This is a genomic window from Lignipirellula cremea (genome assembly GCF_056501455.1).
On the sequence record NZ_CM151415.1, the window covers coordinates 5286912 to 5517597 of the forward strand.

Consider the following 230686-nt stretch of genomic DNA (forward strand, 5'->3'; position numbering starts at 1 on the left):
CACGGGCAGGATGATCGTCTCCTTCGCCGTGCCCCAGACGTGGCCCGTGTTCATCGTCGTGCTGAGGTAGACGATCTGGTCGAGCTTCGACAGCGCACGCCCCGCGTACGCCTGGTCGGGGTTCGACCCGTACAGGTTGCCGCCCAGACAGACGGCCAGATTCAGCGATCCGTCCTCGGCGCCCTCCATGCAGGCGAGCGTATCGCGACCGGGCGTCAGGGGCAGCTTGACGCCGAAGCGCTGCTCCAAGTTGTCGAAGATCGCCTGCTTCAGTTGGGGCGTAACCCCCATCGACCCGATGCCCTGGATATTGGAATGCCCGCGGATCGGCAGCAGACCGGAGTGCGGCTTCCCGACCATGCCGCGCAGCAGCGCCAGGTTCGCGATCGCCTGCACGTTCTCCACGCCGTTGGCGTGATGGGTGATCCCCATCGTCCAGCAGAAGATGGCCGACTTCGCCGCGGCATAACGCTTCGCGATCTCGTCGATCTCGGTCTTCGTCGTACCGGAGAGTCGGACGATTTCGTCCCAGGAGGCCGCCTGGAGCGACGCGAGGTACGCATCCGCTCCCTCGCAATGCGCCCGGAGATACGCCTCGTCATGAGCCCCCATCTCGACGATCCGCTTCGCGACGCCGGTGAGCAGGGCGAGATCGCCGCCGATGTCGGGCTGGACGTAGTACGACGCGATCTTCGTTCCGAAGAACAGGCTCCAGGGGGAACTCGGCACGCGAAACTCGACCAGACCCGTCTCGACGACCGGGTTGACGACGATGACCTCGCCCTTGCGGTTCCGCAGGTGCATCAGGCTGGTCATCATCCGCGGATGATTGCTCGCCGGGTTGCCGCCGATGAGCATCACGAGATCGGTCTTTTCCAGATCTTCCAGCGTGACCGTCGCGGTGCCGGTGCCCAGCGAACTGTTCAGTCCGACGCCGCTCGCCTGGTGGCAATAGAACGAGCAGTTGTTGACGTTGTTGGTGCCGTACAGCCGGGCGAAGACCTGCAGCAGGAAGCCCGCCTCGTTGGAACTCCGACCGCTGAAGTACCAGAACGTCCGGTCCGCCGGCAGTTCCTTCAGGCGGTTCGCGACCGACTGCAGCGCCTCCTCCCAGGAGATCGGCTCGAACCAGTTCTCTCCCGCGCGCAGGCGCACCGGCTGCGAGATGCGGCCCAGCGATTCGAGTTCTTTCGGCGACAGCGTGCGGAGTTGTGCGATGGAATACGTCTTCCAGAACTCCGGCTTGATGGCGCCCTGGAGGTCGGCGACCATCGCCTGGAAGGACTTCTTGCAGACTTCGGGAAAGCCGCCGCGCTCGTTCACCATGCCGCCGCGCTGGCCCCCCATGCCGAGGGCGCAGGTCTTGCAGGCGTTCTTCGAGCGCATCGCCTTCCAGAGCTTCCAGAGGCCGCCCGCCTCCCTCGCCTTGGTGAAGGTATAGCGGATCGCCGGCCAGCCGCCGCCGCTGGTGATGCGTCGTTTCATGAGGAGAAGACAGCGTGAAGGCGGGGGGAAGGGGGTCGTCGACCGAGTCGAGCGACTTGCAGTCGTTCTAACGAAAGAGGGCGACGCTTGCGGCATCGCCCTCGATACGCATCGTTGATTGTCGGCCAACGGGCCTCACGAAGCAACTTCGACGTAGACCTTCAACGGCGGCTTGGGCTGGGTGAGGAGGTCCATCATCTCGCGGAAGTTCGCGAGACCCTGCACCGGGTGGGTGAGGATTCGCTGCGTCACGCCGGGATACATCATCTCGGCCATGGCCAGATCGCGCATCCCCATCTCGAAGTGCCAGCGGTTGCCGTTGACGGACCCGAGCAGGAGCTTGTTGCCGAGCACCCACTCCAGATTGATGCGGTCGGTCGGCGCGTCGGTGCGGCGGTCGCCCCCCGTGACGCTGGTCCAGACCAGGGCGCCGTTCTTGCCGAGCGCCGTCATCGCGTCGAACGCGACCTTGCTGGAGCCGGTCGCGTCGATGATCAGGTCGGCCTTGCCGACGTTCGCGACCAGTTCGTCCATCGACGTCTTGGCCGTGCTGACGTAGGTCGCTTCGTAGGCTTCGACGATCTCGGAGTTGAGCGTCGGCGCTTCGGACCGCGCGAGGGTGTAGACCTCGATCCCGCGAAGCCGCAACGAAGCCGTCGCGAGCAGGCCGATCTGTCCCGCCCCCAGCACGAACGCTCGCTTGGGGCGCCAGACGCGAAGACGGCGCTGCGCCTCGTAGGCCTGGTCGATCGCCTTGGCGATGACGCTCGCCGGCTCCATCAGCACGCCCAGATGCGCGAGCCCCTGCGGAACGCGGACGATGTAATGCTCGTCGTCCAGGAACCACTCGGTCAGGTAGCCGTGCAGCAGGCTGATGCCGCGCTCGTAATACGTTTCGTCGCTGGTCATGTCGTTGTGACCCATCAGGTCGAACAACGACTTGCCGGGCCGGCGGACGGTGGCGGTGACGAAATCGCCCGGCTTCACGGACTTCACTGCGGGGCCGACCTCTTCGACGACGCCGAAGCATTCATGGCCGAGCACGAGATACTCGTCGCCCGGAGGGGCCTGACCGTAGAGTGCCTCGTCGATTTCGCGATCGGTCGCATCGACCCCGACCTTAAGCGTTCTCACGAGCACGCCCGTGTCGCCGCCGAAGTCAGCCAGGCGCGGCTTGGGAACGTCCCGCAGGTGAACGCTGTGAGGAGTACCGGGACGAACAGCGATGGCCTTCATCGGCGAGCGACCTGTGACTGTGCGATACGAAGAGGACGATTGCAGCCCGGCGAAATGCGGCAGTCGAGCCTCGCACGCAGACGAGGCGACGCCCCAGGGGCTCGCGCAGCAGCCCGGCAGATCAAGTCGAAGCGACCCGGTCCCCAAGGCCCTGCTGGAAGAGGCCCATGGTACCCGGCGACCCCGAAAACGACGAGCGCCTGCCTCGCTCCGCCGCGACTCAGGAATCCGCGCCATCGAACACGACGGGGGGCGCTTACGCCGCACCCGCCCAGCTTGTGCCCCCATCCAATAGGGGGATACGCCGGATTTGAACGGGTCGGGCGTTCACCTAAGCTAGCTACCTGATTCCGAAGGGCCCACCGCCTGCATCACCGCTTCGACGGACGTGCCCAACAAGACGTAAAGCTCGACTCAGCCGTATGCGACAATTGTTGTCGCTCCAACGCTTGCACTCGTTATGTTCTGAACATATAAATCCTGAACCGAAGTCCACGCGAAGCGCGCTTCGGTATCACGCCTTTCATCGCTGTCGCAGGCCGCTCGTCAGACGACCGGCTCTTTTCAGGAAAGCGAAAACCATGACGGTGGAAACGGACCGGCTGACCAAGCGGCAGCGAGAGATCTACGAGTTCATCCGTCACAAGATCCAGAATCGCGGCTTCGGACCGACGGTTCGGGAAATCGGCAAGCAGTTCAAGATCAGCTCGCCCAACGGCGTGATCTGCCACCTGAAGGCGCTGGAGAAGAAGGGGCTCATCAAGCGAACGGCGAAGGAAGCCCGTTCGATCGAGCTGATGCAGGAGTCGGTGCAGAAGCGTATGTCGCTACCGCTGGCCGGCTCCGTCGCTGCGGGCGTCATGCATGAGGCGGTCGAACAGGCCGATACGCTGGATCTCCGCGACCTGCTGGTGCGCGACGATTGCTTCGCGCTCGAAGTCCACGGCGACTCGATGATCGAGGCGCATATCGCCGATGGAGACTTCGTCATCGTTCACAAGCAGCCGACCGCAGACCGGGGCCAGATGGTGGTCGCCAAGGCGGACGGCGAAGCGACGCTGAAGTACTGGTTCCCCGAGAAGGGGGCCATCCGGCTGCAGCCGGCGAACGCGTCGATGAAGCCGATCATCGTCGACCGGGCGGAAGTCGTCGGCGTCGTCGTGGGCGTCGTTCGAAATCTGCGGTAGAGGCTATCTCGAAGAGCCCGGTCGCAAATCGCTTGCAAATCTTCACAGTTCGAAGCTTGGCGTTGCGAGTCGCTGTGCGTAGGATGAGCGGATCGTCGTGATTTCGTAGCCGCTTTCGGACAGCAATCGAGTGAATCGGTTCCGCCGATTTTTGAAACTCGCCTGGGTCGCACAGCTCGCGTTCGTCGTGCTGGCGTCGCCCGCGGCTCACGTGCATCGACACGGAGCTGGCGGCTGCGTTTCCGGAACCTGCGAGTCGGACGGTGCGACCGCCTGTTCGACCGACGCCGCGCATGTGCATGGCGACGGTTGTTCGCACGACCATGACGGCGCTCACTCTGCCAACGCCGCAGTCGCGCTCAGGGCCGGCGAAATCACGGTCCAGGCGCCGACGGATGGTTCGGGCGTCGACCATCAGTGTGCAGCCTGCGCGCTGCAACGCCTGATCGGTCAGGGCTTCTCGCCCGCCTATACGCTTCTTCTTCAAGAGTCGCCCTCGCTTTCGGCGCCTCGTCTCGTCTCGACCTGCTGCGGTCGCGACGTCGAAGTCCGCGGTTGCCGCGGCCCGCCTCTCGGTTGTTGATCGGTCGCCGGTTTCGTCGGAGTTGAGCCTCGCGTTCGCCTCTGACGACCTTTGCGCCTCGACGTTCAGTCCGCCTGTCGCTTCGTGCGGCGCTGCGGCAGTCGACGCGCGACTCGACGCTTCCTTAACCACCGATCTTTCACCGTTCGCTGCGCGACAGTCGATCGAGCGTGCCTTCGCGACGGGCCGGGATTCTCCCGAGCTTCGTGCGAAGCCGATCGATGCTGAACGCGCGGCGGCGCACAGGCGATATCTCCATGCGTACGCGTTCCGCATTCACTCTGGTCGAGCTGCTGGTGGTGATCGCCATCATCGGCGTGCTCGTGGCGCTTCTGCTTCCCGCCGTGCAGTACGCACGCGAAGCCGCGAACCGCATGTCCTGCGGCAACAACCTGAAGCAGATCGGTCTGGCGCTGCACAACTACCACGACGTCCATCGCCGGCTTCCGCCCGGCTGGATCGCTCCGGCCGCCGACCCCGAAGGCCCGACGGGCTGGGCCTGGGCGTCGATGATTCTGCCGCAGATCGAGCAGGGTCCGCTTGGCGACCGGATCAACTTCAACGTCCCCGTGGCCGATCCTCTGAACGATGCGGTCAGGTCCGCGCTTATTCCCTCCTACCAGTGTCCCTCGGATGCCGGCGAGGAGAGTTTCAACGTCGACGGCTTCGATTTCGCTCGCGCGAACTACGTCGGCGTCTTCGGCTCGTTGGAAATCGAAGACGTTCCCTCTGCGGGCGACGGCGTCTTTTTTCATCTGTCGAAAATGAAGTTCGCCTCGATTACCGACGGTCTGTCGAACACGCTGCTCGTCGGCGAACGGAGCAGCAAAATCGAGTACAGCCTCTGGCCAGGGGTCGCTCCTATCGACGAGGCGATGGCCCGCGTCGTCGGCTCGGCGGATCATCCGCCCAACGACGAGCATGCGCACTTCGACGACTTCAGCAGCTTTCACGCGACCGGCGCCAACTTCGCGATGGGCGACGGGTCGGTCCGCCTGATCAACGATCAGATCGACGAAGCGGTGTATCGGGGACTCGCTACGCGAGCAGGCGGCGAAGTCGCTCAGGCGCCGTAAGGCGAAGAAACTCTCACGAGCCGTGGCGCGACGGCTCGTGGAGAGTTCCGGCTCTGCGGCATGCAGCGGGAAGAGCTACGCCCCCGGCGCGATCTCGTGAGATCGCTCGTGCTCTTCGCGGGTTCGTTCTCCGACGGGAGTGCGAGCGGTCAGGCGCTCCACGATCGCGGCGACCGCTCCCTGACGCTTGCCGACCGACGCCATGCGGATCTTGCACTCGCCGAATGACGGGGGCAGGGCGCCCGCTTTCGTCTTCTCGATCAGGTAGTCGAGAATCGTCGGGTCGAGTTCGAACAGACGCCCGTGAATGAAGAGGGTGGCCGGGTTCACCAGGTCGATGAGCGTCGCGAGTCCGCGAGCGAGCCGGTCGCAGACGGCCTCCAGATCTGGCCGAAGGTTCTCGCCAGACTCGACCATCGCGGCAAGATCGTCCGCAGAGAGCTTTCGCCCCACTCGCTTTCCCACCAGCCGGGCGAGCGCCGCGTCGCACGCGACGGTTTCCAGGCACCCGCGATTGCCGCAGCCGCAGAGTTCGCCGTCGGGGACGATCGGGATGTGCCCCAACTCGCCCGCCAGGCCGCTGTGACCGAGCAGCAGCTTCCCGCCGAGATAGACCGCGGCGCCGACGCCGGCCGAAACGTCGACCACGGCGAAGTCGTCGACCGTACGCGCGGCGCCGAAGACCTTCTCCGCCAGGCAAAGCGCGTGGCACTCCTGCAGCATCACGGCGGGCACGCCGAGACGGCGCGTCAGGTCGGCGGCGACCGCCTGGCCGTCGGTGATATGCAGATTGGGCGAGAAGAGGCCTTTCATCCGGCGGTAATCGACCAGACCGGGGATCGAAATCCCGACCCCCAGCAGACGCAGCGACTCGTCATTCAGCCAGGGCCTGGCGCTCGCTTCGAGTGCGTCGAGAAGCCCCTCGTAAGTGGACGGCGTGTCGAAACTGACTTCGCTGTCGGGGCGGATCTCTCCGTCGAGCGCGGCGATCGACGCCGAGCAGCGCTGCACGTCGAGCACGAGTCCCAGCACGCACGAGCTTTCGCTTGCCAGGCGCAGCTTCTTGGCGGGGCGGCCGCGGCCCGCTTCGTCCGCGTCGTATTCTTCCAGCAGTCCCGATCGCAGCAGCGTCGCCACTGCCTTCGACACGGTGGGCGCCGTGATCCGCATACGGCGGGTCAGTTCGGCCCGCGTCGCCGGCCCCTCCTTCTGGATCGAGCGAAGGACCGACTGTTCGTTCAGACGGCTGAGCAGCTTCGGCTGGGCCAAGGCGAAGCGCAGCGGATCGCCGTGAGCGGAGTCGTTCAAGAGTACGCTTCCGAAGGCATGCGTTCCGCGACGAAGCGCCGCGCAGCAGGAGGATCGCTTGCCCGGGACTCTCGAGCTACGAAAGGACGAGCGACGAGCGAAATGACCGCTTTCGCGGCCCTCTGAAGATACCTATTCAGCGGAACGACCGTCAATCGCACGGCTTAACCGTCCGAGAGTACGATTGTCGGCAGAGGGCGACGGCGTAGCGATCGCGCCGCTCGTCCTGCAGGAGCGGCGTCATGAGCGATGCGACAGGCGAACAGGAAACGTCGGACGACGCCCAGCGCTCGGCAGCGTCCCGCGCGTCGATGAAACTCGCCTTCGTGATGACGGCGTTGACGCTGGGTCCGGTGGCGGCTCTCACGGGGCTGGCCATCTGGGAGATGCACAGCGACATGCCGTTCCTATTCGGGTGGATCTTCCTCTTCGGGTGGACGTTCGCGCTCGTCAACCTCGCATCGGCTCGCTGCCAGAACGTCGTCGCCCGATGGCTGCTACTCGGCCCGGGCGACTTCAAAACGCGAGCGACGTTCGGCGGCGTCATCCTCGCGGGCGACTGGCTGCTGACCGCCTTGTTGATTCGCGCTCTCGCGCCGGACGGTCCCATGCGACTTTACGTGACGGTCGCCTGGATGACCGGCATGTCTTCGACGCTGCCGTTCCTGTGGTGGCTGATCGTGCGAGGGCGCGGCGGGCGCGACGTCCTTCCCGGCGTCCGGTTCTTCGCGCGAACGTTCGGAACGCGAGACCTGATGCTGGGACTATTCCTCGCAGGGCTCGCGCTCGCAGGGGCACGGGTCGCGTTCGCCTTCGTCGGGCAGGAAGGGGGGAGCTTCAGTCTCTCCACGGACACGGGGCCCGAGTTCCTGCAGCTGCTGCTCGCGAGCCTCGGATGCTGGACCATCGACGCCGGCCTGCGGATGTTCATTCTCGGCAAGAACGCTTCGGCCCGCGGGTTCGCCATTCTCGCCGGGTTCGTGCTGATACTCGGGGCCATCGCCGCGGCGCTGGCGGCGGAGAGCGCCCTGCACCCGCAAGCGTTCGTGCTCCCGTTCATGATCTTCGTCTACGCTGTCATGGGGACCGCCCATGAAGCGACGCTGCGTTTTTTCGGCGTTCGAGCGATCAATCTGCGATCAGTAACGAACTGACGGGCGAACCGGCTGGCGGAATCTCGCCGACTTCCAACCACGCGGGAACCGTCAGGCGAACAGGGGAGCGACCAAGATCGACAGAAAGACCTTCCCCCGCTGGCGCATCGTCGGAACCTTCGGCGTCGCGACGGTTCTTCCTGCGTGGACGCTGCTCGTCGCGATGGAGGCGGGCAGTTCGCTGCTGGTTTCGCGAAGAGCTCTGGCCGCGGCGTTGACCGGGGCGTTCGTCGCCCTGGCCCTTCGAGGGATCGGAGCGCTCGCCCGCTGGCTCGTACTCGGTCCGGGCCTCTCGTTCGATCGTCTGCTCTGGGGCATCAGCTTCGCGACGTATATCGCCCTCGCCGCTGTCTGGCGGTTTAGTTACGGCGGAGCGCTGGCCGCGTATCTCGCCTACTTCAGCGTGCTCGTCGTCATCTGGTGCGTCGCCGCCGCGGCCCTCTCCCTCCGGCCACAAGTTCCGAAGGCGACTCCGTTCAAGGTGAGCCTCGGCGATCTGATGACGGCGTTCGCTTCGTTCGGCGTACTGGCCGCAGCGATCCGGTTCCTTCTCGCGAGTAGCCGGTCGTGGGAACTGTACGATCTGCCGGGCGTGTTCATTGTTTCGGCGATCGGAAGCGTCGTCGTCGCGGCGGTCGCTCTATACGTCGATGCGGGGGTTCGTTTTCTGGCGATCGGATCCGACGAGACGGACGCTCGCGTGCCGATCACGATCGGCTGCTTCTTCGTACTCGTCGGCGTGGCGATGGGCCTCGCGACGGCGCTCGTCGTCGGCGATCCTGTACTCGCGGGGTTGTCCGGCTTCGCGGCGGCGTACTTCACCTTCGCGGCGGCGCAAGAAGAATTCCTTGCTCGCACGATCGAGACGTAGCCGCTCTTTAGAGCCGCGGCTCGCACCTACGCGACCGTCGGCTTCGGCATTCGCGACGCGCGCCAGAGCAGTCCGGCGCCGGCGAGGAAGAGCACGAACGCCAGGACGTACGGCGCGTAGACGTGCAGCATCAGCAGTGGAATGCCTAGCCCCGATCCGAAGATTCGCGCGAGGGCGCTGATCGACTGACCGAAACCGAGAGCGGTCCCCTGTCGGTCGCTCGGCGCCGAGCGGGAGATCCAGCCGTTCAGCGACGGCTGCAGGAAGGCGAACCCGGCGACGGTAAACGAGAGCCCCACGTACAGCAGCGGAAGCGACACGATCGCGACGGCGGTCCCCAGGATCGTCAGTCCGATCAGGTTGAGCGCGATGCCGATGCGGCACATGCTCCAGTCAGTCAGCCGCGTCGCCAGGCGGCGCACGAGGCCCCCCTGCACGAACGCGAGCGTCACGCCGATGTAGGCGAACGTCAAACAGATCCACGTCCAGGAGAGCGCGAACGGCGAATGCTCCTGCAGCCCGACGCCGGCGGAAACCGCTTCTCCGCCCGACTCATTCCCTTGCAGGAGCAAGGCCAGCGTCGTCTCGAAGTTGGCGAAGGAGAAGACGCAGATGAACGACGCGAGATAGAGGGCCGTCAGAATCGGCAGCCGCAGCAGCTTCAGTCCGTCGCGGATCCGTTTGTCGTGCGTCGCCGACTCGCGATTTCCGGCGGAGAGCGACTCCGGCAGCAGGAAGATGGCGAGCACGAACGCGCACGCGGACAGTCCTGCCGCGATCCAGCCCGGCCAGGGCCCCGGATCGCCGTCGCCGAGCCCTACGGCCAGCAGGCCGATCAGCGGTCCCAGCGTGAACCCGATGCCGAACCCGAAGCCGATCAGGGCCATGCCCTTCGACCGCTCTTTCTCGCCGGTAGTGTCGGCGATGTAGGCCTGGGCCGTGCTGATCGTCGCCCCGGCGAGTCCCGCGCCGATTCTCGACACGAAGATGAGCAGCAGGCTCATCTGCGGCGACATCAGATCCGGCGTCGTCGCGATGGCGAAGACGGAGTAGAACGCCGCCGAGCCGAACAGTCCGACCAGCAGGACCGGACGCCTGCCGATGCGATCGGATAAACGCCCCCACAGCGGCGAGCCGAGGAACTGCATCGCCGAGAAGCTGGCCATCAGCAGGCCGATCGTCAGGCCATGCTCGTCGGTCGAGTATTGCCTGGCGTAGAGCGGCAATAGCGGCAGCACCAGCCCGAAGCCGAGCAGGTCGATCATCACCGTCAGGAAAATGACGAGCAGCGACCCGGTCGTAGCGGCCTGCGGGGAAGGGGGATCGGTTGCCCCGTCAGTCGCGTCGGAAACGGCCATCATCAGGGTCGGGCGGAGGGTCGGGCGGAATCGACCATCTTGTTCGCTCGCCCCCTTCGCCGCAAGTCGGCGACGCCTCCGCCGGACCAGCCGACGCCTGCTCACGACTAAAATGGATAGCCACGCCTTCGCTTCGGGTCTCGACCCTTTCGACAGTTCCGCATGCTTTCTTCCCGGATTCCATTCATCATCGCGGCTCTGCTCGGCGCGGCGCTCTCGACGCCGATTCCGGCAGCCGAGCCCGATCGCCGGCCGAACTTCGTAATCGTCTTCATCGACGACATGGGCTGGGGCGATTTTTCCTGTTTCGGCAACCAAGAGGTCGAAACGGAACACGTCGACCGCCTGGCGAAGGAGGGCCTGCGGTTCGAGCAGTTCTACGTCGCGTCGCCGATCTGCTCTCCCTCGCGAACGGCCCTGCTGACCGGTCAGTATCCGCAACGCTGGCGAATCGGATCGTATCTGGCCGATCGCAAGCTCAACCAGAACCGCGGCATGGCGCAGTGGCTCGATCCCGCGGCGCCGACCCTCGCGCGGACGCTCCGCGAGCGGGGCTACGCGACCGGTCATTTCGGCAAGTGGCATCTCGGCGGACAGCGCGACGTGGGCGACGCGCCGCTGATCAGCGAGTACGGCTTTGACGACTCGCTCACCAATTTCGAAGGGCTCGGACCGCGCGTCCTGCCGCTGCTGGACGACCGCGACGGCGAACCGGCGAGGAAACACGCGCTCGGCTCCGACAAGCTCGGTCACGGTCCCATCCGCTGGGCCGACCGGGCGGACGTTTCGGGCGAGTTCGTCGACGCGACGCTCCGCTTCATCGATCAGGCGGAGCGAGACGGCAAGCCGTTCTTCGTGAACGTCTGGCCCGACGACGTTCACTCGCCGTTTCATCCGGTCGCCGAACGCCGGGGCGACGGGTCGAAGCGGGCGCGGTATCTCGGCGTGCTCGACTCGCTCGACGAAACCCTGGGTCGTTTATTCGATCGGGTGCGGGATAGCGAGACGCTGCGCGAGAACACGCTGATCCTCGTCTGCTCCGATAACGGGCCCGAACCGGGCGCCGGCGTCGCCGGACCCATCCGCGGGCAACCCTTGCGAGGCAGCAAAGGCCAGCTTTACGAAGGGGGCGTTCGTTCGCCGCTGATCGTGTGGGGCCCCGGACTCGTCGCGGCGGAGAGCGCGGGATCGACGAACGGCACCTCGGTCTTCTCGACGCTGGATGTCGCGCCGACTCTCGCAACGCTGGCAGGCGCTGACGACGCTCAGCACGATCTCGACGGCGAAGCGCTCGTCGACGTCTTCCTCGGCAAATCGAACGCGTCTCGATCGAAGCCGCTCTTCTTCCGACGCCCGCCCGACCGGGACGGCGGTCCCAAGGGAGATCTGCCCGATCTGGCCATGCGGGAGGAAGACTGGAAGCTGCTTTGCGAATACGACGGCTCGGACGGTCAACTCTACGACCTGGCATCGGATCCGGGCGAAACGAAGAACGTCCTCGCGGAGCATCCCGAAATCGCGGCACGCCTGACTGCAGAGCTCGTCGCCTGGCACGCCTCGATGCCTGCCGACCGCGGGGAGACCTTTCGCGAACCCGGTCCCGCCAGGTAACGCGGGGCAGCAACGGCGCTCCGCCGAAGTGAGACCGCGCGTCCCTACAATGGGGCCTGTATTCGCTGCCCCCATCGCAGCGCCGCCTGACCAGAGTTCGTCCGCGCATCTTCGCCCGCCGTCGCGCATGCCCCTCACGACCGAAGCCGATCGCCAGCGTCTAAGAGGTCTCTCGCGCGAGGACCTTCAGGCCCATCAGTGGCGCCTGGCGTCGACGCTTTACGGGCGCCTTCGGGAATCGAACGCGTTCTATCAGGCGAAGTTCGCCGCGGCGCCGGCCCCCACGTCGCTCGCCGACTGGAGCCTGCTTCCGACCACGACGAAGGGCGAGCTGTCGCCTCGGACGGAAAACGCGGCCGAAGGAAACGCCGACGGCGAATTCGCGACCGCGCGCAATCGCACGTTCGACGTCGCACGTTACTCCCGACTGCACCGGACATCGGGTTCGACAGGCCGCCCTCTGGTCGTGCTCGACACGGCTGCTGACTGGGAATGGTGGATCGAGCAGTGGCAGTTCGTGCTCGACGCGGCGGAGGTGACCGTCGCCGATCGAGTGTTCCTCGCCTTCTCGTTCGGACCGTTCGTCGGATTCTGGAGCGCTCACGACGCCGCGTTCGCGCGCGGTTGCCTCACCATCCCGGGCGGAGGCCTGTCGACGCCCGCGAGGCTGGAACTTCTGCGCGAGAGCCGCGCGACCGTCCTCTGCTGCACGCCGAGCTACGCGCTGCATCTGGCGCAGACGGCCCAGGATCTGAAACTGCCTCGCGATTCGTTCGCGCTCCGGCGGATCATCGTCGCGGGCGAACCGGGCGGCTCGATCGCGTCGATTCGCGGACGCATGGAATCGGCGTGGAACGCGACGGTGGTGGATCATTCCGGCGCGACCGAGGTCGGGCCCTGGGGCTTCGGCGATCTGGAAGGACGCGGAGTCTTCGTGAACGAATCCGCCTTTTATCCAGAGTTCGTTCGCGTCGGAACCGACGAACCGGCGGACGAGGGCGAGCTTTGCGAATTGATCCTGACGACGCTGGGACGCCTGGGCGCTCCGCTGGTGCGATACCGCACCGGCGATCTCGGCCGCTGGTCGCGCTCGCACGACTTCGAATGCCGCTTCGCGTTTCTCGAAGGGGGCGTGCTCGGCCGCGCGGACGACATGATGATCATCCGCGGCGTCAACGTCTTTCCGACCGCGATCGAAGCCATCCTGCGCGAGGCGCCGGAGATCGTCGAGTATCGCCTGATCGCTGAAAAGGCGGGCGAGATGGACGAACTTCGCGTCGAAGTCGAAGCCTCGTGCTCCGATCCCGAGCCGATCAGCCGCCTGCTGCAGGTCCGGCTGGGCCTCCGCGTCGCCGTCGCGCTCGTCGAGCCAGGATCGCTTCCGCGGTTCGAAGCCAAGGGCAAGCGCTTCGTCGACAACCGCGCGAAACCGGTGAATCCTGCCACTGCTTAAACTCTCGCCCCGTTCCCTCTCCGTCGGCATCGCCATGGATCGTGACACGTTCTTCGCCGCGTTTCGCGGACAATTCCCGGCGCTGTCGAAGACCGTCGACGGAAAGCCAGCCGTCTATCTCGACGGGCCGGCGGGAACGCAGGTTCCGCGGTCCGTGATCGACGCGATCGCCCGGTATTACGAAGAGTGCAACGCCAATCACGCGGGCCATTTCGCCACGAGCCGCGAAAGCGACGCCCGCGTCGATGCGGCCCGAGAAGCGTTCGCGGACTTCCTGAACGTGCCCGAGCCGGAGACGGTCGTCTTCGGCGCCAACATGACGACGCTGACGTTCGCCTTTTCGCGTGCGATCTCGCGGACCTGGAAGCGGGGCGACCGAATCCTGGTCACGCGGCTCGATCACGACGCCAACGTCCGCCCCTGGGTTCTCGCGGCGGAGGATGCGGGGGTCGAGGTTCTGTGGGCCGATCTGCGAATCGAGGACGCGACGCTCGACGAAGAGGACTTCCGGAAGAAGCTCGCCAGCGGACCGCGGCTGGTCGCGTTCACCGGCGCCTCGAACGCCAGCGGAGCAAAGAACGACGTCGCCCCGCTTTGCCGGGCTGCGCATGATGCGGGCGCGCTTGTCTACGTCGATGCCGTTCACCTGGCGCCGCACGAACGCCTGCACGCCTTCAAGTGGAACTGCGACTTCCTCGTCTGCTCGGCCTACAAGTTCTTCGGCCCCCACGTCGGCGTCCTTTACGGACGCCGGGAACTGCTCGAATCGCTCAAGCCGTACAAACTCGATCCGGCGCCGAACGGCCTTCCCGATCGGTGGATGACGGGGACGCAGAACTTCGCCGCGATCGTCGGAGCAGGCGCTGCGGTCGAGTATCTCGCGTCGATCGGACGGGCAGCCGCCGGAGATTCGGCGCTGTCCCGAATCGACGCGCTCGACCGGGCGTTCCTGGAGACTCGTTCCCACGAGCAGGCTCTGGCGAAGCGTTTCCTGGCGGGACTGAGCGAACTGCCGGCCTATCGCCTATGGGGCGTCGCCGAAGATGAAGCCTGGACGAACCGCGTGGCGACCTTCGCGCTAACGCATGCGACGAAGCCGTCGCGAGAGTTGGCCCAGGAACTCGATCGCCGGGGCATCTTCGCCTGGCACGGTAACTACTACGCGCTCGAACTGTCGAAGCGGCTGGGCCGCGAGCCGGAGGGGATGCTCCGCGTCGGCTTCCTGCACTACACCACGTACGAGGAGGTCGACCGCCTCCTCGCCGCGTTGTACGAGATCGGACGGTGACGCCGCTTGGCTCCCGACCGTCTTGTAGGGCAGGCGCCCCGCCTGCCATGAACCTGGTATACGCTGCCGTGGCAGGCGGGGCGCCTGCCCTACAAGTCGCGACAAGCGCTCAGTTCCCCGGACCGCCGAAGCCGGGCGGGAAGGGAGAGGCGCCGGCGTCGTCCGCAGGGTCGGAGCCTTCTTCGTCGCGTTGCAGGCCTCGCTCTTCGAGCGCGCGGAACGCGTCGATATTGTCGCCCTCGGTCGCGGTCCCTGCCTTCAGCTCGATCACGCCTGCCGGGCTGAAGCGAAGCTTCTTGTAGACCTCGTCCGAGACGACGTAGTACCAGTCGGCGAAGCGACTGTTCAGATCCTGCGCCTTCAGTTCGGCTGCGCGTCGGTTCTTGCGCCACGCTTCGAGCTTCTGCTCGTTCTCCCGCTGAATCCGGTCGCGTTCCGGGTTGGGAGCGTCGGGATCCTCGACCTCGGGCAGCGGTTCGAGCGCCGGCTCGGCGATCTTCGACTCGTCGAATTCGGCCGACACGAACAGATAACGTCCCAGTTCGCTGCCGACGCGAGTTTCCGCCCCGAAGCGGAGCAGGTACCGCACCCCGTCCTTCAGTTCCACGGCCAGATCGCCGTTGACGCTCTTGATTTCGATGCCGTCCGACTCCGTCAGCGGAATGAAGCCTTTCTCGACCAGAGCCTTGACGTTCTCCACGTTCTCGGTGAAGGCGGCCTGAGCCCTGAGATCGGAGCCGAGTCCCTCCGGCTTGCGATAGACGGCGACGATCTTCAAGTCGTCGAGGGACGACTTCATCTCGTTGAGCGCCTTGCTGTCGAGTTCTTCCTGGCCCGACAAATCGGTTTCCTGCGGCTGACCTTCCTCGTCGTAGGTCACGAAGGAGACGGCTTCCCACTTCGCGGCTTCTTCGTTCCAGCGGACGGTGAGGTCCGAATTGGGATCGTAGGCGACGTTGATCTGACCCCCGTTCGCGAGTTGCATGCTCAGCGAGTAGTCATGCAGGGCGATCGTATCGACATCGAACGTGTTGAGCTGGAGCACGTCCGGCTCGATCCATTTGTCGAACTCGGTCGTGAAGACGGCAGGATCCAGGGCGACGACGTAGACGACGTTTTCTCCGACCTTGCGGACGAAACGACCGTTCTCCATCCCTTGAACTTCCTTGCCGATGATCAGCGACGCCACGTCGCCCGACGCCTTGTCGCGCATCGAGACCAGGGAGCCGACGCCTTCGCCCGTCCCCGTATCGGCGGAGGTCGGCTCGACGACGCCGTATTCCGCGTGGTCCTTCGCGTCGTCCGACTGCACGCCGACGACCTTCAGATCGACGAGGCTCGTGGCGGCGTCGCGAACCTGCGTCTTCGCGTCGGCGGGATAGTTCTGCTCCGACGGCATCCGCCACTGGCCGCTCTTGGCGTCCTGAACGACCTCGAATTCCTCGACCTTGCCCGCCGCTTCGTCGTACTTCGCGATGCGAAGCTGCGTGACGGTCGTCGGATCCTTGAAGGCGGGGAACAGCGGCTTGCCCAACAGGTCGTCGGTGGTCGACTCCGTCGACGGGGGCTGGTTGACGAACAGACCCAGCCCCAGCAGGAGCGCCGCGACCGCCAGCAGGCCGAGCGTCTTAAGCGTTTCGAGCGAGTTTTTCATAGGGTTGGTTCGCCTCTCCTACGAGAGACTTCGATCGCGATGCTGAGATGAATCGTGCGGCGCCGGACTGACGCTTACTTCAGTCGGGCGCTGGAGATGCCTTCGCGTTCGCGATACCGGCGGATCAGGAAGACGGCGAGTCCCGTCAGGATTGGCGGAATCAGGGGGAGTCCGATCGCGTAGGCCTTGAACGCGTTCTGTCGCCGTTCGATCGAAAGCGCGGTGTTCCGGCGGATCTGGTCGATGTCGTCCTGAAATTCGCGAGCCATATCCTCCGCCTTGCGCTGGAAGCGCTGCTCGGCGAGTTGCTCGTTCATCTGCAGTTGGAGCATCGCTTCGCGGAGTTCGGACTGACTGACCTGTTCGCCCGCGGCGCGACGGTTCTGCAGATCCTGGACGGTGGCCTGGAACTTCTCGACCGTGTCGTCGCGCGAGGCTTCGGCCTTGGTCGTCTCTTCGTCGATCGACTGCTGAAGTTCCTTGCGGCGTTCGAGCTCGCGCGAGCGATACTCTTTGCGAAGGTTCTCGACGACCGAAAGGTTCTTGTGACGAACCTTCTTCTTGCGAATGTCGAGGTACTCGGTCTGGCCTGAAAGTTCGTCGAGCATGTTGAGCACGAACGTGATGTTCTCCATCCGCCAGCCGATTTCCTGATCGGGACGGGCACGCAGCGCGACGAAGTCTCCCGCGAGCAGGTCGACGTCCGCGACGTAGATCGCGCGCGGCTTGTTCTGATTCCCGGCGGCTGGATCTGCGTCGGCTGCGTCGTCCGCCTCTTCGCCCTCGGCGGCCGGCGGCGCGGCGGCAGGATCGGTCGGCTTCCAATCCTCCGCCTGCACGAGCGCGGCTAGAACGTATTTCTCGGCGGTGGCGCCGGCGAGGCGAGTTTGCTGAAGCTTGATCGGGTCGCGCTGCTGCTGCAGAAACTCCTGGAAGCCGATCGTGCCTGTTCGATCGCCGGTCGTCACCAGCGGAATGAATTCCATCCCCTCCGGCATGTTCGCCGACTTCTCGATGGCGCCGGGCAGCGGGAAGAGCACCTCTTCGATGCCGGACGTCACCGCCTGACCCGGATTGAACGGATCCTCCGAGCCGGGCGCGTCGGGTCGAATGAAGACGAACTCTTCTAGGAAACCCTGCAACTGCACTTCCTGGTACGGATTGAAATCCTGCCAGACGATGTCGACGTCGAACCCGGAAAGCTTTCTCTCGCCGAGCGGCTGCACGCCGAGCAGGTCCCACAGCGGCTGCATATCGCCTTTTTCCGGAGGCGGGCCGCCCATCATTCCCATCATGCCTTGCTGCTGCTTCGGCATGGTCGTCCCGGCGACTTCGATGAAGGCAGGCGCCGGATCCTCGAAGATGGCGGTCGGCTGTCCCTGTCGGACGGCATTCGTCAGGTTCGTCAGCGCGGCGGGCGTGAGCGACGAGGGCTGCACCGCGAGCAGGACGTCGAACCGACCGAGGGGGATCTCCTCGTTCGGGTCGACCTGCTCGACGTCGTACTGCTTCGCAAGTTCGGCGATGACCGGCGCCTGCGGAATCTGGCGCGGTTGCCCGCCCGCGAAATCGAAGCCCCCCATCAGGTTGGCGTCCGTCTTGACGACGCCCAGGCGCTTGCGATCCTTCTGAGCGACCGTGTTGATCGAACGAATCAGTTCGTACTCGACCGGCAGGCCGTAATCGAAGAAGGGGACTACGACCGCCTGCCGCGGGCCGCACTGGAACGCGGCGCCGAGGATCACCTCCTGATCGCTGATGGCGCCTCGCTCGCGGGTGCTGATCCGCTGCGGTTCGATGCCGAACCGGCTCGACGCGATGGCGGCCTCTTCGCTGAAGGGCTCGACGTTGTCGTGGATCCGCACGATGACGGCGCCGTCCGCCGCGGCCTCGAACGAACGAAGCTTCGAAATCAGGTCGTACTTCGTCTGGGCGTAAAGCTCCGGAACGTCGGGCGACATGTAGGCGTCGATCTCGACCGGCTGATTCGGTTCCTTCTCAGGATCGCGAAGGTTGCGGGAGACGTTCCGCAGGATCTGCCGGGTATCGGGCGAGAGCGTGTTGAGCTGACTCTCCGACGCGTCCGCCCGCCAGTCGTAGCGCTGCACGATCAGCGTCAACCCGACCGCCAGAACGGCGATCCCGACCGCTCGGCCGAAGTAGTGGAAAATCATCGTGTTGCCGTCGCGACCGCCGAGCCAGTGCCGGCGCCCGATCAGCACCATGCAGAGGTAGAGCCAGACGAAGACGATCGCCGCGAAGTAGATGATCGACGCCGCGCTGACGACGCCCCGTCCGAAGACGTCCAGGTGACGCCCCACGCTCAGGTCGGCGAGAACGTCCGATCCGACCCGTCCGGTCCAGACCGTCTCCGACCAGACCAGGAACACCAGCGGCGCGTTGAACAGCATTCCCAGGATGAAGCCGACGGTCAGGTTATTCGTCAGGAACGACGCCGCCATGCCGATCGCGAGCATGGCGAGACCGACCGCCCAGTACCCGGCGAAGTTCGCGTACAGCAGGCCGAAGTCGACGTCCCCTTCGGTCAGCAGGATCAGCACCGTGAAGATGCAGAACTTCGAGAAGAGCAGCGACACCGAGAAGATCGACGCGGCTGCGAGGTACTTCCCGATCACGATGTCGAAGTCGGTCGCCGGCAGCGTCAGCAGCAGTTCGTCCGTCCCCTGGCGACGCTCTTCGCTCCAGACGCTCATGGTGATCGTCGGAACGAAGACCAGCATGATGTACGGCAGATAGACGTTGAGCTGATCGAGATTCGCCAGATTGTTGAGGAAGAAGTCGTTCGGCAGAAACGCCGCGCAGCTCGTCAGCAGCACGAACAGCACGAGGAAGATGTAGCCGCTGGGGTTGATGAAGTACCCCATGAAGTTGCGACGCAGCACGGCGTAGGCCGGCTTGCTCGCCACCGCACAGAGCAGCAGCAGCAGAAAGAACCCGCCCAGTACGGCCAGGTCGATCAACGCCATCATCAGAAATGAAACGAGCGTCGTCATAGAGCGTCTTCGCGACTGTGTGAAAGAGCGTCTTCGCGACGAAGGGCGATCGATGCGATAAGCACGGCGGTCGCGCGTCGAAACGGTTCGGCGAGCGACCGGGAATGTACGAACGAGGACCTAGCGTGCGACGGCCGCGGGAGCGGTCAGGCGATGGAACGCCTGTTCCAGCCCTTCGTCCGCCTTCGGCAGATCCGCGACAGGACCGTCGTAAACCAGTCGACCTTCGTTGACCATGATGACCCGGCTCGCCATGGCCTCGACCTCCTGCAGGATGTGGGTCGACAGGAGAATGGTCTTCTCCTCGCCCAGCTTCCGCATGGTCGCACGCATCTCGCGAATCTGATTCGGATCGAGACCGGAGGTCGGCTCGTCCAGGATCAGCACGTCCGGTTCGTGCAGCAGCGCCTGGGCCATGCCGACGCGCTGCTTGAAGCCTCGCGAGAGCTTGCCGATCGGCTTGTTGAACACGGTCTGAAGCTGGCAGAGCTCGACGACCGCGGCGATACGGTCCCGCTTGTAGCCGGTCTTCATGCCGCGCGCGTCGCCGAAGAAATCGAGCAGCGCCCGCGGAGTCATTTCGTAGTAGAGCGGCCCGTTCTCAGGCAGGTAGCCGAGACGGCGGGCGCCTTCCAGACGCTCAGCCTGCATGTCGTGACCGGCGATCCGGGCGGATCCTTCCGACGGCGACAGGAAGCCGGTGAGCATCTTCATCGTCGTGCTCTTGCCGGCGCCGTTCGGCCCCAGGAAGGCGACGACTTCGCCTCGCCGGACGGTGAACGTGACGTCCCGCGTGGCGGCGAACACGCCATAGAACTTGCTGAGCCCGATCGCCTCGATCATCGGCTCGGCGGACGACACGGACGACTTCTCCGGTTTATCCATAAGTTCGGCGAACGATAGCGAGGAGGGACGAGACCAGCGGCGACGTAGCACCTTACGGGCCGGACGCGGACCGACGTCGCGAAAGACAGGCAGCCGCTCTTTCGTAAAGACCGGCTCATTCGCGAGATAGGCTTAGATCGCGGCTAAGTATAAGCGTGTACCAGCGCCCTACAAGTCAGGGTCCCGCCGCAAGATCCCGGCAGGAACGAGCCGCGCTCCGACGACCGACCGGCACCGGATTCGGGGCAGAATTCCACAGCGCGAGGCGAGATGCCTCTGTCGCCCTGGTTCGATTCCGAACTGAGCGGACGATCAAAATTCCCCGAGTGCGGATCCTGCGTCGTGCCTGAAGTCCGGGAGGCGCTCACTCCCCGCTCGGTCGCGAGCGGCGATCCTGCGCCCTTGACAGCCCTCGCCGATCGCATGAAAATCCGCGTTTTCCCTCGATTCAACCATCGCCCGAAAGCGCGCGCAGAATCCGCCGCGTGGGTATTCAATAACTCCGGGCGCCGGACGACAGGTCGCGATCATGGGTGCGCAGTGCTTTTTCACCGGCAAAAAGACGCAGTTCGGTATCAAGAAGACCACCCGCGGTAAGGCCAAGTACCTCGGCGGCGTCGGTACGAAGATCACCGGCCTTACCCGCCGCAAGGTGAAGCCCAACCTGCAAAAGGTTCGCGCGCTCGTCGACGGCAAGATCGTTCGCATTCTCGTCAGCACGAGCGCCATTCGCTCGGGCCTCGTCGAGAAGCCGATCGTCCATCAGCCCTTCACCCTCGACCGGGACAAGGCGAAGAACGTCCCCAAGGGAGCGAAGCCAGGCGAAAAGGCCAAGGCCGCCGACGCGAAGACCTCGCCGAAGGCAGCGCCCGTGAAGAAGGCGGACGCCAAAGCGTCGACCGCCGCCGGAACCAAGGAAACCAAGCCCAAGTCTGCCAAGAGCTGAGCGAGCCGACTCGCCGGTTTTAACCCATTCATTCAGTCGCAATCGACGTCGCGGCAGGCTCGCCGGTCGACGTCACTCAAGGCCCGCAGCAGGGTCGCAGGAAACGAGACGATGCCGAAGTCGACCGCGGAAAAGATGAAGAAGATCGACAAGCTCGTGAAGAAGTACGCTGAAAAGCGCGAGCTGCTCAAGAAGGAAGGTCGATTCCTCGAGCTCAGCCTGCTGCCGCGGAATTCGAGCCCGACCCGTTACCGCAACCTGTGCAAGCTCACCGGTCGCAGCCGAAGCTACCACCGCAAGTTCGGCCTGTCGCGGCACATGCTCCGCAAGCTGGCGAACCAGGGACTGATCCCCGGCCTCAAGGCCGCGAGCTGGTGAGTCGCTCCCCGACCAGACGAACGTGACCGATCGAAGAACCCAGCCCTCCAAGGCTGGGTTCTTCGCGTTCGGTAGGGCAGATCGACTTGTAAGGGCATGCGAACAGCCGCTGTCGGCGATTTAGCCAATTAGCGGGTTACTTCCGCGGTTCGGTCGCGTTATCGTTAATCGCAGCACATCTTCTCGTCATCGCCCGTCGGAGTCTTTGGTTCATGCTGGTTTCCTCGTCGCGACGCAGCGGATTTACCCTCGTCGAGCTGCTGGTCGTGATCGCCATCATCGGCGTGCTCGTCGCCCTTCTGCTGCCTGCCGTGCAGGCGGCGCGCGAAGCGGCCAACCGCATGTCGTGCAGCAACAACCTGAAGCAACTCGGGCTCGCGCTCCACAACCACCACGACACCTACAAGCGGCTTCCCCCCGGCGCGGCGGATAATACTCCGCCCTTCGGCAAGACCGCGACCGCGGGGACGCAGTGGGGCGCGTCGTGGCTGGTCTATATCATGCCCTTCATCGAACAGGGCGCCGCGTACGATCGCCTGACTTTCGACCAGACCTACAATCATGCGACCATCCGCGCCGCGGTCGGCGATACGGCGACCGGAACGGGCACCGCCCCGATCTTCGTCGGGTATCGCTGCCCCTCGTCGCCGCTTGAATTGGAGACGAGTATTCAGGAACCGTTCGCGACCGTGCCGGATTACGTCGCGATCGCGGGCGCGCTCACGAACGCCGCGCTGACGCCGGTCCCGTTCACGGCGGTGGGCGAAGTCGCGTCCTCGCACGGCAACTCTTCCACCAACGGCGCGATGTATTTCAAGTCGAAGGTGAAGTTCGCGGGCTTCACCGACGGTCTGTCGAACACGATGCTCGCCAGCGAGGTCGGCGACTTCATCACGCTCACCGACAACACGAAGGTCGACTATCGTCCCGGCGTGCAGCACAGCTTCTATATGGGCGCCAACACCGCTGCCGACCGCATCTTCAACACTACCAGCGTTCGCTACGCCATCAACGCCAAGAAGGGCTACGCACCGGCGACGGGCGCTCACGCCCAGGGAGTCAGCCAGAACGCGGGCAACAACTCCCCGCTCCGGTCGGCGCATCCGGGCGGCGTGAACGCGGCCTTCGGCGACGGCTCGGTCCGCAATCTGACGACCAACACCGACCTGCTGACGCTGATCTACCTGTCGGTCCGAAACGACGGACAGGTCGTCAACCTCCAGCAATAATCGCCTCTCGCTCGCGCAGATCCCTCCCCGTCCGACTTCTTCGATTCGTCTCTCCGAAACCCGCATGAAGCGATCTCAACTGGCGTCGGTCGCGGCGCTGACCGGCGTATTCGTCCTCTTCGCGGGCTGCAATCCGGAACACGAACTTTCGCCCCGACATGCCGCCAGCGGTTCGGTCACCCACGACGGCCAGCCGCTCGCGTCAGGCACGATCGTCTTCGAATCGACGGCGGACCTTTCCAAGGGCCTGCCGCCCACGTCGGCGCCGATCGTCAACGGACGGTACGAGATCCAGGCGTCGGCCGGCATGAACGTCGTGCGGATCAACGCTCCGAAGGAAACGACCGACGAGAGCGGCATGACGGTCGCCGAAGAGACGATTCCGGCGAAGTACAACTCGGAATCGGAACTGACCGCGGAAGTCGCCGCCGGCGGAGCGACCACGAAAGACTTCGCCCTGACCGGGAAGGTCGAAAAACCGAAGAACCCGAAGAAGCCCTGATCGGGTCCGGCAACGCGTCGCATCGAGCCCAGCCGAATCGGCTGGGCTTTTTCGTGCGCTCGCGCATTAGAATCTCGCTCTGTATCGCTTTCTCCTCCTCATCTCGCCTTCGGCGAACGACGCCCAACCGCCCATGACATCGCCCGGCTGGATCCTGCTGCACTCGTCAGACGACGTCGTCACGGCCATTCGTCCCTTCGGGGCAGGGGAGCCGCTCGCCGTTTCGGGCCGCGATCCGCTCACGACCGCTCAGCCGATCATGCCGGGTCACAAGATCGCCCTGCGCGCGATCGAGGCGGGGGAACTCGTCCGCAAGTACGGTCAGCCGATCGGGCTCGCGATGCAGCCGATTCCTGCGGGCGGATGGGTTCACTCGCATAACCTCCGCCACGTCGATACGTCGGGCGACTACGAATTCGCGACCGACGTTCAGAATCCGCCGCCGCCCGCACAGCCGCGATTCTTTCGCGGCTATCGCCGACCGACCGGCAAGGCCGGGACTCGGAATTACATCGCGGTCGTCTCGACGGTCAACTGCTCGGCCAGCGTCAGCAAGCGGGTCGCGAAGGCCTTCGATCGCGAGGCGCTGGCCGCGTATCCCAACGTCGACGGCGTCATCGCGATCACGCATGGCGAAGGTTGCGGCCTGCCGTATGCTGGTCTGCGCCACGCGATGCTGAACCGGGTCCTCGCCGGCTACGCCCGGCACCCCAACGTCGGCGGCGTGGTGCTGATCGGCCTGGGATGCGAACAGAACGCGATGGGCTTTCTCACAGGGTCGCAAAACCTGGTCCGACTGGAAAACCTCGCGATCGGTGAGGACGACGCCATTCCGCTGCTCGTCATGCAGGATCAGGGAGGAACGCGCCTCACCATCGAAGAGGGCATTCGCCAGGTCGAGCGATTGCTGCCCCGAGTCAACGATGTGCAGCGCGTCGATATTCCGGTCAGCGAACTGATCGTCGGCCTGGAATGCGGCGGATCGGACGCTCATTCAGGTCTGGCGTCGAACCCGGCTCTGGGAGCAGCCGCCGATCTGCTGGTCGCGCACGGCGGAACGGCAGTTCTCTCCGAGACGCCGGAGATCTACGGCGCGGAGCAACTCCTCACGCGAAGGGCCGTGACGCGGGAGGTGGGCGAGAAGCTGCTCGAACGGATCGCCTGGTGGAAGAAATACGTCGGCCTGTTCGACGCGAAGCTGGACGACAACCCTTCGCCCGGCAACAAGGCAGGCGGGCTGACCACGATCGCGGAGAAGTCCCTCGGCGCCGTGAGCAAGGGGGGCACGACCGCGCTTCGGGCGGTGTTCGAATATGCCGAGCCGATCACGGAGCGCGGCTTCGTCGTGATGGACACGCCCGGCTACGACCCCGCCAGCGTTACGGGGATGACCGCCGGCGGCTGCCAAATCAACGTCTTCACGACCGGTCGCGGAAGCTGCTTCGGCAGCAAGCCGGCGCCGACGATCAAGGTCGCCAGCAACACGCCCCTTTTCGAGCGGATGCCGGAAGACATGGACTTCGACGCCGGCGTCGTCCTCTCCGGCGCCTCGCTCGAAGCCGTCGGCGCCAACCTCTTCGACCGCATCCTCGCCGTCGCCTCCGGCGAACCTACCAAGAGCGAAGCCCTCGAACTCGGCGACGAGGAGTTCGTGCCCTGGACGGTGGGCCCGACGCTTTAGCGGAAACTCGCGACAGCGCGTTCCTGGTCGTTAGAATGACGAGGCACGAAACGGGAAAGGCTATTTATGAACGTCGAACTGCCGCAGGACGTCGAAGAGTTTATCGAGGAACTCCTGGCTGCAGGCGAGGAGCGAACCGCTACGGAAGCGATCATCGAGAGCTTGCGCCGTCGAAAACGGGAGCGAGATCTTCGGTCGGCGATCAATGTGGGGCTGCGCGACGTCGAGGCCGGCAGGGTCGTCGACGGCTCCGCCGCGATGGCCGAACTTCGGAAGCGGATGACCGAACGCAACCGACGAGAGTCCGTCTGAATGGGTCGGTACTCGCTGACATCGACGGCGCTCGACGACCTGTATGAGATCGTCGAGTACGTTCGCCGAGACAAGCCGCAAGCCGCCGAGCGTCTTGCCGATCGCTTCGAAGAAAAGTTCGGACTCCTGGCCTCCTCTCCGTTAGTCGGAGATCCGCGACCTGAGTTCGGCGACGGAGTCCGCTCGGCCACCGTCGGTCGCTTCGTCATCTACTACCGAGGCGACGAAGCGGAAATCCTCATTCTCCGCGTGCTCGCTGGCGAACGGGATGTACGCGAGCTTTGATCGCAGCCGAGACGACTGTCAATCTTCTTGAATCAACGCCCCCTTCAGCGGTTCCCGCCATTCCTGCTTCTCGCCGTCATACGCGCCGAATCCGGAGCGGAGTTCCCAGTAGGCGAAGCTGAAGCCGAGGCGTTCGCACTCGTCGACGACGAAACGGGTCCACTTCGCCCGCTCCTTCATGTCGGCCGCGCCGAAGACGCCGAACTCGCCCAGGAAGATCGGCTTGTCGTGCGACTTGCCCCAGGCAGCGGCCTTCTCTAACGATTTGCGCAGCTCGGCCTTGTCCTCGTCCGTGCCCCAGGTCTTCCCCTTCCACGCCTCGGCGCCGTCGACGAAGTGGGCGCCCTGGTGCGTGAACTGGAACGGGTCGTAGCTGTGGATCGTCACGATCAGGTGGTCGTCGGCAGGAAGCTCCAGCTTGTCGATCGCGCGGACGCTGTTCCACTGCGACGGACCGACGATGACGGGACGCGTCGGGTTCGTTTTACGTGCCTCAGCCAGAACGGTCGGCAGGATCTGGTTCCACGTCGCCTCGTCCAGCTTGTCGTGCGGCTCGTTCAGCAGTTCGAAGTAGACCGTCTCGGGCCGGTCCTTGTACCGTTCGGCGATCTGCTTCCAGAGGGCGACCAGCCGCGGGGCGTGTTCCTCCGGCGTCTTGTTCATCTCGTCGTAGTGATGGACGTTGACGATGATGTTGAGCCCCTGCTTCGTCGCCTGGTCGATGGCCCAGTCGACTCGCTTCGCGAAGGTCTCGTCGATCGCATAGGGCGCCTCCTTCGCGGCGTGGTTCGACCACTTGACCGGCAAGCGGACCGTATCGAAGCCGGCTTCCTTGACGTTCTTGAAATCGTCTTCGGTCAGCGTGATGCCCCATTCGCCCTCGTTCGGCGCTTCCAGAGCGTTGCCGAGGTTGATGCCGCGGCCCAGCTTCTGATTCGCGGCGTGAATGCCCGACGACTTCGCGGAATCCGCGCCCGACGCCGGTTCGTTCGCCGAAAGAATCGCCGTGCTGCACGCCAGCGCGCCCAAGAGCAACAGTCGCTTCATCGATTTCGCCTTCGAGGGGGGAGAGGCCGGCCCCGCGACACGGCGCTCAGCGCCGCGGAATGGGTCGTTCCGTACAGAATAGCGCCGGCCCTCCCGTCGTTGACGATGCGACGCCCCTGTGCTAGCTTTCCGGTTCCGCAAATCCACCGGCAGGCGAGACTTGGGTCGGAAATTCGATCCCCTCCCGAAGCGCCTGCCGACTCTGCACTTCATCCGCTGAGGAACTGACGTGGCGCATCAGGTGACGCTCCTTACCGGCGACGGTACCGGTCCGGAACTGGCGGAGGCGGCTCGCCGCTGCGTCGATGCGACAGGCGTCGCCATCGAATGGGACGTGCAGGAAGCGGGCGTCGACGTGATGGCCCGCACCGGCACGCCGCTGCCGGAAGAGACGCTCGCCAGCATCCGCCGGACGAAGTGCTGCCTGAAGGCGCCGATCACCACCCCGGTCGGCACCGGTTTCCGCAGCATCAACGTCTTTCTGCGTCAGGAGTTGGGCCTCTTCGCCTGCATCCGCCCCTGCAAGCAGTACCCCGGAATCCGCACGTTCTTCTCGGACGTGGAGGTCGATATCGTCATCGTCCGCGAGAACACCGAGGACCTGTACGCCGGCGTCGAATTCGAGGCGGGCAAGCCTGAAACCGCCAAGCTGATCGAGGCGATCAACGGCTTCTCCGAGCGGAAGATCAAGACCGACGCGTCGGAGACCGGCGTCTCGATCAAGCCGATCAGCGTCTCCGGCAGCGACCGGATCGTCCGCTGCGCCTTCGAGTACGCTCGGGCGAACGGGCGAAAGAAGGTGACCGCGGTTCATAAGGCGAACATCATGAAGTACAGCGACGGGCTGTACCTCGCCACCGCGAAGAAGGTCGCCGAAGAGTTCCCGGACATCGAGTTCGAGGACCGCATCGTCGACAACATGTGCATGCAGCTCGTGCAGAAGCCCGAACTGTACGACGTGCTGGTGCTGCCCAATCTGTACGGCGATATCGTCAGCGACCTCGGCGCCGGCATCGTCGGCGGTCTGGGCATGGCGCCGGGCGCCAACCTCGGCCCCAACGGCGCCGTCTTCGAAGCGACGCACGGCAGCGCTCCGAAGTACAAGGGTCAGAACAAGGTCAACCCGAGCGCTCTCATCCTCTCCGCCGTGCTGATGCTGCGGCATCTGAAGGAGACCGCCGCCGCCGACAAGCTCGAAAAGGCGGTCGCGGACGTCATCGCCGAAGGGAAGAACGTCACGTACGACCTGAAGCCCCATCGCGACGACCCGACCGCCGTCGGCACGAGCCAGATGGCCGACGCGATCATCGCCAAGATGAAGTGATCGACGGCGAACGTCGCAGAGAGTCGCTCGACGGGAAGCGGAAACGTTTCCCGTTTTTCGTTGGCAGGAAGAGCAGGGCGCAGGATGGCTGACGAGCCGAATCCGTTCTGGAAGAAGGCGCTCGACCGCCGGGTGACCGGGCCGGGATGGTTCGCGCTGCGAACGGGACTGCGGGCGGCGTCGCTGCCGTACGCCGCTGCGATGCGCGCGAGAAACGCGGCGTTCGACTCGGGCTGGAAAGAGTCGATCGACGTAGGCGTCCCGGTCATCTCGGTCGGGAATCTGACCGCCGGAGGGACGGGCAAGACGCCCGCGGTTTGTCGCCTCGCTCGCGAACTGCGAAATCGCGACGTGCGGGTCGCGCTCGTCAGCCGCGGTTATAAGGCGGGAGAGCAGGGGACCAACGACGAGGCGCTCGAACTGGAAGAGCGGCTGCCCGACGTTCCGCATGTCCAGGATCCGGACCGCGTCGCCGCCGCGAGGATCGCGATCGAAGAACTGACGTCGCAGGTCATCCTGCTCGACGACGCGTTCCAGCATCGCCGCATTCGCCGGGACTGGGATATCGTTCTGATCGATGCGACGAACCCCTACGGCTTCGGAGCGCTGTTGCCGGCAGGGCTGCTGCGCGAGCCCTTTTCGTCGCTCGCCCGGGCGCAGACGATCGTCCTCTCGCGCGCGAATATGGTCGACGAGGCGGAGCGCTTCGCGATTCGCGAACAGGTGACGCGTTACTCCCCTGCCGCTGACTGGGTCGAAGCCATTCATCGCCCCGCGGAGTGGCGAAATGCCGAAGGCCTGACGCAGCCGATCGAGAGTTCCTCGCTTCGCCGCGTCGCGGTCGTCTCCGCGATCGGGAATCCGGAAGCCTTTCGCCGAACGCTGACGGGCCTCGGCCTCGAGATCGCGGAGGAGCGGATCTTCCTGGATCATCATCGCTTCACGCGCGAGGATGTGACCTCGCTTCAGGCGTGGGGGAAGAAGCTTGCGGCCGACCGCGTCGAGTCGATCGTCTGCACCGGCAAGGATCTGGTGAAGCTGAACCTGCCGACGCTCGGTCCCCTCCCGCTGTGGAGCCTGGTCATCGAATTTTCGTTCACCCAGAACGAGGCAGCCATGCAGCGGCGCCTGGACGAGATCGCGGCCAGAGTTCCGCAGGAAGGCTGACCAGGCCTACGCCGGAGACGTCGACCGCAGATCCTCGACCGTCGCTCGGCACGCCTCGAGGAATCGCTCGACCGCTTCGTCGTCGACGTCGAGATGCGTCACGGCCCGAATCACCTGCTTGCCGAAGGCATAGGTCAGAACGCCGCGGGCTTCGAGAAGCTGCTGAAACTTCGCGGCGGTTCCGAGCCCTCCGTCGATGCGAACGAGCACGATGTTGGTAGGAACCTGGGCGTGAACGGGCGAAAGGCCGTCGATTCTCGCGATGCCGTCGGCCAGTCGCTGGGCGCGGACGTGATCGTCGACCAGGCGTTCGCGATGATGCCGCAGTGCGTAGAGTGCGCCGGCGGCGATGATTCCCGCCTGCCGCATGCCGCCGCCGAACAGCTTACGAACGCGGCGGGCCTTGCGGATCGCTTCCGCCGAACCGACGAGAGCGGACCCGACCGGCGCCCCGAGTCCTTTGCTGAAGCAGACGCTGATCGTATCGAACGGCTTCGCCCACTCGACGAGAGGAACGCCTGTCGCCGCGGTCGCGTTGAACAGCCGCGCGCCGTCCAGGTGCGTCGCGAGTCCCCGTTCCCGCGCCCACTCGCAAAGCTCGCGAAGTCGCTCAGGCGGATAAATCGTTCCGCCGCCGCGATTGTGCGTATTCTCCAGACAGAGCAGGGTCGTCCCGGCGAGATGCTCGTCCTCTGCGTCGCTGAACTGGTCTTCGACGTCCGCGAGCGACAGGATGCCGTGACGCCCCGGTACGGGCTTAACCGCCAGCCCGCTGAGTTGGGCGTATCCGCCTTGTTCATAGCGGTAGATATGGCACTCGGCCTCGCAGAGGATCTCGTCGCCCGGCGAGCAATGAATGCGCACCGCGATCTGGTTGCTCATCGTTCCCGAGGGAACATAGAGCGCAGCCTCCTTGTCTAGTTTCTCCGCGATCGTTCGTTGCAACTCGTCGACCGTCGGATCGCCGTCGCAGACGTCGTCCCCCACCGGCGCCTCGGCCATCGCCCGCCGCATTTCCGGGGTCGGACGGGTGACGGTGTCGCTACGAAAGTCGGCGGAAGGGAGGTTCATTCTGGCTCCGCTCATTCTATCGACGCAGGGGTCAGCGGCGGGGCATAAGGGTTGTCATCGTCAGGCGGCAACTGCGCAGGAGCGATATTCGAGGACTGGTCCTCCGCCACTTCAGGCGGCAGGAACTCGCTCTCGATCACCCGCATCTTCCGCCACTTTCCGCCCAGAAACCGGACGAGGTGGATGACGAACTGGGCGAAGATCCAGACGGTGAGATAACCCCACCACCAGTAGACCGACGTTCCGAACAACGCGCCGCCGATGAGGGCCCCGGCCATCCCCCCCACGGTCGTCACGATCGCGGCGATCAGGATGAACCTGGTATCGCCGGCCCCTTTCAACGCGCCGACCAGGATGATGTTGAGCGCATCGAACAGGCAATAGAGCGCGACGAAACGCAGGAGCACGACGGTCAGGTCGCGGATCTCCGCGAATTCGGTCGGGTCGCCGCCGAACTCGAAACCCAGCATGAACAGATCGGGAAACGCGAGATAGCCGATCGCGAACAGGAGCGTGATCCCGACGCCCCAGATGACGGCGTTCCACGTCGCTCGCTGCGCCACGTCGGGTCGGTTCTCGCCGAGGTTTTGCCCGACGAGGGTGCTGACCGCGATTCCGATGCCGATCATCGGCACGAAGGCGATCGCGTTCACGTTGAACGCCATCGTCGTCGAAGCAAGCGCCGTGGCGCCGGCCTGTCCGATGAGCAGCACGATCATCGACAGCGCGACGCCTTCGACGAAAAACTGCAACCCGCTCGGAGCGCCGAATCGCAAAAGGCGCATGAACAGCGACCAGTCAGGTTTCCAGTTCGACAGCCAGGGATAGACGATGCCGTCCATCGGACGGAATAGCAGGGCGATCAGGACGAACGCCTTGAACCAGTTCCCGATCGACGTCGCGACTCCCGCTCCGAACGCACCCCATTCGAACCAGCCGCCGATGCCGAAGATCAAAATCGCGTCCAGCACGACGACGACGATGACGTCCAGGACGTTCACCCACATGACGATCGCCGTCTTGCCGAGCCCCGTATAAAACGACGAGACGGCGGTCGAAAGGATCATCCCGCCGCCCCCCCAGGTGAGCGCCTGGAAGAAGCCGACCTCTGCGTCGAATACCGCCTTCGCCTTGATCGGATCGATGGGGTTCGCCTCCATCGACAAGGCGAAGATATACGGCGCGAGCGGGATCATCGCCAGAAAGAACGGAATCGAAAGCAGCGAGAACCAGGCTCCCTGCGCGACGATCGCGGCGACGCGGTCCGGTCGTCGGGCGCCGTGGTACTGCGCGACGAACGAATTGACGTACCCCGCCGTTCCGAAGAAAAACCCGAGCGAGGTCCAGAAGACCATGCCGGCGGGCAACGCCGCCGCCATCGCGCTGCTGTCGTACCAGAAGAGAAACGTCCGATCGATGAGCAGCAGAATCGAATGCAGGCTCGTCGAAATGATCAGCGGATAAGCGACGAGCCAGACCTGCCGCAGGCCCCCCGGTTCCGACCAGCGGCGGCTCAGTCGGTTAGCGAACGTCGGAGGGGACATGGGCGAATTCGCAGGAATCCTGGTCCGCCCAGGCTCGTAAGTCAGCTTGCGCAAGCGGGCGGCAAGTCCCGATTCGCGTTCGCTCGACGCGCGAACGGTCTCTTAACGTCGACCGCGCTTCAGAGGAAGCGCCGCCTCCGCGTGGAAGGGCGAGGCCAAGGCCGAATCGAAGATTCTACCCGCTGAACGTCGAACGGCCGGGCCGGCTCCCGGCGCGTAGCTTCGCCGCCGGAGAGCGCTTCAGCGAGGTTCTTTTTCCAGAGAGGCGGCGGGCGCGTCAGGTTCGCCGGACGCGGAGCCGTTTTCTTCGGATTGCGGTTCCGCATCGAGAGAGACTTCGCCATCCTCCGCCGTAAGTTGCAGGAAGATTTCCTCCAGGTTCCCGCCAGGCTGCGACTGGGCGGTTCGCAGTTCCTCCATCGTTCCGAGGAAGACGATCTTTCCCTTGCGGATCATGCCGATCCGATCGGAGATTTCCTCGGCGATCGACAGGGTATGGGTCGACATGAACACGGTGACCCCTTCGTCGGCCTGCTGCCGGAGGAGATCCTTGACCTTGCGGATCGAGCGAGGATCGAGACCGACCATCGGCTCGTCGACGACGAGCACCTTGGGTCCGTGAAGCAGCGCGGCCGCGAAGACGAGACGCTGCTTCATGCCGTGCGAATAACTCTCCGTCATCTGGTCGACGAAGCTGGAGAGTTCGAACCGTCGAATCTGCAGGTCGATCCGCTCCCGAATGTCCGCCCGTTCCAGACCGTACATTTCGCCGAGGAACGTCAGGAACTCGCGGCCCGTCAGTTTTTCGTAGACGTACGGCTCGTCGGGGACGTACCCGATTCGCAGGGCCGTCTCGCGAGGATGCTTCTCGACCTCCAGGCCGTCGACGCGGACCGTTCCCCGGTCGGGACGCAACAGGCCGATCAGCATTTTGATCGTCGTCGTCTTGCCGGCGCCGTTCGGTCCCAGGAACGAGAAGAGCTCGCCCTTCGGAATCGAGAGGTCGAGTCCGTTGACCGCGATCTTGTTGCCGTAACTGCGAACGACGTCGACGAACTCGATCATAGAAGCGACGAACCGGAGCGCGGAAGGAAGGGGAATCGCAGCAGGGGAAGCGAACTCGCGTCAGTCATCTTCCGGCGCCGGCATCTCTTCGTCGAACCGCCGATCGAAGCCTTCGCCGAATTCGAGTTCCGCCTCGCGCACCGCAGACGACGGTCCGCCTTCGCCGGTCGGTTCGGGTTCCGGCATTCGCACCATGCGAAACACGGTGGAACCGAGTCGCAGGTCCTGCTGCAACGTCTCGCCCGACTCGTCGACCCAGACGGTCGCATCGGGCTTCCTCGCCGCGTCGCCGACGCCCGTGTTTCGACGGTACTCGACGACGTTCGTCCGCATCGGGACGCCGTGCCAGGAGAGCAGTTCCTGTTTAGCGACATAGACGTGCAGGACTTCCGATTCGCCCGACGTGAACGGTTTGGCGACGGACTCCGTCCAGGTCTGTCCGACGCGGAGGTCGAGCATCCTGGGTCCGGCGGAGAAAGGGCCCCGTGCGTCGGCGCTTTCGCCCAGCGAGAGCGGTCGGCGCAGAATCTCGGTGGGCCTGCCTCCGGTCATCGCTCGCGTCGTGGCGACCAGTTCGTACTCGACGCCCTCGACTCGCGTCATCTCGAATCGGGCCAGTTCCTGATCGCGGTCGTGGATCACCAGCAGCGTCAGCCTCTCCAGGCGATCCTCGACGTAGAAGCCGCGAGAGAGAATCTCGAAATTGATCCTCTGGTCGAACAGGCTCGGCGGCAGCATCGACCCGAAGGGCCCCGCGAACGATTCGAGCACCGTCCTCAGAGGAAAATCGCGAAATGTCGTTCGCGTGCGGGCGGCGACCGTTCCGTCCGGCTCCTGCGACCAGTAGGAATGGGACTCCCCGATCCGCTCCGTTCCCTGCTCCACGAACCAGTCCTCGAGAACTGGTTCGCCCCGCTCTGCCTGCTGAAGATCGCTCACCACCTCAGGCCGAGCGCCCGGAAGCAGAGGGGGCAGAATCTTGCGAGTCACTAGCCACCCGGCGGAGACCGTCCAGGCGACCAGCAGAACCGTCACGTAGAATCGTCGGAGCATGCAGACTTCCCAGGCGCTTCGTCGATGCGGGAGCGATCGCGCGTACGCGTCATCAGCGGTCGCCGCATTCATTCTAGAGGGAGCGACATCGCCGTGAGCGTTCTTCGAGGCCGAAACGAGCGATGACCCGTCCCGGCAAGAATTCCCTCCGGCCGATCCCGTCCGGGGTACGTGAGCGAGCGCTCACGCGGTCGCCGTACAACAAGCTCCTGACGAACTTCGGCGTGTGGTCGCACGACGGCCAGTGGATCGTCTACGACATTCGATCCGAAGCGGCGGGATCGCTGTTCGACGGCGACCGGATCGAACGGGTCCACGTCGAGACGGGCGAGGTCGACGTTCTGTACGAATCGAGGAACGGCGCCAGATGCGGGGTCGTCACCTGCTCGCCCGTCGATGATCGCGTGGTCTTCATTTTGGGACCGGAGCAGCCGACGCCGGAGTGGTCGTACGGACCCTCCCGACGTCAGGGAGTCGTCGTCTCCGCCTCGCGACCAGTCGAGGCGAGTTTCCTCGACGCCCGGGATCTTGTCGCGCCGTACACCCCCGGCGCTCTTCGCGGCGGCAGTCACGTTCACGTCTTCTCTCCCGACGCGTCGCTGGTTTCTTTCACGTACGACGACGAAGTCCTGACGCGGCTCGACGAAGCCGGAAGGGCGACCTCGGGGCGGGACGTCAACCAAAGAAACGTCGGGGTCTCGCTCCTCGATCGCCTGGTGAGCGTTCCGCGTACTCACGAGCGGAACCACGACGGCAGCGCCTTCTCCGTCGTCGTCACGAGCACCGTCAACGAACCTCGACCGGGCAGCGACGAGATCTGCCGGGCGTGCGAAGAGGGCTGGATCGGCGAGGCGGGATATATCTTGCCGAACGGAGAGCGCCGCCGCCGCGCGCTTGCGTTTCAGGGAACCGTCGTCGCCAGGAACGGCTCCCGCCATGCGGAAGTCTTCGTCGTCGACCTGCCGGAAGATCTGACCGTTCCATGCGCCGCGGGTCCGCTCGAAGGAACGCCTCTGCGCCGGCCCGCTCCGCCGGCAGGCGTGACGCAACGCCGCCTGACGTTCACCGATGACGAGCCATTTCCCGGCATCAGCGGGCCGCGGCACTGGCTTCGCAGTTCGCCCGACGGGTCGAAGATCGCTTTCCTGCGTCGCGACGCCAGCGGCAACGTCCGCTTGTGGACCGTCCCTCCCTGGGGAGGCGAACTGACGCCGGTGACCGATCCGTCGTTCTCCGTCGAGTCCGCATTCACGTGGAGTCCCGACGGTCGCTCGATCGCCCACGTCGCCGACGGAAGCGTCTGCGTCACGGACGTCGAGACCCACGAGACCGTGCGCCTCACCGCTCCAGCGCCCTCGTCCGAAGGGGTCCCGCGCCCTGAAGCCTGCGTTTTTTCGCCAGACGGCAGTAGGATCGGATTTTTACGGTCAGCGTCGACGGACGGACGCCGGAACGAGGTTCACTGCGTTGACGTCCCATCGATTTCGGGAGCGATCACATGATCGACACGGTTGACGTCTTCGCCGGGCGCTTCGTCGATCGGTCCGAGGCGACGAACTATACCGAGCCGACTTGGGAAGATGAGCCTGACGAAGCAGCGTCAGATGAAGAATTCGAAGCCTGGGAGGAACGCAATCCGATCTGGCCTCTGCGAAAAGATCTCCGCAGTCGACTCGATCCCGACTTCATCGAGACAATCGACGAGCCGGGCCGATACGAGTACCTCGCGAGCCTTCTGGTCGACCCGACTGCAATCGATGCGATCCGCGAAAGGGCCGGCGATGCGAACATTCTGGTCCTGGTCTTCGAAGAATCGACCGATCCCAGGATCTCGAAGCCGTACGGCTCGACTTCGCGGCTGACGTACTGCGGACGTTTCGTCTGTCGACTGTAGAAGGGCCGACGGCCGTATCCGTCACTGCGACTTCGGCGCTTTCGGCGTTGGGAACTTCCATTCCTCCGACGGCTCGTACTCTTCCTGCATGACCCGCGTCAGGCGCTGAACCAGTTCCGGACGCTCGGCGGCCAGGTCATGCTGCTCGGCGGTGTCGGCGACGACGTCATAGACGCGGACGGGCGTTCCGATCGGCTGCTCGATCGCCTTGAAGCTTCCGGCCCGGACGGCTTGTCCGCCCCCCTGTTCGTAGAACGCCCAGTAAAGCGGCTCACGCGGCGGTCGTTCGCCGGTCGGATCGGTCAACGTCGCGAGGAAGGAGACGCCGTCGATATCGCTGGGGACGACGTCGCTTCCGCCCATCGCCTCGGCGCAGGTCGGCACGATGTCCTGGAAGCAGTAGTAGGCGTCGGTCTTCGCTCCTGCCGGAACATGGCCGGGCCAGCGAACGATCATCGGCACCCGGATACCGCCGTCGGTCAGAGCCCGCTTCGTGCCCGTCAGCGGTCCGTTGGAATCGTTGAAGTCCGGATCGTTCCCGCCCTCCTTATGCGGTCCGTTGTCGGACGTGAAGAAGATCAGCGTATTCTCCGCGATCCCCAGCTCGTCCAGCAGCGCGGTAAGGCGACCGAAGTCCCGGTCCATCCGGCTGATCATCGCTGCGTGAGCCTTCTGCGGCTCGGGCCAGTCCTTGTCGGCGTACTGACCGAGCTCGGGGACTTCCATCCCTTCCTTGCCCGCTTCGTTGTTCGCGTGCGGCAGCGTCCAGGCGACATACAGGAAGAAGGGCTTGTCAGCCTTCTCCTTCACGAACGACAGCGCCCGTTCGGTGATCAAGTCGTGGCTGTACTCCACCTTTTCGCTGGCCTTGCCCGAGCCGACCGGTCGTTCGTCCGGCACGACATTCTTCAGCGAAACGCGATTCTCGCCGTCCATCAGAAACGTCGGGTAGTAATTGTGTGCGTGCGTCTGATCGAGGTAGCCGAAGAACTCGTCGAAGCCCTGCTTCGTCGGAACGCCTGCGGAACCTTCGTGTCCGAGCCCCCATTTCCCGAACAGGCCGGTCGCATAGCCGCGCGACTTGAAAACTTCGGCCAGCGTCACGTCCTCGGGCCGCAGATCCTGTTTCGCATTGCCGCGAATGACGCACCGTCCCGTGTGGTAGCCCGTCATCAGCACGCACCGCGACGGCGCACAGACCGTCGAGCCGGCGTAGAAACTGGTGAAGCGAAGTCCCTGCCTGGCGAACGCGTCGAGATGCGGCGTCTCGATCCGCTTCTGGCCGTAGCATCCGAGGTCGCCGTACCCCAGGTCGTCCGCCATGACGAAAATCACGTTGGGAGGCGTCGCATTCTCGGCGCTCGCGACAGGAAGAGCGGAGACCGCGAACGCAGCCGCAGCGGCGAAAGCGAAAAAGCGTCGAAAGTCCATGGAGAGCATCTCCAGCGAGGAGCCGTCGCGGACGAAGAGACCTGGATAAGCGGCGGGGCGGTGCAGACAGAACTCAGTTTAATAAGAATAAGAACCGATCGCGGCGATACCCGTCGCAAGAACGGAAGCACGAGGCCGGTCCGGCATGTTTCGCACGCTTGAGGTCGGGCCGCAGGGGCCGGTCGCAGAGTTCCGCGGCAGGGAGCACGTCCGAAGGCCGGCGCCCGGTCATGTCCTCTGGATCGATCTGGAAGCGCAGGAGCACGAAGATCTCGCGCTGCTGGGAGAACGCTTCGCGTTCCATCCGCTCGAACTGGAGGACTGCGCCCATTTCGATCAGCGTCCGAAGGTCGAAACGTACGACGATCATCTGTTCGTCGTGACGCACGGCTATCGGTTCAGCGCGGACGACCACGACGCGATCGAGAGCCTCGAACTTCACTCCTTCTTCGGCGCCGACTACCTGGTGACCGTTCATACCGAACCGATGCCGGCGCTCGATGCCGTCTGGAGCCGCGTCGCCCAAGAACCCGGGGCGCTTCGCCGGGGCGTCGCGTTCGTGGAGTACCTGGTCGCTGACGCGACCGTCGACACGTTCTTTCCCCTGATCGACGACATCGCGGATCGCGTAGAGGCGATCGAAGCTCGCGTGGTCGAGCAGGGCGATCGAGGAGACCGACGCGACCTCGAAGAAATCTTCAAGCTGAAGCGGTCGCTGGTCGAACTTCGCCGCATTCTCGCGCCGCAGCGAGACGTCTTCGGCATGCTCGCCAAGCGAGGCGACGGGCGGATCGACGACCGGACCGCGATCTACTTTCGGGACGTGCACGATCACGTGCTGCGCATCCATGAATCGCTCGAAGCGACGCGCGACTTACTTACCAACGCGCTCGAAGCCTATCTCTGGGCCGCATCGCAGCGCACCAACGAGATCATGAAGCGCCTGACGCTCCTCTCGGCCATCTTCCTGCCGCTGACGTTCATCACAGGGTTCTTCGGCCAGAACTTCGACTACTTCGAATCGGTCAACCACTACCTCTTCTACGCGATGATCGCCGCCTGCCTCCTGGTCCCGCCTGCGATGGCGATCTTCTTCATGCGACGGGGCTGGATGTAGATGTGCCATTGTACGCAACAACACATTCGCTCGTCGTTCGCTGGGTCGGGGGACGTCGGTTGGCGCAAGTCGAACCTGCTTCAGGGGCTGCGGAACGTGCCGCCAATGCCGCCGATAATGAAGGCGAAGCGCTTGCGGCGCTGGCAAGATGGGAAATCTTGAAAAAAGAATGGGGTCCGCCTTAACGACCGCTTTCGGGCGCGAAACAATGACTTCCCGGCTGCAATCGGAAGGTCACGCCTCGCGAAGGATGGAAAGCGATGCTCGTACTCACACGGAAGACGACGGAGTCGATTCAGATCGGCGACGAAATCTCGATCACGGTGCTCGAAGTTCGCGGTAATCAAGTTCGACTCGGTATCGACGCGCCGCGTCAGGTGCCCGTCCACCGTCGCGAAATTTACGAAGCCCTGCAAACGCACGGCAGCGAAGCCTTCGACCCGCGAACCGTTCGCACGCGCGACGCCGACGCGCCGGTCTAGATCGCTTCTAGGTTCTCAGCGGCCGAAAGAAGACTGCGAGCGACGATCCGCCTCGCGGTCTGACGGAAACGAGCGACCCTGCTTGCCGCACGCTGCGACTCTCGCTCCTCGATGCCTAGGCCCGGCGATACCTGCGTTAAGCGCTGCCTGCGTCCGGTCCGAATTCTCTTTCGCGCCTGTCAAGAACCTTCGCCGGTCTCTTCGCGTAGAAGTCGTCAGAAAGACGCGAGCGACCGGGCTTTACGGAACGACGGGAGCTTGGGGAGCGACCCTTGCGACGCCGCTTCGAAGAGACTTCCGCATAACGAGCGCGGGGGGCGAAAAGGTGCAAGGCTTCGTGTCGGCGGACGATAAACCCAGTGACCTTCGCTGCTGCGATTCGCAGAACCGCGGAGAGTCGCACTTCGGCGCCGCTGCCCCTTCCGTATTCGTCGTCGGCATCCAGCTCGTCTCGCATCCACTTGAGCCTGCTTCGCATCATGAAGGACGAGAACTTCAGATTCCCGCCCGCATCGCTGACGACGTGGGGACTCGACCGGGCGGTCGCCCGGCTGCGTCTGCCCAGTCGGTACGAAGCGGCTGGAAACGGGCCGGCGAACCCTGCTTCGCCTGAAATCGATCTGGAGCCTGTTTCCCACGGCGGGTATCCTTTCGGAAGCTTGGCCGCATTCCGGCGCCGAATCTTCGAGGAGCGTAGTTCCATGCAAGTCTCTGGATCGAACTATCTGCATGCCGCGCAGCCGCTGCGGCAGCCGCATTACGCGCCGCAGACTTCGTCCGAGTCGGGCGCCGCGTCGAACGGTCCGATCGATCGCCTGGACATTTCGCTGGAGGCGCTCAACCGCAGCCGCGAAGCCGAACAGCCGTTCCGAGCCGACAAGGTCGCCGAACTCCGCGCCCAGATCGACGCCGGCGGCTACGATTCGGACGAGAAACTGGACGCCGCCGTCAGCAAAATGCTGGACGATCTGTTCGGCTGATCGAGCCAGACCGCCTCGATCGGGCGGAACGCCGACCCGAATACCTGCATCTAACGAAACGGCGGGCGAAATCGCTCGCCGTTTTTTCGTCGACCTGCCGAGCTTCGAGAGCGCGCTTGTCCCGGCTGCAAGGCGGACTTAAAATCCCTTGCAAGTCGCTTTCCCGCCGAGAAGGAACGGGGTCGACCGCCTTCTTCCGCTGCGCGGATTCATGCACGACGCCAATTCGCTCGATTCCGTCGAAGTCTCGCTGACCCCTCTCGAGCGGTTCGAGGAGTTCCTGCAGAGCCGCGGCAAGCGCATCACCAGCCAGCGCAAGGCCTTGATCGAGCACGTTTTCAAGAAGCACGAGCATTTCGACGCGGACGGCCTGATCGAGGAGCTCTCCCGTAGCGAGTTCCGCGGACAGGTCAGCCGGCCCACGATCTATCGGGCGTTGAACGAACTAGTGGAGTCAGGCCTGCTGCGTCGGTTCGAACTCGACGGGCGCTCCGTCTACGAGCATGACTACGGCTACCCCGCCCACGATCATCTCTACTGTTCCGAGTGCGAGAAGCTGATCGAGTTTCAGTCCGACGAGCTGACCGACCTGATCAAGAAGATCTCCGACGGCCACCAGTTCCGGGCCGGCGGTCACAAGCTGATCGTCACCGGCCTGTGCGACGAATGCCAGAAGGCCCGTCGGCGAGTTCGACGCAAGGTCGACATGATTTGAGGCGCCGCAGCAGGCGTCCGGTCGAATCAGCGCCTTATCCGAAGCTAGCAGCGAGTCGAAGGCATGCGGAAATTCGACGTGATCGTGGAGCGAGATCCGGACACCGGAATTCTTGTAGGATCGGTGCCCGGTTGGCCGGGAGCGCATAGCCAAGGGGCCACGATCGACGAACTCGAGAAGAATCTTGGCGAAGTCATCGCGATGCTTCTCGAAGAGGGCGATCCGACGCTGGAATCGGAATTCGTCGGAATCCGAACGATCCAGGTCGCGTAGTCGATGGGCTCCGTACCGGTCTTGAAACCGCGTGAGGTCGCCACGCTGCTGCTTCGGCTCGGTTTCGAAGAGGTGCGGCAGCGCGGCTCGCACCGACAATATCGGCATTTGGACGGACGAGGGACGACGGTCCCGTTTCACGCCGGCCACGATATCTCGCCGACGTTGCTACGTAAGATCGCCCGCGACATCGGGCTGACCGTCGAAGAGCTATTGCAACGCGATTAGTCGCTTCCGAAAGCTCGGCTCGCGATCAGACGTCCACCCGCGCTTCGCCCGCCGTGTCCGGATACCGCTGCCGGATCGGCGCGACGATCTCCGCCAGAAACTCGTCGACCTGCTCGGGGGCTCGACCGACGTACTTCCGCGGGTCGAGCGTATCTTCCAGCGGCAGCTTCGCGAAGGAAGGATCGGCGCGGAGCTGATCCAGCAGGTCGTTCGGCTCGCCCCGCTTGATCGATCCGACGGCGCGGACCGACGCCTGGCGAATGACTTCGTGCAGATCCTGACGGTTGCCGCCCGCCTCGACCGCCGCCATCAGCAGGTTCTCCGTCGCCATGAACGGAAGCTCCTCCGCGAGGCGCTTCGCCACGATCGCTGGGTTCACCGTCATCCCGGCAGCGACGTTCTGGAGCAGAACCAGGATCGCGTCCGCCGCCAGAAACGCCTGCGGCAGGACCAGTCGTCGGTTGGCGCTGTCGTCGAGCGTGCGCTCCATCCACTGCGTCGCCAGCGTGTTCGCGGGGCTCGACTGGAGCGAGATGACGAACCGTGCAAGGCCGCAGACGCGCTCCGATCGCATGGGGTTGCGCTTGTAGGCCATCGCGGAGGAGCCGATCTGCTTCTCCTCGAACGGCTCGTCGACTTCCCGCCAACTGGAGAGCAGCCGCATGTCGGTCGACATCTTGTGGGCGCTCTGGGCCAGACCCGAAAGTGCATCGACGACCTGAGCGTCGACCTTGCGCGAGTAGGTCTGTCCGGTCACCGCGTACGACTCGGCGAAGCCCATCTTGGTCGCGATGCGGCGTTCGAGTTCCCGCACCTTGGCGTGGTCGCCGTGAAACAGTTCCAGGAAGCTCGCCTGCGTTCCGGTCGTTCCCTTCGTGCTGCGGGCTTTGAGCGTCGCCAGACGCCGCTCGATTTCTTCGAGGTCGAGAACGAGGTCGTACGCCCACAACGTCGCCCGCTTGCCCACCGTCGTCGGCTGAGCCGGTTGCAGATGCGTGAAGGCGAGGCAGGGGAGGTCGCGATGCCGTTTCGCGAAGTCGCCCAGCAGGCCGATCACCGTCGCCAGCCGCTTCGCGATCAGGGTCAGGCCCTCCCGAATCAGCAGCAGATCGGCGTTGTCGGTGACGTAACAGCTCGTCGCGCCCAGGTGGATGATGCCCGCCGCGCCGGGGCAACGCTCCCCGTAGGCGTGAACGTGGGCCATCACGTCGTGGCGAAGCTCCTTCTCCAGGACCTTCACCCGCTCGAAATCGATGTCATCGGCTGCGGAGCGCAACTCGGCGATCTGCGACTCCGTGATCGGCAGTCCGAGTTCCCTCTCCGTCTCGGCCAGCAGGATCCAGAGCCGCCGCCACGTCTGAAACCGATGATCGTCTCCCCAGACGCGGGACATCTCGCGCGAAGCGTAGCGAGCGATCAGCGGATTCTGGTAGTACTCGTGCGACATGGCGGGCAGGGCGGCGATGCAAACGGACCGTAAGAGCGAAACGAAGAGCGCTCGACCCTACTACATGTTGGTCGGATCATCCAGCCGGGAGCCGGCTACGCGTTCGAGCGCTGCGGCTACGACCTCTCCGTGCGAACGGTCCTGGACGTAGACCCGGCAGATGCGATGGACGACCGGAAGTTCGCGGAAGAGCTGATGCGCATCGAGCGGTCGCACCCGGTCCCGCGACGAATCGTAGTAGAAGTTCTGCCCTGACGACGCCTGCGAAGCGTGCGGTCGGTACGAATGTCGGGGGACGTCGACTCGGAGCGGAATGTCGCGTTTCTCCCGGGGCAGGGCGGCACGAAGCTTTCGGTCGACGAAGTCGGGGTCGCTGAAGATGCTGCTCGACTCGGGAACCTCGGCCTGGAACACGAGATTCGTCTGCGCCGCCAGCTTCCACTCGACCTCCCGTTCCAGCAGCCTCCGCCAGCGCCGGCCCAGTTCGCCGCGTTCGCCCGGTTCGTCCTCCCAGCGCTCGACTTCGGCCAGCAGCGCGAAGTCGGTGAATCGCCGGTACTCGATACGATGTTCCAGCGGATCGCCGGGAAAGAGCAGCCGCTTCGACGCGAGAAACAAATCCGCCAGCGTCAGGTCGATCGCTCGAACCGTGCGGTGGAAATAGACGGCGCGAAACAGTTCGCCGCGAACGCCCATGAAGCGGAGCAGGGCGTCCATTCCCCGGTCGTGGATCGTGAGCCCGGCGTCGGTGAAGAAGGTGTATTCGAGCAGCCGCTCCAGATCGTAGGCCTTCGTGCTGTAGCCTGTCATGTACGCGTCGCGCATCACGAAATCGAGGTTGTCGATCGTGTAGATGCCGCACAGCAGACTGCGCAGAAACCGCAGCCACTTCGGCACGCCGGTCTCTTCCGACTGCGACCTGGGACGCTGAATCAGCCAGGCGACCTGCTGCGGGTCGAGCGTCTCGCCCGCCTCCAACTCTCGCGACGGGGTTCGGCGAATTCCGACGATGCGATCGCCGAGTTCCTCGACGACGATGCGTGCCCCGAGCGTTTCGTGCGTCAGGCCGTAATCGGCGAGATAGTACGTATCGAAGAAGTGCCCGAACGGTCCGTGCCCGACGTCATGCAGCAGTCCCGCGACGCGTAGCAGCGATTCCAGGTAGCCGGAACTGGGCGCGTCGGGGCAGGTCGCTCGGAGGCTCGGCTCGACCGACGCGAACATCCGGCTCGCCAGATGCATCGCTCCGACGACGTGCTGAAACCGCGTATGCTCCGCCGAGGGAAAGACCCAGTGGGCGGTCTGCAACTGCCGGATCGAACGCAGTCGCTGGACCCAGAGCGAGTCGATCAGGCTGCCTTCGCACGACGGATCGTTCGTGCTGCGGCGCGAGGCGAACGGGATGTAGCCGTGAACGGGATCGAAGAACAGATTGCGGTGGGGAGCGAATTGCATGAATGCGCCGTCGATCGCGGGAGCCCGCCGAATTCGCCATCCTATCGCATCAGGTAGCGGCGAGGTATCGGTCGAATCGAGCGGCGATCGGGACGTCAAACGGCTCCCCGGACGCTGTAGGGGCAGGAGAATGTTCGGCTTACCGCGTCTCCCGGGGTTCGCTATAATCCCGCCCGATCGCTCGATCGATGCGACCGGCATGCGCTTGCCGCTCTCCGAACGCTTCGCCTCGCAAGGACGTAAGCCGGGGAGCGACATGGTTTTCCGAATCAGCCTCGCACGAACGAGCGTCCGTGGGTCCGTCCGCAATGAACCCGATCGAAGCGCCGGGTCGAACCGGTCGCTTTCCCGGCGACGGGACGACGACGCGATAACGGGTTTTCGACAAAGGAGTCCTCTCTCGTGGAACGCTTCAGGCTCGCGGTCCTTTTCGCCTCGGCGACGCTGGCGATCTTTCCGCTCGTGGGATGGGCGACGCCGCCCAGCGACTATCTCTTTCCGATGACGTCGAAGGCGTACGTCGGCGTTCCTGACCCCACCGCATTGGATCAGGGGTTTCAAGCCACGCAGTTCGGCAAGATGCTGGAAGATCCGGCGGTCAAGGACTTCGCGGACGACCTGCGGGCGCAGGTGACCCAGAAGCTCGACGAGTCGAGCATCCGCCTGGGCATCTCCTGGAACGATCTGGTGCAGGTCGCGCGGGGAGAAATTGCGCTCGCGATCGTTCAACCCGGCAACGTTCCGACCGAACATGCCACGCTCGGCATCGTCGACGTCACCGGCAACGAAGCCGCCGCCGAGGCTCTGGTCGCGAAGATCGGACGGGAACTCGCGGCGCAGCACGGCGCCAAGTCGTCCGAGGCGACGATCGCGGGCATGCCGGCGACGCGGCACGCGATTCCTGCAAAGGAAGGCGTTCATCCGCAACGCGACCTCTACTACCTGATCCATAAGGGAACGCTCGTCGCGGGCGACAACGCCAACGAACTGGTGGCGATGCTCGGTCGCTGGGAGAAGGGCGCCGGCTCGCTGGCCGCGCACGTTCCCTACGTCCAGGCGATGAAGAAGGTCGCCGTGCAGGGTCGCAAGCCGCACGTGAAGTGGTTCGTCGATCCGCTGGGTTACGCCGAAGTCGCTCGGGAACTCGACCCGAACCGTCGTCCCCGGAAGAATGACCTGGTCGTGATTCTTCGCCGGCAGGGTTTCGACGCGATCCAGGGCGTCGGCGGCGTCGTGGAGCTGAACGCGCCTCAGTTCGACGTTCTTCACCGGACTTACGTCTACGCCCCCGGTCCCTTCACGAAGGCGGCCCAGATGCTGGACTTCCCCGCTTCGCCGAAGCTGGACCCGCTCCCGTTCGTGCCGGACAACGTCTCGTTGAACGCGGACTTCCGCTGGAACGTAAAGGACGCGTTCGAGCATTCCAAGCTGCTCGTCGACGATATCGCGGAAGACAAGATCTTCGACGCCGTGGTCGAACAACTCCGCGACGATCCCTCGGGCCCCAAGATCGACCTCCGCGGAGAGATCGTGGCGAACCTCGGCGATCGAGTCGCGCTCTTCAGCGACGTCGTGCAGCCGATCACGCCGAACAGCGAGCGCCTCGCCGCCGCGATCCAACTGACGGATGCCGCGGCGGTGAAGACGGCCATCGATCGTTCCATGGGTCGCGACCCGACCGCCGTGAAGGAACTGATCGGGGAACAGATCGTCTGGCGCATGGTCAACGAGGAAGAGGGCAGCGTCCAGGAGCCGGAGATCCCTGCGTTCGGCGGTTTCGGCGACGCTCCCGAAGAAGAAGAGGATCAGCGCGAAAAGCTCTTCACGACTTGGTCGATCACCGTCTGGAACGGCTACCTGATCGTCTCGTCCGACTTCACGCTGCTTCGCGACATCGTCTCCGGCAACAAGCAGCCGCTGACCGCGACCCCGGACTTTCAGGCTGTCGGCAAGGCGCTGGACGGTCTCCAGGGGGGCAAGGAAGTCGGGCGCCTGTTCAACCGCAACTCCGAATCGTTTCGCTCGACGTGGGAACTGGTTCGCACGGGCAAGATGCCCGAGTCGCAGACGCTGCTCGGCAAGTTCCTGAACCGCACGCTCGGCCCCAAGGAAAAGGGCGTCGTTCGCAAGCAGGAAATCGACGGCGAGAAGATGCCGACGTTCGACGTGGTGCAGAAGTACTTCGCCCCCTCGGGAACGCGGATCTTCTCGGACGAGACCGGCTGGTTCGCGACCGGCGGCGTGCTGAACGCCCAGGCGGCGGGCGGACAGCCTGACGCCGTCGCAGGCGAACTTCCCGAGGCCGCGGAACGCTGACCGCGAATCACGCGAAGTCTCGCACCCCTGAAACGCGAAGGCCGTCGGATCGTATCCGGCGGCCTTTTTTCGTGCGCGGACGGCGAAGGCATCCGTATCGATCGCGACGGTCGTACCGATTGCGAGGTAGCGCATCGTTCCGAAGACGTACCGCCCGGCGCTGCCGCTCCACTACGAAGAGGTGCGTACGACCCGCTGCCACGATTCCGCCGCCCGCGGTCATTCCCTGTCCTAAGTTTTTCCGACGACCCCATCGATGATCGCATCGGGCGGTCGAGCCTGCCGCCTTACTCGAATTATTACGACCTATGGTCAACGCCGAAGCGACCGCGAGCGCCGCCAGCGGACTGCTAGCCGATATTCTGCGCGACGACGCCTTCTTTCCTCGCGAGCCGAAGCGACTGGAAGAAACGGGGCTCTCCGCCACGTTCGTCGAAACGCTCGTCCTTAAGTACCTGCTGGGCGTCGGATCGCAGGCAGGTCGCACGATCGCCGACCGGCTCGGCCTGAACCTGACGATCCTGGAAGAGACGTTCCGCGCGCTTCGAACGCGGCAACTCGCCTCGCACGCCGGTTCGGCCGCGCTGAACGACTACATCTACACCCTGACCGATACGGGTCGCGAAACCGCCCGCGCGGCGATGCGGGCCTGTGCCTACGTCGGTCCCGCGCCGGTGCCTCTGGACGAGTACATCACCTCGGTCCACGCGCAGTCCGTTCGCGGAGAGCCGATCCGCAAGAAGAAGCTCGTCGAGGCGTTCAAGGGTCTCGTCGTCGACGAGGCGATGTTCGACAACCTCGGCCCGGCCGTGAACTCCGGCGCCGGACTCTTCCTGTACGGATTCCCCGGCAACGGCAAGACGACGCTGGCCAAGCGGATCACGCGCTGCTTCGGCACCGACATTTGGGTCCCGCATACCCTCGTCGAAGATGGTCAAATCATCAAGCTGTTCGACTCCTCGTTCCACGAGGTGCGCAGGTCCGACGCCGACAACAGCCTGATCAAATCGGCCGGCCACGATCGCCGCTGGGTGAAGATCATTCGCCCGACGGTCGTCGTCGGCGGCGAGCTGACGCTCGACGCGCTCGACATTCGTCACGACCCGACGAACAACATCAGCGAAGCGCCGATCCAGATGAAGAGCAACGGCGGTTGCCTGCTGATCGACGACTTCGGTCGTCAACGGGTCGAACCCCAGGCGCTGCTCAATCGCTGGATCGTGCCGCTGGAAAATCGCGTCGACTATCAGACGCTCGCGAACGGCAAGAAGATCCAGGTTCCGTTCGAGCAACTGATCATCTTTTCGACCAATCTCGACCCTGCGGACCTGGCGGACGACGCGTTCCTCCGCCGCATTCCGTACAAGATCGAGGTCGAGGATCCGTCGCTCGAAGAGTTCCGCTACCTGTTCCAGGTCTTCGCCAAGGAACTCAGCATCCCCTTCAACGAGAAGGCGGTCGACGACCTGGTCGAGCGGCACTACAAGCCGCACGGGCGTCCCCTGCGTCGATGCCAGCCCCGCGATCTGCTGCTGCAGATCCGGAACTACTGCACCTTCCACGGCTTGAAGCCCGAGATGAAGTCCGAGTGGTTCGATCGCGCGGCGAAGAGCTACTTCACTGTCGTGAAGGGGTAACCGCCGGAGCCTTCATCGTCCGCGTTTTCGCCTGCGGGAGTTCGCTAGCAGATAGACGCCGCCGGCGAAAAAGAGGAGGGCGAGCAGCGCCGGCACGAAGAGCGTGGCGGAGACTCCCCCCTCCACGCCGCGCGCTGCGTCCAGCAGCGCCGTGAGCGCCATCAGAAGTCCCATCACGAGGAACACCCCGCCCATAACGGGGCGACTGTTTCGACGGGCCATGGTCGATCCTGTCGGAAAAAGAAGGGCGAAAAGAGGGGTCGCTGAATCCGTGCGGCGGCCCGCACGCTGAACTGACTCCGATTGATCGTCGCACCTTCCACCGTGCGGACTTCTCGCTAAGGCGAGACGCTCTCCGACCCCTCGGCCTGCCACGGCACGGCGCCGCCGCGCTGAATCTGCTGCGATAGCCCCGCTGCGAGCTCGCGGACTTTTCCGGGCATGTCGGCGGCCACGTTCTTCGTCTCCTGCGGGTCCCGCGAGAGATCGAATAGCTGATAGGGCTCGAAGGGGCGGTTCTGCACCAGCTTGTACGGCCAGCGTCGTACCGCCCGGGATTCCAATCCCAGGAACTCGCCGCCTCCCTCGCGGCGCACGAAAAACAGATCGCGATCCGGCAGTTCCGCGACCTGCCCGGTCAGCAGGGGGAGCAGCGAGCGGCCGTCGATCTCTTGCTCGACTCGCACGCCGGCGGCATCGCACAGCGTGGGAAGCAGATCCATCGTGACGCACGCAGCCGCGGATTCGCTGCCGGAATCGATGCGGCCAGGCCAGCGAATCATCGCCGGCACGAGCAGCCCCCCTTCGTACATCGTTCCCTTTCCCGCCCGCCACGGCGCGTTGTTCGCGCCCGGGCCGACGTCGCCGCCGTTGTCGGAGGTGAAGACCACGAGCGTGTCGTCGGTCAGGCCGAGACGATCGAGGCGGTCGAGCACGCGTCCGACGTTATGGTCCATGTGTTCGATGAGCGCGACCAGCTTCGCACGTCGCTCGCTGAGATCCGGCTCGCTCGCCTGGACTTTCGCCAGCCAATCTTCAGGGGGCTGGATCGGAGTGTGCGGCGCGTTGAACGCCAGATAGAGGAAGAAGGGCTGTTCCTCCTTCGCCCAATCGTCGAGCAGATCGCACGCCCAGTCTCCGAACAGGTCGGTCGCGTGGCCTTCGGGATCGATCGTCGCTTCGCCGTCGCGCATGTAATTGACGTCATGCCGACGATGGTCATAGTAGTCGTCCATCATGTCGCCGAGAAAGCCGCGGAACTCGTCGAAGCCACGATCCGTGGGACGGTCGGGCGCCTCGAGTCCGAGATGCCATTTCCCGACGATGCCCGTGCGGTAGCCTGCCTGCTTGAGCATCGCGGGGAGGAGCAGGGCATCGGGATGAAGCCGACCCCAATTGTTCTCCGCATGGGTGCGGACGACGCCCGGCACGCCGACGAGTTCGGGATAGCGCCCGGACAGGAGGCTCGCCCGGGTCGGCGAGCAGACGCAGCAGTTCGCGTAGAACCGCGTCAGCTTCATCCCTTCCGCCGCGAGCCGGCCGACGTGCGGAGTTTTCAGGTCCGTGCCGCCGAACGAAGAAACGTCGGCGTAGCCGAGGTCGTCGGCCAGGATCACGATCAGGTTCGGTCGATCGCCTGAAACCGAAGCCGCTTCGTCGGAACGAACGAAGGAAACTGCGAGCGAAAAGATCGCGCCCATCCAGCAGGCAAGCGCGATGCCTCGGGTCCGTCGACTCATGACCGGCAGGACTCCTCGGGGAGAGCGGGAGGAGCGGAACGAAAAGAGGTCGCGAATCGCTTCGCGACCTCTTCCGTTGTAGTCGGTTCGGCGCCGGAACGCGAACGGTCGGCCCCCGATCAGGGATGGGCGACGAAGTAGTAGTTCTTGCGACTGTAGAACTGATCGTTCAGCTCTTCCCGCGTGAGCGCTGGAAGGTCGAGCAGGAAATTCTCGAGCAGCGAGATCTTCATGCCGCAACGATCGACGAGCAGGTCGTAGACGTCGTCTGGCTTGACGCCGTAGCAATCGGTTCCGCCCAGGCCGTGCTCGAACACGACTATCGGCTTGTCGCGTTTCAGCGTCGCTTCGGCGCCCTTCAGGACTAGGAACTCGGCGCCTTCGACGTCGATCTTGATCAGGTCGACCTTCCGCACGCCCGCCGCTGCAAGCACGTCGTCCAGTCGCGCGGTCGGCACGGTGATCGTTTCGTCGTCTTCGAGCGGCCGGTCGTACTTTCGCTTGACGATGCCGGAATACGCAGGATTAGTGATGACGTGATTGAACGTCGTCGAACCCTGTTTATCGCTGAGGGCGGCGTTCGACAGATGAACGTTCGGCTGCGTGTAGCGCTCCTGCAATCCCGCATACAGGTCGGGCAGCGGCTCGAACGCGAAGAACGTTCCCTGGGGAGCCAGCCGCATCATCTCGTCGAGGATCTTGCCGATGTGGCAGCCGACGTCGACGCAGACGGAATCGGGCGCCAGCTTCTGGCGCATCACGATCAGCGTCAGCGTGTCGTACCACTTCACCGTCGTGACCGACGAGAAGACGACCTGGGGCTGGCGCGCGGCGCGGGACTGCCGGCCGAAAAGTGCGTTCAGCAGGTTTTTCACGGCGGCCATATCGGTAAGCGGACCAACCCTATCGGTGCGCGACGAATTGAAAGTTCTTGCCCGCGTCGAACTGGTCAACCAGCTTGTCGCGAGTGAGCGGATCGCGTCCGAGCAGGCAGTCCTCGAGCAACGAGATCTTGAGGTCGCAACCTTCGACGAGCAGTTCGTAGACCTGCTCCGGCCGGACGCCGTAGCAGTCGGTCCCGCCGAGGCCATGTTCGAACACCACCAGCGGACGGTCGCGTTTGATCGTCTGCTCGGCGCCCTGCATGACGAGGAACTCGGCGCCTTCGACGTCGATCTTGATCACGTCGACCTTCGGCGAACCGGCGTCGGCGAGGATCCGGTCGAGCCGCGCGGTCTGAACGGTGATCGTCATGTCCTGCTCGAAGGGACGGTCGTACCGTCGCTTCACCAGGCCGGAGTAGGCCGGATTCGTCATGACGTAGTTGAACGTCGCCGTTCCCTCTTCGTTCGAGAGGGCAACGTTCGAGAGCCGTACGTTCGGCTGCGTGTAGCGCTTCTGCAAATCGGCGAACAGATCGGGCAGCGGCTCGAATGCGAAGAACGTCCCCTGGGGGGCGTACAGCAGCATGTCGTCGAGCACGGATCCCATATGGCACCCGACGTCGACGCAGACCGATGTCGGCGTCAGATGCTGCCGCATGATCGCCGACGTCAGCGTGTCGTACCACACCGACTTCGAGACGCTGAAGTGATCGACCGCGGGGGCGGCGGGCTCCGGCGGCGCCTCCGGCCCGAACAACGAACTCATCAGGGTTTTGATCACGCTCATCTCATTCCCGCGCGTTGTCGACCGCTGCCGCTCGGTGAAGGAGAAGCGGAGACGGGGTACGACGGAAGTATAGTCGCGGCCTTAGAACCTTCTCGATCTTAAGAGTCGGACAGTACCCGAACTCGTCCGTCCCGAAACCGACGTTCATCGCGACCCGCTTCATCCGCACGACTGGCACAATCCGACGCCCGACGCTTCGTGCTCGATCCAGGACATTTCCTGATCCTGCCCGAAAACAGCGCCCTCGCAGGTACGTCCTATGTTTGCACGACTTCCTCCCGGACTGCCGTGCCATGCCGACCACTTCGCTGCAACAGGACGACGAAATCATCCCCGGCTACCGCCTGATCGAGCGGCTCGGCTCGGGCGGTTACGGCGAAGTGTGGAAGGCGACCGCTCCCGGCGGCCTGCTCAAGGCCGTGAAGATCGTCTTCGGCCGCGTCGAAGAGATGCGCGGCGAACGCGAGATGAAGGCGCTCGAGCGGATCAAGGAGCTCCGTCATCCGTTCGTGATTTCGCTCGAACGGGTCGAGATCATCGACAACCAGTTGCTGTTCGTCACCGAACTGGCGGAACGCAGCCTGAAGGATCTGTTCGATCAGTATCGCAAGGACGGCAAGCCCGGCATCCCCAGGAAGGAACTGCTCGGCTACCTGCACGACACCGCCGACGCGCTGGACTACATGCGCGAAAAGCTGCAGTTGCAGCACCTCGACGTCAAACCCGAAAACCTGCTGCTCGCCGGCAATCATGCGAAGGTCGCCGACTTCGGTCTGGTGAAGCGTCTGGAGGACGTCTCGGTCTCGATGATGGGGGGCCTGACGCCGCTCTACGCGTCGCCTGAGTCGTTCGACGGAACGCCGTCGCTCTTCAGCGACCAGTACAGCCTGGCGATCGTCTACCAGGAGATGCTGACCGGCATTCTGCCGTTCTCGGGCGCCACGATCTCCAAGCTTGCGGCGCAGCACCTCTCGGGCACGCCGAACCTGAGTCCGCTGCTGGAGCAGGATCGCGCGGTCCTTCGCAAAGCGCTCGCGAAAGAGCCGACGAAGCGATTCGCCTCCTGTCGCGATATGGTGGAGGCGCTCACCGAAACGCGGAACGACGCCGCCAAGGTCCGGCGCGAACGGCTGGAATCGATCCTCGAACGTCCGCAGAACCCGGACGCTGCGCAGCCCGATGCCGCCGAAAGCGATACGCAGCGGGGCAGCAGCGAAACCTCCGTGTTCGCCTGCCACGCGCTGCAACAAGCGGGAGACCCGCCGCACCCGACGCTCTGGATCGGCCTGGGCGGATTGGCGGTGCAGACTCTTCGGCGACTGAAGCGCCAGGCCGAGAACGGCGTCGCCGGCTGCGACTTTTTCCTGGCCATCGATTCCGACGGTTCGTCGGCGCTCTCCGGCAGCATCGCCGACGGCGAAGCGGCTCTCGACAAAGGCGAGTTTCTCGCGTTGCCGTTGCGTCGTTCGCAGGACTACCAGGAACTGCCGGCGGAAACGCTGCGCAACGTCAATCGCCGCTGGATCTACAACCTGCCTCGGTCGCAGCGGGTCGAAGGCCTGCGTCCGCTGGGGCAGCTCATCTTCCTGGGCGAACGAAAGAGCGTTCGCCAGGCGCTCTCCGATAAGACGGAGGCCCTGCGAAGCGCGGTCGAGAAGTTCCGCGACGCCGGCGCACGCGGCAAGATCGTCGTGATCGCCGGCATCAACGGCGGCACGGGCTCCGGGATGGTGGTCGAAACGCTGAAGGAGTTGGCGGGTCTGCGATTCGCGCTCAAGGAAATCGACATCTCCGCCGCGCTGCTCTCGACCGGCGGAAGAACGGCGACGCAGCGGGAACTCGGCGCGGCGAACGCCATTGCGACGCTCGACGAACTGGAAGCCTTCGTCGCCTCCCAGGCCGTCGGCAGTCGACTGGCGGCGAGCATTTTCGTCCTGGCCTGCAAGCCGGACGCAAGCGAGCACGAGCTTCGCGAGTGGCTCAGCGACGTCACCGAAGGCCTTCAGATCCAGCGGCGCTTCTCGTCTTCCGAGCGGCTCGAAGAACTGCGAAGCCGCACGGACGGCGACGGATCCGAGGGTCTGCTTCGATCCTTCGCGTCGGTCTCGCTCGATCGCGTCTCGAACGCTCGCGCCCGGGAATGGACGAGCATGCTCTGCCGCCTGGCCGCCGAAGACTGGCTCGGAAGTTCTCTCCGGCGCGGCGCCACGAAGTCCTGCTCGAACGCTTCGTCGCTGTTTCCCCCGTCCGTTCGTCCGTCGGAAGGGATCGACGAGAAGCGGTTCGACGAAGTCGTCGTCGAAGTGGCTCGCAAGCTCGGCCTGACGCTCGAAGGAGCCTCCGCCCGGATGGACGGCGTCTTCCGCAATGCAGCCGGCAGAACTCCCAGCGCGGGCGCCGAAGAGTTGGCCGCCGCGTATCTGGCTCCGCTCCTCGCCGGCGAGGACGTCGCCGTCCTCGCGAACCAGGCGTGGACCCAGAAGGAACTGGGGTGGGCAGAAGGCGGAATGGACGCTGCGATCGAAAAGGCCTGCGAGAACTGGATCGGAGGCGCGCGGTCCAAGTTCGTTGAGTGGCTTCGCACCGTCGCGGATAAGCCGGGCGTCGGCGTCGTCGGAAGTCTGCGTCTGCTGACCCGTTTCGCGGAACGTCTCGACGCGCTGCGTCAGGAAGTTCAGAACCGCATGGCGTCGCGCGAAGCGGTCGCGACCGGCGCCGCGGCAGAGCTCGACGTCGTGCGGCGACAGGCCTGTCGCGCTCCCGGCAGCGCACCGTGGAAGTCGACCACCAAGCCGGACGACGCTGTCAAGACGCTCGCCGCCGCGGCGATCGCCGCTGCCTGGGATCGCGACACGGCGAAGGCGATCGATGACGCGATCAACCGCGCTTCGCTCGACCTGCGGAAGCGACGGGAGCACCTGCAACATCTGCAGCGCGAACTCCATATCGTCGCGGAGAGCTTTTCGAGCGAGTACGAATCGCTGCGTACGGACGACGGCGCCGCGCCGTCGGGGGGCGATTCGGTCGACGACTTCGTGCATCGCCGGATCCTCGCCCGCATCCCGGACTTCCTCCGCGACGTGAATCGTCTCGTGCTGCCCGTGAGCGGCGACCGCGCGAGCCTCGGACCGTGGCTCGAACCGGGAAAGTCGCTCTCCGCCGATCTGTGCGACTCGCTCCGCACGTCCGCCGCGCGCGTGATCGAAGCGGGCGTCGCCGAATTCCGCAGCAATCCGGGCGAGTGTCTCGACGACTGGAAGCCGACGCTCGAAGCGAAACTTCCGGACGTGATTCGTGCCGCGACGCCTCCCTGGTATCGCGTCGGATCGTCCGCGCTCTATCTGCTCCGCAGCGGCAGTCCGGCGCTGCACCATATCTTCGAACCGGCGCTCAACTCTGTTCTGGCGGCGAGACCGGCATCGGTCTCCGACGCGGAACGCGAAAGCGTGCTCTACGGCGAGATCGACGGCCTGGAATTCGCGCACATCCGCGACAGCCTGGCCAAGGATCGACCTGACCTGCTCGAGATCGCTGAACGCCTGCAACTCTGGCGGAACGGGACGTAGCTTCGCCCGCTCCGAAAGATCGCTTCCGCCCAGTAAAATCACCGGCTTCCGTTCGGCAGCTAGCAGCCCGTCGATTCTCTCGACGGAGCTGCTAATCGCGGCAGGATGCCGCGACGAAATCGCGGATTCTCCGCGGTTTCGCGAGCCGCAAAGAACTTGTTCTGAGCTTGGCGAGGTTGATTTTCGCCAGGAGGGCGGAAATCAACTGACAGTTTGGGAGCCGTGATGTCCGAAGCGAAACCGAAAGCCGTCGTGCTCCTCAGCGGAGGGCTCGATTCGGCGACCGTTCTCGCCATTGCCCGGGATCAGGGTTTCGAGCCCTACGCGATCACCTTTCGCTACGGGCAGCGCCACGCGATCGAGATCGAAGCCGCGCATCGCATCGCCGCCGCTCAGGGCGTCGAACGCACGATCACGGTCGACATCGACCTTCGAGCCTTCGGCGGATCGGCGCTCACTTCGAGCCTCGCGGTTCCCAAGAAGAACACCGCGGAAGAAGTGGCTGCCGAGACCGGCATTCCGATCACCTACGTCCCGGCTCGCAACACGATTTTCCTCGCCTACTCGCTCGGGTGGGCGGAGACGCTCGGATCGTGCGACCTGTTCGTCGGCGTGAACGCTCTCGACTACTCCGGGTATCCCGATTGTCGTCCTGAATATGTCGCCTGCTTCGAGCGGCTGGCGAACCTGGCGACGAAGGCCGGCGTCGAGGGGGCGGGCTTTCGCGTGCATGCCCCCCTCATCGACCTGACGAAGGGGCAGATCATCCAGAAGGGACTCGCGCTCGGCGTCGACTACTCGCTCACGCGGTCCTGCTACGATCCCACGCCCGAGGGAGTCGCCTGCGGACATTGCGATTCTTGCCTGCTTCGCGCGAAAGGCTTCGCCGAGAACGGCATTGCCGACCCGGCTCCGACCTTGTAGGAGCGATTCGCATCGTCCAGGCTGCCTGCCGTGAAACCTGACTCCGGCCAGCTATACTCATGCGAACTTCGATGGGCGCGGTCTAGACCTTCCGTTCTCGCTTCCCTGCCATGAGTTTCGACGTCCAGACCGGCGAGTTCGATCGAGCGGGCCGCGAGAGCAAGGAGGCGCCCGCGCGTCCGGTGAAGGACTGGACGATCTTCGCGATCCTCGCAGGCTTCATCTGCGGCTGCATGCCGATCGGTCTTCTGGGCATGAGCTTCGCGATACAGGCGAAGAAGAAGGTCGAGGCGGGCGACTGGCGCGGCGCCGAAGTGCTGGCCGAGCGCGCGAAGATCTGCACCTACTTCTGCATCTCCTGGGGCTTGCTGAGCATCTTCGTGAGCGTCGGTTTCGTGCTGTTCAGCTTCGTCGTCGCCATCCTGGAAAAGATGGCGGAAACGCCGCCGCCTGAGATCTGATCCGGCCGCGGGAGGCTTCTCGACTCAGCGCCCGATGCGAAACGGCTGCAGTTCGACTGCGGGCGTCTGCCCGCAGAGCTCGTCCGCCAGAACGACCGCCGTACCCGGTGCGAGCGTCAGGCCCGCCCGGAAGTGACCCGCGGCGACGAAGAGATTCTCCAGCCCCGGCACGCGCCCCAGGTAGGGCAGGCCGTCGAACGTCGCGGGTCGCAGACCGGCCCAGACTTTCAGAGGCTCGCGGCCCGTGAGAGAGGGCAGCGTCCGCTCCGCGAAGCGCCGCAGCTCAGCGATTCCTTCCGTCGTGTTGGCTTTCTGGAAACCGACTTCCTCCTCCGTCGCTCCTACCAGCACCAGCCCGTCGGCGCGCGGCACGAAGTACCGCGATCCGACGTTCAGAACGCTCCGCAACCGGGGCTCGGGCGATTCGTAAAGCAGCATCTGACCGCGAATGGGAAAGATCTCCGGCGCCGCGCCGAGCGACGCTAGCAGTTGCTGAGTCCACGCTCCCGCGGCGGCCACGAACGCCTCCGCCGCGATCCGTTCGCCCTGAGCGCTCGTTACGGCGACGAGTCGGCGACTCTCCGTTTCCCACCGAGCCACGCGCACGTTCGGTCGAACGTTCACCCCGGCATGCTCGCACGCCAGCCGCAAAGCCCTTACGAAGCGTGGATTGCGGATCTGACATTCGCCCGGGAAGAACTTCGCCGTTTGCGGCTTCTCGCGCGCGAGCAGTTCCTGAAGCGCCGGTTCGCGACGGACGATCTCTTCGTTCGACCAGGTTTCGACCGGAACGCCGGCTGCTTCGGCTTCGAATGCCATGCCTGCCAGGGCAGCCGCTTCTCCCCGGTCGTAAGCGAGGTAGACGCCGCCGCATCGCTGGAATCCGACGTCGACCCCCGTCTCGGCTTGAAGCCGCTCCGCCCAGCCGGGATGCAGATCCATGCTCAGGCGGTGAAGGGCCGTCAGCGGGTCATGCGATTCAGGAGCCAGGCAGGGGGGAAGAATGCCCGCCCCGGCCCACGAACTTTCGAGGCCCGGCTCGCCCGCATCGAGCAGCGTCACCCGCTTTCCGCGACGCGCCAGCTCCCAGGCAAGCGACAGACCGATCGCGCCCGCTCCCACGATCGCGACATCCGGAACTGAACCATGCAAGGAGATAGACGTCATGCCGGGTCGGCGCCTGCGGACGACCTCGCCCGGTTCGCGACGACTCGCCGAAGCAGCACGCGATTCGGCTCGCCTTTGAACAGGACGCGACCGTCGATTTCGATCGCGGGCGCGCAGGTCACGCCGACAGGTCGACGCAACGGTTCTCGCGCGACGTCGATCTTCTCGAAGGGGACCCCCTCGGCGAGGAGCGCCTCCTCGGCGCGTCGGCAGACGTCGCAGCCGGGAGTGACGAACAGGCGAACGGAGGTCATCAGGATCCTGCCGAAGAACCGCGCACGAGAAACAGCGACCCGCGAAAGCGTGCGCCGAGCGTCGAAGCTGACGACGCTCCCGCGAGGAATTACCCCGCACAACGAGCGCCGCCTGGGCGGCTCAGGTACCCTACAATCATACGGGCTCGATCGCCTTTCCTGAATCGCCTGTCGCGACGCAGGGCGGCGTCCGAGCCTGGAAATCAGGGCCGTTCGCGGGGAACCAGCGCCGAACCGCTTCCGTTCGCGTTCGCCGACATCCTTCCGGGCACGCCGTTCGCAGCTCTTCCTTCGCATTATTCTGCGGCCATCGATCCGCGCCGTATCGTTTCGGGTGTCGTCGACGCGACGCTCATTGAATCTCGTATCGATCGGTCGACCCTTTTCGCCGCGCTGCTTCCGTCATGGCGGTACCGTCCTTACCCCGATTCCTCGAAATCCTGCGCCTGAGCGGCCTCATCGACGAGGATGATCTGGTGCGGTTTTTGACGAACGAGTACGGAACGGCCGATCTGCCAGAGTCGACCCCGCCGCAGGATCTCGCCGAGCGGTTGCTCAAGGCCGGGATCATCACGACCTGGCACGCGGAAAAGCTGCTCGACGGGAAGTACAAAGGGTTCCGCCTGGGCAACTATCGCCTGCGGGATTTCCTCGGCTCGGGCGGCATGAGCAGCGTCTATCTGGCTGAGCATGTTCACATGCACCAGTTCAGAGCGGTCAAGGTTCTGCCGCGCAAGAAGAACGACGAATCGTCTCGGCTGAAGCGCTTTTATCTGGAAGCGCGGGCGTCGGCCCAACTGCGACACCCCAACATCGTCCAGGTCTACGACATCGACTCCGCGGGAGACGACATCCATTACATCGTGATGGAGTACGTCCGGGGCCGCGATCTGGCGAAGGCGGTGCGCGAGGACGGGCCGCTGCCGTTCGACGTCTGCCTGAGCTACATGATTCAGGCCGCCGAGGCCCTGCAGCATGCGCACGAGAACGGACTCGTCCATCGCGACGTGAAGCCCGGCAACTTCCTCGTCGATGACAAGGGCACGCTGAAGTGCATGGACCTGGGGCTCGCGTTGTTCGCGGCCCAGGACGACCATTCGCTGACGCAGGAATTCAACGAAAAGGTCCTCGGTACGGCAGACTACCTGTCGCCGGAGCAGGCCCTCAACAGCCACAACGTCGATTACCGGGCCGATATCTACTCGCTCGGCTGCACGATTTATTACTGCCTGACCGGATCGCCGCCGTTTCCCGAGGGAACGCTCGCCCAGCGAATTCTGAATCACCAGACGCGGATGCCCCAGGATCCGCGGGTGTTCCGACCGGAAATCCCGCAGGCGTTCGTCGATCTGATCTGGCGGATGATCCAGAAGCGACCGGACGATCGTCTGCAGACTGCGGCCGCGGTGGCTGCCGATCTGCGACGCCTGCAGTCGCAGGCATGGGATCCCGCTGTCGTCGCTGCGGGGACGGGAACGGCTTCGACGGAATCCGGCATACGACCGGCGTCGCACGGGGGCAGCGGCGTCGCTGGCGGATCGTCGCCGGGATCGTCTTCCGATTTACGAAACAAGCCGCCTTCGAAGATCGAACGCGAGGCGATCGCCGCCCGCGAGTCCGCGACAGGCCGAAGCGGACCGCAGTCGCCTCCGACGCCCGCCGCCGCGGCTCCTGTCGTCGGGACGCAGCGACCTTCGAACGGAACTCCGACGCCGGCAGGCGCTTCTCCTGCTCCCACAGGCGCCGCGAACGCCCCTCTCGATGCACAGCGCGCGGCGTTCGCGGCCATCGCCGCCGATCGTCACGCCAACCGCGGAAGCGCTAGCGGGCGCAAAACGCCGTCCGAAAGCGGAAAGCAAGCTGCGTCGGCGCCGTCCGATTCGCAGCGCGGCCGCTCATCCGGAAGCGGAAGCGTTCCCACGGTCGCGTCTCCTACGGCCAAAGCTCCGGCGTCCCAGGCGCCCGTGTCGAAGGCTCCCGCGGCCCCATCGCGGGCGGCACAGGCTCCGGCGCCTGCTGCGACCAAACCGGCCAGTCAGCCGGGCGTGCGGATCGAGGTTCCACGACCGCAAACCGGGTCCGGCTCGGGCAGTTCGCCCGGTACGAAAAGCGGTCCAGGCCCGATCATCGCCGTCGCGAAGACCCCCGTCGCGGCGAAGCCGGCGGCAGCCCCTGCTGCGAAGTCGTCCGCGATCCCGGTCGTTCGACCGACGCCGACCGTCGCACAGCCGGTCGCTGAAGAGGTCGCCGCCCCTCGACCTGCTGCGGGACGAAAGTCGGGCAGAAAAGGAATCAACCCGCTGATCATCGTCGCCGGCGTCGTCGGGGCGATCGCTCTCGCCGCCGTCTTGACGCTCGCGGTCGTGTTCTCGGGCGGCGGATCCTCGCCGCCGAGCGATGGCGGATCGGGGAGCGGCTCAGGCGGAGGAAGCGGATCCTCCGGGCGGCGCGATACCAGTTCGATCGAGGCGCCAGTCCTCCGAATTCTGGCCTGATCCCTCGACTGGCCGACAAAGCGGGCGGCGCACGTGGCGCACCGCCTACGTGTGCGGCGCTACGAAAAGCGGTCGACCCCGCGAGGAGGCCGACCGTCGAATGCTTGAGGGCTTCGCCGCGTGCGACTAGAAGTCGCTGTCGTCGCCGCGGGCCGAATAGAGGTCGATCGCCTGACCGATCGCGGCGAGGACGCCGTCCTCAGCCAGAATGCGCACCCGGGCTCCGTTCGCGATCGGGTCGCGAGTGAGCAGGACGTTGTCGCGGCCGTTCGAACCTTCGAGCGACTGGGCGATCGCGGCGAGATCGTCGTTTTCCTGCTGATCCGCAGCGAACCGCATGATTCGCGCGAGCGAGATCGTCATCTCGAGCGAGGGGAACTCGACTTCGCCGGCCGCCTCGGAGGCGGCGATCGCGGCGTCGAGCTTCTCCTGAGCCGACGTGCCGAACGCAACGTAGGCGGCCTCTTCGGCGAAGCCCAGGATGACCGTCACCTCTTCGCCGAACATCTCGCGGGCGTCTTCGTTATCTTCCGGCACGGGCGCCGTGATGACGTGGTAGGTGACGCCGTCCTGTTCCGTCTTCTCGACGGTGACGTCGTTCTTCTCCAGTTCGCCCCGTTTGCGGGAGAGTTCGATCAGTTTTTCGAGCGACGCGCTCAGGTTCTTGCCGTCCGCGATCTGGGCGGCGCCGATCACGTTCAGCTCCGATTCCTTCAGCGTCATCGAAGCGGCGAGGGAGGTCACGCCCTGATCGATGGTCTTCTCCACCGAGGCCATGATCTCCTTCATGATCGCCTTGACTTCGTCGCGGGACGCTTCGTCTTCGAAGTCTTCGTCGTTGTCGATTTCCTTGTCGAACTGACGCGCGAATTCGCCCAGCATCAGCTTCGTCTGCGCCTTGTCGTCCTCGGTCATCTTGCCGACGCCGACGAGCTTGATCGCGGCGCCCTCTTCGGCGAATCCGGAGAAGCGCGACTTCACGCTCTCGTCGAACGAGGCGGCGATCTGCTTCTGGAACTCGGAGCCTTCGACCGCGGTGAAGGTCATGTCCAGAAACGTGTTGCCCAACTGCTCGTCCACGCCCCAGCCGAAGATGACGCTATCGCCTTCTTCGAAGAACTGCTCGATGTTCTGAACGATCGATTCGCCGTACTGACGGCTCGCCTCGCGGGCGGAGGGATCTTCCTGGCTTTCGAGACCCGCCTCGACGCCTTCCTTAACCTGACCGAGCAGCATCTGCTTGGTCTCTTCGGGAAGGGCCTGCATGCGGAACTCGGCCGCGACGAGGTAATCCTTCGACAGGTCCGCGATCAGCGTTTCGGGCTGCGGGATCAGGTTCTCGAACGCGGGCAGGCTGTTCGAAACGTAGGTCCAGCCCTCCGACGACTTGGCGTAGACCGTCTGGCCCTGCATTTCGACGGAGTAGACGCCGTCCTCGCCTTTGACGGGCTTCGGAATCTGGCCTTCGAGCGTGTTGAAAACTTTCTCCACATCAGCGATGGGAAGGAACGCGACCGCGGCCGGTTCTTCCATGTTCGGCAGGACGTAGATGCCCCACGGCTTGGTCTGATCGAGCTGCTTCAGGTAGCCCGCGCTCAGAAACTTCGCCATCATCCCCCAGTCGGGATGACCCATCTGCTTGGTGAGATAGCCGATCGCGCCGGCCGACTCGTCATCCGCGCCGAGGAGGCGCTCCGTCGGAGCGATGGCGATCACGGCGAGGGGGACGCCCGCCTGTTCGTTTTGGGCCGACGCCAGCAGCGGCGCCGCCAGAAGGGCCAGACCCGCCGCAGCGCGTCCGACGGTCCGATTCCAATTCCCGAAGATGCTCATCGCTTCTCCTAATCCTGAAGACTGTTCGCGAGGGGGTTACCGGTTCTACGGGAGAGAGCGTGCGAAGGCATTCGCTTCTCCCATCGACGTTCGCGACGAACTGCGTATTTCGCAGCGCACGACCCGCACGGGTTCGCTAGCGATACTCTCGTTCGCCCACGATCGATTCGAAAACCTGGTCGGCGCGACCGAAAAAATGCGGCGAAAATCGCGATTTCGAATCGGCGGCGATTCGCCACGCGCATAGAAACGGCGCGGCTGGATACGAAAGAGCGCTCAGCGAATCTGACAAGGGCCGACGGATCGAGCACGGGTCGAACCGCAGGCGCTTTCGGATCAGCGTTCGCGGTAGATGATACGACCCTTGGTCAGATCGTAAGGCGAGAGCTCGACCTTCACGCGATCGCCGGGGACGATGCGGATGAAGTGCTTCCGGATCTTTCCTGCGACGTGGGCGAGCACTTCGTTTCCGGTGTCGAGTTCCACGCGGAATCGCGTATTCGCGAGCGCCTGGACGACCGTCCCCTCGACCTCGAAAGAATCGTTTTCCTTCGCCATACGTACGATGTTCCTGGACCGTTCGCGGTTCGAGCGGTCTCCCGACGCACAGGGAGTAGATAGTGACGCCGTCAGCGTCGACGCGACCGCAAGTAACTCTTTATATAGCGCCTGCCGGGGGAGGGGAATCGCCGCGCCCTTCCGGGAAATGGCTGGTTCGCCCTGCGGAGGCGATTTGGCGACCGTCAGACGACGGGGGCGTGCCGTCCCGGCCGAAGGTTTCCCAGCGACTCGGGGCGTAGAATGCGTCATCGCCCGACGGGTTCCCATTCCTCCTCGACCTGCTGCTGACGATGAACGCCTTCGATCGATCGGTCGAATCGAAAATCGCGCAAGCCCAGCGGGAAGGACAATTCGACGACCTTCCCGGACTGGGCCGGCCGATTCCGAATCTGGACGAAGGCTGGGACGAGAATCGCTGGGTGCGGGAGAAACTGAAGGCGGAAGACCTGCGGGCCCTGCCGCCCGCCTGGGCGATTCGCGAATGGGCGCGTCAGGAAGCGGCGACCCTGTCGGCGATCGACGACGAGAGCGTCGTCCGCGAGAGAATCGAACGTTTTAACGCCGAGTTGTTCGAACGGATGCGCGGCGTACTGTGGGGTCCGCCGGTCGACGTGGCGCCGATCGACGCGGAGGCGTACCTCGCCGGGCGCCGGCGAAGCGTTCCTGCGTCCGACCCTTCCGCCGACACGCCGTGAAGTCCGCTCACGCCCCTGAACTGATCATGTCTCCGTTGAAGCTTCCCCACTTGAAGATCGGCTCGGTCGACGTCGGTTTTCCGATCGTCCAGGCGGCGCTGTCGGGTTACAGCGACTCCCCGATGCGGGTCATCGCCCGACGGATGGGGGCCAGCTATACGCTCTGCGAGGTGATGCTCGACCAGTTTCTGGTCTCGCTGAAGAACCGCGCGAAGACCTCGCACTTTCTGGAGATCCACCAGGAGGAGCCGCCGGTCGCGGGGCAACTGATGGGCGCCGAGCCCGATCAGTTCGCGGCAGGGGCGAAGAAGCTCGTGGAAGCCGGCTTCGACGTGATCGACATCAACTTCGGCTGCCCGGTGAAGAAGGTCCTCGGTCGCTGCCGCGGCGGCTATCATCTGAGTCAGCCCGACGTCGCGCTGGAAATCGTGCGACGGACTCGGGACATCGTTCCCGCAGCGGTTCCCGTTTCGCTGAAGATGCGCCGCGGAATCGACGATTCAGCCGAGAGCCGGGACAACTTCTATCGCATCCTGGAAGGCGCGTTCGACGCCGGCGTCGCCGCGGTGACCGTCCACGGTCGCACGGTGGAGCAACGCTACGTCGGACAAAGTTCCTGGGACTTCCTCCGCGAGGTGAAGCAGTTCCTCGGCAGCCGTACGATGCTGGGGAGCGGCGATCTGTTCACGCCGCAGGACTGCCTGCGGATGATCGAGTACACAGGCGTCGACGGCGTCACCGTCGCCCGGGGCGCGATCGGCAACCCCTGGATCTTCGCCCAGTGCCGGGCTCTCGCGGCCGGGGAGCCTCTTCCCGATCCGCCGACCGCGGTCGAGCAGGCGGACGTCCTGCGGGAGCACTATCGCCTGGCGGAGGAGACGTACGGCGAAGATCGCTGCGGCGCGCTGATGCGAAAGTTCGGCATCAAATACGCGATCCTGCATCCCCAACGCGACGAGATTCGCGAAGCCTTCGGAAAGGTGAAATGCCGCGCCGACTGGAACGCCGTCCTCGATCGCTGGTACCGGGATCCGATTCCCGGCAAGCATCCGACCGCCGAGGATCATCGGGCGGAAGCGAATGAAACGACCTGCGGCATTTCCTGACGGTGAATCCGCGGGCGACGCTGCGGTTTTCACGGAGCGTGGAGAAGTCGACCCCGCTTCGGACGATCGCATCGACCCGCTGCGATTCAAGACGATTCGCGGGTCGACGGCGGTTTCGCCGAAAGTTAGTCTGGAACGGTCGTCGCGGAGCGGTTCAGGATCGCGCGACGGTCCCGCTTCCCATCTCCTCCCGATGCGTTAGCGCGCATTCTCGCCCATGATCCAGTCGAACGTCATCGCACCCGAATACGACGTCGTCGTTCTGGGCGGCGGCCCCTCGGGCTCCGCCACGGCGACATTCCTCGCCCAGAAGGGATACAAGGTCGCGTTGTTCGAACGCGATCATTTCCCGCGGTTTCATATCGGCGAGTCGCTTATCCCGCACACTTACTGGGCGATCAAGCGCCTGAACCTGCTCGACAAGATGAAGTCGAGCCAGTTCATCAAGAAGTACAGCGTGCAGTTCGTGAACCAGGCGGGCCGCCTGTCGGAGCCGTTCTATTTCGTCGATCATCGACCGCACGAATCTTCGCAGACCTGGCAGGTCCGGCGGAGCGAGTTCGATCAGATGCTGATCGACAACGCTCGCGAGCATGGCGTGAAGGTCTTCGAGGGGACGCGCGCGATCGAGGTCCTGTTCGAGGGCGAACGGGCCGTCGGCGTCAAACTTCGCCCCGAGGAGGGCGCCGACGTCACGGTCAAGTCGAAGATCGTCGTCGACGCCTGCGGACAGAGCAGCCTGATTCTCGACCGGCTGAACCTGCGGCAGTGGGACGCCGATCTGAAGAAAGCCGCCGTCTGGACCTACTGGAAGGGCGCCCATCGCGACGAAGGGAAGGACGACGGCGCCACGGTCGTCCTCCAGACGAAGGACAAGAAGGGCTGGTTCTGGTACATCCCGCTGCATGACGACATCGTCAGCGTCGGCGTCGTCGCCGGATTCGACTACCTGTTCAAGGACCGCGATTCGAAGGACCTGGAAAAGATCTACTTCGAAGAGGTCGAACGCTGCCCCGGTCTGCAGCCCCGCATCGCGAACGCAGAGCGCTGCGACATCTTCCGCGCCCAGAAGGAATACTCCTACCGTGCGACGCAGGCAGCCGGCGACGGGTGGTGCCTGGTCGGCGACGCCTTCGGCTTCCTTGACCCGCTCTATTCGTCGGGCGTGCTTCTCGCGCTGACCAGCGCGTCGATGGCGTCCGACGCGATCGCGGAAGGCCTCGATTCAGGCGACACTTCGGAAGCCCAACTTCGCAAGTGGGAAGGCGAGTTCATCGCGGGCATGGACCGGATGAAAAAGCTGGTCAACGTCTACTACGACGGGTTCAGCTTCGGACGCTTCGTCAAACGTCACCCGCACCTCAAGGGCTACGTCACCGACGTGCTGATCGGCGATCTGTTCAAGCCCGAGCTCGACGTCCTCTGGCCGCTGATCGAAGAGATGCAGGCCGAGTACGCCGCGGAGAAGGTCAAGATGATGGCCGCGGCGGATTGAGGCATCGAGAACCGTTCCGATGAAATTCAGAGAGGCATGGCTTACGTAGCCATGCCTCTTCCTTTTGCGTGCATCGGAAAAACAGGAGCTTTAAGCGTTGAGCGTACCGGAGCATCTGAAGAGCGTCGTGGAAGCCATTCGAAATGCACCGGCAGCGAATCTCCCGCGCACATGGCGCGGTCCATTTGGAATGGGAATCGGAGGCCTAACCGAGGTAGGCTTCGGCAAGGGCTCCGATCTTCTGCTCGTCGCCTCACATCAGGGCCGAGGAGTTTTCGACTGTCGCGACGGAAGCCGCGTTGCGAGGCACGCGGAACTCGGGGACTGGTTCGACGAAATTGAGCTCATGGCGGAGGGCATCGGACCGCTGAGCGGCCTGAGCATCCGAATGTCCGGACTTCACGGAGGCGGATTGCCGAAGTCAACGCGAGACGGATGGTGGATCGACGATCTCGTCGTCGACTGGCCCATCCATACGTTGATCGTCACGAACGACTGGCGGGATGTCTACGAGATCAGCCTGGGACGACAGGTTTCGTTCGTCAAGATTGCCGTCGAGACGGAGCTGCGAGCGTATGGATTCTCTCCGACCGGGCGCTCGCTCGTCATCGCGACAAGCAGCGACCTGATCATTTACTCGCGAGACTGACGAGCGGGCTTACTCCTTCACCTGCTCGAAGTAAAACACTCCGCGCTTGTTGGACGTGACGATGTCGAGTTTGCCGTCGGCGTTGACGTCGGCGATCTCGAACTGGGTGCCGACGCCGGAGTTGTCGTCGATCTTGTGCAGCGTCCACACGGGCTTGCCGTCGACGGCCTTCACGTCGATCCAGTAGAGGACCGGCGCTTCGTCGACGCCGGGGTCGCCGGCCGCATGGGCCCACCAGCGCTTGCCGGTGACGTATTCCAGGTCGCCGTCGCCGTCCAGGTCGGCCGCTTCCATCGCGTGCGTCTGAGAGAAGGTGTCGTCGACGAGGTGGCGTTCCCACTGCTCGGGACCCTTCTGCTCGACCCACCAGATGCCGTAGGCGTGGGCGCTGCTGCAGAGAACGTCCGCGTCGCCGTCGCCGTCGAAGTCGCCGACGTGCATATCGGCGCAGGGCGGAGCGAAGGCGGTCGCATGCCACTTCCATTCGGCGTCCGCGCTGGAGCCGTTCGCCGGCGCTTCCCACCAGCCGTCGTTGCAGAGGATGTCCGAGAGTCCGTCGCCGTTGAGGTCGCCCGTGCCGAGCCCGTGGCTGTAACGCTGCGTGCCGGGAGCCTCCTTGGCCGAAACCGGACGAAGCGTCCAGGGCGCCGTGGGATCGTCCGCCGGCGTGGCGTACGCCATCCGACGTTCGGCGCCCTCGGGCTGCTTCTCGTCGGGCGAGTAGCCGAAGACGAAGACCTGCTGCTCCTTCTTGCCCGGCAGCGTCATCGTGGTCCACTGCGGCGATTCGTTGTTCGTCACCGGGGTGAGCGTGTGCTTCTTCCAGGGCCCCTCGGCGTTCTTCGGATTCTCGAACCACCACGTCGGCGTTCCGGGGAAGTCGACGATGATCACGTCGACCCAGCCGTCTGCGTTCAGATCCTTCGCGAAAGTGGCGAAGCTATGGCTGTAGCCCTTGGGATCGTACTCGGGGATCTCCGCTTCGATCGGGTGCGGCTTCCAGTCGGGCGCCTGGTACCAGACGTTGCCGGCGATCAGGTCGTTCTTGCCGTCCTTGTCGATGTCGCCGACGGCGATCCCCTCGCTGCGAAAGCCGGAGTCGAGCACGTGCTTGACGAACTTCGGCTCGGCGCCGAAGGTCGGCGCGACCAGGGCAGGGGAGAAGGCCATCGAAAGACCGACGGCGCCCAGAAGAGCATGCAGTTTCATCGGAAGGATCTCGGAAGCGGAGAGATTTCAGGAGGAGGGCAGAGCGTCAGGCGCTGCCGGAAGTTATTCGGACTTTGGCAGCCACTTGTCCGCGAAGTCGAGATAGGCGGCCCAGTCAGCGTCCGTGACGTCATGCCCGCCGGCCCGCAGATGGTAGCCGACGCGAGTCAGGATCGGTTCGCCGACGGGCGGAAGCTCCTGCGCGTCGGACCCGAAGCCGTCGCCGGTCAGCAACTGGAAAACAGGTCCCGCATGATATGCGGAGAGGTACTCGCCCTTCGGATCGGCCCACTGATCCTCGGTCGCGCTCGCCACGATGATCGGTCGCGGGGCGGCCAAGGCGATCAACTGATGCTGGTCGACGGGCAGGGCGGCCTCGTTATCGTCGTATTCTACGAATCGATCGCAGAACCAGTGCGGGAAAGACGTGTTGATTCGCTTCACCGTTTCGCCGAAGGCTCGCCGACTGAGCGCGGCGCCGCCGCAGCCCGAATCGTTCGAGATGACCAGGGCGAAACGCGGATCCGCCGCGCCGGCCCAGAGCGCCGTCTTGCCGAGGCGCGAGTGTCCCATCACGGCGACCCGCTTCGCGTCGACGTCGGATCGCGTCTCGAGGTAGTCGAGAACGCGGCTCATGCCCCAGGCCCAGCCGGCGATCGATCCCCAGGACGACTTCGGATCGTCGCTGACGTACTCGGGAAAGAGCGAGTGGACGCCGTTCTTGAACCCGTCGTCGTAGTCGGGATCGAGATCGCCGTAGAAAGCCGTCGCGACGCCGTACCCCCGATCGACGATCGTTTCGTAGGCCCATCGATCCTCGGAAGATCCCCGTTCGTTCTTCGCCGCCTGGACATGCATCTTCGACGGGGCGCCGTCGGCATCCTGCGGATGAATCGTCGGATCGGGAACGAGAACGGCTGGATCGGTCGTCGTCGTGTGGTTGCCCTTGAAGTTCAAGCTCCAGAACAGCGGAACCGGCCCCTTCGCATCCTTGGGCAGGTAGAGCAGCAGATCGACCGGAATCGAACGGCCTTCCCGCGACAGGGTCACCCGCACCTGCAAGCGCTTCGCCTTGCCTCCCAGGGCATCGTTCGATTCTTCCAGCGTTTCGGCGGTAACTTCGACGGGATCGCTCGGCGCTCGCCCGTAGACGTGCTCCTCGAACAGCTTGAGCAGCTCGGGTCGCCTGATTTCGTTCCAGGCCTTCGCCGAATCGATCTTCTCGCCGTTTTCCGACAGCAGCGGATCGGGAAGCGCGTACTTCGGAACCTTGCTCTCGTCGTAGTTGTAGCCGGCGGGTTGTGCTGCGAGTCGGCTCATCGGAAGGCAGCTTAGCGACGCCGCGAGTGCGAGCGTCAGCGGATAGGAAAAGGGAAAGCGCGACATGGCGAAGAGACTCCGTAGCGGCGAGCGAGGCGAGACGGTCGTGCGGAAAAGAAGGCGTCGCAGGCCCGACGGACCCCGCTGCTGAACGGTCGCCTTTTCGGGATCGAAGGGGGCGCTCCGCTGCCGAACGTTGCACGGGCGAGACAGGACCACGATAATCCGCAGGCGCACCCCGGTGCAATTACCGGCTGCTGCGGCGCCGGTTTCCGCAGGTCGAACGAAAGTTTCGAAGTCGATGCAAGTCGCCGTCTTTAGCGCGAAGTCCTATGACCGCACGTTTCTGGAACGAGCGGCGGAGGGGACTCCGATCCGCTGGACCTTCGTCGAAGCCCGCCTGAACGCGGAGACGGCGATCGTCGCCGACGGCTGCGACGCGGTGTGTGCGTTCGTGAACGATCGGCTGGACGCCCCCGCCCTGGAGCGACTGGCCAGCCACGGCGTGCGGATGATCGCTTTGCGGTGCGCGGGCTTCAATCAGGTCGACCTCGAAGCGGCGGAGCGACTGGGCATGGCCGTCGCTCGCGTTCCGGCTTACTCGCCCTACGCTGTCGCCGAACATACGATCGGGTTGATACTGTCCGCGATTCGCCGCATTCACAGGGCATACGCCCGCGTTCGCGAAGGCAACTTCAGCCTCGACGGGCTGCTGGGATTCGACCTCCACGGCAAGACCGCCGCGGTCATCGGCACGGGGAAGATCGGCCTGCTCGTCGCGAAGCTGCTGCATGCCTTCGGCTGCCGCGTGCTGCTGTTCGATCCCTATCCGAGCGAAGAGGCCGCTGCCTGGGGAGAATATGTCTCCCTGGACGAAGCTATCTCGCAGGCAGACGTCGTCACGCTGCATTGTCCGCTGACGCCCGAGACGCGGCATCTGATCGACGCGGCGCGACTCGCGCGGTGCAAGCAGGGCGTGACGCTGATCAACACCAGCCGCGGCGCTCTGGTCGACACCCGTGCGGCGATCGACGCGTTGAAGTCGGGAAAGATCGGAGCGCTCGCGCTGGACGTGTACGAGGAAGAATCGGAACTCTTCTTCGAGGATCTCTCCGATCAGGTCATTCAGGACGACCTGTTCATGCGACTGCTCACGTTTCCGAACGTCGTCATCACGTCGCATCAGGCCTTCTTCACGCGCGAGGCCATGGAGGCGATCGCCGCGACCACGGTGAAGAACCTGCTCGACTATCGTGACGGCAAACCGCTCGCGAACGCCGTCAGCCTGCAGCGCATCGCCCGCGTTTAAGCGGCTGGCGGCGACGCTCGACATGATCCACCTCTCTTCGACAATCACGAACTTACGCATGCAAGCCAGCGAACTTCCCGGTCCGGTCGATCCGCCCCGCCGCCTGCTGATGGGCCCCGGGCCGAGCGCCATCCATCCGCGCGTGCTGGAGGCTCTCGGGCGTCCGACGGTCGGCCACCTCGATCCGTACTTCCTACGGATCATGGACGAGACGCAGCGCATGCTCAGGGCGGCGTTCCAGACGTCGAACCGCATGACCTTCGCGGTCAGCGGAACGGGCTCCGCCGGGATGGAGGCGGCGGTAGTCAACGTCATCGAACCGGGCGACGCGATGGTCGTCTGCGTCAACGGCGTCTTCGGCGGCCGGATGGTCGACGTCGCCCAGCGCGCGGGCGCGAAGGTCACGAAAGTCGAGCGCCCCTGGGGCGAAGTCTTCGACGAAAGCGATCTTCGCGAAACGCTGGAGCGGGTCCGACCGAAGGCGCTCGGCATCGTCATGGCGGAAACCTCGACCGGCGCCTGGCAGCCGATTCAGCCTGTCGCGAAACTGGCGAACGAATTCGGAACGCTGTTGATCGTCGACGCCGTCACGTCGCTGGGGGGCGTCGAGGTGGCGGTCGACGACTGGGGCATCGATGTCTGCTACTCGGGCACGCAGAAGTGTCTCTCCTGCCCGCCCGGCCTTGCGCCGATCACCTTCTCCGACCGTGCGCTCGACGTCATACGTTCGCGGACGACCAAGGTGCAGAGTTGGTACCTCGACGTCGGAATGCTCGCGAACTACTGGGGGTCCGACCGCGTCTACCATCACACGGCGCCGATCAACATGAACTACGCCCTGCACGAGGCGCTGCGGATCGTGCTGGAGGAGGGTCTGGCGAACGCCTTCGCTCGCCACCGCCTGAACCACGAGGCTCTCGTCGCCGGCATCGACGCGATGGGGCTGGAATTCGCGGTCCCTGCCGAGCGACGCCTGCCGATGCTGAATCCGATCCGGATTCCCGAGGGGATCGACGACGCGGCGCTGCGAAAGGCGCTCCTGGAGACGTTCGGCATCGAAATCGGCGCCGGACTCGGCGCGTTCAAGGGGAAGGTCTGGCGCGTCGGGCTGATGGGCCATGCAGCACGACCCGAGAACGTCACGGCGTTCCTCTCGGCCCTCGAAAAGCTTCTCGCCGGTCAAGGTTTCGCTTCGGACGCGGGCGCGGGAGTCTCCGCGGCGAAGGACGTTTACCGCTCGTCCGGCGCCGTGACGTCGCCGGCGTAGCCGATACATCCGTCGTTTTCGACGGGTCGCTCGGCACGGCGGAGAAGTAAAGGGCGGCCAGAAACGGCCGGATCGCCTACAATTCCTGCGAATGGCCGATCGACCCGATCCGGGTGCGGCATTCGAGTTCGCGATTGTTCGCTGGCTCCTCAACCCGATATCTGAATGTACGAAGCGACGATTTCGCTCGTTCCGCCTTCCCTCGCCATTCCGCTTTTCGGGACGCGCGATCGCAACGTCGCTCTGATCCGCGACGCTCTCGGGATCCAGGTGACCCATCGCGAAGGGCGGCTGCAACTGGCCGCTGAAACGCGAGAGGCGCTGGCCCACGGAACCTCCGTCTTCGAGCAACTGAAGGCGCTCGTCGAGCGAAAGGGCGAGGTCTCTGCCGACGACGTAGCGCAGGCGCTCCAACTCGTCACCGGGAAGGTTCCCCCCGCGCCTGTCGATACGGCGCCCGTGACGGCGGGCGTGCGGATGATCAAGCCGCGAACGCCCGGCCAGGCTGCGTATCTCGACGCGATCCGGAAGCACGATCTGGTGTTCGCTGTCGGACCCGCAGGCACGGGCAAGACCTTCCTGGCCGTCGCCGCCGCGGTCGAAGCCCTCAAGAAGAAGCAAATTCGCAAGATCGTGCTGGTCCGCCCGGCGGTCGAGGCGGGCGAGAACCTCGGCTTTCTTCCGGGCGATCTGCAGGCGAAGATAAATCCCTACCTGCGTCCGCTGCTCGATTCGCTCAACGCGATTCTCGAATTCGACGAGATGAAGCGCTTGATGGAGCAGGACGTGATCGAGGTCGCCCCGCTCGCCTACATGCGAGGAAGAACGCTCAGCGAGTCGTTCATCATTCTGGACGAAGGGCAGAACACGACCGTCCCGCAGATGAAGATGTTTCTGACGCGAATGGGCGAGAATTCCAAGATCGTCGTATCGGGCGACCCGACGCAGATCGACCTGCCGGCTCACGCGAAGAGCGGGCTGGTCGACGCGATGGATCGCCTGCACTCGATCGAAGGCGTGACGATCGCGCGGCTGACCGTCTCCGACATCGTGCGGCACCGGCTGGTCCAGGCGATCGTGAACGCCTACGAATCGGGCGAAGGAGCGCGTCGCTAGACGCGAATCGGCGTGGTCCACCGCTATCTGCGCGTCCGGCGAAATTCCGCCGACGCCAATACTCCTGAACAGCCCGGGCGAACGAGGCGATGAATCCTTCGCATCCCTCCCGCGCGCGGTTGAAGCGAGAGCTCGGCTCATCCAAGACCGCTTCGTGGCTGGCCGGACTCCGGCGTCGCGAGACATGGCGCTCGCTCGGTCTTTGGGCGTTCTGCTGTGCCCTGGTCTTCGTGCTGACCGAGGGTTGGGAACCGACGTTCGCCTACCGTGTGAACTACGTCCCCGAGCGCGAGATCTCGGCCCGCGTGCCGTTCACGATCATCGCCGGCGCCGCGACGGATCAGACCCGGCAGCAGGCCCGTTCCCGCATCGTGCCGTATTACGCACACGATGCACGCCCGTTGCGGGAGATGCGCCAGGCGCTCCTCGACCGCGCGTTCCTCATCACGCGGACGCCGACCTTCTACGAGATGGATAAGGAGGTGTGGGATTCCTTTCTGATCCCGCGCCCGGACGAATCGTTCGCCGACGAAGATCGTTCGCCGACGAAGCCGGTTCGCGAAGTCGATTCGCCGATCGAGTCGAACGGCGCCGCTGCTCAGCGAAGCTGGACCGATCCCGAGAAGCGGGCAGCGTTCGAGCAGTTCCGCGAGACGCTCGCGGAAGATCGGGACCTCACCCGCTTTCAGGCGGCGGTGAAGGCCGCGCTCCAGACCTACGAGGAGAACGGCCTGCTCGAAGCGCTGGAGCACCCCCTCAGCGAAGGGAGTCAGACGCAGATCCAGATTCATCCGCCCGGCAAGGAAGAAGAGGCTCGTCGAATCGCGGTCTCCGACGTTCGGATCGCGGAGGTGACCGACCGCCTGCGGGCGGAGCTCGCTTCGGAGTTCGTGCAGCGCCTCAAGCTCGACGAGGAGCGGAGCGACCAGCTCGCCGAGAGGGTCATGACGTGGATGACCGAGCGGTTGCCGACGACGCTGAAGTTCAACCGTCCGGCGACGAACCGGCTCTCCGACGAGACCGCGTCGAAGATCCAGCCCATTCTGCTCGAGTACCGGGCCGGCGATCCGATGAACGGGATCGAGGCAGGCGAACCGCTCGACGAAATCGACCTCGCGCTCCTCCGACGGGAGCACGAGGCTTATATCGAACAGCTCTCCTGGACGCAGGTCGTCGCCCATTCGATCGGGCATTTCGGCATGTACGTCGCGCTCTCGGTGCTGTGCGGCGTCTATTTCGCCTACCACGAGCCGCGGCTGCTCGGCTGGACCCGCTCCTACTTCGCCACGCTCGGAACGATCGCGGTGGCGATCGTGCTCGCTTATTTCTTCGCCGATCGATGGCGGCTCGAACTCGCCCCGATGATGATCCTAGCGATGACGCTGTCGATCGCGTTCCGGTTCGAGCTGGCGCTGCTCGTCTCCGCGGCGGTCGCGCTCGTCACCGCGCTCACGTTGCGGCAGGGACTGTTCGAGTTCGTGGTGCTGATGGCGACGATGTCGACCGCGGCGCTCTTCTGCGGTCGCGTGCGATCTCGCACCAAGCTCGTCTACGTCAGCCTCTTCGCGGCGGCGACGGCCTTCCTGACGACCCTCGGCGTCGGCACGCTCTCCGGCCAGCCCGTCATCTGGACGCTGCTCATCGAAGCGTCAGCGTTCGCGCTGGTGGCCATCCTCTCGGGCCTCCTGATGACGGCGCTGCTGCCGTTCGCGGAGAAACTGTTCGATATTCAGACCGACATCTCGCTGCTCGAGATGTCCGACATGACCCATCCGCTCCTGCAGCAACTGGTTCGCCGAGCGCCCGGTACGTACAACCACTCGATCAACGTCGCTTCGCTGGCGGAAGCCGCGGCGGAGTCGATCGGAGCGAACGGCCTGCTGGTTCGCGTCGGCGCCTACTTCCATGACATCGGGAAGATGCTCAAACCTGAGTACTTCATCGAAAATCAGAAAGCGGGCGAGAATCGCCACGGCTCGCTCCAGCCGACGATGAGCACGCTGGTCATCATCGCTCACGTCAAGGAAGGGGCGGAACTCGCCCGGCGCCACGGCTTGCCCCACACGATCATCGACTTCATCGAACAACATCACGGAACGACGCTGGTCGAGTACTTCTACCGCGAGGCCCAGAATCGCGAGGCCCAGAAGGGCGAGCGGGCCGCCGACCGCCAGGAGATCGAGGAAGCCAGCTTCCGCTATCCCGGGCCGAAGCCGCAGACCCGCGAATCGGCCATCCTGATGATCGCCGATTCTGTCGAGAGCGCGAGCCGCGTTCTGGTCGAACCGACCCCCTCCCGGATCGAGCACCTCGTCGAATCGCTGGTCGCCAAGAAGCTGCAGGACGGACAGTTCGACGAATGCGGCATGAGCTTTCGCGAACTGAACACGGTGCAGGAGACGCTCGTCAAGTCGCTCTCCGCGATGTACCACAGCCGCATCAAGTACCCGCCCGCGGCCAGCGCATGAGCGAGATCGACGTTCAGATCCGTCATCCGCGACCCTTCGCGAGCGAAGGCGCACTGCGCGAAGCCGTGCTGCGAACGCTAGCGGCCCATGGAGCCTGCGAAGGTGCCAGCGTGGACATCGCAATCGTCGACGACGATTCGATTCACCGCCTCAACCGCGAGCGGCTCGACCATGATTGGCCGACCGACGTGATCAGCTTCCTGTACGAGGAGGAACCGATCGTCGGGGAGTTGATCGTCAGCGCCGACACGGCCGAGCGAGTCGCGAGCGAGTACGCGTGGGACGCTCAGGCGGAACTAATCCTGTACGTGGTCCACGGCACGCTCCATCTGCTGGGATACGACGACCAGTCGGACGAAGATCGGGTGGCGATGCAGGTCGAAGAGAATCGCATCCTCGCCACCTTCGGCTGGACGCCGCCGCGCGACCGCGAGACGTCGGGTCATCGCCTTGCAGCGCCTGAGGAGGCCTGACGTGCAGGAGGCGTGGGAACTCTGGGCCGCGCTGGCGTGCACGCTTCTTGCGGCGTTCACGGCAGTCGGGAAGCGCTCGCTGCGCGATTATTCGCACTACGATCTGGAGCAGTTCCTTCGTCGCCGGAATCGATCGTCCTTTCTGAATTCCGTCATCGACTGGGCGTCCGATTACGCCCTCGCCGCGGAGACGATCCACATTCTCGCTCTGCTGGCGTCCGCGACGTTCGCGACGCTGTACGCGATGCGGATCGACTTCGTAGAAAACTTCGGACTCGCGGCGATGCTCAGCGTCGCCGCCTTCGCCGGGCTGATCGTGCTGGCCCTGTCGAGTTGGATCCCCTGGGCCGTCGCGACCTGGTTCGCGCCGGCGTTTCTCTACGCGACCTGGCGCTTCTGGATGGCGCTCTACTGGATCAGCTTTCCGCTGACGCTCGGCGTACAGGCGCTGGATTTTCTTTCCCGGCGTCTGGCCGGGGCGGACGCGGACGACGCTGAATCCGCGGAAGAAGCGCTGGAGGACGAAATCCTCGCCCACGTGAGCGCCGGCAAACGGGAGGGCCTGCTGCAACAGAGCGAATGGGAGATGATTCGCGGCGTGCTGGAACTGGACGATCGCGAAGTCGGCCGGATCATGACGCGCCGCAGCGAAATCCAGGCGCTGGAAGTCGAATCGACATGGGACGACGTACTGAGCCTGATCGACGAGGTGCAGCGGACGCGAATGCCCGTCTACTCCGGCCAACTCGATAACATCGTCGGCCTGCTGTACGCGAAGGATCTGCTCCCCGTCCTCCCGTTGCCGCTCGAGAAGCGTCCGCCGCTTCGCTCGCTTCTCCGGGAAAGCTGGGACGTCCCGGAGACGATGCCGCTGGACGCGATCCTCGCGGACTTTCGCCGGCGGCGGATCCATCTGGCGATGGTTCGCAACGAGTACGCGGAAGTCGTCGGCCTGGTGACGATCGAAGACGTCCTCGAGGAGATCGTCGGTGAGATCATCGACGAGTCGGATCCGGAAGAAACCCGCTTCGAGTTCGACCGGATCGACCAAAACCGGGCCATCGCAGCGGCGGATCTGTTCGTCGACGACATCAACGAGCGGATGGATCTCGCGCTGCCGGAATCGGACGAATACGAAAGTCTGGGCGGATTGCTCATTTCCCGCTGTCGCGACATTCCGAAGGCGGCCTACGCGGTGGAACTGGGCAACGTGCGACTGACCGTCGAAGACGCCAGCCCGCGCAAGATCAATCGCATCCGTATCGAAATCCTGGAAGAGTCGAACTAGCAGGCGGCTGCGAAAGGCAGCCAGCCTGCGCTACGCCGCAGGTCGCGACGTCGAAATGGGAGTTCACGACCATTTCGCGAGCCGTGAGGAACTTGTTCCGACCTGGCGAGGCTGCACAACGCTACGAAGGCATTTTGCAGCTGCCTGCTAACGGACCGGATCGATCGGAAGGGCGTCAGATTTCTCTGACGGGATCGCGAGACGCCTCTACAATTCCGCACCATGCCGCACGTTCAGACCGACGCCATCGTCCTGAGAACCTACGAGTTCAGCGAGACGAGTCTCGTCGTGCATCTCTTCACCCGCTCGGAAGGGAAGATCCACGCGCTCGCGAAGGGCGCCCGGCGGCCCAAGGGTCCGTTTGAATCGGCGCTCGACCTGTTGTCGGTCTGCCGCATCGCGATGATCGAAAAGTCGGGCGACTCGCTCGATCTCCTCACCGAAGCGAAACTGGAGCGTCGATTCCGCGCTGGTACGAAAAGCCTGCCGCACGTTTACGCGGCGCTCTACGCGGCGGAGGTTCTGGAGCGGACGACCGAATTGCGGGATCCGCATCCGGAATTGTTCGACGAGGGCTCGGCGGCCATTTTTGCGCTCGATCGCCTGGAGCCGATCCAGCCGACGCTCTTTCGATTCGAAACGCAGGCGCTGAAATCGCTCGGGTTTCGACCCACGCTGGACCGCTGCGTCGGCTGCGGAGGCTCGGCGCCGGACGGGGACGCCTGGTTCTCGCTCATGGACGGCGGCATCCTGTGCGCGGGCTGCCGGGCGGGCCGCAAAAGTGTGGTGCGGATCCGCGCTGCGACGCGGCAGGCCCTGGACGAACTTCTGCGACGTACCCCCTCGGCCGATCCTGCCCCGCCAGCCGAACTTCCGCAGTCCGTCAACGGCGAACTGCGGGGACTGATCAACCAGTTTTTCAACCACCTGAACGGGTCGCAATTTCGCCTGCAGGAAGCCATTTCCAGGCTGTCGCGACCGCCGCGGGCGAAGAAGCCCGGTCGCGGCCGCGGAGTTGACGGCGGAATAGGTCTCCCTTGACGTCCTTGCGGCCGATTTTCTAAGAGTGGCGTTCGAACCGCTTGCTGCGCGACTGCGTAGAAGCCCTGCGCCCTACATGCTCTGTCGAAACGGGATCGACCCGACGAATCGCCTGCGATTCGGACGATGATTCAGGTTTCGACCGGGCTACTTGAAATCCGCTCCGCACTACCGCGCGACAAGGACGTCCGCGATGCCCTGGTTCTCCGCGTCGACTCAGCGCCAGCGCTCGGTCGAGCCCGACCAACCCGCTACGCCCCCCAAGGGGCGGATGGCGGCGCATCGCCGTCCGGCAGGCCGTCTCGTGCCTCTGGCGCTGGCCATCATGCTTCTGGCCTGTTCGCAGGTCGCGTGCAGCCTGGCTCCGAAGGCGCTGCTCTGGAACGACGCCGCCCCCGAGTACGAAGAACCGCCGACGCCCGAGATCGGACCCGAAGCGTCCGTCAACGCCCGCACCGAAGAAGAGTCTTCGTACTGGGACTCGCTCAGCTTTCTCGATCCGGCGGGGCTGATCTCGAAGAAGCCGAACCGGCCCGAGGAGGCCAAGAAGCTCTACGCCCAGGCGGAAGCCCTCTTCAAGGAGGGGACCGCGAACGACGACAAGTCGAAACTCGCGAACGCCGGGAAGCTCTATAAGCAGGCGGCGGGCCTGTGGGTCGATTCGGCGCTGGAGCAGGACGGCCTGTTCATGTCGGGCGAAGCCTACTTCTTCGGCGATCGGATCGCGTACGCGGACTCTTCTTACGAAGCCCTGATCGCCGCTTACCCGAACACGCGGCACATGGACGTCGTCGCCGCCCGGCGCTTCGCGATCGCCAAATACTGGGTCGACCTCGATCGCGAGTCGCCGGAGAGTTTCTGGTCGGTGAACATGACCGACCAGCGACGCCCCTGGCGGGATACGTTCGGCAACGCCGTGCGGGTCTTCGATCGAATTCGTATCGACGACGTCACGGGACGTCTGGCCGACGACGCGACCATGGCCGCCGGCAACGCTCACTTCGAGCGCGGCGAGTACCAGGACGCGGACCAGTTCTATACCGACCTGCGAACGCAGTTCCCCGCGAGCGACCACCTCTTCAAGGCTCACTTTCTGAACCTGAAGGCCAAGATCGAAAGCTACCGCGGCGTCGGGTACGACTTCACCGTGCTCGACGAGGCCGACGAACTGCTGCGCGACATGATGAAGCGCTTCCCGAAACAGGTTCAGGAAGAACGCGATTACCTGGAGAAAGCCGCGGCCGAGATCCGCTACCGCAAGGCGGAGATCGAGTGGAACCTCGCCACGTACTACGAGAACCGCTTCCAGTACGGCGGCGCCAGGATTCATTACACCACGATCGTCGACGATTACGCCGGAACGCCCTTCGCGGAGCGGGCTCAGGCTCGACTGGACGCGATCAAGGACTATCCGGACGATCCAGGCAAGAAGTACGAGTGGATCAAGGACTACTTCGAAAACGATCCGCTGCGCGTGCCGCCGCCCAAGCAGCCGGAGTCGGCGACGGCTGAAGAAGTCGGAGAGCCTTCCTCGTGACGCGCGGCTTCGCCAGATCGATTCGACCGTCGCCCGCGCGTTCGCCGCGAGCGGTCGGACCAGTCGACTGCTGCCAAACGCCCTCGTGGCGTTTCGCAGACTCGCCAGGTTCGGAACAAGTTCCTCACGGCTCGCGAAAGAGTCGTGAAACTCCCCTTTCGTCGTCGCATCCTGCGACGAATCGCAGGCGGTCTGCCTTTGGCAGCCGCATGCTAACCGTCGCCGGCGGCCTCGCGATCGCAGCGTGCTTCGCCGGTTGCTCGACCTGGCAAGTCGGCCATTCCAGTTTGCAGCGCCCGAACATCGAGACGGTTCACGTCACGATGTTCCGCAATGACGACTTCCGGCGCGACCTCGGCGAGTTAATGACCGAGATTCTCTGCAAAGAGATCGAGCAGAACTCGGGCTACTCGATCGCGTCCGAAACAGAAGCGGACAGCTTCCTGACGGGCCGCGTCCGCTATTTGCGGAAGGGCGTCACGATCGAGGATCGCTACGATCTTCCGCGCGGAACCGATCTATCGGTCGCCGTCGAATGCCGCTGGACCGACCGGTACGGACAGGAACTCCAGCAGAGTTTCGTCGTTCCGATGCCGGCGTCGCTGCTGGTCGTGGAAGGGCATGCCGAACTGCTGCCCGAAGCGGGGCAGTCGGTCACGACGTCGACCATCGAAGCGATGGAACAGATCGCCCGGCAGATTCGCGGACAGATGGACGCCCCCTGGTGAGCGACGCCGACTTCGAAGGCGACGATCCGTCAGGTCAGCCCGCGCTGCTGCTTGAACAGGTTCAGCGACAGGTGAACCTGTCCGTGATGATGGGCGAGGTGCCAGACGAGGATGTGGAACCACTCCCGCATCGTCAACGTCCGATCGCGAATCGTCGCCGTGCGGGTATCGAGCTCGTCGGCACTTAGCCGGGAGAGCGTCTCTCGCAGGGCTTCGTGATTCTCGTCGAGCAGCCGCAGAATCTCGTCCAGCGAGGGCGGATCGTCGCCGGGAATGCTCCCTCCGCGGAAGCTTTCCCAGTAAGCCCGATTCTTCGCTCGCTCCGGCGCCTGCTCGAAGCGTTCGCAGGCGAATAGCTCCTCCGTCACGGCCAGATGCGTCCACTGCCAGGCGGCATGCGCTCGCCCCGGTCCGGGTCGCCACGTCGGAAACTCCGCGAGGGCCGGGTCGCTTCTTACCGCTTCGACCTGAGCCTTCACGCGGTCGTGCGAGAACTTCCAGATCGCATGGAGCGCGTCCAACTCGCTTGCCATCGTTCCTCCGGTCCTACTTGGTGCGTTCGAGTTGCGATGCGACGGGTTCGACCGACGCCCGATGCGCGTCGGCCAGTTCGCGGATCTTCTGCACGATCTCGGGATGCTGGGCAGCCAGATCGTTCCGCTCGCCGAGATCGACGTTCAGGTTGAAAAGCAGGGGCGGATCGTGCTCCTCCAGCTTGCCGCTGCCGTAGGCGTCCTGCGTAAAGAAGTGGGCTTTCCACCCCTTCCACCTCAGCGCCATCAGACGGGAGCCGCGCCAGTACGGTACGACGTCGCGCGGGCTGGCGGCTTCGCCCTGCAGCGCGACCGATAGGTCCTGCGAGTCGAGCGTGCGATCCTGCGGGACGTCAGCGCCGGCCAGCGAGGCGAATGTCGCGAAGAGATCGGTCGTGCAACCCAGTTCCGGGCTGGTCGTGCCCGCGGGCACGAAGCCGGGACGCCAGACGATCGTCGGCTCGCGCATCCCGCCGTCCCACGTGCAGCCCTTTCCGTCGCGCAGCGGTCCGGCCGAACCTCCCTGCGACCCGAAGATGAGCCACGGACCGTTGTCGCTGGTGAAGACGACGAGCGTCTTCTCCGCGAGTCCTCGCTCGCGGAGCGCGTCGAGCGTCCGGCCGACCGATTCGTCCAGTTCCTCCACCACGTCGCCGTAGATCCCGCGAAGACTCTTGTCGCGTCGGTCGTCGGCGACGAACAGCGGCACATGCGGAAACGTGTGGGCGAGGTAGAGAAAGAACGGCTCCTCCGCGTGCTCGTCGATGAAGCGGGTCGCCTCGTCCGTGTAACGCCGGGTCAGCGTCGTCTGGTCAGCCGGTCGCTCGACGACTTCTTCGTTTCGCAACAAGGGAACGTCGTACCACTCGACCTTCGGTTCGGTGATCGCAATGCGTCCCTGCGGCGCCGAGGCGACGCGATCCATGTCGTTCGAGTAGGGCACGCCGAAGTACTCGTCGAATCCGTGCCGCGTGGGCAGGTACTCCGGCAGGTGGCCCAGGTGCCACTTCCCGACGCACGCCGTCGCGTAGCCGGAGTCTTTCAGAACCTCCGCGATCGTGATCTCTTCGCTGGGGAGTCCGCCCACGGAGTCGGGGAACAGCACGCGCCGCGTGTCGCTCGACATTCCGGAGCGAATCGGCAGCCGACCGGTGAGCAAGCCCGCGCGGCTGGGCGTACAGACCGAGTCCGCCGAATAGAACTGCGTCAGTTTCATCCCTTCGCGGGCCATGCGATCGAGATGGGGCGTCCGCTGCGTCGGATGGCCGAAGCATGCCAGGTCGCCGTATCCGAGATCGTCGCAGAAGATCACGACGAAGTTGGGTCGGGCGTCGGCGTCGCGCTGATCGTCGGCCGACGCCTCGTTACGCAAGGCGAAAAGCAGGGCAGGCATCGCTGCCAGAACGAACGCGGAAACGCGGAGGCGAAGCATCGGCAACTCCGTGGGGCGGAAGAGGAGCGGGGCAGGGCGATTCGAGAAGAAGCCCGCGATGCGCTCGATCGACCGGGGGATCGCAGGGCCTGCATTCTGGATCAGCGTCCCTTTCGCTTCAACCTGCGGGCGACGATCGACTTCGCCAGACCTGGCGCAATCTGCCAGATCGCGAACAACCACTTCATGTACCCGGGCGCCACCAGTTCCAGGTCGCCCCGCTCGATCGAACGGAAGACTTTCTCGGCCAGAGCCGCCGGAGGAATGGCGTTCATCGGAGCGCCGCCGCCGGGACGTCGGGCTTCCTCGGGCAGCCTCAGCGATTGTTCCGCATAGCGATCGACGGCGTCGCCGCGGGCGATCGGACCGGGCGCGACGAGCAGCGTCCGGATGCCCAGCGGCTCGAATTCCCAGCGAAGTTGCTGCGTCAGTCCGGCGAGCGCGAACTTCGCCGGCGGATAGGCGCCGAGATAGGGCGTCGCGATCTTCGACGCGAGCGAGCCGACGGTGACGAAGGTTCCCCGGCACCGGGCCAGCGCGGGCGCGGCATGCCTGGCTACGAGAAAGCTCGCCACGACGTTGATGCGGAAGGAATCGATGAGCTGCTCGGGAGTCGCATCGAGAATGTTCCCCCGCTCCGAACGCCCCACGACACTCGCAACGACGTCCAGACCCGCGGAACTGATCTGCGGATCGTCGAACCACGCTTGCAGCGCGGCAGGATCCAGGACGTCGACCGTGTGAACATGCAGCCGAGCGTTCGGATAGGCAGCTCGTGCCTCGCTCGCGAACGCTTCCAGGCGGGTTCGATCCCGCGCTCCGACGAACGTCTCGGCGCCGCGAGCGAGCGATGCCAAAGCGAGCGCTTTGCCGAAGCCCGCGCTCCCGCCGGCGATCAATACCCTTCGCTGAGTCCAGTCAGGCACGGGAGGCCGCTTGCAGAGGTTCGGGGCAGGCAGACTCCGTTCGCCGGAGCGTCGGGAACGGGAGACCTACAGTAACGCGCCTGGCGCGCCGATGAAGCGGCTCGTCCGCCATTTACGCGCTGATTCTGAGCGCCGCGCACGCTGCCTGTCAGCGCCGCACGCACGAAAAACGCCGCGTTCTCGGGGAGAGGACGCGGCGTCAGGCGGGAACTCAGAAAAGCGTCGCGGAGGTCTCGCAGGACGAGAAACATCGAGCGAGCGTCTCGGACGGGTCCTCGACGATCGAAATACTCTGCGACGCGAATCGCGTCGCGTCAAACGAATCCTCGCCGACGCGGCCTTAAGCAGGTTTCGACGAACGGGCTCAGCTTCCGACCGCAGCCGACTGGTTAACGGCGCTCGTGTTCCACCACGGATACGATCCGTAGCGGCTCAGTTCCTGAGCCATCAGTACGGTGGCGATCGTCACGAAGAGAAAGGAGAGGATCAGCATCATCGTGTAGACGCTGAACCGCGGCTTTTCCTTCGGAACGTCGATCACCGGCGCGGACGCCGCGCTGGTATCAACCGAGATTGGTTGTGACACGATCGCCCTTCTGAACGTTTCCGCGTTGGAGATTCGGATCGATTTCGCCGACCGCGCGGTTCGGTTCGAGCTGGCGAATCGTGATGCGGCCGAGGTAGTTCGAGCCGCGGATAATGTCGAGCTGATGGCCGACGCGAAGTCCGTCGTCGGAGCCGATGGAAATTTCGACCAAGTTGTTCAGAACCTCGTCCACGCGAGCGTCGAGCCCGCGAGGGGGACGGTCGTCGAAGCCCTTCGCCGGGTCGATGCCTGCTGAGTCGAGCGCCTGACGCTGGTCGGCCACGTCGAGCGCGAGCTGGCTGTTGCGTTCGGCCAGACGGCGGGCTTCGCCTTCGGCGTTGTGCTTCTGATCGTTCAGGGAGACGACGACGTTGAACTTCTCGTCGCGATCTTCCTTCGCCACGACGAGTTCTCCGCGGAGCGTCTCGACTTCCTTCGTCGTGGCGATCAGCAGCGCCTGGGCGGTTTCCAGTTCCTTCACGAGCTGGCTGTTCTCGGCGGTCGCCGTGCCGAGCTGCGATTCCTTCACGTTCACCTGCTGCTGCAGGTCGATCAGCTTCGACTGGAGCGCGGCCAGCGCCTGACGGCGGGCGGCACGCTCTTCGTTGAGCTGATCCTGAACCTTCTGCATCGAGTCTTGCAGATTGCTCTCGCGAGTCTGCACCGCGGCAAGCTGCGTCTGAAGACCGTTGGGTCCGACGACGGCTTCCTTCCAGTTCCGGTGCGTCGCGAAAACCATCAGCGACATCGCCAGGAACATGGTGCTGATCAGGAAGATCAGGACCGTGAAGATTTTTCCGAGCAGGGTCATGCTTCGCTTTTCCCTAGATCACGCTCGAACCAGAAGGAGTTCGCGGAATCGCATCAGCGAGTCCAAGTCCTTCAGGATTGCGACGTAACGGAGACGGCACGGTCTCCGCTGCCGCGGTTCTTCAGAAAAGAATACTTTAAAGGCCCGAACGAAACCGCAGAAACGACTGCGAATCTGCCGTGATTCCGTCCGAAGCGATCAGCTTCGACAGGATTACTTACGTCACGCTGACGAATGACGAGCGAACAAGACTCCCGCTCCGAATGGTTATCGGAATGCGGAACGCCCCTCATTCAAGTTACGCCCCGCGAACGGTGCAAGCGCTTATTCGCTGTCGCACGCAAATTCTGACGGAAGCGAACGATCCGACGACGGTTCCGACGAGAATCGCCCGCGGATTTTGCGAGATTCCAGCCGCGCCCTTCGCGTTCGAAGGCTCTCGTTCCGATTATACGGGCCGTTGCGGGACGAAGGCGAGCGTTTTCATCCTGCCGAAGTAAGGCGTAAACGACGAAAGCCCGCCGAAACGAATCGGCGGGCTTTCGAGAAAATTCGTTCAAGCGATTCGAACGAGCGCTCAACGGGCGGGGAGGAGGCGGACGGCCTCCTGCATCCCGGCGCTGAGCACCGGATCGCTCGCGGGGTTGAGCACGTGCCGGGCGGCGAGGATGGCCGCGTCGTCCTCGATGGCGGGACGAGCCATGCGTTGCACGACCACGTGCGGCTCGACCCCGGCCTTGGCGATCGCCCGACCGTTCGGCGAAAAGAACTTCGACGTGGTCAGCTTGATGCCGGCGCCCGACATCGGCAGGTCGAAGATTCCCTGAACCGTCCCCTTGCCGTAGGTCTTTTCGCCGACGATCACGCCTCGCTGCTGGTCGCGGATGGCGCCGGCGAAGATCTCGCTGGCGCTGGCGCTGTCGCCGTCGACCAGGACGACCAGCGGAACTCGCCAGGTTCCCTGAGCCTGAGCTGCGTAGTCGTGGTCTTCGTCCGGCAGACGTCCGCGGGTCGAGACGATGACGCCCGATTCCAGGAACCGGTCGCCCAGTTCGATCGCCGCGTCGAGCAGACCGCCCGGGTTGCCGCGAAGATCGATGATCAGGCTCCGCATCCCCTGACGGTGCAATTCGTTCAGCGCGGCGTCCGCTTCCCTGGTCGTGTTCCGCTGGAAGCTGTTGATCCGGAAGTAGCCGACGCCGGTGGCCGAGTCGACGATGCGGACGTTCTCGACGCTGGGAACGTCGATTCGTTCGCGGCGGAACGAAAGTTCGCGAGGCCCGCTCGCGGCGTTCTGCAGCGAGACGCGGACGATCGTACCCTCCTCGCCGCGAAGCGAATCGGCGGCGTTTTCCGCTCCGATCGTTTCGACCGGCTGGCCCTCGATGGCGACGATGCGGTCGCCGGCGACCATGCCGCCGCGGGCGGCAGGACCGCCCGGAATGATGTGGACGACGAAGAGCGACTTGTCCTCGATCCGCAGTTCGATCCCCAGACCGACGAGTTCGCCGTTGATCTGGTTGGACATCTCCCGCATCTGACCGGGCGTGAGATAGGTCGAATATTCATCCAGGGCGTTGGCCGCGGCACAGGCGAACTGCAGGATCACGGCCTGCGGCGGCACCCGCATCCGGTGCCAGGCCAGTCGACCGCCATATTCGGCCCAGCGGACGGCGTCCGAGACGGTGCGCGGTTCGGCCCGGTCGATCGTCTCGCGGAACTCCTTACGAAAGGCGGCCTCCGTCGCGGGATCGACGTTCGCCATGTACCGCTCGCGGAACGAGGGCTTATCCAGCGACGCTTCGACGAACAAGCCGCCGCGACGGACGATCTGCGTCCAGTTCGGCTGATCGACGTGGAAGTATTCGATCTTGTTGAACGCTTCGTTGACGACCGCCACGGCGGACGATTCGTTCGCGGCGACGATCTGCTCGTGGAACGATCGGTCGGCGAGGCGCTTGTCGAGGTCGAGCTGCACGCGGACGTAAACCACGCGGTCGGCCAGCGAAACTTCCTGCGGAAACTCCCGAGAAGTCTCCTCGTACAGCTTGAGAGCGTCGACCCAGCGTCCGGTCGATTCCAGTTCGCGACCGCGGGTCAGCGCTTCCGCCACGCCCAGACTGCCGGGCAGAGCGTCCGCGGGAATCGACAGCGACCCGTTCGGAAGCGGATCCTGTCCGCGAACGTCAGCGAACGCCAGCAAAGTCGCGGCGGCGACGGCGAAGGTCAAACACAACTTCGAGGCGATCGGCGTCATCTCGGTTCCTGATCCGTGGACTCGCCCTGCGTACCCGCCTCCAGCCTACGACAAAACCGCAAGGGTTTCCCGTCGGGGGGCAAGCAAACATGAAACACGCACAAGGGGCCGTCAAAAAGACGAGCAAGTCTTTTGCGTCGTTTCTCCGGGAATCGCGAGCGTCGCACGGGCTCGGTAAGCCAGGACACGGGTCCCGTCTCTACCGTCAGGCGACGAACTTCCGGAGCAGGCAATCCATGCCGAGAAGCGTCTTCGTAACGTTCGCAGCGTCTCGTCAGATTCCTCCTGACGCGACGGCGAACTGTCCTATTTACGTTCCGGAAGGGGCCGAGGTTCGCTGGCGTCCGGAATCGAATTAACCGAAGGCGCGCGGGCTTCCGCTTTTCAGCTCCCGAAAAGCGAATGCGGCAGGGGGTCGCAGCCCCGCTGATTCCAAGAAATTTCCTTATCGGTCATTTACTGAACATGTGATCAAACGAGCGGCGCCGCAGGGGCTTTCCGCGCCTCGGCGCCTGAAGCGTTAGCGCCGCCTGCGCAAACGACGTGCAACGGACGGAAAGCGCTCGCGAACATAAGAAGCGCCACTAGTGCGCGTGCTTGAAATTGCCGCGATTAGTCCTAGACTCTGCATCTGATTCCGGGACACGGGGGGTAGGCGGGTATACGAACCCTCCTCCGTGGAAGCTGCGGCCTCGCGTGAGAACTGCGGCCCCGATCGAGCGTCGCGAAGCGCATGCGCTTCGATCCCATCCCTTCCCAGGCAAAGTTCGAGGGCTCGCTACGTGTCGTCCGACTCCAAGTACAAGCTCGAATACGTTTGGCTCGACGGCTACACCCCGGAGCCGAACCTCCGAAGCAAGACCAAGATCGTGGCCAAGGCGCCGAAGTCGGTCGACGACCTGGCGCTGTGGGGATTCGACGGCAGCTCGACCCAGCAGGCCGAGGGGCATAGCTCCGACTGCATTCTGAAGCCGGTCGCGCTCTACCCGGATACCGGTCGCAAGAACGCGTTCCTCGTGATGTGCGAGGTCATGCTGCCGGACGGTTCGCCGCACCCGACGAACTACCGCGCGACGGTCGACGACATGGACGATCTCTGGATCGGCCTGGAGCAGGAGTATTTCTTCTGGGAAGAGGGTCGCGCGCTCACGTGGCCGGAAGAAGGCTATCCTGCGCCGCAGGGTCCGTACTACACCAGCGTCGGCTTCAAGAACGTCGGCTCGATCGCTCGCCAGATCGTCGACGAGCATATCGACATCTGCCTGGACGCCGGCATCGAGCTGGAAGGCATCAACGCCGAAGTCGCCAAGGGTCAGTGGGAATTCCAGATCTTCGCCAAGGGATCCAAGAAGATCGGCGACGACATGTGGATCTCCCGCTACCTGCTGCTCCGCACGTGCGAGAAGTACGGCATCGATATCGAGTGGCACTGCAAGCCGATCAAGGGCGACTGGAACGGCTCGGGCATGCACACGAATTTCTCGTTCGGTTACCTCCGCGACAAGGGCGGTAAGGAGTACTTCGAGAAGCTCATGGCCGCCTTCGACAAGTACAAGGACGAGCACATCGCCGCCTACGGTCCGGACAACCACATGCGTCTGACGGGCCTGCACGAAACGCAGTCGATCGACAAGTTCAACTACGGCGTCGCCAACCGCGGCGCTTCGGTCCGCATCCCCCACAGCTTCGTCAAGGACGGCGCTTACCGGGGTTACGTCGAAGATCGTCGCCCGAACTCGCAGGCCGATCCGTACAAGATCATTTCGCGGCTGGTGAAGACGATCCAATCGGTCCCCACGAGCTGATCGCGTTCTGACGCGAATCCGATTCAATGCAGCGAAGCGCCGTCTCTTCCAGGGGACGGCGCTTTTTTCTTGCGGGCGCATGGGCGCCTGCCCTGCGCGCCGTTTTCAGCGAAACTGGAGGAACTCTCTCCGTACGCTCGCTCAGGATTCCGCATGCAAGAGGCCAAGAATACGGCCCGCGCGCTGGTTCGCATCGGCTACGACGGCAGCGTCCACAAGTTCTTCCGCGGCCCCAACGCCCAGGAGCGCTTCGATAACGAACTACGAGTCCTGCGCTATCTCGAGCGGCGGAACTGCGAATTCGTCCCGCGCGTGCTCGCCTACGATCGCGAGAAGCTCGAACTGGTGACGTCCAATTGCGGCGCCCGGGTAGAACACCTCAGCGATCAGCGTCGCAAGGAACTGTTCGCGGAACTGGAACAGTACGGCGTCCGGCATGACGATCCGGAGGTGCGAAACGTCACCTACCGCGCGAAGGACGGGCGCTTCTGCGTCATCGACTTCGAATTCGCGGAAATTCTGGATCAGCTTCCCGCTGCCGACGCGGACGGGGGGCAGTACGAAGCGACGACCGAAACCGGCGTCCACGGTCTGCGGTGGTCCGGCATGACCGACGTCGGCCGCTTTCGATCGAACAACGAGGATCGCTTCCTCACGATCGCGTTCAGCGCCTCAGACTTTTACTACCTGGGCGCGACGGGCGAGGCGACGATCGATGACCGGGACTTCGTCTTCGCCGTCAGCGACGGCATGGGGGGAGAGCGGTCGGGCGAATTCGCCAGCAAGCTGACCGTCGATCAGGTCGTTCGGCTGCTGCCCGTACGATTCAGCCTCGCTCCGGCGCGGCAGAAGGCGGGCATTCGCGAACGCCTGGGCGAAGTCTTCCAGGGCGTCCATCGCCAGCTCACCGTCATCGGGCGGAGCTACGAAAACGGGCGAAACATGGGCGCCACCCTGAGCCTCGCCTGGATCGTCAAAGGAACGCTCTACTTCGGCCACGTCGGCGACGGGCGGATCTATCACTTGCCCGCTTCCGGCGGCATGCACCAGGTGACGATCGATCACACGCATGTCGGCTGGCTCCGCCGCAGCGGCCAGATCAACGAGCGCGAAGCGAGAATGCATCCCCGGAAGAACGTACTTTCCATGTCGCTCGGCGCGGGAACGCAGTACCTCGAACCGCAGTTCGGAGAGATCGCGCTCCAGGCAGGCGACCGGGTGGTTCTCTGCACTGACGGCGTCACGGACGGCCTCTGGGACCGCGGGATCGAGGAGATCGTCCGCATGCCGCCTGACGGCATGTTTCCGCCCCAACCGCTCGGGATGCGTCTGGTGCGGACGGCAGTGGCTGAATCGGGTCGCGACAACGCCACGGCGATCGTGCTGGAGGCGTATTGAACGCGTGGGAGCCTGCGGTAAGGACGGACTCGCCGCTCCCCTGAAGGTCTCCGCCGGTTTATCATCGATCCGTCGATCAAGCCGGGCGCATTTCTTTCGGCGCCGCCTCTGAAAGTTCCCCTGCATGAAGAGAAGCGATCAGGAGTGGACGCCCCAGGAGATTCTCGTCTTCTGCCGGGAAAAGAACGTCAAGGCGGTCGACTTTCGCTACACCGATCTGCTCGGAGCGCAGCGACGCATTTCGGCGCCGGTAGCACGCTTCGATCTCGAACTGTTCGAGAGCGGATTCGCCGCCGACGGTGCGGGGCTGTCGCTCGACGCGCATGAAGCAGGGGACGTGCTGATCGTTCCGCAGGCGGAGCGAATCTACGTCGATCCGTTCGCCGAGGCGCCGACGCTTGTCGTCGCCTGCAACGTGCAGGATCCTTCCACGCGGGAAGATCACGCCAGCGATCCCCGAAGTCTGGCCCGGCGGGCCGAGAACTATCTGGTCGCCTCGGGCGCTGCGGACGCTGCCTCGTTCGCCGCCGAGATCGACTTCTATCTGTTCGAGAACGTGCAGTTCGATTCGCAGGCGTCGGCGTCTTACGTCTTTCTCGACGCGCCGCAGCAACGGCGCGGCGCGGGACGCCAAGGCTCCCAGGCGGCGGCGATTTCCGAACCGTCCGTCGATCTGCGGAACGAAATTCTGCTCACGGCGCTCGAATGCGGGCTGGAGATCGAACGCCAGCGGTCCGCGCCCGCCTCCGGACGACAGTGCGGCATCGACTTGCGGCAGGACGATCTCGTCGGCGCAGCCGACGCGGCGATGACGCTGAAGTACGTGGTCAAGCACGTCGCTCGCAAGCACGGCAAGACCGCCACCTTCATGCCCAAGCCGATCTTCGGCGAAGCGGGATCCGGACTGCGAACGCACCTCTCGCTGTCGAAGGACGGCCAGCCCCTTCTCGCAGGCTCAGGCTACGGCGGTCTCAGCGAAGCGGGGCTGCACGCGATCGGCGGCATCCTTCGGCATGCGCCGGCGCTTCTCGCACTCTGCGCCCCTTCGACGAACAGCTACAAGCGACTGGCCGCAGGCACGGCGGACGGGCCCGTACGCCTGGGATATTCGAACCGCGATCGACGCGCCGCCTGCCGGGTTCCGCCGGGAAGTCAGTCGCCCAAAACGAAACGAGTGGAGTTCCGCTGCCCCGACCCGAGCGCGAATCCGTACCTGGCTTTCTCCGCCATCCTGATGGCCGCCATCGACGGCATCCAGAACAAGATCCATCCCGGCGCGCCGCTCGATCGCGACGTGCTGGACGAGCTGGACGAAGATCCGGCCGATACGCCGCTGACGCCCGGCTCGCTCGCCGATTCGCTCCGGGCCCTGCAGCAGGATCACGACTTCCTGCTGCGCGGCGACGTCTTCACGCCTGAGCTGATCGAAAGCTGGATCGCGGCCAAGATCGAGGGCGAACTCGATCCCGTCCGCCTGCGGCCTCATCCGCACGAGTTCGCGATGTACTTCGACGTTTGATCCCTCGCGTATCAGTTGCGCGAAAGACTCGGAGGGCTTACGCCCTTCGCTCAGAAAGCTGAAGCATGTCCGTCGCCGACAGCGTTCTCGCCGATCTGGCTCGTTACGACACGCCGACGATCTGCAATGCGATCGAGCTGTTCGACGTCGTGCCGCGGAACCGGGGCTTCACCGACGGACGCATCCGGGCGAACTTCCCGGAGATGGCGCCGGTCGTCGGCTATGCCGCCACGGCGGCGTTTCGCTCCGATGCGCCGCCGGGATCGGGCGATGCGTACGGCAGCATGGAGAAACAGATCGAGCAATTCGCGACGCTGCCGGGGCCGGCGTTCGTCGTGATTCAGGATCTCGACGATCCCCCCGCCGGCGCCGTCTTCGGCGAGGTGATGTGCTCGGTCTACAAGGCCTTCGGCTCGGTCGGCCTGCTCACCAACGGGGCAGGGCGGGACATTCTGCAGGTCCAGTCGATCGGTTACCCGATCTTCACCGGCTCGACGATCTGCTCCCACGCCTATTGCCACCTGCTTCATCTGGGCCTGCCGGTCCGTGTCGGCGGTCTGTCGATCGCGACGGGCGACCTGCTGCATGCGGACGCCAACGGCGTCGCCGCGATTCCGCCCGCGATCCTCGACGAATTGCCGCAAGTGGCGGAGGAATTCGCCGCGGCCGAACGCCCGATGCTGGAATATCTCCACGGCGCCGGCGACAAGGTTCCCGCCCGGTTCACGGAGCTACGACGCGACTTCGTCGAGACGATCAAGCGGCTGGGGCAGCGAGTGACGCGGAAGGGTAAGTCCTGATGGGTCGCTGATGACCCATTCCAGCGGCGGGAGGAGGGGAGTTAAATGAACCCCTTCGCGGCGGGATTCTCCATGCCCGTACGCTTTCGTCCGCTTCCTGCCGCTCGACGTTCCGGATGCCTTCGACTTCGCCCCTGCTGCAACGGATCGACGCCCGGACCGACGACGTCGCCGGCGCCCTCGCGGAACTGCGCGAGCGCCTGAGCCCGCGGGGCGCGGTCGTCAGCGTCTCCAGCAATCAGCGGACGATCGAAACCTTCGGCGAAGCGCTCTCTCCCCAGCAGGTCGTCGAACGGATCTGTTCCGACGTAGAGAGCCGCGGACTGGACGCGGTTCTGGAGTATTCCGAGAAGCTCGACAAGGTTCGCCTGACGCCGGAGACGCTGCGGGTATCTGAAGACGAACTCGACGCCGCCCATCGCGCTGCCGACCCGACGTTTCTCGCCGCCGTGCGTAAGATCGCCGGCAACATTCGGGAGTTCGCAGGCGCGATCAAGCCGCGGAACGTTCGCGTGAACCGCGGGAACGGCGTCTACCTGGAACAGCGCTTCGTGCCGCTCGCCCGCGTCGGGTGCTGCGTTCCGGGAGGCGCCGCGGCCTATCCGTCGACCGTGCTGATGACCGTCGTCCCGGCCCAGGCGGCAGGGGTCGACCAGATCGCCATCATGTCGCCGCCGACGGCCACCGGCGCAGAGAACCCGATCGTCCGTGCGACCTGCCATGAACTGGGCGTTCGCGAACTCTATCGCTTCGGCGGCGTGCAGGGCGTGGCGGCTCTCGCCTACGGCGTCGAAGGCGTGCCGCGCGTCGACAAGATCGTCGGTCCCGGCAATCTGTTCGTGGCGCTCGCGAAGAAGCGGGTCTTCGGCGACGTCGACATCGATTCGATCGCCGGCCCCAGCGAGGTAGTCGTCATCGTCGACGATTCGACGAACGCCCGATTCGCCGCCGCCGATCTTCTCGCCCAGGCGGAACACGATCCCGGCGCCAGCGTGCTGGTCTGCCTTTCGGAATCCAAGCTGACCGAGATCGAGGCCGAGGTCGAACGCCAGCTCGCCGGACTCTCCCGCGGCGAGCAGACGCGGCAGTGCCTGACCCGATTCGGCGCGTCGATCCTCGTCGATTCGTGGGCGCAGGCCTGCGAAGTCACCGATCTGATCGCGCCTGAGCATCTCCACATCCAGACCGATGATCCGGAAAGCTACCTCGCGAACATTCGCAACGCCGGGGCCGTCTTCCTGGGGGCCTACACTCCGGTCGCGCTCGGCGATTATGCAGCAGGTCCCTCCCACGTTCTGCCGACGGGCGGCACCGCCCGCTTCGCCGCCGGGCTGTCGGTGACGGATTTTCTCCGCAGCCACTCGGTCATTTCGTACAGTCGCGAAGGGCTCGATCAGATCGCTGACGAAACGGCCCTTCTGGCCCAACTCGAAGGCCTGACTGCCCATCGCGCGAGCGTCGATATCCGCCGAAGCTGAGTTGCCGAAGAACGCCGACCCCGACGGTCTCACGCCGACCGCATGTCGCGCGACTGGATAAGCCAGCCGTGGCACACTGACGAATACGAAGGACCGCCCGTCGTGAATCCCTCCGCCATGCCTGCCGACGCGCCAGTCTCCGCCGTTCCGGTTCGCGACGAGATCGCTCGCATGAAGGGCTACGTCCCGGGCGAGCAGCCGCAGGCGGCGAAGTTCATCAAGCTCAACACGAACGAGAATCCGTATCCTCCGTCGCCGAAAGTTTTGGCTGCAATTCGCCAGCGGATGGAGCAGGGGCTGTCGAAGTATCCCGACCCGACGGCGACGCCGTTTCGTCTCCGCGCGGCGGAACTCTATGGGGTGGATCCGAGCTGGATCCTCTGCGGCAACGGCAGCGACGACATTCTGACGATCCTCGCCCGCACGATCGTCGGACCGGGAGACGCGCTCGCCTTTCCGCTTCCCAGCTACATCCTCTACCGCACGCTGGCCCAGATTCAGGGCGCCCGGCACGAAGAGGTTCCGTTCGGAGCCGACAGCTCGCTCGATCCCGCGCCCTACCAGCGGATCGACCGGCTCAAGCTGGCGTTCCTGCCCAATCCGAACAGCCCCACCGGTACGTATCTTTCGCCCGCAGCGATCGAGGCCTTCGCGGCGGAGCTTCCCTGTCCGTTGGTGGTCGACGAGGCTTACGCCGATTTCGCGGAAGGCAACTGCATAGAACTGGTGCGGCGCTGCCCCAACATCCTCGTCACGCGAACGCTCTCGAAGTCGTACGCCCTCGCCGGACTGCGGTTCGGCTTCGTCATCGCTCAGCCGGCCTGGATCGAGCAGCTGATGAAGGCGAAGGACAGTTACAACTGCGACGCGCTGTCGATCGCCGGCGCCACGGCTGCCATCGACGATCAGGCCTGGCTGAGCGAAACGACGGCGAAGATCCAGGCGACCCGCGGGCGGCTGGAACAGGGCCTGATTGATCTCGGATTCCGCGTGCTCCCTTCGCAGGCCAACTTCGTCTGGTGCGACCGTTCCGACCGCGACGCGCGTCAGCTTTACGAAAAGCTCAAGGCCGAACGAATTCTGGTGCGCTATATGGAGTATTCCGGCTGGGGCTCCGGCCTGCGGATCACCGTCGGCGACGACGCGCAGAACGACGCGCTGCTGGCCGTGTTGAAGACCGTCCTGTAGCAGGCTGCTGCCCAAGGCAGCGAGCCGGCGTTCGTCGCAGGATGCGACGACGAAAGGGGAGTTTCACGACTCTTTCGCGAGCCGTGAGGAACTCGTTCCGAACCTGGCGAGTCTGCGAAACGCCACGACGGCGTTTCGCAGCTTTCTGAGATGAGTCCCATGAAGCGCACCGCCCTGATCGAACGCCAGACCGCCGAGACCGGGATTCGCCTTTCGGTGAATCTCGACGGCGAAGGAAAGTCGCAGGCGACGACCGGCGTCGGTTTCTTCGACCACATGCTGACCCTGTTCGCGCGGCACGGGGCGCTCGATCTGGACGTGAAAGCCAAGGGCGACCTGCACGTCGACCAGCACCACACGGTCGAAGACGTCGGCATCTGCCTGGGCAAGGCGTTCACGCAGGCTCTCGGCGATAAGCAGGGGATCCGTCGCTACGGGCACTTTACGTTGCCGATGGAGGAGACCCTCGCGACGGTCGCCATCGACTTCAGCGGACGCCCGATCTTCGTCTTCGACGCGACGTTCCCCAGCCCCAAGATCGGCGAGTTCGACAGCGAACTGGTCGCCGAGTTCTGGCAGGCCTTCACGTCCAACGCGCTCTGCAACCTACACATCCTCGTCCACTACGGTCGCAACAGCCATCACATCTCCGAAGCCATCTTCAAAGCCGCCGCCCGTGCGATGCGGATGGCCGTCGAGCTCGATCCGCGGATGACCGGCGTTCCCAGCACCAAGGGCACGCTGTCGGAGTAGCGTCGCGCGATTTTCGTCAGCGGTTCGTGTCGTAGTACTCGAGTCGATAGACGTCCGCGAAACGACGCAGCTTCGAGTTCTCGTCGCGAGCTATTTCGTCCAGGATCAGGGCGTTGCGGAAGCGACCGAGCGCGACGTACGCCTGATACTCCGCGGGCACGTTCGCGACGACGTCGAGCAGCCGGGTTTTGCCCTCCCACAGGGCCTGGAACTCCGCCGGATTCAGACTCGCCTGCGATTCGCGGGCGTCGTAGAGCCACGCGAGCGAGGGAGCCTGATTCTTCGCGATCTGCGTCAGTCCCTCGCGATGCGCGGGCGAAACGAGTTCGATTCGTCCGACCATCGTCCGTTCGACGTCGGCCGATACGGATACGGTCAGAGGCAGCACGCGGTCGGTCCATGGCTTGGGGAGCATGAAGAACAGCCGCTCGCCCGGCGCCTGGAAGTAGCCCAGTTCCCACGTCGCAAGCATGGCCGTCGCTTCTTCGGCGAACAGTCCGTCCTCGACCAGCGCGGCGTGCATCTCCTGACGCAGTTCGGCCAGGTTCTCCTGCGCGAAGCTCGACTCGTCGAAGGTCGCCGGCGTGGCGAGAAGCGGCGCCTCGCTCTTCAGCGAAAGCTCGTGCCGTCCCAGATCGCGATAAGCGACGGCGCCGTCTCCGCGAACATGCACGAGCCAGAGCCGCGTCGAGGGAGCGCTCTCGCTCGGCTTATCGAAGATCGCGGGGTCGAAGCGTTCGGCGATCGTCAGTCGATTCGCTTCCCTGTCGCGGGTCACGCGGAGCGGCGCGTCGATTTTGCCGACGCCCCGATAGAACAGATATCTTTCCGCTTCGCCGTCGACCGTCTGCACCGCGACGCCCTGAGTATTCCGCGGCGCCAGCCAGACGTTGTAGTCCGTCTCTGGAAGGTCCGGATTCCCTCCCAGCGTGAGTCCCTTCCATTTCAGCGATCCGAGCGTCTGCCTGCCGAGTTCGCCGAAGCGAAACTTCCCCTCCGCGAGTCCCGGCGCCGCGACCTCCGCAGCCGGGTAGTACTCCGTCAGCCAGCCTCCTTCGAAGCCGACGGAAAAGTCGACGCTCGTCGGTTCCTGCGTTCCGGCGGGCGGGTAGAAATAGACGACCGGCGTCTCCAGCCGCATCGTCACCCAGGGGTGAACCCGCGGCACGCCCTTGTAATAGACCGGCGCCAGATCGGAAGGATCGAAGACCAACCGCTCGCTCAGCCGATGGACGAAACCGGGCAGAGGTTCGTCATCCGTATTGATCCCGGGAAGGGCCCGCCCCGACTCGTCCTGCAAACAGGTGAACGTGCCCCACTCATGCACGACCAGTCGATCGCTCTCGTTCGGAGACTTCGCCCGGCCTGCGATCGGAATCGCGAGCGCGGCGACGGTTAAAACAGCGACGCAGACTCTTAAGTTTCGACAGACCCGAGTTCTCACGACGATTCTCCTTTTACCTGCCCGCACCCCTCCGCCATGACGAAGCCTATCCGCGCACGAAACACGGGATAAATTGTTCGAACGAATCCGAATGACGTTTTTTTCGTTTTAAGATGCTCGTATGACGACCTCTTATGAACCGCTGGAGCGCCGTCCGCTGCGGAGCCGCGACACTCGCTGGGCGAACGCGTTCGCCGGATTTCTCGCGGCGAAAGGCGCCTCGCCGAACGGAATCTCGATCTTCGGAATGGTCGCGGCGATCGGCGCTGGCGCCGCCTACTTCGCGACCGGCTCGATCGACGGCTGGGGCGAAGCGGCGCTCTGGCTGATCGGCGGAGCGCTCTGTCAGGTCCGGCTGCTCTGCAATCTTTTCGACGGTATGGTCGCGATCGCCCGCAGCGTCGCTTCGCCGAAAGGCGAACTCTACAACGAAGTTCCTGACCGGGTTTCAGACGCCGCGATCTTCATCGGCCTGGGCTACGCCTCGTTCTCCGATCCGATCCTCGGCGTCGCCGCCGCGCTGGTCGCCGTCTTCACCGCGTACGTGCGAGCGATGGCGAAGGCTGCCGGCGCTCCGAACGACTACTGCGGTCCGATGGCCAAGCCGCAGAGGATGGCGCTGGTCACGGCGCTCTCGGTCTGGATGGCTCTTCGACCGGATGCCTGGGCGCTGCCTTGGGGCGAGGCCCGGATCGTCCTCGTCATCGTGATCGTTCTGGGTTTTCTCACGTCGATTCGGCGTCTGATGAGGGCTGCCCGTCGGCTGGAGGCGAACGCCGTATGACGACGACTGAGCGACTGTTCGACGCGACGCAGGCCTTCGATCATCCAGTCACGATCGTCATCACGATCGCGATCGCGACGGTTCTCCTGTTCGCCTCCGCGGCGCTTCGCCTGTTCGCGGCGACAGGGAAGCTGTCGGACAAAACCTACGCCGAGCTTCGCGACCGCATCCGTTCGTGGTACGTCCTCTCCGCGGCAGGCGTCATTCCGATCCTGCTGGGCGCCGGCTGGACATGGCTCGCCTTTCTTCTGCTCGGCCGGCTCTGCTTTCGCGAGTTCGCGAAGGCGACTGGCCTCGACCGCTCGAGGGTCGAGTGCGCTACGGCGATGGGGGCCCTCCTGGTCACTTACTTCGCGGCGCTCGATCACTGGCTCGCTTTCTTCGAAACCTCCTGGGCGCTCGGCATCTGCGGCATCGCGGTTTTCGCGCTGCTTCCCGACCAGCCGCAGGGCTACATCCGACGGACGACGCTTGCGATCGTCGCCTTCGCCCTGTGCGGCGGAAGCCTCGGTCATCTGGCCTTCATCGCCAACGACGAGAACTATCGCCCGATCCTGCTGTGGCTGCTGGTGTTCGTCGAACTGAACGACGTCTTCGCGTATCTCTTCGGCAAAGCCTTCGGCACGCGGAAGCTGCGCCCGAACACGAGTCCCGGAAAGACCTGGGCAGGCGCGATCGGAGCGGTCTTCGCCACGACGGCCGGCGCCGCGCTCGTAGGTCAATTCGTGTTCCTGGGGACGTCGCTCGACAGCCCGGTTCACCTCCTGGCGATGGGGCTGCTCATCAGCGTGCTCGGGCAGTGCGGCGACCTGATCGTCTCCTCGATCAAGCGCGACCTGGGCGTGAAGGACATGTCCGACGCCATTCCCGGCCACGGCGGGCTGCTCGATCGATTCGACAGCCTGCTGATCACGGCGCCCGTGCTGTTCCATTACATGAACTTCTTCCTGACCGACGGAATCGGGGCAGGGCAGGCGGAACGTCTCCTCACCAGCGGCTGGTAGGCGGCGGAGCGACTAACGGACGATCGATGGCGGACCTGAACGTCTCGCTCGATACAGACCAGATCGCCGCGTTCGTCGAACTCGCGCGCAGGGGTAGCCTGCGCGCCGCGGCGGAGTCGCTTTCCGTGTCAGAACAGGGCCTGCGCAGTCGCCTGATCGCTCTGGAAGGCCGGCTGAAGGTCGAGCTTTACCGCAAGGCCCGCGGCCCGCGTCGCGAATCGCCGCTCACGCCGCAGGGTCGCATCTTCCTGCCGCGAGCGGTCGAGTTCCTGCAGAAGGCGGAGGAACTCGCGACGACGTTTCAGAAGCCTGCGGGGCCTCGCACGATTCACGTCGTCGCGACGCAGTATCTGATCCTGTACGCCCTGCTCGACGTCATCCGCCGCTTTCACGCCGCTCAGCCGGAGGTCCGCGTGCGGATCACCAATCGCGTGGAGCAGGAGATCGAAGCCGAACTACTCGGCGATTCCGACGTCGAAGTCGGCGTGGCGGCGCCTTACGATCAATCGGCGTCGCTGGAATACCTGCACCTCTTCGCGACGCCCTGGGGGCTCGTGGCGCCGAAGGGGCATCGCCTGCTGAGGAAGAAATCGCTGAACCTGGTCGATCTCGCCGACGAGCCGCTGATTCTGTTCGAGCGGGGATCGAGCGGACGTCAGCACGTCATCGAGGCGTTCCGCGAAGCCGGTCTGTCGCCGCGCGTCGAGACCGAAACGACCAACACGGAGATCGTCGTCCGGATGGTCGAGGCGGGACTCGGCGTCGCCCTCGTGCCTCTTCTCGCGAACGGCAAGGTGACGCGCGGCCGAAGCGTCGGCACCCGCCTGCTGGGCGACCGGATCCGTCCGATCCGGTCGGGCGTCCTCATCCGCCGCGACGTCCGATTGACGCCCGCGGCGAAGACGTTCGTCGACTTCCTGCAGAACCGCTTCCGCCGATCGTGAGCGGTCCTGCCCGCCGTAAGCCCCCCGCCGCGAATCGAAACTACTTGACGTAGGTTTCGAGGAACCGGGCGAGCTTGTGGAAGTCGCTGTCGAGGTCGATGTAGCGGACTTTCGTGACGAGATTCGTCTGATCGACCAGGTCCTCGAAGCGTTCGTATCGAAGCGCAAGCTGATTGACGATCGAGACCATCACGCCGTCCTTCTTCTCTTCGACCAGCGCCCGGTAGGCGCCGACGCCGAGTTGGCTCCCCAGCATCACGTCGAAGGCGGTCGGCTGGGTGCAGCGCGTCTCGTAACCGAGTTGCACGCCGTTGACCTTTCGCTCGCTTCGCTTCCTCTTGCCGGCGGGGAGATTCTTGTACGACTTCGCGATGTGCTTCGAGAGAATCCGTCCCAGACTGACGTCGGCGATCGAGATATGGCCGTGATCGTCGCGGGGAATGCCTTCGAGGTACTTCTCCGGAAGGTACTCGGCCAGGCCTTCGGCCAGCACGATCACGCCGTACTCTTTGCCCTGCTGTTCGCGGACGATCATCGTCTCCAGGATCCGGTCGACGACCTTGTCCATGTTCATGATCATTCGCGAGACTTCCTTGCCGTCGCGAATGACGATCTCCTCGTCAGCGAACTCGTCGACGATGTCTTCGACGCTGATGACGAGGCTCGCCTCGCCCGCCATCGCGGCGCCGTAGGCGAGCCACCCCGCGCTGCGACCCATCGATTCGACGAGGAAGTAGGCACGACCCGCTTCGGCGTCGTAGAGCAGGTTGCGGATCTCCCGGGCCATGAAATCGACGGCCGTGAAGTAGCCGAACGTGAAGTCGATTCCGTGATAGTCGTTGTCGATCGTCTTCGGCACATGAACGACGCGAAGGCGCCGCGATCCCGCAGGCAGCGCGTCCTGGTACATCTTCATCTTGTTGGCGGTCTTCAGCGTGTCGTCCCCGCCGATGGAGACGAGCGCGTCGACCTCCAGCGAGCAGAGCGCGTCATACGCCCGCTTGAGGGGCGCGCACTTTTCCTGGTCGCCGAAGTGCGACGGATGCGACACGAACTTGCCGGGGTTCGTGCGCGCGGTGCCGATCATGATCCCCTGCGAGTTTCGCGAACGCTTGAGGATGCCCTCCGTCATGACGACGTAGTCTTCGCCCTTCACCAGCGGTCGCTTCTCGGGACAGTATTCGGCCAGCGCCGAGTAGCCGTGCTTGATCCCGATCGCCTCGATCCCGTTCCGGAGAAAGGACGCGGCTGCCGCCGAGATCACGGCGTTCGCCGCCGGAGCGGGACCGCCCGCGAAGAGCAGGGCGACGCGCTTGATTTCGCTGGGAACGGCAGGCTTGGGGGACGACGTGATCGGCATTCGGGGTCGCTCCGGACTCGTCGGAAGGTCATGTGTCGCGAGGAAGCCGCGATTTTAGGACGCGCCTCCCGACTTCGCCATGGCGCCGACGGGAAGCGCAAGGATCGATGCGAGGGACGCGAGCCTCGCTCCGGCGCCTCGACTCGTCTGCCTTGGCGTCGGACGAACGACTCGTGACAGTCGCGCTCCGGTAGGAACTTGCGGAACTTTTTGTAAGCCCGGCGCATTCATAAGCGTCAAGGCCGGCGGATTCTGCATTTGCGTAGAGTACGACCCCGCGGTTCATCCGTTGTCCTTAGTACGGACAGACTTGCGTCGTCGAAGGGAGGGACTCCCCGCCGTCGAATCGCGACCTGTCTTTCGAGGTACGTTCGATCGGGTCGTATCGATTGAAACTGTTTTAGCAGCTTGAACTTAGAACGATTTTTCTGACGAATCCGACCCGATAGCCGTTGAATTTTCTGATCATCGAGTGATTATCGATTTCATCCGCGTGCTCATTGCTCAAGGAGTCCCAAGTTGAGTCCCTCCCCGCTGTTTTCATGGCGCCGAACGCGTGCCGGCTGCCTGGCGATCGCCGGGCTGGCGTTGGCATCGCTCCTCGGATCGCAGGCGCAGGCTCAGTTCCCGCCGGTCAAGATCGTCATCCCGGACGTCGTCGAGATCTTCGATTGCTCGCGGGACGGAACGGTCGCAATCGGCGGTACGACGCCGCGTCTGGATGTCGCTCCGCCTCCGCCGGGACTTCCCGCGGTTCCTCCTCCGCCGTTCGACAAGTTCAGCCCGGAAGTCTTCCTTTTCGGCGCGTATCCCGACGCGGGCTATTGGAACGTCCCGGTCGCGAACCTGCGATACATCACGTTCGACAACGTGAGCAGTACGCAATCGCAGATCGTTTTCCCGGCGGACGAACTCGTGGGCCACACGGTGACGAGCGCTATCTTGCCTCGTGATTCGTCCGCGCGGCTGATCTTCATCAACACGACCCGTATCGAAGACGGCGTCGAAAAGCGGGACGCGTGGGTCTGGTTCGTCGACCTGACGAATCACCCGGACCCGCTCGTAACGTCGGTCGTCGCGATTGGTAGCGATCTTGATCTGCGGTGCTGCTCTGAGGATGGCTCGCGAGCCTACTGCGACGATAATACGAGAAGGTCCGTTTTCTGGAATTGTCGCCGGAATGGTCTCCAGTACGACATCTTCTCCGTGCGCATCGCAGTCGATGCCCGTGTGCCCGCGAATGAAGACGTTCACAACGTTCATCCTGGCGCGGCGCCGTGGTGGGAAGAAGAAAGCGTCGATTGCTGTTCCGCAGACGGCTTGATCGTTTATGGACGCGAGTACAACCAGAAGTGGTATCGCGCGACCAACGGCGAACCGGGTACCTACAGCGGCACGTACACCTGGGTTTACGATGCTTCGACCGGGGCGACGTCGGTTCCTCAAGCGAATATCCGCGGTGGCACCCCCACACACGACCGTAACCTGGTCTGCACCGACGACGGGCAACTTGCCATCGATGCGAAGCGAAGCCGCGATAGTTATCAGACTTGGGACCCGCAACTTAACGGCGGAGGCACGTTCGGACCGGGCAACACCGATCTCTATCCGCTTGAGATTCGCAACAACCAGCGAGCATTCGGCCACTACATCCTCTCGAGCACGAATCAAAACGTACTGCCGTTCGTGCTCGACGCTCCCAGCGGCACCTACACGACGCTGAAGCTCCTCGTCGGCGACGTCCGCGGTCTGGAAGTGGAAGCGGACGAAAATATCGACCGCGTCCTCGGCTACTCCGTGACCGTCAATCCGGCGACGCAGATCGAGACTGCCCGCACGCTGGTGCAGTGGACGCCGTCGCTCAGCGCCGTCGAACGCCTGGACTTCGTGTACGGCATCGATCCGACGACCGCTCCCGATGCGACGAATGACGTCATTCGTCTGTTCTGCGCGTCCCGAACGCTGGACGACCTCTTCTGCACGTATCGTGAAGGGGCGGCCCCCGCGGCGGTCTACCGCATCACCAAGCCGTTCGATCCGCCGCCGACCGCGGCGCTGGCTCAGATCACGACGGACCTGTCGGGACTCGCCGAGACGCTGACGGTCGTCTTCAGCGAAGAAGTCTTCAGCAACGGTCCCGAACCGACGCTGAACCTCTCGGGCGGCGCCGTGACGCTGACGCCGATCAGCAAGGACGCCCGCACCTTTACCTACAGCCTCGATCGTCGCGTCAACTACGACGAGACCGGCACGCTCGATCTTGCGGCCGCTTCGGTGACGGACTTCAACCTGAACGACAATCCTGCGATCGTCGCACAGCCCGTCATTATCTACTCGGACTTCAACCGTCCGCCGCCGGACACGACCGGCCCCGTCGTCACGGGCGCCGCCATCGGCTCGGACGGCGATACGCTGACGATGATCTTCGACGAGAACGTTCAGCACGTTTCGGTTCCGCTGTTGACCGGCTTCAAGAAGAAGGTCGCCGTCAAGGCCGCCGGTCGCAAGGTTCGCGCGAACACGATCGTCTACCAGCTCTCGCGGACGATCTACGAAGGCGAAAGCGGCAACTTCCGGCTTCCGGCCGGATCGGTCAAGGATCGACTCAATAATCTGAACGCTCCTGGATCTGGACCTGTTCTGAACGACTCGACGATCGTCGATCCGGACGAACCGGAACCGCCGAAGCCCCCCAAGGATCGTCCGGTCACGAAGAAGCGCCCGCAGGGCACGAAGGCGAATAACTACGCCCTGGCCGCCTACAACACCTCGGCCTACTTCTATCAGGAGCCGCGGTATACCGAGAACGCGTACTACGCGTATCTTTCGTCGTACTCGGCTCTGACCTACGCCTACCAGGCGGGAACGACGGTCCGTTACGGCGGTCCGAAGCTTCCGAAGAAGAACGTCGTGATGCGGCGGTACAAGGACGCACGGTACCAGCAGGTGATCGAGAGCTATAACGCGATGCAGTTCGCCTATAGCGACTACGCGGTCACGGGGTCGAACACCATGCTCAACACGTACACGTACTCGTACTACGCGTACGTGTACGGGCTCGCCGACCTCGAAGCCAAGTAACGACTCGCCCTGACAGGCGAGCGACGAAACTTTCTTGCGAGGAGGCGATCGGGAACTCCGGTCGCCTCTTCTTACGCGCGAACGCCGATGCGAAGAATCGGACAATCCGATCCCGATTCGTCGCCTGAGCTTGACATCTGCAGGATTCTGAGTCGAATCGATAGAGCCGGCTCAACCGATTCTCTCGTTCTACGCCGAACCGGTTTCGTTCAGGACCTTCGCCTGAAGATCGCCGAAGACTGATCCTCTCTTCGCCCGACCAAGTAGTCCGAACGCCCGCCTCGCGCACAGGGCCGAGCCCCTAGGGCGCTCCCTCCGCGAATTCATCGATCGCTCGCCGGTCTTCGTTCATCCGTTCCCAGAGCCATGCTTTCCATGACGCGATTCTCTAGTACGTCGCTCGCGATCTTCGCGATTCTTCTGGGCGTCGCGGCCGCGCCGCTGCTCGCTGCCCCGCCTCAACCGGGCGAGATCGAGAAGTACAAGCAGGACGGTACCTATCAGGAACGGCTGGAGTTCCAGAAGTCGCTCGGCAACGACAAGTACGCTCCGGAGTTGATCGAGCGTGCGAAGGCGAAGATCCGTCGCGCCGCGCTCGAAGCGGACGGCGTCCCGCAGGCGAAGATCGAAGAGATGGCGCCTCTGCCTCCTCCGCGATGGCGGGGAATGCCGACCACCGGGGTCAACAAGATTCCGGCAGTCCTGATCGAATTCAGCGACATGCAGCCGGCGGCGGTCAACACGCAGGCCTTCATCGACGACGCGCTCTTCGGCGACGGCGTCGCCACGAACGCGCCTTACGAGAGCCTGACTTCCTACTACGATCGCTCGTCGTTCGGCAAGCTAACGATCGAAGGGAGCACGCTCGGATGGTATCGGACCGCCTATCCTCGGGCCCAGGTGGCAGAGACGACCGCGGGTCGCGAATCCCTGATTAGCGAGGCCCTGGAATCGTTCGACGCGGCCCACGATTTCGCGCAGTACGACAACGACAACGACGGCGTGATCGACTACCTCCTCGTCATCTACGCGGGCGATAACACCGGCTGGGGCAACTTCTGGTGGGCCTATCAGACCCGATGGTCGGATCCGTCGTTTACGATCGACGGAAAGCGCATAGGCACGTACGTCTTCCAGTTCACGGATTACGACGCTGCCGGCCCGTTCCGCCCGCTGGTGGTGATCCACGAGACCGGTCACGCGATCGGTCTGCCCGACCTGTACGACTACGACGATACCGTCGGACCGCGCGGCGGCGTCGGCGGACTCGACATCATGGACGGCAACCGCGGCGATCATAACGGCTTCCACAAGTGGCTGCTGGAGTGGTCGACCCCCACGGTGATCGGGTCCGGCGTCAAGAAAGTGACGTTCGAGCCTGCGGCCTCCTCCGGCGACGGCGTCGTCGTCATGCAGGGGGCGAGCGCCGCCAACCCGTTCGACGAATTCTTCTTCGTGGAGAACCGCTTGGGCGGCGCCAACGACGACGGCGCCGACTGGCCTGGCTCGGGCCTCATGATCTGGCACGTCGATTCGACGCTCGACGCGTCCGGCAACGACTACGAGTACGACAATTCCTATACCGCCCGGAAGATGATGCGCGTGATGGAGGCGGACGGGCTGGAACAGATCGAGCAGGGAACGACCGGCGACGCCGGCGATTTCTGGCAGGCTGGGACGGTCTTCGACATGCAGTCGACGCCCGGGAGCGCCCGATACGACGGGAGCGACTCCGCCGTCGAGGTGAAGGACATTCAGTTCGAAGGACAGAACATCACTGCCTTCGTCGCCGCCGGCGATGCGGCGCCCTCGCTGCTTACCGCGTCGGTCGACAAGTCTGGTCGAAAGCTGACGCTGATGTTCAGCGAAAGCGTCATTCACATGCGCGCACCGACGCTGCGGTTCTCCGCGGGACCGATTACGGCCACGTACGCCAAGGGGAACGACACCAACGCGATCCAGTACAACCTGTCGCGCCGCGCCTTTCGTTCGGAGAACGCGACGCTCGATCTGCTGGGCGGATCCGTCGTCGACGTAAGCGGCAACAACAACGAGTTCGTGCAGAACGTTCCCGTCATCATCGGCGTTCGGCCTGATGCGACGCCGCCGGTGGTGAAGTCCGCGGTAATCAACGCCAGCGGCAAGACCATGACGATGACCTTCGACGAGAACGTCGACTTCGTCGCGCCCCCCGTTCTCTCGCTCACGGGCGGAGCGGTCAAGGCGAAGTACAAGTCGGGCAGCGGCACCCGAGCGTTCCGGTTCGACCTGTCCCGCGTCATCGGGTCGAAGGAGAAGGGCGTGTACGATTTCGCCCGAGGATCGGCCACCAACGAGATCGGGCTCCCGAACCGGCCGATGCTCCGCGCCGATCTGAAAAACGATTCCGACGTCAAGGCGGACAGCGGCAACGGCACGAGCTCGGAAGTTCGCCGACAGGGCACGTTCGCCAACTACTACACGGATCTCGCCTACGACACGGCGAGCAACTTCTACAACGACGGCGGCGGCTATACCGGGGACGCCTACTACGCTTACGTCTATTCCTACTTCGCGATGTACTATCGCTACCAGGCCGGCGATACCATTCGCTGGGGCGGCAAGACGAAGAAGACCCGCGGAAAGGCGCTCGGCGACTACCTGGAACTCCGGAACTACCAGTCCCAGATGAGCTCCTACGCCCTCGCCTACTCGCAGCAGGACTACGCGATGACGGGAAGCGGAACGTCCCTCTACGCGTATTACTACTCCTACTACGCGAACGCCTACGCCCAGCAGGACCTGGCCGGGAAGTAGTCTTCGCGACAGCGACGACGGAAACGAAAAGCGGGCGGTCGGACCACATCCGACCGCCCGCTTTTTTCGTTCAGCCTCGGGACCGAGTCCGCCGTGGCGGCGTCGCCGCGAGTTCGTCAGCCCTGCTTCATCCAGGATCGCTCGACGAACTTCGTGTCCATCTTCCCTTCCACGAAGGTCGCTTCGCGGAGCATCGCCTGATGGAAGGGAACGACCGTCTTGATCCCTTCGATGCGGAGTTCGTCCAAAGCCCTGAGCATTCCGGCGATCGTCTCTTCGCGGGTCGGCTTGTGCACGAGGAGCTTGCCCACCATCGAATCGTAGGTGGGAGGGACCGAGTACCCCTGATAGACGTGCGTATCGAATCGCACGCCAGGGCCGCCCGGGAAGCGGATCGAGGTAATCTTGCCGGGGCTGGGGAGGAAGTTCCGGTCGGGATCCTCCGCATTGATCCGGCATTCCATCGCGCAGCCGGAGTGAACGATATCCGACTGCTGAAACGCCAGCTTTTCGCCGGCCGCGACGCGGATCTGCGTCTTGATCAGATCGATTCCGGTCACCATCTCGGTGACGGGATGCTCGACCTGGATCCGCGCGTTCACTTCGATGAAGTAGAACCGGTTCTCCTGGTCGACGATGAACTCGACCGTCGCGGCGTTGTGATAGTTCGCCTTCTTGATCAGGCGGACGGCCGCGGAGCAGATCTCTTCGCGAACCTCCTGCGGCAGTCGCGGCGCCGGGCTCTCCTCGATCAGCTTCTGGTGCCGTCGCTGGGTCGAGCAGTCGCGCTCCCAGAGATGGACGGCGGAGCCGTGCTGATCGGCGATGACCTGCACTTCGACGTGTCGCGGTCGCTCGACGTATTTTTCAATGTAGACGCTGCCGTCGCCGAAGGCGGCCTTCGCTTCTGCGCGGGCCTGGCTGATCGCGTTGACGAGGGCCAGTTCGTTCGCGGCGACGCGCATGCCGCGTCCGCCGCCGCCCGCGGTCGCCTTGATCAGCGCGGGAAAGCCAATTTCGCGGGCGACCCGCATCGCCTCCTCGTCGTCTTCGATCAGGCCTTCGCTTCCCGGAACCGTGGGAACGCCGGCCTCTCGGGCAAGATTCCGCGCACGGTTCTTGTCGCCCAGCATCATCATCGAGTCGGGCGTGGGCCCGATGAAGTCGATGCCGCACTCTCGACAGATCTCGTTGAAGTGGGCGTTTTCGGAAAGGAAGCCGTAACCAGGATGGATGGCCTCGACGTTGCCGATTTCGGCCGCCGCGATGACGTGCTCGATCTTCAGGTAGCTCTCCGCCGCGGGGGGAGGGCCGATGCAGTACGCTTCGTCCGCGAGTTGCAGGTACGACGCGTCCTTGTCGATCGTGCTGTAGACGGCGACCGTCTCGATGCCGAGTTCTTTGCAGGCGCGAATGACGCGCAGCGCGATCTCGCCGCGGTTGGCGATCAGGATCCGGTTGTACATGGCGGGTCGAGAATCGCGTTCGTGAGAGGCGGTTCAGCGGCGATCCAGAGATCGCCCGGGAGGCAAGCGAGCGATAGCGGGGAGCGAATCCGAACGGGGGCGAACCCGCACGTCCGGCCCTTCATTGGACCCTCGGCGCCCTGCGTTCGGCGGGCGGCCGAGTCGACGCGGGATGCGTCACGGGTCCAGACGAAACAGCGGCTTGTCGACGTCGACCGGCTCTTCGTCCCGGACGAGCATCGCGGAAATCGTTCCGCTGACGCCTGCCGGAATTTCGGAGAAGGTCTTCATCGCCTCGATCTGGCAGACGATGGTTTCCGGCGTGACGCGGTCGCCCGGCTGCACGTAGGACTTGGCCTTAGGATTCGGCTTCGAATAGAACGTGCCGACCATCGGGCTCTTGATGAGGATGGCGTTCGCGTTCGGGTCCGCTTGAGGAGCGGCAGCGCTCGGCGCGGAGACTCCGCCGGCAGGCGGCGAAACGGCCGGAGGGGCGAACGCCATCGGCGCACTCGCGGGCGCGCCGGCGACGAAGGTCGGAGCCTGGAGCGGGCCCCGACGCAGGCGAATTCTCCGATTGCCGTTCTGCAGAGCGATTTCGCTCAGGTCGTGCTGCTTCATCAGATCGACGAGCTGCCGCACGCGGTCGACGTCGAATACAGGTTCCGATTGCGGTTCGGGATCGCTCACGCAGGATTCCTCGGCTGAGCCGGCGCTGTCGCGGGACATGATTCGATCCGGAATTCTAGGGGACGCGTCGATCGGGCAACATCGCTCGCGTCGCTTGCCTGCCCGCCATTCGCCCCCAGTTCCGGACGATACAGGAATTTACAAGGAAACGACGCACGCATCCAGATCCCGAGGAAGCGAGGTCAGAACCTCCGCCCCCTTCGCGGTCACGAGCACGTCGTCCTCGATTCGGACGCCGCCGACCCCCGGAAGATAAATGCCGGGCTCAACCGTGACGACCATTCCCGGCGTCAGCGTCGCATCGGACAGGGCGCTGAAGCGGGGCTGCTCGTGAATGGCGATCCCGATCCCGTGTCCCAAGCCATGTCCGAAGCGCTTTTCGAATCCGGCGTCGGCGATGTGTTTTCGGGCGATCGAATCGACTTCCCGCGTGGAAACGCCCGGCCCGATCTTTTCGATCGCGAGGCGATGGGCCTCCAGCACGACGCCGTAAATCTTTTCGATCTTCGCGGGCAGCTTGCCGTAGACGACCAGCCGCGTGATGTCGCTGCGGTAGAGCGTCTTCCGCGCGCCCCAGTCGAACAGGCAGAAGGTCGATTCCGAGAAGCGAGTCTCGCCTGCACGACCGTGGGGGAGCGCCGATCGCGGTCCGACGCCGACGATCGGATCGAACGCGAGGCCGCGCCCGCCGAGCATGCGGATGCGGTATTCCAATTCCGCGGCGGCCTGCGCCTCCGTCATATCGCCGCGAAGAGCGGCCGTCACCGCGCGGAACGACCGCTCCGCCAGATCGACGGCGACGCGGATTTCCGCCACCTCGTCCGCGTCCTTGACCGCCCGCTGCTCGACGACGATGCCGCTGGTCGGAATCAGCTCGACGCCCTCGATCGCGGCGACATACTCCGCATGCGTCGCGGTCGACAGGTGATCTGCCTCGAAGGCGAGCGAGTGCAGCTTCGACGACCGGACCGCCTCGGCGACCGCCGTCTTCATCGGCACGCTGGACGTCGATCGGATCGTCGCCTCGACGTCGGGGCATTCCTCTTCGATCTGCGTCGTGTATCGCGGATCGGAGATTAGGAGCGCCTTCTCCGGCGTCAGCAGCAGGACCGTGCTGTCGCCGGTGAACCCGGTCAGGTAGGTGACGTTCATCTCGTCAGTCACGAGCATCCCGGGCAGCTTCCGCTTCTTCAGCGTACGCAGGAGAACTTCGCGACGTTTGCGGTAGTCGGCCATAGAGTGGTTACCGAAGACGGTTCGAGCGGCGGCTCTGGCGCGGCGAGAGCCTGCGGACTAGACGGCTGCTGCAAAAGGCAGCCAGCCTTCGTTCGTCGCAAGGATGCGACGACGAAAGGGGAGTTCACGACCCTTTCGCGAGCCGTGAGGAACTTGTTCCGAACCTGGCGAGGCTGTACCACGCCACGAAGGCGTCGTGCAGCAGCCTGCTAGATTATCCGCAACGGCTCGAACGCGGAACGGCAGGGAGCCTTCCGAACCCGCCGGCGAATCAGCAAGCATCGCCGATCGACAGCCGCGTTCAGCTCGCCGTCGCGCGCGTCAATCGGCGGCGGGCCACGACGCGGTCAAGAAGCAGGCGGTAGAGAAACAGCGGGTTGCCGACCAGGTAGCGGTGTGCCTTCGCCCGCGGCTGTTGGTAGAGGCGCCACAGCCATTCGTATCCCGCTCGTCGAACGGCCTGCGGAGCCCGGCTGACGTTGCCTGCCCAGTAGTCGTACAAACCGCCGATGCCGAGGAGGGCGCCGACAGGAAGCTCCTTCGCCCAGCGCTCGATCCAGCGTTCCTGAATCGGGTTGCCCATCCCGACGAGAAGCACGTCGGGCCGTGCCTCGCGAATCGCCGCGACGGCGCTCCGTTCCGCCGCCGCATCGCTCAGATAGCCATGATGAAACCCGGCCTGGATCCAGCCGGGAAACTCTCGTCGTGCATACGCTGCGGCAGCTTCGACGGTCTCCTCGTTCGATCCGAGCAGGAAGTACGAATATCCGCGGCCGGCCTTCGAGGCGAAGAGCGTCGGCGTCAGGTCGGTGCCGACGAGATTGTCTTTCACCCGTATCCCCTGTAGCCGCGCTCCCCATCGGACGCCGGTGCCATCGCCGAAGACATAGTCGCCGCGGTTCAGCAGGTCGCGATAGTCCGCGTCATCCGTCGCCAGATTCAGCGTATGCGCGTTCACGAAGTAGAACGTGCGGGCAGCCGTGCTCCCGTCGCGCACGCGGAGCAGGCTCTCCTCGATCAGGTCGCATGCCTCGGCCTTCGTGACGTCGGCGATCGTCACCCCGAGCAGGCGGTAGTTGGGGCAGGGCATCGCCCCCAGTTCCTGCTTGTTCGCAGCGTTCAGAGTGGCGGACATCAGGCCGGCCCTCGCTCGGTGCGAATCCAGGCCTTCTGCCGACGAACTAGCATCGATGCGTACAGGGGGAGCTTCGCGAGGACGTATCCTGGCGCCAGCGCTATCGTGACCAGCGGAATCTGCTCCCGGCAATAACGCATCCAGGCGAGGACGAGCGCCGTCGCCGCTCCGACTCCGGCACAGGTCAGCAGCGTCCACGCCGTCAGGCCGATGCCGAAGAGAATCGTCGAAAGGCCGAGAGCCGCCCACGCCAGGAACGACGTCGCCAGCAGCAACGACAACGGGGGAACCGACAGGTCGAGCGCCGTCCAGAGAAGATCGAACCGCGCCTGACGCAGGGCCGCCTGGACCAATCGGGGAACCTGCTTCGTCGCCGCGGCCAGATGCCCCTGCTCCCAGCGGGTCCGTTGACTGCGGAACGATTTCTCGCAACCGGGCAGGTCCGTCGTCACGCGTGCGTCGGGGCAGAACGTGGGGCGAACGTTCTGCACGATCAGGTCGAGCCCTAGTTGCAGGTCCTCCACCAGGTTTCCCGTGGCGAGTGACGCCTCGCGGATCACCTCCCAGGGGAACGCCATGCCGGTGCCCATCAGGCGACAGGACATGCCGAGCGCTTCGCCCGCGGTCGGCCGCACGAGGTTGACGATACGATTCGCGAAGAGAGCGACTGCCTGGGTCGGATTCGTCGCGGCCGAAGCGTCGCTCAGGTTCAGCGCCTGGGCCGGTCGACCCGTCGCGACGATCCGCTCGCGCAGCGCCGCGACCGAGCCGGGATAGAGGCGGCAATCGGCGTCGAGGACGCTCACGATCCCGGGCGGATCCTGCTCCAGGTGACGCACCCCGAAGTCGAGGGCGTAGCCCTTGCCTCGGAGCGCCGCGTCCGAGCGCTCGATCGCCGTCGCACCCGCTCGCCGGGCAACCTCCGCCGTCGCGTCATCGCAGTTATCGGCGACCACCAGCGCATCGCGAGGGTCGTCCAGTTGCGGAATGACGCTCTCCAGCGTTTTCGCGATCGACCGCTCCTCGTTATGGGCAGGAATCAGGACGACGACCCGCTGCGAGCGACAGCACGCGTCGGACTCCGGCGCGGAGGGCGGATGCGGCCGCGAACTCCCGGCGATCGCGGCGACGACGCACTGCAACGCGAGAAACGCCGACGGAACGGCGAGAATCGCGGCGAGGGCGGTCAGGACGATCTCCAGGGCGAGCGGCATCGAGGGGAATGTGAGGCGGGAGGGAGCGGACGCGGGCGGGTCGCGTGCGCGGGGGGCAATTTCCGCCAGTCTGATTCGCGACCCGGGCGGATTCAACGAGCGTCGCCCGTCCACCTCGAATCAGGAGCGAGCGACAGTCCGCTTCAGTCGACGGTAACGGCTGAGCAGGCTCTGGCCCCAGCGGGAAGACCGCACGAAGCCTCGCAGGCCGTACCAACCGCGACGGGCGACGCTGCGGAAGACGCGGCGGTCGACGCCTCCTTCAGCCACCGCGACCGCTCCGGTCATCAGCCGGAGCTTGTACCGCTCGTCGCCCTTGCCGAAGTCGAGACGTCGCATTCCGATCTCTGAGGCGCGGCGAAGCGATTCATGAAACAGCACGCTCCCGGGGGAACTGGCGCTCAGTTCGGGATCGTAGGCCGGAATCCAGGAATGCACGACGTCGCCGCTGCGCAAATAGAAATTCGCCGCGACCGTTCGTCCTCCCACGGACAGGGCCGCGATGCCGCCGGAGAAGCGTTCCTCGTTCGCATGCAGACACCGCTCGAGCAGTTTCGCCGTCCAACTCGTTTCGAACGGATCGAAGGCGCCGGTCTCGACGTACCGGGGTCGCTTCCAGCGGTGAATCAGTTCGGCAGCTTCGGCATCTGCCTGCCAGGTGAATCGGACTTCGCCCTCTCGGGCCAGTCGCCGCTCCATGCGCTCGCTGAACCGAATGACGTCCGATTCGGCGTTTTTCGCCGCGCGATAGGCTTCGTACCCGTCGTCCAGATCCGCGACGGGCGACTCGGCACGCGAGAGAACTCCCTGCTCGAAACCGCGCGATCCGCAGAGCAAATGGTCGAACGCGTAGGCCGAAAGGTTGCACGTCCGAAGCAGGCTCTCGTCCGACCAGACCGCATCGGGCGACGCGAGAACTCCCTGGTAGTCGCTGACGGGCGACCCGATCGGCGACGCGACCCGGCGAGCGTCGACCTGATAGGGAAAGAAGCCGACGGCGACCCCGTCCCGCGCGATCACGCCGATCTCGACGTCGTCGCGCGCTTCCGCGACGAGTCCGGCGAACTCGGGTCTCAGGTAGGGACTGCGGAACGCGGGAAGCGTCTCCTGCAGATCGGCCCAGGCCGCCAGTTCGACCGGGGAGAGATCCTCGAACCGCTTCCGTACGACCTCGACGGAGCCGGCAGCCGCCGACTTTCGGCGACCTGGAAAGAGCGTCACGGCTGCACCTCCGCCACTCGAGACAGCGAAGGCGACGATTCCGCGACTCTCGCGGAAGGCGCGACCGCTTCGCCCCGCCGGAACGCCAGCTGAAACGCCGCGATTCCCAGGGCGGTCGTTTCCAGGCAGGGCCAGACCACGCTCGACTCGGTGAACGCGGTGACGGCGAAGAAGGCCATCAGCGCCAGGAGATAGGCCGCGTAAGGGTCTCCTCGCAACGCCCTACGAAACGCCAGGCCCGCCGCCGTGAGCGCCGACGCGAGGAACAGGAACAGCCCGACGCCGCCCACGCTGAGCAGCATTTCGAAGAAGCTGGAGTGGGCCTCGCGAAATACCCACATCACGTCTGCGGAGATCGTATCGATCCGGTCTTCGGTCCAGAACGCGGCGTAGCCGTAACCTTGCCAGGGTCGCTCCGCGACGTAGTTCGACAGTTCGGTCCAGATCGGGAGGCGTCCCGAGAGCGCTTCGGATTCCTCCTGGCGCCCCATGTACAGCGCCGACTCCGCCTCTGCCGCGAGATCGACGCCCGAGAGCGCCAGCACGAAAACCGCCGCCGCGAGGCTCCAGGCGCCGGCGAAGCCGACGAGAACCTTCGATCGGGCCGAGACCCGAAACAGGAGCAGGATGCCGCATCCCAATATGCAGCCGGCGACGCAGGTTCGGGACTTCGCCAGCAACAGGCCGACGATCGCCGCCGCGAACAGAATCGCCGGCAGCCACTCGCTCCAGCCGTTCGAACGTCCTTCTTCGCGTCGGGCCGACCTTTCGCCGCGATCTCCGTCACGGCGCGACAGCCAGTAGGCGAGCGACGAGATCGCGAGCGTCGCACAGATTCCGCCCTGCGCGTTCGGATGAACGGTGCCGGCGAAACGATACCCGCTCGCCCAGGGTCGAAACGTGCCGAGCGACAGTTCCGCGAACAGACCGATCGCGAGGAAGCTGCCGCAGATCACGAACAGCATCTTGAGCAGGTCGCGGGGCTGCGTTCGGGCGGCGATGCCCCAGGCGCCGATGAAGACGGCGAACAGCACCACAAGCTGCCGACTGGTCGCGCCGCGATCCTCGGTCCAGAGCAGGCTCGCCGCACACCAGCCGACGTAGGCGATCATCAGCCCCAGCAGCGCCGAGTGATGCGGCGCCTGGGCGTTCGACTTGCGAGTCGCGAGAAGGCAGGCGCCGAGCAGGCCGATCGATCCGAGGGCCGCCCCCTTCAGCACGTTGCCGCCCGACGCGACGACGCCGCTGGCGGCCCAGGGCGCCCACTCGTCGTAGCGGGAGACCGTGAAGAAGTGGTCCTTGTAGAAGAACACGGCCGCGAGCCAGGCGGCGACGCCGAGGACGCCTCGCCCGGAAAGCGAATCTCGCGACGATTCGACGAGGTTCATCGCGTTCCCTCCGTCGACAAGGATGCGGGCCCTTCCGACTCGCGCGGATCCGTCGCGGAAGCGCCGGCCTCGGGACGAGACAGCGCGATCAGGAACGCGAGCCACCGCGTCGACGATCCGAAGATCGTTCCGGTCAGGTACGAAGCCGCGGCGCCGGTCGCCCCCCAGGGCTCGATCAGAAGGATCATCGCCACGACGGCAGCGACCAGGTTCACGCAGTCCGACAGGAAGTTGGCGCGCGGGCGATGCATGGCGTACAGGCTCGCCGAGGCGACGATCCCCAGCCCCAGCATCCAGCTATTGCCGAACAGGTACGCGATCGGGCGCCCCACGCCGGGATACTTGCCGGAGAACAGAACCTGCGCAACCGGCTCGGCCAGGAAGATCGCTGCGACAGTCGCTCCGCCGAGACCTACGCCGAAGAGAATCGTCGGCACGACGATCGCCTTCGCCAGTCCGGCCCGGCCTTCGTGCGCGTAAACCTTCGCGAAGTGGGGCCCCAGAAAGTTGCCGAATCCGTTCACGAACAGGTTCGTCACGCCGGCCACGCCGGTCGCCGCGGCGAACTCTCCTGTGACGGCTTCTCCCTTCGCGAAGGCGAGCGCCCACGGCATCAGGAGCAGCGTCGCGCCGTTGCTGACCAGCATCGAGGCGAGCGTCCAGCGACCGAAGACCCAGTTCGTGACCCAGTCGGCTCGCCACTTCGCTGCGGACAGGGAGAAGGGGACATTCTGGATCAAAAACCACAGTCCCGCGCCGGCCGCGCTGGCGATTCCCAGCAGAACCATCGCGTACTGCAGATCGAACGAGCCGAACTCGAAGACCAGGAAGAGCCCCCCCAGCAACAGCGCGGCGGTCGTCGCGTCGACGATCGCGGCCGTTCCGTTCTGGAAGTGGATCATCGCCATCCGCCTCGCCGCGTCGCGGGCGAGGATGAACGGGAAGAGCGCGGCGAGTACGGCGAAGACGCCTTCGTACTCGATCTGCGGGGCCGCCAGATGGACCGCCGCGACGAAGAGAAACAGCGCAAACTGCAGCGCGATCACCAACCCCGCCTGATGCAGCAGGGCGCTTCCGAAATAGGCGGGTCGCTCTTCCAGCGGACGCGCGTGGTAATGCACGCGGTAGGGCGCCAGGATCAGGGCATCCTGCACGAAGTACCCGAGAAGAACGACCGTCATCGCCATCTGCCAGACGCCCAGTTGCTCGGGCGCGGCGTAGTTCGCGATCAGCAGCACAGCGGCGAAGTTCGTCCCGCTGAAGATCGCCTGATCGATGACGGCCAGAATCGACGACCCCGCGCGCGAACTCGCCGCCCGCGATGCCTGCGAGAACAGGCGGCGGAAGCGGTCGATCGGTTCGGCGGGCGCCGTCGTCATGCGGAACTTCGACTGAAGCGATCTGTCGGAACGAGTCCGATCAGCGGAAAGCGGAGGTCGCTGCGATTCGAGATCTCAACCCGACGCCGGCGCTATGGGTCCGAGTCCTGCGCGACGCTTCAGCCAGGTGAACCATCCGTCGATCTTGCCGCCGAGCGTGGCAGGCGTGTCGAAGGGCTTTACGTCGAATCGACCCCATACGAACGGATCCTGACCAGGGACGGCCAGGCGGGGCTCCGTCGACAGCGCACACGTCAATGGAAGCTGGCGCGTCCGCCGAATCAGATCGCCGTTCGTGAAGCCCAGGCTGGCGACGCCGTACGGAAACGAGAACGGCAACGGCGTCTTAGCGCCGAATCGCTTCGTGAGGATCTCGATCGACGTCCTCACGTCCTGCTCGAAGTCGTCCGGACGATTCCGGAAGTCCTGATGCGTATGCGTGTGCGAACCGACTCCGATCAGCGGGTCGGCGACGATCTCGCGCAGTTGCTCGCTCTTCATCGGACGCCAGAGTTCGGCAGCGTCGCTGGCGGGAGCCTGCGCGAAGTCCGCGTCGAACGGGAACGGAGAATCAGAGTCCAGGTAGGCCGTCGCCGGAAAGAGCGTCGCGGGAACCCGCAGCCGGCGCAGGATCGGAAGGGCGTGCGCGTAGAAATTTTCGTAGCCGTCGTCGAAGGTGACGACGAACGATCGCCGCAGATCCGCATCGTCGGCCTTCCCGGCGGCGACGACCGACGACAGCGACCGAGCCCGATAGCCCCGCGCGAGCAGGCCGGACAGTTGCTCCTCGAAGCGAGCCGGGGTGACGTTGTAACTTGCGCTCCTGCCGGGCGCGATCGGGGCGAGGCGGTGGTAAGTCAGCAGGGCGACGCCGGTCTGGCAGGGGCCGAACAGGGTCGACGGAATCGAAGCGAGTCGGGATCCCAGGTCGGCCCGCCAGCGTGCCCGATTCGCCCGACGCTCCCGGTCGAGCACGTCAGGCAGGGAGCGATTCTCCAGCGCTGCGCACCGTCCGTCGCTCGCCGGGAGGGCGACAGGCGAGTTCTGGAGAAGCGAAGCGAAGCGAAACATCGGAAAATCGTCGGAAGGCGCAAAGCGAAGGCGGGGAGCGTCAACGCGAAGCTCGGGCAAGCACGACGTGCGTAAGCGTCCGCATGATCAAACGTAGGTCGACTCCGGGAGTAATGTTCCGCACGTACCGCAAATCGAGCCGCATCCACTCGACGAACGGCACCCGGGCCGTACCGAGCGCCTGCCAATAGCACGTCAGGCCGGGCAGAGCCGCGTGACGACGCTGTTGCCAGTCAGCACACCGGGCCGCTTCGTCCACGGGGAGCGGACGGGGTCCCACGATCGACATCTCGCCGCGGAGGACGTTCCAAAGTTGCGGCAGCTCGTCCACGCAACTCTTCCGCAGAATCGCTCCGATCGGCGTAATCCGCGGATCGTGTTCCAGCTTGAACGCCGGTCCGTCCTGCACGCTGAGCGCCCGGAGAGCCGCCTTCTTGCTCTCCGCGTCGACTGTCATCGTGCGGAACTTGTACATCCGGAACGATTCGCCGCCGCGACCGGTCCGCAGTTGCGTAAAGAAGATCGGGCCCGGCGACGTGAGTCTGATCGCGGCCGCCGCGACGGCCAGTACCGGGGCGAGCGCGAGCAATCCGCATCCGGCCGCCGCGACGTCGAAGATGCGTTTCCAGGCAGGGACCGGCGGCGCGAGTTCGCGGAGGAAGAAGCGTTCTAGATCGGCGGTCTGTCGCGACGTTTCCGCGCTGCGAGTCTTTATCGCGCCGGCGGCGACTGCGTCCGACGCGCGCGACGAAGCAGGCGACGCCTCGCGAGCCTGCGGTTCGTCCGAATCCTCGCTCGCCCATTCAGGATAGACCCGCACCGTCGCGCTGTATCGCCGACCTTCCCTGGCGCTCGCCTTGATGGCTTCTTCGGCGACGTAATGACCTCCCTGCAGGGTCGTGTCGACCAGGAGCGCCGCGACGTCGCGCTGCCAGCGTCCGATCGCGTCGCTCTCCCGCAGCCGACCGCAAAGAAACTCTGCGAGCGCCTGCTCTTCTTCAGCGTGCGGCGGGTCGCGATCGTCTTCCGGTCGAAAGATCAGCAGGCAGAACGGGCTTCCGTTACGGTCCGTGCGCAGACGCTCTCGTTCGACCACGGCGTAAAGCGCCGAGCGATCGGAGAGGAATCTCGCCGGCAACGGCGAGCCTTGCCGGGAGAAGAACGGAATGCGAAAGTTGAAAGCCATAGTCGTTCAGCGGCGCGATGCGTCGCTGCGGGGATCAGCGCCCTGAATCTTGGTTGAAAATGAAGCCCGCGAGCGTCGCTCCCGCGGACCGCAAACGCGCCGCCGTTTCTTCGACGTTCCCTCGTCGACCGCGCGCCGGATCGACCACGAGGACGCAGGCGTCGGCGACCGCAGCCAGCCGCAGAGAAGCCCCCTCCGACCTCACGTCGCCCGAATCGATCAGCGTCAGGTCGTACTCGCCTCGCGCTTCTTCGAGCAACGCGCGGAACGCGTCGATCCCGTCCGCTCCCTGAAGCAATCCTCCGTAGCCGAGCGGCAGCAGATCGAGTCGCCCGAACACGGTGGCATGCACGGACGCCGACGTCGTCGCGTCGCCTCGTAGTCGCTCAGCCAGGCCCGGATTCACGGGCAGGCGAAATCGCAGATGCAACTGAGGCGAACCTTCGCTCGCGTCGATCAGGAGCGTCCTCAGGCGTCGGCGCTGGGCCGCGAAGATGGCCAGATTGGCCGCGGCGGTCGTCGCTCCCTGCCGCGGCTCGGCGCTGACGAGCGCGACGGACCGACCTCGTCCCGGTTGTCGGGCGGACGAAGGGGCGACGCGTTCCAGAAGTTCTCCCAGTCCCCGCTCATAGGCAGCGCGCGTCCGTTCGGCTTCGACCGGATCTCCGGCGACGCGACGACGGCGGAGCAATCCCGCGAGTGAACTGCGTCCGTTCAGGGCCACCTGACGTTCCTCGGCTGTTCGTTCGTAGTTGCGTCGCCCGGGTCGCTCGTCGAGCGAGCACGGCGGGCGCTCAGGTAGGGTCCGTTCAATTCCAGGAAAGTTCGCCGGTCGCCGAGCGCGGCAATCGGCCGAGCGACGGCGCCTGGAGTCGCCGCTCGAGATCGCCGGCGCTTCGCACCGAGTCGTCGAACCGATCGAGCAGCCACGCGGTCGCGACGAAGGAAAGCATCGCGAGGAGGAATCCTGCCCCCAGCACAATGCTGGCTTTCGGACTGACCGGCTTCGGGTCGTAGCTCGCGGGCTGAATCACGTTCACGTTCGACACCCGCTCTTCCGCGAGCGCCTTCTGAATTCGCGCCTGCTCCAGCTTTTCCGCGGCAAGCCGATACGTCGCTTCCAGGACGGCTTTCTCCCGCTCAAGCCGCGCGATTTCCGTCTCTTCGTCGTTCATCTGTCGCAGGCCCGTGAGCAGCTCGCCCTGCTGCGATTCGAGCTTCTCGACCAGCGACGTGAGCGACGCCAGTCGTGCCCGTTCTCCGACCAGCTCTTCTTCCGCCTTCACTCGCGACGGGGGGACGATCTCGCGAATCTGCGTCCGTTCGGGCGCCTGCTTGGAGACCAGAGCTTCCGCTTCGCGGACCTGTTCCAGAACGGCCTGCACGGTCGGGTGCGTGTCCGTGTAGCGCGCCCGTAGATCGCGTTCGCGAATCTCCAGTTCGTACAGGCGATCGCGCATGCGGTCGTAAGCGTCGTTGGAAATGCCGATCGTTCGCTCGGTCTCCACGCGATCGGGCAGGAAGGCCAGTGCATCCTCCAGGGCGGCGATCGAGGCGGTCGAGCCGACGACCTCCGACTGAGCGACGCGCAGTCGATCGGTCAGATCGCTCAGCTGCTTCTCGACGTTCTTCCGCTGCTCGTCGAGCAGCAGCACGCCGGCGTCGTTCTTCTTCTGGATCAGCGCGTCCGACGTCTCGGCGATCCGGGCGGCCAGCTCTTCGGTCTGATTCTCGAAGAATGCGTACGAGCCGCGCGTGGCGTTGACGCGGAGGTGCTCTTCCTGAAACTGCGCCAGGATCGTTTCCACGATTCGCTGGGCCACTTCGGGCGAGGGGGCCGCGCTGCCGACCGAAATGACGGTGGACTTCTTCGGCGTCGAGATGTAGACCGAATCGGCCAGCGCACGGATCGCCTGTTGCCCCCGCTCATCGAACTGCGATTCCGTCGGCCCGTCGGAGACGCTCGGACGATTCTCGACGTCGACCTCGACCCTCGCCGAAAGAGGCTTCTCGCCGAGGACCACTTCGGGCCCGAGCGTTTCCACCGTCCGCTCGAGCATCGCGCGGCTCGTCAGGATCTGCAGGATCGAGTTGATCTCCGTCTCGCGCGATTCGTACAAAGAGATCGTCGGACCGGTGGTCGCCGTCGGGTCGAGCGTGACGCTCGAGGCGCCGACCTTCACGAAGAGAAGCGCCTCGGACTGGTACTTTCGCGGCAGCACGATATAAGCCGCGATCGTCACGCCGATGACCGCGAGTCCGACGAGCGCCGCGGGCCGCCATTGACGGCGGAGCGCCGACAGGAGCTGCCGCAGCAGATCGGAGGTGGAGGGGTCGGAAGTCACGGCCTCGAGGACACGAAAAGGAAGGACAGACGTTTTCGCGGAAGCCGGCGCCGCGCCCGGCGCGATTACGCGATACGCCCAGCGGGATAGGGCGACGAGCCCAGCCCGACAGGGACTTATCTCGCGCGGTGCGGCGCTTCAGAATGCAACTTGATTCAAACAGGCGGGGGGCATCCGTCCGATCGCATCGGACGCTGCAAGGGGGCGGTCCTCGCAGCGCGAGTTCCGGCTTCCTGCTCGATCCAGTCTGATCGGGCGATTCGCGATCGCTACGACGGTCCGCCCCGCAGAGCGTTAAGATCGCTTACGACTCGACCGGTCATACCCGTCGTACGGGTCATGACAGATGCGATAGGCAATGACGGATGCGTCAGCGCGACAGTCGTCGCCAAAAGGAATCGCTATGACAGACTCGCCGTTCATTTTCGACGTCGACGACGCCCGCTTTCAGGCGGACGTGCTGGAACGCTCGAAGCAGGTTCTCACGCTCGTCGACTTCTGGGCCGAGTGGTGCCAGCCCTGTCGCATGCTGGCGCCCATTCTGGAGAAGGTGATCGCGTCGTTCGACGGACGCGTCGTCCTCGCGAAGGCGAATACGGACGAAGCTCCCCAGGCCGCGGGCGCCTTCCGCGTCGACAGCATCCCCGCCGTCTTCGCCCTGCGGGACGGAAAGGTCGTCGATCAGTTCCTCGGCCTGATGCCGGAAGCGGAGTGGATCGAACGTATCGGACGCCTACTGGCGGAAGACGATCTTCGAGACCTGGAGGCGAAGGAGAAGCAGGATCCCGCCGCCGCCGAAGCGGAGTATCGCTCCCGCCTGGAAACGCTCGCCGCCGCCGATCTGCTGCATCCGCGATTGACCGTCGGACTGGCCAGGACGCTCGCGGCCTCCGGCGACGAGTCGAAACGCGACGAGGCGCTGCGCATCGTCGAGGAACTGGAACAGCGCGGCTTTCTGGAGCCGGAAGCCGAACGGGTCAAGGCGTCGCTCAGCCTGTCCGAAGGCGGCCACGTCGACCTGCAGGCGACCCGACAGGCACATGAGACGCGCCCCGAGGATCCCGCCGCCGCGCTCGCCTGGGGAGAAGCCTGCGCGTCGCAGGGCGACTACCCGGCTGCTCTCGCCGCGCTCCTGACCGTCGTAGAGAACGATTCGGGCGCGCTTCGCGACTCCGCGAAGTCGCGGATGGTCGAGATCTTTCGCGTGCTGCCTGACGATTCCGACCTGACGCGGGACTATCGTCGGCGGCTGTCGCTCGCGCTGTACTAACAGACTGCTGCTCACGTCGCCCTGGAGTTTTTCGTATGCAGTACGTCTCCCTCGGTCGCACCGGCGTGCAGGTCTCGCGGATCTGCCTGGGATGCATGAGCTTCGGTTCGAAATCCTGGCGTCCCTGGGTGCTGGAACAATCGGAGGCGCTGCCGTTCTTCCGCAAGGCGGTCGACGCGGGGATCAATTTTTTCGATACGGCGAATATCTACTCGCTGGGCGAAAGCGAGCGGATCCTCGGCCGCGCGATCAAGGAGTACCTGAAGCCCGAGGAGGCCGTCGTCGCGACGAAGGTCTTCTACGCCATGTCCGACCGGCCCAACATGCAGGGCCTGTCGCGGAAGCATGTCGTCCAGGCGTGCGAGGCCAGCCTGAAGCGGCTCGGCCTGGAGACGATCGATCTCTACCAGATCCATCGCTTCGACCCGCACACGCCGATGGAAGAGATCCTGGCGGGGCTCGACTCGCTGGTGCAGAGCGGCAAGGTCCGCTACCTGGGCGCGAGTTCCATGCCGGCCTGGCGCTTCTGCCAGATGCTGGAGCGAGCTCGCGGGGCAGGGCAGTCGCCGTTCGTTTCGATGCAGAACCACTACAACCTCCTCTTCCGCGAGGAGGAGCGGGAGATGCTGCCCCTGTGCGAGGACCAGCGGATCGCCGTGCTCCCCTGGTCGCCGCTCGCCCGCGGCAGGCTCGCGCGCACGGTCGACGATCCCGCGGACGTCACCGCGACCCCGCGCGCAGGCTCCGACGACTTCGCGGCCAAACTCTACGGCAGGCCCTCGGATAAGGAGATCGTCGGGCGGGTTCGGGAGGTCGCAACCGCTCGCGGAGTTTCGCCCGCGCAGATCGCGACCGCATGGCTGCTCTCGAAGCGTGTCGTGACGAGTCCCATCATCGGCACGACGAAGCAGTCGCACCTCGATGACGCCGTCGCCGCCGTCAGTCTCGTCCTGACGTCGGAAGAGACCGCGAAACTGGAGGCGCCGTACGAGGCGCATCCCGGAACGGGTTACTGAGCCGTCACCCGCTCGCCGTCCGCTTATTCGCCCGCGGAGTTCGGCGGCGAGAGCGTCGCCCCGGTTCGATAGGCCGCGTGCGCCGCGACCTGCACATCGTCCAAGGAGACGCCCAGTTCGCGCGCGACGCGGACGCACTCGTCGTATTCAGGCGAGAACAGATGCTTGCCTTCCGGTGTCGTCGCGACCTTTCCCCCGACCGGACCGTACGGCGTCACGACGACATGCGCCGTTCGCGGCAGCACGCGGCGTCGGACGCGACTTTCGCGAACGCCTAGCGTACCGATCTCGGCGAACAGAATATTCCCCAGCGCCTCCGCCTTGTCCGGACGGCAGATGACGGTCACCAGCGAGCCGGGCCGCTGCTTCTTCATGAGAAGCGGCGTCAGATAGACGTCCAGGGCCCCCGCCTCGAACAGTCGCATCTGGCAGTAGCCCAGACGCTCGCCCGTGACGCTGTCGACGTCCGTTTCGAGCACGACGACCTGCTCCGTGCGCGAGTCCTCCGCCGCGCTCGTTTTCGCTTCCGCCGCGTGGCCGACGACGATCCGCAGCACGTTGGGCCGATCTTCCAGTTCCCGGCTGCCGGCGCCGTACCCGACGGCGTCGATCGTCATCGTCGGCAGGGGACCGTACTCGCTCGCCAGCGTCGACAGAATCGCCGCGCCGGTCGGAGTCGCGAGTTCGAAGGGAACGTCGCTGGCCGCGATCGGAACTCCGCGAAGGAGTTCGACCGTCGCGGGGGCGGGAACGTTGACGCGTCCGTGAGCGATCTCGATCGATCCCGAACCGACCGTCACCGGCGAAGCGACGGCGCCTTCGAGGCCGAGCAGATCCCAGGCGATCGCCGTTCCGACGACGTCGGCGATCGAGTCGACCGCGCCCACTTCGTGAAAGTGAACCTTCTCGATCGTGGAGCCGTGGACCTTCGCCTCGGCTTCCGCCAGCCGGCGAAAGATGCGATGCGCGAGATCCTTCTGCCGATCCGACAGCGTCGAACCGTCGATCATCGCGGCGATGTGGTGCAGGTGCCGGTGCTTGTGCTCCGGAGTCGCGTCGACGTGCAGCTTCGTCGCACGGAACCCGTGACGCTTGACCGTTTCGATCCGCAGGCGGCAGTCGGGCAGCTTCAGCGAGTCGAGCTGTTCCTGGATCGCCTCGAGCGGCGCCCCCAGGTCGATCAGCGCCCCGAGCGTCATGTCGCCGCTGATGCCGCTGCCGCAGTCGAAGTAAGCGATCTTCATAGCCGATCCTGAGTGTTCCCGCGTTCCGTCGAACGATTGGGATCAGGATAACGCGCTTCGCATCGCGAGAATGCCCGACGGCGGAGTCGCCAGCGAGCGGAGGGCGTCAGCCCTCCGTGTCCCCGGCGTTCATGTCGACGCGAGCGCACGAAAAAAGCCGCGACGAGCAAGCTCGTCGCGGCTGCGAGGTTCGGCGATGGCAGCGAGCGGGGCTGCTGGGAGAACGGCGCTGCTCGACGCGCTTCTGCGCAGTCTTTGGTGAGCAGGGCCGACCCGGTATTTTTTGATCCCTCGGCCGTGTGGTCGAACTTCGCATCAAGCCCGAAGGCTGACGCTAGGCATATCGACGCGTCCCGACCCGGGCATCAGTTTTCGCTCGCCGCTTTTCGAATTTCTCACTTCGTGGCCGCGAGGGCGGCGGAATAATCAGGCTCCGCGGAAACTTCGGAAACGTATTCGACGTGGGCCAGCTTGCCGTCCGGCTTCACGACGAAGACCGCGCGGGCCATGATCCCTTCGAGCGGGCCGCCTGCGATCTTCACGCCGTAGTCGCTGGCGAACTTGCCCTTCCGGAAGTCCGACAGCGCCACGACGTTCTCCACGCCCTCGGCTCCGCACCAGCGCTTCTGGGCGAAGGGGAGGTCCATGCTCACGACCGCGGCGACGAGGTCGCTCCGGCCCGCGACCTGCTCGTTGAACTTCTTCGTTTCCAGGCTGCACGTCGACGTATCGAGCGACGGCACCGCGATCAGCAGGAGCGTCTTGCCCGCGTAGTTCTGCCGGGTGACGTTCCCCAGCCCCGTGTCGATCAGTTCGAAATCGGGCGCGGCGTCGCCGACCTTCAGCTCCTTGCCGGCCAGATCGATCGGGTTTCCCTTGAACTTCACTGCGCCGGATCGGACGTCGCTCATCGTCAGCCTCGAGTGCTTGCGGGAAGGCAGGGGGCGAAGGCGGACGCAGGCCCTCGGCCCGGTCCGAAACCCCCGTTTCGGCTGGGGAGTCTACCTACTTGTCCGCCCTCCGGAAAGCGGCGTAAGATCGTTCGCATGATGACATTCCAGCGAAACGGGAGCGCTTCCGCTTTCGCTTCGGTCGCCTGACAGTTCGTTCCCCTTGAGGAATCGCATGAGCCAGTTGGTCACCAAGCCTGCACCGGACTTTTCCTGCACCGCGGTGATGGAAGACGGAACCTTCAAGCAGGTCCAGCTCTCCGACTACCGCGGCAAGTACGTCCTGCTGTTCTTCTATCCGCTCGACTTCACGTTCGTCTGCCCGACGGAAATCATCGCGTTCTCCGATCGGAACGACGATTTCCAGAAGCTCGGCGTGCAGGTAATCGGCGCCTCGATCGACAGCGAATTTTCCCACTTCGCGTGGCGTAACCAGGCTCGCGACCAGGGCGGCATCGGCCAGATCAAGTATCCGCTGCTGGCCGACCTGTCGAAGAAGATCGCCCAGGATTACGGCGTTCTGCTCGAAGGGGGCGTCGCTCTCCGCGGGCTGTTCCTGATCGACCGCGAAGGCGTCGTCCGGCACATGGTCGTCAACGACCTGCCGCTGGGCCGCAGCGTCGACGAAGCCCTGCGCATGGTGAAGGCGCTGCAGTTCTTCGAGGAAAACGGCGAAGTCTGCCCCGCCGACTGGAAGGAAGGCTCGGCCACCATCAAGCCCAGCATCGAAGGCAGCAAGGAATACTTCAGCGCCGCGAACAAGCATTGATTAGCTGTCGCTGAGCCGGATCGTCCAACGGCGCCGCTCCTGTCTCGGGAGCGGCGCTTTTTCGTGCGCGAAGGGTCCGTCGCTTGTCGCGCGGGTTGTCGAACTGAAGAATTACCCCGTCGGGAGCCGCTCCCCCCTTCCGGTCCGGTTTTTGCTCATAATGTTCACGCCGGCCCGGCATGTCGAAGCGGCATGCCCCGAACGACAGGGCCGGCTTCTTTCGGCCGCTCGCCGACTCCGCGGGGCGGTCGACTCTTCAAGGAACTGTTTCAGCAGATGAACTTTCTCGCGCAACTCGCGGCGCCCGACGGTCTGGTCCTCGGGTTCATGATGTTCGACCTGTGGTACTTCGTGTTTCTGGCGCCCGCGCTGCTCCTGTCGTTCATCGCCCAGATGTGGATCAGCAGCGCCTATTCCCGCGGAAGCAAAATCGCCGTCCGAATGTCGGGCGCCGAAGCGGCGCGCATGATCCTCGATCGCGCGGGCCTGCATAGCGTGGAGATCGAGCCGGTCAGCGGCCACCTGAGCGACCACTACGATCCGCGACACAAGGTCCTGCGACTGAGCCAGGGCGTCTACGCCGCACGAAACGCCTCCGCCGTCGGCATCGCCGCCCACGAAGCCGGCCACGCGCTGCAGGACGCCCATCGATACCTGCCGCTGGTCGTGCGAAACCTGGCCGTTCCGCTCGCCGGCCTCGGCAGCAACTTCGGCATCCTGCTGCTGATCGTGGGGCTGATCTTCTCGATCCAGCCGCTGCTCTAGGCGGGCATCGCTCTATTCAGTTGCGTCGTCTTCTTCCAACTCGTGAACCTGCCGGTCGAATTCAACGCCAGCAACCGGGCCAAGGCGCTCCTGTACGAGTACGGCATCGTGGGCAGCCACGAGTTGGGCTACGTCAACAGCGTGCTGAACGCGGCGGCCCTGACATACGTGGCGGCGACTCTGCAATCGCTCCTGACCCTGCTGTACTACGTCATGCGGGCGAGCGATCGGCGGTAGTCGCCTACCTCGACCGGCCATCTTTAAATGCTGAAAGCCGCCCCGGAGATTACTCCGGGGCGGCTTTCGTTGATTCAGGTCATCGGATCACGAGCGATGCCGACGTAAACGAAGCCGAACTTCTTCGAAGCTCGACTGGTCGCCGGACGGATCAGACGCTGATGGCGTCGATGCGGACCTTGGTGTAGGTCTGGCGATGGCCGGTCTTGCGGCGGTAGTTCTTGCGGCGGCGGAACTTCTGGATGACCAGCTTCTCGCCCCGGATTTCGCCCATGATGGTTCCGGTCACCTTGGCGCCGGCGACGATGGGGGCGCCGATCGAGATGCTCTCGCCGTCTGAAACCAGCAGAACGCGATCGAATTCGATCGCCGTCTCCGGTTCGACTTCGCGGAAGTCCATCTTCACGATCTGACCAGTCTCGACTTTGTACTGGCGGCCGTCGGCGTCGATGATGGCGTACATGGTTACGCAGAGCGCGGGAGGCGCGGAAAGTTGGAACGAAGCGCCAGCGGCGCAGAACGCTTGCAAAACAGGAAACCGCGGATTTTACGGCGCCGCCCCCGAGTCGTCGAGGGCGGCCGTCCGTTTTTGTAGGGCAGAAGCCCCTGCGACGATAACTCAGATCTTCATCGGCAGCACGGCGCCCGCGGCGTCGCGACAGTCGAGCTCCAGGTGTTCCGGATAGAGCGCGTCGCTCCCCAGCACCTGGACGCTGATCTTGTTCTCCTCCTCGAGGAGGGCCAGTTCCTTCCGCTTCTTGTTGTTCAGGTAAGCGGCGACGTCGACGTTCACCCGCACGGTGATCCGCACGATGCCGGGCTTCTGACCCGCCAGCATCAGCAGCCGGACGACCTCGATCGCCATGCTCTCCGGCGTTTTCACGACGCCGCGTCCCTTGCAGCAGGGGCAGTCGGCGTAGACGCTCCGCTTCAGGCTCGGGCGGATGCGCTGCCGGGTCATTTCGATCAGGCCGAACGGCGAGATCCGCGCGGTCTTCGTCCTAGCCCGGTCGCGCTTGAGCGCATCTCGGAAGACCTTCTCGACCCCCCGGCGATGCTTCTCCCGCCGCATGTCGATGAAGTCGTTGACGATCACGCCGCCCAGATCGCGCAGACGAAGCTGCCGCGTGATCTCCTTCGCGGCGGCCACGTTGAGCTGGTACGCCGACTCTTCCGCCGAATCGTCGGTCCGGAAGCTGCCGCTGTTGACGTCGATGGCGACCAGCGCCTCGGTCTGATCGATGACGATCGATCCCCCCTTGGGGAGCGGCACGGTCCGCTGGTAGATCTTCCCGATCTCCTCTTCGACGCGGTACTTATGGAACAGGGGCTCCTTCCCTTCGTACAGGTGCAGCGATTCGACCTGCTTGGGGAGCACCATCCGCAGGAAGTCCTGCGCCCGATCGAAAGCGGCCTTCTCGTCGATGTAGATCGCGTCGATCTCGGCGCTCATGATGTCCCGGATGGTCCGGGTGATCATGTCGCTTTCCTCGTAGATGTCGCACGGCCCCTCGGTCTTCTTGACCCGGCGGACGATCGCCTTCCAGAGCCTCAGCAGGTACGAGAGATCCCGCGAGAGATCCCGCTTGGTCCGCTCGGCGCCGGCGGTCCGGACGATGAAGCCGAGCCCCTTGGGAGGCTGCAACTCCAGCATCATGTCGCGGAGCTTGCGGCGTTCGTCGTCGTCTTCGATCTTGCGCGAGACGCCGACGCGGCCCAGCGCGGGCATCAGGACGAGATAACGCCCCGGGATGGAGATATAGGTCGAGAGGGTCGGACCCTTCGTGCCGATCCCTTCCTTGATGACCTGCACGAGGACTTCGTCGCCCCGCTTGAAGATCTCCTGGATCGGCGGCTTGATGCGGGGGCGAATCCCCGGTCGCGGCGGACGGCGCTGATTCGGCTTCTTCTCGACGCCGGATTCGTCGACCTCGTCCGCTTCGAAGCGTTGGCCCCAGCCCTGGCTGAGAAGCTCCTCCGGGTCGTAGCCGCCCTGGCGGAAGTACTGGGCTTCGACGTCGCTGATGTGGAGAAAGCCGTTGCGACCGACGCCGAAATCGACGAACGCCGCCTGGATGCTGGGCTCCAGGTTGACGATCCGTCCCTTGTAGATGTTTCCGACGTAATTGTCCTGACTGGCTCTCTCGACGTAGAGCTCTTCGAGGATTCCGTCCTCGATGATCGCGATCCGGCATTCTTCCGGCTGCGATACGTTGATCAAGATTTCCTTCTTCATGGCGGTTCCTACGCTGGTTGCGGGGAACGCCGGGTCGCTCTTCAGATTCGAGTGGAGGGAAGAGACGTCGCTTCGGAGTCGAACGATCAGAGATCGGAAGGGGCCGAACCGCCGGGGGCGGGTTCCGGGCCGTCGCGAAATCCGTTTTCGATGAGCGCGGCGAGGGCGTCGACCGCTTCCTCGGCCTGACGGCCCGACGCGCGGAGAACGAGTTCCGTTCCCTGAGCGGCGGCGAGCATCATCAGGTTCAGCACGCTGCTGGCTTCGTACGCCTCGCCGTCCTTTTCAAGGAAGACTTCGGCGTCGTACTTCAGCGCTAGCTTCGATACGAGGTAGGAGGGGCGAAGGTGCATCCCCTCCGGATTAGCGATCGTCACGCGACGCGTCGCGGTGAGCGCTGTCATCGGCCGTCCGTTTCGGAAGTTTCGTTCCCCGACGTCGCTCGTCGGCCGGAAAAGAAGGCAGCGTGCGAATCGACCCAAGCGGCGATTCCCAGCGAGCCGTCGTTCCTGCCTGGCGAACCTCTCGGAGAAGGCGAGCGAAACCGGCGTCGGTATCAGGAAACGAATTGATTGTTGTCGGCTTCTTCCAGCAGTTGCTGGATCTCGTCGACCGTCTTGGACTGCTTCAGGAAGCGACAGAACGTCTCGTCGCGAAGCTGACGCGACACGTTCTCCAGCGCCCTCAGGTGATCGCCGGGGCGATCGGGCGGAGAAACGAGCAGAAAGAACAGCGAGACCTTGCCGTTGTCGAGGCTGGCGAAGTCGACGCCGGCCTGGCTGACGCCGACCGTGCCGACCAGCCGATCGACGCTCGGATGCTTGGTGTGGGGAACGGCGACGCCGCGGCCGATGCCGGTGCTGCCCAGTTCTTCCCGCTTCATGATCGCCTGGAAGATGCTCTCCTGATCGGCTTCCTTGATCTGGCCCGCTTCGACCAGACCGCTGACCAGTTCGCGAATGACGGTCGGCTTATCCGTCGCGGCGAGTTCCGCACGAATCGCCTTGACCTCGATGAAGTCGGAAAATTTCATGACCCGTGTTCCTCGTCGGGGATGGACGCTCAGGGGCGTCTACGGAACGGTTGATTGTTTTCGCGACTCACGTCGCCGCCCGTTCGAGGCGCCGAAAGGCCGGCGTTCGTCGATCCGAAACGGAGATGGTCCGTCGCGCGGGAATGAAGGTTCGCCCGGCGGAATCGTCCGAACGACGCGTGCGGTCGTTCGTCAGCGGCTCGCCGGGCCGCATGTTCGTTTCGAGGTCAGGCAAGACGCCGCATGGACGCGAGATCGCGGTCCGGCGACGCGTCTCAGCCCTGCGCGCCTTCCTCCGCCGCGGGATCAGGCAGATGCTTGAGCGCGGTGGCGTGATGGTCGCGGGACTTGTCCTTGTACCGGCGGAGCTGCTCGCGAACCTTGTCCAGCACGGAGTCGAGCGCCGCAGCGACGCTCGGGGCCTCCGCGACGGCGACGAAATCCTCGGTATGCTCGGCCGTTGCGCGTATTTCGACGGAAGGCGAGAGTTCGCGTGCCAGATCGACCGTCACGTAGAGCGCGGTGATGCGATCGTAATACTTCGGAAGGGTTTGCGCCTTCTCGATCACCCGATCGTGCGCGTCAGCGCTCAGTTCGCCGTGACGGACTGCGATGTTTACCTGCACTTCGCACGCTCTCCTAATGGAGCGGATTCGTCGTAAGGCGACCCGAAGGCGGCCTCGCTCCTATCCCGGAAAAGAACGAACTTCCGATCATAGGCCGTTTGCCGCATGCCCGAAATAGGCGTCCCGGAAAAATAGCGTCGCCGCTCCCCTTAGGGGGAGATCGGGCAGCATTAGCGGAGTGTGACGCGGCCGTGCGGCGCCGCCGACCTCTCGAAGCGTCGGCGAAACCCTCCGAAAGAGGTAGGCGTTCGCCTTGCCCCCTCCGGCCAGTTCGCCGTTCGCTGACGGTATCGAACCGTCAGCGAGAGGCGTCAGCGCCCTCGGCGGCATCCGCTTCCCCTCCCGCAGTCGGCGGAGGCGGCGCATCGCTCTCCTCGAAGATCGACGGCAGGGCCCCCCTGGTCGCGGGCTCCTCCACGGGCGGCGTTCCTTCATTGCCTGCGGCGTCGCCAGGAGCCTCCGGCGTCGATGCGTCGAGCGGGGCCGGATTCTCTCCCGCAGGCACGGCGGGCCCCGCGCCTGCCGCCGCCTCCGCTGCGGAAACGGGCGGATTCAGGTAGCGAACGCCGCCCGCCGCCAGCATATTCTGCCAGCGAATCAGCGCGGACCGACGACTGTTGGCTGCGACTTCCGGGCGGTACTGGTGGCTGATTCCCGTGATTTCCCGGAGGTTCTCGATCGCCAGAACGCGGAGGGCAAGTTCCGAACGATCCAGATTCGCGACCAGTTCCGCATCGGCGCCCGCGGCAAGATCCTCCGGGGAATATCCGAGGAGCATCGACCAGACGTTGTCCGCCGCATCGGGGAACTTGTTCTCGACGATCGTCCGCAACGCGGCGGCAGACTCCGGTGAGACCGAGAGATCCCGGCGGATGGCGCGAAGCGTGTCGCGCCAGTCAGACTTCTGCTCCGGATCGTCGAAGCTCTGCAACGCGGGATCGAAGTACGCCAGCGAGCAGAGCGCCCATGACGCGATCGCTTGCACTTCCTCTTTCCGGGCGGAGACGACGATCTCCGTCAGCGAAAGCTTGAGCGGCTGATCCTGCTTCAGCGCGCCCAGAATTTCCGTCACGGCGCGCTCTTCGAGCGGCTCCCGCACTTCGCCTTCGACCCAGCTCGGCGCCGCGGGGCCAGTCGGCGCCGTCTCCACGATCGCCGGCGAAGCGGAGGTCGGCTCGACCGCGGCAGGCGGGATCGCAGAGATCCCGACTCCCTCGGTCCATAGCATCGGTTCGTTGACCCGGAGGGGCAGGGGGGTCGCGGGAGCGCCGAGCGTCGCCTTCCCCTTGATCAGGCACCACTCCGCCACGTGCGGCGATGCGACTTTCAGCGGATCGTCGCCGGGAAAGCGATCGATCGACACGCGAATCGCGAGATCCGTACCCGGCTCTTCGAACTGAATCGTTTCGACATGTCCGTTCAACCGCACCGACAGACCGACCGGCTGATCGGCGACGATTCGCACGAGGCCCTGTTCGAGCCGCAGCGTCAGCGTGCCGTCGCCGCTCTTTCCTTGGAAGCCCCAGTGCGAATCGCCCAGGAACCGGAAATGGAACGGCGACGCGTAGACTGCCGATTCGAACAGCGGGAACGTGACGTAGGACTCGCCGGTCATGATCGGTCCGTCGACCGGCACCCGCGATGCATCGACGTTCTGCGCGTCGACGATCGCGACGAGGTTGGGAACGTCGGGGACGTTCGGGACCGTGCCGATCGCTGCCGGAGCGACGGCCAGCGAGGGCGGCGCGACCGTCGTCGGCGCGGGAGGCGCGGCGTCCTCGACCATCACGCCTTCCGGCACATCGCCCGGCGCGGGAGCGTCCGCACCCGAAAGCCCCTCTCCGGGCGACTCTGGCGGCGGAACCGTTCCTTCCGTCGGAGCGTCGCCGTCCCCGATGGGCGGCGTCCGCTCGATCGGAATCACGATCGTGGCGTCGTTCTCGTTCTCGCCAGCCACAGCGTCGGCGTCGCCGTTCTCCTTCGCAGGAAGAATCGCGGGGCCAGGACCGTCGCTCTCTACGACGGGAACGTCGGAACCTTGCCGATCGGCGTCGTTCTGGCCGACCTGCTCGCTGTCGCCGTCGAACCCGCCGAGCAGGTACGTCCCGCCGGCCAGCAGGACGAGCGTGATCGAAAGCGAAAGCGCCCCCACGAGGACGTAATACCAGGCTCCATGCGAGCCGCCGTTATCCGGAACCGGCGTCGAGGCTGCCGTCGCGACGGCAGCGGGCCGAACGAAGTCCGCATCGGCATGAGGCTGACCTTCGTTGATGTCCAGATCCTGCAAGGCGTACAGACGCTGCCGGAGTTCGTGCGGCGACTGCAGCGGCTTGCCCAGGATCTGGCTGAGAATCTGGTGGCACGCCGCGACCTCGGCCAGTTGCATGTCGGATTCGATGCAGATCTTCTCGATCTCCGCCGTCTTCTCGGACCGCAGACGGTTGTCGAGGTATTCGGCGACGCTGTTCGGATCGCCCCCCGTTCCGCGACCGTGCAGCGACGGCGCTCCCAGGCGGACGCGCTGCTGCACCTCGCGAATGCGCGCGATGAGTTGCTGCGCCGGTTCGCTCTGGCGGATCTTCTGTTCCAGTTCGTCCGCCTGCTCCGCCGGCAGGTTGGAATCGAGATACGCCAGCAGCGTACGAAGGGTCAGACGCATGACGCAGACTCCGTCAGTAGAAGCACGCGGAACGCCCGAAACCGCAGCAGCCGACTGCGCTCCGAAGCGTCGCTCTACCTTCGTTAGTGGGGCGCGGGGCGGGTTTTCGTACGTCGGCTCGCCGAAAAATCGAGGATTCGCGCGCTGCGACCGTTTTGCGACCGGACCGTCCGTGACCTACGTTTGAGTGTCGCGGACCCGATCGACGGCGTTCTCTGCCGCGACCTCTTCGTTCTCGAACGGATGTTCCGGCATGTCCGCCCCCGCTCACGGTTCGCTGCAATCTCTGTTCGCCACCGCCCAGATCCCCGCGCTTCCTCAAAGCGCCGTGCGGCTGCTGGAACTGGCTCAGGACCCGGAGAACGGGCCGGTCGAATACGCTCTCCCGATCGAAGCGGACCCGGGCCTGTCGACGCAGGTGCTGCGCTTCGTAAACTCTTCCTACTTCGGGTTTTCCCGCGAAATTTCCAGCGTCCGCCACGCCCTGTCGCTGGTCGGCACGCGGGCGGTGAAGAACTTCGTCCTCTGGTCGGCGGTCTTCGGCATCTCGCCGAAGCCGAAGTGCGGCCCGTTCGATGTCCGGTCGTTGTGGCAGGATTCGCTTCGCCGGGGTCTCTTCGCCCGTTCGCTCGGGAAGCACCTGGGTAAGAACGATTCGGAGGACGTCTTCACCGCGGCGCTCCTCCAGGACATGGCCATTCCGCTGCTCGCGAGCCAGCTTCCGAAGGAATACGGCGATCTGCTCGAACGCCGTCAGCACGGGAGCGCCCGTCTGTCGGACCTCGAAGAGGCCAAGTTCGGCTGGAATCACGCCTCCGCAGCCGGCATCCTGGCGCGTCAGTGGCATCTGCCGGAACGATTCGCCACGCTGATCGAAAAGCACCTCCAGTTCGACGATCGCATCGCCGGCGCCGCAGCGGATGCCGACGTGACGGTCGCGCTCTCCTCGCTGCTCCCTGCGTCCAAGGACAACCGCTGGCCGGAAGCAGGGAAGTTCGTCGAGACTTTCGAACGGGTCGGCGGGAACGAGAAGGAACTGCCCGCCCTGTTCGCCTCGGTCGACGAGCAGTTCGAGAAGTTCGCGCCGCTGCTCAACCTGTCCAGTCCGATTCGCGGACTGAAAGAGTCGATTCGCGACGCTCATTCGGTGGTGGGCTGAGTCGACGAAATCGCATTTCTCCCGGCGTGCCGGGCGCTGGCGACCGACGCTGCTGTGCGGCGCGAGCGGCTGAGCTGAAACTTTTCGAATCGCGGCATCGTCACGTGCTGCAAGAGCTTACGACCGTCCGACCGAATATTTCGCCGGCGCTTTTCGTAGCGAATGTGCGGGCGAAGCGCCGATATACGGCAGCGGACGCGCGACCGCTGTCGCCTGCGGCGACCGGCAGATCCGCGTCGCCTCCGCCTTGGGCGGCGGTGGCCCCGGAATTAGAATGACGTCGTGGTCGCCGCGCCGCTCGGATGCGGACGGCGAACCGAGTTGGTTCGCCCCGTTCGGTTCCTTCGGGAGCAGAGCAGGAGCGACCTGATTCGCCCGATCGATCTGCCGCATCGCCAACGCGAGTCGCTCTCGTGGCCAATCTCCAGCGTCTCCGCCACAAGTTCCTGCTTCGCGAGGCCGAGGGCTATCTCGAGCTTCTGTCGCTCGACGATCAGAAACTCCGCCTGGACCTCGAGACGCGTCGCCCGCTGCTCGAACGAGCGCTGGCGATTTTGAAGCCCCTCGATCGGGTCGGACGGATCGGCAAGTCGGACGCCGCCGCCCCCTACCTGCAGGGCGAGATCTGCCGGCAACTGGAACGTTACGACGAGGCGATCAGCCATCTGCGCCGGGCCCTCGAACGCGATCCCGACGACGTTCGGATCTATCTGGCGCTCGGCTGGTGCTGCAAGCGCACGAACCAACTCGATCTGGCGATTGAGGCGCTCGAATCGGCGATGACGGTCGCGCACGAAGAGCCGACCGTTCACTACAACCTCGCCTGCTACTGGAGCCTGGCGAGGAACGTCAGACTGGCGGTGCGTTTTCTCGCCTCGGCGATCGCGCTCGACGAACGGTTTCGCGAACTCGTTCCGAGCGAAGCCGATTTCGACCCCGTTCGCGACGCGCCCGAATTCGCGGCCGCGCTTTCTCGCAGCGCGATCTCTCCCGCCGCGGAATGATCGGCGTCTGACGCTGCGGAACCGACGCTGCCGGTCGGGTTCCTGAGCGATGCGCGCCCTGAGCGACGCGCATCGAAATGGCGCCGGACGCATCGCCCAGAACGATTCGAACGGGCGCTATAATCCGGGCCCTCTCGTCTTGCCGCCGCAGGCGGCATCCTCGCAGCTTCCGAGGAGCGCCCGATCGTGTCGACGCAGCAGCATCCTGTCCACGACCCCCGCCAGCAGAATCCTTACGCCGATCTGACCTCGGCGGCCAACTCGCCGGCGCCGGCGCCGCAGTACAACCCTGCCGTGCCGATCGGCATCTGGTCTCGCGGCGAGACGATGATTTTTCACAAGGCAGCCGTCTTCCCGGACATCTGCCTGAAGAGCGGCAAACCTGCCGGAGGAAGTCGCTTCAAGCAGAAGCTGAGCTGGCATCCGCCGTGGATCTCCATCATGATCCTCGTCGCGCTGCTGATCTACATCATCCTGGCGGCGATCTTCACGAAGACGGCGCACATCGACGTCGCCGTGCTGCCCGAATTCAAGAAGCGTCGCCGGATACACATCGCCATCGGATCGACGGCGATGATCTTGAGCGTCGCCGCGTTCATCGGCGGCATCGTCTGGATGGGGCAGACCGATCCCGACCCGCATCCGCTGGCGTTGGTCCTGTTCTTCGGCTCGATCGTGACGTTCATCGCGTCGCTCTTCTACGTCTCCATCGTGCCGCGGATGTTCAAGATCCAGAAGATCACGGACAACTACGTCTATCTGAAGGGGATCCACCCCGACGTGATCAAGCAGCTTCCGCCCTGTCCGTTCGCCTACGACATGTGAGTCGTCAGGCGGTCGCGAACGACACGTCGGATTCAGGCCGAACCGACGCGATCGCCGGTCGAGGCGGGCTTCGGCGTCCTGACGACCTGAAGCAGGCTCTCGCAGATCTGCTCCAGGCGTTCGGGATCTTCGATCTTGCCGTCGGTCGCCCGATCGAGGACGTAGAAGACGTCGACCACCTGGTCGAGATGCGTCCCGATCTTGGCCATCCGCACCGACAGGCCCAGGCGCCAGATCTCGCGCGCGATCTCGTACAGCAGCCCCGACCGGTCGCGGGCGAAGACGTCCAGCACGGTGTACCGCGACGACGAGTTATTGTCGCTGTGGACCTCTTCTTCGGGCTCCAGTTCCGTCGGCGCCGGCGCGGTGGTCCCCCAGAACTTCGGGAACGACGGCGGCTTCTCGGCGGGATCGGTCAGCGCATCCATCACTCGCTTGCGTAGCTTCTCTTCCCGCTGCTTGGTGAACTCTCCGTTCGAGTTGAGGTCCCGCACGTAAAAGCGGTCGAGCGCCAGGCCGTCGGCCAGCGTGTTAATGTCCGCGCCGAGAATCTCCAGTCGTTCGCTCGCCAAGGCTCCGGTCAGTTTGTAGAAGAGCCCCTGCGTGATCGACTCGTAGACGCCGATCGCGATCTCGGTCGCGTTCCGCGTCTCGCTGTGACGCGACCACAGGCGAACCTCGTCGCGCTTGAGATCCTGTAGCGCGGCGAGTTCCGCCAGAACCTCTTCGTCCGTCGCCGCGACGAGCATGCTCCGAGGGACGACGTCCGTCTGGGCTTTCCACCAGGCGGTCAGGCGTTCGCGTTCCGCTTCGCTTAGCCGAGGCGTCGCTTCGACCTGCTTCAGCGCCGCGGCGAGCAGCGTCGCCTTGCGCTCTTCGAGCGCCTTGCTCTCGCCGAACTCGAACTCGCCTGCGAGATACTCGTTCGCCCGGAAGTAGAGCGTCGTCAGCAGCGAACGTTTGAATTCGTTCAGCACGCCCGGGCCGACCGCCTGCATGTCGGCGCAGGTGAGCACGAACAACATCTTGAGTCGATCGGGCGTACCGCATTCCGCCGCGAACGGCACGACCACTTCGGGATCGTCGATGTTGCGGAACTGCGCCAGGTGCGACATGGCCAGATGCTGCCGCACGAGAAACATGAGCGTCTCCTTTCGCCCTTCGGAAAGGCGAAACAGATCCGCGGTCTCGCCGGCGAGGCGTTCGCCGACGATCGAATGGTCGTCAGGGAAACCTTTCCCCAGATCGTGCAGCAGCAGCGCCAGATGCAGGAGCGTCTTGTCCTGGGTGTCGCGATAGCGTTCCCCCAGAATGTCGTCGTCGAAGCGGAAGTTCGTCGCCGCCTGCACGGCCAGGATCGAGTGCTCGTCGACGGTGAATTTGTGGTACTCGTTGAACTGCACCAGGTTGCGTGCGTGCTCGACCGCAGGGACGAGTTTTTCGAGCGCGCGGATCTCGTGCAATCGTCGCAGCAGCCGGCCCAGGTCGCCCGGCTCGGACAGCAACTGCAGGAAGAGTTGCCTGGCTTCGTCGGTCACTTCGACTTCCTGCCGCTCGTCGGTCAGGGCCTCGCGAATCGCATTCCAGGCGCCATGTTCGATGCGGCGATTGGTGCGGTTGGCGAAGTCGAGCAGTTTCAGAACCTCGCACAGGTCCCGCTTCACCCGGGGCAGATCTCTCGGCCGCACGCCGATGTGGTACGGCCCGATGAGAAACCGTTCTCCGATAGGGCGCGAGACGGCGTCGCTGAAAAAGCTGAAGAGAGGCGAGCGCTGCTTCGCGGTCGCGGCGAAGTTGCTGACGATCTCCTGCACGCTGCTCGTGTGGCGGAAGTACTCCCGCATGAAGCCCTCGACGCTATGCAGCGCCTCGGTCGTCTCGAATCCGAATTTCTTCGCGATGCGGACCTGCTCGTGCTTCTCCAGGACGTCCGCCGACTTCCCGGCCTGAAAGTGGAGCTCGTTCCGGACGTGCAGCAGAAAGTCGCGCGCGTCGCGAAGCAGATTCCGATCATGCGTCGTCAGCACGCCGGCGCGATGCAGGGCGTCGATCTCGTTCTCGCCGTACTTGGCGAAGCCGATCCAGCGAACCATCTGGATGTCGCGGAGGCCCCCGCTCGATCGCTTCACGTTGGGACGCAGCAGATAGGGCGTGTCGCCGTACTTCATCCGCTCTTCCAGGCGCGCCGATTCGAAATTCTCGATCAGCTTGCGGCTGCGGCCCATCGCCAGGCGACGGAACGATCCGAAATAACGGGTGAAGAGCCCCTTGTTGCCTGCGAGAAGTCGCGACTCGGCCAGCGACGTGAAGACCGTCGCGTCCGAGCGCGCGAAGGAACTGACGTCGGAGAGCGTTCGGACCGACAGCCCCAGCGTCAGCACGCTGTCGGAGAAGAGCATCGTCAGCAGCCGGGCGAGCGGCTGAATCTGGTTCGCGACCGTCCGGGTATACAGCAGCATCAGGTCGACGTCGGAATAGGGCGCCGTCTCGCGGCGACCGTAACCGCCGTGCGGCACCAGCGCGATGTTGTCGAGCAGCAGCTTGCGATTCCCGAGCCGCAGGTCGTCGAGCGCGGCATCCAGCAGGTAGAGCGTCGCCCGATCGAGCAGTTCGGCGATCTGAGCGCAAACCTGCACGCCGGGCACCTTCTCCCGATCGTGGAAAGCTCGCGCTTTCGCGCGGCCTTCGAGCATCATCGCGCGAACGTGCGTCGCGGCGGGATGGATCCGGGGAGAAGTCGCCAAACCGAAAAACCTCCGTGGGCGTCCGTCTCAGGACGGGGAGTCGTCGTCAGATCGCGCTTCGCCGTGTGCCATGCCCACGTCGCGCAGCAGCTTGGGCATGTTCGGTTCGAACTGCCCCTGCTTAAATCGCGTCTTCGCCCGACTCGCCGGTGCGGATGCGGATCGTATTGGCCAGATCGGTGACGAAGATCTTCCCGTCGCCGATCTGCCCCGTCTGGGCCGTGCGCAGGATCGTGTCGATCACGGACGACAGCGCGTCGTCCGAACAGACGACCTCGACCTTCACCTTGGGGACGAAGTCGACCGCATACTCGGTGCCGCGGTACATCTCCGTATGACCCTTCTGACGTCCGAATCCGCGGACCTCGGAGATCGTCATCCCCTCGATCCCTTTCTCCGTCAGGGCGCTCTTCACGTCCTCGAGTTTGAAATGGCGGATGATCGCTTCGACTTTCTTCATGGCTGCAACGAGAGGGAGAGGGGGCCCGCCGACGCGAAAGCAGGCCGGCGAGCTTGTCCCGCGGGTAGCTGGGGCCGCGGAACGCCGTCCGTTCGAATAGCTACTCGGACAAACGGCTGCGACCTGCGCATACCCTCAATCCTAGCGCCTCGACCGAAAGCCGGTAGTCGAGCGGCTTCCCCGGCGGCGTTGCAGGGCGCTGTCGGCGCCGCTTATTCCGCTCCTTCCGTGCGAACGGTCGGTTTCCAGGCGACGTCCGGGACGCCGCTCGAAAAGTTGGCGAATCGGGCCGCGACGAACAGCCAGTCGCTCAGACGGTTCAAAAAGACCAGCGGAGCGGGTCCGATCTGTCCGGGAGCGGCCTCGATCAGCGAGAGCAGCGTTCGCTCCGCCCGGCGGCAGACCGTTCTTGCGACATGCAGCCTCGCGGCGGCGAGCGATCCGCCGGGCAGCACGAACTGCCGCAGCGGCGGCACGGCGTCGGAGAGTTCGTCGATCTGGCGTTCCAGCCGTTCGACTTGCGATCGACCCAGCGTTCGCGTGCCCATCTCAACAGGATCGGGCGAGGCGAGTTCTCCCCCCAGGTCGAACAACTCGTGCTGAAGCTGGGTCAGCATCGACCGAAGCGTCTCGGGAAGCTCGCCCGCGAGAATCACGCCCAGATGCGAATTCAGTTCGTCGACGTCGCCGTAGGCCGCGACGCGCAGATCGTTCTTCCGGACGCGCGGACCGCCGAAGAGGCCCGTCGTTCCGTCGTCGCCGGTTCGCGTGTAGATTTTCGCCATGAGTCGCAGCGCGTGCGTCGCGCGTCTTTCGGGGTCGTCGTCGACGCGGTCAGACTAACGCAACTCTCTCGTTCCTGATAGCGAGCCCGCCGAGTGTCGACTGATTCCGCTTCCGATGCCGAACCCACGGTCTTCGCTTCCGGCTTCCTGCTCATGACGCGGAAGCCGAAGCGATTCCTGTTGATGCGACACGTCGACCGGTGGGACGTGCCGAAGGGACACCGCGAGCCGGGCGAAATGACGCTCGAATGCGCGCTCCGGGAAACCGAGGAAGAAACGGGCATCTCCCGCGCGCAGATCGAAATCGAGCCGAACTTTCTGCACACGGTCGAATACGACGTGCAGACGCGCCGCGACGGCCAAGCCCGCAAGCGACTCGACCTGTTTCTCGGCTGGGTCGAGCAGGAATTCGAGCCGACGCTGACCGAGCACGTCGGCTTTGAGTGGTTCGAGTGGGATCCGCCGCACACGATCCAGGAGCGGGCGATCGACCCGCTTCTGTTCGACGTCGCGCTCCATCTCTATTCGTGTTGACGGCCGGACGGATCGCGGGGTCGTTCGTGTGCCATGCCCACATCCCCGAAGGAAGGGTGGGCATGCTGACGGCCGGCCATCAGGTCGAGGAGAGACTGCGAGGTAGCCTCCCCCGAACATGCCCACGCTGCTAGCGCGACGTGGGCATGGCACACAGACGGGCAAACGCGCGACGCTCGCCCCCTCACTTCGCGGGCGAAGGACCGCCTCGCTTCGCGCCCGCCTGCTCGGGCGTGATCCAGGATTTGCCGCCGCAGGCGTAGAGCGAGCAGCCTCCCATATATTCCCAGCACTCCTTGTGGTGGGGCGTCTTGCAGCGCGAGCACAGGACGATGCCGCCGATCGTCTTGTCGCCGCAGACGCCGCACTTGGCGTCGTCGAGTTTGATCTCCGCGCCGTCATCGACGAATTCGATCCCCTTCGCGTCGATCAGCGACGTCAGGTCGTACGTCTGCAGGACGATCCGCAGGAACCGGTCGACCCGATCGACGTTCAACGCGAAGTTCGTCTTCGCGACGGTGAACGTGCCGCGGTGAATCGTGATCTGGGAGATGCCCTCGATCGCCTGGTCGAGTTCCCGAACTCTCCACAGGACGGCCGCCGACAGGAAGCGCTTCGCCGCGTCGACGTCGGTCGCGCGAAGCGTGTAGTAACGGTTCCACTCGCCCGGCAGCGGCACGAGCGGAGCGTTCGCCAGCTCCGCCGACGGCGACGCGCCGCGCTGTGCGAACTCGAACGACGTCGCCGGATCGGCCCAGGGGAGCGACGCCTGGATCCAGTGCCGACTCGTCGAACCGCCGGCGAAGACCCGCACCTCCTCGTCGCGGTACTTGAACTTCAGTTGGACTTGGCGCCCCGTCGTCCCCGCGACGCGCACCGCCCCGAAGCGAGCGGCGACGCGTTCGTAGACCGTCTTCGCCGGCGAGTTATTCGACGACGCCGCCATCGCGATCGCGACCGCAACGATCACGACCAGCGCGAAAACGATCAGGATTCCGATGCATTCCATGCCGGACGACTCGCCCATCCTGCGGTCTATTCGAGAAACACGATGCCTTCGTCCGGAACCGGCGGGGGCAGGGGACGGAGCGCCGGACTTCGCCGCGGGTTCAGCGGCACCGCGCTTTCCCGCTTCTCCGCTTCTGCGTCACGGGGTTCGGATTCGCCATGCTCGGCGTCGCGGATCTCGAAGATTCGCGTGCCGCTCTCGACGCCCGCCGAATTCCCCTCCCGCTCACGTGCCGGAGAGGAAGCCCGATCGGTCGATGCTTCCCTCCAGCGCGCCGCCGCGCTGACCGGGGAAGGCGCTTCGACAGCGGGTCGAGAACGAGCGGGCGCCGACACGTCCCCCAGGAAAGTCACCTCCGCCTCTGCAGGCGCCGGTACCACGCTCGACCCGGCACGCGACGGCGGAAGGGGCTCCACGATCCGCGAGGCTCCCCGATCGGTTCGCTCCGCGACGCGGCGATAGTGGATCACGTTGTCATGCTTCCGCTTCGCGGCCACGGAGAGCGTTCGCGCGTCGAGCGGAAAGTCGCCCGGCGTCTGGCTCGCGTACCATTCCCGCGCGTTGAAGTTGGCCGTCTGATCGAGATCGACGTAAGCGTAGCGCACCAGATCCCACAAGCGTTCGCACAGCGAATCGAGCGGCGCGTCGGGCGACCAGGTCATGCCCAGATCGTCCATCGACATCCAGCCTGACAGCGGGACGTTGGGATGGTAGATCTCGGTCCGCCAGCGAACCTCCGGCGGACGCTCCGGGTAGCGAAACGGAAACCGAAGCTCGCAGCGCCACTCGTTTCCCTCGACGAATTTCTCCCCCGCGGTCAGCGACGGAGCGAGCCCCTTCCCCCGAAACGTCAGCAGAAAGACGTCGGGGCGACCGGAGTCGCGCGAAATATCCAGGATGTCGCCGCGACTGGCGACCTCGTCCAGCCGACGGCCGGTCTCTTCGAGCAGTCGCGTGCGATCGTCGACGCCGGACATATAACCAGGACCTCGTTCAGGACCAACCGGAGCAGGCAACGCATCGGGGCGAGGCTGAGAAACGCCCTGCATCATCATTCGAACGGCGAACGCGAAGTCGAGTCGGGGCGATCGTCCGATGGATCGTCCTCTCCCGCGTTTCGACCATTCCCCGCTTCGTCTTCGCTCGCTTCGCCCCGGTATTGCAGCAGGGCGACAGTTCCGCCGACCAGAAGCAGAGCGAAAGCGATCGAAACGGTCAGCCACAGGACATTCTCCTTCGCCCAGCCGACCAGCCCCCCCTCTTCGGTCTCCTTTTCGCTCGGCGTCGCCTTTTTCTTCGGCTTCTCGTACTTCGCCAGGGAGGTCCGGGCCGCGTCCCGTTCTTCGCGAAGTTTCGCCGACGCGTCGACCAGGTTCTTTCGCTCGATCTGCGTCTTGGTCAATTCGCTCGTCAGCGAACCGATCGTGGCCTCCATCTGATTCCGCTCCGCGCGAAAGGCGTCGACCGTATCGGCGAGTTGCCTCGCGGTCTCCTCCGCGGCGGCCGTTCGCGTCGCGAGATCGGCCGGACCGAGTTCCCCGGCGGCGAACCGATCGACCAGATCGAGCTTCGCCTGCGCGATTCGCAGTTCGATCTCGCTCGCCCGCGCTTCGCGGCGGCTCTCCTCGGCGTCCATCAGTCGCTCTTCGATGCGCGACAGCCGGGCCATCGTCTCCTCGTTCTCTTCGGAGGGCGCCGCGCCGCCGAGCCCCGGCCCGATCGCGGCGTACGCGAAGAGAATCAGCGCGAGCGTCTGGATGCAGAGCGCCGCCGCGAGGAACGGACCCTGCCATCCGGCGGATCGACTCTCCGGAACGACGATGACCGGCGACGAGCCGCCGCGCGTCGAATCGGCCATCTGCGGGAAACGAGTCGCGGGCATGGAGCCCTCCTCCTCGAGCGAACTGACGAACGATTCGAGCTCGTCGCGACGATGCCGCGACGCGTAAACGACGAACCCGCCCGCCCGGCGAATGCGGTCGGACTGGTTCGTCCAGAAAAACCAACCCCGGTCGCGACGGCACGGGTCGATAACCAGCGCCACGTCGAGCGGACGGTTGAAGAAGTTGTCGCATATGAACATGTCCATCCCGGACAGAAACACGCCCCAGTCGGGATGGGTGTGGTACCACCCGACCATGGCGAGATCTTCCGGGAAGGCTTCGCGCTCGCGGGAGATTCGCTCCCACGTGTCGTGCGTGAACTTGAAGCTCCCCTTGGTCGCTTCGTAGTGCCGCGCTCGCAGCGACTCTTCCACGACGACGAAGGGCCGCCCCTCCGCGTCGGCGCGCTGCCCGCCCAGCATGACGCCGCCGAGCTCGACCGTCGTGTCGGACAGGGCGTGCTCCTCCATGTCGCGGAGCACGTCCAGATCGACGTAGACCGTCAGTTCGTTCTCCAGCGGCTGCCCATAGAGCGCGACCGCGTACCGACCGTCTTCGTCAGGGCGAAGCGCCTTATCGGGACGCGTCTCTTCGACGTCGCCGAATTCGATTTCGAAATCGGACATGGCGCCAGTTGCACGGACCGGTGTCGTTCCCGGCGTTTCGAATCAGCGCAGAAATTGCGTACGGACCGCTCCAGTTTCGCGAGACGCGCCCTGTAAGCTGCCTCGCCGGTAACTGCGAGGCGTCGTCAGGAAGAGGATGAAGAGACCGCGCCGCCGAACACCTTTTCGCGGTCGGCCTCCAGACGGAGGAACCAAGTGCCTTGAGGCGTCGCGACGCGGACGATATCGAAAGGAGGGATGCCGAGCTCCGCGAGGCTCCGCCGAGCCAGGTCCGTCCCGGCGTCGACGTGATGAATCAACTCGGGCCGCGCGACGACGCCTTCGCCGATGGTCGCGGCATCGATGCCGACCTTCTGAATCGGCTGAAAGACCTCTTTACGATAACCGCTGGCCGGATCGGAAAGCGCGACGACCAGATCGCGATCCAGATTCAGCCGCATCGTCGGAAACGTCGCCGTCGCATCCTGGGGCAATTGCGTCTTCGACAGTTCGGCGACTTGCGCGAAGAGCTGCTCCGCCGTCGCATCCGTCGAAAGGGGGACCGCAACGGGCGTCGGATACGTTTCGTGCGACAGGCAGTCTTCCTTATAGGGATAGACCGTCTTGTAGAACTGATTCGAGACGCCGTTGAAGACGTAGGCAGCGCCCGCCTCGCTCGGCATGCCGTGAACGACCTTCAGCGCCTCCTGCACCTGCAGGCCGGCGATCACGGAAGAGATCGTCGGAGCCGTCGGCACCTTGCCCGCCAGAATGTCCTCCCGACGGAGCAGGGGGCAGCTGTATCGCAGGTTGATCAAGCGGTAATCGGCGTCGCTCATCCCGCATTCGTAGCAGGGATTTCCGGCACCCGGCTTGAAGACCTTGATCACGCCGTCGATGACCTGGATGCCGCCGTCGATCCAGGGCGTACCGACCTTCCAGCAGCAGCGATTGACCCACAGCCGGGCCTCGCGATTGTCCAAGCAGCCGATGACGGCGTCCATCTCCTGAAACAGGCCCAGCCCCAGGTCGGTCAGGACGTTGCCGCGCCAGCCGACGACGTTGACCTCCGGATTCAGATCGCGGAGCGCGTCGACCGCGGCGGCGGCCTTCGACTTGCCGACGTCGCGGCGGCGGAAGAGCACCGACCGCGTCAGGTTCGAAGCTTCGATCTCGTCGAAGTCGATGACGTAGATATTGCCGACGCCGAGCAGGGCGAGATTCTTCAGCGCTTCGTTCCCGAGGGCGCCGGCGCCGACGACCAGAATCTTCGCCCGCGCAAGCTTCTCCTGATCCCACCAGGCGATCAGGCGAAAGCGCTCGTACCGATCGTCTTCCGTGAGATAGAGAGGCGATGCATCCATCAGCAGGGCAGGGGGCTCCGGCAGAGGGTTGAAAGGAGAAGATCTCTAACTGAAGTCGACGAGGAGGATTCCGGGCGGACCGGATTGCTAGTCAATCCGGTCCACCCTTCAAAACAGGTTGAGCGGACGGCGCTTCGCTCGACGCTCGGTCGTTGTCCCGGAAGCACCAGAAGCCGCCGTTATAGAGTTCGTCGCCGCGCCACTGGAACAGGCCGAAGTCCTGGCTTCGCGGATCGACGACCATCGCGACCTGCCAGGGCTCGGGGAAGAAGTTGCGATGAATGAACCGGTCGTACTCCGACAGGAAGATGCCGAGGCCCGGGTGCGTGTGATGCCAGCCGACGATCCGGAGCTCGGGGAACTTCGCGTCGATGGACTTCCGCGCCTGCGACCAGGTTTCGTGCGTGAACTTGAGCGACGCGCGGTGGGAGTCAACCGCGCTCGCCGGCAGGAACTCGACGATTTCGACGTAGTCCTGGTTATCGGCGTAGCGTTCGCCCAGCAGAAAGCCGCCCGTCTCTTGGACGAGGTTGTCGTCGGAGAAATCGAGAATCCGGTCGAGCGTCGACTCCGCGATGAACGTCGGGATGCAGCGCCGGTCGATCTCGCCCAGTCGCCGGCAACGTCCCGGATCGCGGAGAGGAGCCGGCTTCGATTGCGTCGCGGAAGTCATCGCACGGCGTCCTTCGTATGGTCTTTCCGCAGGTTCGATATTTCTGGGTGGCATGCCCACATCTCCGAAGGAAGGGTGGGCATGTAAAGGGCCGGCCGAACCTTACACGCCCACGCTGCTTCGCGACGTGGGCATGGCACACACGACTCAGCTACCGCTCAATTCCGCATCACTCCAGAAACAGAATCTCGGATTCGCCCTGCGGCGTCGCTTCCCGCGCCGTCCGAGGGGTCGCCGGTTCGAGAAATACGATCTCGTCGTCATCACGTTCATTAGCCGCGTTCGTCGGCGGCGGAGCGACTGCGTCAGGTTGCTTGGCCGGCGGCGTCGGACGCAGACCTGCCGCGGTCAGATCTCGCAGCGGCCGGGCATCGACGGGGAACGCGTACTCACGCTGCTCGCGGGTCCAGATCGCGGCTTCGCGGTTGTAGGGCGACTCTGTGTCGTAGTTCGCGTAACGAAGCATGTCCCACAGCATCACGCATAGTTCGTCCAGCGTCAGCGACGGCGCCCAGTTCGTGCCGTAGCCCCCCAGGCAGACGACGCCGCTGGCCGAGATGTTCGGATGAAAGACCGGCGTCTTCCATCGCAGCTCGGGCAGCATCCGCGGGTAGTTCGCGCCGAGGCCGATCGTCACTTCGTGCGTCGTCGAGACGTAGATCTTTCCCGTCTCTTCCTGACGAGCGAGGCCCCGACCGGCGAAGCGGATCGTGTAGAACTCCGGCGGCGATCCGTGACCGAGGAAGTCCAGGATGCCGCTCTCGCGTTTCAGATCCTGCAGGACCTTCAGGTCGGAGCGCAAACGGCGGATGCGGGGCGACTCGACCATCGATCGTTCTCGAAATCCTGTCGTCGGAAAGCCGGCGCAGTAAGAATCACGCAGCGCCAGCGACGATTTCAGGATAGACGATCAGGTGGTCGCCGTCCGCGACCGAGGCCTGCGGAAGGGTCTGGTCTTCGCGCAGCCGCTTCCCCCCTTCCTTATGGTCGAGGCTGTAGCTCATCGGCTGGCCGTCCGGCCCGATCATCGGAAGGTTCATCTTCGTGATGATGTTGGGCAGGATCCGCTTGACGTTCACGCCGTCGGCGATGACCGCCTCGACGCTCTTGGCGCCGGTCTGGTCCAAGAACGTGACGCGTGTTCCTTTGCGATCCTGATCGGCCATAGCCATCTGTCTCCCCGTAACTTTCTCGTCCGTCGATTTCGTCTGGCGCGTCGAGATGCCGCCGGCGGCACGTTCCGCTAGTCATTCGACCGCCAACTGGTCATCTTAACGAAAATCGCCGCCGATCTCGAACTCTCCGCTCGCGGTCGCGGCGATGGGCACGGCTCAGCGGCCCTCGTTTCGGGGGGGCGGCTCCGGTCCGATGATCGGTCGGGCGGGCTTTTCCGCCGCGGCGCCGCCGCTTCCGCCTGCGGGAGGGTCCCCGCTGAACGTCATCCCCGAGGTCTCGACCTCCAGACGGTTCAGCACCCGCATCGCCGGCAGAAACGCCGAGAGCGGACTCGCGCCGGCCAGCGACGAATCTTCCAGTTTCAGATAGCTGGCCGAGGCGCCGCCGCGGGCGGTCGTCGCGTCCAGCGGAATCCACCGGTCGACGACCCAGGCTTCCGTCCACATGTGGTACGCGAAGCCGCCCAGTCCGGGCACGTAGGTCAGGCCGATCGCGATTCGGGAGGGAATGTCGCGCGATCGCAAAGCCGCCGCGAGCAGCACCGCGTGCTCGGTGCAGTCGCCCTCCTTCAGTTTCAGGACGTCCGCCGCGGAAAGCAGCGACTGCGAAAGGTTCTTGTTCTCGATCGTGCCGTGGACGGCCTGCTCCAGAGCGACCGCGATCTTCCAGTGGTCCTTTTCGTCCGGCGCTGCCGAGCGGGCGAAGGCCTGCACCGACGGGTCGTCCGACTGGAGATAGGCGTTCGACGCCAGATCGGCCTCGGTCGGAGCGACGTCTCCCTTCCCTCCGGCGACTGGGCTCGGGCCGATGCCGGGTCGGACTCGATCGACCCAGATCCTTGCGCCTCCGCCCGGCAAGGCTTCCACGCGCTGGCCGGTCGTCTGCGGAAAGATCGACGCCGCGTCGCTCCCCGCCACCTTCACGTCGAAGATCGCCTGCGTCAAATCCTCGATCCGCGTGAGCCTCGCCGGCGCGACCGTATCGAGGCCCAGGTCGACGGCGACCGGTTCGGTCTTGGCCTGGGCGAACTCTTTCGTCGTGCGATAGACGGTCTGACCGACGAGCGGCTCGAACGACTTCAGCGTCTCGCCCGACTCGTTCGTCCAGAGTCGCGACTCGAACGCGGCGGCTCCGATCCGCTGCGTCGCTTCGATACGAAGGAGCTTCTCCTCGCGACCCTCCAGCAGGGACGTCGGTTCGTATTCGATCGCGCTGAGCGTCGCTTCCACGACCTGATCGATCGCCGGGGCGACGTAGCGGATGGTCCGCGTCTCGCCCGGCTGCATCGGCTTCGACAGGAGCGAGCGATCGATGCCGTAGTAGCCCGCCGTCCCTTTCGGAAACGGCAGCACGGCGGTATCCGCGGCGCCCCCTGCGCTCCGTTCGACCTTGAGTCCCTCTTCGACGCGTTCAAGGTTCGTGGCCTGCGTCACGGCGCCGTCGCTGGTCAGGCGACAGGTCGCCGATACGAACGTTCCGTCAACTAGTTCACGCGACGTCGAGAGGATCGACTGGATCGTGGTCTCCCGATAGCGAAGCACTTCCAGGTGCGATTCTTGAGAGATTTCGACGAACGTCTCGCCGTTTTCCTGCGTAGTTTCGATCGACGTGTGCGACCAGCCGATCTTCGACTCGCCCCGCTTGCCGGGGAGATAGATCGCGTCCCAGGACTCCTTCGGCGCGCGAGCGAGCCACTCGCCCGCATCGTCGGTGGACGACGCGTCGGGCTCGACCTCGCTCGGCGGGGGATCAGGCTCGGTCGCGACGGTCGTCGTTCGTTCGTCCGGTCGCACCCCGCAACCGACGAACGCGAAGAACGCCGACAGCGAGAGGAAGAGCAATAACCGCGGCGCGACGTCGAGCGCGAAGACGAAACGTCCGCCTGCGAAGTTCGTTGAACGAGTCATTCCGTTTCTCGAAGAGTGCGAGAAGGAGCGAGCGTTTCGAACGTTCGATCGCTTCCGCCGAAAGGTCCTGTTCGCCTGGAGCCGCCGTCCCCTGGAAGGCCTTACTGGTAAGAGATAGCGATCGCGAAGACTGATCGCCGTCAGGAAAGGGGCAGCGGATCTTCCGACGAGTCGGCAAGATGCCGGCTTGAAATCGGGTCGAAATCCATTGTTCGATCCGCCCGCGCCGGAGCGGGTTGTAGGTTTGAGAGCCTCCCGGCAACCCCGCGATCGGTCGCGGGCGAGCGATGTGCGGCGACGACTGCGACGTTCCTACGTGGCAGCGTCCGTCGCCCCCCCGAAGCGCGAATCCCGCAGGCCGACTCACCCCGGTATGCGGAGCGACTCGGATCCTCGCTCGACCGACTTTCCCGCCGTAACGTCCGCGCTTCCGGCCTTCGCCGGCTGGTCGCGCGGATCGCACGCGTCGTTCCGTCCTCGACAGGGCGGAAACGACGATTCGGAAGTCGCGGAAATCTGACGGGCAGGCGCTGCGGAGCGTGACCTACAGTTTATCAGAATCGCCGCAAGAGGCGGCGGATCGCAGCGTTCTCCACCGGTTCCAACGGGCCGGGAAGGGACGCGACGAGACGCTGTCCTCTCGGGCGGGCCGAACGAGGACGTATTGGTTTTATGGTCGAAGGAACCCTTCCCATGAGCTTCCTACGGAAGTTCTTCCGGACCGCCGAAGGTCAGGATCCCGCGACGCTCCGTAACGTCAGCAGCTTCGAAACGCTCGCCGATCGCGACCTGGAAGCCCACATGGGCATCCGTCGCTACAGCAGCTTTCTGCTGACCGACGCGATTCGTCCCTCATACGATCTCCGCGTCCTCCCGCAACAGGGCTATCGCCACGACGCCTACCGCGACAAGGAAGGTGGCGGCAAGATCCCCGTCCTGATGGCGGCGATCTCGGCCGAGAACCTGTTCGAGGTCTTCCTCGACCTGCTCGATCCCCTCGGCGGCGAAGTCGACGTCGTGCTGGAAACCAGCCACCGCAGCGACGACGCCGGACACGACGACCTCTATCGCGAGGCCATCGACCTGCCCGTGCTCAAGAGCCTGCTCCTCGATTACGAGGATCTGCTCCTCAACGACGGCTGCACCGGCATCGCGATCCTGAATCCGGCGCTGTCGCTGGAAGTGCAGTTCGACGAACACAAGCTGCTCGTCGTCTACGGCGAAGACCTGGAAGCCTTCGAGGAAACTCTCGAACGCCACGGCATCGCCTGCGACGAAGACATTCGCTTCCTGACCGAGGCCGAGCACGTCCACTGCTCGAACGAGGAACGTCTCGACGAGTTCGAGACGTTCAAGCGCCGCCTGGGACTCGAAACCGAAGCCTACTACTAAACGCCCAGCCAGACCGTCCATCCGCGTCCGCCGGTGCGGAGGGTTCCTCGCGAGGGGAATCTGACGCGACGCGAATCGGCGCACGCAACAGCCGACGTCCCGTTCACGGGGCGCCGGCTGTTTTCGTTTCTTGACTCGGCTTCGAGACGATTTAGGGAGGCGCCCGAATCCGGAGAGCGCGAAGATTCGCTATCGTCTAGCTCGCCGCGCCGGACCGCGCGCTTCTCATAACTCGATCGGACTTACGTCTCATGCCCCTCTCGAAGCGTCTCGCCGCTGAATTTTTCGGAACGTTTTGGCTGGTCTTCGGAGGATGCGGCAGCGCCGTATTGGCCGCCGGGGTGGAAGACGTCGGCATCGGCTGGCTGGGCGTTTCGTTCGCGTTCGGACTGACCGTCCTGACGATGGCTTACGCGATCGGACACATTTCCGGCTGCCATCTCAACCCCGCGGTCTCCCTCGGCCTGGTCGTCGGCAAGCGATTTCCCTTCGCGGACTTCTTTCCGTACGTCGGAGCGCAGTGCCTCGGAGGCGTGCTCGGCGCGGCGATGCTGTACGGAATCGCTTCGGGAGCCGACGGCTTTTCGCTGGCGGACGGGTTCGCGACGAACGGTTACGGCGCCCGATCGCCGCAGGGTTACTCGATGGCCGCCGGCTTCCTGGCCGAGTTCACGCTGACGTTCTTCTTCCTGATGATCATCCTCGGCGCCACGCATGGGCGAGCCCCGGCCGGCTTCGCGCCGATCGCGATCGGGCTTGGCCTGACGCTGATCCACCTGATCGGAATCCCGGTCACCAATCTCTCGGTCAACCCGGCCCGCAGCCTGGGCCCCGCATGCTTCGTGGGGGGAGAAGCGCTGTCCCAGTTGTGGCTGTTCTTCCTGGCCCCGCTGCTCGGCGCCGCGGTCGCCGGCTTCGTCTATCCGCTGCTCTCCGATTCGCCGATTCCCGAACCGATCGTCGGCGAGAAAGAACGCAAGTCGCGTCGCTGAGAGTTGTCGATCACGCGGTCGTCGATGCGACGTCGTCTCTTCGAACCGGGCGCTTCGTCAGGAACGCCCGCTCGACGACGTCCGCCGCCAGCGACGGGCCATGCGTTCCGGCGAGTCGCTCGCGATGCGACTTCGCCCGGTCAAGCGACGCCTCGTCAGCGAGCGACCGAACGAGCGATCGCCGAAGCCGCTCGGGCGTGACGCGCCCCGCGGGCAGAACGCTCCCCAGGCCCAGTCGCTCGACGCGCATCGCCACGCCGGGCTGATCGTTCGTCACGGGCAGACAGATCATCGGCACGCCGTGCGCCACGCATTCGAGCGCCGTGTTCAGCCCCGCATGCGTGATCGCCAGCCGCGCCTGCGACAGGAGTCGCAGTTGCGGCGCCTTCTCCACCACGATCGCGTTCGCGGGAACTTCGGCGGCGAATTTCGCGTCGCCGCCTCCCTTCGACAGGACCAGTTGCACGTCGAGCCCGCGCACGGCCTGAAGAATCGCGTCGAAGACGTGGCTCAGCCGATTCTGCAGCGTCCCCATCGAGGCATACACGAGCGGCCTGCCGTCGAGCCGGTCCCAGGGAAAGTCGATCGCCGCGTCGTCGCGATCGACGTCGTGCCACGGCGCCGTGTAGTGAAAGCAGGGAGGCAGATTCTGCAGCGGGAAGTCGAAGAACTCCGGCTGCTGAGCGATCTGTGCCAGACCCCGGTCGGGTCGGAACACCAGTTCCAGCGGATCGACGCCGGTCGTGCCGGATTGTGCGAAGCGGCGATAAAGGGGCGGAATCAGTCGCTTGGCGAGCCAGTTCCGCGACCGTCCGACCAGGTCGTCGCGATACCGCCAGCAGAGCGGCGGCGGCGGGGCGAGCGGATCGTCGATCGCCGCGAGCGCGTCATAGGCGATGACGTAGGGAACGCCCGCTCGATCGGCGACGTCGCACGCCGAGGGGGCCACCTGATCGATCACCAGTCCGTCGAACGCGCCGCCCGCGAGAGCCTTCGGCAGATCGCGGAGCAGGATCTTCGTTCCCAGCCCGAAGCACTTCCCGGTCTGCATCATCGCGGCGAGGTTGCCCCGTTCGCCCAGTTCGCGATTGGCCGCCTGCAAGCCGAGATCGAGATCTCCTTGGACCCCGAGCGGCACATGCTCCAGGCCGGCCCGCTCCGCCCAGGCGATTCCCCGTCGACCGCCGAGCAGCGCGACGCGATGCCCTCGCTTCGCCAGTTCCCGCCCCAGCGTCGTCAGAGGGTTCATGTGCCCCGGCACTTCGGGACCGACGAGACCGATGCGAAGGCTCATGTGCAGGGAGGGAAGCAGGGCAGCGAGTCAGGGGGGGAAGCTGCCGCCGCTGGATCTTTCCCTGTCCGCGGTCGACGCCTGAGGGCTAAGCGTAACGCCAAGCGAAGCGTTACGTCAGAACGCCGAGGCATGTCGCGGCGCCCCGTTCGTCACGGTCTCAGTCGTGGCAAGCCGACGGTGCGACCGAAGGCCTGCGTCAGTCCGCGGAAGTCGCAGCCGTACGACCGTCCGAGCGCCTCCTCCGCGGGCAGTCCTCCCTTGATCCCCTCGAACAACTGCACGAAGCGTTCCGGGTCCTTGAGCATGAAGATCACCAGGGCGGCGCCGGCGCCGTATTCCTCCGCGTCGAGAGGCACCTCCTCGCTGAAGAGATCGGCCCCCAGCCTCCCGGTGGCCCGGGCGAGTTGCAGCGCGATGCCCATGTACTCGTCGACGCGTTTCGACTTCGGCACCAGCGTCTTCCCGACGTACTCCGCGATCCCTTCGTTCAGCCACGACGGAACGTCGACCGGCGTCTTGTAGCGGTGGATGAACCCGTGCGTCATCTCGTGGACGAGCGTATGCTCGAAACGAATCGGGTCATCCCCCATGTAGCAGGCCAGCAGCGTCCGCCCGTTCTTGAAGCAGTGGCACAGCCCGAGCACGTTGAGCTCCGTCGGGGAGCCCATAAACTCGCTTTCGAAGATCAGGAACTCCTTCTGCGTCTCGAAGCAGTAGACGACTCCCTTGCCGCGAAAGATTTCCGCGCTGGGCGAGAGTTGAAAGATCTTGATCAGCAGGTCGTACATCCGATCGAGCTGCAGGATGTACTTCCCGACGTCCTTGGGAGGGATCGTCGAAAAGAACAGAAAGTGATCCGTCTCGTACAGCCGGAGATTCGTGAAGCGCTTGGAGACTTCCTCCTCGGCGAAGCGCCGTTCCTCCTCGATCAGCTCCGCCCGCTGCTGCGACGTCAGTTCAGGCCAGTAAGCCTGTCCGGTTTCGGCGATAATGCTTGCGATCGCCCGCGTCCGCTTGGCGGCCCGCTCTTCCATCTGCTCGCGGACGATCTCGCGACGGCGCTCGGCGAGCGACTTCGCCTCCGCCGGCGACGGGTTCTCCCAGACGACGTACTCCCCTTCGCGAATCCGCGCGATTTCGATCAGGTCGACGTTCAAATACCGGTCGCCCTTGCGGTCGAACACCCGCAGCTTCACGACGTGACCGTTCTCCGACTCGATGCCGGAGATCGAGGCGTCTTTGAGACGCTGGCCGTTGGGATATTCGAAGTCGATGTTCTTGTCGCGAAGCGCCTCGAACGTCGCCTCCGGCGCGTTGAGGATGCCCGCCGGCGCTTCGGCCTGCTTCCAGAAAGGCGAGCCCGCGTTCTGGCCGTCGGACGGGTCGCCGGGAGAGGCCTGGTCCGAAGACGATCCGGACGAAGCGACCTCCTCCGCCTTCCAGAAGGGCGAACCCGCGACCGGCGCCGCGTCCTGGACCCGTCGTTCGAACCGGACGACCTGTCCGATCAGCGGCTCGCCCGAAGCGAGCTTCACGACGACGTAATCCGCGTTGACCGACGTGACGACGGCAGGGGTCGGATCGCCCAGACCCGCCACGGCAAGCATCGACCCGAGCTCGCCCACTTTCAGCCCCGATTCCGATCCGACGTTCAGCTTCGCGTAAGAGCCCGTCGTCTCGACGATTTCCGTATCGACAGGCTGCGCAGCCGCCAGCGTCCCGGCGAACGACGTCCCGAACGAAATGGCCAGGACGAAGGCCAGACGGGCGAACCGGGAACCGGCTGCGAAGGACGTCTCGAAAAACTGGACGCGAAAACCCAAGGTCGTACCGATTCAATGAAGCTGCCGACGGAAGACGCGTCGACTGGCGTCCACTCCTCGATTGTGGCTGACGATCGCAGGCGGGGCAACGAAAGGAAGACGTCCCCGCCCGATTCGATCGGTCGCAGGGACGAAAAAACGCCTCGTCCGGAAAATCGGGACGAGGCGTTGAGAGATTGCGATCTCCGAAAACCGCCGATCTCAGGCGAGCGGAGGGTGTAAGCCCTCCGTGGCATCGCCTAATACGCAGCGTTCCGATGCAGAGCCGATCAGGATTGGGGATCGACCAGCCGGTAGACCTTCCCTTCCCATTCGAAGAGGACTTCGCCTTCGAGCGCCAGGTACTTCGCCGCGTCGCGATCGAGCGTCCGGGCGAGCTCGAAGTAACGGTCGCTGTAACGCTCGACCTTCTCCGCCTTGGCGACCGCGTCGTCGGCGACTTTCTCGTCCCGCCAGGCGTTGTCACGGCGATAGAACGTCTTCGCCCCCACGAGTTGCACGCCGCCGGGAGATGCCGTGCCGGACGCTTCCGCCTCTCCCGCCTGGGCTCCCGAACCGGATGCCGATCCGTAAGGCGTCGCGTAAGGATCTGAAGAGGCGAGCGCCGGCCGGTCCGCCGCGGGAGCCGCGCCCGCTGTCCGAGGCTGACTTGGGGCCGGTCTTCCGGCGTTGGCGCCGGACGCATCCGCGGGCGCCGACATCGGAGGCGCCAGTCCTCCGATTCCGCCGCCGAACCCGCCGCCGTAGGCTCCGCCTCGCCCGCTCATCGGCCCTGACTGGAAGCCGTTCTGAGCCAGTTCCTGCACGCGTTCGCGGCTGGCCCGTTCGGCGCCCTTGAAATCGGCCTTGCTCGACCGGCCGTAGAACGCCCCTTCGCCCGAAACTTCCGACAGCGATTCCAGGCGACGACTGGCCGCGCCGCGAAGCGCGAGTTCGTCGACCGCTCCGATGTCGTCCGCCAGGAACGAAGTGTAAGGCGTCAGCACGCCGTGCTTCTTCGACAAACGGACCAGTTCGTCCACCATCTCGTCGTTCTTGCCCTCGAGATCGATCCGGTCGATGATCTCGCCGATCCGGCGGACGGCCCAGAGCTTCTCGACGAAGGCGAACGATTCGTCTTTCGATTCGTCGACCAGTTTCGCCTCGAATTCGTACTTCTTCTCCTTGCCGTCGATCTTGCCGGTTACGCGGATCGTGATCGGTCCGCCGTCGTCGTAACGACCGGCCAGCGTCAACTGGTCGCCGGAGAAGAGGTCCATCGGATCCTTGGGATAGACCTGACCGACCAGTTTGCCCTGTTCGGCTTTCCGACCCTTCTGCTCGTACGCGATCTTCAGATCGGTCAGCGCCGGCGACTCGATCCGGGAGTAGAGCGTCGACACGCGGGCTTCGATGTCTTCGTCCGGCCGGACGTAGACGCTCTGACCGTGGCACTTCACCGTCAGCTTGTCGAGCAGCCGGCTATTCACGTCGAAGCCGACGCCCATCGAGAAGACCCGGGCGTTCTCTTCGTTCGAATCGACGGCGATCTCGACGATCTTGTTCTCGTTGGTCTCGCCCGCCGTCGGCAGACCGTCGGTCATAAACACGATGTAGGTCGGACGCTGATCGTCGTCCGGGACCTGCGCCATGGCGGCCTTGAGCGCGCCGCTGATGTTGGTGCTCCCGCCTGCGGAGAGGTCGTCGACGAAGCCGAGCGCCTCCTTCCGCGTCTCGTCGTTATACCGCTGCATCTCCTGGCCGAAGCTCTCGACCTCGGTGTCGTACGCCACGACGTTGAACAGGTCGCCTTCGCGCAGGTTGTTCAGAACGAACCGCAGCGATTCCTTCGCCTGCTCCATCTTCTTGCCCCCCATGCTGCCCGAACGGTCGAGCACGAAGATCACGTTCTTCTTCGGTCGCTCCGCATGTTCCTTCGGAATCTCGGGCGACAGGAGCATCAGGAAGTAGCCGTCCTCGTCGTCGTCCGGTCGATACGAGAGGACGCTCGCGCCGACTCCTTCGTCCGACGTGGAGAACATCAGGCGGAAATCTTCGGAGGGGACGACGTTCTCTTCTTCCAGTTTGACCGTCGCCCGGTCGTCGTCGGGTCGCTTGATCTTGACGTCATGCGACGGCGAGTAGACGTTCCGCAGCGGCGTCTCGGAATCGATCGAGACCTGAAACGTCACCTTCTCGATCGGCCTGGACGTGTACTTCGCCGCGCTCAGGGGCAACACCAGTTCCGACATGCCGGCCATCTTGCGCAGGACCTGCGTGTACCGCAGCGTCACCGTTCGCTTGGCGCCTGCCGGGATCGGGAAGACGCTCGTGCGGAACATGCCCGTGCCGACCCATTCCAGCAGCGCCGGATCCTGGTTTCGGCGGACGTAGCCTTCGTAGATCTGCCGGGCCTTGTCGGCGTCGAGCAGATCGGCGCCGTACTCCTTCCCGTCGACCAGGAACGTCATCCGGTCGATCGCCCCGTCGTGCGGCAGGGGGAAGCAGAACGACGCCTCGATCTGCCGGCTGCCGGTGTTCTCGAACGTCTGCGAGACCTGCACCTTCGCGACCTGACCGTCGACGTCGGCGTTCATGCTCAGTTCGGAGATGCGATACGCCGCAGGCGGCTCGGACCGGTTCGTCGGCGAGGGTCCGGGATGCGGATGGGGCCATGGTCGCGGCAGGCGAAAGCGATCGCCGTCGTGAATCTCGATCAGCACCCCCTGCGCGAGGAGGGCCGTCGGGGCGAAACCCGTCAGCAGCGCAGTGATCGCGAGCGCCGTCCTCGCCAGAATTCCCGTTCCGAATGGTCGTCGAACGTCAGCGCCGGTCATCGTTTCGCTCCCTTCGCTGGTCCTCGCCGATCCCGCGATCAGCCGAGTCGCATGGTTCATCGCCCCGCGCACAGCGCGAGCGCCCCTTCAGGTACGACGCGGTCGCCTGCGGAAGAGTTCCGAAAAACTTCGTTACCCCGTCTGCCAGACCGGCTCCGCGAACCCTGCCTGCGAGCTGACATGCGGCAGCCAGACGATCTGCGGGTCGGCGGCGTCGAGGTCGGACTTCCGCGGCGAAATCTCCGCCGGCTCGATCGTCAGCGCCTCGGCGTCGTACTTTTCCTTCAGGGCGGCCAGATCGGCTTCCAGCTCTTTCTCGAGCACCGCGAGATCGGCCTTCGCTTCTTCCAGCGTCGACTCGGCTCGCCCGATGTCGGATCGCTGGTCCCAGGCCCGTGCGGCGGATTTCATGCCGGTGGAGGCCTTCGACAGGTTCGTCTGGGACAGAACCTTTCGCCCCAGCAAGGCGCCGAAGACGGAGGAGGCTGCCGACGCGAATGCGGAGAACGTGGCCGTGTTCGCCTGCTGCTTCTCGACCTCGACCCGCTGTCCCGCCCGGACGATGCGGTCGCCCGCCGTTTCCAGTTTGCTCTTGTACTTGGCTCGTAACTTTTCGACCGCCGAGTCGCGGACCTCGCGGGCCTGCTGCGCGAGCGCGACGCGGAAGTCGCCCTCCGTCTCGCCCGGCTTCGACCAGACCTTCAGATCGGGGCAGAGCCAGAGCGACTGGCGCTCCGTCTCGTACAGACGGTTCTTGAACGCGGTCCGCCACGAAGTCAGCTTCTTCTTGTTCCCGCAGGCCGCGGGAAATTCGTCGAAGCGGGCGCCCGGCAGGGGCGAATCTTCCAAAGTGAGCGACTGGCCTTCGACCGCCTGACCTTCGTCAAAATCAGGTTCGGAAAAATCCGCCGCGACGGGCAGAACGAGCGTCCGCTCCTGCCAGAGATCGATCCCCTTCCTCGCATCCACGAAATGCATCTTCCCGCGGAAGAGCAGGGCAGGGCGGTAGGCGACAGGGCGCCCCTTCTCCAGCGTACGCGTCGGGCGGACGAACTGCTGCGTCACGCCGGTCGGCAGGAGCGGCGGTTCCCCCGATTCGCCCGGCGGAGACGCGGCGGGAGCCGACGCATGGCCGCCGACGGGTTCCAGATCGATGACGGACGCCGCCATCACGGACTTGTCGGTCATCGTCGCGGGCAAGGCGTTCTCGTCTTCGACGGTCGCCGCCTTGCGCTCGCGAGAGAGCTTCGCGATCTGGTCGCGGGTCAGCGGGCCGCGCAAATAGCTGAGCGCCCACCGCACCTGAAACAACGCGGGGCCATCTTCGTGGACGTTGTTCATTACGAACGTTCGCTGCGGAAGGCCCGAGAGGATGCGATCGATCTGCTTACGGTCGAACGACGCGCCCGCGGCGGCGCTTTCGAGGCCGTCCAGCACGCGCAGCTTGTCCCGCTCGGTCTGAAGCCTCCCGAGAAACCACGTGCCGGCGTTCGAGAGCGCCTTGTAGTCGAGATCGACCGGGTTCTGCGTCGCCAGGACGAGCCCCACGCCGAACGCGCGGGCCTGCTTCAGCAGCGTCAGCATGGGCAGCTTCGAGGGCGGGTTCGCGGTCGGCGGCAGGTAGCCGAAGACCTCGTCCATATACAGAATCGCCCGCAGGCTCGACGTGCCGGACTGGGTTCGCATCCAGCTCACCAGTTCGCCCAGCAGGATCGTCACGAAGAACATCCGCTCGCGCTCGGAGAGATGCGCGATGCTGACGATCGCCAGTTGCGGCTTCCCCTCGGGCGAGTAAAGCAGTCGCTGGATCGACAGCGGCTCGCCATGCATCCAGCCGGAAAAGCCGGGCGACGCCAGGATATTGTTCAGCGTCATCGAGAGCGTCGCCCGCTCCGCCGCGGGATAGACCGATTCCAGGTCCATCGCCCCCAGACGATCGAACGGCGGCTGCTGGATCTCACGGATCAGCCGCGGCAGGTCGAGATCGCGACCCGACCGCCAGGCCGCGTCGATCACCGAGGCCAGAAAGATATGCTCCCGACTGGTCAGCGGATCGGCCTCGATCCCGAGCAGCCCCAGCAGGCTCGCCGTGGTCGACGAGACGCGGTCGCGGAAGTCGTCGGCGCTCGACAGCGTTTCCTTCGGCGGCGCGGTGAGCGAACGGAGTACGGTCAGCGGAACGCCCGCGTCGCTGCCCGGCGTGTAGACGACGACGTCGCACGCGCTCTTCAGGCGCTCGATGCGATCGGGCGTCTGGTCCCACTGGGCGAGGCCCTCCTTCCACTTCGTCGCCGTGGCAGCGGCCAGTTCGTCCGGCGTCTTGCCTGCACGAGCGGCTTCGCCCGCTTCGACCCAGGGGGCGAAGTCTTCGCCGCGAAGCTGCGGAAACCGCAGCGCCAGATTCGGCATGTCCCCCTTGGGGTCGATCACGATCGCGGGAATGCCGTCGATGGCCGCCTCTTCCAGCAGTACGACGCCGAGACCCGTCTTGCCGCTCCCCGTCATGCCGACGATCACGGCATGCGTCGTCAGATCCTTGGAGTCGTACAGTAGCGGTCGATCGGCGCCCCCGTCGACGTTCGCAGCCGCATCCGGCTCTTCCGCTTTCTCTCTCCCCAGGTAGAAGACGCCCAGCTTCTCGTAATCCGCGGCAGTCGTCATGATGCAAGGCTCGAAAGGTCGGAGAAGTCCGGTCGCATCGCCTCGCGTCGACCGTGATTTAGAGGCTATCTGTTTAGCCTCGACCGCGACCATGGAAGGTCGCTGCGGCTCCGCAAAGTCCTTTGTTTGCGGAGCCGAAACGTACGGAAGGAGGCAGGATGCCGACGTTCCGGACCGATTCTAAAAGAGTAGCAGATCGCCCGCCGATGCCTGAGCTTCCCGAAGTCGAAACCATGCGGCGAGGGATCGCGTCCATCGCCGGCTGCCGAATCATTCGGGCGGAGCGTCCCGCGAGCCCCTATCGTCCTGCCGTCTGCGAACCGAGTTGGGACGCGGCCCTCGCCGGACTGACGGGGCGAACGATCGTGGAGGTGGGACGCGTCGGGAAACGGATCATCCTCGCGTTCGACGACGGCAGCCGCTTCGTTTTCGAGCCGCGCATGACCGGCCTCGCGCTGCTCGCGGACCCTCCGTCCGAAGAGCATCTGCGGCTCGTCCTGCATCTCTCCGGCGGCGCTGCCGACCGAGCTGCCTTCTGGGATCGCCGCGGGATCGGGACGTTCTCCTGGTTCGCGAGCGAAGCGGCGCTTCTCGCTTCGCGGCATGGCCGCATCGGTCCCGACGCGCTCGCTCTCGAAGCGACGGACTTTCAACGCATCTTCGGGAAGATCGACCGGGAGATCAAAGTCGCGCTGCTTGATCAGGCGCTCGTGGCCGGCATCGGCAACCTGTACGCCAGCGAGATCCTGCACGAGGCGAAGATCCATCCTGCGAAGCGTTGCCCCCGGCTTAAGCTCGCCGAATGGAAACGCGTGGCCGACGCGACGCGGCGAATCCTGGAGCAGGCGATCCGCTACGAGGGGAGCACGCTCGGCGACGGCACGTATCGCAACGCGTTGAACCAGGACGGCTCCTACCAGAACTGCCATCGCGTCTACGCCAAGGCAGGCCAGCGCTGCACGACCTGCACCCGCGGCACGGTAACGAGAATCGTCCAGGCCCAACGCTCGACGTTCTTCTGTGCCGTCTGCCAACGAGCGGCACGATCGCCTGCAACAAAATGACAGCCCATCGCTTCCAGTGAGTTCGAGCGCCGATTCCTCGCGAATGAACGAAAGCTCGCCATGCCGAAGAAATCGACTGTGAAGCCGCAGTTGAAGTCCGCGTCGCCGAAAAAGGCGAAGGCTAAAGCCGCGGCGCCGGAAGGCAAGAGAGTTGCGTCGAAGCGAAAAGCAGCAACGGCGAAGCGTAAGACGGCGAAGGTCGCTCCCGATATAGCGGTCGCCGGCGAAGTGCGTTCGTTCGACGATCTGCCGGAGGGGGAGACGCTGGAATTCGTCGGCCTGATCGCACCCGGCGGACAGGGAGGCGGAGCGTTCGACCGCCGCGCCAAGACCTGGTCGTACTCAGCCGACCTCGCGGCATGGAAGGTGAAGGGCGGGCCGCTGGTGCAGGAATCGGCGCTGCTCGTCTATCGCGGCGTTTCGGAGCGGAAACTGTCGACGCTGATGAAGTCCGCCGAGAGCCTGGACGTCGTCTCGTTCGTCGGACAGCGACCCGACAAGAAGCAGCGGCACAAAACTTACGCTCGGCCGCAACGATTCGAACTGTCGAAGCTTGGCCCGCGAACGCGCGATCGCGAACTGGAAGCGCTCAAGAAGGAGCTTCTCAAGCCGGTCATCCATCGCGACGCGACCTTCGGAACCTTGCGACTGAACCGCGAACGCGAACGGTTCGAGGGCGAAGCGACGTACCGAAAGACGAAAATGAACGTCGGGTTCGACGTCCAGTCGATCGACGAACTCAAGGAACTGATCGAGCTCGCCAGGCCGCTCTGGAAACGGCGGCAGGATTGGTTCGCGAACTGGCGAGCTCGGGTTCGCGAGTACTACATGCAGGGGTTAGTCGCGAACTGGTGGGAAGAAGACTATGAACTGACGCCGACGATCTTCGACCGGCTGCTCGGCTGGCCCGTCGACGTCGCGTTCTCGCGAGAAGAGGGAGAGTTCCGCTATTCCCTGGGCGGATGGAGCGAAGAACTCTTTTCGGATCATGGAATCGACGCATACGGCTCGACGATCGATGACGTGAAGGCCGACTTCTGATCGCCGCCGTTTCATTTCCGATCGGGCCTTCCGCGTTGCTTCGCGCCCAGCGACAGCCTACAACGGACGGAAGATCCGCGGCCATTCCGGGATGCTCGCGGACCCTTCTTTCCCGCTCCTTCTTCCGCAGGGCCCTGCCATGACTGCTCGACGTCGTTCCGACGCCGCTTCTTCCGACTTCGATCGTCGCGGATTTCTCAAGGCAGCCGCGGGCGTCGCGCTCGCCGCCCAGGGGGCGAGCTACCTGCGGGCCGAAGAGGCGCAGGCGGTCTCGACGCCGGAGAACGCGGTCAAGGCGTTGTACGACTCGCTGACCGACGCCCAGAAGAAGGAAGTCTGTTTCGCCTGGGATCACATGGATCCCAAGCGCGGACTGCTGCGCACGCGCATCTCGAACAACTGGAACATCACCAACCCCTCGATCGTCAGCGACTTCTACACGAAGGATCAGAAGGGGATCGTCCGCGACATCTTCGAGGGCCTGATTCGGCCCGAGTGGCACGCCAAATTCGACAAGCAGCTCGACGACGACGCCGGCGGCTTCGGCCATGAACAGAGCTTCGCCATCTTCGGCCAGCCCGGCACGAACCAGTTCGAGTTCGTCATGACGGGTCGCCACATGACGCTCCGCTGCGACGGCAACTCGTCGGATCACGTCGCCTTCGGCGGACCGATCTTCTACGGCCACGCCGCCAGCGGATTCGACGAAGAACCGAATCACCCTGGCAACGTCTTCTGGGAACAGGCGCTCGCGGCGAACGACGTCTACAAGGTCCTCGACGGCAAGCAGCGCGAACGTGCCGCCATCGCGAAGACGCCCAGCGAGAGCGCGGTTCAGTTCCAGGGCAAGGAGGGCAAGTTCCCCGGCCTGCCCGTCGCGGAAATGTCCGGCGATCAGAAGGAGGCCATGCAGAAGACCCTGCAGAAGCTGATCGAACCTTACCGGCAGTCCGATCGCGACGAAGTCCTGGCCTGCCTGAAGGAGCAGGGGGGTCTCGACGCCTGCTCGCTCGCCTTCTACACCGACCAGGACCTCGGCGAAGACAAGGTCTGGGACAACTGGCGCCTGGAAGGCCCCTCGTTCGTCTGGTACTTCCGCGGCTACCCCCACGTCCACTGCTGGGTCAACGTCGCGTCGAGCCACGACGTGAAGCTGAACGCGTAGGCGATCGCTCGCCAGCGCGCGTTTCCCGTCGATCAGTCGGCGGGAAACTCGCTGAAATCGTGGTATCCGAAGATCTCGACATCGCCGGCGTGGTCCTGCACCAGCCGGCGAATCGCGTTCAGGCTTTCCCGCCGCTGCGGATCGCTTTCGGCCCGCATCGCCGCGAGCTTCGATACCGGGTGAGCGTCATCCGTCAGCTCGACGCGAAGATAGTAGGCGTCGCCGACGTGCAGCAGCCAGCGATCGGATCTCCGGACGGCGACTCCGCAGTGGCCGAGCGTATGGCCGAACAGCGGAACGAGGTACGCCTCGACACCGCGATCGAGTTCCACGCGGCGGACCTCGAGCCCGAGCCATCGCTCCGCAGTCGCGCCGTACGACCGCCATCGAGGTCCATGCTCGATCTGCGCGGCGGAATATCGCGGATGCGTCGCCGCGATCGCGTCGCGTTCCTCTTCCGACACGTGGACGACCGCGTCAGGAAAGTCAGCCAGGCCGCCTGCATGGTCCGGGTCCGCGTGCGTCAACACGACATAACGCACGTCTTCGGCCGTGAGTCCGAAGGATTCGACCTGCCGCAGCGCCGTCTTCGCTTCGTCGAACTGAAATCCGGCGCCGTCGATCGCTGCCTGACCGATCCGCCGCACAGGATCGCGCACGTCAGCGAGGCCGATCCCGGTATCGACCAGCGTCAGACCCTCGTCCCCTTCGATCAGCAGACAGTGGCACGCCGCCGCGGGGTAGGGCGACGCATGGAGCGTACCGCAATTGAGATGGCGAACGCGAATCAAGGGTTACTCCCTCTGACGACGAGCGTTCAAACCAGCTTCCTTAACACCTCGATCCCCCGTTCGATCGTCGCGTCGGGCGCGGCGAAGGAGATGCGGAAGTGGGTGTCCTGGCCGGAGAAGATCTTGCCGGGAATGACGAGCAGTTCCTCTTTCAGGCAACGCTCGACGAACTGCGTTCCGTTGCCGCCCGGCGCCTTCGGGAAGACGTAGAACGCCCCGCCCGGGACGACCAGTTCGTACTTGTCCTTCAGGCCGTCGACGATCAGGTCCCGTTTGCGGCGGTAGTCGGCGACGTAGTCGTCCATCGGCACGTCGAGCGCCGCGACCGCTCCCCACTGGCAGGGCTGCGGAGCGCAGACGAACGAGTACTGCTGCAGCTTGGTCATCTCCTGAATGACTTCGCCCGGTCCGTGGACCCAGCCGACCCGCCAGCCCGTCATCGCGTGGCTCTTGGAGAAGCCGTCGATGACGATCGCCCGGTCGTTGAACTTCGCCGGCGAAACGAACGTGCCGTCGTAATCGAACACGCGATAGATCTCGTCGGAGACGATCGCGATATTCCGCTCGGCGGCCAGTTCGGCGAGGCCGCGAACCTCTTCCTCCGTCAGCATCACGCCGGTCGGGTTCGCGGGGCTGTTGACGATCAGCAGCTTCGTCTTCGGGTTGATCGCGTCCGCCACGCGATTCAGATCGACGCGAAAGTCGGGGTAGCACGACACCGGTCGCGGAACGCCGCCGACCAGTTTCGTGAGCGGTTCGTACATCACGAAGTAAGGGTCCAGGAAGACGACTTCGTCCCCCGGATTGACCAGGGTCATCATCGTCAGGACCAGCCCGCCGCTGGTCCCCGACGTGACGAACAGCGACCGGTCGGCGTGCCCGTATTCCGCCCGCACGATCGAGGTCAGGCGCTCCCGCAGGGGGGCGATTCCCTGCGTGACGGAGTAGGCGTTCTTGCCCCCCTGAACGGCGTCGATGCAGGCGTCCTTAACGGGCCCCGGCACATCGAAATCGGGCTGACCGATCGAGAGGTTGATGGGGTTCTTCATCGTCGCGGCCATCTCGAAAACTTTTCGAATGCCGCTGCTGTCGAAGGCACGCGCCCTGTCCGCGATCCAGCTCATACCGCAGTCCTCTCATGCGACTCCGAAGCGGAAGCTTCGGCGCGAATTTGTAGGGGTTGCGCCCGTCGACTCGCCTGCGACGGAGCGAAAAATCGGAAGCGTCGGAAGATCGTCGCCCGGACGCCGCCGGCTGACCGATAACGCCAAAGACCCGGAATTTATCGCGCGGATGCTTTCGGTCGTTCTCGTCGCCAGCGGTCGAGAGCGTCGAAGGTAGCAGATTCCGCGAGATGGCAGGACGCCCTCGGGCGTCGGCCTGTTCCGAAGCCGTTCGTCGACCGCGCCCGAGCAAGATCCTGAAGGTTCGCCGATGCATGCAGATCCGGCTCTTACGGAACCGTACGTACCGCCCGGAGCGGTTTTCAAGTTCAGCCTGGTTCTGGCGTTAGCCGCAGGCGGAGCTCTGATCGTCCCGGTCCACTACCTGACGCCCCGGAAGGCGGACGCGAAGGAGCGAAAGGAAGACCTGTCGGACGTCGTTCACTTCGTCCCGGTGCAGACGAAGCGCCCGACCGACTCGATACAGCTTGCCTCGATTTCCCAGCCGCTGGAACCGATGCCGATTCTGGCGCCGATGCCGGCCGAACCGATGCCGCTGGAGCCGATGCCCTTCGCGCCGATTCCGGCCGATCCGATGCCGCTGGCGGAGATCGCGGAACCGACGCCGCCTGAAGCGCTCGTTTCGGTCGAGGAGTCTCCCTGGTACGTCGAGCAGCCCCCCGCGATCGAGGCGGCGCCGACTCCGATCCAGCCCGTTCCCACGGCGGACGAGACGTACGTCTTCCAGGAGCAGCCCCCCGAAGCGCCGATCGAGAGCGATTTCTCGCTGCCCCCTTCGCCGGCGACGGACGCTCCTCCCGAAGCTCCGCTGGTCGCGATCGCCGAACAGCCCGAAGCGCCGATTTTCGAGGTCGCTCAGCAGCCCGAAGCGCCCCTGTTCGCGGTCGCCCAGCAGCCGACGGCATCCGCTTCCGACGCGCCGCCGGCTCCGACGCCGATGCCCGTGCCGATGCCGGCGGTCGACATCGACGCGATGCCGATGCCCGCGCCGGAAACGACGGCGATGCAGGAGCCGGCTCCCGTGGTGGACGCTCCCGCGATCGAAGTGGTCGCCATCGAGAAGCGGGGCATCACCTGCACGTCGCCGGTGCCCGAGCCGGTCGCCGTCTCGCCCCTGAAGCCGACGATGCCGCAGACGCCGCAGGGCATGCAGACGTCGCCCCAGCAGGCCCAGCAGGCTCGTCCGCCGTACGCTCAGCCGACGGCGCGACCGAACTACCAGCAGCAGCGCCCGGCAGCTCCCCAGCCGCAGCAACTCCGGCAGAGCTTCAATCACCCCGGCTACGGCGCCTACAACCGGTAGTCGCGGCGACGTGCATGCGCCGATCGGATGACGGGAAACTCGAAAGGCCTCCGCATAACGCGGAGGCCTTTTTCGTGCGCGGTCCGGTCAGGGTCCAATCAGGCGACCTGGCCCTTGGTCACCATCATGAAGACGTCTTCCAGCGTCGGGTCCTTCTCCGCGAACGAGCGGATGCCGACGCCGGCATTCAGTAGCTGGCGGAGCAGCGCGGCGATCTGATCGTCGTCGGCGTTGAGTTCGACGGTGCATTTCATGATGTCCTCCGTCACGCTGATCAGGCAGGGCGAGCTTCGCAGCACGGACATGCCCAGATCCTTCTGCGAGGTGAACTTGATCTCGACCGTGCGATGGCCGCGGATCTGGGAATAGACCTGCTCGATGGGGCCGTTCATCAGAAGCTGGCCCCGCTCGATGATGCCGATCGAAGTGCAGCAGTCGGCCAGCTCCGTCAGGATGTGGCTGGAGATGAGGATCGTCTTCCCCATCCGCCGGAGTTCCTTCAGCAGCGCCTTGACCTCGATCCGGGCGCGGGGATCCAGACCGCTCGACGGTTCGTCCAGGATCAGCACGGGGGGATCGTGCAGCAGCGTCTTCGCCAGGCAGAGGCGCTGCTTCATGCCGCGCGACAGACCGTTGACGTAGTCGTTTCGCTTGTGGGTCAGGTCGAGCAGTTCCAGCACGTCCCCGATCACCCGTTTGCGTTCGCTGCGACCGATTTTGTACGCGACGGCGAAGAAGTCGAGGAACTCCCAGACCTTCATCCCGTCGTACACGCCGAAATCGTCCGGCATGTAGCCGATGCTTTTGCGGACCTCCATCGGCTGCTGCGTGACGCTGAAGCCGTTGACCATCCCTTCGCCCCGCGTCGGACGCAGCAGCGTCGCCAGGAAGCGGATCGTCGTGCTCTTCCCGGCGCCGTTGGGACCGATGAAGCCGAACATCTCTCCCTCGCCGATGGTGAGGTTGAGACGTTCGACCGCGGTGAACTCGCCGTAGACTTTGCCGAAGTCGGTGATCTCGATCATGGAGCGAACGCGGCCTTTCGGCGGGGGCGACAGCGACGGGTTCGTGAAGCGGCAATCAGCCGCGGAGTATCTCGATCGGGAAAGCGCGACAATCAGGGAGAAGCGGGCGGAAAAGCCGCGGCGGGATTCCCGTTCTCTGCGCCGGGCTCTCCCTCCTCGTCTTCGTTTCCGAAGAGATTCAGTTCGTCCTCGGTCGAACGTTTCGTATCGATGATGTCCGAGCGCGGATTGACGTCCCTCAGAGGCTCGGGCGGCGGCGGCGTATGCAGGTGAACCAGGACCAGCGTGCGGAACGTCGCCTGCGACGCCTCGGGCGAGATCTCCAGATCGCCCAGTTCCTGATCGGTCCACGCGACCAGCCGGACCTCGCCTTTGCGCAGCGGGAAGTCGACGCTCGCCATCTCCCGCAGCGGCTCCATCGGCACCGAGATCCCCTCGTCCTCTTCGGTCGCGACGCGGCCTGCGTAGCCGGGAGCGTTCCGCCACTCGCGATAGACGTCGGAACCCTCCGCAGGCTGAAAGTCGAGTCGCACCGTCGTCTCGGGGAGGGAGTCGCCGACCACGGCGAGCTCGTAGACTCCCTCCTCGGTGCGGCGTAGAACGCCCGCGTCTTTCAAGACGATCTTGGCGCCGTTACGCAGCCGATAGCTGCCGCCGTCCTGCTCCAGGACGATCTCGCCCCCCAGCGGGAGCATCTCCTCCGAGTGCACGATGCCGGTCGAGTTCGACCGCACGGTGTAACCGGCCAGGCGGGCCCGCACGTCCTTAGTGAAATCGACGACGTTCGCCGTTTCCGTCAGGCGACGCGTATAACCCGTCTCGGGCGGGAAGGGCATCGCCACCGCCGCCGAGTCGGCGAACGCGAACTCGTAATTCGCCGACAGCGACGTGTAGCAGGCGATGTATCGCGTCAGGTGGCCGCGGTGATAACCGCCCGACGTTTCCAGAACGCCGATCTCGGTCCGGCTGCGCACGAAGCCGATATCGAGCTGCGCGATGCGCACGACCGCGAACGCCCCGATGATGGCGATCACCGGCGCGGCGGCCCAGGCCCACTCGACCCGGCCGATCAGCTTGAAGAAGAGCCAGTTCACCGGCACGAGCGCGATCAGGTAGATCGCCAGCACCTGGACGACGGTATCCGCCTTGGGGATCGAGATGCCCGCGGCTTCGCGCAGCATGCGCCTCGCGGCGAGCGCCGGTCCGCTGCCGTCATTCCAACCGGCGACGCCCGACTGACCGCGGGGAAATACGCCCGTCTGTCGATAGAGCTTGAAGTCGGAAACCGTCGGCTCAGGAAAGAGCCGCTCGGGATCCTTCCTCATGTCGGGCGCTACGTCGCGGGAGAAAATCCGCACGCCCGTGTTGTAGATCGGCGACGCCTCGGAGCCCCGGAACTCTTCTTCGAGGTGGACGACTTCCGGAGCGCCGTACTCTCCCTCCTGAAAGGCCCGTCCCGGTCGTCGGAGCAGAACCGCGTTCCAGAAACCGTCGAAGTGGGGCCACGCGACCAGCGCCCGATCGCGCAGATTGAACGCCGTTACCGTCACGCGTCCCCGTCCGACGCTTCGCTCCGCCACCAGTTCTCCCGTGCCGGGCGACCAGACGGACTCGCCCCCCTTGCTGAGCGCCAGCGTCGAATCGCTGAGCGCCAGCGTCGAACCGACCAGCGGTTTATCCGCAGGCACCAGGATGCCCCTCAGGTCCGGGTACTTCTTCTCTTCAAGCGTGAACTGCTCGCTGAGCGGAGCCAGATCTTCCTGGGTCAGTTCGCGAGTTCCGTCGCTCGTCGCCGGAAGGAAGGGTTCGAGGAAGCTGCCCCGCAGCCGGTCGAGCGACGTCGGAGCGACGACGACCAGTTGCCCTCCCAGGTGGAGCCAGTCGAGCAGCGCGTCCTGCTGCTGCGGCGTGAGCTTGTTCGGGTCGAGCCCGTCCCACACGACATGCGCGACCGTGGTCCAGGCCAGCGCGCTGTCGGCGAGCGGAACCAGCTTTTCGAGATCCGGCGTCAGCACCCGATAGTGCAGAATCTGCGTGTCGGAAAACTCGTCGTTCGGCGGCTCGATCGAGTCGAGCGTCTTCAGATACGCGAACTGCGTCGGCTGCTCCGACAACACCAGCAGCAGGTACTGATAGTCGGGCAGCAGGGTGGTGGGATCGCGACTGGCGCCGATCTGACGACCGCTGCGGCGTTCCAGCAGACTGTTGTCGACGAACAGGCGGTTGTTCTCTTCGACCTCCGACCTCGGCACATAGTAGCTGACGCCGACGTAGCGCTTCTTCCCTTGCGGCAGCGCGGCCGACTGCCGGAACCGCATCGTGTAGGCGGTGTTCTCGACGTCGATCGGCTGGCCGTTGCGATCGACCGTGCGGGAGATCAGCTCGCCCTGGAAGTCGAAGTTGTTGGCCGTCAGTTCCTGATAGGCCCCGACCCAGTGCCCCGGCTTGACCAGGTTCAGCGCCGCGGTCTGCTCGTCATGGGGCAACGTCAGCAGGCGCCCGATCGTGATGTCTTCCTTGTCGGAAGCGCCCCGCGCTTCGTCCGCCTTCTTCTCCTCGTCAGTCTTGTCCGCATCCGCCGCATCCCGCGGCTGAACGACCTGCGGACAGCCCGAACAGCCAGGCATCGCGATCGCGGCGACGCAGAGCGCGGCGAACAGCAGAATGCGCAAGCTGCCCAGCGGAACGCTGAAGCGATTCTGGGAAGCGCTGAAGCGATGCTGACCCATAGAGAATCGCGAAGAAGGAATAGAACGTACCGCCCGTCGCCTAGCCGAACGGTTGACGCCAGTTTACGTGTCGGCGGATCGCGAAGAAAGCGACCGAGGTGGCTGAGCGCGACGCGGCTCGCGAAAGTCGCCCGACGCGTATTCGTACTCAAGCGCGAAATCTTCGCAGCCTCTGCGACGATTCCTCGCCGTTCCGCCGAACCGGGAATTGGCCGTGAAGCGGAAGTCCGTCAGACCGCCAGCCGCCACTTCAGCCCGTGCGGCAACGTCGGCGGGCCGAACAGAAAGTGGAGCACGCGACGTTCGCCAGCTCCCGTCGCCTTGGAACTGGCGTGAAGAATCAGCGGCCGCATCGTTAATGCTCCGCCTCGGGGTAGGGTGCAGACAACTTCGCCGCGCTCGTCGCGGCATTCGGCGATCTGGTCTGGGCAGAGTCGCCCGATCCGATGCGAACCGGGCACGACGCGCAGCGGCCCGTTCGACTCGCCGCACTCGTCCAAGTGAATTCGCACCGCGACCAGCTTTTCCAGAACCGCGACAGGAGGCTGGACGAATAAGCCGCCTTCCTTGTCCGACCACCCCGTTAGATCGGCGCTCTGGACGCGTTCTGCAACCGGGATCGCAAGGTCCTGATGCCACGCGACGAACCAGTTCCGCTCCGGCGACTTGCGAAAGTAGGCGCATTGCACCGCGACATAGCCGTCCGGCAAAACTCCCCGTTCCTGGCATCCGCGACGAACTTCTCGTTCCACGTCGCGACACCAATCCTGCGATAGCGTTTCGCGCGTTCCCGCCCCTTCGAGCGCAAGCCCGTCGATCGCGCGAACGATCGCGTCGCAGGCGTCGTTCGTAAGGAAATCCGGGAGCGCCAGAAAGCCGTCGCGGTCGAATATCTCCGAAAGGCTCATTCGCTCCGGAGCCGCCTCAGACTTCACGACTTCGACGCGTCCGGGCCCAGGACGCTCTTGAGCTGCTCCTGCAGGTAGTGCGCGCGCTCGACGTTCCGGTCGCCCGGCTTGTCGAGGGCGTTGCCGCGGAGCTTCTGCAGGTGGGCGGGCTGCGTGTGGATGAACAGCTTGTTGATCGTCGGCATCTCCAGGTTGCGAATCAGGCCGAGGTTGACCCCCATCCGCACGCTGGAAAGAAGGGCCATCGTCTCCTCGCTGGAGATATCCTTCGCCTGGCAGAGATGCTCGAACGCCCGGGCGACCTTGTCGTTCAGGTTGTCCTGGCTCTCGTTGAGCAGGTAATCCCGGGCCTTGCGCTCGAACGCGATCAGGGTGTTGACCACCTCGCGGACGCGCTCGATCAGGTCGTGCTCCGTGTAGCCGAGCGTGATCTGGTTGCTGATCTGGTAAAAGTCCCCCATCGCCTGGGAGCCTTCCCCGTACAGTCCGCGAACTGCCAGCGAGATCTTCTGCAGTCCGCGGAAGACCTTCTCGATCTCGCGGGTGATCACCAGCGCCGGCAAGTGGAGCATTACGCTCACGCGGAGGCCCGTGCCGACGTTCGTGGGGCAGGCCGTCAGATAGCCCCGATTGTCGCTGAAGGCGTAGGCCAGACGCTCCGCCAGGGCGTCGTCCAGCCGGTCGACCTGCCGCCAGGTCTCGTCCAGGTCGAAACCGCTGCCCATGACCTGCAGGCGCAGATGATCCTCCTCGTTGATCATCACGCTGTACTGTTCGTCCTGGTCGATCGCCGCCCCCCGGGCGCCCCGGCCCGAGGCGTGCTCCCGGCTGATGAGCTGTCGCTCGACGAGAAGCTGGCGGTCGAGCGGGCTCAGGCCATGCACGTCGACGTAGAACGAGCTGGACAACTCCTCCATGTCGCGCAGCGCGCTGCGAACGTGGTTCTCGATCGAGGTCAGATCGTGATCCGAGCAGCGGCGAATGAACGGATAATCGGCCAGGTTTCGGGCGAGCCGGATCCGGCTCGACACGACGATGTCGGACTCCGGCCCGGATCCCCGGAGCCAGACGCCGCATCTTCCTGCCAGTTCTTCAAGTTTCACGAAAACGATCCGTCGAAACGGTCCTGTCGAGCAGGCTCCCCGCCTGCCGTTCCACACTTCCTGTTCATTCTCGCAGTCGAGAATTCGTAGGGTGGGTCATTGACCCACCGACTGCTCCGCTACGACGTCGCGAACTTCCGGAAGGTGGGTCAATGACCCACCCTACAGGGAGCGGTCGATCGATTCAGTTTAAACGATTCTCGAAAAATCGGCGCCTGCGATCCGACGCGACGCCCCCGGTTCCGATCACTTCTCTTCCGACGGCGACGAAAGCTGCTCTTCGATCTCGCGGATTTCGTCGCGCAGTTTCGAGGCCTGTTCGTACTTTTCCCCCATCACCGCCTCCTTCATCTCCCGGCGGAGGCGAATCAGCGTCGTACGCATCTCGGCCTGACCGGGAACCTGCGGCGGACGCTTGCCGACATGTTCCAGGTTGCCGTGGACGTTCACCAGCAGGGGCTCCAGTTCCTCGTTGAAGAACGTGTAGTCGTAAGGGCAGCCCAGCCTCTGGTGGCTGCGGAATTCGCTGAACGACAGTCCGCAGTAGGGACAGCGTTTCTTGTCGACCTCCGCCAGTTGCTCGGCGGTTTTCTTCAGCGAGAGTTGCCCGACGCCCGAGGGGGACGCTCCCGCCGTGGGGGCCTGGGACTTGGGATCCATAAACTGCTGGGCGCACTCCAGACAGAGATGCAACTCCACGACCTCGCCCGTGGTGAGGTCGGTGATGTGGATCATCGCCGTCTTGTCGCACTGCTGGCACTTCATCGATCGATCCTTCCCGTTCCTGCTGACCGGCGCCGGCTGGCGAACCGGCGTCGGAAATCCGTCTCTGTACGACTGGCCGCGGGGCCACGCACGGCGGGAGTCCAACCCTCCGCGGCGCGCTCCGCGCTTCCGTCCGTTGAGATTCTAGAGCGGCAGGCACAAGAAAAACGAGGGCAGGGGGGATTCCGACGCCGGCGTCGACGCCCTTCCCGATTGGTCCCCCCGAGTCGCCCGGTTATTCTGAAGCGTTCCGCAGGCGTGCCGCCGCGGACGATTCCCCGTCAGTTTCTTCGCATGACCTATCATCCCGATTTCGAGACGTTCCGCGACCTGGCGCGGCGCTACGACCTGGTCCCTGTCTACCGACGACTGGTCAGCGACGCCTGGACCCCCGTCTCCGCCTTCGCGCAGCTCGACGTCGGCGGACCCGCCTGCCTGTTCGAAAGCGTCATCGGCGGCGAGAAGGTCGGGCGCTACACCTTTCTCGCCTTCGATCCCTACAAGGAAATCCGCGCCTGGGGCCGCGACGTCGAAATCGTCGAGGGGAACCGTGTCGAGCGACGGAACGTCGAAAACCCGCTCGAAATCCTGCGCGACGAATTCCAGCGCCATCGCGCCGCGCCCGTGCCGGGCGTTCCGCCCTTCACCGGGGGCGCCGTCGGTTACGCCGGGTACGACGCGATCCGCTATGTCGAAAACCTGCCCAATCCGCCCGAGGACGATCGGGCGCTGCCGGACGTCGACTTCGCGTTCTACGACCGCGTGATCGCGTTCGATAACGTCAACAAGACGATGCTGGTCGTCGCGCTCGGTCGAACGGAGGACGTGGGCAAGGGTGGAGACGCCGACGAAGAAGAGGCTCTCCGCGACGCCTACGAACAGGCCTGCCGGCGCTGCGACGAGGTGGTCGACCGGCTGCAGCGCTCGACTCCGACGCTCGCCTGCGTCGACGTCGACACTTCGACGTTCCCGGCGCCGAACCTGATTTCGAACTTCCGCACGCAGGAGGCCTTCGAAAGCGCGGTCCGCAAGTGCGTGGAATACATCCGTGCGGGCGACATCTTTCAGGTCGTCCTCTCGCAGCGCTTCGACCTGGAACGCCGCGTCGACGCCTTCACGATCTACCGCACGCTGCGGATCGTGAACCCCAGCCCCTTCATGTTCTTCCTCAGGACGGCCCAGGCGACGCTGGTCGGCAGCAGCCCCGAGATCATGTGCCGCGTCATGGACGGAGAAGTCACCGTCCGCCCGCTCGCCGGGACGCGGCCCCGCGGCAAGACGCAGGAAGAAGACCAGCGCCTCGAACGCGAACTGCTCGCCGATCCCAAGGAACGGGCCGAGCACGTCATGCTGGTCGACCTGGGCCGCAACGACGTCGGCCGCGTCGCGAAGTACGGCACCGTCAAGCTCGACGACGTGATGACCGTGGAGCGTTACAGCCACGTCATGCATCTCTCCTCCTGCGTGACGGGCCAGCTTCGCGACGACATGGACGCGTTCGACGCGCTCCTCGCCAGCCTGCCTGCGGGCACGGTCTCCGGCGCTCCCAAGATCCGCGCGATGGAGATCATCGACGAACTGGAACCGACCCGCCGCGGCCCCTACGCCGGCGCGGTCGGCTACGTCGACTTCCACGGCAACATGGATACCTGCATCGCGCTCCGCACCCTCGTCGTGCAGGGCGACAAGGCCTACATCCAGGCCGGCGCCGGCATCGTCGCCGACAGCGACCCCACCGCCGAGTACCAGGAAACGCTGAACAAGGCCCGCGGCCTGTTCAAAGCCGTCGAACTCGCCGAACGCGGCGCCGCGGCGCTGGAGCGCACGGCCTGAGCCCGTCGTCTTGCCTTCATGCGACGAACCCTGCGCTGACGGCGGTGTCGATTTCTAGATCGTCAGCCACGCAACCGCAGAGTTCTCTATGTCCCACGAAACGGACGCGTCGACCAAGCTGGTCCTTTCCGAACTTGAGTCTCAAGCCATTGCAAGCTGCCTTAGCAGTCCGTTGATTTCCCTGTTCGCGAGAGCCTGAGCGTTCAAAAGGTCGCTGAGCGTCGAGGCATCAGGAGCGGGAGCCGGACGGCGACCGAGATGCTTAAGATCGCTCGATGCGATCCGACGGCGAAATCAGCGAAGCTGGAGAGCCCAAACGCGGCGGAAAGCGCTGCTCCCAGTTCTCCGAACTGTTTCGGCTTACCGGCGCCGAGGAGTTGGCGCAGGATCCGTCCCAAGTTGTAAGCGACGGCGGCGACGAGGTAGCGCTTGCGGATCTTGGCCAGCCCGCGAAGCCAGGTTCTCCTGCCGCCGCCCGTTTCGAGCACGTGCGCGAACGTCCGCTCGACCTTCTCGCTTCGTAGACGCTGCAGCCTGCGACCGCGACGTCCGCGCGCGTTCCGGCGATTGCGACGATAGGCCGCCTGACGACTCGGCGGCTTGCGTTTTCGCTTCCGAGACTTCGCTCGCTTCGGCTGCGGAATATACGTCCGCACGTGCGTCTCGTGCTGCAGCCGGTCGAGCGACTCTTCGCTGTGATAGCCCTTGTCCGCCGCGACCTCTTCCACGTCGCAGCCCGTGCCCGCCTCGCGCAGGTTCGTTCGCGCGGCGTTCACGGTATCTTCGATCGTCCGGCAGTCGCCGGCGGTCCCTTCGTAGACTTCCGCCGCGACGATCACGTCCGTCTCCAGATCGACGGCGTGTTCGACCTTGTACTTGAGATGCGTGCGACCGTCCTTCATCTTCCCGATCCGAGCGTCGGGATCGTGCGGATTGACCCACTCGTCGTTGGAGACCTTCTTGTCCTTCCGCTTCCTGTCGAAGCGGCGCAGCTCCTCGTCGTCCGGGTCGCTTACGCCCGTTTCGGCTTCGTAGAGCTTGCGAACGTACTCCTGCCAGTCGTCGCCGTTCTCCCGGCGGACGATCGACTTCATCGAAGCGTTCGCTTCGAGATCGCTGGCGTCGACGCCGAGCGTTTTGCCCTTGAGCAGACCCTTCTCGTGGCAGAGGCCGAGAACCAGGTCGAACGCGAGCTGATGGATCTCCAGCGGCAGCCGGTTTCGCGTCAGCGTGAGCGTCGAATGGTCCGGCGTCTCCTCGCCGGGACCGAAGCCCAGGAAACGGGCCAGCGAGCGACTGTCGTCGCAGCGCCAGGCGATGCCGCGCTGGCTGTCGATCCCCTCGAAGTAACCGATGAACAGCATCCGGAAGTAGACGCCCGGCGCCAGGCTCTTTCGCCCCGTCGTTTCGTAGTACGGAGCGGCCGCCTCTTCGAGCCGTCCGTCGAATTCGATCTCGGCCAGCAGCCCGTTCAGACGGTCGTAGAAGACGTTTCGCGGACCGCTCCCCAGCTTGTCCGTCGGAACCCAGAACGTCCCCTGCGTCTCCCGCTTCCGCTTGCCCAAGCCCATCGCGATTCCTCCCCCGCGTCGAGATCACGCGAGGATAGCGCAGGCAGGGCGAAAATCAACGGGCTGCTAGCATTTCGCAAAGGCTGCAACGGCACCGAACTGAAGTAGGCCTGTCCGGACCAATTCCGGATTGCGATCTGCGCCGGGAGTTGTTCGCCTTCGCGTTTCATGCGGAGCATTCGAAGCCCTGGAATGAACACTTCGGACCGCTATATGGCGACCCGTCGAAGTCCGCGCCTGACACTCACCCTCCGCTTGACCTCGTCACCGCCGATTGCTTGATGTATTGGGAGGGACGTGCTCGCACGTCGCCCCATCCCATGTTGAAGGCTCGGTACGCCGACCTCGTTTGGGATCTCTCCTATCCTGTCCTCCGCAGGAGACCGAGCGTCGACTTCGCCGCCATCGCTGCGTCGAGCTACATCGACTCGATCACCCAGGCAAGGGTCGGACTGGGTGAAAAGCCATTGAGTTACTTCTCACGAGCGCTGAACCTCCTAGCGGCGATCGGCCGAGGAGAAGCACTTGGAGATGCCTGCTCGCGGCTCGCACGATGGGCTCTTGGGATCGACGGTCTCGAAGGCATCTGGCATCAACGGGATCTTTTGTCGCAGTTCCTTGAGTTGCCCAAGCAGTACTGGCCGGACGCAGACGCCGAGCGACTCAAGGATGCATTGGAAGCCCGTTTGCTTGACCGGGGCCGCGATGCTGACAACCTCTTCGGGCGACAAACCGTCGCAGAACTCCTCGCAAGATTTTTTCGGCGCCACAAAGACGACTGCGGCGTAAGTCGATCGCTCTGCGGTTTCCGCGATCATGTGTTGGACTTCACCAAGGAATCAGACGCTCTCTTCGCGATCGCTTGGCTTCAAGCAGCGGCTTCGCTCCTGCGTCGATTTAACCTCCCCCGGGAGGCTGGCTCAGCGGAAAGTGAGATTGCGCGTCGACAACCGGAAGTTCCATCGCAACTTGCGCCGATTTCGTTCACTCAAGAAATCCCGTATGAAGCCATGGAGGCGTTCTTGGCGGAACTTATCCGCGGTAACCTCCACACCACGATCGCCAGGATCTCCTGTCACTTCCTGCTTCGCTTCGATGAGCAACAAGCTGCTATGGCGGATCGCGACGCCTCGACCGTGTTCTCGTTGATGGCAGCACAATCCGTTGTAGATTCAAACGGACGAACGATCGCTGCGTTCGGGCCGAAGGATATGGTTTCCCGAACTCGACGCGAAATCGCCCTTCAGATTCAACTGAGGTCGATATTCGTCCAAGTTGCTCTCGATCGTATGTTTCAGACGTTTCACGTCGATGCCGAATCGCTCTTTACCGAAATCACTGGTTCAGCGATCTGGCATCCTGAAAGGCATATCATTCTCTGGAGGGCAGTCGAGGCATATTTCCGTCACGACCACGTCGTGTTTGAACACCTTATCGTGACGGAGATTGAGAGTGCAGTGCGTCACGTTGCAGCGAATGCCGGTGTCTCTGTTCAGAAGCCGCATCGGAACAACGGCTACGTCCTGAGGAACCTCGATGACTTGCTTCGATCTGACGAAGTCATCAATATCTTCGGGTCCGATTTTTGCGCCTATGCTAGTGCCTTCCTGACAGATCAGTGCGGGCTCAACGTACGGAACAACATCTGCCACGGCATTTCGACGAATCGGTCCTTTAATCGAACCATCTCGGATCGGCTTCTGATCATTACGCTGCAATTAAGCATGTTCTTTCGTACGGATTCTTCGCCCTCATCCTCATCAGTTGATGCCGCCTCGTCGGCGAACTGAGAGACAAGACGACTCAATGGACGCTCAACTCTGGAACGAACGCTACTCCCAACCCGACTACGTCTACGGCACGGAGCCGAACGAGTTCCTGGCGTCGGTCGCGGATCGCATTCCGCCGGGGCCCGTGCTGACGCTGGCGGAAGGGGAGGGGAGGAACGGGCTCTTCCTGGCGAGCCGCGGGTATGAGGTGACCGCCGTCGATCAGTCGGAGGTCGGGCTCGCGAAGGCGCGACGGCTGGCGGAGGAAAGGGGCCTGCAGATCGCGACGCAGCCGGCCGATCTCGCCGACTTTGCGATCGAGCAGGGGGCGTGGGCGGGCATCGTCTCCATCTTCTGCCATCTGCCCAAGTCGATCCGCGATCCGCTCCACGCGGCCGTCGTGCAAGGTTTGCGTCCGGGCGGCGTCTTCATCCTCGAAGCCTACACGCCGAAGCAGTTCGGTCGCGGCACCGGCGGCCCGTCTTCGCCCGAGTTGATGATGTCGCTCGACGACCTTCAACGGGAACTCGCCGGGCTGGAGTTCCTGCACGCCCAGGAACTGGAACGCGAGGTCCGCGAAGGCCTCTACCACACCGGTCTCGCCTCCGTCGTACAGATCGTGGCGCGACGTGCGGCCTGAAGTTCGAAGACGTAAGGAGACGCTCATCCGATGAGCTACGTCGCAGCAAGTCCGCGGCGCTCGACGCCCGAGCCTATCGCCGGGCGCCGCTGAATCTGCCAGCGCTTTTCCGGAGGCCGGATGCTAGGGCGTCTCATACCGTATTCCCTGCCGGGCGTCGCGGCGGAGGAATTCGGCGCGGAAGGCTTCGCGAAGGGCGGGCTTGTCCTGGGCCCAGGCGGGGCCGAGGAACCAGTCGGGAGGCGCTTCGCCGCTCAGCCGTTCGACGACCATGGCGGGCGGAAGCAGCTCCAGAAAGTCGATCGCCGTCGCCACGTAGGCGGGTCGCGACTGCAAGGCGATTCTCCCTTGCAGGTAATCGTCCGCGAGGGGCGTGTTCCGCACCACGTACAGATTGTGCAGCTTCACCGCGTCAAGGTTCAGCCGCGCGACTTCCCGCGCGGTCGCCAGCATGTCGCCGGGCGTCTCGCCCGGCAGGCCCAGCATGACATGGGCGCAGATCGAAAAGCCGCGCCCCCGGCTGCGCTCGATCGCGTCCAGGAAGTTGGCGTAATCGTGCCCCCGGTTCATCCAGGCGAGCGTGCGGTCATGGATCGTCTGCAGGCCGAATTCGACGCAGACGTACGCCCGGCTCGCCAGTTCCTCGATCAGATCGAGCGTTTCATCCGGCACGCAGTCGCTGCGGGTGCCGATGGCCAGTCCGACGACCTTCGGATGCGAAAGCGCCGCCTCGTAAATCGATCGGAGCTTTTCGAGCGATCCGTACGTGTTCGTCGCGGGTTGAAAGTAGGCCAGGAACTTGTCGCAGACGTAGCGTCGCTTCAGCCGGCTGATGCCGTCGTCGATCTGTTCCAGAATGGCCTGCTTCGGAACACGCCGGGAGGGACTGAAGCTGCGGTTATCGCAAAAGACGCAGCCCCCCCGGGCGACCGTGCCGTCGACGTTGGGGCAGGTGAACCCGGCGTCGATGCTGACCTTCTGGACCCGCTCGCCGAACTTGCCGCGGAGGAAAAAATTGTATTCGTGGTAGCGCAGGCCTGCAGCCTCCCACGGCTGCGGCGTCGCGGGCGGCAGAGCGGTCGCGCATGACGCAATTCGGCGATCGAGGATTTTCGATCCGATTTTGACGATCCTCGTAAAAGCAGGTAGATTTCTTCATACGGGCGGCGTGAACGCACGATCCGTTTTCCCGCGACTTCTCGACCCGGCGACGACTGCCGGAATTGTCGAGCGGGCGCCGGGGTACTTTTCTCGACCGGCTGCGTTCTGCACCCGACGCCGAACCCCGTCATCGTATTTTTCTATTCACGGGTCGGCAATTCGGTCTCTTGCGCGAAAGGTCTTCCTGGTGTACGGCGAACTCGTGCCCGTCGGGGGGGGCGACCCCATCCCGCTGATTCGACCGCAGATGCGCGTCGGGCGGCGGGAAGACTGCGACATCATCCTCAAATTTTCGAATGTTTCCGGTCATCACTGCGTGATGAATCTGGAGGAGGGTTACTGGTTCATCAAGGACCTGAACAGTTCCAACGGCGTGAAGGTCAACGGCGTCCGCCTGACGCCCGACTTCCGCAAGCGGATCGATCCCAGCGACGAGGTCTCGATCGCGAAGAACGTTTACACCCTGGAATACGACCCGACGACGCTCGGCGCGATGGGTCCGCCGCCGCCGGATGAAACGGGCGCCTCGATCATGGGCAAGTCGCTCCTCGACCGGGCTGGACTTAACTACAACCGCAACGCGGCCGGCCCGACGAACCCTGCCAAGAAGCTTCCCCCCCGGCGGAAAGAGGACTGATCGCTTCTGCGAGAGAAAGAGGCTGCGGATCGGCGATCCGCGGTCGAAGCTGAATCGATACAATGCGTCGCGACCCGCCCTCCCCGGAAGGCGGGTCGCTCGCATTTTCGACTCTCCCGATCCTGCATCGATTCGACCTCCATGCTCGCCCACATCGTCTACTTCACGCTGAAGGATCCCAGCCCCTCCTCGATCGACGCGCTCGTTCGCGAATGCCGCGAGTATCTCCCCGGAGAGCAGGGCGAGGTCTTCTTCGCGGTCGGCACGCTCAATCAGGAACTGGCCCGTCCGGTGAACGACCGGGACTTCCACGTGGCGCTCCATATCGTGTTCGATTCCAAGGAATCGCACGACCGCTATCAGACGGTTCCCAGGCACTTGGAGTTCATCCGCCGGAACAAGGAATCGTGGGAGAAGGTGCGGGTGTTCGACGCGAACTGCTAACGGGTGTTCGCGTCTCGCGTTCGTCTTGGCGAGCGGAGGGTGTGAGCCCTCCGTGTCAGCGAACTGACACGCTAGACATCGATGCAGAGATGCACTTGGCGATCGCAGGATGCGGAACGCGGTACCAGGGACGTAACGGAGGACGCCCATGTTCGACTGGATCGAAGGCTTCGTGGAACGGACCGGCGTCGTCGGCATTGCGGTGCTGATGTTCGCGGAGAATCTGTTTCCGCCGATTCCGTCCGAACTGATCATGCCCTTCGCCGGCTTCAACGCCGCGGAGGGGAAGCAGAACCTGATCGCCGTCATCCTCGCGGGGACGGTCGGATCGGTCGCCGGCGCCTTCTTCTGGTACGGCGTCGGCAAGTTCGTCGGCGAACAGCGGGTCCGACGCTGGGCCGGCAGGTACGGTCGCTGGATGACCGTGACGCCGAAGGAGGTCGACCGGGCGTACGTCGTATTCAACAAGTACGGCGGCTGGGCCATCTTCTTCGGACGCCTCGTTCCCGGCATCCGCACGCTGATTTCGATTCCTGCCGGCGTCGCCGATTACCCCGTTCTGCCGTTCGCGATCTACACCGCGGCGGGGAGTCTGATCTGGACCACGTTTCTGGTCCTGGCGGGCTATTTTCTGCGGGACGAGTACATTCGCCTGGAAAGCTGGCTCGATCCGCTGACGTACGTCGTCGTCGGAGGGCTTCTCGCGGTCTACATCTGGCGGGTCGCGACGTTCCAGGGAGAAGAGGAGGAGTCCCCGACGCCCCGGCGTCGGCGGTCGAAGAAACGTCGTGCGGGAAGGGGCAAATCGACGCTCCGACGGACGCAAAGGTAGCCGCGGACCGCGATTCGCCTTGAAAAAAGAGGCGAGGCGACGGATGGTTGGGGATTGAGCTTCGCTGTGCCGCCGACCGCTTGCCTGCGTTCCTATGACTCGCGTCTCGCCCCGTATCCTGACTTCGGCGAGGCTGCGGCCCCTGTGCATGCTCGCCCTGGGGCTGAGCGTCGTATGCGCGACGGGGAAGGGCTCTGAACAGGGGCTGCCCGCGGATCCCTACGCGGAGCCCTACTTTCAGCAGGCGGTGATGCCGGTGCTGGCGCGGCGCTGCGTCGCATGTCACGGCGCCGATCGACAGGCGGGCGACCTGCGACTCGACGTGCTGGCTCTGGGAGGCGACGAGGGGCGGGCGCTCGCGCAGCGTTTCGCCGTTCCGGGCGAAGCGAACGAACTGCTCCATCGCATCCGCTCGAATGATCCCGACGTCGTGATGCCGCAAGACGGCACGGCGCTCGACGAGACCGAGCGGGCAGTTCTGGAACACTGGGTCGAACTCGGCGCTCCGACAGCCCGGTGGTGGTCGCTGGCAGCGCCCCGATTCTTCGCGACGCCGGCGCCCGTCGCGTTCGCCGATCGTCCGCCCGCTTCCGACCCGATCGACGACTTCGTGCGTGCTACGCTGCGGGAACAGAACCTCATCCCGGCGAAGCGAGCGACCGACGCATGCTGGCTGCGACGCGTCTCGCTCGATCTGGTCGGGATTCCGCCGACGCCGGAGGAGATCGATCGGTTCCTCGCGGATCGATCTTCCGACGCGGCTGGCGCAGCCGATGCCTACGAGCGGACGGTCGATCGGCTGCTGGCGTCGCCTGCCTTCGGCGAACGCTGGGCGACGTGGTGGCTCGACCTGGCACGCTACGCCGACACGCACGGCTATGAATCGGACGAGCCCCGGTCGGTCTGGCCCTATCGCGACCGGGTCGTCGATTCGTTCAACCAGAATCTGCCGTTCGACGACTTCACGCGCGAGCAACTCGCCGGCGATCTGCTGCCGGACCGGTCGCGGGACCAGCTTCTCGCCAGCGGCTTTCATCGCAACACGCTCGTCAACATGGAGGGAGGCGCGAAAGAGGACGAGTACCGCGACGCCACGCTGAAGGACCGCGTCGACACCACGGCCACCGTCTGGCTCGCCGCGACGCTCGGCTGCGCCCAGTGCCACGACCATAAGTACGAACCCTTCACGCAGGTCGACTACTACCAGCTTTACGCCTACTTTCAGCCGACGACGGATAAGGCGACGCTGGCCCGCTCGGACGAGTTCGAACTCTTCTTCGGCGACTCCGAACGGAGAGCCCGCCTGGATGCCGCCGCCGAACGACGACGGGCCGTCCTGACGATGCGCAGTCCCGACTTCGCGCGACGCTTCGGCGACTGGCTGGAAGGTCTCCGTGCGGCGTCGGACGAGGAGCGGATCGCGACGCTAGGCGAAGCGCTCGCGGCGCCCCTCGGGAAGCAGACAGGTTCCGGCATCGACCCGGGTTTGCGGGTGCGACTCGAACGGAAGTTCGCCGAGGTCGATCCCGAGAACCAGGCGATGAAGGCCGATCACGAAGCGGCGGTCGCGGACGCGGAAGCCTATCGTGCCGCTACGACGGCTCATCCTTACGTGATGCGCGAAGGTCCGCCGACGCTGACGCAGGTGCAGCGCCGCGGAAACTTTCTCGACCTGGGCGACTACGTCCTGCCCGCGCCGCCCACGGCGTTCGATCTTCCGGCGCCTGACGCGCTGGAGGCGAATCGCCGGCAGCTTGCCGAGTGGCTCGTTCAGGCCGAGCATCCGCGAACGTCGCGGGTCGTCGTGAACCGCGTCTGGCAGCGGCTGCTCGGGCGGGGCATCGTCACGACGCCGGAGGACTTCGGTTTCCAGGGCGCGTACCCGTCGCACGGTCCGCTGCTCGATCGGCTGTCGGTCGACTTCGTCCAGTCGGGCTGGGATCTGAAAGCGCTCATCCGCCGCATCGTCCTGTCGGAGACGTACGCCCAGGACTCTTCCCGAGCCGAGGTCGCTCCCGAGGCGGCTCGTTTCTTCGCCGTCGGTCCGCGGTACCGGCTCGACGCCGAGCGAGTTCGCGACTCGCTGCTCGCGGCGTCGGGTCTTCTGTCGCATAGGGTCGGCGGACCGCCCGTCTTTCCGCCGCAGCCCGCGTCGCTGTTCGAGGGGCATTTCTTCGAAGGGGGCTTCACGACCTGGCCGGAGAGCCGGGGGGAGAACCGCTTCCGTCGGGGGCTCTACACGTTCGTGAAGCGGACGCGCCTCCACCCCGGCCTGCAGACTCTCAACGCGACCGATCGACGACTCTGCACGGTCACGCGACCGATGACCGAGTCGCCCGCGATCGCGCTTTACTTGCTGAACAGCCAGGAGACGCTGGAGTTCGCCTACGGTCTGGCCGCGCGGACGTTGAACGAAGCGGAGGAGCCAGACGATGCGGCGCGGCTGGCGCATGCCTACCGGCTGTGCACCGGCGAAGCGCCTTCCCCTGCGGCGGTCGCGCAGCTTCAGGAAACGCTGGACGCGCTTCGGCAGGAGTACGCTGCCGATCCCGAGGCGGCGGGCGAAACGCTTCAGGCCGCAGAGCCCGCGGCGGACGTGCTGGGCCGACCGACGGACGTGTCGGACGACGAACTGGCCGCGTGGCTTCTGGTCGCGAACGCCCTTCTCAATCTGGACGCGACGATCTCGCAACGATGAACGATCCGCTCCTGTCATCGATCGAACGGGCGAGTTCCCGCCGCGCCTGGCTGCGGCAGGGGGGGCTCTCCGCCGGGGCGATCGGGCTCTCGGCCCTGCTGGGGGGCGGTCGAATCGCGGACGCACAGCGCGCCGCCACTCTGCATGGCCGCACTCCGGAGCCGCCCCGGGCGAAGCGCCTGATCTTTCTCAACATGTCGGGCGCCCCGTCGCAACTCGACCTGTTCGACGAGAAGCCCGAACTGAAACAGCAGCAGGGGCTTCAGCCGCCGGCGAATCTGATGGCCGGCGTGCGCTTCGCCTTCATCGGACCCGAGGCGAAGCTGATGGCGTCGCCCTGGTCCTTCGCACGCTACGGCCAGTCCGGCCTGCCCCTGTCGGAGTGCGCGGCGCCGCTGGGCGAAGTCGCCGACGAACTGCTGATGGTGCATGGCGTCTCGACCGATCAGTTCAACCACGTTCCCGCGGCGCTGAAGCTGATCACCGGCTTCGCGCGGACGGGAAGGCCTTCGCTGGGGGCGTGGACGGTCTACGGCCTGGGGTCGGAAGCCGAGAACCTGCCCCGCTTCGTCGTGATGAACTCGGGCGAAGGAAATCGCACGACCGCCGACGTCTCCGGCGCCGCGTTCCTGCCGGGCCGATATCAGGGCGTGGAGCTGCTTCCGGGGCGCGAACCGATCCTGTTTCTTAAGGATCCGCCCGGCGTGTCGCGATCGATGCGGGCGAAGACGCTGCATGCGATCCGGGCGCTCGACGAAGAGACGCTCGCGGCCGACGCCGACCCCGCGACGGCGACCCGCATCGAGCAGTACGAGTTAGCGTTCAAGATGCAATCCGCGGCGCCCGAGGCCGTCGATCTGACGCGCGAATCGGCGACGACGCTGGCCGCCTACGGCGTGCAGCCGGGCGAGCGCTCGTTCGCGGCGAACTGCCTGATGGCCCGGCGCCTGATCGAGCGGGGCGTGCGCGTCGTGCAACTGAACCATGGCGAATGGGACATGCACGGCGGCACCATGGTCAGCCTGATCAAGGGCCTGCCCGAGAAGTGCCAGGAGTCGCTCCCCCCGATCGCGGCGCTTCTGAAAGATTTGAAGGCGCGCGGCCTGCTAAACGATACGCTGGTAGTCTTCGCCGGCGAGTTCGGCAGGACGCCCATGATCCAGGGAGAGCCCGGCCCCGACGCGGGTCGCGATCACCATCGCACGTTCACCGTCTGGATGGCGGGCGCGGGCGTGAAGGCGGGACACGTTCACGGCAGGACGGATGACCTGGGCTTCGCTGCCGTGGAAGGGGGCATGGACGTGCATGATTTGCAGGCGACGATCCTGCATCTCTTCGGCCTGGACCACGAGCGACTGACCTACCGCGTCGCCGGACGCGATTTTCGTTTGACCGACGTCAGCGGGAACGTTCAGAGGGATCTGTTCGCATGAGAGAAAGCGTTACAGAAGCGAGCGACGGGGGGGCGAGCCTGGCGATCTTCGAAGGAAGTCTGTCGGGCCGTCACTGGCGACAGATCGTCCGCTGCGTCGGATTCGGCGCGGGCGCCGTGCTGGTGGCCTACGGCATCGCCCGGATGGTGCAGGCGAGCAGCTTTCATCCCCTCGCGATTCTCGCCGGGATCGCGCTCGCGGCGCTCGGCGTCGGCTTCGCGATCGTCGCCGCGGGATTGATCCAGGCCCTGATCGCGGGGCAGATTCACCGCCAGGCGATCGACGACCGGGGCGTCTGGGCGTGGAGCCCCCTTCGCCCGATGTTCGTGCCCGCGGATCGCGTGCTCGCCGTGCGACCCGTTCCCCGGTTCGGCAGCGCCCGGGTCGACGTCCACGTCGTGTTTCGGGGACGGCTGACCGACGGCGGCGTCGATCTCTGGACCGATGAAGGACTCACGCATGCGGAGTTCGAGGCCCTTCGCCGGCGGCTCGCGACCCGACGCATCGCGTAACGCCGTTCGTTCGGGCCCGGAAGTTGCTTGAGTCCGAGGGAAGCCATCCTCCTGAAGTCGATAGGGACATCGACGCCGCCCCTCCTTGCGCCGTCGGAGTTCGCTCGATGATTCACGGTCTGCTTCCGCGTCACGCCTGCGCGTTCGTCGCGCTCCTGCTTGCAACCGGTTTCGCGTCGTCCAGTCGGGCCGAGGACTGGCTCCGCTTTCGCGGTCCGAACGGAACAGGGCACGCCGCAAGCGCCGTGCCGGCAGGAACGTCCGCCGCGCCGACGGAATGGGACGCCGAGAAGCACGTCCGATGGTCGGTCGCGCTCCCCGGCCCGGGCAACTCCAGTCCCGTCATCGTCGGCGACCGGATCTTCGTCACCTGCTGGACCGGTTACGCGACCGAAGGGCAGGGGAAGGGGAGCCCCAGCGAAGGCGAGAAGGGCGCTGGCGAGCTTTCCGCGCTGAAGCTGCACCTGGTCTGTCTCGATCGCGCGACGGGAGAGATCGGCTGGGACAAGAGCGTCCCCGCGCAGCAGCCGGAGAACGTTTACGAGGGCAACTTCGCCGACAACGGCTACGCCACGCATTCGGCGACGAGCGACGGCGAACGGGTCTTCGCCTTCTTCGGCAAGACGGGCGTCTTCGCCTACGACCTGGAGGGCGAGCCGCTCTGGAATTCGAACGTCGGAGACAAGCTGCGCGGCGCCGGATCGGCGTCGAGTCCGATCCTGTTCGAGGACCTGCTGATCGTCCCCGCGTTCGCGGAGAGCCAGTCGCTGATCGCCCTGAAGGCGACGACGGGCGAAGAGGTCTGGCGGACGAAGGTCGAAGGCTCGGGCGGCGCCTACTGCACGCCGGCGCTGGCCAAAGTCGACGATTCGCGGACCGATCTGGTCGTGTTCGCGTCGCCCGGCGTTCGGGGCTACGACCCGCGCACGGGCGCGGAACGCTGGTTCGCGACCACGCCGACGCATGCCTCTTCCAGCGTGCTCGTCGACGGCGACGTCGTCTATGCGGTCGAGAACAGCGAGGGGGGAGCCGCCGCCGTCCGAGCGGGCGGGACCGGCGACGTGACCGAGACGCACGTCCTGTGGACCAGCGACCCCCGCGGAAGATTCATCTCGCCCGTTCTCGTCGACGGTCGGCTCTACACGTTCCCGTCGTTCATCGCGACGACGCTCGACGCGGAGACGGGCGAAGTCCTGTCCGAAGACCGCCTCGAAAAGCCCTCCGGCGTTCGCGAAGGGGGCGCACAGTATTCTTCCCCGGTCGTGGCTGACGGGAACGTCTACTGGACCAGTCGCTCGGGCACGGTCTACGTCGTCGCCGCCGGCGAAGCGTTCCACCAGATCGCCGCCAACCGCTTCACGCAGGACGAAAACGAGTGGTTCGTCGCCTCGCCCGCCATCGTCGACGGCCAGATCTTCCTCCGATCGAGCGAGCGGCTGTATTGCATCGCGGCCGAAGCAGCACAGGCCGCGACTCGCTGAGGGGGACAGATCCCGGCGAATCCGCGCCAAGATACGCGTCCGAACGTCTCTTGGGCGGAAGCGACGGAGGCGTCGCGTTGCCGTTCGCCCGAGGGATTCCGATGCGCGCTCTGATCGGCTTCGTGGCCTGCCTGACGTTCGGGCTGTTTTCGATCGTCATCCCTCCGACGATCTTCTGGCTTCGGTGGACGTACGAGCGAACGGGCGACCGGAACCTGGCCTGGGGCTTGGTGATCGGAGTCACCATCGGCGTCGTCGTGGGACTTACCTCCGCATTCAGCGTTCGCGGCTTCGGCAGCTTCGCGTGGATGCGAGGCGCGGCGATCGCGTTCGCCACGGCGCTCGCCGTCGGCATTTCCGCGACGGCGCTGGCTTACTCGGCGATCGCGATGTTCCCCGAGCCTCTGATGCAGGCGCCGCAGGGGCCGTTCTGGATCTTCCACCCCGGCACCTACGTCGGCCTGCTCTGCACGTCGCTCGCGGCCGTCACGATGGGCCAGCTTGCCGGGCCGTGGAAGGATTTTCGTACGGCGGGTCGGTGACCCTTCCTACGAGAAGCCCTTCTATTCGAACTCGCATCGCCGCTGCATGGCGTACAGGAAGACGCCGGCGGCGACGGAGACGTTCAGCGAATCGGTCTGACGCTCCATGTCGAGGCGGAGAAGAACGTCGCACGCGCCCAGCCATTCGGGGTCGAGGCCCGCGGCTTCATTGCCCAGGCAGAGCGCGATCCGGGCGGGTCGCTTGCTGAAATCGCCGAGCTCGATCGCTTTGGGATCGAGGGCCGTGCCGACGAGGGTATAGCCATGCTCCTCGCGCAGGCGTCGGGCCGTCGCGAGCGCATCGTCATGCTGAAAGACCGGCAGCTTGAGCCCCGTTCCCATGGAGACCCGCAGCGCCCGGCGGCCGAACGGGTCGGACGACTGCCTTCCTAAGAAGACCGCGTCGCCCCCGAGTGCGGCGGTCGAACGGACGATGCCGCCGACGTTCTCCGGATCCTGCGTCATCGGGAGCAGGACCACCACGCTGGGCTGCTCCCGCGGCGGCAGGGCGCTTTCCCAGGCGGAGGCGTCCTTGCGATAGCCGCAGGCGAGCACGCCGCGATGAAAGTTGTAGCCGATCAGGTCCTCCGCCTTGCCCGACGCCGGCACGAACAGATCGACCCCGGGGTAGCGCGCGGCGAACTCGTCGACGTACTGCGGATCGACCAGCAGCGAATGGATGCGGAAGTCGCGGGCGAGCAGGCGCTCGACCATGAGCCGTCCCTCGACGACGAACAGCCCCGCCGTCTCCGCATGCCGCTGCCTGCGGAGGTCGAGATAGGGTCGCACCCGCGGGTCGTCCAGATCGCGATAGGCATAGGTCGGCATCGCTGCGTCGTGGTCCGGCATCGAAAGAGGGCAGGGCGGTCGAACATTAGCAGGCTGCTGCAAAAGGCAGCGAGCCTGCTAATCGTCGCAGGATGCGACGACGAAAGGGGAGTTCACGACCCTTTCGCGAGCCGTGAGGAACTTGTTCCGAACCTGGCGAGGCTGCGAAAACGCCACGAAGGCGTTTTGAAGCAGCCTGTACGTGCGTGTCGCACTCACATGTAGCGTTCCTGGCGATCTGAATCGTCGCGTAACCGGCGCACAGGCCGCTATAGCTTCGCGAGACGCGATTTAATGAGCCGAAGTCGGAACGCCCCTGCGAACCGGCGACGGTTCCTTGCGGTCTAACGAAGCATGGCGGACGCGTCGCGGGCGAGGAATCCGTACTGCCCGGAAGGGTCAGGAATTCGCCAGTCGTTCGCTAAATCTTTCGTTTTTCTACATCTTGTCGGCTATAAACGAAGCGAAGCTGCCAGCCTGTCAAGCGAGTCATCTCCCCCTGCGAAGTGCCGGGGCCGCGGCTGACAGACTAGACTGACCGGGAGCGAGTTCGTCGCGAAGGCGAGGAGGACTCATGACGCAGGACGTACAAGGATTCGTCTCCGTCGTGCGAACTTCGCCGCGGGAACGGATCACGGGAATGACCCTGTTGAATCGGCCGGCGCTCGTTCTGAATAAGAACTGGCAAGCCGTCAACGTGACCAGCGTGCAGCGGGCGTTGCTGATGCTCTGCAACGACGCCGCTCGCGTCGTCGACCCGGAAGACTTCCAGCTCTACGACTGGGAGGAGTGGGCGAGCCTCGTACCGCGTGCCACCGAGCCGGCGATTCGCGGCGTGAGCCTGCGTCTGCGGGTGCCCGAGGTCGTGACGCTGACGCGTTACGATCGCGTGCCGACGGCGACGGTCTCGTTGACGAAGCGCAATATCTTCAAGCGCGACCGGTTCACGTGCCAGTACTGCGGGATTCAGCCCGGCAAGGACGAGCTGACGATCGACCACATCGTGCCGCGTTCCCACGGGGGCATCACGTCGTGGGAGAACTGCGTCCTGGCGTGCGGTCCCTGCAACCGTCGCAAGGGCGACCGGTCGCCGGAGAACGTCGGTCTGAAGCTCCGCTCGGTGCCGAAGCAGCCCGCGTGGAAGCCGCTCTACTCGATGGCGTCGACCCACCGTGAAAGTTGGATGAAGTTCATCCGCGAGTGGGACTGAGCCGCCGGTCGAGCGGTTGGAGAAGAGTATCCTGACGACCTGCCGGCGATTGATCGCCGGCAGGTCGTTTTTCGTTGAAACTGGATATGCATCGCGATTCGCGATAAGACAGGGTGGCCCGGATTGCTCGCCAATCCGGGCGGGCGCAGCCCGCAAGAGGATCGACGGTTCGTTTACCATGCCGGTCGATGACGTCGACGCTTTTCGGCTGTCGCTCCTCTTGTCGACTTCGTCGACCCGGATTGCAAGCAATCCGGGCCACCCCAGGTAGCTTCCTTTCTCCTCCCGCCTCTTGAGCCTGCCATGAGCCATCAACTCCATCGTCGCGACGTTCTGAAGGCTGGCGCCGCCGGCGCTGCCGCGTTCGCTGCCGGGTCGCTCGGTCTCTCGTCGAGCGCCTTCGCCGCGGATCCGTACGCCGACGCGGTCCTCGTCGACGGCGAGGCGCCGGCGATGGCCGACGGTTCGTTCACGATCGTCGTGCTGCCCGATACGCAGAACTACAGCCAGAAGTTCCCGCAGAACTTCGTCGCGCAGACGAAGTGGATCGCCGAAAACAAGGCCCCCCGTAACGTCGTCTGCGTGCTCCATCTGGGCGACATCACGAACAACAGCACGCCTGCCGAGTGGGAGAACGCCGCCGGCGCAATGAGCGAACTCGACGACTCGGACATTCCCTACGTCATGGTGCCGGGCAACCATGACTACAGCGAAGGGGGACGCTGCACCGATCGCACGACGAAGCTGAACGACTACTTCCCCGTCGCGAAGCGGAAGTTCGCCGGCAAGGACGTCTTCGGCACGTACGACAAGGAACCCGAGCGCGCGGAGAACACGTATCGCCTGTTCTCGGCCGGCGGTCGCGATTTTGTTGCGATCGGCCTGGAGTTCGGCCCCCGCCGGGACGTGGTCCGCTGGGCGAACGAGATCGCCGCGGCGCATCCCGACCGCGAAGCGATCCTGCTGACTCACGCCTACATGTACTACGACGACACGCGGTACGACTGGAAGAAATACGGCAGCAAGCAGAGCTGGAACCCGCACGGCTACGGCGTCGCCAAGGCGACGAACGACGACGTGCTCGACGGCGAAGAACTCTGGAACGAACTCGTTTCCAGGCACGAGAACTTCGTGATGACGCTCAACGGTCACGTCCTGCAGGACGGCCTGGGTCGCATCACGACGCAGACCCCTGCGGGTCGCGACGTGCATCAGCATCTCGTCAACTTCCAGATGCGCCCGGAGGGGGGCGACGGCTGGCTGCGACTGCTGGAGTTCAAGCGGGACGGCTCGACCGTTGACGTCGTCGACTACTCCCCGACGCGCAACCAGCACAACACGTCGGCGCAGAACCGCTTCACGCTGAAGCTGGCGGCTCCGAAGGTCTGACGGCGAGTCGTCTTTACGTCGGACCGAGAGCCTTGTCGCGCAGTTCGCGAAAATCGTCCCGCTCTCGCAGCTTCGCGAATTCGGGAGAGTCGAATCCCGCGGCATTCCGTTCGAAGTAGCCGCCGTCATGAGCCTGTCGCAGCAGTTCGACGGCGCGGCGATTCAGTCCTTCCGCTGATTCGACGACGCTCGGATCGCCGTCTTCGGAAGCTGACAGGCCAGCGGCGGCGAAGACTCTCGCGGCTTCGAAGGGAAGAAAGTTCGGGGTTTTTTCGTCCGTCAGAAGTTCCTCGGCGAGAGACGTCGCTCCGCGGAGGTCGCTCGACTTCGCGAGCGCGAGGGCCTTCGCCATGAGAATCTCGGGCTTGACGTTTTCTTCAGCCATCGCGGCCGCGTCGTCGTAAGCCGCGATCGCCGCGGCATAGTCCGCCGTCGCGACGCGCGCATCGGCGACGCCCCAGTACGAATTGCGCAGAACGTTGCGGACCCGGGGGTCGTCGGATCGACGCAGAAGCGGGTCGAGCGTCGCAATCGAACGGTCGTACCACATCAGCGCTTCCGGCCACTGCCGCCGTTTCGCCTGATTGTTTCCCTGGTTGCTTTCCGCGACCCCCAGGGCGTAGGCGAAATCGGAGACGTCCGGAAAACGCGTCGCGACTTCGGAAAGAGCTTCCACGGCCTCCGAGTTCGCCGCGTCGGCCTTATCGAGATCGTCGAAAGTCAGATAGATCGTCGAAAGGTTCGTCAACGCGCCGGAGAGATTTCGTCGATACTCGGTTACTCCGGGATGCTCGTCCGCAATTACGCGGAAAGTCTCCACGGCGTCTTGCGCGAGCGCGATCGCTTCGGTCGGGCGCGACTGGCGCCGCATGACCCCCGAAAGATTCGTGAGAGCTAGACCCACGCCGAACGCGTCGGTCGCGGAGTTCGGGTTCGCCGCCGCGTGGAAACGCTCGAGGGAAAGCGCCTGCTCGAACCGCCGTTCCGCCTCGTCGTCGTTTTGTTCCGTGAAGGCGAGGAAACCGAGCTCGGTGCAGCATATCGCCAGCTTCCGGGAGGCGGCGGTTCGTTCCGTCTCGGCGAGCGATTCGAGAATCTCGGCAGCGGACTCGAAGTCGCGCTTCGCTTCCAGGACGTCGTTCCGGCGTCGATGATTCGTGCCGCGCGCGACGAGGAGATCGGATCGGACGAACGCGAGATCGGAAGCGTCCGGCGCGGCCTCGGAGACCCGTTCCTGTTCTCGCATCGCCGAGTCGATCGCGGCCGTCGACTCGTCCAGATCGCCGAGCGTCGTCAGATAGTTCGCCAGGCGAAGGCGAAGCTGGACGCCGACCGGAACGCCGTTCCCCAATCGGTCTGATTCGCCTGCGTCAGCGATATCGATTCCGTCACGGAGCGTCGCGATCGCGCCTCGATGATCGCCCAGCCGCCAGTCGATTTGTCCCAGTCGCAGATGCGCAAGCGCCAGATCGCGTCGTGCCGCGCCGTCGCCTTGGCGTCGTTCGGCGAACGTCGCGAAAAAGTCGCGGGCTGACGTGAGCAAGTCGCGGCGCAGTTCGTCCATGTACGGTTCGTCGAGCAGCCGGCTTTCGCTCACCTGCGTCAGATAGCGATCGACCGCGTCGCGAGCGAGTCCGTAATTCTCTTCGGCTGTCTTCCTGGCGCTCTCCGCGCGTTCCGTTTCCGACTCCAGGTCCGCGTTGAGATCCGCCAGTTCCTGGTTGAACCGTAGCGCGACGCCGAGACCGACGATCAGGAACAGGAGCGAGAGAATCGCGACCGCGGACGAGGCGGCGGTGACGCCCGGACGTTTTCGAGCCGCGCGACGCAGCCGCGTCGGCCAGGATTCCTGCAAGGCCGAAACAGGCTCGTCGGCCAGGAACCGTTCGACATCCTCCTGCAGATCGCCGGCTCCCTCGTATCGGTCGGCGGCTCCGACGCTCATCGCCTTGGCGGCGATCGCCCAGAGCGCTTTCGGCATATCCGGAGGGACCGGTTCGCGGACGATCGTATGGCCCGATCGGACCATTCGGAGCGCTTCGTCCGCTCCCTTCGCCTCCACGGGAAGACGCCCGGAGAGCAGCGTCGCCAGCATCGCTCCCAGCGAATAGACGTCCGATCGCTTCGTGATCTCGCCGGTCTTTCCCTCTGCCTGTTCGGGCGACATGTACGCCGGCGTTCCGATCGTGGATCCGTCGACCGTCGCGTACGAGTCGGACGAGGTCGTCGCGCGGCGCGATGCTGCGTCGACGCTGACGCGATCGGTCGCGTTCAGATCCTTGGCCAGTCCCCAGTCGACGACGAGCGTCTCGCCGAAGTCGCCGAGCATGACGTTCGCCGGCTTGATGTCGCGATGCAGGATGTCGCGAGAATGCGCGTAGTCGATCGCCCGACAGACGTCGACGAACCGGTCCAGCAAATCGCGAAAGGCGAGGTTCCTCTCCGTTCCGGTTAGCGAGTTCTTCGACGTGTGGAACCTCGCGATCGCGAGTTTGAAGCTTTCGCCGCGAATGAAACGCATCGCGTAATACGGGCGCCCGTCCGCACGACAACCGAAGCCGTAGACCGGAACGACCGACGGATGTTCCAGTTTCGCGGTGATCTCCGCTTCGAGAACGAATCGGGCCCGGCATTCCTCGTCCGCCGTGCGCTGCGGCTTGATCTCCTTGAACGCGACTTCGCGATTCAATTCGCTGTCCTGCGCGACCGAGACCAGTCCCAGCCCCCCTTCCGCGTGGTAACGCAGGATTCGGTAGCGCTCGTCCGACGCCGATCGGTCGAAAGCATGCGCCGGAGAGCGCTTACCGGAGAGCGTCTCCGTCGCTTCCGCGTCAGATTCGGGCGACGGCGTCCGGCTCGCGGTGACGCCGAGGTCCGTGGAGGCCAGATGCCGGTCGACGAGAGCGTCGACCTCTCGTCGCCGGTCTTCCGTCAACGCCCCCTGCCGGACGAGGAGGTCGCCGAGATCGGTCGCGCCATGCACCCGCGTACGCAGGGCCGCGAGCATTCGTTCGCAGGTCAAGAAATCGGACTGCACCGCTAGCGCGCAGAACGCCAGATTGCGTTCGAAATCGGTCGACGACAAGGCAGCCTGCTCCGGGGCGAACCGTCGCGATCCGCTGCGTCTCGTGGAAGAACTCCGCGCAGCCGGTTACACGACGCGAGCGCCGTTGTACCGGGCGACGCCCGTCGACGCGAATTTTCGGTCCTCGCGAAACCTGTGCAGAGATGCACTTGGGGAGAGCCTTGGCGATGCCCTCCTCAGCCTGGTTCGCGACGGGGATCAGGTTCGCCATGGCCCGGCGGCGTCACCGACCTGGCGCTCCCGTTCGGTCGTATCCCGCGGCGCCAGAAACCCCAGGTGATGCTGCGCGTGAATCACGCACAGCTCCTTGTAGGTCGGCAGATCGATCCCGTCGCACATCGGATGCGGCGGAAGCGTGCCGCGGAAGTCGCGCACTTCCCGCAGCGTCGCGAGGCAGGTCGCGATCGTAGCGGGGTCGTCGACCTTCTCCGTGCCTCTGCCGTCGCTCTTCGCCGCGGGCCGCAGCCGATCGAGCGTCGGCAGACCGCTCCGCATCGCCCGGGTCTTCAGCCAGGAGCGGATCATCCAGGCGCCGACGGTCTTCCTCAACAGCCACGGCATGCGCTGCCCGCCGTCGAGACCCATCCGCATCGTCGCCGTCAGGTGCTCGCAGATCTGCGACAGGTTCCACTTTCCCGTCGCGGAGTAACCGCCGTCCCGCAAGCTCTCGATCTCGGAGGCGACGTCGTCGAGGGTGGCGAGATTCAGCGAACGGCGGGGCATAGCGGCGACTACCGACGGTCCAGTTTCGCGGCGACCGATTCAGCTTGTTCCGAAGGAATCAGGCCAGCGCGAACGAGCAATGCGGCCCGCTCTTCGGCGCTGCGGGACCCACGTTCCTTAAGAACCTTCGCGAATTGCCGTTTCATCGGAGTGCGGAGCTCTGCCGGATGATTTTGAGCGGTCGCCTTCCGTTTCATCATCGGTCGCCGTTTCTTGCGAAACCAGCCCGGTTCTCAGAATGCATGCGCGATTTCTAACACACATTGGGACATGGGAGTCGCGCGTTAGCAGCCCGTGGATTTTCGCCAGCCTAGAGCGTGGGCGGGCATCGTCTCCATCTACTGCCACCTGCCCAAGTCGATCCGCGTTCCGCTCCACGCGGCCGTCGTGCAAGGTTTGCGTCCGGGCGGCGTCTTCATCCTCGAAGCCTACACGCCGAAGCAGTTCGGTCGCGGCACCGGCGGCCCGCCTTCGCCCGAGTTGATGATGACGCTCGACGACATGAAGCGCGAACTCGCCGGGCTGGAGTTCCTGCACGCCCAGGAACAGGAACGGGAGGTCCGCGAAAGCCTCTACCACACCGGCCTCGCCACCGTCGTGCAAGTCGTGGCGAGGCGTCGCTGATGGTATCGGTAAAGGCGTCTGGCTATGCTCCACCCGGTCTGGCAAGGCGGTGATTCGCGAACGGAGGCTTCCGAGCAATGGCGGATTCGGACGAAGAAATTGCAGACCGATGGCACGATCGCAAGTCGGCGCTGATGGAGGAGGCGCTCGGCAAAGCGCACGACATGGTGATGCACGCCCTCATTCCCTATGCCATCGGCGGCGGACTGGACCTGTACTACTATCCCAACGGAATTCCGGGCACGGCCATCGCCACCAAAGAATTATCAGAGTCGCCGGGCGAAGGTTCGACGAACGGCGTCTACGACTGCTACGAACTGGTCATGTTCACCAGGCGCTCGCTCGATCTCGACGCCGCCCAAAACGAAGAGACCGAGTTCGGAAAAGCACACCAGGTGATCAATGCAGTCCTCAACTGCATCGCACCGTACAGCGCCCAAGCGACGCTCAACCCGAACGAAACGTGCGAGTTCCCGCCCGAAATGCCGACCGTCGGAGGGCGCTGCTTGCTCTTCGACGGCTACTCGCCCTATCCGGAGGGCAAGTCCGCCGAGTTCGGCCTGCTCGCGATCATCGAAGTGTTCCGGTCAGAGATGGAATTCGCTCGCGAGAACGGCGGCGCGGCGTTGATCGAGCTACTAAAGGCCAACGGACATTACCCTTACTCCGACCTGGACCGTGAGTCGGCAGTGTAGCGCTGCTGCAGCTCAAAACTCCGGGCACGAATTTCTCGCGTCGCGGCGAACGTCACGAGCGAGGACTTCGCTCTTCTCGACCGGTCGGGCGAACGGATTGGGGACGAACATCGGAACCCGGCGGCGATATTCGGCGTATCGCTCGCCGAAGTGGGCGAGCAGGTCGCGCTCCTCGATGACGGCCGCGCCGATCATGTAGAGCGTCATCGTGCCCGCGAAGAGCAGGTGACCCGCGGTCATCGTCGGCGTCGCCCAGAACGCGATCGCCCAGCCGATGTAGAGCGGATGCCGCACGTAGCGATAGGCCAGCGGCGTCCGAAAGGGGAGCGGTTCGTACGCGTTGCCGCGCAGATGGAGCCAGACCTGCCGCAGACCGAACAGATCGGCGTGGCTGATCATCAGGCTCACGACAGGCACGGCCAGCCAGCCGACGACGTAGAGCGACCAGAGCGCCCCCCGCAGCGTCGCGGGCTCGACGTTCCAGACGACGCCGTCGATGCCCTGCCAGAAGACCATGAGCACGATCAGCACGACCGACGAGAGCAGGCAGTAAACGCTTCGCTCGATCGGCCTGGGGATCAGCTTCGTCCAGACTCGCTTGAACGCCGGCCGCGCCATGACCGAATGCTGCGCCGCGAACAGACCGACCAGGCCGACGTTGATCGCTACGGCGAGCCCCAGCGGCAGGCTCGTCGGCGTATCGATCGTCTTCGGCAGCGCGAAACTCGCCAGCCCGGCGCCCGCGACGAACGCCATCAACAAGGCGAAGGTGGCCAGGAACAGGAGGTAGGATAGCCCTCCGAAAGCGGCGTAGGCCCAGCGAGTCACGGTACGACCTGCCTCGGTGCGCGAAACGAACGAGAAGGCGTGACCAGTACGCGTTCTCCCTGCCGATCGAAGCGCAATTCAGCCGGACGCGTTACGGCCGCCCCCTCACTTCGCCCCGCGTTCTTCCAGCCGGCGTCGCAGGGGTTCGATCACGACCTGCGGGATGAACTCGGCCATTTGCGCGTCAGTCGCGTGCGGGGCGATCTGCTTGATCAGCGTGCTGCTGACGTGGGCCAGTTCCTTGTCCGCCATCAGGAAGACCGTTTCCAGGTCCCGATCCAGATGCCGGTTCGCCATCAGCATGGTGAACTCGCCCGCCACGTCCGTCATCGGTCGCAAGCCGCGAATGATGATCCGCGCGCCGCACGAACGGACGAAGTGGACCGCTAGTCCGTCGAACGTTTTGACGGTGATGTTGTCGTAGACCGACGACGCCCGTCGCACCAGGTCGAGCCGTTCGTCCAGCGAAAACAGCGGGCGCTTCTCGATGTTGACGCCGATGCCGACGATCAGTTCGTCGAACAGCGCCGCCGAACGCTCGATCACGTTCAGGTGCCCGAGCGTGATCGGATCGAAGGAGCCGGTATAGACCGCTTTTCGCGGAGAACGATCGCCCACAGGTTCTTCGCCTTTCGAACTGCTTCTGGAGGAGCGCGGCTTCTGGAACCGTGCCGCTGCCGATCTGGAGGGTCGCTACGCGAACAGCGCCCGGATCTCGGGCCGCCGGAGGTACCGATACCCGAAGGCGTAGATGCCGTATTCGACGCCGTACATCGCGACCAGCATCGCGATCCCGAGGCCGATGCCGAGGTAGATGAAGCTGCCTGCCGAGGAGCCGAGCGGCCCGCCCGCGGTCGTCGCCTCGAAGTAGTTCACCATGATCGAGGTCTGAAAGAACATCGCCGCGACGGCCAGCACGATCTCGAGCAGGGTGAAGATCGCGCAGGCGACGATCACGCGGAGGGTCAGCACGCGGCCCCACTCCTTGCGCAGGAACAGGGCGATCGCTCCCACGACCATCGCCGCCGACAACAGGAGGTTGCCGGCGAGATTGACGGAGGTGAAGGGAAGCAATCGGTCGGCGACCGCGTCCATCTGGCTCTGGAATTCCCGCTGCAATTCCATCTCCGGTCCCGCGCCCGTGAAATTCGCCCCGGGCGCCAGCGCCTGAACGATCAGAGCCAGCATCCCGAACAGGCCGCTCAGGAGGCCCCAGCCGCCCATCAGCAGAAGCAGAACCCCCAGCACGATCAGCCCGGGCGGAACGCGCGTCAGCGGCAGCGCCGGCTCGTCGCCGACGGAGGGCGGCGCCTCGGTGTAGCTGTACGGATTGAGGTTCGGGTCCGATTCCATTTCGCTGCCGCAGTAACGGGCGCTCGCAAAAAATCAACGACGCGACAGAATCAACGACGCAACGCCGCGATCAATCGTTCGACGTCGGTTTCGTCATTGTAAGCGTGGGGCGCGATCCGCAGCCTGCCGTCCCGCACGCTCAGCACGACGCCCGCATCGAGGCACTGCTTTCTCGCGTCGGCAGGCTCCAGACCGCGCAGCGAGAAGGAGACGATGCCGCTCCGTTCCTGCTCCACGTCGCGAGGAGAGAAAACCTCGGCCCCGATCTCGACGAGTCGATCGCAGGCGAAGTCGGCGATCTTCAGCACGCGATCCGCCACGCCGCTCGTCCCGGTTCCCAGTCCCCATTCCCGCAGCAGCTTCAGACTGGCGGCCAGACCGATGAATCCTGCCATGTTCAGCGTCCCGCCCTCGTAGCGTCCGGCCGAATCCTTCAGCCGCATCTCGTCGGCCCGGAAGGAACCCGCGCCGTCGACGCTGTTCCACCCGACGTTCAGGGGCGCCAGCCGATCGAGCAGTTCCCGGCGGACGAAGAAGAACCCGGCGCCTTCCGGACCGAGCATCCACTTGTGCCCGTCCGCGGCCAGAAAGTCGACGCCCTCCCGCCGCACGTCGAGCGGAAAGACCCCCATCCCCTGAATGGCGTCCAGAAAGAAAAGCGCTCCGCGGTCGTGACAGATTTCGGCGACCGCCCCGACGTCGATCCGAAATCCGCTCGCGAAGCCGACCCAACTCAGACTCACGATCCGCGTCCGCGGCCCGATGGCTTCCGCCAGCCGATCGAGATCGAGCCGACCCTGCGGCCCCGGCTCCAGCGTCTTCAGGCGGACGCCTCGGCGTTCCAGATTCCGCCAGGGATAGAGGTTCGACGGAAACTCGTTCGCGGGGACCAGAACCTCGTCGCCGGGCTCCCAGGCGAACCCCTCGGCGACGAGCCCGATGCCGGCGGTCGTATTCGGGAGCAGGGCAATCTCTGCCGGATCGGCGCCGATCGTTTCCGCAGCCAGCCGGCGGCAGGTTTCGACCTCCGCGTTCCAGGAGAGCCAGGGGACGTCGCCCCCTTCGACGCACTCCGTCAGCCAGCGCTGAATCGCGATCGCGGAGGGTCGGGGTAGAGGGGCGACCGCCGCGTGGTCGAAATAAGCCCAGTCCGCCGTGACGGGCATCTGTTCCCGCAGGAGTCCATCAGCTAACGTCATTCCCCTGCCGTCCGTGCGAAGATAAACAAGCTGCAAAGGCCCGGGCAGGCAGCGGAAATTTTATCGGACAGGCGAATTAGCGTGCCGAACGTCCGTTGCGAGCGGGCGTGGGCGAGGAAGCGGCCCGTTACAGTCCGCACGACCGGCGCCGCAGAACGCCCCGTTAAACCAAGGCGAAAAAGGCTGGAATGGGCCTAAACGGTCCGGGTGACAGCGTTTGGGAGTGAATTATACTTACCGCAGAATTTGCCTGCCACGAGGACGGGTTTCGCATGCCGAAAGTACTTTGCATCATCGGGCTGGTCGCGGCGGGGCTCCTTGCCGTCGTGTTCCTGCTCGACTTGATCCTGCTCTTCGCCGGCATGCCAGCGCTAGCCCCTTTTCGCGGCCTAAGCCCCGTACTCGACGGAGCTTTCCTGCTCGCCGCGCTCGGCCTCGGGTGGCTTAGCTACACGACGTTTCGCGAACAGGTCTGAGAACGCGACCGAGCGCGCCCGTCCGTCTGCTGCGGACTCGGCAAGCGCTTCGCGAAGTCGCGCGACGAGTTTTTCTCGCGAATGCCGCGAACCTTTTCGAGCGACGGCGAATCGCTCCCGCCCCGTGAATTCGCGGGCTTCTTACGCTCGATCGACGAGCCTTCCGCGAGACTTCGCGGCCTGACGCTTGCTTACTTCCGATCGGGCGCGGATAGTATCCGGTCCTTCGAAGCCGCGGCGGAGTTCCTCGCCCGGTCGAGCGCCTCGTTCGGCCTTGCGGCATGCCTGATGACGGAGCCTGACGAACGTTTATGGAAGAGCCGAACCAAGTTCTCGTCGAAACCAGCATCCCCGTTCGCATCGACGAGACCCGTCTGGACGAACACGGGCTGACCTCGATCTGGGATATCGCGCGAACCTCCGTGCAAGCGAGCGACGTCCCTTCGACGCTACAGCCTGAGCTGGCGATCCGGGCGTTCGCCAGTCGCCTGCTGAATTTTCTCTGCAAGCTCCGCTACGAGTACGCGATCGTCTCGCAGCACGACGTGGAGTACCTGGAAGATCTGGCCGAACGCGACCCCAAGCTGTTCGGCGACTGGACCGAACTGAACGAGCGGGTCGATCTGATCGCGGGGGCGATTCACGTCGAGCCGAAGCACATCCTGAAGACGCTGACCCGGGAAGGCTTCGACTCCGCCAACAAGTACCCCGTCCGCAAGGCCTCCCGGACGACCTGGTTCAAGGACGACTGGCGCGTCGGCTGATCGCCTTGCGCGGGAAAGAAAGCGCCGCTGCGGCGGGGATTCCGCCGAAATCGGCGTAAACTTTCGCGGTCGTTCCGGCACATAATGGAGCATCGCCGCGCGCCCGGAAACGGAGAGCGCGGCGACTCTGTGCCGCCAATTCTCGCGGAGAGCCCGCCTATGTCGTCGATTTTTACGCGCGACCTGACGCGTCGAGGGGCGCTGCGTCTTTTCGGCGCCTGTGCTGGAGCGGGAGCGCTCGCCGGCCTTTCGCTGCGATCGGCCCGGGCGGATCGCTACGACGACAAGACGCAGGAGACGATCCGCAAGGGGCTCGACTGGGTCGCGAAGACCCAGTCCCGGATCGGTCACTGGAACGCCGGCAATTATCCGACGGCGATGACCGCGCTGGCCGGTACGGCCCTGGTCGCTTCCGGGTCGACGACCATGCAGGGCCCCTACTCGGCGAACATTCGCCGGGCGGTAGACTACCTCTTCACCAAGCGTCGCGAGAACGGCCTGATCGGCGAGCCGCTGCGCGACAATCGCTATACCTACGGCCACGGCTTTTCGATGGTCTTTCTCTCCCAGGTGCTGGGAGAGGAAGAGGACGAAGCCCGCCGGGAAGAACTGACCGAGGTCCTGACCAAGGCGGTCGAGTTCAGCGCCTTCGCCCAGACCCCGTCGGGCGGCTGGGGCTACGTCAGCGCGAAGGACGGCAACAACTTCGACGAAGGTTCGACAACCATCACCCAGGTGCAAGGCCTGCGCGCCTGCCGGAACGCCGGCATCCCCGTCGACAAGGACATCATCGACCGGGCGAAGAAGTACATCTACGACTGCAAGAACGAAGACGGCGGCATCTCGTACAGTTCGCGCAACCGCGGATCTTCCCGCCCCGCGATCACCGCCGCCGCGCTGGCCGCGCTCTACAACGCGGGCGCCTACGACAGCCAGCACGTCCCGGAGATGTGGGAGTACACCAAGGGGAAGCTGCACAACGTCAACGCGAACGCCGCGGAGACGTTCGGCCACTGGCACTACACCTACCTGTACTACTCGCAGGTGGTCTACCGCCGGGGCGCCGACGAATGGGCCGAGTTCTGCAACAAGCTCTACGAGAAGATCAATCGCGAACAGGAAGACGACGGAAGCTGGAACGGCACCATCGGGCCGATCTACGTCACCGCCTGCAACCTGATCATGCTGCAGCTCGACCTGGCCTTCCTGCCGATCTATCAGCGGTAGCGACGCCGGCAGTAGCCCCCCGCCGAAGCGAAGGATCTCGGGGCGATGAAGGAACATGCCCGCGGATTCGTGATCGGGAGCATCGTGCTGATGCTCGCGCTGCCGGTTATCTATGTCGGCAGCGAGGGGGTGTGGTATCTGGCGACCGGCGAATCCCGTTTCTTCGCCGACTCTCCCTACCGCACGGTCTATGCCCCTCTCGACTGGGCGAGCGATCGTTGTCAGCCGATGTACGAATGTCGGCAACGCCTGGCGGACGGCTGGATAAGGCTGAGCGGCGATCCGTCGCGGGAGGCTCACGTTCGCCCGAATCTGCTTCCGTCGCCGTACTACGTGGGCTCAGTTCATTACTTCCTGCCCGACAGCGAGTTCAAGCTGAGTCGCGAAGCGGCAGCGCGCATGCAGTACGAAGCGGAACGGGAAGCTGCCGCGATGGACGCGGCTGACGCGACTTCCAGTTCCGTCAACGTCGGCGAATCTGCGGATGAGTGAAGGGCAGGGCAGGCGGATGCAAAAAACGGCCCGAGCGTTCGCGCTGACGGCGCTCGTCCTGCTCGCGACGCTGCTGGTGCTCTACGTCGGCGGCGAAGGAGCTTTCTATCTGGCGACGGGTCGGTCGCACTTCCCGCCCGGGTCAGGCTACCGGAAGCTCTACTACCCCCTCGATTCGCTCGGCGACCGCTGGCCTGCCGTCGATGACGCCCGGGAGACTTTAGCGACTGCATGGCTGCGTCTGGGCAGCGACCCCGACCGCCGCATTTACCTTCGCGGGAACCCGTGGCCCGGGTTCACGCTGGACGTGTTTTGAGCGGATCGGGAGGGACTTCGAACGTTCACGCGAACCGCATGACTTGGGCGGCACGGACTTGCTTGTCAATGCGACCCGGCTCCCGCCGCGAAGACGCAGTGCAGCCGCAAGTGAACGTCAGCGGCAGCTGGAAACGAAATCCGCGGCCTGCCCGAAGTCCTCTTGTCGAACTTCGTTCGACCCGGATTGCAAGCAATCCGGGCCACCCAAAACAGGAGCATGCGAGCTACGCGTTCGGCTCCGTCTGGTTCTTCGACGGCTGTTTCCGATACGCGGAACTCGCCGATCAAGTCGCCTCGCGATCGATACGCGCAATGGCCATGCGTTTGAGGTCGGCGAAAACCTCTTCGCCGTCTCGAAAGCGCTGGTCGTCGAAGTCACGCATTCCAACGGCCACAGCGGCGTCGAGTTCATGATGCTTCTGTTCGAACATGGCGCGGCCGTCGATGCCCAGTCCCGCATCGAGTTCGCGAATCCCCTCGTCGATCGCGGCCTTCAGATCCCGTTCGCGCTTCCAGCGGAGCAGGGCTTCCGCGACCGCCTCGTCAGCGGTGCGGACCTCGCCTGCCGCGATCAGGTCCTCGATGAACTTCGTTTCGCCCGGCGTCAGTTCGATGCTCATCTCGGCCTCTCGACGTGAATCGACCACCTGGCGGCGCGTCGATTTCATTCTACCGCTTCGAGCTTCGCCGTCTTCCGATCCGTGCCGCCCTTGACCGATTCGATGGCGACCGTGACCTCGCCTTCGCCGGCGACGATCCAGCGGACGTAGCGAACGGATTCGCCGGGCAGGCGGGGGAGCCGCACCGTCGCGGGTTCGACCTCCTGGAACTCCGCGTTGCGAAAGAAGGGCTCGTCGGAGACCTGCGCGACCGCGACTTCCAGACCGTCGCCTGCGATCGTGACGAGATCGGGCGGCGTGATCTTCCGGTCGAGATCCGCCTGCGAGCGGGTCGGCGTCCACTTCGTATTCTCGACGATCGCCGTCACTTCCCAGGTCCGGTCGTCCAGTCGCTTCGTCGCCACCGACTGCACCGCGACCAGCGGCATCTCGTCGGCATGCAGCAGCGTGAACGCCATGTTGCGATGGCACTCTTCCTCCAGCAGAAAGCCGGGCGGCTGCCGCGACCAGTTCTTCTTCTGTCCGCCCACCTCGACCTTGCCGTAGTCCGGGTGATCGACCTCTTTCCAAGGCGTGAATCCTTCGCCCAGCAGCAACCGTTCGTCGAACTCGTCGATCTCCTCGTTCGAGCCGAAGAAGCTGCCGCCCCCCTGGCGGAAGTAGTTGAAGCTGGTGAAGAGTTCGTTGTTGAAGGCGAAGATCCCGCGGGCCTGATGCAGCCAGTCGAGTTCGCCGCCGAAGACCTCGTACAGGTCTTCGGCTACGTTGATGTAACGATAGCCGGGCAGGATTCGCTCGCCCGCCTTGCCGAAGCGATCGTAGACGGCGATGTCCCCGCGGGCGTACGGATCGCTCTTCACTCCCGGGCCGCGGAGCAGCATGCCGCCCGCGTTGTGATAGGTCTGGGCGCCGGCGATGTGCGGATGGGCGACGATGAAGTCGGCGACCAGGCGGTTCTCCGGCACGGCCAGCGGATAGCGCCAGGCGCCGTTCTGCACGTACTCCGGCTGCCAGCCCCAGGGCCAGTCGCGGTTCGGATCGTACGATCCGTCGCCGTCTTCGTTCACGCGCCCGTCGCCGTCGTTGTCGAACCCTTCCTGACCGAGCAGGCGATAGCGTGCCTCCGGCGGATCGTGCTCCTCCGCCGGAATCATCCGGTGCGGATACTTCGGGTGGACCTTGTAGTCGCCGTTCGGATCGCGGACGCGCATCTGCGTCAGGTTGCCGTCACGGTCCAGATCGTCGGCAGGATCTTCGTCGACGCGACCGTCGTTGTCGTCGTCGATCGGTCGCTGACCGGTGCGGGGCGAGTGGGTCGTGTTCGGTTCGTACATATGAGCGTCCCGCGAATCGGGGCTCATCATCGGCATGACGTAGAACGTCCGCTCCCGCAGCAATCGCTGCACGAACTCGCTCTCCTCGCGCATCTCCAGCAGCCACCACGCCGTGTAGAGCGCCGTTTCGACGACCTGGATTTCGTTCGCGTGAATGCCGGCGTCGATCCAGAAGGCGGGCCGACGATCGACCGGGTCGCGGCCCTCCGGATCGGCGATCGTGAGGAGGTGCATCTTCCGCCCCTCGAACGAATCGCCCAGCGACTGCAAGCTCGCGAACCCGGGATGCTCCGCCGCGAGTTGCTCCAGAATGGCCGTCGACTCGGCGTAGTCGTGATACCGGTTCCAGCGAACGACGACCTTCGGATTCGCCGGGGTGCCGACCGCGGAGTACGGCATCTTCGGCGGAGCCGCTTCCTGAGCAGGAGCGGCCTCCTGCGCACGAATCGCGTCCGGCAGGACGACGGCGAGAAGCGACGAAACGAGCGCACAAGCCACGGAGCGATAGTTCACGGTGCTGCTTCGCGAGCGGGAATTCGAGATGGAATCGGCGCGCGGAAACAGCGTCGTGCGAAGCCGATCGAAACCAAGAACCGGCTTCGACCTACTTCCCCTTCAGATCGCCGTCGACGTGAACGGTTCCGACGGCCGGAGAGCCGACCGTGAACCCGAACGTCGTCGGCGTTCCGTCCGGTACGCGCACGAGCCATTCCCGCTGGGCAGAGCCGTCGTATCCCTGCAGTCGCTCCCAGCGACCTCGCGGATGCCCCTTCAGCAGCCGCACTCCGTCCGGCAGCGTCAAATCATAGTTCAGCGGCATGGGGCGACCGTTGATTTCGCCCATCGCCGTCATCGTAGGCAGCTTCCCGACGTTCGCGACGCGAATCGTCAGCCGATAAACGCCGGCGCCGAGCGATTCGCTCTGTACCGAGGCGAGTTCCAGCTTCGGGAAGCTCTCCGGCAGTTCCTTGAACCACGCCAGATGCTTCTCAGCCAGGGCGTCGAGCGCCTCTTCGGGCGGATGCCAGAGATAGAACTCCCGCAGGCCCCCCGCCTCGACGACGCGACCGTTGGCGTTCGGAATCTCGACCCGCTTCCAGGGAGCGAAGCCGGGGATCTGATTCGCCTCCAGCCATCGCATCGCCCGCACGCGGTACGACTCCCGGTCGTCCTTGATCTCCTTCGCCGCCTCTTCGTCCAGCGGCGGAATCCACCACGTCCGCGACGACAGCGACCAGCGTCCGAGTTGAAAGTAGGCGAAGCGAACGAAGGAGCCCGACGTCTTCTCCGGCTTAGGAGGCTCCTTGCCGCCGTGCAGTTCGCGATAGCGCTCCGCGATCCGGTCGAGCGGCTTGGCGTCGGCTTCGAGCACGACCGACTTGATCCGCTCCTTCTCCTTGTCGCCGTTCGGCTTCCACGGCTCGAACAGGTTGTCGTCGTCGGAGACCGTGAAGATCGCCAGGATCTCCGGCCGGTCGAACACGAAATCGGCCAGCGCCGCCGTCTCGCGCTCGCTGGTCGGATAGTCGCCCGAGTGGGGCGTGAAATACGCGTACTCGTGCGGGAAGTTCCGGTTCAACGAGACGCCGCCCGAGCCGTCTTCGTTCCAGTCCTCGTCCCGGTCGTCGTCGAAACCTTCCGTGTAGAGACGATAGCCGGGACGTTCTTCCTTCGCCCGATCCCCCTTCACCAGCACCCGCGGCTCCTGCGGATGGGGGAGCCATTCGCCTGCCAGATCCTCGACGCGAAGCTGCGTGATCCAGCCGTCGCCGTCGAGATCCTGCGTCGGATCCTCGCCGACGCGCCCGTCGCGATCGTCGTCGGTTTTGGTCAGGTTGCCCTTCGCTCCCTGCACGGGAAAGCGGAAGTTCTTCGCGTACGCCGACGGGGCAGGGCAGGGGATGACGTAGAACTGTGCCCGATCGAGAAGTTCGTTCCAGACGGGTCGCTGTTCGCTGTCGGCGAAGGCCTGCACCCAGCGTTCGACCACCCGCGTCGTCAGCTCGGCGCCCAGCAGATCGTCCGGATCGATCGACCCCACGATCAGTATCGCCGGGAGCGTCCGCTCCTGATCCTTCGCGATTTTCAGGGCCTGCAGCGGCACGCCCTCTTTCGTCTGGCCGTACTCGATCAGCGCGACGTTCGGATGGGCCTCCGCCGCCTGCCAGCGTTCCTGCAACCGCTCGAGCGTCGAGTAGCCCGGGAATTCAGCGGGAGCGACGTCCTGGGCAAGCGCGGGAAGGGACGTCGCGAAAGCGGCGCCGAGCGCGAGCGCCGCGCATGCCAGCGCCGATCGTCCGAATCGAAAAGCCATGCCGGTCGCTAACGAATGAAGGAAGGCGGACGGGGAGCCTCCAATATAGCGGACGCTCTTCTGCAATGGCGGGCCAGTCTCGCAGGGCAGGCGCCCGTGTGCCATCGCAGCGTGTACCCAGTTCGTGGTAGGCGAGGGCGCCAGCCCTACAAGAGGCAGCAGGCGCCGGTCACCGGATCAGCATCATTCCGCCCGAGCCGTCGCGCTCCTCCCATTCCCGGCGGACTTCACGGAGGCCGTAGGCGCACATCTCGAAGTCGCAGCTCAGCCGTTCGAGCACGTCGCCCGGCGGATCGCGGTCGGTCTCGATCTCGCTGGCCAGGTAATACGCCCGCTTGCCGTGCGAACAGTAATCCTCGTAGCGATCCTCGTCCGGCTGACCGTCCCGCAGTCGCAGCGCCTCGGGGAACAGGCCGACCCAGAACAGGGCGAAATCGCCGATATGCCGATGAACGTCCCGCCGGGCGCTCCCCATGCGGCGCTCGGCCTCGCCCAGCATCTCTCCGATTCGGGAGAGAGGTCGACCCTCACCGTCGCGAACGCTGTAAAGCGTGTCGTTTCGCAGAAAGGCGATCAGCAGCTGAGAGAGATAGTCCGTCAGCGAGGGGTCCGCGACCCCCAGCCGGGTCTGGAAAGTGAACTCCGTCAGCCCGCTGAAATAGCGTTCCAGCGCGCTCGAAGGGAAATCTTCTCGCATCGAAAGACCTCCTGCGGATCGGAATATCTATTTCAACTCTATTCCCCAGACACAGAATAGGCAAAGAGCATTCCGCCAACGAAAATCATCGGCCCGACGCATCTAAGGCTGTAGATTTTCGCGTTGGAAGGTCGTCGGCGCGTCAAGCTTTCGCTCCGACTGCCGAAGAAGTAACGTGAACGACTGTCGCCCCTCGCAGCGCCGATGTGCGTGGGCGCGACGCCTCTTCTCGCTTCTCTTCTCTCGGAAAGTCAGCCATGAACGCTCCCCTGGAGGAACGGCCTGTCGTGCGCCCCGTGCGCTTTCGCTGGTGGCGGGTCGCGCTCCTGGCGCTCGCGCCGATCGTGATCGCGGGTCTTATCGCCTGGCAGACCGGCGTCTTCGCGGCGCTGCAACGCCCCCGCCCGCCGGCCAACGCGATCATGGTGATCGCCCCCTATCGCTATCAGGGGACGTGGGTCTTCGACGACGCGCGTGCGGGCCTCGTCAAGGAACCGTTCGTCGCCGGCATTCCGGAGATGATCGACGTACTGGTCGAGGACGTCCCGAACGCCGACAAGGGCTTCCGCATGCTCTTCAGCGCGAAGCCCTTTCCGGGACATCAGAAGAAGCTGACCTGGCTCCGCGAAGCGTCGGGCGGCAACTACTACGCCCTCGAAGAGCCCCCCATGGAAGGCTGGATCTGCCCCGCCATGTTCAAGTACTACGCCGAGGCGCCGAAGGAGCTGTACGTGAAGGCCGAGCCGATCCTGTAGGGCTCGTCGTCCGCTTGCGTGCCACGGCTGGCTTGCCCAGCCCTGTTTCCCGCCGCGTTCGCGCTCGGCTAGGCCTCTCGTGTGCCATGCCCACATCGCCGCAGGCAGGGTGGGCATGCTAAGGGCCGGCCGAACCTAACATGCCCACGCTGCTTCGCGACGTGGGCATGGCACCCAGACGGGTCGGATGCACCGGCCTTACGCTCCCTCGCGAGCCGCATGCAGCGCGGCGATATCGATCTTCTTCATCTGCAGCATGGCGGACATCGCCCGCTCGGAGCCGGCGTTGGGGCCGCCCTGGAAGAACTCCTCCATCCCGGCAGGAACGATCTGCCAGGAGAGGCCGAACTTGTCCTTCAGCCAGCCGCACTGCTGGGCGTCAGGGTCGCCCCCCTCGCCGAGTTTCTCCCAGTACCGGTCGATCTCTTCCTGCGTCTCGCAGATGACCTGGAAGGAGATCGCCTCGCTGAACTTGAACATCGGTCCGCCGTTCAGGCCCGAGAACGACTGGCCGTCCAGATCGAACTCGACCGTCATGACCGAGCCTTCCGGCTTCCCGTGGATCTCCTGTCCGGCCTTGCCGAACCGCGTCACCGCCCGGATCCGCGAGTTCGGGAAGATGCCGACGTAGAAGTTCGCCGCCTCCTCCGCCTGATTATCGAACCACAGACACGGAACGATGCGTTGCAGCTTTGCCATCGGTCGATTCTCCAGCACGCGTCAGAGCGAACCCGGCAGAGCCTTCCCCGCCGTCTACCCCTGCGTCGTACGAGCGGGAGGGGAATCGACAGCAGTCGAGAACATTTACTCGATCCTTTTCTCTCTCGGGTGGCCCGGATTGCTTGCAATCCGGGCGACGACCCCATGGACTCGATTTGACGCGGACCGGGTTCGTCGAGCTGTCACGAAGTCATGGACGCAAACGCCGAAAGAAGTCGGCAGCTATCGCAGCGAAAGTCGAACATGTGCAACGGCGACTCCAGTCTCCAAGGCTCGCCGCAATCAGGGCAAGGTCGCGTCAGATCGGATTCGCGACGGCGAGTTCGCATCTTGTGAAGGTAGTAGTACACCGGGATGCCGGAAAGTCGCTCGATCTCGGCAGCCAGACTGCGACCATTTCGCGAGAGCGAACTCGACGGGTCGTATAACTGCCGCTCTCCGAAGCGCTCGCCCGTCGTGCAGTTCATCTGTAAAGTGTCGCAGGCGCGATAATCCGCCGCCCATTTCAGCAACGTCAGGTGCTCTCGATCCTTGACATGCGGCAGCCGATAAAGCGGCACGGCGCCGAAACAATCAAGACAGCAGACCGGCGGCGACGTCGAAAGATAGTGCGTAAAAAGCGCCAGCGCGGAACTCGACGAGCAATCGCAAATTGACGACGAGTCGATCTCGGAACCGAGAATCTCGATCTCGGGAACGATCGGAAGCATGCGAGAACGGTATTCGGCGGCATAGACATTGTCGTTCGCAGGATCGAGAGAAGTAGGTTCCGCGATCCGAACGAACACATCCAGTCGCATCCCCCGATTGACCTCGATTTGCTTATCGACGACCTGCCCGTTCTTATACCAACACGCCATCAGATTGCTGGCGGCGTCCGCGACGGCATCGCGATTATCGGCGTCGAACGGAAACGATACTCGCGCAACGAACATAGATCGATCCCGATGTTCGAATCGTGCGGGACACTTCGCTCAACCATTTAGACGTTCAACCTCATCCCGCCGAACGCACCGGTTCCTTCGCAAGAGGAGCGATGGACCATTCGCCACGTCGATCGATGTCGTCGGTCGCTCCGGCTGCCGCTTCTCTTGTCGACTTCGTTGACCCGGATTGCAAGCAATCCGGGCCACCCCCACCTCAGTCCGTACCGCGAGCCTGTTGTCGTCGCAGTTCTTCAAGCACGGCCTGGTACAAGGGTTCCCATCGCGGGTCATCTTTGAACCAGATGTATTCCGGATCAAGCGCATCCAGCATATCTGCGTAATCCGACGCGGCGGAAGCGTTCTCTAACGACAATGCAAGTTTGCGATACGCCAATAGTCGATCGATCGTCAGCTGCTGAAGCTTGTTCGAATCGATGGGGCGTATGCGTCGCGGCAGGGACATGCTTCACTCGCGAGCTCAAAGAAGCAGCTCAGGGCGATTACCCCGCCGTCCCCACCGGCTCCTTCGCCGCGGCGATCATCTCGCGGATATACGTGCGGATCTTCGATCGCAGGACGTCGCGGGGTTGGTCGAGGTTTTCCTCGACCCGGCGGACGATGGCGCTGCCGACGATGAAGCCGTCGGCGACGGGGGCGAGGCGGCGGATATGCTCTGGCTTGCTGATGCCGAAGCCGATGCAGATGGGGAGATCGGTCTGTTCCTTGAGCCAGCCGACGTTCTCGAGCAGCGTCGCGGGAATCTCGGTCCGCTCGCCCGTGATGCCGGTCACGCTCACGTAATAGACGAAGCCGGTGCAGACGTCGAGGATCCGCTGCGTCCGCTCCCGCGACGTCGTCGGCGTGACGAGCGAGATCAGTTTGAAGTCCCGTGCGGCGCACTTCTCCGCCAGTTCCTTCGCCTCCTCGACGAGCAGATCGGGCACGATGGCGCCATGCACGCCCGCGGCCTGCGCCCGATCGAGAAAGGCGTCCGGCTTCCAGCGATGGATGATGGAATAGCTCACCATCGTCACCGCGGGGCAGGCAAGTTCCGGCGTCGTCTTTGCGAGCATATCGAAGACTTCGCCGACCTTGACCTTCTTCTCCAGCGCCCGGGAGTAGGAGGCTTGAATCACCGGGCCGTCGGCGATCGGATCGCTGTAGGGGACGCCGACCTCGCACAAGTCGCATCCCTCGGCGGAGAAGTCCAATAGCAGATCCCGGGTCGCCCCCAGGTCGGGATCGCCCGCCGTCAGAAAGGGCATGAACGCCTTGCGGCCATCCTCGCGAAGTCGGGCGAACGCGGCGTCGATGGGGTTCATGCGGGAGAGCCTGGTTTCGTTATGTGTCTTGGTTTCGCAGGGTGGGTCATTGACCCACCTGTCGTTTTCACGAGCGTTCGATGCGGACTCGCGATCGCGCTTGCACGAGGTTCGACCCGGACGGCGCTGGCTAGGAAGCTGCACCAGACTTTCCGTCATGGCCGGCTTTCCTTCGAGTCGGCACTGGCAGAGCCAGTGGCACCCGGAGGAGCCGAACGATCCGCTCCGGCGACTCAATCGATCGTCACGCCCTTCAGCCGGGCGATCTCCCGGGCGTCCTTGTCGCCGCGACCTGACAAGCAGACGAGCACCCGCTGCTCGGGCGACATCGTCTTGGCCAGGTCCATCGCCCGGGCGATCGCGTGCGACGATTCGAGCGCCGGCAGGATGCCTTCGTTCCGGGCGACGACGTCGAACGTTTCGAGAGCGGCGCTGTCTTCGCAGGCGAGGTACTCGACGCGGCCGGCGTCCTTCCAGTAGCTGTGTTCGGGACCGACGCCGGGATAGTCGAGACCGGCTGAGATCGAATGGACGTCGGAGGTCTGTCCGTCGGCGTCCTGCATGACGTAGCTGAACGTCCCGTGCAGCACGCCGGGCGAGCCGTACGACAGGGGCGAAGCGTGCTCGCCCGCCTGCGGTCCACGCCCGCCCGCTTCGACGCCGATCAGTCGCACGTCCTTATCGTCGACGAACGGGAAGAACATGCCCGCGGCGTTGCTGCCGCCGCCGACGCAGGCGACCACGCAGTCGGGCAGGGCGTTCCAGTCGGTCAGGCACTGCTCCCGCGCTTCCTTCCCTATCACTGACTGAAAGTCGCGGACGATCTGCGGGAAGGGATGGGGGCCGATGACGGAGCCGATGATGTAGTGCGTCGATTCGACGCTGCTCATCCAGTCCCGCATGGCCTCGTTGACCGCGTCGCGCAGAGTCTTCGATCCGCTATGGACGGGGCGAACCTCCGCCCCCATGAGCCGCATGTTGAAGACGTTCGGCGCCTGCCGGCGGACGTCTTCCGCGCCCATGTAGACGACGCATTCCAGGCCGAAGTGGGCACAGGCGGTCGCGCTGGCGACGCCATGCTGGCCGGCGCCGGTCTCGGCGATGACCCGCTTCTTCCCCATCCGCATCGTCAACAGCGCCTGGCCCAGCGTGTTGTTGATCTTGTGGGCGCCGGTGTGGTTCAGGTCTTCCCGCTTGAACCAGATCTGGGCTCCGCCGGCGCGTTTCGTTAGACGCTCGGCGAAGTAGAGGGGCGAAGGCCTGCCGACGAACCGCTTGAGCAGATCGTCCAGTTCGGCCCGGAACGCCGCGTCCTTCTGAGCCTTCGCGTACTCTGCGGTCAACTCGTCGAGCGCCCTCGAAAGGGTCTCTGGAACGTAACGACCGCCGAAAGCGCCGAATCGTCCGGCAAGGTCGGGAACCTGGGAAAGGGAAGTCGCCTGAGGCATTCGCAGGTTCCGAAGGAAGGCACAGCTCCCAAAGAAAGGCGACGGGCGGCCTTCCGGAGGGAAAACGTGGGGGCGGGGCCGCCGAAACGGCACGCCGAGGGAAGCTGTCGATTGTCGATCGACCGTCCGGGAGGGTCAAGGGTTCACGGAAAGGGCCGAATGCGCGGCGAACCGGCGGCTACTCGATGATTCGGACCGAGAGTAAGACGATGACCAGATACGCGACGAAGGCGTAGACGCCCGCCCGGAGTGCGTCGCCGATCCGGTCCCGCCACCGTTCGCGGCAGAAGAGACCGCCTGCCGCAGACGCTGCGACGGCAAGGAGCAGGTTCGCATTGATGACGTGGTTCCTCATCATCAAGTCGAGATTGCCGCGTAGGCTCAGTTGCTCAGCAGTCACCGAGATCGCCGCGAACAGGAGCGGAGAGCCGACCGCGACGACCCGAGGTAGCCAGACTCGCCATCGGCTTGAGCCCTCATGCGAAGCGCCTTCTTCGCCTCTGCTCCCGATTCGTTGGCGTGGATTCGTCATGAACAGCCGCGAAAAAGAAAAGTGTCGCCTTCTGAACCTGTCCGCGCGTATCGTTCTTCTGGCGGGGATAAGCGCCGGCCCAGGCGTCGCGGTCGAAATTCTAGATACTCGACCCTCGACTGGCCCACGACGACCGCGCGCCCCCGCCAGCCGACGTCGGCCTTTTTCGTACAACCAGAGTGAGAGACGCTGATTCATGAAGGCGAGCGAGGGATGTTAATCCCCCGAGGTTCCTGACGCTCGAACGATTCGGCCTCGGGGGACTGACGTCCCCCGCTCGCCGCCATGCGAATGAGAGCAGCGCTTCGGCTGAACCGACCGGATTCCTCTTGAGGATCGCGGGCGAATTCGGCTACCTAAGCCCTCCGATTCCGCGCGCCGCGCGGAAGAAACCGCTTCGGAAGGCACGAATCACGGTGGCACGCCGCGACGCTTCCGTCTGGACTTCGCCCAGCAGCGCCCCCGCGTGCGCAGGCGGACGGTTCGTCGCCCGATTCCTACTGGGGCTCGCGGTCGGGTGCGGCGTCCTGTCGGGCTGCGCACTGCCGTTCATGGACCATCACCGGCAGCCGACCCCGCTGCCGGCGGTGACCAACCCCCTCTTCATTCCGCAGCAGGACGCTCAGTTCGTCTGGCGACAGATCGCCGACGCGGTCGACGACGACTTCCAGATCGCCAAGGAAGAACCCCTCCGCGTGGTCGACGGCATCCTGACCGAAGGGACGCTGGAGACCTGGCCGCTCGTAGGTTCGACCCTGCTCGAACCCTGGCGGGAAGATTCGACGCCGGGCTACGAGAAGCTTTTCGCCACGCTGCAGTCGATCCGCCGGAGGGTCGTCGTCGTCGCCCGCCCGGCGACCGGCGGCTACGAAATCGAGGTTCAGGCCCACACCGAACTGGAGAACCTGCCCCAGTCGGAAAACACGATGTTCAGCCGGGAACTGATCATCCCGGAGAACGCCATCGGCGAGTCGACCGAACCCGCGGTCGAGATCCCCTCCGGCATCCGCGGCTGGATCCCCAAGGGCCGCGATCGATCGCTCGAACGGGCTTTACTGCTCGATATGCGGCAGCGCCTGACCCTCCCCGACGGACAGCCCGCAGGGCCGCAGTAAGTCGCGAACTCGCCGCAATTGCGCCAGATCTCGGTTCCGGCTCTTCTCGCGTGGCGCTGGCTCTGCCAGTGTTTTCCTGTTTAGGGTCGACCAATGTGGAAGCTCAGCTTCCATCGCCGACACTGGCGAAGCCAGCGCCACCCGAAGGAGCGATGATCGCCGATCCCCAGTCACTCACGCAGGCGAACGCACGTCCGACAGCGCAGCGACCGCGTCGCTCTTCGGCTGATCGACGGGCAACTTCAGGATGAAGGCCGTCCCTTTGCCGACGGCGCTTTCGACGCGGATGCGACCGTGGTGGGCCTCGATCGTCTCCTTGCAAAGCGCCAGGCCGACGCCCGTGCCCCCCTTGCCGGTCTCGTCGGGACCCGACTTCGAGGTGTACCCGTCGAAGATCCGCGGCAGCTTGTCGGTCGGAATGCCGCAGCCGGTGTCGCGGACCGTCAGTTCGACCAGCCGTTCCTCGGGCGAGTGGGCCAGTCGCAGGTAGAGCGTCCCCCCCGACGGCATCGCCTGCCGGGCGTTCACCAGCAGGTTCATCAGCGTCTGCTGCAGACGGTTTCCGTCCGCTTCGATCAGGGGGACGTCGGCCAGATCGTAATCGACGCTGACGCGATACTTCGACAGCTCGCGTTCGAGCAGGACCATCGTCTCCTCGACGACCGACCGCAGATCGACCCGCTCGAACCCGCCCGAGCGGTTGCGGGCCATGCCGAGCACGCTCCGCGTGATCCGCGCCGCCCGTTCGCCGGCAGCCAGGATCTTCTCGAACGACTTCTTCGTCGTTTCCGGATCCGTATGCCGCAGCCCCATCCGGGCGTAATTCAGCACCGTCGTCAGGACGTTGTTGAATTCGTGCGTCGTCGTCCCCATCAGATCGCCGAGCGCGGTCTTCTTCTGGGCGTCCGCCAAGGCGCTGTTCGCCGCAGCGAGCGACGCTCGCAGCGAGGCGTTCTCGGCTTCCAGCCTGGCGATCCGTTCCTGGTCCGTCACGTCGCCCGTCCCTGCCTGAGGTTCTTCCGCACCTAGGGCCTATCGTCGCGTCGAACTGGTTCTCTTCAGGAACGATTCGTACAATCGGCAGCCTCAGGGACGACTTGCCCCGTTTGACTAAGCCCGCTTCGGGCGGAGGGGCGAACGGGGCGATTCATGCGGGGCGAATGATCGCCTCGGCGTTAAGGAGACAGGGATGTCTGCCGTCGAATTGCTGGAAGAAGCGCTCTCCGTCGCGAGCCGGATCGGCTACCGCATCCGCTCCGAGCATCTGGGCGAAACGCGCAGCGGCGCCTGCGAAATCGCGGGCAGAAAGTGGTTCTTCCTCGACCTGACGCTCAATTCGGTCGAGCAGCTCGAACTCGTGCTGGACGCGCTCCGCGCCGATGCGGCGATTCAGTCCGCGCCGATGTCGAAAGCGCTGCGGAAGGCGATCGCCCAGAAACAGGCGGCTTAGGCTTCTTGGCGAGCGGAGGGTGTCAGCCCTCCGTGTCCCCATCGAGCAGGCGCCGCGAAACCACGAAGGGCTCACCCCCTGCGCTCGGCGGGAACGCGAGTATCCGCCCGGTACCAGACGCGGATGAACTGGTGCCATTCGCTCGCCATCTCGCCGCTGGTCGGAAGGGCCGTATCGGTCGAGCCCTCTTCGTACTGGCTCCAGATGTTGGGCAGTACGACCGTCTCCACGTTGACGACCTCCACGCCCGTCGCGACGATCCACTCGTTCGCCAGTTCCAGCGCCTCCTCGAACGACTGGTACTCGCCCGGCTGAAAGAAGCCCGGCTGCTGCAGGATCTGCGGCACGAAATCTCGGAACCAGATCATCGGATCGTCGCTTAAAAGTGGATCGACTACGCCGGCCCGCTGTCGCCTGGCCGGGGGCGTTCGTACAACCGCTGGGCCAGAATGTACTCTTCCACCGCTCGCGGCAGACGGTAGCGGATCGATCGACCGGCCGCTCGCCGGCGACGAATTTCGGTCGAACTGATTTCCACCAGCGGCGTCGCGAACTGGCTCTGCTGGATCTCGTCCAGCCGTTCCGCGTTGGCGATGCCCGCCAGATGCGACCAGTCGAGCAGCGCGTCCGACCCGCGACGGGCGACGACGGGCGTCGCCAGCTTCAGGATCTCGCCCGGTTCCTTCCAGGTCAGGAACTCCGCCAGCGAATCGCCCCCCATGAGAAAGAAAATCTCGGCCTCGGGCAGTTCTTCTCTAAGTCGCCGCAGACTTTCCACCGTGTAGCTGACGCCGCCGCGGGAGAGTTCCGATGAATCGACGCGAAAGGCCGGATGGGCCGCGACGGAGAGCTTCAGCATCTCGACCCGCTTGTCGCCGTCGGTGATCTCGTCCTCCTGCTTGTGCGGCGGCACGGCAGCGGGGACGAAACGAACCTCGTCGAGCCGGAGCTCTTCGCGAAACGTCTCGGCCAGCAGCAGGTGGCCGATATGGATCGGATCGAACGTTCCCCCGAAGATGCCCAGCCGCACGTGTCGCTCCCTCGCCCGTAAAATGACCGATCAGCTCCGAAGCTCTCCGCGTTCCCAGCGTCCGATTGTCGAGAATCCGTGACCGATCGCCAGCCCTCGCTCTTCGAGTCCGAGCCGCCGGAGGCTCCCTGGGAAGAGGATGAACTGCGCGATCGGCTGGTCGTCGAGGTCGCTTTCGCGGAACCGCCGTTCGGACCGTACGACTATCTACTGCCTGAACCCCTGCGTCCCCATCTGCGGGAAGGGATGCGGGTCCGCGTGCCGCTGGGGCCGCAGAATCATCTTCGCATCGGCTACTGCATTCGGGTTTCCCCGGCGGCGGATCGAGCCGAATCGACACGCCGGCTGAAGGAACTCCGCAGCCTGGTCGACAAGGCGCCGATCGTTTCGCCCGGCATGCTCGACCTGGCGAAGTGGATCGCGGAGGAATACGTCTGCTCCGTCGGCGAGGCGCTGGAAGGAATGTTGCCCGCCGGCGTTCGCGGACTGGCGGGAACTCGCGAACGGACTTACCTCCGCACCGCGACCGACTGGAGCGGCGGCGAAGCGGCGGCGAAGATCACCGCCACGCAGCGGTCAATCCTCGAAGCCCTCGATCAGGCAGGCCGAGCGCTCACTCCGCCCGAACTGGTCGAAGCGTCGGGCAAGTCGCTGGCCACGATCCAGGCGCTCCGAAAGAAGGGCCTGATCGTCGGCGATACCGAGCGCGACGCGCCGCAGCGTCGGGCCGCGAAGGATGTCGCCCGGACGCAGCCGCTGCATCTGAACGACGACCAGGCGAAAGCGCTCGCCCGGATCCTCGACGCGGCGGAAGCTCGTCGCCCGGAGAACTTCGTCCTGTTCGGCGCCACCGGCTCGGGCAAGACGGAGGTCTACATGGCGGCCATCGATCGCGTCGTCGCACAGGGTCGGCAGGCGATCGTCCTCGTGCCCGAGATCAGCCTGACGCCGCAGACGCTGGAGCGCTTTCGCGGACGGTTCGACCGGATCGCGATTCTCCATTCGCATCTGACCGACTCCGAACGTCACGCCGAGTGGAAGCAGATCGCGGAGGGTTCCGCCGACGTGGTGATCGGCGCCCGGAGCGCGATTTTCGCGCCGCTCGATCGGCTGGGCCTGATCGTGATCGACGAAGAACACGACAACTCTTTCAAGCAGGATCAGACGCCCCGCTATCACGCCCGCGCGGTAGCCATCCGCCGGGCGAAACAATCGGGCGCGGCGGTCGTGCTCGGCTCGGCCACGCCCTCGCTGGAAACCTGGCAGGCCTGCGAGTCAGGCAAGGCGACGCGGCTCGACATGCCCCGGCGGGTGCTCGACCGACCGCTGCCCGAGGTGCGGCTGCTCGACATGCGAACCGACGATCGCGGTCGCACGCGCCGCGGCGCGATCAGTCGCCTGCTCGAACGGGCGATGCGGGAATCGCTCGAAGCGGGCGGTCAGACGATCCTGTTGCTCAACCGCCGGGGCTTCGCGACGCAGATTCAGTGCCCTGCGTGCGGTCACGTGGTGCAGTGCCCCCACTGCGACCTGTCGCTGACCCATCATCGCGATCGCGAGGCCGCGGTCTGTCACTGGTGCGAGTTCGAGATGCCGGCGCCGCAGCGCTGCCCCGAATGTCGCGCGGAAGGGATCCGCTACGCCGGGGTCGGCACCGAGCGGCTGGAGGCGGAGGTCCGTGCCCGCTTCCCCAACTTCGCCTGTCTGCGGATGGACAGCGACACGATGAAGAAGCCGGGCAGCCACGAAGAGGCGCTCAGTCGCTTCCGCCGGGGCGAGATCCGCGTTCTGCTCGGCACGCAGATGATCGCCAAGGGGCTCGACTTTCCGAACGTCACGCTCGTCGGCGTGATCAACGCGGACACGGCGCTGCACTTCCCCGACTTCCGCGCCTCGGAACGAACGTTTCAGCTCGTCACGCAGGTCGCAGGGCGTACGGGAAGAGGCGAAGCCGAAGGCGCCGTCCTGGTGCAGACCTACTCGCCCGAGCATCCGGCGCTGCAGGCGGCGCGGAAGCACGATTACCGCCGCTTCGCCGAACTCGAATTGAAGCTCCGTCGCGAGCATGGCTATCCGCCGTTCGAGCGCCTGCTGCGCATCGTCGCCCGCTGCACCGACCCCACGCCCGCGCGGGTCTGGCTGGACGCGATCGCCGAACGCCTGCGAACGCGCCTCGCAGAACAGGAGGCCGCGCGACCACGCCGCACCAAGGACGAAACCCTGCGTCCCCACGTTCGCGTGCTCGGCCCGGCGGAAGCGCCCCTCGCGCGTCTTCGCGGCTACTCGCGGTTCCACCTGCTGATCTTCGCCCGCGACTTGCCCCCCGTCCGCAAGCTCCTGGCCGAAGAGCTAATCGCGCTGCCTGCCCCCGCGGAGACGCAGTACGCGATCGACGTCGATGCGTACGAGATGCTGTAGGGGAATATGATGGCGAAATTCGTGATGCGTTGACACGTCTCCATCATTCCTAGGGTCGGTCAGATGGCCAAGCGAGTCTCACTAACTAAGGCACAAGAAGTCAGCGCCGCCGGAGCGGAACTGATCGCGCTGTGTCAGACGATCACTGAAGACGGATCGCTTTCACTCGACGAAATCCGCGACCTGATGCGTTGGCTGAACGATCACGCAGATTCAGATCTCCCGGCGAAGGACTTCCTCTTCGAGACGGTCAAGCGAATCGTCGCGGACCGACGTGTTACGCAAGACGAACAGAAAGAACTCTATCAAGCCATCGAGACTGTTCTGCCTTCCGCATACCGCAAGGAGGCGATAGCGAATCGGAAGGAGTTGGAAGCGGAAGTCCGACACCGCGAAAGAATTGAAGCGGATCGCCGGAAATCCCAGGAAAAGATCCAGAAGGCGTTGGAAAGAGAGAACGAGCAGCGCGAGCGAGCTCGGAATCGACCCGTGGTTCGGGCCAACTTCATGATTGCAGGAGCGAGGCATGAAGGTCGACTCGGCATCATCGCCGCGTTCGCCCACGAAGGCGACCTTGTCTATCTCGCGCGAGACCCAGGCAATCGATTCAGCCGACACGCGGTGGAGATACGGTTGGGGAACGGACTCCAGATCGGCTTCGTCCCTGAGGAGTACGCGTCGGATTTCGCTCCGCTTCTCGACGCCGGGCATCCTCAGTTCGCCTCAATCAGCCATCTCTGGCAGGGTCGAGACGGACAGTATCCGGTCATCGACGCGGAGATGTATCGACTCGACGCGAGCGAGCCGTCACTGATCCATCCTGAACAGGTTCCGCCCCGGTCGAGGCTGGCATAATCCGCGTTACCGGCACATCACTCACCGGGCGACGCTGAGGCGAGTCGAAGCGCGCACGCCGCCGCGACCTAGACTCCCCTAGCTTGCCGCGTTCCAGGCGCTCTCGTGCGCCGCGGCTCCGCACGCCTCAGCTCCCGCCGCCGCCCATGTCTGCCGTCTCCGTCGTCATCCCGGCTACCAACGAAGCGGACTCCCTGCGCGGCGTGATCGAACGCGTGCGCACGACCATGACCGAGGCCGGCATCGGCTGCGAAATCGTCGTGGTCGTCGACAGCTCCACCGACGCTGCCGCGGAAGAAGCGGCCAAGCTCGCCGATCGGGTGATCGAGCTTCCGCAGACCAGCGGCTACGGGCGAAGCCTGAAGGCCGGCATCCAGGCGGCGACGCACGACCTGATCGCCGTCACCGACGCCGACGGCGCCTGGCCGGTCGAGCGACTGCCCGAGCTGATCAAGCTGGCCGACAGCTATGGGATGGTCGTCGGGGCGCTGCGTCGACCAGGCAGTCAGGTCATCCGTCGACTATGCGAATACGCTACCAGCCGCCACATCCCGGACGAAAACTCCAGCCTGCGCGTCTTCCGCAAGAGCGAGATCGGTCCCTACCTCCCGTCGCTCGACTCGGGTTCGCGGTTCGGCACGACTGCGACGCTGGCGTACCTGTTCGACGATCGGGCCGTCGCGCACCTCCCCGTCCAAGCGGCGCCGGCAGCAGGGCCGCGAGCGACCCGCCCGATCGGCGAAACCGTCGCGGGATTCCAAACGGTCGCGGAGATGATTCTCCGACACGCGCCGCTGCGGCTGTTTCTGCTCGTCGCCGCGCCGTTCGCCGCGATCGGACTGCCTGCCGTCGGATTCGGGTTTCTGCTGGCGCTGGGAGCGAGGACGTTCGACTGGTACGTCGGCACCTCGCTGCTCGGCTGTGCGATCTTCCTCGCCGGCGTCGCATCGGTCCTCGCGGCGGCGATCACGCTCGCCGCCGGCATGCTGGCGACGTCGCTGCGCGGTCCCGGATTCGCTGAACGCGCCGGCCAGTCGCTAGAATCCCGAGTCGGAAGCGCCCGCACGTCGGCCTGACGACTTTGGCCGCGACGAAAGAGTCGACGAACCGCTACGGTGATCGATGAAACGGGCGCTCGCGAGTCCGCTCAGTTGGCTGTTCGTCGTCGCCCTCCTTGCGGCGGTCGTTCACTGGCGGCGGGGCGATTTCGCGACGCATTTTCAGCCCGATACGCCGAGCTACCGCGACTTCGACTTCTCGTCGATTTCGGCGGCTCTTTCGCAGACGCGAACCGTCGGCTATCCGGCGTTCCTCGACGCGCTTGATCGCCTGGGCATCGGCTTCGCCGGAGTCGCCTTCGCACACTTCGTCATTTCCGTCGCGGCGATGCTGTTGTTCTGCTTCGGACTGCGCGTCGCCGGCTTCGGCAAGGCGACGGCTTTCGCGGCCGCGGCGTCCCTGTTTGTCGTTCGCGGATCGTGGGCGTTCGTTCCGGAAGCGACCGCCGATTCGCTCGGCCTGTCGCTGGCGATCGCGTCGGCAGGAATCTTCTTCGTCGCTGTCTCGCCGCGGGGCGGCGTCTGGACGATCGCAGCGCTCGCGGCGGCGACGTTTCTGACGTACCAGGTGCGGCCCGTCTACGTCTTCCTAATCGCGCTCTGGCCGACGCTCGCGCTGGCGTTCGAAACGTATCTGACGCGAGAAACCGACCCTCGGGGCATCCGGTTGAGGCGTCTGGCGCTGTACGCGACGTTCCTTATCGTTCCGTTCCTCGCGTTCGCCGGGCTGCGAAAGGGGACGGTCGGGCATTTCGGAGTCGTCTCGTTCGACGGCTTCAATCTCGTCGGCATCGCGGGTCAGTTTCTCGACGAAGAGGTCGCTGGCCGCGTGCCGGAGGATCTTCGCCCGCTGGCGGATGGCATGGTCCGTCGTCGACCCGAAGTTGAATCGATGGTTCCGCCGGTCGATTTCCGTTCCATGGAACTCTCGTACGATCCGACGGTTTACTACCTCGCCCTGCCGATCGCTCGACGGATTTACGGCACGGACGACGCAGTGGCCGTCAACGACGCGTTTTCCCGACTCTCCTGGGCAGTCATTCGCGAACGTCCCGGCGAATACCTCCGCTGGCTCCTCGGGAACGCTCGCTTCGCCGCGCAGCAATGCCTCCACCTCGCCGTGACGGACACGGCGACGCTCGCGTCGATCGCCTGTCTGCTCCTGGTGCATGGGTGGCGTCTGATAGCCGGCCGAAAGTTCGCGATCGAGGAGGCTTCGCCGGAAGTCTGTCGCCGGCGCCGCATCGAAGACCACTTGCTCCTGTGGACCGCCGTCGGGTTCTGCGTCGCGAAGTGCGCTCTCGTCCTCTTCCTGCAACCTGCGATCGGACGCTACATGATCGCCGCGATCGTGTTTCTCCCTTCGGCATTGTCGATCTGGTCGGTCCGTTATGCCGGGTCGCTCGCCTACCGCCGCAGAAGGGTCTAGCAGTCTGCTGCAAAACGCCTTCGTGGCGTTGTGCAGCCTCGCCAGGTTCGGAACAAGTTCCTCAGGGCTCGCGAAAGGGTCGTGAACTCCCCTTTTGCCGACGCATCCTGCGACGATTCGCACCCTGGCCGCATTTTGCAGCAGCCTGCTAAAGCCCGCGGCGATTCGTCTACCGCTCGTTTTAACTGTCGGGCTACAATCCGCTTATGGCGTACCGCTCGATCCGGAGAGTCCTCGGCGAGACCCACCTCGAACGAAAAACGAGGTTTCTGTTCGGCGCTGCGCTGTCGCTGTTGCTCTTCGGCGTCTTCTACTGGGTCGAATACAACACCGAAAAGCTGGTCGTCCGGACCAATCGCGCCAACGGTCGCGATCTGGTCGACGTCAGCATGCTGAAGACCCACTGGCTGGGTTGGGAGAACGCGCCGGCGGAGAAGCGCTACGTCCGGTCGCTGATCGAAGACCTCGAACGCCAGGAGTACTCGACCGAGGTCTACGCCCTCGAGGACATGCAGTACGCCCGGCGATTCTCTTCGGACTACTTCGAGTTCGAAACGCTCCGCAGCCTGCAGTCCCAGATGCGCGACCAGGCGGAACGGCTCCGCAAGCGGGCGAACCAGCCGAAGTCCGCCGATCAGCAGGCCCGCGATCTGCTGGAAGGGGATGACTTCGCGGGCAACGAGGCGGCGTTCCTGCCGGTCTTTCGCGACCGTTGGGTCAGCGGCAGCGGCGTCTACGAATATTACGAGCCGGTCTACTGGAAGCAGTCCTGCCTCGACTGCCACTTCGAGATCCGCCAGCCGGTCGACGAATCGCTGCCCGCGATGGTCGACTGGGCGTCGCAGGACGAGCGGATGTGGGTGATGAAGGTCTCGGTGCCTTATCAGCCCGCGCAGGACCAGATCGCCTGGAACCGGTCGATCCTGATCGCGACGGGGATCGCGACCGTCGTGCTGGCGATGTCGGCCCTGTACGTGATCTTCCGCTACATCATCGTCAAGCCGCTCAATCACCTGCGCGACGTGAGCGACGCCATCCGCGAAGGTCACGTCGATCAGCGGGCGGACATTCGCACCAACGACGAATTCGAAGAGGTGGCCGAAGCGTTCAACCGCATGATGCTGCACCTGACCGAGTCGCAGAAGAAGCTGGAGAAGTCCAACACCGACCTCGATCACAAGGTCGACGAACTCGACCACGCGAACTTCAAGCTCACCGAGATGAACCGCCTGAAGAGCGAGTTCCTCGCCAACATGAGCCACGAACTTCGCACGCCGCTGAACAGCATCATCGGCTTCTCCGACGTACTGCAGGGGATCCAGTCGCTGACCGACAAACAGAAGCGTTACGTCGGCAACATCCAGAAGTCGGGTCGCATCCTGCTGGAGATGATCAACGACATCCTCGACCTGGCCAAGATGGAGGCGGGACGGATGGAGGTGCGGCCCAGCGAGTTCTCGCTGCACCAGCTCGTCCACGGACAGTGCGACCTGTTCCGCACCCAGGTCGAGGTGAAGAATCTCGATCTCGTCGCGATCGTCGAACCCGACGTCCCGACGGTCTACCAGGATCAGGTCAAGACGCAGCAGATCCTGCAGAACCTGATCTCGAACGCGATCAAGTTCACGCCCGACGGCGGACGGATCGTGGTCCGCGCCCGGCTGCTCGCCGATCCGGTCTACCTGGAGAAGTCGCTGCTGGAGATGTCCGTCGCGGATACCGGGGTCGGCATCTCCGAAGAGGACCAGGCGATCATCTTCGAGAAGTTCCGCCAGAGCCGGCGAAACTCTTCCGAGGATCATCTGACGCGAGAGGTTTCCGGCACGGGCCTCGGCTTGTCGATCGTGAAGGAACTCTGCAAACTGCTCGGCGGAGAGGTCGCCTTCGAAAGCGAACTCGGCAAGGGGAGCGTCTTCACCGTCCGGATCCCGTGGATCTACGAGCCGCCGCAGGCTCGCGAGTTCGGCGGCCTGGACGAGGAAGAGACCCGTTCCCTGATCGAACGCCCCCTCGAAGGCAAGCCCGACGCGACCGCGGATTCCCGCGCGACGTCGGACGTGTAGATCGTCTTCCTCTTGTAGGGCTGGCGCCCTCGCCTGCCAGAAACTTGGTACCCCCTGCGACGGCAGGCGAGGGCGCCAGTCCTACGAAGCGCTTCCGACTCTTTCCTGACTCACGGATGACGAACGACGCGAAACAGCTTCCCCGCGTGGAGCTTTACACCGACGGCGCTTGCAGCGGCAACCCGGGCCCGGGAGGCTGGGGGTACGTCCTGCGTCATCCGGGAACGGGCAAGGAGGTCGAGGCCTCAGGCGCCGAAGCGGCGACGACCAACAACCGCATGGAACTGCAGGCCGTCATCGAAGGTCTCCGCGTCCTGAAGAAGCCGGCCCACGTCGAACTCTGGACCGACAGCCAGTACGTCGGCAAGGGGATCTCCGAGTGGATGAAAGGCTGGAAACGGAACGGCTGGATGCGGAAGGCCGGCAATAAAATGGAGCCGGTCAAGAACGTCGAACTCTGGAAGGAACTCGACGAACTGCTGGCTCGCCACGAAGTGACGTTCCACTGGATTCGCGGCCACAACGGCCATCCCGAAAACGAACGCTGCGACGCGATGGCCGTCGAGGCCTACCGCCGGCTCGCGGCCTCCTGACTCTTCGAGAATCCGACGACGCGACGATGGCGACTCGTGACGACTGGAGCGCTCGCCGGACGGTCGTCGACGACCTGGTCTATCTCAAGTCGCACGTTCGCGACGCGCTCAAGCGGCTGGGCCTGAATACCGCCGCAGACGTCGTCTTCCGCTTCCCGCGAACCTATCGCAAGTTCGGCGAGCCGGTCGTGATCGAGGCGCTGGTCAGCGGGGAGCCGGCCGCGATCGTCGGCACGGTCGTCGAAGCGGAGAGCCGTCGCACGCGCAGGGGCATCTCGCAGGTCGGCGCCGTGATCCGGGCCGAGGGGGGCGAGGTGCGGGCCGTCTGGTTCCACCAGCCTTTCATTCTGGAACGCCTGAAGCCGGGCCGACGGGTTTTCCTCTCCGGAGTGTTCAAGAAGAAGGGGCTCGTCTGGGAGACCGGTCAGCCCAAGTGGCGCCTCCTCGCCGACGACGAAACGAACCCTTCCGGCGGCATCGAGCCGATCTATCGCCTGACCGAAGGCGTCTCGCAGAACGAACTCCGTCAGGCGATCTGGAAGACCGTCGATCGCTTCGCCGACGGCGCCGAAGACATCCTTCCGCCGGCGTTCCGCGAATCGAACGACGTGCTCGATCTGCCGACCGCTCTGCGGCAGATGCACGCGCCCAAGAGCGATCGCGAGTTGGCCGCCGCGCGGGAGCGGTTCTCCTTCCAGGAGTTTCTGACGCTGCAACTGGCGGCCGGCATGCGGCGGCGGGAGCGGCTGCACAAGCGGCTGGCTCCGTCGATGCCGCTGACCGAGGAGATCGACCGGCGGATCCAGGCCCGCCTGCCGTTCGAGCCGACCGGCGAGCAACGGAAGGCGATGATGGAAATCGCCAGCGATCTCGGGCGGACGCGTCCGATGAACCGCCTGCTCCAGGGCGACGTCGGCAGCGGCAAGACGCTCGTCGCCGCGTACGCCGCGCTGCAGACCGTCGCCTACAAATGCCAGGCCGCGATCGTGGCGCCGACGGAGATCCTCGCCCGGCAGCACTTCGACCGGTTATCGCACCTGCTCGAAGGAAGCCGCGTCCGGATCGCCCTCTTCGCCGGCACGCGCCCGAGCGTCGAGCGCAAGACCCAGCTCGAAGCCCTCGCAGCGGGCGAGATCGATCTCGTGATCGGGACGCAGTCGGTCCTCGGCGAAAGCGTCGAATTCTCCGCGCTCGGCCTGCTGGTGATCGACGAACAGCACCGCTTCAGCGTCAAGCAGAGGGCAGGGCATGCGCCGAACGGCGCCGGAAACTCACCGAATGGCGTCCCGGCCTTGCCGCACGGCGTAGCCGTCTCGCCGGAGGACGTCGCGGGCCAGGTCGAGGTCCTCGCCGAACCCCATCGGCTGCTGCTCTCGGCCACGCCCATTCCGCGCACCCTCAGCCTGGCCTACCTGGGCGACCTCGATCTGTCGACGCTCCGCGAAGCGCCGCCCGGTCGCAAGCCGATCCGGACCTACCTGGCCGAGGAGAAGCAGCGCGAGAAGTGGTACGAGTTTCTGGCGAAGAAGCTGAAGGAAGGTCGCCAGGCCTACGTCATCACGCCCGCGGTCGAGGCCAACGAAGAACTCAAGATCCTCGGCGTCGCGGGCGAACTGGAACGGATCCGCACGGCGCTGCCAGGGGTACGTGCCGCGGCGCTGCACGGCGGGATGGACTCGGTCGAGAAGGAGACGGTCCTTAAGGCGTTCGAGCGGGGGCAGACCCGCGTGCTGGTGGCGACGACCGTCGTCGAGGTCGGCATCGACGTACCGAACGCGACGCTGATCACGATCGAGCATGCCGACCGCTTCGGCGTCGCCCAGCTTCATCAGCTACGGGGTCGCGTCGGACGGGGCGCCTATCCCGGCTACGCGACGCTCTTCTCCGAAACGACGAGCGACCTCGCGCGGAAGCGGCTCGAAACGTTCTCCAAGACGACCGACGGCTTCGAACTGGCCGAGGCGGATATGAAGCTGCGAGGCCCGGGCGACTGGTTCGGCTCACGCCAGCACGGCATGCCCGCCTTCCGCGTCGCCGATCTCTCTCGCGATCGCGACCTGCTCGAAGCCGCCCGCGACGCCGCCGGCGAGATCCTGGAAGAAGACCCCGAGCTCGCCTCGCCCGACTGGTCGGCCCTCGGCGACCGGGTGAGGCGACGGTACGGCGAGGTTTACGAACTCGGCGACGTGGGGTGAAGTCTGTCTCCACCCAGTTCCGCCTGTGAGCGACGTTCGGGTCTGTCTGTGTGCCATGCCCACATCGCGCAGCAGGGTGGGCATGCCGGCTCCGCGGCTGCTTTCGAATCGGCGGCCGGCCTCCAAAGAAGTCCGAATCATGTCGTCGTCTCAAGCCTCCTCGAACCTCGGCAGCGACTCCCGGTCGATACGGAGCGGACCGGTACCCGGTTTCTCATACTCTGAGGCGCTCGAATAGCGCCATTCGGTCGCTCGCTCGCACAGAAGTCGTCGCACCGGATTCGCATGCACGTATTCGATCGTCGCCAGCAGGGTCCTGGGATCGACGAGGTTTCGATCGAACCCTCCGCCGCGTTGCCAGAACCGGTGCGATACCGTTCCGTTCGGCTGACGGTCTTCCATCCGACGAAGGAAGTCCGGCGCCGCGTGACGAACGTATGCCAAGGCTCGCGTCGAGACGGACTGCTTGAGCGTTTTGAGAATCGCGCTGATCGAGTAATCAGGTTGCGTCGGCCAGACGACGAGGTGGACGTGCTCCGGCATCAGTACGTACGCCCACAGATGCAATGCGTGGCGCTCTCTGGTCCGTTCGATCGCGTCGATCGTCCAGCGGCAGGTCCGTTCTTTCGCCAGAAACGGCTGTCGTCGAAAGCACGAGAACGTCAGGAAGTGGGCGTGTCCCGCTCTGTCGAACGTGCGACGAAGCTTGCGATGC

General features: G+C 64.8%; 197 protein-coding genes and 1 pseudogene (2 of these 198 only partly in view). 100 read left to right on the plus strand and 98 right to left on the minus strand.

Annotated features, from left to right (window positions below; all coding sequences use genetic code 11):
* Both SH602x_RS20640 and SH602x_RS20645 read right to left on the minus strand, forming a co-directional pair.
* A protein-coding gene (locus SH602x_RS20640; protein ID WP_479474090.1) for an FdhF/YdeP family oxidoreductase crosses the window boundary here: on the minus strand, positions 1-1485 show its 5' portion. The gene continues 768 nt to the left of window position 1, outside the view; only the first 1485 of its 2253 coding nucleotides appear in the window; it begins with the start codon at positions 1483-1485; the stop codon falls past the left edge of the window.
* 135 nt (positions 1486-1620) lie between these two features.
* Positions 1621-2721, minus strand: a complete 1101-nt coding sequence (locus SH602x_RS20645; RefSeq protein ID WP_479474091.1) for a glucose 1-dehydrogenase — start codon at positions 2719-2721, stop codon at positions 1621-1623.
* 581 nt (positions 2722-3302) lie between these two features.
* On the opposite strand from SH602x_RS20645, the gene lexA reads away from it, so the two are divergent.
* The 3 genes from lexA (at position 3303) to SH602x_RS20660 (ending at position 5567) form a co-directional block, all read left to right on the plus strand.
* On the plus strand, positions 3303-3908 hold the full coding sequence (gene lexA, locus SH602x_RS20650) for a transcriptional repressor LexA (protein ID WP_479474092.1): 606 nt from the start codon (positions 3303-3305) through the stop codon (positions 3906-3908).
* A 130-nt stretch (positions 3909-4038) separates the two neighbouring features.
* A complete protein-coding gene (locus SH602x_RS20655) occupies positions 4039-4491 on the plus strand; it encodes a hypothetical protein (protein WP_479474093.1) in 453 nt (150 codons plus the stop codon).
* Between the two features lie 257 nt (positions 4492-4748).
* On the plus strand, positions 4749-5567 hold the full coding sequence (locus SH602x_RS20660) for a DUF1559 domain-containing protein (protein WP_479474094.1): 819 nt from the start codon (positions 4749-4751) through the stop codon (positions 5565-5567).
* 75 nt (positions 5568-5642) lie between these two features.
* On the opposite strand, the gene SH602x_RS20665 is transcribed toward SH602x_RS20660, so the two are convergent.
* Positions 5643-6875 carry an ROK family transcriptional regulator gene (locus tag SH602x_RS20665; RefSeq protein ID WP_479474095.1) on the minus strand — a complete coding sequence of 411 codons (1233 nt, stop codon included), beginning with the start codon at positions 6873-6875 and terminating at the stop codon, positions 5643-5645.
* Between the two features lie 242 nt (positions 6876-7117).
* Between SH602x_RS20665 and SH602x_RS20670 the strand changes: the two genes are divergently transcribed.
* Both SH602x_RS20670 and SH602x_RS20675 read left to right on the plus strand, forming a co-directional pair.
* Positions 7118-8029 carry a hypothetical protein gene (locus SH602x_RS20670; protein WP_479474096.1) on the plus strand — a complete coding sequence of 304 codons (912 nt, stop codon included), beginning with the start codon at positions 7118-7120 and terminating at the stop codon, positions 8027-8029.
* A 163-nt stretch (positions 8030-8192) separates the two neighbouring features.
* Positions 8193-8900 (plus strand): hypothetical protein, encoded by a 708-nt coding sequence (locus tag SH602x_RS20675; RefSeq protein WP_479474097.1) that lies wholly within the window; start codon positions 8193-8195, stop codon positions 8898-8900.
* Positions 8901-8926: 26 nt separating this feature from the next.
* On the opposite strand, the gene SH602x_RS20680 is transcribed toward SH602x_RS20675, so the two are convergent.
* Positions 8927-10261, minus strand: a complete 1335-nt coding sequence (locus SH602x_RS20680; protein WP_479474098.1) for an MFS transporter — start codon at positions 10259-10261, stop codon at positions 8927-8929.
* 159 nt (positions 10262-10420) lie between these two features.
* Here SH602x_RS20680 and SH602x_RS20685 point away from each other — a divergent pair, with 159 nt between their 5' ends.
* From SH602x_RS20685 to SH602x_RS20695, 3 genes are all read left to right on the plus strand, one after another.
* The gene (locus tag SH602x_RS20685; protein ID WP_479474099.1) at positions 10421-11869 is read left to right on the plus strand and encodes a sulfatase family protein; all 1449 of its coding nucleotides are present in this window, start codon (positions 10421-10423) and stop codon (positions 11867-11869) included.
* 127 nt (positions 11870-11996) lie between these two features.
* Positions 11997-13322: a phenylacetate--CoA ligase family protein gene (locus SH602x_RS20690; RefSeq protein WP_479474100.1), complete on the plus strand. Its 1326-nt coding sequence runs from the start codon at positions 11997-11999 to the stop codon at positions 13320-13322.
* Between the two features lie 34 nt (positions 13323-13356).
* Positions 13357-14610 carry a cysteine desulfurase-like protein gene (locus SH602x_RS20695; protein ID WP_479474101.1) on the plus strand — a complete coding sequence of 418 codons (1254 nt, stop codon included), beginning with the start codon at positions 13357-13359 and terminating at the stop codon, positions 14608-14610.
* A 109-nt stretch (positions 14611-14719) separates the two neighbouring features.
* On the opposite strand, the gene SH602x_RS20700 is transcribed toward SH602x_RS20695, so the two are convergent.
* From SH602x_RS20700 to SH602x_RS20710, 3 genes are all read right to left on the minus strand, one after another.
* Positions 14720-16264, minus strand: coding sequence for a DUF4340 domain-containing protein (locus SH602x_RS20700; RefSeq protein WP_479474102.1), 1545 nt, complete (start codon positions 16262-16264; stop codon positions 14720-14722).
* Between the two features lie 74 nt (positions 16265-16338).
* The gene (locus SH602x_RS20705) at positions 16339-19278 is read right to left on the minus strand and encodes a Gldg family protein (RefSeq protein WP_479474103.1); all 2940 of its coding nucleotides are present in this window, start codon (positions 19276-19278) and stop codon (positions 16339-16341) included.
* Positions 19279-19398: 120 nt separating this feature from the next.
* A complete protein-coding gene (locus SH602x_RS20710) occupies positions 19399-20121 on the minus strand; it encodes an ABC transporter ATP-binding protein (RefSeq protein ID WP_479477126.1) in 723 nt (240 codons plus the stop codon).
* 571 nt (positions 20122-20692) lie between these two features.
* On the opposite strand from SH602x_RS20710, the gene rpmB reads away from it, so the two are divergent.
* The 7 genes from rpmB (at position 20693) to SH602x_RS20745 (ending at position 25496) form a co-directional block, all read left to right on the plus strand.
* Positions 20693-21109 carry a 50S ribosomal protein L28 gene (gene rpmB, locus SH602x_RS20715; RefSeq protein ID WP_479474104.1) on the plus strand — a complete coding sequence of 139 codons (417 nt, stop codon included), beginning with the start codon at positions 20693-20695 and terminating at the stop codon, positions 21107-21109.
* A 111-nt stretch (positions 21110-21220) separates the two neighbouring features.
* Positions 21221-21487, plus strand: coding sequence for a 30S ribosomal protein S14 (gene rpsN / locus SH602x_RS20720; RefSeq protein ID WP_479471201.1), 267 nt, complete (start codon positions 21221-21223; stop codon positions 21485-21487).
* A gap of 212 nt (positions 21488-21699) precedes the next feature.
* Positions 21700-22716 carry a DUF1559 family PulG-like putative transporter gene (locus tag SH602x_RS20725; RefSeq protein WP_479474105.1) on the plus strand — a complete coding sequence of 339 codons (1017 nt, stop codon included), beginning with the start codon at positions 21700-21702 and terminating at the stop codon, positions 22714-22716.
* A gap of 64 nt (positions 22717-22780) precedes the next feature.
* Positions 22781-23218, plus strand: a complete 438-nt coding sequence (locus SH602x_RS20730) for a hypothetical protein (protein WP_479474106.1) — start codon at positions 22781-22783, stop codon at positions 23216-23218.
* Positions 23219-23351: 133 nt separating this feature from the next.
* Complete coding sequence (locus SH602x_RS20735) at positions 23352-24899, plus strand: UxaA family hydrolase (RefSeq protein WP_479474107.1); 1548 nt, start codon at positions 23352-23354, stop codon at positions 24897-24899.
* Between the two features lie 66 nt (positions 24900-24965).
* Positions 24966-25211: a hypothetical protein gene (locus tag SH602x_RS20740; RefSeq protein WP_479474108.1), complete on the plus strand. Its 246-nt coding sequence runs from the start codon at positions 24966-24968 to the stop codon at positions 25209-25211.
* Positions 25212-25496: a type II toxin-antitoxin system RelE/ParE family toxin gene (locus tag SH602x_RS20745; RefSeq protein ID WP_479474109.1), complete on the plus strand. Its 285-nt coding sequence runs from the start codon at positions 25212-25214 to the stop codon at positions 25494-25496.
* Positions 25497-25514: 18 nt separating this feature from the next.
* Here SH602x_RS20745 and SH602x_RS20750 read toward each other — a convergent pair whose 3' ends face one another.
* Entirely contained in the window at positions 25515-26543 is a 1029-nt protein-coding gene (locus SH602x_RS20750; protein ID WP_479474110.1) for a glycoside hydrolase family 5 protein, read from the minus strand.
* 229 nt (positions 26544-26772) lie between these two features.
* On the opposite strand from SH602x_RS20750, the gene SH602x_RS20755 reads away from it, so the two are divergent.
* Together SH602x_RS20755 and lpxK are read left to right on the plus strand one after the other, a co-directional pair.
* A complete protein-coding gene (locus SH602x_RS20755; RefSeq protein ID WP_479474111.1) occupies positions 26773-27867 on the plus strand; it encodes an isocitrate/isopropylmalate dehydrogenase family protein in 1095 nt (364 codons plus the stop codon).
* 84 nt (positions 27868-27951) lie between these two features.
* Positions 27952-29034, plus strand: coding sequence for a tetraacyldisaccharide 4'-kinase (gene lpxK, locus SH602x_RS20760; RefSeq protein WP_479474112.1), 1083 nt, complete (start codon positions 27952-27954; stop codon positions 29032-29034).
* Positions 29035-29040: 6 nt separating this feature from the next.
* On the opposite strand, the gene SH602x_RS20765 is transcribed toward lpxK, so the two are convergent.
* The 4 genes from SH602x_RS20765 to SH602x_RS20780 form a co-directional block, all read right to left on the minus strand.
* Positions 29041-30105: a threonine aldolase family protein gene (locus SH602x_RS20765; RefSeq protein WP_479474113.1), complete on the minus strand. Its 1065-nt coding sequence runs from the start codon at positions 30103-30105 to the stop codon at positions 29041-29043.
* Between the two features lie 11 nt (positions 30106-30116).
* The gene (locus SH602x_RS20770) at positions 30117-31649 is read right to left on the minus strand and encodes an MATE family efflux transporter (RefSeq protein WP_479474114.1); all 1533 of its coding nucleotides are present in this window, start codon (positions 31647-31649) and stop codon (positions 30117-30119) included.
* A 240-nt stretch (positions 31650-31889) separates the two neighbouring features.
* Complete coding sequence (locus SH602x_RS20775) at positions 31890-32714, minus strand: ABC transporter ATP-binding protein (RefSeq protein WP_479474115.1); 825 nt, start codon at positions 32712-32714, stop codon at positions 31890-31892.
* Positions 32715-32774: 60 nt separating this feature from the next.
* On the minus strand, positions 32775-33767 hold the full coding sequence (locus SH602x_RS20780; RefSeq protein ID WP_479474116.1) for a hypothetical protein: 993 nt from the start codon (positions 33765-33767) through the stop codon (positions 32775-32777).
* A 122-nt stretch (positions 33768-33889) separates the two neighbouring features.
* Here SH602x_RS20780 and SH602x_RS20785 point away from each other — a divergent pair, with 122 nt between their 5' ends.
* Positions 33890-35269 (plus strand): DUF3748 domain-containing protein, encoded by a 1380-nt coding sequence (locus SH602x_RS20785; RefSeq protein WP_479474117.1) that lies wholly within the window; start codon positions 33890-33892, stop codon positions 35267-35269.
* Positions 35266-35661, plus strand: coding sequence for a hypothetical protein (locus SH602x_RS20790; protein WP_479474118.1), 396 nt, complete (start codon positions 35266-35268; stop codon positions 35659-35661). The genes SH602x_RS20785 and SH602x_RS20790 overlap by 4 nt, the downstream gene beginning before the upstream one ends.
* 21 nt (positions 35662-35682) lie before the next feature.
* Here the strand turns inward: SH602x_RS20790 and SH602x_RS20795 are convergent, their stop codons facing one another.
* Positions 35683-37092 (minus strand): arylsulfatase, encoded by a 1410-nt coding sequence (locus tag SH602x_RS20795; RefSeq protein ID WP_479474119.1) that lies wholly within the window; start codon positions 37090-37092, stop codon positions 35683-35685.
* A 145-nt stretch (positions 37093-37237) separates the two neighbouring features.
* On the opposite strand from SH602x_RS20795, the gene corA reads away from it, so the two are divergent.
* The 6 genes from corA (at position 37238) to SH602x_RS20825 (ending at position 40887) form a co-directional block, all read left to right on the plus strand.
* On the plus strand, positions 37238-38209 hold the full coding sequence (gene corA / locus SH602x_RS20800) for a magnesium/cobalt transporter CorA (protein WP_479474120.1): 972 nt from the start codon (positions 37238-37240) through the stop codon (positions 38207-38209).
* Positions 38210-38469: 260 nt separating this feature from the next.
* The gene (csrA, locus tag SH602x_RS20805; RefSeq protein WP_479474121.1) at positions 38470-38691 is read left to right on the plus strand and encodes a carbon storage regulator CsrA; all 222 of its coding nucleotides are present in this window, start codon (positions 38470-38472) and stop codon (positions 38689-38691) included.
* A 701-nt stretch (positions 38692-39392) separates the two neighbouring features.
* Positions 39393-39671, plus strand: coding sequence for a flagellar biosynthesis anti-sigma factor FlgM (locus SH602x_RS20810; protein WP_479471184.1), 279 nt, complete (start codon positions 39393-39395; stop codon positions 39669-39671).
* A gap of 211 nt (positions 39672-39882) precedes the next feature.
* Complete coding sequence (locus SH602x_RS20815; RefSeq protein WP_479471183.1) at positions 39883-40386, plus strand: Fur family transcriptional regulator; 504 nt, start codon at positions 39883-39885, stop codon at positions 40384-40386.
* Positions 40387-40449: 63 nt separating this feature from the next.
* Entirely contained in the window at positions 40450-40659 is a 210-nt protein-coding gene (locus SH602x_RS20820; RefSeq protein WP_479474122.1) for a type II toxin-antitoxin system HicB family antitoxin, read from the plus strand.
* A 3-nt stretch (positions 40660-40662) separates the two neighbouring features.
* On the plus strand, positions 40663-40887 hold the full coding sequence (locus SH602x_RS20825; protein WP_479474123.1) for a type II toxin-antitoxin system HicA family toxin: 225 nt from the start codon (positions 40663-40665) through the stop codon (positions 40885-40887).
* A 25-nt stretch (positions 40888-40912) separates the two neighbouring features.
* Here SH602x_RS20825 and purB read toward each other — a convergent pair whose 3' ends face one another.
* Both purB and SH602x_RS20835 read right to left on the minus strand, forming a co-directional pair.
* A complete protein-coding gene (gene purB, locus SH602x_RS20830; RefSeq protein WP_479474124.1) occupies positions 40913-42334 on the minus strand; it encodes an adenylosuccinate lyase in 1422 nt (473 codons plus the stop codon).
* A gap of 60 nt (positions 42335-42394) precedes the next feature.
* On the minus strand, positions 42395-43789 hold the full coding sequence (locus SH602x_RS20835; protein ID WP_479474125.1) for an HD domain-containing protein: 1395 nt from the start codon (positions 43787-43789) through the stop codon (positions 42395-42397).
* A 402-nt stretch (positions 43790-44191) separates the two neighbouring features.
* On the opposite strand from SH602x_RS20835, the gene SH602x_RS20840 reads away from it, so the two are divergent.
* Positions 44192-46105: a hypothetical protein gene (locus SH602x_RS20840; RefSeq protein ID WP_479474126.1), complete on the plus strand. Its 1914-nt coding sequence runs from the start codon at positions 44192-44194 to the stop codon at positions 46103-46105.
* A gap of 308 nt (positions 46106-46413) precedes the next feature.
* Complete coding sequence (locus SH602x_RS20845; protein WP_479474127.1) at positions 46414-47742, plus strand: ATP-binding protein; 1329 nt, start codon at positions 46414-46416, stop codon at positions 47740-47742.
* A gap of 12 nt (positions 47743-47754) precedes the next feature.
* On the opposite strand, the gene SH602x_RS20850 is transcribed toward SH602x_RS20845, so the two are convergent.
* The 4 genes from SH602x_RS20850 to SH602x_RS20865 all read right to left on the minus strand — a co-directional run bounded on the left by SH602x_RS20850 (position 47755) and on the right by SH602x_RS20865 (position 51152).
* The gene (locus SH602x_RS20850) at positions 47755-47964 is read right to left on the minus strand and encodes a hypothetical protein (RefSeq protein ID WP_479474128.1); all 210 of its coding nucleotides are present in this window, start codon (positions 47962-47964) and stop codon (positions 47755-47757) included.
* 116 nt (positions 47965-48080) lie between these two features.
* A complete protein-coding gene (locus tag SH602x_RS20855; RefSeq protein WP_479474129.1) occupies positions 48081-49481 on the minus strand; it encodes a sulfatase family protein in 1401 nt (466 codons plus the stop codon).
* Positions 49482-49600: 119 nt separating this feature from the next.
* Complete coding sequence (locus SH602x_RS20860; RefSeq protein WP_479474130.1) at positions 49601-50356, minus strand: FkbM family methyltransferase; 756 nt, start codon at positions 50354-50356, stop codon at positions 49601-49603.
* A gap of 28 nt (positions 50357-50384) precedes the next feature.
* Positions 50385-51152 carry an FkbM family methyltransferase gene (locus SH602x_RS20865; RefSeq protein ID WP_479474131.1) on the minus strand — a complete coding sequence of 256 codons (768 nt, stop codon included), beginning with the start codon at positions 51150-51152 and terminating at the stop codon, positions 50385-50387.
* 293 nt (positions 51153-51445) lie between these two features.
* On the opposite strand from SH602x_RS20865, the gene SH602x_RS20870 reads away from it, so the two are divergent.
* The 3 genes from SH602x_RS20870 (at position 51446) to SH602x_RS20880 (ending at position 56103) form a co-directional block, all read left to right on the plus strand.
* Complete coding sequence (locus tag SH602x_RS20870; RefSeq protein ID WP_479474132.1) at positions 51446-54718, plus strand: protein kinase domain-containing protein; 3273 nt, start codon at positions 51446-51448, stop codon at positions 54716-54718.
* Between the two features lie 225 nt (positions 54719-54943).
* Complete coding sequence (gene queC, locus SH602x_RS20875) at positions 54944-55642, plus strand: 7-cyano-7-deazaguanine synthase QueC (RefSeq protein ID WP_479474133.1); 699 nt, start codon at positions 54944-54946, stop codon at positions 55640-55642.
* Between the two features lie 110 nt (positions 55643-55752).
* Positions 55753-56103, plus strand: a complete 351-nt coding sequence (locus SH602x_RS20880; protein WP_479474134.1) for a CD225/dispanin family protein — start codon at positions 55753-55755, stop codon at positions 56101-56103.
* A 24-nt stretch (positions 56104-56127) separates the two neighbouring features.
* On the opposite strand, the gene thiO is transcribed toward SH602x_RS20880, so the two are convergent.
* Positions 56128-57270 carry a glycine oxidase ThiO gene (gene thiO / locus SH602x_RS20885; RefSeq protein WP_479474135.1) on the minus strand — a complete coding sequence of 381 codons (1143 nt, stop codon included), beginning with the start codon at positions 57268-57270 and terminating at the stop codon, positions 56128-56130.
* Positions 57267-57524, minus strand: coding sequence for a glutaredoxin family protein (locus SH602x_RS20890; RefSeq protein WP_479474136.1), 258 nt, complete (start codon positions 57522-57524; stop codon positions 57267-57269). Before SH602x_RS20890 ends, thiO begins: the two co-directional genes overlap by 4 nt.
* Positions 57525-57928: 404 nt before the next feature.
* Between SH602x_RS20890 and SH602x_RS20895 the strand changes: the two genes are divergently transcribed.
* Positions 57929-60019, plus strand: coding sequence for a serine/threonine-protein kinase (locus SH602x_RS20895; protein ID WP_479474137.1), 2091 nt, complete (start codon positions 57929-57931; stop codon positions 60017-60019).
* Between the two features lie 126 nt (positions 60020-60145).
* Here the strand turns inward: SH602x_RS20895 and SH602x_RS20900 are convergent, their stop codons facing one another.
* Positions 60146-61852 (minus strand): hypothetical protein, encoded by a 1707-nt coding sequence (locus tag SH602x_RS20900; protein ID WP_479474138.1) that lies wholly within the window; start codon positions 61850-61852, stop codon positions 60146-60148.
* A 336-nt stretch (positions 61853-62188) separates the two neighbouring features.
* Entirely contained in the window at positions 62189-62410 is a 222-nt protein-coding gene (gene infA, locus SH602x_RS20905; protein WP_479471167.1) for a translation initiation factor IF-1, read from the minus strand.
* Between the two features lie 293 nt (positions 62411-62703).
* Here infA and SH602x_RS20910 point away from each other — a divergent pair, with 293 nt between their 5' ends.
* From SH602x_RS20910 to SH602x_RS20925, 4 genes are all read left to right on the plus strand, one after another.
* Positions 62704-63108 (plus strand): DnaJ family domain-containing protein, encoded by a 405-nt coding sequence (locus SH602x_RS20910; protein ID WP_479474139.1) that lies wholly within the window; start codon positions 62704-62706, stop codon positions 63106-63108.
* 26 nt (positions 63109-63134) lie between these two features.
* On the plus strand, positions 63135-64214 hold the full coding sequence (locus SH602x_RS20915) for a tRNA dihydrouridine synthase (protein ID WP_479474140.1): 1080 nt from the start codon (positions 63135-63137) through the stop codon (positions 64212-64214).
* A gap of 217 nt (positions 64215-64431) precedes the next feature.
* Positions 64432-65709, plus strand: a complete 1278-nt coding sequence (locus SH602x_RS20920; RefSeq protein WP_479474141.1) for an NAD(P)/FAD-dependent oxidoreductase — start codon at positions 64432-64434, stop codon at positions 65707-65709.
* Positions 65710-66055: 346 nt separating this feature from the next.
* A complete protein-coding gene (locus tag SH602x_RS20925) occupies positions 66056-66358 on the plus strand; it encodes a hypothetical protein (RefSeq protein WP_479474142.1) in 303 nt (100 codons plus the stop codon).
* A 9-nt stretch (positions 66359-66367) separates the two neighbouring features.
* Here the strand turns inward: SH602x_RS20925 and SH602x_RS20930 are convergent, their stop codons facing one another.
* Positions 66368-67567: an FG-GAP repeat domain-containing protein gene (locus tag SH602x_RS20930; protein WP_479474143.1), complete on the minus strand. Its 1200-nt coding sequence runs from the start codon at positions 67565-67567 to the stop codon at positions 66368-66370.
* 63 nt (positions 67568-67630) lie between these two features.
* The gene (locus SH602x_RS20935; protein WP_479474144.1) at positions 67631-68953 is read right to left on the minus strand and encodes a glucuronyl esterase domain-containing protein; all 1323 of its coding nucleotides are present in this window, start codon (positions 68951-68953) and stop codon (positions 67631-67633) included.
* A gap of 235 nt (positions 68954-69188) precedes the next feature.
* Here SH602x_RS20935 and SH602x_RS20940 point away from each other — a divergent pair, with 235 nt between their 5' ends.
* The 9 genes from SH602x_RS20940 to lptE all read left to right on the plus strand — a co-directional run bounded on the left by SH602x_RS20940 (position 69189) and on the right by lptE (position 80114).
* A complete protein-coding gene (locus SH602x_RS20940; RefSeq protein ID WP_479474145.1) occupies positions 69189-70196 on the plus strand; it encodes a 2-hydroxyacid dehydrogenase in 1008 nt (335 codons plus the stop codon).
* 58 nt (positions 70197-70254) lie between these two features.
* Positions 70255-71463 (plus strand): pyridoxal-phosphate-dependent aminotransferase family protein, encoded by a 1209-nt coding sequence (locus tag SH602x_RS20945; protein ID WP_479474146.1) that lies wholly within the window; start codon positions 70255-70257, stop codon positions 71461-71463.
* 165 nt (positions 71464-71628) lie between these two features.
* Positions 71629-72579: a PhoH family protein gene (locus tag SH602x_RS20950; protein WP_479471160.1), complete on the plus strand. Its 951-nt coding sequence runs from the start codon at positions 71629-71631 to the stop codon at positions 72577-72579.
* Between the two features lie 89 nt (positions 72580-72668).
* Entirely contained in the window at positions 72669-75047 is a 2379-nt protein-coding gene (locus SH602x_RS20955; protein WP_479474147.1) for an HD family phosphohydrolase, read from the plus strand.
* Positions 75044-75520 carry an rRNA maturation RNase YbeY gene (gene ybeY / locus SH602x_RS20960; RefSeq protein WP_479474148.1) on the plus strand — a complete coding sequence of 159 codons (477 nt, stop codon included), beginning with the start codon at positions 75044-75046 and terminating at the stop codon, positions 75518-75520. The genes SH602x_RS20955 and ybeY overlap by 4 nt, the downstream gene beginning before the upstream one ends.
* Before the next feature lies 1 nt (position 75521).
* The gene (locus SH602x_RS20965) at positions 75522-76808 is read left to right on the plus strand and encodes a hemolysin family protein (protein WP_479474149.1); all 1287 of its coding nucleotides are present in this window, start codon (positions 75522-75524) and stop codon (positions 76806-76808) included.
* Between the two features lie 222 nt (positions 76809-77030).
* Positions 77031-77849: a DNA repair protein RecO gene (recO, locus tag SH602x_RS20970; protein ID WP_479474150.1), complete on the plus strand. Its 819-nt coding sequence runs from the start codon at positions 77031-77033 to the stop codon at positions 77847-77849.
* Between the two features lie 193 nt (positions 77850-78042).
* Positions 78043-79386, plus strand: a complete 1344-nt coding sequence (locus SH602x_RS20975) for a tetratricopeptide repeat protein (protein WP_479474151.1) — start codon at positions 78043-78045, stop codon at positions 79384-79386.
* 209 nt (positions 79387-79595) lie between these two features.
* Positions 79596-80114 carry an LPS assembly lipoprotein LptE gene (lptE, locus tag SH602x_RS20980; protein WP_479474152.1) on the plus strand — a complete coding sequence of 173 codons (519 nt, stop codon included), beginning with the start codon at positions 79596-79598 and terminating at the stop codon, positions 80112-80114.
* A 29-nt stretch (positions 80115-80143) separates the two neighbouring features.
* Here the strand turns inward: lptE and SH602x_RS20985 are convergent, their stop codons facing one another.
* The 6 genes from SH602x_RS20985 to SH602x_RS21010 form a co-directional block, all read right to left on the minus strand.
* A complete protein-coding gene (locus tag SH602x_RS20985) occupies positions 80144-80647 on the minus strand; it encodes a DinB family protein (protein ID WP_479474153.1) in 504 nt (167 codons plus the stop codon).
* Between the two features lie 13 nt (positions 80648-80660).
* On the minus strand, positions 80661-82079 hold the full coding sequence (locus SH602x_RS20990; protein ID WP_479474154.1) for a sulfatase family protein: 1419 nt from the start codon (positions 82077-82079) through the stop codon (positions 80661-80663).
* Between the two features lie 101 nt (positions 82080-82180).
* Positions 82181-83005, minus strand: a complete 825-nt coding sequence (locus SH602x_RS20995) for an SDR family NAD(P)-dependent oxidoreductase (protein ID WP_479474155.1) — start codon at positions 83003-83005, stop codon at positions 82181-82183.
* A gap of 364 nt (positions 83006-83369) precedes the next feature.
* Positions 83370-83591, minus strand: coding sequence for a hypothetical protein (locus SH602x_RS21000; protein ID WP_479474156.1), 222 nt, complete (start codon positions 83589-83591; stop codon positions 83370-83372).
* Positions 83569-84402, minus strand: a complete 834-nt coding sequence (locus tag SH602x_RS21005; protein ID WP_479474157.1) for a hypothetical protein — start codon at positions 84400-84402, stop codon at positions 83569-83571. The genes SH602x_RS21000 and SH602x_RS21005 overlap by 23 nt, the downstream gene beginning before the upstream one ends.
* A gap of 577 nt (positions 84403-84979) precedes the next feature.
* Positions 84980-86659 (minus strand): S41 family peptidase, encoded by a 1680-nt coding sequence (locus tag SH602x_RS21010; protein WP_479474158.1) that lies wholly within the window; start codon positions 86657-86659, stop codon positions 84980-84982.
* Positions 86660-87441: 782 nt separating this feature from the next.
* Here SH602x_RS21010 and SH602x_RS21015 point away from each other — a divergent pair.
* The 7 genes from SH602x_RS21015 to hisB all read left to right on the plus strand — a co-directional run bounded on the left by SH602x_RS21015 (position 87442) and on the right by hisB (position 95600).
* Positions 87442-88464: a glutamine synthetase beta-grasp domain-containing protein gene (locus tag SH602x_RS21015; protein ID WP_479474159.1), complete on the plus strand. Its 1023-nt coding sequence runs from the start codon at positions 87442-87444 to the stop codon at positions 88462-88464.
* A 153-nt stretch (positions 88465-88617) separates the two neighbouring features.
* Positions 88618-89862: a protein phosphatase 2C domain-containing protein gene (locus tag SH602x_RS21020; protein WP_479474160.1), complete on the plus strand. Its 1245-nt coding sequence runs from the start codon at positions 88618-88620 to the stop codon at positions 89860-89862.
* Positions 89863-89986: 124 nt separating this feature from the next.
* Positions 89987-91381 (plus strand): glutamine synthetase beta-grasp domain-containing protein, encoded by a 1395-nt coding sequence (locus SH602x_RS21025; protein WP_479474161.1) that lies wholly within the window; start codon positions 89987-89989, stop codon positions 91379-91381.
* A 65-nt stretch (positions 91382-91446) separates the two neighbouring features.
* Positions 91447-92181: an RraA family protein gene (locus tag SH602x_RS21030; protein ID WP_479474162.1), complete on the plus strand. Its 735-nt coding sequence runs from the start codon at positions 91447-91449 to the stop codon at positions 92179-92181.
* A gap of 116 nt (positions 92182-92297) precedes the next feature.
* Positions 92298-93659, plus strand: coding sequence for a histidinol dehydrogenase (gene hisD, locus SH602x_RS21035; RefSeq protein WP_479474163.1), 1362 nt, complete (start codon positions 92298-92300; stop codon positions 93657-93659).
* A 117-nt stretch (positions 93660-93776) separates the two neighbouring features.
* Positions 93777-94847: a histidinol-phosphate transaminase gene (gene hisC / locus SH602x_RS21040; protein ID WP_479477127.1), complete on the plus strand. Its 1071-nt coding sequence runs from the start codon at positions 93777-93779 to the stop codon at positions 94845-94847.
* Between the two features lie 159 nt (positions 94848-95006).
* Positions 95007-95600: an imidazoleglycerol-phosphate dehydratase HisB gene (gene hisB, locus SH602x_RS21045; RefSeq protein WP_479474164.1), complete on the plus strand. Its 594-nt coding sequence runs from the start codon at positions 95007-95009 to the stop codon at positions 95598-95600.
* A gap of 16 nt (positions 95601-95616) precedes the next feature.
* On the opposite strand, the gene SH602x_RS21050 is transcribed toward hisB, so the two are convergent.
* Positions 95617-97044, minus strand: coding sequence for a hypothetical protein (locus SH602x_RS21050; RefSeq protein ID WP_479474165.1), 1428 nt, complete (start codon positions 97042-97044; stop codon positions 95617-95619).
* A 121-nt stretch (positions 97045-97165) separates the two neighbouring features.
* On the opposite strand from SH602x_RS21050, the gene SH602x_RS21055 reads away from it, so the two are divergent.
* The 3 genes from SH602x_RS21055 to SH602x_RS21065 are packed head-to-tail and all read left to right on the plus strand — an operon-like array spanning position 97166 to position 99776.
* Entirely contained in the window at positions 97166-97828 is a 663-nt protein-coding gene (locus tag SH602x_RS21055) for a CDP-alcohol phosphatidyltransferase family protein (RefSeq protein WP_479474166.1), read from the plus strand.
* Positions 97825-98832, plus strand: a complete 1008-nt coding sequence (locus tag SH602x_RS21060) for a phosphatidate cytidylyltransferase (RefSeq protein WP_479474167.1) — start codon at positions 97825-97827, stop codon at positions 98830-98832. The genes SH602x_RS21055 and SH602x_RS21060 overlap by 4 nt, the downstream gene beginning before the upstream one ends.
* A 26-nt stretch (positions 98833-98858) precedes the next feature.
* A complete protein-coding gene (locus SH602x_RS21065) occupies positions 98859-99776 on the plus strand; it encodes a LysR family transcriptional regulator (protein ID WP_479474168.1) in 918 nt (305 codons plus the stop codon).
* Between the two features lie 40 nt (positions 99777-99816).
* On the opposite strand, the gene SH602x_RS21070 is transcribed toward SH602x_RS21065, so the two are convergent.
* Positions 99817-101136, minus strand: coding sequence for a 6-phosphofructokinase (locus SH602x_RS21070; protein WP_479474169.1), 1320 nt, complete (start codon positions 101134-101136; stop codon positions 99817-99819).
* Between the two features lie 519 nt (positions 101137-101655).
* On the opposite strand from SH602x_RS21070, the gene SH602x_RS21075 reads away from it, so the two are divergent.
* Both SH602x_RS21075 and SH602x_RS21080 read left to right on the plus strand, forming a co-directional pair.
* Entirely contained in the window at positions 101656-104217 is a 2562-nt protein-coding gene (locus SH602x_RS21075) for a hypothetical protein (RefSeq protein WP_479474170.1), read from the plus strand.
* Positions 104218-104592: 375 nt separating this feature from the next.
* Complete coding sequence (locus SH602x_RS21080) at positions 104593-107013, plus strand: M6 family metalloprotease domain-containing protein (protein WP_479474171.1); 2421 nt, start codon at positions 104593-104595, stop codon at positions 107011-107013.
* A 116-nt stretch (positions 107014-107129) separates the two neighbouring features.
* Here SH602x_RS21080 and accC read toward each other — a convergent pair whose 3' ends face one another.
* The 12 genes from accC to SH602x_RS21140 form a co-directional block, all read right to left on the minus strand.
* Positions 107130-108479 carry an acetyl-CoA carboxylase biotin carboxylase subunit gene (accC, locus tag SH602x_RS21085; RefSeq protein WP_479474172.1) on the minus strand — a complete coding sequence of 450 codons (1350 nt, stop codon included), beginning with the start codon at positions 108477-108479 and terminating at the stop codon, positions 107130-107132.
* Positions 108480-108656: 177 nt separating this feature from the next.
* Complete coding sequence (accB, locus tag SH602x_RS21090) at positions 108657-109169, minus strand: acetyl-CoA carboxylase biotin carboxyl carrier protein (protein ID WP_479474173.1); 513 nt, start codon at positions 109167-109169, stop codon at positions 108657-108659.
* 138 nt (positions 109170-109307) lie between these two features.
* A complete protein-coding gene (locus SH602x_RS21095; RefSeq protein ID WP_479474174.1) occupies positions 109308-110405 on the minus strand; it encodes a M24 family metallopeptidase in 1098 nt (365 codons plus the stop codon).
* A gap of 301 nt (positions 110406-110706) precedes the next feature.
* Positions 110707-111540: a WecB/TagA/CpsF family glycosyltransferase gene (locus SH602x_RS21100; RefSeq protein ID WP_479474175.1), complete on the minus strand. Its 834-nt coding sequence runs from the start codon at positions 111538-111540 to the stop codon at positions 110707-110709.
* On the minus strand, positions 111540-112754 hold the full coding sequence (locus tag SH602x_RS21105) for a glycosyltransferase family 2 protein (protein ID WP_479474176.1): 1215 nt from the start codon (positions 112752-112754) through the stop codon (positions 111540-111542). The genes SH602x_RS21100 and SH602x_RS21105 overlap by 1 nt, the downstream gene beginning before the upstream one ends.
* Before the next feature lie 120 nt (positions 112755-112874).
* Positions 112875-113975, minus strand: a complete 1101-nt coding sequence (locus SH602x_RS21110; RefSeq protein ID WP_479474177.1) for a GNAT family N-acetyltransferase — start codon at positions 113973-113975, stop codon at positions 112875-112877.
* Positions 113972-115363, minus strand: a complete 1392-nt coding sequence (locus tag SH602x_RS21115) for an O-antigen ligase family protein (RefSeq protein ID WP_479474178.1) — start codon at positions 115361-115363, stop codon at positions 113972-113974. Before SH602x_RS21115 ends, SH602x_RS21110 begins: the two co-directional genes overlap by 4 nt.
* On the minus strand, positions 115360-116742 hold the full coding sequence (locus tag SH602x_RS21120) for a lipopolysaccharide biosynthesis protein (protein ID WP_479474179.1): 1383 nt from the start codon (positions 116740-116742) through the stop codon (positions 115360-115362). The genes SH602x_RS21115 and SH602x_RS21120 overlap by 4 nt, the downstream gene beginning before the upstream one ends.
* Before the next feature lie 75 nt (positions 116743-116817).
* On the minus strand, positions 116818-117813 hold the full coding sequence (locus SH602x_RS21125) for a polysaccharide deacetylase family protein (RefSeq protein ID WP_479474180.1): 996 nt from the start codon (positions 117811-117813) through the stop codon (positions 116818-116820).
* Between the two features lie 40 nt (positions 117814-117853).
* Complete coding sequence (locus tag SH602x_RS21130) at positions 117854-118999, minus strand: sugar transferase (RefSeq protein WP_479474181.1); 1146 nt, start codon at positions 118997-118999, stop codon at positions 117854-117856.
* Positions 119000-119033: 34 nt separating this feature from the next.
* On the minus strand, positions 119034-119723 hold the full coding sequence (locus SH602x_RS21135; protein ID WP_479474182.1) for a P-loop NTPase family protein: 690 nt from the start codon (positions 119721-119723) through the stop codon (positions 119034-119036).
* 85 nt (positions 119724-119808) lie between these two features.
* Positions 119809-121344: a GumC family protein gene (locus SH602x_RS21140; RefSeq protein WP_479474183.1), complete on the minus strand. Its 1536-nt coding sequence runs from the start codon at positions 121342-121344 to the stop codon at positions 119809-119811.
* Between the two features lie 403 nt (positions 121345-121747).
* Between SH602x_RS21140 and SH602x_RS21145 the strand changes: the two genes are divergently transcribed.
* Positions 121748-122614, plus strand: coding sequence for a tetratricopeptide repeat protein (locus tag SH602x_RS21145; protein ID WP_479474184.1), 867 nt, complete (start codon positions 121748-121750; stop codon positions 122612-122614).
* A gap of 35 nt (positions 122615-122649) precedes the next feature.
* Positions 122650-123630 (plus strand): aldo/keto reductase, encoded by a 981-nt coding sequence (locus SH602x_RS21150; RefSeq protein ID WP_479474185.1) that lies wholly within the window; start codon positions 122650-122652, stop codon positions 123628-123630.
* A gap of 23 nt (positions 123631-123653) precedes the next feature.
* Here SH602x_RS21150 and larC read toward each other — a convergent pair whose 3' ends face one another.
* Together larC and tpx are read right to left on the minus strand one after the other, a co-directional pair.
* Entirely contained in the window at positions 123654-124874 is a 1221-nt protein-coding gene (gene larC, locus SH602x_RS21155) for a nickel pincer cofactor biosynthesis protein LarC (RefSeq protein WP_479474186.1), read from the minus strand.
* 395 nt (positions 124875-125269) lie between these two features.
* Positions 125270-125785 carry a thiol peroxidase gene (gene tpx, locus SH602x_RS21160; RefSeq protein WP_479471118.1) on the minus strand — a complete coding sequence of 172 codons (516 nt, stop codon included), beginning with the start codon at positions 125783-125785 and terminating at the stop codon, positions 125270-125272.
* Positions 125786-125999: 214 nt separating this feature from the next.
* Here tpx and SH602x_RS21165 point away from each other — a divergent pair, with 214 nt between their 5' ends.
* Positions 126000-126593 carry a peroxiredoxin gene (locus SH602x_RS21165; protein WP_479474187.1) on the plus strand — a complete coding sequence of 198 codons (594 nt, stop codon included), beginning with the start codon at positions 126000-126002 and terminating at the stop codon, positions 126591-126593.
* A gap of 330 nt (positions 126594-126923) precedes the next feature.
* Positions 126924-127595, plus strand: a pseudogene (locus SH602x_RS21170) (zinc metallopeptidase).
* 151 nt (positions 127596-127746) lie between these two features.
* Here the strand turns inward: SH602x_RS21170 and rplU are convergent.
* The 6 genes from rplU to SH602x_RS21200 all read right to left on the minus strand — a co-directional run bounded on the left by rplU (position 127747) and on the right by SH602x_RS21200 (position 134149).
* On the minus strand, positions 127747-128058 hold the full coding sequence (gene rplU / locus SH602x_RS21175) for a 50S ribosomal protein L21 (protein ID WP_479471115.1): 312 nt from the start codon (positions 128056-128058) through the stop codon (positions 127747-127749).
* A 156-nt stretch (positions 128059-128214) separates the two neighbouring features.
* Positions 128215-129831, minus strand: a complete 1617-nt coding sequence (locus tag SH602x_RS21180; RefSeq protein WP_479474188.1) for an Rne/Rng family ribonuclease — start codon at positions 129829-129831, stop codon at positions 128215-128217.
* An 86-nt stretch (positions 129832-129917) separates the two neighbouring features.
* Positions 129918-130235, minus strand: coding sequence for an HPr family phosphocarrier protein (locus SH602x_RS21185; RefSeq protein ID WP_479474189.1), 318 nt, complete (start codon positions 130233-130235; stop codon positions 129918-129920).
* A gap of 152 nt (positions 130236-130387) precedes the next feature.
* A complete protein-coding gene (locus SH602x_RS21190; protein WP_479474190.1) occupies positions 130388-130864 on the minus strand; it encodes a PTS sugar transporter subunit IIA in 477 nt (158 codons plus the stop codon).
* Positions 130865-131139: 275 nt separating this feature from the next.
* The gene (gene hpf / locus SH602x_RS21195) at positions 131140-131490 is read right to left on the minus strand and encodes a ribosome hibernation-promoting factor, HPF/YfiA family (protein WP_479471111.1); all 351 of its coding nucleotides are present in this window, start codon (positions 131488-131490) and stop codon (positions 131140-131142) included.
* Positions 131491-131788: 298 nt separating this feature from the next.
* Complete coding sequence (locus SH602x_RS21200) at positions 131789-134149, minus strand: hypothetical protein (RefSeq protein WP_479474191.1); 2361 nt, start codon at positions 134147-134149, stop codon at positions 131789-131791.
* A 253-nt stretch (positions 134150-134402) separates the two neighbouring features.
* Here SH602x_RS21200 and SH602x_RS21205 point away from each other — a divergent pair, with 253 nt between their 5' ends.
* The 3 genes from SH602x_RS21205 to SH602x_RS21215 all read left to right on the plus strand — a co-directional run bounded on the left by SH602x_RS21205 (position 134403) and on the right by SH602x_RS21215 (position 137137).
* A complete protein-coding gene (locus SH602x_RS21205) occupies positions 134403-135308 on the plus strand; it encodes an HDOD domain-containing protein (protein WP_479471109.1) in 906 nt (301 codons plus the stop codon).
* A gap of 413 nt (positions 135309-135721) precedes the next feature.
* Positions 135722-136312 carry a TPR end-of-group domain-containing protein gene (locus SH602x_RS21210; protein ID WP_479474192.1) on the plus strand — a complete coding sequence of 197 codons (591 nt, stop codon included), beginning with the start codon at positions 135722-135724 and terminating at the stop codon, positions 136310-136312.
* Positions 136313-136498: 186 nt separating this feature from the next.
* Positions 136499-137137, plus strand: coding sequence for a hypothetical protein (locus tag SH602x_RS21215; protein WP_479474193.1), 639 nt, complete (start codon positions 136499-136501; stop codon positions 137135-137137).
* 32 nt (positions 137138-137169) lie between these two features.
* Here SH602x_RS21215 and glnD read toward each other — a convergent pair whose 3' ends face one another.
* The 3 genes from glnD to SH602x_RS21230 all read right to left on the minus strand — a co-directional run bounded on the left by glnD (position 137170) and on the right by SH602x_RS21230 (position 141126).
* Positions 137170-139881, minus strand: a complete 2712-nt coding sequence (glnD, locus tag SH602x_RS21220) for a [protein-PII] uridylyltransferase (protein WP_479474194.1) — start codon at positions 139879-139881, stop codon at positions 137170-137172.
* 121 nt (positions 139882-140002) lie between these two features.
* Positions 140003-140341, minus strand: a complete 339-nt coding sequence (locus SH602x_RS21225) for a P-II family nitrogen regulator (RefSeq protein WP_479471105.1) — start codon at positions 140339-140341, stop codon at positions 140003-140005.
* A gap of 212 nt (positions 140342-140553) precedes the next feature.
* Positions 140554-141126, minus strand: a complete 573-nt coding sequence (locus SH602x_RS21230) for a cob(I)yrinic acid a,c-diamide adenosyltransferase (RefSeq protein ID WP_479474195.1) — start codon at positions 141124-141126, stop codon at positions 140554-140556.
* 93 nt (positions 141127-141219) lie between these two features.
* Here SH602x_RS21230 and SH602x_RS21235 point away from each other — a divergent pair, with 93 nt between their 5' ends.
* Positions 141220-141660 (plus strand): NUDIX domain-containing protein, encoded by a 441-nt coding sequence (locus SH602x_RS21235; RefSeq protein WP_479474196.1) that lies wholly within the window; start codon positions 141220-141222, stop codon positions 141658-141660.
* Positions 141661-141844: 184 nt separating this feature from the next.
* Here the strand turns inward: SH602x_RS21235 and SH602x_RS21240 are convergent, their stop codons facing one another.
* The 8 genes from SH602x_RS21240 to SH602x_RS21275 form a co-directional block, all read right to left on the minus strand.
* A complete protein-coding gene (locus SH602x_RS21240; RefSeq protein ID WP_479471102.1) occupies positions 141845-142687 on the minus strand; it encodes an RING finger protein in 843 nt (280 codons plus the stop codon).
* An 8-nt stretch (positions 142688-142695) separates the two neighbouring features.
* On the minus strand, positions 142696-143646 hold the full coding sequence (locus SH602x_RS21245; RefSeq protein WP_479474197.1) for a ubiquitin-conjugating enzyme E2: 951 nt from the start codon (positions 143644-143646) through the stop codon (positions 142696-142698).
* 74 nt (positions 143647-143720) lie between these two features.
* A complete protein-coding gene (locus tag SH602x_RS21250; RefSeq protein ID WP_479474198.1) occupies positions 143721-145178 on the minus strand; it encodes a M67 family metallopeptidase in 1458 nt (485 codons plus the stop codon).
* A gap of 125 nt (positions 145179-145303) precedes the next feature.
* A complete protein-coding gene (locus tag SH602x_RS21255) occupies positions 145304-146521 on the minus strand; it encodes a HesA/MoeB/ThiF family protein (protein ID WP_479474199.1) in 1218 nt (405 codons plus the stop codon).
* 91 nt (positions 146522-146612) lie between these two features.
* A complete protein-coding gene (locus SH602x_RS21260; RefSeq protein ID WP_479474200.1) occupies positions 146613-147194 on the minus strand; it encodes a M67 family metallopeptidase in 582 nt (193 codons plus the stop codon).
* Between the two features lie 169 nt (positions 147195-147363).
* Entirely contained in the window at positions 147364-148023 is a 660-nt protein-coding gene (locus SH602x_RS21265; RefSeq protein WP_479474201.1) for a ubiquitin-conjugating enzyme E2, read from the minus strand.
* 46 nt (positions 148024-148069) lie between these two features.
* Complete coding sequence (locus SH602x_RS21270; protein ID WP_479471096.1) at positions 148070-148366, minus strand: EsaB/YukD family protein; 297 nt, start codon at positions 148364-148366, stop codon at positions 148070-148072.
* A gap of 159 nt (positions 148367-148525) precedes the next feature.
* The gene (locus tag SH602x_RS21275) at positions 148526-150277 is read right to left on the minus strand and encodes a transglutaminase-like domain-containing protein (RefSeq protein ID WP_479474202.1); all 1752 of its coding nucleotides are present in this window, start codon (positions 150275-150277) and stop codon (positions 148526-148528) included.
* 693 nt (positions 150278-150970) lie between these two features.
* Between SH602x_RS21275 and SH602x_RS21280 the strand changes: the two genes are divergently transcribed.
* On the plus strand, positions 150971-151669 hold the full coding sequence (locus tag SH602x_RS21280) for a hypothetical protein (RefSeq protein WP_479474203.1): 699 nt from the start codon (positions 150971-150973) through the stop codon (positions 151667-151669).
* A gap of 251 nt (positions 151670-151920) precedes the next feature.
* Positions 151921-152661, plus strand: coding sequence for an aquaporin Z (gene aqpZ / locus SH602x_RS21285; RefSeq protein ID WP_479474204.1), 741 nt, complete (start codon positions 151921-151923; stop codon positions 152659-152661).
* 10 nt (positions 152662-152671) lie between these two features.
* On the opposite strand, the gene SH602x_RS21290 is transcribed toward aqpZ, so the two are convergent.
* The 4 genes from SH602x_RS21290 to SH602x_RS21305 all read right to left on the minus strand — a co-directional run bounded on the left by SH602x_RS21290 (position 152672) and on the right by SH602x_RS21305 (position 161255).
* Complete coding sequence (locus tag SH602x_RS21290; RefSeq protein ID WP_479474205.1) at positions 152672-153955, minus strand: glycosyltransferase; 1284 nt, start codon at positions 153953-153955, stop codon at positions 152672-152674.
* Positions 153956-154104: 149 nt separating this feature from the next.
* On the minus strand, positions 154105-155778 hold the full coding sequence (locus SH602x_RS21295; RefSeq protein WP_479474206.1) for a gluzincin family metallopeptidase: 1674 nt from the start codon (positions 155776-155778) through the stop codon (positions 154105-154107).
* Positions 155779-156047: 269 nt separating this feature from the next.
* Entirely contained in the window at positions 156048-158594 is a 2547-nt protein-coding gene (locus SH602x_RS21300; protein ID WP_479474207.1) for a VIT and vWA domain-containing protein, read from the minus strand.
* 132 nt (positions 158595-158726) lie between these two features.
* A complete protein-coding gene (locus tag SH602x_RS21305; protein WP_479474208.1) occupies positions 158727-161255 on the minus strand; it encodes an ATP-binding protein in 2529 nt (842 codons plus the stop codon).
* A gap of 206 nt (positions 161256-161461) precedes the next feature.
* Between SH602x_RS21305 and SH602x_RS21310 the strand changes: the two genes are divergently transcribed.
* The 3 genes from SH602x_RS21310 (at position 161462) to SH602x_RS21320 (ending at position 164525) form a co-directional block, all read left to right on the plus strand.
* Positions 161462-162319, plus strand: a complete 858-nt coding sequence (locus tag SH602x_RS21310) for an Fpg/Nei family DNA glycosylase (RefSeq protein WP_479474209.1) — start codon at positions 161462-161464, stop codon at positions 162317-162319.
* A 60-nt stretch (positions 162320-162379) separates the two neighbouring features.
* Positions 162380-163360 (plus strand): DUF2262 domain-containing protein, encoded by a 981-nt coding sequence (locus SH602x_RS21315; protein ID WP_479474210.1) that lies wholly within the window; start codon positions 162380-162382, stop codon positions 163358-163360.
* Between the two features lie 139 nt (positions 163361-163499).
* Entirely contained in the window at positions 163500-164525 is a 1026-nt protein-coding gene (locus SH602x_RS21320) for a DUF3500 domain-containing protein (RefSeq protein WP_479474211.1), read from the plus strand.
* A gap of 32 nt (positions 164526-164557) precedes the next feature.
* Here SH602x_RS21320 and SH602x_RS21325 read toward each other — a convergent pair whose 3' ends face one another.
* Positions 164558-165316 carry an MBL fold metallo-hydrolase gene (locus SH602x_RS21325; protein ID WP_479474212.1) on the minus strand — a complete coding sequence of 253 codons (759 nt, stop codon included), beginning with the start codon at positions 165314-165316 and terminating at the stop codon, positions 164558-164560.
* A 26-nt stretch (positions 165317-165342) separates the two neighbouring features.
* Complete coding sequence (locus tag SH602x_RS21330) at positions 165343-166440, minus strand: pyridoxal phosphate-dependent aminotransferase (RefSeq protein WP_479474213.1); 1098 nt, start codon at positions 166438-166440, stop codon at positions 165343-165345.
* A 310-nt stretch (positions 166441-166750) separates the two neighbouring features.
* Here SH602x_RS21330 and SH602x_RS21335 point away from each other — a divergent pair, with 310 nt between their 5' ends.
* On the plus strand, positions 166751-167803 hold the full coding sequence (locus SH602x_RS21335; protein WP_479474214.1) for a hypothetical protein: 1053 nt from the start codon (positions 166751-166753) through the stop codon (positions 167801-167803).
* Between the two features lie 98 nt (positions 167804-167901).
* Here the strand turns inward: SH602x_RS21335 and SH602x_RS21340 are convergent, their stop codons facing one another.
* The 5 genes from SH602x_RS21340 to SH602x_RS21360 form a co-directional block, all read right to left on the minus strand.
* Positions 167902-168828, minus strand: coding sequence for an ABC transporter ATP-binding protein (locus SH602x_RS21340; RefSeq protein ID WP_479471083.1), 927 nt, complete (start codon positions 168826-168828; stop codon positions 167902-167904).
* Positions 168829-168920: 92 nt separating this feature from the next.
* Positions 168921-171557 (minus strand): hypothetical protein, encoded by a 2637-nt coding sequence (locus SH602x_RS21345; protein ID WP_479474215.1) that lies wholly within the window; start codon positions 171555-171557, stop codon positions 168921-168923.
* Between the two features lie 230 nt (positions 171558-171787).
* Positions 171788-172492, minus strand: coding sequence for a phytanoyl-CoA dioxygenase family protein (locus SH602x_RS21350; RefSeq protein WP_479474216.1), 705 nt, complete (start codon positions 172490-172492; stop codon positions 171788-171790).
* The gene (locus SH602x_RS21355; protein ID WP_479474217.1) at positions 172489-173568 is read right to left on the minus strand and encodes a protein arginine kinase; all 1080 of its coding nucleotides are present in this window, start codon (positions 173566-173568) and stop codon (positions 172489-172491) included. The genes SH602x_RS21350 and SH602x_RS21355 overlap by 4 nt, the downstream gene beginning before the upstream one ends.
* Positions 173569-173814: 246 nt before the next feature.
* Complete coding sequence (locus SH602x_RS21360) at positions 173815-174333, minus strand: UvrB/UvrC motif-containing protein (protein ID WP_479474218.1); 519 nt, start codon at positions 174331-174333, stop codon at positions 173815-173817.
* 294 nt (positions 174334-174627) lie between these two features.
* On the opposite strand from SH602x_RS21360, the gene trpE reads away from it, so the two are divergent.
* Entirely contained in the window at positions 174628-176166 is a 1539-nt protein-coding gene (gene trpE, locus SH602x_RS21365; protein ID WP_479471078.1) for an anthranilate synthase component I, read from the plus strand.
* 203 nt (positions 176167-176369) lie between these two features.
* On the opposite strand, the gene SH602x_RS21370 is transcribed toward trpE, so the two are convergent.
* The gene (locus SH602x_RS21370) at positions 176370-177737 is read right to left on the minus strand and encodes a transposase (RefSeq protein ID WP_479472661.1); all 1368 of its coding nucleotides are present in this window, start codon (positions 177735-177737) and stop codon (positions 176370-176372) included.
* A 320-nt stretch (positions 177738-178057) separates the two neighbouring features.
* On the opposite strand from SH602x_RS21370, the gene SH602x_RS21375 reads away from it, so the two are divergent.
* Together SH602x_RS21375 and SH602x_RS21380 are read left to right on the plus strand one after the other, a co-directional pair.
* On the plus strand, positions 178058-179527 hold the full coding sequence (locus SH602x_RS21375; protein WP_479474219.1) for a DUF7380 domain-containing protein: 1470 nt from the start codon (positions 178058-178060) through the stop codon (positions 179525-179527).
* Positions 179528-179543: 16 nt separating this feature from the next.
* Complete coding sequence (locus SH602x_RS21380) at positions 179544-180146, plus strand: SAM-dependent methyltransferase (RefSeq protein ID WP_479474220.1); 603 nt, start codon at positions 179544-179546, stop codon at positions 180144-180146.
* A 123-nt stretch (positions 180147-180269) separates the two neighbouring features.
* Here SH602x_RS21380 and mnmL read toward each other — a convergent pair whose 3' ends face one another.
* Positions 180270-181277 carry a tRNA modification radical SAM protein MnmL/YtqA gene (gene mnmL / locus SH602x_RS21385; protein WP_479477128.1) on the minus strand — a complete coding sequence of 336 codons (1008 nt, stop codon included), beginning with the start codon at positions 181275-181277 and terminating at the stop codon, positions 180270-180272.
* Between the two features lie 217 nt (positions 181278-181494).
* On the opposite strand from mnmL, the gene SH602x_RS21390 reads away from it, so the two are divergent.
* The 8 genes from SH602x_RS21390 (at position 181495) to SH602x_RS21425 (ending at position 189886) form a co-directional block, all read left to right on the plus strand.
* Entirely contained in the window at positions 181495-181944 is a 450-nt protein-coding gene (locus SH602x_RS21390; protein ID WP_479470841.1) for an FHA domain-containing protein, read from the plus strand.
* A 141-nt stretch (positions 181945-182085) separates the two neighbouring features.
* Entirely contained in the window at positions 182086-182388 is a 303-nt protein-coding gene (locus SH602x_RS21395) for a Dabb family protein (RefSeq protein ID WP_479474221.1), read from the plus strand.
* A 148-nt stretch (positions 182389-182536) separates the two neighbouring features.
* Complete coding sequence (locus SH602x_RS21400) at positions 182537-183220, plus strand: DedA family protein (RefSeq protein WP_479474222.1); 684 nt, start codon at positions 182537-182539, stop codon at positions 183218-183220.
* Positions 183221-183314: 94 nt separating this feature from the next.
* A complete protein-coding gene (locus SH602x_RS21405) occupies positions 183315-185918 on the plus strand; it encodes a PSD1 and planctomycete cytochrome C domain-containing protein (RefSeq protein ID WP_479474223.1) in 2604 nt (867 codons plus the stop codon).
* A complete protein-coding gene (locus SH602x_RS21410; protein ID WP_479474224.1) occupies positions 185915-187351 on the plus strand; it encodes a DUF1501 domain-containing protein in 1437 nt (478 codons plus the stop codon). Before SH602x_RS21405 ends, SH602x_RS21410 begins: the two co-directional genes overlap by 4 nt.
* Positions 187348-187863 (plus strand): hypothetical protein, encoded by a 516-nt coding sequence (locus tag SH602x_RS21415; RefSeq protein ID WP_479474225.1) that lies wholly within the window; start codon positions 187348-187350, stop codon positions 187861-187863. The genes SH602x_RS21410 and SH602x_RS21415 overlap by 4 nt, the downstream gene beginning before the upstream one ends.
* 107 nt (positions 187864-187970) lie before the next feature.
* Positions 187971-189344: an outer membrane protein assembly factor BamB family protein gene (locus SH602x_RS21420; protein ID WP_479474226.1), complete on the plus strand. Its 1374-nt coding sequence runs from the start codon at positions 187971-187973 to the stop codon at positions 189342-189344.
* Positions 189345-189445: 101 nt separating this feature from the next.
* A complete protein-coding gene (locus SH602x_RS21425) occupies positions 189446-189886 on the plus strand; it encodes a hypothetical protein (RefSeq protein WP_479474227.1) in 441 nt (146 codons plus the stop codon).
* Between the two features lie 21 nt (positions 189887-189907).
* On the opposite strand, the gene SH602x_RS21430 is transcribed toward SH602x_RS21425, so the two are convergent.
* Positions 189908-190735 (minus strand): TrmH family RNA methyltransferase, encoded by an 828-nt coding sequence (locus SH602x_RS21430; RefSeq protein WP_479474228.1) that lies wholly within the window; start codon positions 190733-190735, stop codon positions 189908-189910.
* Positions 190736-191288: 553 nt separating this feature from the next.
* Between SH602x_RS21430 and SH602x_RS21435 the strand changes: the two genes are divergently transcribed.
* Positions 191289-191924: an HNH endonuclease gene (locus tag SH602x_RS21435; RefSeq protein ID WP_479470851.1), complete on the plus strand. Its 636-nt coding sequence runs from the start codon at positions 191289-191291 to the stop codon at positions 191922-191924.
* 303 nt (positions 191925-192227) lie between these two features.
* Positions 192228-193313 carry a metallophosphoesterase gene (locus SH602x_RS21440; RefSeq protein ID WP_479474229.1) on the plus strand — a complete coding sequence of 362 codons (1086 nt, stop codon included), beginning with the start codon at positions 192228-192230 and terminating at the stop codon, positions 193311-193313.
* A 13-nt stretch (positions 193314-193326) separates the two neighbouring features.
* Here the strand turns inward: SH602x_RS21440 and SH602x_RS21445 are convergent, their stop codons facing one another.
* Entirely contained in the window at positions 193327-196398 is a 3072-nt protein-coding gene (locus tag SH602x_RS21445; RefSeq protein WP_479474230.1) for a protein kinase domain-containing protein, read from the minus strand.
* Between the two features lie 198 nt (positions 196399-196596).
* A complete protein-coding gene (locus SH602x_RS21450; RefSeq protein ID WP_479474231.1) occupies positions 196597-197121 on the minus strand; it encodes a DUF1569 domain-containing protein in 525 nt (174 codons plus the stop codon).
* Positions 197122-197415: 294 nt separating this feature from the next.
* Between SH602x_RS21450 and SH602x_RS21455 the strand changes: the two genes are divergently transcribed.
* Positions 197416-197745 (plus strand): hypothetical protein, encoded by a 330-nt coding sequence (locus tag SH602x_RS21455; protein WP_479474232.1) that lies wholly within the window; start codon positions 197416-197418, stop codon positions 197743-197745.
* Positions 197746-197879: 134 nt separating this feature from the next.
* Entirely contained in the window at positions 197880-198440 is a 561-nt protein-coding gene (locus SH602x_RS21460) for a suppressor of fused domain protein (protein WP_479474233.1), read from the plus strand.
* A 12-nt stretch (positions 198441-198452) separates the two neighbouring features.
* Here the strand turns inward: SH602x_RS21460 and mddA are convergent, their stop codons facing one another.
* The 4 genes from mddA to SH602x_RS21480 form a co-directional block, all read right to left on the minus strand.
* Complete coding sequence (gene mddA, locus SH602x_RS21465) at positions 198453-199268, minus strand: methanethiol S-methyltransferase (protein ID WP_479474234.1); 816 nt, start codon at positions 199266-199268, stop codon at positions 198453-198455.
* 105 nt (positions 199269-199373) lie between these two features.
* Entirely contained in the window at positions 199374-199886 is a 513-nt protein-coding gene (gene coaD, locus SH602x_RS21470; protein ID WP_479474235.1) for a pantetheine-phosphate adenylyltransferase, read from the minus strand.
* A 75-nt stretch (positions 199887-199961) separates the two neighbouring features.
* Positions 199962-200621, minus strand: a complete 660-nt coding sequence (locus SH602x_RS21475) for a hypothetical protein (protein ID WP_479474236.1) — start codon at positions 200619-200621, stop codon at positions 199962-199964.
* 50 nt (positions 200622-200671) lie between these two features.
* Positions 200672-201820 (minus strand): aminotransferase class V-fold PLP-dependent enzyme, encoded by a 1149-nt coding sequence (locus SH602x_RS21480; RefSeq protein WP_479474237.1) that lies wholly within the window; start codon positions 201818-201820, stop codon positions 200672-200674.
* 272 nt (positions 201821-202092) lie between these two features.
* On the opposite strand from SH602x_RS21480, the gene SH602x_RS21485 reads away from it, so the two are divergent.
* From SH602x_RS21485 to SH602x_RS21505, 5 genes are all read left to right on the plus strand, one after another.
* Entirely contained in the window at positions 202093-202296 is a 204-nt protein-coding gene (locus tag SH602x_RS21485; RefSeq protein ID WP_479471070.1) for a hypothetical protein, read from the plus strand.
* Positions 202297-202607: 311 nt separating this feature from the next.
* Positions 202608-203060 carry a hypothetical protein gene (locus tag SH602x_RS21490; RefSeq protein ID WP_479474238.1) on the plus strand — a complete coding sequence of 151 codons (453 nt, stop codon included), beginning with the start codon at positions 202608-202610 and terminating at the stop codon, positions 203058-203060.
* A 159-nt stretch (positions 203061-203219) separates the two neighbouring features.
* Positions 203220-204287: a prenyltransferase/squalene oxidase repeat-containing protein gene (locus SH602x_RS21495; protein ID WP_479474239.1), complete on the plus strand. Its 1068-nt coding sequence runs from the start codon at positions 203220-203222 to the stop codon at positions 204285-204287.
* Between the two features lie 45 nt (positions 204288-204332).
* Positions 204333-204779: a hypothetical protein gene (locus SH602x_RS21500; RefSeq protein ID WP_479474240.1), complete on the plus strand. Its 447-nt coding sequence runs from the start codon at positions 204333-204335 to the stop codon at positions 204777-204779.
* Positions 204772-205095, plus strand: coding sequence for a hypothetical protein (locus SH602x_RS21505; RefSeq protein WP_479474241.1), 324 nt, complete (start codon positions 204772-204774; stop codon positions 205093-205095). Before SH602x_RS21500 ends, SH602x_RS21505 begins: the two co-directional genes overlap by 8 nt.
* 286 nt (positions 205096-205381) lie before the next feature.
* On the opposite strand, the gene SH602x_RS21510 is transcribed toward SH602x_RS21505, so the two are convergent.
* From SH602x_RS21510 to SH602x_RS21525, 4 genes are all read right to left on the minus strand, one after another.
* A complete protein-coding gene (locus tag SH602x_RS21510) occupies positions 205382-205717 on the minus strand; it encodes a hypothetical protein (protein ID WP_479474242.1) in 336 nt (111 codons plus the stop codon).
* Between the two features lie 44 nt (positions 205718-205761).
* On the minus strand, positions 205762-207564 hold the full coding sequence (locus tag SH602x_RS21515; RefSeq protein WP_479474243.1) for a M14 family metallopeptidase: 1803 nt from the start codon (positions 207562-207564) through the stop codon (positions 205762-205764).
* A 91-nt stretch (positions 207565-207655) separates the two neighbouring features.
* Entirely contained in the window at positions 207656-209365 is a 1710-nt protein-coding gene (locus SH602x_RS21520) for a M14 family zinc carboxypeptidase (RefSeq protein WP_479474244.1), read from the minus strand.
* A 169-nt stretch (positions 209366-209534) separates the two neighbouring features.
* The gene (locus SH602x_RS21525; protein WP_479471064.1) at positions 209535-210062 is read right to left on the minus strand and encodes a hypothetical protein; all 528 of its coding nucleotides are present in this window, start codon (positions 210060-210062) and stop codon (positions 209535-209537) included.
* Positions 210063-210319: 257 nt separating this feature from the next.
* Between SH602x_RS21525 and SH602x_RS21530 the strand changes: the two genes are divergently transcribed.
* Positions 210320-210817, plus strand: coding sequence for a DUF6717 family protein (locus SH602x_RS21530; RefSeq protein WP_479474245.1), 498 nt, complete (start codon positions 210320-210322; stop codon positions 210815-210817).
* 198 nt (positions 210818-211015) lie between these two features.
* On the opposite strand, the gene SH602x_RS21535 is transcribed toward SH602x_RS21530, so the two are convergent.
* The 6 genes from SH602x_RS21535 to SH602x_RS21560 form a co-directional block, all read right to left on the minus strand.
* The gene (locus SH602x_RS21535) at positions 211016-211516 is read right to left on the minus strand and encodes a VOC family protein (protein ID WP_479474246.1); all 501 of its coding nucleotides are present in this window, start codon (positions 211514-211516) and stop codon (positions 211016-211018) included.
* A 203-nt stretch (positions 211517-211719) separates the two neighbouring features.
* Positions 211720-212472, minus strand: a complete 753-nt coding sequence (locus SH602x_RS21540; RefSeq protein ID WP_479474247.1) for a DUF2310 family Zn-ribbon-containing protein — start codon at positions 212470-212472, stop codon at positions 211720-211722.
* A gap of 205 nt (positions 212473-212677) precedes the next feature.
* Positions 212678-212926, minus strand: a complete 249-nt coding sequence (locus SH602x_RS21545) for a hypothetical protein (protein WP_479474248.1) — start codon at positions 212924-212926, stop codon at positions 212678-212680.
* Between the two features lie 37 nt (positions 212927-212963).
* Positions 212964-213785, minus strand: a complete 822-nt coding sequence (gene trpA, locus SH602x_RS21550; RefSeq protein WP_479474249.1) for a tryptophan synthase subunit alpha — start codon at positions 213783-213785, stop codon at positions 212964-212966.
* A 233-nt stretch (positions 213786-214018) separates the two neighbouring features.
* Entirely contained in the window at positions 214019-215233 is a 1215-nt protein-coding gene (trpB, locus tag SH602x_RS21555; RefSeq protein ID WP_479474250.1) for a tryptophan synthase subunit beta, read from the minus strand.
* 178 nt (positions 215234-215411) lie between these two features.
* Positions 215412-215588 carry a hypothetical protein gene (locus SH602x_RS21560; RefSeq protein WP_479474251.1) on the minus strand — a complete coding sequence of 59 codons (177 nt, stop codon included), beginning with the start codon at positions 215586-215588 and terminating at the stop codon, positions 215412-215414.
* Between the two features lie 593 nt (positions 215589-216181).
* On the opposite strand from SH602x_RS21560, the gene SH602x_RS21565 reads away from it, so the two are divergent.
* Positions 216182-216880, plus strand: coding sequence for a hypothetical protein (locus SH602x_RS21565; RefSeq protein ID WP_479474252.1), 699 nt, complete (start codon positions 216182-216184; stop codon positions 216878-216880).
* Between the two features lie 174 nt (positions 216881-217054).
* Here the strand turns inward: SH602x_RS21565 and SH602x_RS21570 are convergent, their stop codons facing one another.
* Complete coding sequence (locus SH602x_RS21570) at positions 217055-217873, minus strand: sensor histidine kinase (RefSeq protein WP_479471058.1); 819 nt, start codon at positions 217871-217873, stop codon at positions 217055-217057.
* 196 nt (positions 217874-218069) lie between these two features.
* On the opposite strand from SH602x_RS21570, the gene SH602x_RS21575 reads away from it, so the two are divergent.
* Positions 218070-218330, plus strand: coding sequence for a hypothetical protein (locus SH602x_RS21575; RefSeq protein WP_479471057.1), 261 nt, complete (start codon positions 218070-218072; stop codon positions 218328-218330).
* Positions 218331-218401: 71 nt separating this feature from the next.
* Here SH602x_RS21575 and SH602x_RS21580 read toward each other — a convergent pair whose 3' ends face one another.
* The gene (locus tag SH602x_RS21580; RefSeq protein ID WP_479474253.1) at positions 218402-218698 is read right to left on the minus strand and encodes a hypothetical protein; all 297 of its coding nucleotides are present in this window, start codon (positions 218696-218698) and stop codon (positions 218402-218404) included.
* A 26-nt stretch (positions 218699-218724) separates the two neighbouring features.
* A complete protein-coding gene (gene nadD / locus SH602x_RS21585) occupies positions 218725-219360 on the minus strand; it encodes a nicotinate-nucleotide adenylyltransferase (protein WP_479474254.1) in 636 nt (211 codons plus the stop codon).
* Positions 219361-219438: 78 nt separating this feature from the next.
* Between nadD and priA the strand changes: the two genes are divergently transcribed.
* The 7 genes from priA (at position 219439) to SH602x_RS21620 (ending at position 229971) form a co-directional block, all read left to right on the plus strand.
* Positions 219439-221778, plus strand: a complete 2340-nt coding sequence (gene priA, locus SH602x_RS21590) for a replication restart helicase PriA (protein ID WP_479474255.1) — start codon at positions 219439-219441, stop codon at positions 221776-221778.
* Between the two features lie 63 nt (positions 221779-221841).
* Positions 221842-222633: an HIRAN domain-containing protein gene (locus SH602x_RS21595; protein WP_479474256.1), complete on the plus strand. Its 792-nt coding sequence runs from the start codon at positions 221842-221844 to the stop codon at positions 222631-222633.
* Positions 222634-222779: 146 nt separating this feature from the next.
* Positions 222780-223709: a glycosyltransferase family 2 protein gene (locus tag SH602x_RS21600; protein ID WP_479474257.1), complete on the plus strand. Its 930-nt coding sequence runs from the start codon at positions 222780-222782 to the stop codon at positions 223707-223709.
* A gap of 46 nt (positions 223710-223755) precedes the next feature.
* On the plus strand, positions 223756-225120 hold the full coding sequence (locus tag SH602x_RS21605; protein ID WP_479474258.1) for a hypothetical protein: 1365 nt from the start codon (positions 223756-223758) through the stop codon (positions 225118-225120).
* A gap of 206 nt (positions 225121-225326) precedes the next feature.
* Positions 225327-227183, plus strand: a complete 1857-nt coding sequence (locus tag SH602x_RS21610) for a sensor histidine kinase (protein ID WP_479474259.1) — start codon at positions 225327-225329, stop codon at positions 227181-227183.
* Between the two features lie 116 nt (positions 227184-227299).
* Positions 227300-227776, plus strand: coding sequence for a ribonuclease HI (gene rnhA / locus SH602x_RS21615; protein ID WP_479471051.1), 477 nt, complete (start codon positions 227300-227302; stop codon positions 227774-227776).
* Positions 227777-227802: 26 nt separating this feature from the next.
* The gene (locus SH602x_RS21620) at positions 227803-229971 is read left to right on the plus strand and encodes an ATP-dependent DNA helicase RecG (RefSeq protein ID WP_479474260.1); all 2169 of its coding nucleotides are present in this window, start codon (positions 227803-227805) and stop codon (positions 229969-229971) included.
* A 150-nt stretch (positions 229972-230121) separates the two neighbouring features.
* On the opposite strand, the gene SH602x_RS21625 is transcribed toward SH602x_RS21620, so the two are convergent.
* Positions 230122-230686: the 3' portion of an REP-associated tyrosine transposase gene (locus tag SH602x_RS21625; protein ID WP_479474261.1), read on the minus strand. It continues 29 nt past the right edge of the window; 565 of the gene's 594 nt are visible here — the last part of the coding sequence; the start codon falls outside the window, past its right edge; the stop codon is at positions 230122-230124.

What these genes read in the sequence shown, in the direction of transcription:
- SH602x_RS20835 (WP_479474125.1), bottom strand. Translation starts at nt 43,789, where the DNA reads ATGCAATTCGCTCCCCACCGCAATCTGTTCTTCGATCCCGTTCACGGC.
- csrA (WP_479474121.1), top strand. Translation starts at nt 38,470, where the DNA reads ATGCTCGTACTCACACGGAAGACGACGGAGTCGATTCAGATCGGCGAC.
- rpmB (WP_479474104.1), top strand. Translation starts at nt 20,693, where the DNA reads ATGGGTGCGCAGTGCTTTTTCACCGGCAAAAAGACGCAGTTCGGTATC.
- SH602x_RS21370 (WP_479472661.1), bottom strand. Translation starts at nt 177,737, where the DNA reads ATGGGCTTGGGCAAGCGGAAGCGGGAGACGCAGGGGACGTTCTGGGTT.
- SH602x_RS21395 (WP_479474221.1), top strand. Translation starts at nt 182,086, where the DNA reads ATGCTCGCCCACATCGTCTACTTCACGCTGAAGGATCCCAGCCCCTCC.
- SH602x_RS20705 (WP_479474103.1), bottom strand. Translation starts at nt 19,278, where the DNA reads ATGACGACGCTCGTTTCATTTCTGATGATGGCGTTGATCGACCTGGCC.
- SH602x_RS21500 (WP_479474240.1), top strand. Translation starts at nt 204,333, where the DNA reads ATGAAGGAACATGCCCGCGGATTCGTGATCGGGAGCATCGTGCTGATG.
- SH602x_RS21025 (WP_479474161.1), top strand. Translation starts at nt 89,987, where the DNA reads ATGAAGAGAAGCGATCAGGAGTGGACGCCCCAGGAGATTCTCGTCTTC.
- SH602x_RS21225 (WP_479471105.1), bottom strand. Translation starts at nt 140,341, where the DNA reads ATGAAGAAAGTCGAAGCGATCATCCGCCATTTCAAACTCGAGGACGTG.
- SH602x_RS21440 (WP_479474229.1), top strand. Translation starts at nt 192,228, where the DNA reads ATGAGCCATCAACTCCATCGTCGCGACGTTCTGAAGGCTGGCGCCGCC.
- SH602x_RS21120 (WP_479474179.1), bottom strand. Translation starts at nt 116,742, where the DNA reads ATGACGACGGCGCCCGCCGAACCGATCGACCGCTTCCGCCGCCTGTTC.
- accC (WP_479474172.1), bottom strand. Translation starts at nt 108,479, where the DNA reads ATGTACAACCGGATCCTGATCGCCAACCGCGGCGAGATCGCGCTGCGC.
- SH602x_RS20865 (WP_479474131.1), bottom strand. Translation starts at nt 51,152, where the DNA reads ATGAGCGTGATCAAAACCCTGATGAGTTCGTTGTTCGGGCCGGAGGCG.
- SH602x_RS21330 (WP_479474213.1), bottom strand. Translation starts at nt 166,440, where the DNA reads ATGAGCTGGATCGCGGACAGGGCGCGTGCCTTCGACAGCAGCGGCATT.
- SH602x_RS21425 (WP_479474227.1), top strand. Translation starts at nt 189,446, where the DNA reads ATGCGCGCTCTGATCGGCTTCGTGGCCTGCCTGACGTTCGGGCTGTTT.
- SH602x_RS20940 (WP_479474145.1), top strand. Translation starts at nt 69,189, where the DNA reads ATGCAAGTCGCCGTCTTTAGCGCGAAGTCCTATGACCGCACGTTTCTG.
- SH602x_RS20950 (WP_479471160.1), top strand. Translation starts at nt 71,629, where the DNA reads ATGTACGAAGCGACGATTTCGCTCGTTCCGCCTTCCCTCGCCATTCCG.
- SH602x_RS21080 (WP_479474171.1), top strand. Translation starts at nt 104,593, where the DNA reads ATGACGCGATTCTCTAGTACGTCGCTCGCGATCTTCGCGATTCTTCTG.
- SH602x_RS21230 (WP_479474195.1), bottom strand. Translation starts at nt 141,126, where the DNA reads ATGGCGAAAATCTACACGCGAACCGGCGACGACGGAACGACGGGCCTC.
- SH602x_RS21405 (WP_479474223.1), top strand. Translation starts at nt 183,315, where the DNA reads ATGACTCGCGTCTCGCCCCGTATCCTGACTTCGGCGAGGCTGCGGCCC.
- SH602x_RS21375 (WP_479474219.1), top strand. Translation starts at nt 178,058, where the DNA reads ATGTTGAAGGCTCGGTACGCCGACCTCGTTTGGGATCTCTCCTATCCT.
- SH602x_RS21310 (WP_479474209.1), top strand. Translation starts at nt 161,462, where the DNA reads ATGCCTGAGCTTCCCGAAGTCGAAACCATGCGGCGAGGGATCGCGTCC.
- SH602x_RS20695 (WP_479474101.1), top strand. Translation starts at nt 13,357, where the DNA reads ATGGATCGTGACACGTTCTTCGCCGCGTTTCGCGGACAATTCCCGGCG.
- SH602x_RS20915 (WP_479474140.1), top strand. Translation starts at nt 63,135, where the DNA reads ATGTCTCCGTTGAAGCTTCCCCACTTGAAGATCGGCTCGGTCGACGTC.
- SH602x_RS20975 (WP_479474151.1), top strand. Translation starts at nt 78,043, where the DNA reads ATGCCCTGGTTCTCCGCGTCGACTCAGCGCCAGCGCTCGGTCGAGCCC.
- lexA (WP_479474092.1), top strand. Translation starts at nt 3,303, where the DNA reads ATGACGGTGGAAACGGACCGGCTGACCAAGCGGCAGCGAGAGATCTAC.
- SH602x_RS20895 (WP_479474137.1), top strand. Translation starts at nt 57,929, where the DNA reads ATGGCGGTACCGTCCTTACCCCGATTCCTCGAAATCCTGCGCCTGAGC.
- SH602x_RS21130 (WP_479474181.1), bottom strand. Translation starts at nt 118,999, where the DNA reads ATGGCTTTCAACTTTCGCATTCCGTTCTTCTCCCGGCAAGGCTCGCCG.
- SH602x_RS20920 (WP_479474141.1), top strand. Translation starts at nt 64,432, where the DNA reads ATGATCCAGTCGAACGTCATCGCACCCGAATACGACGTCGTCGTTCTG.
- SH602x_RS21180 (WP_479474188.1), bottom strand. Translation starts at nt 129,831, where the DNA reads ATGAAGAAGGAAATCTTGATCAACGTATCGCAGCCGGAAGAATGCCGG.
- SH602x_RS21360 (WP_479474218.1), bottom strand. Translation starts at nt 174,333, where the DNA reads ATGAAGTGCCAGCAGTGCGACAAGACGGCGATGATCCACATCACCGAC.
- SH602x_RS21125 (WP_479474180.1), bottom strand. Translation starts at nt 117,813, where the DNA reads ATGTTTCGCTTCGCTTCGCTTCTCCAGAACTCGCCTGTCGCCCTCCCG.
- SH602x_RS20900 (WP_479474138.1), bottom strand. Translation starts at nt 61,852, where the DNA reads ATGAGCATCTTCGGGAATTGGAATCGGACCGTCGGACGCGCTGCGGCG.
- aqpZ (WP_479474204.1), top strand. Translation starts at nt 151,921, where the DNA reads ATGCCCCTCTCGAAGCGTCTCGCCGCTGAATTTTTCGGAACGTTTTGG.
- SH602x_RS21055 (WP_479474166.1), top strand. Translation starts at nt 97,166, where the DNA reads ATGACGACCTCTTATGAACCGCTGGAGCGCCGTCCGCTGCGGAGCCGC.
- SH602x_RS20870 (WP_479474132.1), top strand. Translation starts at nt 51,446, where the DNA reads ATGCCGACCACTTCGCTGCAACAGGACGACGAAATCATCCCCGGCTAC.
- SH602x_RS21380 (WP_479474220.1), top strand. Translation starts at nt 179,544, where the DNA reads ATGGACGCTCAACTCTGGAACGAACGCTACTCCCAACCCGACTACGTC.
- SH602x_RS20745 (WP_479474109.1), top strand. Translation starts at nt 25,212, where the DNA reads ATGGGTCGGTACTCGCTGACATCGACGGCGCTCGACGACCTGTATGAG.
- SH602x_RS20910 (WP_479474139.1), top strand. Translation starts at nt 62,704, where the DNA reads ATGAACGCCTTCGATCGATCGGTCGAATCGAAAATCGCGCAAGCCCAG.
- SH602x_RS21410 (WP_479474224.1), top strand. Translation starts at nt 185,915, where the DNA reads ATGAACGATCCGCTCCTGTCATCGATCGAACGGGCGAGTTCCCGCCGC.
- SH602x_RS21540 (WP_479474247.1), bottom strand. Translation starts at nt 212,472, where the DNA reads ATGTTCGTTGCGCGAGTATCGTTTCCGTTCGACGCCGATAATCGCGAT.
- SH602x_RS21060 (WP_479474167.1), top strand. Translation starts at nt 97,825, where the DNA reads ATGACGACGACTGAGCGACTGTTCGACGCGACGCAGGCCTTCGATCAT.
- SH602x_RS20770 (WP_479474114.1), bottom strand. Translation starts at nt 31,649, where the DNA reads ATGTCCCCTCCGACGTTCGCTAACCGACTGAGCCGCCGCTGGTCGGAA.
- hisD (WP_479474163.1), top strand. Translation starts at nt 92,298, where the DNA reads ATGCCTTCGACTTCGCCCCTGCTGCAACGGATCGACGCCCGGACCGAC.
- SH602x_RS21165 (WP_479474187.1), top strand. Translation starts at nt 126,000, where the DNA reads ATGAGCCAGTTGGTCACCAAGCCTGCACCGGACTTTTCCTGCACCGCG.
- SH602x_RS21145 (WP_479474184.1), top strand. Translation starts at nt 121,748, where the DNA reads ATGACAGACTCGCCGTTCATTTTCGACGTCGACGACGCCCGCTTTCAG.
- SH602x_RS21490 (WP_479474238.1), top strand. Translation starts at nt 202,608, where the DNA reads ATGGAAGAGCCGAACCAAGTTCTCGTCGAAACCAGCATCCCCGTTCGC.
- SH602x_RS21600 (WP_479474257.1), top strand. Translation starts at nt 222,780, where the DNA reads ATGTCTGCCGTCTCCGTCGTCATCCCGGCTACCAACGAAGCGGACTCC.
- SH602x_RS21420 (WP_479474226.1), top strand. Translation starts at nt 187,971, where the DNA reads ATGATTCACGGTCTGCTTCCGCGTCACGCCTGCGCGTTCGTCGCGCTC.
- SH602x_RS20710 (WP_479477126.1), bottom strand. Translation starts at nt 20,121, where the DNA reads ATGATCGAGGCGATCGGGCTCAGCAAGTTCTATGGCGTGTTCGCCGCC.
- SH602x_RS20775 (WP_479474115.1), bottom strand. Translation starts at nt 32,714, where the DNA reads ATGATCGAGTTCGTCGACGTCGTTCGCAGTTACGGCAACAAGATCGCG.
- SH602x_RS21240 (WP_479471102.1), bottom strand. Translation starts at nt 142,687, where the DNA reads ATGGGCGAGTCGTCCGGCATGGAATGCATCGGAATCCTGATCGTTTTC.
- SH602x_RS21280 (WP_479474203.1), top strand. Translation starts at nt 150,971, where the DNA reads ATGAGCTTCCTACGGAAGTTCTTCCGGACCGCCGAAGGTCAGGATCCC.
- SH602x_RS21400 (WP_479474222.1), top strand. Translation starts at nt 182,537, where the DNA reads ATGTTCGACTGGATCGAAGGCTTCGTGGAACGGACCGGCGTCGTCGGC.
- ybeY (WP_479474148.1), top strand. Translation starts at nt 75,044, where the DNA reads ATGAGCGAGATCGACGTTCAGATCCGTCATCCGCGACCCTTCGCGAGC.
- SH602x_RS20765 (WP_479474113.1), bottom strand. Translation starts at nt 30,105, where the DNA reads ATGAACCTCCCTTCCGCCGACTTTCGTAGCGACACCGTCACCCGTCCG.
- SH602x_RS21250 (WP_479474198.1), bottom strand. Translation starts at nt 145,178, where the DNA reads ATGTCCGATTTCGAAATCGAATTCGGCGACGTCGAAGAGACGCGTCCC.
- SH602x_RS21010 (WP_479474158.1), bottom strand. Translation starts at nt 86,659, where the DNA reads ATGACGCCGATCGCCTCGAAGTTGTGTTTGACCTTCGCCGTCGCCGCC.
- lptE (WP_479474152.1), top strand. Translation starts at nt 79,596, where the DNA reads ATGCTAACCGTCGCCGGCGGCCTCGCGATCGCAGCGTGCTTCGCCGGT.
- trpA (WP_479474249.1), bottom strand. Translation starts at nt 213,785, where the DNA reads ATGAACCCCATCGACGCCGCGTTCGCCCGACTTCGCGAGGATGGCCGC.
- rnhA (WP_479471051.1), top strand. Translation starts at nt 227,300, where the DNA reads ATGACGAACGACGCGAAACAGCTTCCCCGCGTGGAGCTTTACACCGAC.
- SH602x_RS21115 (WP_479474178.1), bottom strand. Translation starts at nt 115,363, where the DNA reads ATGAACCTCGTCGAATCGTCGCGAGATTCGCTTTCCGGGCGAGGCGTC.
- SH602x_RS21005 (WP_479474157.1), bottom strand. Translation starts at nt 84,402, where the DNA reads ATGACCCTGCTCGGAAAAATCTTCACGGTCCTGATCTTCCTGATCAGC.
- SH602x_RS20680 (WP_479474098.1), bottom strand. Translation starts at nt 10,261, where the DNA reads ATGATGGCCGTTTCCGACGCGACTGACGGGGCAACCGATCCCCCTTCC.
- SH602x_RS21620 (WP_479474260.1), top strand. Translation starts at nt 227,803, where the DNA reads ATGGCGACTCGTGACGACTGGAGCGCTCGCCGGACGGTCGTCGACGAC.
- SH602x_RS21335 (WP_479474214.1), top strand. Translation starts at nt 166,751, where the DNA reads ATGCATGCAGATCCGGCTCTTACGGAACCGTACGTACCGCCCGGAGCG.
- SH602x_RS21030 (WP_479474162.1), top strand. Translation starts at nt 91,447, where the DNA reads ATGTCCGTCGCCGACAGCGTTCTCGCCGATCTGGCTCGTTACGACACG.
- SH602x_RS20985 (WP_479474153.1), bottom strand. Translation starts at nt 80,647, where the DNA reads ATGGCAAGCGAGTTGGACGCGCTCCATGCGATCTGGAAGTTCTCGCAC.
- SH602x_RS21595 (WP_479474256.1), top strand. Translation starts at nt 221,842, where the DNA reads ATGGCCAAGCGAGTCTCACTAACTAAGGCACAAGAAGTCAGCGCCGCC.
- SH602x_RS20930 (WP_479474143.1), bottom strand. Translation starts at nt 67,567, where the DNA reads ATGAAACTGCATGCTCTTCTGGGCGCCGTCGGTCTTTCGATGGCCTTC.
- corA (WP_479474120.1), top strand. Translation starts at nt 37,238, where the DNA reads ATGTTTCGCACGCTTGAGGTCGGGCCGCAGGGGCCGGTCGCAGAGTTC.
- SH602x_RS21320 (WP_479474211.1), top strand. Translation starts at nt 163,500, where the DNA reads ATGACTGCTCGACGTCGTTCCGACGCCGCTTCTTCCGACTTCGATCGT.
- SH602x_RS21510 (WP_479474242.1), bottom strand. Translation starts at nt 205,717, where the DNA reads ATGAGCATCGAACTGACGCCGGGCGAAACGAAGTTCATCGAGGACCTG.
- SH602x_RS21020 (WP_479474160.1), top strand. Translation starts at nt 88,618, where the DNA reads ATGCAAGAGGCCAAGAATACGGCCCGCGCGCTGGTTCGCATCGGCTAC.
- purB (WP_479474124.1), bottom strand. Translation starts at nt 42,334, where the DNA reads ATGTCGCACGAGTACTACCAGAATCCGCTGATCGCTCGCTACGCTTCG.
- SH602x_RS21300 (WP_479474207.1), bottom strand. Translation starts at nt 158,594, where the DNA reads ATGACCGGCGCTGACGTTCGACGACCATTCGGAACGGGAATTCTGGCG.
- SH602x_RS21605 (WP_479474258.1), top strand. Translation starts at nt 223,756, where the DNA reads ATGAAACGGGCGCTCGCGAGTCCGCTCAGTTGGCTGTTCGTCGTCGCC.
- SH602x_RS21450 (WP_479474231.1), bottom strand. Translation starts at nt 197,121, where the DNA reads ATGCCCCGCCGTTCGCTGAATCTCGCCACCCTCGACGACGTCGCCTCC.
- SH602x_RS21200 (WP_479474191.1), bottom strand. Translation starts at nt 134,149, where the DNA reads ATGCGTCTGACCCTTCGTACGCTGCTGGCGTATCTCGATTCCAACCTG.
- SH602x_RS20700 (WP_479474102.1), bottom strand. Translation starts at nt 16,264, where the DNA reads ATGAAAAACTCGCTCGAAACGCTTAAGACGCTCGGCCTGCTGGCGGTC.
- hisC (WP_479477127.1), top strand. Translation starts at nt 93,777, where the DNA reads ATGCCTGCCGACGCGCCAGTCTCCGCCGTTCCGGTTCGCGACGAGATC.
- SH602x_RS20735 (WP_479474107.1), top strand. Translation starts at nt 23,352, where the DNA reads ATGACATCGCCCGGCTGGATCCTGCTGCACTCGTCAGACGACGTCGTC.
- SH602x_RS21095 (WP_479474174.1), bottom strand. Translation starts at nt 110,405, where the DNA reads ATGGCCGACTACCGCAAACGTCGCGAAGTTCTCCTGCGTACGCTGAAG.
- rplU (WP_479471115.1), bottom strand. Translation starts at nt 128,058, where the DNA reads ATGTACGCCATCATCGACGCCGACGGCCGCCAGTACAAAGTCGAGACT.
- SH602x_RS20810 (WP_479471184.1), top strand. Translation starts at nt 39,393, where the DNA reads ATGCAAGTCTCTGGATCGAACTATCTGCATGCCGCGCAGCCGCTGCGG.
- SH602x_RS21065 (WP_479474168.1), top strand. Translation starts at nt 98,859, where the DNA reads ATGGCGGACCTGAACGTCTCGCTCGATACAGACCAGATCGCCGCGTTC.
- SH602x_RS20645 (WP_479474091.1), bottom strand. Translation starts at nt 2,721, where the DNA reads ATGAAGGCCATCGCTGTTCGTCCCGGTACTCCTCACAGCGTTCACCTG.
- SH602x_RS21245 (WP_479474197.1), bottom strand. Translation starts at nt 143,646, where the DNA reads ATGTCCGGCGTCGACGATCGCACGCGACTGCTCGAAGAGACCGGCCGT.
- SH602x_RS21345 (WP_479474215.1), bottom strand. Translation starts at nt 171,557, where the DNA reads ATGGGTCAGCATCGCTTCAGCGCTTCCCAGAATCGCTTCAGCGTTCCG.
- lpxK (WP_479474112.1), top strand. Translation starts at nt 27,952, where the DNA reads ATGGCTGACGAGCCGAATCCGTTCTGGAAGAAGGCGCTCGACCGCCGG.
- SH602x_RS20725 (WP_479474105.1), top strand. Translation starts at nt 21,700, where the DNA reads ATGCTGGTTTCCTCGTCGCGACGCAGCGGATTTACCCTCGTCGAGCTG.
- SH602x_RS20780 (WP_479474116.1), bottom strand. Translation starts at nt 33,767, where the DNA reads ATGCTCCGACGATTCTACGTGACGGTTCTGCTGGTCGCCTGGACGGTC.
- SH602x_RS20795 (WP_479474119.1), bottom strand. Translation starts at nt 37,092, where the DNA reads ATGGACTTTCGACGCTTTTTCGCTTTCGCCGCTGCGGCTGCGTTCGCG.
- SH602x_RS20880 (WP_479474134.1), top strand. Translation starts at nt 55,753, where the DNA reads ATGAGTTTCGACGTCCAGACCGGCGAGTTCGATCGAGCGGGCCGCGAG.
- SH602x_RS20935 (WP_479474144.1), bottom strand. Translation starts at nt 68,953, where the DNA reads ATGTCGCGCTTTCCCTTTTCCTATCCGCTGACGCTCGCACTCGCGGCG.
- SH602x_RS21430 (WP_479474228.1), bottom strand. Translation starts at nt 190,735, where the DNA reads ATGCCGGACCACGACGCAGCGATGCCGACCTATGCCTATCGCGATCTG.
- SH602x_RS20825 (WP_479474123.1), top strand. Translation starts at nt 40,663, where the DNA reads ATGGGCTCCGTACCGGTCTTGAAACCGCGTGAGGTCGCCACGCTGCTG.
- SH602x_RS20925 (WP_479474142.1), top strand. Translation starts at nt 66,056, where the DNA reads ATGGCGGAGGGCATCGGACCGCTGAGCGGCCTGAGCATCCGAATGTCC.
- SH602x_RS21265 (WP_479474201.1), bottom strand. Translation starts at nt 148,023, where the DNA reads ATGGTCGAGTCGCCCCGCATCCGCCGTTTGCGCTCCGACCTGAAGGTC.
- SH602x_RS21475 (WP_479474236.1), bottom strand. Translation starts at nt 200,621, where the DNA reads ATGGAATCGGACCCGAACCTCAATCCGTACAGCTACACCGAGGCGCCG.
- SH602x_RS20730 (WP_479474106.1), top strand. Translation starts at nt 22,781, where the DNA reads ATGAAGCGATCTCAACTGGCGTCGGTCGCGGCGCTGACCGGCGTATTC.
- SH602x_RS20785 (WP_479474117.1), top strand. Translation starts at nt 33,890, where the DNA reads ATGACCCGTCCCGGCAAGAATTCCCTCCGGCCGATCCCGTCCGGGGTA.
- SH602x_RS21290 (WP_479474205.1), bottom strand. Translation starts at nt 153,955, where the DNA reads ATGAGCCTTCGCATCGGTCTCGTCGGTCCCGAAGTGCCGGGGCACATG.
- SH602x_RS20815 (WP_479471183.1), top strand. Translation starts at nt 39,883, where the DNA reads ATGCACGACGCCAATTCGCTCGATTCCGTCGAAGTCTCGCTGACCCCT.
- SH602x_RS20790 (WP_479474118.1), top strand. Translation starts at nt 35,266, where the DNA reads ATGATCGACACGGTTGACGTCTTCGCCGGGCGCTTCGTCGATCGGTCC.
- SH602x_RS20685 (WP_479474099.1), top strand. Translation starts at nt 10,421, where the DNA reads ATGCTTTCTTCCCGGATTCCATTCATCATCGCGGCTCTGCTCGGCGCG.
- SH602x_RS20690 (WP_479474100.1), top strand. Translation starts at nt 11,997, where the DNA reads ATGCCCCTCACGACCGAAGCCGATCGCCAGCGTCTAAGAGGTCTCTCG.
- SH602x_RS21610 (WP_479474259.1), top strand. Translation starts at nt 225,327, where the DNA reads ATGGCGTACCGCTCGATCCGGAGAGTCCTCGGCGAGACCCACCTCGAA.
- SH602x_RS21415 (WP_479474225.1), top strand. Translation starts at nt 187,348, where the DNA reads ATGAGAGAAAGCGTTACAGAAGCGAGCGACGGGGGGGCGAGCCTGGCG.
- SH602x_RS20660 (WP_479474094.1), top strand. Translation starts at nt 4,749, where the DNA reads ATGCGTACGCGTTCCGCATTCACTCTGGTCGAGCTGCTGGTGGTGATC.
- SH602x_RS20890 (WP_479474136.1), bottom strand. Translation starts at nt 57,524, where the DNA reads ATGACCTCCGTTCGCCTGTTCGTCACTCCCGGCTGCGACGTCTGCCGA.
- SH602x_RS21150 (WP_479474185.1), top strand. Translation starts at nt 122,650, where the DNA reads ATGCAGTACGTCTCCCTCGGTCGCACCGGCGTGCAGGTCTCGCGGATC.
- SH602x_RS20855 (WP_479474129.1), bottom strand. Translation starts at nt 49,481, where the DNA reads ATGAGTCGACGGACCCGAGGCATCGCGCTTGCCTGCTGGATGGGCGCG.
- SH602x_RS21580 (WP_479474253.1), bottom strand. Translation starts at nt 218,698, where the DNA reads ATGATCTGGTTCCGAGATTTCGTGCCGCAGATCCTGCAGCAGCCGGGC.
- SH602x_RS21305 (WP_479474208.1), bottom strand. Translation starts at nt 161,255, where the DNA reads ATGACGACTGCCGCGGATTACGAGAAGCTGGGCGTCTTCTACCTGGGG.
- SH602x_RS21485 (WP_479471070.1), top strand. Translation starts at nt 202,093, where the DNA reads ATGCCGAAAGTACTTTGCATCATCGGGCTGGTCGCGGCGGGGCTCCTT.
- SH602x_RS21100 (WP_479474175.1), bottom strand. Translation starts at nt 111,540, where the DNA reads ATGTCCGCCACTCTGAACGCTGCGAACAAGCAGGAACTGGGGGCGATG.
- recO (WP_479474150.1), top strand. Translation starts at nt 77,031, where the DNA reads ATGCCGCACGTTCAGACCGACGCCATCGTCCTGAGAACCTACGAGTTC.
- SH602x_RS20945 (WP_479474146.1), top strand. Translation starts at nt 70,255, where the DNA reads ATGCAAGCCAGCGAACTTCCCGGTCCGGTCGATCCGCCCCGCCGCCTG.
- SH602x_RS20820 (WP_479474122.1), top strand. Translation starts at nt 40,450, where the DNA reads ATGCGGAAATTCGACGTGATCGTGGAGCGAGATCCGGACACCGGAATT.
- thiO (WP_479474135.1), bottom strand. Translation starts at nt 57,270, where the DNA reads ATGACGTCTATCTCCTTGCATGGTTCAGTTCCGGATGTCGCGATCGTG.
- rpsN (WP_479471201.1), top strand. Translation starts at nt 21,221, where the DNA reads ATGCCGAAGTCGACCGCGGAAAAGATGAAGAAGATCGACAAGCTCGTG.
- SH602x_RS21270 (WP_479471096.1), bottom strand. Translation starts at nt 148,366, where the DNA reads ATGGCTATGGCCGATCAGGATCGCAAAGGAACACGCGTCACGTTCTTG.
- SH602x_RS21205 (WP_479471109.1), top strand. Translation starts at nt 134,403, where the DNA reads ATGTCCGCCCCCGCTCACGGTTCGCTGCAATCTCTGTTCGCCACCGCC.
- SH602x_RS21505 (WP_479474241.1), top strand. Translation starts at nt 204,772, where the DNA reads ATGAGTGAAGGGCAGGGCAGGCGGATGCAAAAAACGGCCCGAGCGTTC.
- SH602x_RS20750 (WP_479474110.1), bottom strand. Translation starts at nt 26,543, where the DNA reads ATGAAGCGACTGTTGCTCTTGGGCGCGCTGGCGTGCAGCACGGCGATT.
- SH602x_RS21520 (WP_479474244.1), bottom strand. Translation starts at nt 209,365, where the DNA reads ATGGCTTTTCGATTCGGACGATCGGCGCTGGCATGCGCGGCGCTCGCG.
- SH602x_RS21275 (WP_479474202.1), bottom strand. Translation starts at nt 150,277, where the DNA reads ATGACTCGTTCAACGAACTTCGCAGGCGGACGTTTCGTCTTCGCGCTC.
- SH602x_RS21460 (WP_479474233.1), top strand. Translation starts at nt 197,880, where the DNA reads ATGGAGGAGGCGCTCGGCAAAGCGCACGACATGGTGATGCACGCCCTC.
- SH602x_RS21105 (WP_479474176.1), bottom strand. Translation starts at nt 112,754, where the DNA reads ATGCCGCTCGCCCTGGAGATCGTCCTGACCGCCCTCGCCGCGATTCTC.
- SH602x_RS21190 (WP_479474190.1), bottom strand. Translation starts at nt 130,864, where the DNA reads ATGAAATTTTCCGACTTCATCGAGGTCAAGGCGATTCGTGCGGAACTC.
- SH602x_RS21480 (WP_479474237.1), bottom strand. Translation starts at nt 201,820, where the DNA reads ATGACGTTAGCTGATGGACTCCTGCGGGAACAGATGCCCGTCACGGCG.
- SH602x_RS21495 (WP_479474239.1), top strand. Translation starts at nt 203,220, where the DNA reads ATGTCGTCGATTTTTACGCGCGACCTGACGCGTCGAGGGGCGCTGCGT.
- larC (WP_479474186.1), bottom strand. Translation starts at nt 124,874, where the DNA reads ATGAAGATCGCTTACTTCGACTGCGGCAGCGGCATCAGCGGCGACATG.
- SH602x_RS20955 (WP_479474147.1), top strand. Translation starts at nt 72,669, where the DNA reads ATGAATCCTTCGCATCCCTCCCGCGCGCGGTTGAAGCGAGAGCTCGGC.
- queC (WP_479474133.1), top strand. Translation starts at nt 54,944, where the DNA reads ATGTCCGAAGCGAAACCGAAAGCCGTCGTGCTCCTCAGCGGAGGGCTC.
- SH602x_RS20675 (WP_479474097.1), top strand. Translation starts at nt 8,193, where the DNA reads ATGGAGGCGGGCAGTTCGCTGCTGGTTTCGCGAAGAGCTCTGGCCGCG.
- SH602x_RS21070 (WP_479474169.1), bottom strand. Translation starts at nt 101,136, where the DNA reads ATGCCGATCACGTCGTCCCCCAAGCCTGCCGTTCCCAGCGAAATCAAG.
- SH602x_RS20670 (WP_479474096.1), top strand. Translation starts at nt 7,118, where the DNA reads ATGAGCGATGCGACAGGCGAACAGGAAACGTCGGACGACGCCCAGCGC.
- SH602x_RS21535 (WP_479474246.1), bottom strand. Translation starts at nt 211,516, where the DNA reads ATGGCAAAGCTGCAACGCATCGTTCCGTGTCTGTGGTTCGATAATCAG.
- trpB (WP_479474250.1), bottom strand. Translation starts at nt 215,233, where the DNA reads ATGCCTCAGGCGACTTCCCTTTCCCAGGTTCCCGACCTTGCCGGACGA.
- SH602x_RS21530 (WP_479474245.1), top strand. Translation starts at nt 210,320, where the DNA reads ATGAACGCTCCCCTGGAGGAACGGCCTGTCGTGCGCCCCGTGCGCTTT.
- SH602x_RS21260 (WP_479474200.1), bottom strand. Translation starts at nt 147,194, where the DNA reads ATGACTTCCGCGACGCAATCGAAGCCGGCTCCTCTCCGCGATCCGGGA.
- trpE (WP_479471078.1), top strand. Translation starts at nt 174,628, where the DNA reads ATGACCTATCATCCCGATTTCGAGACGTTCCGCGACCTGGCGCGGCGC.
- SH602x_RS20845 (WP_479474127.1), top strand. Translation starts at nt 46,414, where the DNA reads ATGGTCAACGCCGAAGCGACCGCGAGCGCCGCCAGCGGACTGCTAGCC.
- SH602x_RS21575 (WP_479471057.1), top strand. Translation starts at nt 218,070, where the DNA reads ATGTCTGCCGTCGAATTGCTGGAAGAAGCGCTCTCCGTCGCGAGCCGG.
- SH602x_RS21255 (WP_479474199.1), bottom strand. Translation starts at nt 146,521, where the DNA reads ATGGATGCATCGCCTCTCTATCTCACGGAAGACGATCGGTACGAGCGC.
- SH602x_RS20740 (WP_479474108.1), top strand. Translation starts at nt 24,966, where the DNA reads ATGAACGTCGAACTGCCGCAGGACGTCGAAGAGTTTATCGAGGAACTC.
- SH602x_RS20850 (WP_479474128.1), bottom strand. Translation starts at nt 47,964, where the DNA reads ATGGCCCGTCGAAACAGTCGCCCCGTTATGGGCGGGGTGTTCCTCGTG.
- SH602x_RS21340 (WP_479471083.1), bottom strand. Translation starts at nt 168,828, where the DNA reads ATGATCGAGATCACCGACTTCGGCAAAGTCTACGGCGAGTTCACCGCG.
- SH602x_RS21545 (WP_479474248.1), bottom strand. Translation starts at nt 212,926, where the DNA reads ATGTCCCTGCCGCGACGCATACGCCCCATCGATTCGAACAAGCTTCAG.
- hisB (WP_479474164.1), top strand. Translation starts at nt 95,007, where the DNA reads ATGAAGCGCACCGCCCTGATCGAACGCCAGACCGCCGAGACCGGGATT.
- tpx (WP_479471118.1), bottom strand. Translation starts at nt 125,785, where the DNA reads ATGAGCGACGTCCGATCCGGCGCAGTGAAGTTCAAGGGAAACCCGATC.
- SH602x_RS21185 (WP_479474189.1), bottom strand. Translation starts at nt 130,235, where the DNA reads ATGACAGCGCTCACCGCGACGCGTCGCGTGACGATCGCTAATCCGGAG.
- SH602x_RS21525 (WP_479471064.1), bottom strand. Translation starts at nt 210,062, where the DNA reads ATGCGAGAAGATTTCCCTTCGAGCGCGCTGGAACGCTATTTCAGCGGG.
- SH602x_RS21315 (WP_479474210.1), top strand. Translation starts at nt 162,380, where the DNA reads ATGCCGAAGAAATCGACTGTGAAGCCGCAGTTGAAGTCCGCGTCGCCG.
- SH602x_RS21560 (WP_479474251.1), bottom strand. Translation starts at nt 215,588, where the DNA reads ATGAGGAACCACGTCATCAATGCGAACCTGCTCCTTGCCGTCGCAGCG.
- SH602x_RS20990 (WP_479474154.1), bottom strand. Translation starts at nt 82,079, where the DNA reads ATGCTTCGCCTCCGCGTTTCCGCGTTCGTTCTGGCAGCGATGCCTGCC.
- SH602x_RS21435 (WP_479470851.1), top strand. Translation starts at nt 191,289, where the DNA reads ATGACGCAGGACGTACAAGGATTCGTCTCCGTCGTGCGAACTTCGCCG.
- infA (WP_479471167.1), bottom strand. Translation starts at nt 62,410, where the DNA reads ATGGCGAAGGAAAACGATTCTTTCGAGGTCGAGGGGACGGTCGTCCAG.